A 230,686-nucleotide genomic window follows, 5' to 3' on the forward strand; every position below is an offset into this window, starting at 1 on the left:
CGTCATCTTTCATGCGAAAATAGAGTTTTTCTAAATCCTCTAAAGCCGCCATAAGAGTCTCTGACACAAAACGTCCGCCATGAATACCGAAATGCCCTTTTTGATCTGGGAATTGGGTATAGTCAACTTGACTGTTATGACTTTTATTTTGCTGATCCACGATGGACTCCTTGCATAAATTGTTCAATGAGTTGTTGGTCTTTTATACCTTTTGCGGACTCTACGCCTCCGCTGACATCTACGGCATATGCCTTGGTCGTCTTTATAGCGTTTTCAATATTTTCAGGTTTTAATCCACCTGCCAATATTAATGGAATATCAAGTTGTGGGAACTGTGACCAATCAAAAGAATGTCCTGTCCCACCTTTTAGCTCAGGATGCCAAGCATCCAAAAGCATAGCACTTGCACCCACTTGTTGATATTGCTTAATCGTTGAAATTACATCTAAATCTGGTTTAACTTGAATGGCTTTGTACCATCTTCTGCCTGTTAATTTGGCAATTTTCTGACATTGTTCTGGTGTTTCATCGCCATGAAATTGTAAGACATCTAAAGAAACAGTTTTTAATACTTCTAATATTTCTTCGCTAGATGCATTCACAAACAAGCCAACGGTTTGTACATAGGCTGGTACATGTTTTACAAGTTCTTCGGCTAATTTAACAGACACATTTCGAGGGCTTGGTGGAAAAAATACAAAGCCAATTGCATCTGCGCCAGCATCTACAACAGATTTAATATCTTGAGTTCGTGTGATTCCACATATTTTTACACGAGTACGCATGTTTTGTTGCTCTTGCCGTGCCTTGTTTATAGCCCATCTATAAATATTAAAGGCGAATCATTGTAATGCAATTTTTCAAGCTTGCGTAAAGTTCATACGCAATATTATTGACGAAGATTGTGTATTTCACATGCTAACTTTATACTTCGCGCGAATGCAATAAGTCTTAGCCATGGCTATAGGGAAGTTGGTGCGAATCCAACACTGCCCCCGCAACGGTAAAATGAAAAGCTTATCTTTATAAATTGAACAATTTACACCACTGCAGTTTTTTGTGGGAAGGTGGATAAGTAGATCGAAATTTCGATCACATTTAAGTCCGGATACCTGCTTATTGTTCCCTTAAACTCAATCATTCACGGGGGGTGAATGTATGGAGCTAAAAGCATGTCTTTTTATTTTCAACCTACTGCCCTTGTAGGTGCTATCGCAATTGCGATGGGTTTTTCAACGTCTGTATCAGCAACGACTGAAGCTCAAACTTCTGCAAAATCTTCTTTAAGCACGATTGTGGTTACAGCTTCTCGTGGTGAACAAAACATTGAAAATGTGCCTGCGCGTATTTCAATTATTGAACCTAAAATTTTAGATCAATCATCAATTACATCATTCCCTCACATTTTGAAAAATGATGCTTCAATTAATATGGTGCAATCTGGTGGATTCGGGCAGCAAGCTTCTATTTTTTTACGTGGAACTGAATCTGACCATACGTTAGTAATGCGTGATGGTGTTCGTTTAAATACAGCAACATCAAGTGCAGCATCTTTGCCTTTTATAGACACTACAGATATTGAACAAATCGAGGTACTTAAAGGTCCTGCATCGGTTCTTTACGGAACTGATGCAATTGGTGGTGTTGTCCATATTATTTCTAAAACACCTCAAAAATCAGGTGCATTTGTTACAGGTGAGATTGGTGAAAATAAAACATACAAATCATCAATTGGTGCTGACTTTGCAGAAAATGGTGTTTACGCTCAAATTCGAGGTCAACGCTTAGAATCTGACGGAACACCGATCTTAAATAATCAAAAGCGTAATTATTCTTATGATCAAAAAGGATATAGTGCAAAGCTTGGTGTTGAGAAAGACAATTATTCTGCATCTATCGATTACAGTACAAATGAAGGACTAAACGAATTTAATAAATATGGTGCGCTTGAAGTTACAGATTTCAAAAATGAAATTGTAAACCTAAAAGGTAGTGTAAAACTTGTAGACCAATTTGAACTTAATGCTCGCTTATCTCAATTTAAAGACGAAGCAGATTATTTAGTTTCTCCTTCTTATATTCACAGTATTTCTCAAGAAGCAGAAGTTTTTGGTAAATGGAGTTTTACTAATTCACAGAATATTTTATTAGGTACAACACAACGCAAATTAGAAGCAAAAACCTCTGCGCTGAATGAAGAAATTGATTCTGCTGGCTATTATATTCAACACCAATTAAATACCGACAAGCTACATACCCAAGTTGGTTTACGTGTGGAAGATAACGAGAAATTTGGGACACATACAGTTGCTCAAGGTGCTGTACGTTATGATTTTTCTCCAATCACAAGTGTATATACCAATATCGGGACAGCATTCAAAGCACCAACTTTAAATGACCTATATGCAAATTGGGGTGGAAACCCTGATTTAAAACCTGAAGAAAGCATTTCTTATGAAATTGGTATTGACCAAAAACTACCATTCAATATTTTAGTTGGAGCTTCTACCTTCTATACAGAAATTGATAATTTGATTACATCAAAATGCATTTCAAATTGCCCTTCTTGGTCATCTTCTGACTGGAAAAACATAAACATAGACCAAGCATCAATTTTAGGTGCAGAACTTTATGCAAAATGGAAGCTAGAAGATTACTTCATCAGTACGAATTATCAGTATGCAAAATCTAAAGATGAACAAACAAACGACGATTTATTGCGTCGTCCACGTCATTCCTTAACTGTATCCGCTGGTATTCAAAATGATGTATATGGTTTAAGTACATCAATTATTGCAAAATCAAAAGCTAAAGACTTTGCAGATGATGAAAATGATCCTTTAACAAATTTACCTGGTTACGCAACAGTTGATTTCAATGCTTATTGGAATGTTAATCCAAACATCAAACTATTTACTAATATCGAAAATATGGGTGATGTGAAGTTTAAAACAGCCTATAACGGTTCAAATACCTACTACATCAACGGTGGTCGCCAAGCTTCTGTAGGCGTAACTTTCAAATACTAATTTCATCAATCTATAGCTAAATACTTTTTGAGGATAATGTCACAGCTGTGGCATTATCCTTTTTAAATTGAGATATCTGAATATTAAGGAAATAACATGGGACACCGTTTAAGTAAAATTTACACCCGCACAGGTGACTCAGGAACAACTGGACTAGGCGATGGTTCACGCGTTTCTAAAGATGACCTAAGAATTGAAGCATTAGGCGATGTAGACGAACTCAACTCAAGTATTGGTGTATTACGCTCACAAATTGCTGTAAGTACAATTGAAGACAAAGCAACTTGGGATAAATCTTTAAGCCTAATTCAACACTGGCTTTTCGACTTAGGTGGCGAAGTTTGCATTCCAAACTTTAACTTGGTTCAACCCGTTGCCATTGAATACTTAGAAAACGAAATTGACCGCTTAAATGAAGATCTTCCAATGTTAAAAGACTTTATTTTACCGTCAGGTTCATTGGCATGCAGTTATGCACACCAAGCTCGTGCTGTTTGCCGTCGTGCGGAACGCAGACTAATGTCTGTTCACTCTCGTGATCAAAACATTCAAGCACCCTCTTTGCAATTATTAAACCGCTTATCAGATTGGTTATTTGTCGCTTCTCGTGCGTTACAACGTGCAGAAGGTGGCTCAGAAATCCTTTGGCAAAAAAATATTAATGAAACAATCTAAGAATAAATCAATAAATAACAAGTAATTCATCCGATAGCACTTGCATAAATGTGCTATCGGATCAAAATATGTAAGATCATATGTCTGTAACTTTTCTACATCAAAATGAATCAAAACTATAAATTGATGAGTCATCTATGCGCATAATTGGTCATCGTGGTGCTCGCGGGGAAGCCCCTGAAAACACCTTAGGTGGTTTTCAATATATTCAAGACTTAGGCATTCGTGCCGTAGAATTTGATGTGCGACAACTTAAAGATAATGCTCTCGTGATTATGCATGATGATGATTTTGTACGTACCGCAGGACAAAGCAAATACATTTACGATTGCAACCAAGATGATCTAGTTCATTACAATCAAGCGGTTGCTTGGCGTGACTGGAAAAATATCGAAAAAACACCTTCACTGAATGAAACCATGAAAATTATTTACAACTTCGATCATATTGAAGTTGAAATAAAAGCTGTTAATTCTGAATATGATGCAAATAAGTTAGTAGAAACACTTCAACAGCAATTAAATGGTTATGAACATTCTGCTGTTATTACAAGTTTTGATACCAAAATTCATCAAGCACTCAATCATCAACAATCATCTTTTAAGCACGGTTTACTTATTGAAGATGACATTAAACATCGTGCAATTGATCAGGCTTTAGAACTTGGATGTTGCCAAATTGGTTGGATGAATCAACTAGCCACAAATGAAATGATTACTGCAACACAAGAAGCCAATTTAGCAATTAGCGTTTGGACGGTAAATGATGTTAAACGCGCACAAGAATTACGTCACTTAGGTATTAATGGATTAATTACGGATTACCCCAAAGAAATGCTGAAAGCACTTAGCTCAAAAACATAAGCAATTGACTTATAGCCTTTATTTCCAAGTATTTTCATTGGTTTTTAAAGATCGTTAATCTATTTAAAAACTTTTTTAAACTTCGATAAAACCAATCATTCCACTGGTTGTTTTTATATCAATTTAACACAATACAACTGTACAATAATGATAGTGCATCTTTTTGAAACCATGCTAAGATGCAAAGAATTACAGCTTATTTTTATAAAAAGCTAAGGCTAGTTTTATAACCTGCAAAGGTTCTAGGAGTACTGTTGGAGATGAATGCTCCCCTACCAAAAGCCCCAATCAACTGGATTGCAGTTTTTGCATTGGTGTTTTTACCTATTGTTGCGATAATCGCGATCCCACTTTACGCATTTCAGCACGATTTCAGCGTAAGCGCTTGGGTTAGTATGTTTGTTTTGCTAGGTGTCAGTAGTCTTGGTATTACTGCAGGCTATCACCGTCTTTGGGCACATCGTGCTTATGAAGCGACTTTGCCTTTAAAAATTATTTTAATGCTGATGGGAACTTTTGCTGTTCAAAATAGTATTTTATTTTGGGCATCAGGTCACCGTACGCATCACCGTCATGTAGATGATATCGATCAAGATCCATACTCTATTAATAACGGCTTTTGGTATGCACATATGGGTTGGATGCTTCGCAACTATCCTGCTGCAGAACCAAATTATAAAAATGCACCAGACTTATTAAAAGACAAAGTGGTGATGTTCCAAGACAAATACTACATTCCTTTAGTAATTGCCGTTCATGCTGCTATTTTGCTACCAATTGGTTGGGCTGTTGGCGATATGTGGGGTGTATTGTTACTTGGTGGATTAATGCGTTTAATCCTCAGCCATCACGTAACGTTCTTTATTAACTCTTTATGTCATATGTGGGGCAAACGTCCTTATACAGACGAAAATACTGCGCGTGATAACTTCTGGTTAGCCATTGCAACTTGGGGCGAAGGCTATCATAACTACCATCATATCTTCCAATACGATTACCGTAATGGCGTGAAATGGTGGCAATATGACCCGACAAAATGGTTAATTTGGTCTTGCTCTAAACTTGGTTTAGCAAAAAATTTACGTCGTATTCCTAGCTTCAATATTAAAAAAGCAGAATTGGCGATGAAATTTAAATATGCTGAACAAGACTTAGCTGTGTATGGACATAACGTTACTGAAGATATTTCGACAGTTAAAAGTCGTATTGCTCAAGAATATGATGCTTTCTCTCAAACCCTAAACGATTGGGCAAAATTGAAAGAACTTGAAATTCAAACTAAAAAAGCATCTGTAACTGAAAAAATCCACCAAATGGATGACAAATTAAAAGTTGAATTCCAATTGGTAGAACAGCGTCTTTCTCATCATCGTGCAGCGCTTAATTTGCTTGTACGTAACCTGAAAAAGAACCCTGCTTCAAACTAAATTTAATGCAATAAAAAAGCCCCTCTCTTGGGGCTTTTTTATTGCTTATGAAAAATATAATTACTTTAAATTCCTATGATGTCTCTTAAAATGAAACTGAAAATAAATTTCTTAATCTCTAAATAAATCGCAATTTAACATTAAAAGCTTTTTATAAAATATTTACTAAGTTTGTTATATTGATCTTAGAAACTTTAAAGATATTTGTCTTATGCAATTTAACTCGCGCTACCCTTCTCTAAGCCCTAAACTTTATCATCAGCAACAACCTTCGCCCTTAGAAGGTGCTAAGGCAGGACATTTTAATGAAAGCCTAGCCAATGAATTAAATTGGTCGGAAGATGATAAAAACAATTGGGTAGAGATTTGCAGCGGGCAAAAAACTTTTCAAGAGTTTAAACCACTTGCAATGGTGTATGCAGGTCATCAATTTGGACAATGGGCGGGACAACTTGGCGATGGTCGAGGTTTACTGATTGCACAAATTCTAGATAAAAATAATCAAACAATAGACTTACATTTAAAAGGTGCAGGTTCTACGCCATATTCAAGAATGGGGGATGGTCGTGCTGTTTTACGTTCTGTTATTCGTGAATATTTAGCGGGACATGCACTTAATTCTTTAGGTGTTCCATCTAGTAACTCGGTTGGTTTTACATCTTCAACTCAAGGTGTGCAACGTGAGAAATTAGAACTTGGTGCAATGATGCTTCGCACTTCAGATTGTCATATTCGTCTTGGACATTTCGAATGGATCAATCAGTATCAAGCAGATTTACTTCCTGAATTTACGCAAAAATGTATTGAATGGCACTACCCAGAATGCCTTGAAGCAGATCAACCCATTTTAGCTTTTGCAACAAAAGTCATTCAGCGCACTGCAATTATGATTTCACATTGGCAACTTGTGGGCTTTGCACATGGCGTTATGAATACAGATAATCTTAATATTACAGGTTCAACTTTAGATTTTGGTCCTTATGGTTTTATGGAGCGTTTTCGCCCCAATTGGATTAACAATCATAGCGATTACAAAGCGCGTTATACCTATCAACAACAACCAAGTATTGGACACTGGAATTTATGGCAATGGCTGAATAATTTAGTTCCACTTTGCCCTCAAGAGTTTGATAAAGAGCAATGGAAAGATGCACTTGCACAATGTTTGGAGCATTTCGAACCAACTTTTTTAGAGCACTACAAACACGGTTTAAGTCAAAAAATGGGTTTACCAAGTTTCCATAAAGATAGTTTTGATTGTGCTATGGCGTTCCTACGAATTTTGCAAAGTGAGCAACTCGATTACACACAAAGTTTTATTCGCTTACAAAACAAAGAATATGAAGTTTTAAAAGATGATTGTTTAGATCGTTTCCAATTTGAAAACTTTTTAGCGCAATATCAAGCAATTCGAAATGGGCAGGATTTGACTGAACTAGATGCAGAAATGCAAAAGATCAATCCACATTATATTTTACGTAATCACATGGCTCAAAAAGCAATTGAACTTGCAGAACGCAATGATTTTTCAGAACTTGAACGCTTGTTTAAATTACTTAGTCAGCCATTCACAAAACAAATAGATTTAGAAAAATCTGAAGATTTAGCACCCCTTCCAAGCGATGTACCTGAAGTGATAGTGAGTTGCTCTTCTTAATTCATATTTACTGACAAAACTCTTGTGGATAATTTAGTCGTTATCCACAAGAATGCATAGCTGAGTAAGTGAAAAGTTATTTTATAAATGATCAAAAATCGTATTTTTATTATTGTTTCTATTTTTCTTTGATGTCTTATGGCTGCATTTTTCATTTATCAAAAATACGGTAAATACTTACCAACTTCATCAAATGAAATTTCATTTCCTCATGCATTAGCACAAGAAGAAATTCAAAAGATTCGTAAAGAATCTCCAATTTCAAGCATTCAGGTTTATAAAAGCCAAAGATTCCTTCTATTAAAACATAACAATGAAACGATTCGAAAATATCCAATACGTTTAGGTTTCACTCCAATTGGACATAAAGTTCAAGAAGGTGATGGAAAAACACCCGAAGGTCACTACATCATAGATTGGCGTAATCCTAAAAGTGCTTTTTATAAGTCTTTACATATTTCATATCCAAATCAGAAAGATAAAACCGTCGCACAAAAATTAGGCGTTTATCCTGGTGGAGATATTATGATTTATGGCTCAGCAACTAAAAAACAGGTTAAAGTCTTACCTAATCTTATGCACTATTTCCCAAAGAGTGACTGGACTTGGGGATGTATAGCTGTTCGAAATGTCGATATGGATGAAATTTGGTTACTTGTAGATAATGGAACAGTCATTGAAATTTACCCTTAAAATTGAATTCTCTCTATTAGTTTTAAAGGACTCTTATGAGTCCTTTTTTATTAGCTTTGTTTTTGTTTAAAAAACTCAAATATGCAAAATAATATCAATATCCATACAGGTAACATCAATACCGACAGCATAAAGCCTTGCACCCACATGATGTATAAAATCATCAACATAAAGGCTAAAACAAAGTAGTTTGTAAATGGTGCAAACAATGCAGGAAATTTAGTTTTAACTCCCTCTTTTTTCATGGTTTGTCTGAATTTTAAATGGATTAAGCTAATCATCATCCAGTTCAAAACTGCTGCCGCAACTACTATATAAATTAAATAACTAAGTGCTTTTTCAGGCACAAAATAGTTTAGTAACACACAACTAAAAATTAACAAGGCTGAAAATAAAACCGCAGGAACAGGAATACCTTGTCTATTTACTCTGCTAAATAATTTTAGTGCATTGCCCTGTTCTGCCAAACCTAAAAGCATACGACTATTAGCATACATACCACTGTTACAAACTGAAAGTGATGCAGTTAAAATAATAAAATTCAATAAATGTGCCGCCCAGTGAATCCCCATTTCATTAAAAATAATCACAAATGGGCTTTTATCCAAACCACCTAGTTCAAGCTGATTCCATGGCACTAATGACAATAAAATCGCCAATGAACAAATGTAGAATAAGAAAACGCGAATAACTGTTTGATTAACAGCTTTTGGAATGTTTTTGTCAGGATTTTCCGTTTCAGCCGCAGCCATACTAATCAGCTCAATTCCACCAAATGCAAACATCATAAAAGCAAGCATATAAAACAAACCATCAAAACCATGTGGAAAAAATCCCCCATGAATCCATAAGTTTTGAATTGATGCTGAAGAAGATGCATCTGCACTAAACAGCAAATACACACCAAATAAAATCATAGCGACAATCGCTAATACTTTAATAATAGAAAGCCAAAATTCAGACTCACCATAAATCTTCACATTAGCTAAGTTCATAATGGTGACAAGTGAAAAAAAGAATAGAACCGTAAGCCATGTTGGAATTTCAGGCCACCAATAATTCACATACTTACCAATAGCCGTGAGTTCAGTCATTGCCACTAGAATATATAAAACCCAGTAATTCCAACCTGTTAAAAAGCCTGAAAACCGCCCCCAGTATTTAAAGGCAAAATAGCTAAATGAACCTGTCACAGGTTCATGCACAATCATTTCACCCAATTGACGCATAATTAGAAATGCAATTAAACCGCCAATAAAATAACCCAAAATAATTGATGGACCAGCGGATTCAATAATATGTGCCGAACCTAAAAAAAGTCCCGTACCAATTGCACCACCCATAGCGATGAGTTGAATATGACGATTCTTTAATCGTCTTTTTAGTGTAGGCGTGTTATTACTCAAAACACACTCTCATTGTGAATTAAAACTTAATTATAAATATTTAAAGCACCAATACCTAGCCTTAACAATTTCTTCTTTTATATTTCGAAATTCTACTCAGCAAAAAGTACTATAAGCTTTTTATTTTAAATATTAAAAAAGCGAATAAGTTTCCACTTATTCGCTTTAAAGAACGATCTAAAAACTATTAATCTTCAGGATATTCAAAACGGTAACCCACGCCATAAACAGCTTGAATCCATTCGTGTCTATTACCTGTTTCAGCAGCATCTGAAATTTTACGGCGCAAGTTTTTAATGTGGCTATCAATCACACGGTCAGCAACATCAAAACTGTCAGGATTAATATGATCAAGCAATTGTGCACGTGAATATACATGACCTACATGCTCTAAAAATAGCTCAAGTAAACGGAATTCTGTAGGCGTTAAGCTCAAAGACTTTTGTTGATACCAAATACGCTGTTGTGCTTTATCTATGCGGAATAAATCGTTGCTTTCAGGCTCAGCTTTACGCTCCAAACGACGTAAAACAGCTTGCACACGCGCAACCAATTCTTTAGGACTAAATGGCTTACATACGTAGTCATCTGCACCCATGTTTAAACCAAGCACACGATCAATTTCTTCTGTACGTGCAGTTACCATAATAATTGGAATATCAGATTGTTCACGTACTTTACGGCAAATGGTTAAACCATCCATACGTGGCACCATCAAATCTAAAATCATTAAGCTTGGCTTACGTTGCATAAAGCTATCATACGCTTCCTGACCATCGTGAAACATGCTGACCTCAAGGCCTGCAGCTTCTAAATAATCACGTACTAACTGTGCAAGTTCAACTTCATCTTCCACCAACATGATATGTTTCATGCATGCTTTCCTTTTATTGTTTCATTTGTTTCGGGAAGGTTAATTTGCAACGCAAACCACCTAATGGTGAATGATCAAAGCTTAATTCACCACCCATCGCTTGAGTAATTTTAGCCGATAAAGCTAATCCTAAACCTGTTCCACCTGTCGCACGAGTTCTAGAATCGTCCACACGGTAAAATCTTTGACCTAAATTAGCCAATTGTTCATCACTTAAACCTAATGGGCTGTCATCTACATACACAGTCCATTGCATTGCAGACTGTTCAGTATGTACATGAACTTTTCCACCAGCTTCTGTATAGCGAATACTATTGCCCAATAAGTTCACCATAATTTGCTTAAAGCGATCTACATCTAATTGTAAATCTGCACCATCACCTGTTGCAGTAATGGTTAAATTTGCTTGCTCAAACTTAGGCTTAAAGTTTTCAATTTCTTGTTCAATAACAGCCCAAGGATTTACAGTTGCCATATAACATTTAAGTTGCATTGCCTCTGCTTGAGCTAAATCTGCTAAATCTTGTGTGAGTTTTTTCAAACTACTCACCTGATTCAACATTGAATTAAAATGTTCAGGCGTTGGCTTTCGAATGCCATCTTGCATTGCTTCAATTTGTGCCTGAAGCACAGCTAAAGGCGTTTTCAATTCATGAGATGTATCAGCAACCCATTGACGGCGTGATGTTTCATGTTGATCTAACATAACGGCTAACTGATTCAACTTATTCGATAAATCACCCAATTCATCATTACGGTTTATTGTAACTTGATGCTGATAATTACCTTTGGTTAATTCACGCGTACCATTTAAAAGTCGTTGAATTGGTTTTCTAAAGTAGGTTGCAAGCAATAAAGATGCAATTAAACTCACGAAAATTGTCAGTCCATACACCAATAATAAATAACGTTTTTGATTACTAAAGAAATTAATACTTGATGCATCATCTTGATCTAAAACAGGTTTTAAACCTAAATACCCCACAACTTTAGAATTGACTAAAATTGGACGAAAAGACATTTGATCATCCGATTGTTCACCCACAATAAATTGTTGTTCAGCATCATATAAAGACAATCGTGAACTTAAACCTAAACGGTCAGGCATCGAAATAAATTGCTTTTTATTGGTCGTATTCTCTGATTGCTGTGAGTCAGTAGCCTTATTATTTTGGGCAATTCTTGCTAAATTTTGGTTAGAACTTAACGGAAATCTTAAGCCTTCAAAAGGCTGAAATTCTGAAGGTAAATTCAGCTTCAGAATACTTAACTCTTCTTCACTTAATGCAGGCGTATTTTGAACAATTTTAGCCATATTTGAGGAGTTAATAATGGTGTGTTCTTCAAAATAACGTTGTTGTAATGCAATATCGTACTGACGTCTAAGCCACCAATGTGACAATTTATCGTAATCATCTGGCGCAGCTTCACCTTCTATTTGAAGCATTTGCGCTTGGATTGCATTCCCCCAATCTTGATATTCGCCATATACATCTGCCAAGTTATGAATCAAATGATCTAACTTTTGCATTTCAACATCTGCCACATATTTGGCAAAGTTCTTCTGCATAGTCCAGTGTAAAACCCCTAAACTTACAGTCGTAATAACTACTGTGGTTAAAAGCACAGTTAGAAATAAACGTAAGGCTATGGGGAATCGACGAATCTTCAAGAGCAAATCTCTATTTTTTCTTCTATATTTCACATTGTAACCAACACTGACTCAAAAAACTCTCCATTGTTTCTTCATCATTATTATTTAATCTTTAACAATCGAATTTACTTCTTCTTTAAGGCGATTAAAACAATGAATAACATGACAAAAATGGCTTTAGTTGGTGCAAGTATTTTAAGTATGGGGGCATTAACAGCATGTCAATCTACAACAAATACGCAAGATAAAAACCATCCACGCATGATGAAAGAACATCATGGCAAGTATGACCGCAAGATGTCACCAGAGCAGCGTGAAGCATTTCAAAAATCACGTGCAGAACATCGTGAAATAATGCAACAAATTCATAAAGCTTGTGATAATAAATCGGCTGGAAGTACTGTTCAAATTAAAGCAGGTGAAAAGTCTATTGATGGTACATGCGTAATGACCTTCAAACCTGAACATAAGAAATTAGATAAGCAATTAGATAAAAAAATGCGCCAAGAACATCGTCCTATGCATGGCAATATTGCTCAAGGTGAATTTAAACGTGGTGAAGCATTAACAGATGCACAGCGTGTAGAGTTAGTGAAAAAGTTCGATCAACGTTTAGCTGAAAAACAAGCACGCCAACAAGCAATTGCAAAAGCTTGCCAAGGTCAAAAAGACGGCAAAGCTGTTCAAATTAAAGCTGGTTCACAAACGGTAGATGGCAAATGCGAAGTACGTTTTCAACCGACTAAACCAACTCAACAAGTAAATCCTACAAAATAATAAATTTGTTTTTTTACTAACATATTGATATTAAAGGCGCATTATTGCGCCTTTTTTATTCACTATCACTTTTGAGCACAATTGACTTTCAATGTCATAAAAATGCATATAAAAATCTATAGACTCTAAATACTTACAGAAATTTAAAATATTTTTTTTGACTTAACAGTCACTATGATTATTCAAAGAAATACTTGTACCTTAATCTAAGATGTAGCAGGATTAAGCTATTCAAATACGTGTCAATGAAGACTCGTTTAAAATGTTATCTGGATTATAACGCTGGTTTGAACCAGTATTGAGGAAACCGATATGCCACAATACAAAGCGCCCCTACGTGACATGCAATTCGTTTTGCATGAGTTATTAAACGCTGAACAACATTATGCAACTCTTCCTGCATTCCAAGAAAGCGTTAGCCGCGAATTGGTTGATCAATACTTAGAAGCCGCTGCAGATTTCTGTGAAAATGAACTTTCTCCTTTAAACCAAGTGGGCGACCGTGAAGGTTGTACTTGGAATGATGGCGTTGTTACAACACCTACAGGCTTTAAAGAAGCGTATCAAAAATATGTAGAACTTGGCTTCCCGTCACTTGCAGCAGAAGAACAATACGGCGGTCAAGCATTACCAAATTCTTTAGGTATCATCATTTCTGAAATGGTAGGTACATCTAACTGGGCATGGGGTATGTACCCTGGTCTTTCTCATGGTGCTGTTCGTACTTTAGAACACCATGGCTCTACAGAACAAAAAGATGCTTACCTTCCTAAACTTGTTTCAGGTGAATGGACAGGCACAATGTGCTTAACAGAATCTCATGCAGGTTCTGACTTAGGTATTATTCGTACTAAAGCTGAACCACAAGCCGATGGCAGCTATGCAATTACTGGTGAGAAAATCTTTATTTCTGCTGGTGAACACGACATGGCAGATAACATTGTTCATATCGTGCTTGCTCGTTTACCAGGTGCTCCAAAAGGTACTAAAGGTATTTCGTTATTTATCGTACCTAAGTTCAACCTAAATGCAGATGGTTCTGTAGGTGAACGCAATTCTGTACGTTGTGGTTCTATCGAACACAAAATGGGTATTCATGGTAATGCAACTTGTGTCATTAACTTCGATAATGCAAAAGGTTTCTTAATTGGACCTGAAAACCGTGGTCTAAACTGCATGTTCACATTCATGAACACTGCACGTATTGGTACTGCTGTGCAAGGTTTATCTGCATCTGAATCTGCGTTCCAAGGTGCATTAACTTATGCGAAAGATCGCTTAGCAATGCGTTCACTTTCTGGTCCTAAAGCACCTGAAAAAGAAGCAGATCCAATTATTGTTCACCCTGCAGTTCGTAACATGCTTTTAACTCAAAAAGCATTTGCTGAAGGCTCACGTGCACTTGTTTACAACTTAGCATTGTATGCAGACACAGCTGAAAAAGGTGCAACTGAAGAAGAACGTAAAGCAGCAGACAATCTATTGTCATTACTCACTCCAATTGCAAAAGCATTCTTAACTGAAATTGGTTCAGAATCTGCTAAACATGGCGTTCAAGTATTTGGTGGTCACGGCTTTATTTCTGAACACGGCATGGAACAAATTGTTCGTGATACACGTATTGCCTGCTTATACGAAGGCACAACAGAAATTCAAGCACTAGATTTGCTAGGTCGTAAAGTATTGGGTACTCAAGGTGCAATGTTGAAAGACTTCACTAAGATTATTCATAAACTTGTTGAAGCAAACAAAGACAATGCTGCAATGAAAGAATTTGTTGAACCGCTTGCTGCTCTGAATAAAGAGTGGGGTGAATTAACAATGCAAATTGGTGCGAAAGCAATGCAAAACCCAGATGAAGTTGGTGCTGCTGCAGTAGACTACCTATACTTCTCTGGCTATGTAACACTTGCATACCTATGGGCTCGCATGGCTCTTGTTGCTCAAGAACAACTTGCTACTGGCACAACTGAAGTGGACTTCTACAATGCAAAAGTAACAACTGCTCGCTTCTACTTCAAGAAAATACTTCCACGTGTACGTTCACATGTAGATGTTATTTCTGGTGGTTTAGAACCGCTAATGACTTTAGACGCTGAACACTTTGCATTCTAAGATCATGCAAAAATAATGCAGTTCCGAAAAAGGACAGTCATTGAATTGGCCGTCCTTTTTCTTTATAAAAGATATGAAAAATTAATCCTTTGGTCTTCTAACAAGATATAAAAACTTGCTTTAGACTGATTAAAATACTGAAAAACAGACAAAAAATGGGTGACCAATATGCCAATTTATAATGCACCTCTAGCAGATATGAAATTCATCCTAAATGATGTATTTAATGCAGAGCAATTCTGGCAAGCCAATGAAAACCTGACTCATGTTGATGCTGCAACAGCAGAAGCAATTTTAGAAGAAATGGCAAAATTTGCTCAAAATGTAACTCTACCTTTAAACCGCACAGGTGATGAAGAAGGTGCAACATATAGCAATGGCAATGTAAAAACACCAGCAGGCTTTAAAGAAGCATTCAAACAATATGCTGAAGGTGGTTGGATTGGATTGGCTGCTGACGCTGAATGGGGCGGTCAGGAAATGCCTAAAATGCTGACAGTACTTGCAGATGAAATGTTATTTGCAACAAATCCATCTTTCATGCTGTATCCCCTACTTTCTGTTGGTGCAGGCATGGCACTTAGTAGCTACGCATCTCAAGAGCAAAAAGAAACGTATTTACCAAAAATTTATTCAGGTGAATGGTCAGGCACTATGTGCTTAACAGAGCCACATGCAGGTACAGATTTAGGCATTATTAAAACTAAAGCTGAACGCAATGAAGATGGTACTTATAACATCACAGGTACAAAAATCTTCATTACAGGTGGTGACCACGACTTAGCAGACAACATCATTCACCTTGTACTTGCTAAAACACCAGATGCCCCTGCTGGTTCACGTGGCATTTCGTTATTCATTGTGCCTAAATTCTTAGTTAATGCAGATGGCTCATTGGGCGAACGTAATGCAGCAGGTCCTGGTTCTATCGAACATAAAATGGGGATCAAAGCCTCTGCAACATGTGTAATGAACTTTGATGGTGCTAAAGGTTATCTTGTTGGCAAAGAAAACGAAGGCTTAGCTGCAATGTTCGTCATGATGAACTACGAACGTTTATCTATGGGTATTCAAGGTTTAGGTGCTTCTGAGTTTGCTTACCAAAACGCTGCACAATATGCGACAGATCGTTTACAAGGTCGTAGTGCGTCAGGTGCTCAATCACCAAATAAGCCTGCCGATAGCATTCTCGTTCATGGTGATGTACGTCGTATGTTATTAAATGCACGTGCAAATAACGAAGCATCTCGTGCATTTGCTGTGTATGTTGGTCAACAACTTGATATCACAAAATTTTCAACAGATCCTGAAGCGGTTAAAGCTGCGAACGAACGTGTTGCGCTACTCACGCCTATTGCAAAAGCGTACTTAACAGATACAGCTTTCAATGCAACTTTAGATGCTCAAATGTGCTTTGGCGGTCATGGCTATATTCGTGAATGGGGTATGGAACAATGTATTCGTGATTTACGTATTGCTCAAATTTACGAAGGAACAAATGGCGTTCAATCACAAGATTTAATTGGTCGTAAAACCATTAAATGTAATGGTGAATATATTGCCGAATACGTTCAAGAAATTCGTGACTTTGCAAATGATTTAGACGCAGACTTAAACTTTATTAAAGATGCAACTTTAGATGCAGCAGCAGAAGTTGAAGCTGTAACTCAATACATTTTAGAAGCAGCAAAAGAAAATACTGAATTCCCGAATTCAGCAGCAGTAGATTACTTACATGCTGTGGGCTTACTCAGCTTCTCTTACATGTTTGCACGTATTGCAAATGCAGCAAAAGATAAAGATGGCGAGTTCTACCAAAACAAATTATCGCTTGCAATTTATTTTGCACAGCGCATTTTGCCTGAACTTTCACTTCGTATTACTAAAATTAAAGCAGGTTCAGATATCATTATGAACTTCAGTGAAGATTACTTCACAAATCAGTCTTAATTTTTCTTAAGACAATAAAAAAAACGCCTGATCATTCAGGCGTTTTTTTATGATGAAATATTTTATAACTTTTGAATCATAATGGTTGATGACTGTGAATTTACAATTTTAATCACACCACTACTTTGTAACGCATTACAAAGTTCTACGACTTTTTGCATTTCATCTTCACGAATCCCTGTCCCTAAAATTAGCTTTTTACCAGAATTTAAAGTGTCAATTTTTGTTTGAATCTTATCTAACATTTCTTTCTCCTTATCAATACTTTAGTCATAACATAAATTACAACAAATTAGTTCAAATAAAATACTATTTTTTATTATTTTAAAGTCATTCAATTTCATCAAATGTGCATGAAATTTGCTTATCTTTTAATAACGATAACTTAAACAGATATTAGGAGGACGCATGTCACATAAAAATCCCAAAATTGAAAAAATTGAAACCCTCCTTGACCGCTTTGGAAATCTTGCTGTAGAAGGCTTTCACTACATTGCTCTATTTGTAATTGGCTGTATGGTGATTTGGTCTGCGGGAAATACAGTTTTTGAAATTTTAACCATTAAAAAATTTGCAACGATTGATGACATTCTTCTACTTTTCATTTATTTAGAGTTAGGCGCGATGGTCGGTATTTACTTTAAAACCAACCACATGCCTGTACGCTTTTTAATTTACATTGCTATTACGGCTTTAACACGCTTACTTATTGCAGATATTCAGCACGATCATAAAGCAGATATGGGACTAGTAATTACAACAGGTTCTATTTTAATTCTTTCCTTTGCTATTTTAATTGTTCGTTATGCATCTTGGACTTATCCATCTGTTATGCGAGAAAAACATCCTGAAAAACCAATAACTTCAGATAATCCTCCTCGCCCACAAGATGACGAACTTGCATAATAAAAAATCCCGCCAAATGTGCGGGATTTTTTATTTTTAATTTGGCTCTAAAATATAGCGACCATCTTCATAAATCCAATGCATACCGCTTGGCGGTGCAGGTAAACCTAATTCACGCCAATTGGTAATCACAATTTTAGTCGAACTTTTAATTTGTGCGACATTTGGATCTCCATTCACCCAAGTATAAGTTTGATGATTTACCGTTGTATAACTTGGCGCCTGATAGTTCAAACTAACACCACCATGAGGATAAACATGACCTGACGGTGGAAATGGACGATTAGGTGGATAATGTGGATATCCATGATTTGGATAACCTTGGTTTGGATAGTTTGGTCGATGCTGTGGATAATGTAGTGGCTGTTGTGGATAATTTGGTCGATGTGTATTACCTACATTTACACCAATTGAAGCATTCCACTTTGGAGTATTTGCCTGCACCAAAGAAGGCATAAATAAAAATACCATAGTACTTAGTGTAGCCATTCCTATGCTTTTCATTGCACACCCTCTTAAAGTTTATTTCATTATAAATAATAGTTTAATTTAAAAAATGAAGAAAAAATCAACAATTACATATTTTTTGTAATTCAACATCTATCTGCTTTTCTATAAATATCAACCCATAGAATGAACAGAGTTATGTTAAAATTATTTTATTTGTATTGGATCAAATCTCTGTGTCTGATTTAAGTTTTGACCGTTTATATGAATTCTTCTGCAAAGTACCAAGTGTTCAAAAAGCTTTCATCGACTCTTATGGTTCCGATGGAAAACACAATTGGTGGTTTAAGTTCCAAATTAATATTGAACACGACCTCGCTTGGCAAACCGTACAAGAACTTGGACATGTATTAAATTACATTTCTAAAAATGAACGTCTTCCAACACAATTTTTGCCTGTATCCCCGCCACCTTATATGAATGGTGAAGCAAAGCAGTTTTTATGTTGGGTTATTCAATGTAATCATGTAGATTTCCCACCTGACGTTGTCTGCGATTGGTTAGAAGCTCGTTTACCAAAACCTATTGAAGATGAAACTCAATGGAAAATTAAAACAGATTTACATGAATTAGATAATATTTCTGACAAAGATTTAGATGCGATTGTTCCGCCAAATCCTAAGTCTTAAGTAATCTCCCTAAATCCCTCTTTATTAAAGAGGGACTTTCCCCCTTTTTTAAAGGGAGGTCAGGAGGAATTTCCTCTCCTTTTAGGAGAGGGTTAGGGAGAGGTAAAGCACAGATTAAAAAGTAGACCAACCACTCCACTCCATAAAGCGGTAAACACCATATTTCAATTTAGATTCATCTGCATATTTCGCATATTCAACACTCATATTACGACCTTCTAAATTAGACCAAGCTGTATTAAAAAAGCCTTGAGCATCTTTAAAGACATCTGCTTGTGTTGAGCCGATGACCCGTAAATTAGTTTCTAAATTATAATTTTTCAAATTACGTGCTGTGAAATTTGCAGAACCCAAAATTATTTCAGCTTGCTGAGTATTTGATTTAATCAACATTTTGCTGTGGCACTGCTCGCCTTGTGTATTACACCAACGAACAGTAACGCCTGCATCATTTAATTCCGCAGCAACTTGGCGGTTTGGAATACCATTTTTTTCACGCCCAAATGCATCTTTGTTTGGATCTAGTAAAACACGAACATTCACACCACGCTCTTTTGCAGCAATTAAGGCTTTCACAATCTGACGTTCAGACAAATAGAACATTGCTAAATCAATGTTCTCATTCTTTTTGGCAGATTCAACTATCTTTAATGTTGCATCTAAAATAGCTTTTTCAGTTAAAACTTGTACTTGCGGTAAGTTTTTATCGCCATCAAAATCACCAATTACAACGCCTGACACGTCACCTTTCGACATCATAATTACAGTTTGTTCTGTTTTCAGCACATCAATTGCAGTATTACCATCAACAACTAATGCAACATTTGAATGACGCGAACTCCCATCATGTGGATTCATAGAGGTGACTAATGTCTTCCAACCGTCTTTGGTATCTACAGTAATGGTTTTTCTATGATTGGCTTTAAAATTAAATAAATTAAAATAGCTTCTTAACGTGATTTTTTCATCACCAAATGGATTAGCTAACCAACCTCTTTCTGTTGTGTTTCCTAAACCTTGGCAGCAGATATACCATAAACCTGACCAAGCAGGATTTGATGCACGCAATGGCGTTAAATCTGTTTCAATGAGATCAATTCCACCTTGGCGTAACTGACGATAATTATTTGGTAAAGTCCCACCATAAACAGAGTTAATCGGATCTGTAATAAATTTAATTTCAATATTTGGATGAAAGATTTTTTTATTTATCAGTGCATCGGTAAGCTGTTGCGTTAAGTCTTGCTGTTGAACTTTTGATGCGCCTACTTCTTTATTGAACAAGAACATATCAATCACAATCGTAGTTTGTGCATCGTCTATGAGCTTTAGAATTTCTTTAAATATTTTTTGATCTTGCTGTTGTTTACCATTGGCATCAATGTAAGTTTGATCTGCTAAAAACTGCACATTGGCATGAAGTAATTTTCCTGTGAAGTTTAAACCTTCAGGGATTGACTTGTACGTATGATAAATTGCCGAACATAAATATGTGACAGCCAATAACCCCAATGCAAGCCCAATATATTGCTTACGAGACCAATGTAATTTTTGATGAATTTTTTTAAAGATACGCATAAGAAAAAACCTAACCCAATATGCTCAGGCTAGGTTTTATTCTTTGCTTTTTCAAGCAGTTTTATGTTTTATCGCCATCTACTCTCTTAAATTTTGATAAAACATGCACTCACTTAAAAACTGAAGTCTACGCCAACTGTAAAATTACGACCCACTTGTGGAATGTTCGATAAGAATGATGCGTGTTGATATACATCTTCATCTAACAAGTTATTCGCTTTAAAGTAAACGCTATAGCCTGTGTCTTGCGCATATTTACCTGCATAAGCCACACCTAAATTCACCATGTTATAACCGCTTGTTTCTTGCTCGTATGCTGAAATACGATCTTGTTTAAATACATGTGAATATTCTGCTACACCTGTCCAACCATCCGCAAAATCTACATCTACTTTAGTACCAACACGACCTGCTGGAACACGTGGTGCATTGTCAGCTTCAATTTTTCCACGAACAGCATCACCAAATGCGCTTACTTTATAAGTGTCATTAATTGCATAACCTACTTGCCCTTCTACACCATAAAAACGAGCTTTGTCTTGTGTGTAATCAACTAAACGGAAATTTTCATGACGGTCAGTCGTTGCCGCATAAATATAGTTGTCATACCAGTTATGGTAAACATTCATGCTGTAATCTAAAGGACCATTTTCATAACGCAAACCAAGTTCTAAATTATTTGATTTTTCAACATCTAAATTTTCATTACCACGTTCATAAGTATTGGTCGCAAGATGTTTTCCATCTGCAAATAACTCTTGTGCAAGCGGTAAACGTTGTTGATGTGAACCTACCAAAGATAATGTGTAATTTGGTGCAAATGCCCAATTCACAGCAGCAGAACCAGAAAATGCTTGATCGCTATAATTCTTTTTATTTGATTCGATATCAATCGTTTGATGATCTACACGCGCACCCAACTCAATATGAAAGTCATTAATTTGTTTATGTTCTAAAGCAAATAGACTCCATTTTTGTGTTTTCGTTAGTTCAAGAATTGATTCTTCACCTGTAATGTCTAATTTCTGCTGAGTATATTGTGTTCCAAATACACCTTCCCAACCTGCAACTGGGTTGTGAACCAACTCTAAGCGACCATCGTAACCTTTGCTCTTAAAGGTTGTTGCAACTTCATTGCCTTCAATTTCGTCATGCTTATAGTCTGTATAACTTGCATGTGCACGTAATTTTGAAAAACCTGCAAATGGATCTGCTAATTCTGAACGGAAATCATAACGCTCTGTTTTTAAATCTACCCAAGGACCTGCTTCATGCTCTTCATGATCATGTCCGTGAATATGTCCTGTTCCTGTTCCATGATTATGATCACATTCAATTTTATTTCCATGTGGATGACATGACTCATATTCATGGCTATGACCTGGTAAGCCATATTGATCTTGACGATTACTATATGAAATACCTGTGAATCCACGGTCATTAATCCAAGATAAACCTACATTTACAGTTTCACCTTTTGCAAAAGTATTTCCTACACGACGTTCTTTTTCTAATTCACCGTCATGATCGTGGTAATAATTTGGTGCGATATATGCATTCGCATCACGTTTTAAACCTTCAACACGTAATGCAATTTGATCTGTTAAACCAACAGTTACACCACCACTTGCAAGTTTTTCATCACTACCTGAGTTGTAGCGTAAACCAACTTGCCCTTCATAACCCTTTTCAGGCATTTGCGTTGGAATTTTATTATCCGTTACGTTAACCAAACCACCCACCGTACCTGCCGAATAAAGCAAAGTAGAAGGTCCACGAATGACTTCAATTTGTTTAGCTAAAATCGGATCTACAGTTACAGCATGGTCAGGAGACAAAGTTGAAACATCTGCTGTTTCAGAAGCATGTTGTAAAACTTTTACACGTGGACCGTCTTGACCACGAATAACAGGACGGCTTGAACCTGAACCATATTGATTTGTATGAACACCTAACTGACCATCCAAAGCATCACCAATTGTTGGCGCACCTGTTGAAAGTGTTTTCTGCCCAATCACATTATCTGTCGCAGCAAAGTCTGCAGCCGTTTGCGTCAACGGATGCGCTGTAGATTTTAAAGTTTCTAATTGTTGTGCTTGTTTATCATCTTGTGCAAAAGCAACGGGCGTAAAGGCAGCTAAAATAGATAGCGTGAGCAAATTCTTATGAAAGGACATGTCTAAAACTCAGGTTAGATCGTTTTGATTTTGTTATATTATAACATTACTCATTTTATGCAAGATATTTGTGCATTTATTACAATTCAATTAGTCTGCTCAATATCCTTTTTTTGAAATATTGATTATGCCTTTTACGCTTGCTCACACAGTAATTGCATCACCTATTTCAAAAATATCAAAAAACAAACTTCCAATTGCAGCACTTGTTATTGGCAGTATGACACCAGATTTATTTAGACTTTTTTCCAATTCAAGCGGTTTAGAAACACATACTTGGACTGCTATTTTTTATCCTAATTTATTTTTAGGATTAGCATTTTGCTGTATTTGGTATGGCTTATTTCGCCCAACTTTATATTCATGTTTATCACTGAAAGATGACCTAAATATTTCAAACATTTTATATTTTTGTAGACTTTTAGGATTGATCTGCATTGCTTTAATCATCGGTAATACAACACATATTTTATGGGATGGATTTACCCATTTAGATTCAAGGACTTTAATTTATCTCCCATTTTTTGAATCTACAATTTCATTATTTAATCGACAATATTCTTATTCGTTCATATTACAAATTGTATCTTCAGTTTTACCCTTGCCTTTTATTTTTTACATGATTCAGCAATATTATAAAAAGCATAAAACCCCAAATATCTCCCTAAAAAATCAGCAAATATTTATTCTATGTAGTTTAGCTTTAAGTATATTTATTGGATTCATTGCTTTAAGTGATTACGCTTCACAAATTTCATATGAAGTTTGGCTCAATCATCAATATTATTTTTTAGGCAGAATGCTCAACAAATTTACTCAAGCTGCATTAATTTGTTTTTCATTATGTAGCATCGTTTATCAATATAAATATTTCAAAAAAAATCTTGAATAAGGCACGCCTTAATTAAAATTTTAAAAATTTAAGCTCAAGCTTGAGCTTTTTACTTTGACTTGTTGTGACAAAATGTCCAAAAAGAGGCATAATTCAATATTCGAAAGCGGTGCGCTGTTTACGCATTCGCTCGCCTTAAACCATATAGTTGGATTGTTTACGCTATGATGCGAACTCATTACTGCGGTTCTTTAACCGAAGCTCAAATTGACCAAACCGTAACTTTATGCGGTTGGGTACACCGTCGCCGTGACCACGGTGGTGTTATTTTTCTTGATATGCGTGACCGTGATGGTCTAGTTCAAGTGGTTATTGACCCAGATACTCCTGAAGCATTTTCAACAGCGGATAAGGCTCGTTCAGAATTTGTATTAAAAATTACAGGCCGTGTACGTCGTCGTTACGAAGGTACTGAAAACGCAAATATTACTAGCGGTCAAATTGAAGTATTAGGCAAAGACATTGAAGTTCTTGCTGCTTCTGAAACTCCGCCATTCCCATTGAATGACGAAAACACAAATATTTCTGAAGAAGTACGTTTGAAATATCGTTTCCTTGATATTCGTCGTCCTGAAATGTTAGATCGTTTACGTTTCCGTTCTAAATTAACAAACCTTATTCGTAACTATTTCGAAGACAATGGTTTCTTAGATGTTGAAACTCCGATCTTAACGCGTGCAACTCCTGAAGGTGCGCGTGACTACTTAGTTCCAAGTCGTGTTTCTAACGGTAGCTTCTACGCGCTTCCACAATCTCCACAGCTATTCAAACAGTTGTTGATGGTTGGTGGTATTGATCGTTACTACCAAATTGCTAAATGTTTCCGTGATGAAGACTTACGTGCTGACCGTCAGCCTGAATTCACACAAATCGACGTTGAAACATCGTTCATGAGTGACGATGACATCATGGATTTAATGGAAACTTTAACAGTTAAGATGTTTAAAGAACTTCTTAACGTTGAATTCGATAAATTCCCACGTATGACTTATAACGATGCAATTCGTGACTATGCATCTGACAAGCCAGATATGCGTATTCCTTTGAAACTTGTTGACGTTGCAGACATGATGCAAGACGTTGAGTTCAAAGTATTCGCAGGCCCTGCAAAAGATCCTAAAGGTCGTATTGTTGCTTTACGCGTTCCTGGTGCTGGTGCACTTCCACGTAGCCAAATCGATGAATATACTAAATTCGTTGGCATCTATGGTGCAAAAGGCTTGGCATACATCAAAGTTAATGAACTTGAAAAAGGTATTGAAGGTCTTCAATCTCCAATAGTTAAATTCATCGAGCCAATCGTGCTTGATTTGTTGAAACGTGTTGGTGCTGAAAATGGTGACATCGTATTCTTTGGTGCGGACAAAGCTAAAGTTGTAAATGATGCAATGGGCGCTTTACGTATTAAAGTCGGTCACGATATGAAGCTTGCAACTTGCGAGTGGGCTCCACTTTGGGTTGTTGACTTCCCAATGTTCGAAGAAACTGATGATGGTAAATGGACTTCTGTTCACCACCCATTCACGCTTCCCAAATCTAGCGTTGAAGAAGTGAAGAACAATCCAGGTGCTGCATTGTCTGTTGCTTACGATATGGTATTGAATGGTACTGAAGTTGGTGGTGGTTCATTGCGTATTCACAACCTAGAAATGCAAAAAGCAATTTTTGAAGCTTTAGGTATTAATGAAGAAGAAGCAGAAGAGAAATTTAGCTTCTTGTTAAATGCATTGAAATTCGGTGCGCCTCCTCATGGTGGTTTAGCATTTGGTCTTGACCGTCTTGTAATGTTGATGACTGGTGCATCTTCCATTCGTGACGTGATTGCTTTCCCTAAAACGAAAACTGCTGAATGTCCATTGACTCAAGCCCCAGCTCCAGTTGAATCAAATCAATTGCGTGATTTAGGTATTCGTTTACGCGAAAAGCCTAAAGCTGAAGAGGCTAAATAATTTTTTACTTCCTTCTTTTTCTCCCTTTGGGAGAAATATAAAGAAGGAATAAAGAGAAAGGCCCTGCTCTTGCAGGGCTTTTTTGTTGCATTGAGTCGAAAGAACATCGGTGGCATAATAGCCCTCACTTTCCATGTATTTGTGAATATCTCCTATGGCTATGCGTCCTGAAGTTCGTCGTCGTGCAATTGTTTTAATTATCTTTGCTGTCGTACAGTGGTTATTCATGCGTCATATTGTAGATAATCAGCTATTTAATTTAACAACATATGACCGTATTGTATTTTTCTCTTTAAGTAGTATTGGTGGTGCTTTTGTTATTTTTGTTGGTTTGATTTATATGGTGTTAAAAGGCAATACGGAGAAGGAATAATTCACTTCTCCATTTTTTATAAATACTTATTTTGAAAAATATACTCTAAATCCTTATGTCTATCATACTGATGTATAAACATTGGAATCGTCTTATTACTGTTTAATACATAATTTTCTTCATTTAATATGACCTCATTCATATTCATTACACCTAAAGTTGCAATTTCCGAATCTAATGGCTGACACAAATTAATGTTTGAAAAAACACCTTCATATAAAAGTTTATTATGAATTCCTTGATCATAGTTTGATCGAACCATAGTGTAATATGGCAATTCCATAAACTCATTGAGCATCGTTTCAAGATAAAATTTGATAGACTTATAGTCACCAAATGTTACTCCCGCACAAGAAATTTGCTTATGTGAAATCTCAGAAAGTTTTGTTTTACCATACACATCGCTGATCCATTTAATATGAAATGAATCATTACCTAACAATAGACTTTTATCCTCCATACCCAAAAAAAGCCCTTGACAATTCAACTTACTTAAATCACCTTGAACAATCACATCTCTTGTGTCTGTTAAAACAACATGTGTAAAATGATTTAGTTTCAAAAAATTAGAATAATCAAAAAAACGTGAAACATGTGGAGGCGCAAAATAATAAATAAAATCTTTTTTGAGTTTTGGCTCTCTTAAAACAATATACTGACTTAAATAGCGTATAATTTTTTTACAATTTTTTCCAAAAGCATTTGAACTACTAAAAGTACCAATTTTAGTAATTACAAATCGCAATTCGAAACACTCACTATATTTATTCTTAAAATATTCTTGATAGATATCTAACTGATCATCATTTACAAAAAGCACAACTACTCCACCAAAATTAGTCAGTAAAATACTATTTAAAAATAACTCTACTTTCTGAGGCTCATAGCCTGTAGCAGCACCCATTATTACAGGATTAAAATTAGAATACTTTTCCATAAAAATTACTACCAAAATTTTATAGCTGATTTTATCTTATCTAGAATACTATTTGTTTGACTATATATTTTAAATATAGCAAACCAATTATTCTTACCTAAATAGTTCAATTGAATCATATCTGGTTTTTTAAGTTTAGATAGTAAATATACGCCTTGATCATCATCAACAATATTTTGATCAAGTAGTTCTAACTGACTAGTTAAAATTAGCTCATAAAATTTAGGCCATAGTTGAACACTTCCAACTATCCCACCCCCAATAATAAAAGGCACATTGCCTAAAATGGAGTTTAATACATTTTCTTTCGTAAAATGATACTTCTTATGTATGGTAAATAGGTGCATTTTTGAAGTATCAAAACGATAATTCCATAGTGTAAGGTTATTTAAAGTCTTAATGTCCCTGCAATAACCAAAGTCTATCCAAGCAACTAAGTCTGTGGATACTAAATTATTTTGTATTGAGTCATTAACAAAATAAGATTTTAAATTATTAACTAATACATAAGGCGGAGACCAATACTCAGGATTACATAATTGTTCACTTGCAACCTTACTACGAAACTCCTCATTTTTTTGAATTTTTTCAATTCTGTTTAAGAAAAATTTAAATTTCTCCTTAATATCAATCGTAATTACTATTGTTTTTTTCCCTTCACGAATCTTTAAAATTTTGTCAACAAATTCCTCTGAGGTATAAACAATAAAAGGATTTTCTAATTTTGCAAGATTCTTAAAGTACTCAAAATATCTATCTGTCGGTCTATGTAAATATCCCGGATGTCCTTGATCTTTTGTCCAATCACCGCGACCAATATCAAAAAAAGCCGTAACTATAGTAATACCCTGATCAATACGTGAAAAATCATTCATAAATTTAGAGCAATATTGATAATAAATGCATTATAATTCAAAAAATTAATTAAATATAGCTTGTGCTATACCATGGGACAAAGATGAAAATTGATTATATTGCGATAATCACGCCTCTATACAATGAGGAAAAAAATGTCATTAATTTTATTAACCACTTAGAATTACAAACAAATCATAATTTTCATTTATATTTTATTAATGATGGATCTACAGATTCAACATTAAATTTATTACAACAAAGATTATTAAATTCCTCATTAAAAGTAACAATAATTAACCAAAACAATCAAGGTGCTGCTGCTGCAAGATTAAATGGGATAAATCAAGCTAATGAAGAATATTGTTTAATCGTTGATGCTGATGACTTAATTTCAAATGATATGGTTGATACGATTTTATCAACACTAAATTATTTTAATAATATTGACACTATTGTTCCTGAATTAATGATACAAAAACAAGATAAGAGTTATGATCCATTACCTTGTTTTGATCACTCTAGAAATATATATACGGGTTTTGAATGTTTAAAAAATACGATTGGTAGTTGGAAAATCTCCGGTATAATGTGTAGTAAAAAAGAGATTTATCTAAAAAGTTATAATCAATATCATCAATTCAACCATAAACGGGAAAATTACCTTAACAATGATGAAATAATTACTCGGTTAAATTTTCTAAATTCAAATAATGTGCATCGCATTTCATCTGCATATTATTACCAATATAATCAAAATTCCACTACAAAAAAAATTAATATAAACAGATGTTTTTTAATCAATAATGCTATTATTTTACACCAATTATTAAATGATTTAAAAATCACAGATAAACTTGATAAAGAATTAATCTCCACAGTTTGGGGAACTAAAAGAGCATTCAGTAAAAACTTTAGAAATATTACCAATAAAAAAGAATGGTTAAACAGTTTAACTTATGGCTATAACTTTATTAGAAATAGTCAGATTTATACTCGCTTAAATTTTAAAAATAGAATTAGACTTTTTCGATTATTTTTATTTATTATATTCTCATCAATCAGATTAAAGTGGTCCAAATGAATTTCTTAAAATCATATAACAAAATTAGATATTTTTTTACAAAAAGTTTATTTCTGATTGCCTAAATTTAAAAATTAATCAGGAATTTTTTTATCCTGTAATTTTCACTGGCAAAGGTGAAATAAATATCCAAAACTCCCAATTAGGAGTTTGGCCATCCCCATACTTCTATAGTACAACTGGATACTTAGAAGCAAGAACCAATTCTGCAAAAATTTTAATAATGAATAATACCGCTATTAATAATAATTTTTCGATTATTGCAGACAAAACATCCATAACAATTGAGGAAAATTGTTTGATTGGTCCTAACCTATTTATTACAGACTCAGATTTTCATGGTCTAGAAGTTGAAAATCGAAATAATGGAAATTATGTATGCTTACCTGTACATATTGGTAAAAATGTATTTATAGGAGAAAATGTTCGCATTTTAAAGGGAGTTCATATTGGCGATGGTGCAGTCATTGGAAATAGTTCTTTAGTGACAAAAAATGTACCTACACATACAGTATATGCAGGGAATCCAGCTAAATTCATTAAGAAGCTACTTACGAGTGAAAAGGAATAATCTATATTCTAAATAAATTCTTACTTTAAATAATAAGGCTAGTAATTTATTTTCTTCCTTAATTTCTGGAAGTAATAAGCGTCTTTTTATAATAAATTTTGCTTGAGCATATAATGGCTCACCCATATATTGATCCAATATTTTACTCATCTCCTCATACATGAATTTTGAATTAGAGCTAATATTAGTATCATGCTTTCGATAGTTAATTAAAACCTCTGGTATATAAACCATTTTTTTATTTAATTTTGAAATTCTAAGTAAAAGATCCCAATCTTCTACTTTAACATTAGGATTATAGCCACCAGCTTCTTTTAATGCATTTTTTTCGAACATTTGGGAAGAAGCTGGTAAATCATGCTTAGTTAAAATAATATCATCAAAATTAGATTCAGAATACTCTCGCACTCGTGAAAATATTATTTCATTTTTATCATTAATAATATTTACGCCACCAAATACCCCTACAATATCAGGCTTAAAGGCACTCACTTGTAACTTTGTTTTTTCTGGAAGCATTTGGTCATCAGAAGCTAATACACTAAAGTATTCCCCATTAGCCCATTCTAAAGCTTCATTTAATGTATTACTTAAGCCTTTATTAGGACGATCGCGAAATTCAAAGCGAGTAAATTTTTGCTCACACTCTACAATCATTTCTTTTATTTTATTTACTGATTGATCTGTTGAACCATCATCAATGATTATTAATTCTATATTAACATAGGTCTGATTAAGAACACTTCTAATACTATCCTGTACATATTCAGCGTGGTTATAACACGGAATTACTATAGTAACTAAAGGCATATTAAATAATGTTATCATTGAATCTCAAACTCATTACAAAGTTGAATAACTTTTTTTGCATCTTCAATCATCAAAGTTGGTCCTATCGGCAAACTCAAAATTTCGGCATGAATTTGCTCAGAAATTGGATAACTTAAATTATTCCATTCTTTATATGCCTGCTGTTGATGTGGCGGAATTGGATAATGAATTAAAGTTTGTACATCATGTTCTGCTAAATACTCCTGTAAGGCTTCACGATACTGAGTACGTATCACAAATACATGCCAAACATGTTGAGAGTGATTAAAAGTCTCATGTTTCACGTACGGTAATGTAATAAGTGGATTATTTATACCCTCTATATAAAGATTTGCAATTTGACGTCGAATTTTTGTTTCATCATCTAAATGTTCTAATTTTACATTTAATATAGCAGCTTGGATTTCATCTAATCGGCTATTCACTCCCACAAATAAGTTCTTATATTTTTCATGTGACCCATAATTTCGTAATGCTTTTAGCGTCTGTGCTAACTCAGCATCATTTGTCGTAATAGCTCCAGCATCTCCTAGTGCACCTAAATTTTTACCTGGATAGAAACTAAAACCAGAAGCATCCCCCCAGTTACCCGCTTTTTTATAATCTAATTGAGCACCATGACTCTGAGCTGAATCCTCTAAAACCAATAAATCATGGCATTTTGCAATTGCCATAATTTCTGACATTTCTGCTAATTGCCCATACAGATGAACAGGTAAAATAACCTTAGTTTTAGGCGTAATAGCAGCTTTAATTTTTTGAGGAGCAATATTATAAGTATTAATATCTGGTTCGACTAAAACTGGCGTTAAATTATTTGCTGTTATTGCTAAAATACTTGCTATATATGTATTTGAAGGAACTATAACCTCATCACCTTCTTTTATTTTGCCAAGTTCCTTCCAAGCACGTAAAGTTAAAGTTAATGCATCCAAACCATTAGCCACACCAATTGCAAATTTAACCCCACAATAATTTGCAAAGTTTTGTTCAAATTGTTCTAACTCTTTACCACCAATATACCAACCAGAATCAATAACGCGAGTACAAGCACCAATTAATTCATCACGATACTGTTGATTGATATTTTTTAAATCTAAAAAAGGAATCATTATTCTACATAACCTTTTATAATCGCAGGATTACCCACTACTATGGCATTAGCAGGGACATCTTTTGTTACTACAGCGCCAGCTCCAATCAATGCATTTTGACCAATATTAATTCCTGGCAAGATGGTAGCATTTGCTCCAATGCTTGCACCTTTTTCTACAATTGTCTGAGGGAAATTCTCTGGGTACTGTTTTGAGCGAGGTTTTTTATCATTCGTAAAAGTAACACATGGCCCAATAAAGACATTATCTTGCAAGGTGATCCCATCCCAAATAAATACACCCGATTTTACCGTAACATTGTTACCAACAATTACCTCATTTTCAATAAGCGTATGCGCACAAATATTACAGTTATCTCCAATTTTAGCTCCCGCTAAAATTACACTATATTGCCAAACACGTGTATTTAATCCAATTTTTTGTGTTTTAACATCAGATAAAGGATGGATAAAAGGTTTATGTATCTCCTTTAAAAACTCATCGTAACCACGAATATAATCAGACTCTTTATAATGATCACTAGCCACGACCAATAGTATGCAATCATCTGAAAAATCATGCATTTCATGCCAAATAAGTGGAGGAATTCGCAATCCTTTATTAGAGTTTTCTAGCCATACCTCTTGCTTTTCCATTCCACTATCCATCACCATTTTGCATTTCCCTTTTAAACAAAAGGCAATTTGATGAAGTTCTTTATGAGCATGAAATCCACGAGGAATATCGGACTGAGTATTAAAAATGTAATAAAGTCGTTTTACATCAAAAGGAATATTCTTATTTGATTCAATTACAACTAATGAACCTCTTTCATCACCTAAATCAGGCAACTCAACCCACTCAATTAAACTCATTACTAGTTCCTTGCTCTACTAAAGAAATCAAATATTGACCATAATTATTTTTATTCATACTTTGACCAATATTCATAACTTGCTCATTACTGAGCCAACCGTTATTCAATGCAATTTCTTCTAAACAAGCGACTTTATAACCTTGTCTTTTTTCAATCGTTTCAACAAATTGTGCAGCTTCAAGCAAACTCGAATGTGTTCCTGTATCTAACCATGCAAACCCGCGCCCAAGTAATTCTACATTTAAATCGCCACGCTCTAAATAGATCTGATTTACTGTAGTAATTTCTAACTCACCACGAGATGAAGGCTTAACTCTCTTTGCTATTTCAATGACATCATTATCATAAAAATAAAGTCCTGTAACAGCAAAATTAGATTTTGGCTTTTCGGGTTTTTCTTCTAAAGATATTGCACATTTTTTTTCATCAAATTCCACAACACCAAAACGTTCAGGATCTTTAACTTGATATCCAAAAACCGTCGCTCCTTTCTGTCGAGCTACAGCTTGTCGTAACATTGGAGTGAAACCCTGACCATAGAAAATGTTATCACCTAAAACTAGACATACATTACTACTACCAATAAAATCTTCACCAATAATAAATGCTTGTGCTAAACCATCTGGGCTAGGTTGAATTGCGTATTCTAAACGCATACCAAATTGCGAACCATCACCAAGAAGGCGTTTAAATCCCTCAATATCATCTGGTGTACTTATAATTAATACATCTTGGATTCCAGCCAACATCAATACTGATAATGGATAATAAACCATTGGCTTATCGTAAATAGGGAGTAATTGTTTAGATACTCCTTTTGTTATTGGATACAGTCTTGTACCAGATCCACCCGCAAGAATAATCCCCTTAGTATTTATACCTAAATTCATCTTTTCACCTTTTGGTAGCTACCATCTTTAATATGGCAACACCAATCTTGATTATCTAAATACCATTGCACTGTCTTACGTAATCCTGTTTTAAATGATTCCTCAGGAACCCAGCCTAATTTACGTTGAATCTTACTTGCATCAATTGCATAGCGAATATCATGACCAGGTCTATCTTTCACATACGTAATTAAATCTTTATATTGGTTTACACCATCGGGCTTATTAGGTGCTAACTCCTCTAGCAACTCACAAATTCCATGCACAACATCTAAATTCGCTTTCTCATTATGACCACCAATATTGTAGGTTTCACCTACCACACCTTCGCTTACAACTTTAAATAAAGCCCGAGCATGATCTTCTACAAATAACCAATCACGAATTTGCTGCCCATTACCATATACTGGTAATGCTTTCCCTTGTAGAGCATTTAAAATCATTAAAGGAATTAATTTTTCTGGAAAATGGTAAGGTCCGTAGTTATTTGAACAATTCGTTAACAAAACTGGTAAACCATAGGTACGATTCCAAGCACGAACTAAATGATCAGAGCTTGCTTTTGATGCTGAATATGGCGAACTTGGTGAGTAAGAAGTCTTTTCCGTAAATAAACCCGTTGTGCCTTCCAAATCACCATACACTTCATCTGTTGAAATATGATGGAAACGAAATTTTTGTTGTTTAGTTTCTTCTAAAGAATTCCAATAATGACGACTTGCTTCTAGAAGTTGGTACGTACCAATAATATTTGTTTCAATAAAGGCAAAAGGCCCAGTAATAGAACGATCAACATGCGATTCTGCTGCCAAATGCATTACCGCATCAGGTTGATAATCTACGAATAATTGATCTAAAGCGGTTCTATCGCAAATATCTGTCTGGCTAAATGTATAACGCTCATTTTCGGCAACAGAAATAAGAGACTCTAGGTTTCCAGCATAAGTAAGCTTATCTACGTTTAGCACTTCATGATTGGTATTTTTGATTATATGTCTTATAACTGCCGAACCAATAAAGCCAGCACCACCAGTAATCATTAAACGCATTTAATGTTCCCAAACTTAAGTATATTTATTCAATGAATAATAACAAAAAATCCACCTTGAAAAATGTATTTTCTCTTTTCTTTAATACTAAAAGAACAATTAATCCATATTGTAAAATAGTACCTCTTAACAAATTTAAGTTATCATAAGTAAAAGCCCTATTTTACTCATTACATGAATACACTTTCTATTTTTCGCTACATTCCAGAAAGCATTATAAAAGCATCTGCAAAACTTCTTGCTATGTTTATCAACACTCAAAAAACAAGCGGAATGTTATGGAAGACGCGTGTGAATATTTCTCTCTGTTACCCTAGTTTAACAACTATAGAACAAGAAAAATTAGCAAAAAAAAGTGTAACCAATCAATGCTTATACTACGCTAATGCTTTCAAGTGTTTAGCTATGCCTATTGAGTGGAATCTCAATCAAATTAAGAATGTTTATAATTTAGATACGCTAACAGAAGCGTTAGCTGATGCTAAAGGTACTTTAATTATTATCCCTCATTTAGGTAATTGGGAAATTTTAAACCCCTGGGTTCATCAATATGGCACACCCACCATTATGTATAAACCTATACGAAATAAAACCATAAATGAATTTATTTTAGCCTCAAGAAATCAATTAAATACAACCATGGTTCCTACCGATTCATCTGGTGTAAGAGCCTTATTTAAAAGCCTTAAACAAGGTGGATTTAGCATCATTTTACCAGACCATGTTCCAGCACCCTCAGGTGGAATTATTGCCCCATTTTTTGGAATAAATACACTTACAAGCACACTTGCACCCAAAATGATTCAAAAAACGAAATGCTGTGTAGTTTCAATGATTTGTGTAAACTCGGAAAATGAGGAGGGATACAGTATTTATCTCAATGATGTAGGCGAGCAATATCCTGAAATCTATAATTCAGATATAACAATTTCAACTACAGCAATAAATAAAGTAGTCGAAGATCTCATCAATCAATTTCCTGAACATTATATGTGGGGATATAAGCGCTTTAAAGGATCGGAAGAAACTAAGGAAATTTATCAGCAACAATAACTACGATATAAATTTATAGTTATGTGGAAGCTATCTAAATTCAGCTTTTTCTCCAATAAGCACATATTTCAACTGAATTAGAATACGAATAATTTCACCTTTTATTTTCAGCCACCCTTTTTTCTTATGCTTTTTCATACGCTGCTTTCTTTCAATCAAAAGCTCACTCGTTAAACCATTCTTTGTATTTGGATACAGCTTCATTTCCTGAATACATATCGCTGGGCATACTTGATAAATTGATACCTTATTTTCTTTTATAAAAATATCAAACATCATTTCATCTAACGGAATTAAAGGTCTAGCACTAACATAATCTAAGTAAGCCTTCGCACCTTTTTGTGAAAGGATATAACCTGCCGTTCCTAAATTTTTACCGTTTAATTTTCTAATAGTTCGTTGAGTATTTTTAATACAAGAAATTTCTTTAGCTAAAAACAATCTATCAGCAAAAGCTTCTAATTTAATAATATCCCAATCTTTTTCAATCCATTCATATGAGTTTAATATTCTATCAGCCTGCTCACCTAAAAAGATATCATCTTCAAATATTGCAAGATATGGAATATTTTCATCAACAATCTTTTGCCAAATAGAAATATGACTCATAAAACAAGCCAACTCACCAGGACTTAAATCTTCATTTGAAATATTAAGCTTCATTTTTTCGGCTAATGGACGAGCCAAGTCTGGAGTTAAAGCATCAAAAAATTGAAACGCAATATTTTTACTTTCAAATTGCTCTTTAATATGTTTACGACGATCTATAGCTGTCTTTAAACTAATAACTAAATTTTGCAACTTACTTCCCCACAACAAGATGCTTTAATGCATAAAATTTATCTCGCCACATACGCTTTTGTTTCTTAAAATCGTATGAACTACTTCTATTTTCTTTTTGCTTTCTCGATATTTTTTGCGAAGCAACTGTACCTAAAATATCACTATCGAGTCCCGCTGGTTTAACAAGAGCCGGCCAAACACCTAACCCCTTACCATTTTGACTTAACCAAGATTGAAAAAAGATATCCACAGGCTTACACATTGGCTTAGCTTGTTTCAAAAATTCTTCTGCACCTTTTCTAGACCAAATAAGACCTAAACCACGAATTGGGAAATAGTATGCATGCCATAAGCTAAAGTCATTTAATTGAGCAACATCTTTCGCAATTTTTTTCTTTTTAGCTGCAATATTAACAAGATACCAATCTAAATCTTTCTGCTCATCTAAGTACTTAAGTACAAAATTCATTTTCTCAGAAAAATCTGAAGAAATTTGCATATCGTCTTCTAAAACCACAAGATAATCAGCATCAGAATTAAGAAACTTTTCAACACAACCAACATGACTCAAGTAACAACCAAGCTCAGCATTTAATAAGCTACGACCTAATATAGATTGAGCAAGTTGATCATCATAATCATCAAATTCAGCTAAAGCTTTACCACGACCATCATATGCTGAAAAACGTTCATGAGGCCAATTTACTGCATTTAGCTGTGACACAGCGCGAGCAAGTCTCTCATCACTTCCATCTAAATTAATTAAATAAGTTACAACTTTCATGTTTTAGCTCACTGCATTTAAAGACGCAGGTAAAAAACCTTTGAATTTTTCAGACATTGTATTCGATATTTTTTGGGCAGAAACGGTATCAAACTGATCTAAGCTTTGAATACATCCATATTTAATCGATTCATTTTTTGTCGCAAGAATAAAATCATCTGAACTTTGTTCATTTTTCAAATACGCTAAAGCAATATCTGGTTTTAAAAGCGCCTGATTGTTTTGAATTTTCAAATGATTCATTAATGAAATAGGGTTGATTTGTTCTACACTTCTAAATTTAAATTTTATTTGAGTTTCTAATAATTTAGGTTGGCTCAACAAATATTCACTTAAAATTTTACGATCTACAATATGTGGATAATGATGAATTTCAAAAAACTTTTTCATTCCCAAAATATCTGCACTTAACATTTGCGCAATCATATGTTTTGGTTGAATAGGTTTATTAAATTTAACATTTAAAAATTGGCGATATTTAAGCTTTGTCTTTAAAGCAAAGTTACTTTGCCAATGTCCATACACGACCATTTGATCATTTTGAATAAAGTCTTCAATTTTTGCAGGCGAGTTAAAAAAGAAATCATCATTTAAATAGATAAAATAATCTGACAAGCCTTCTATATTCCACAACATACTTTCAATTGAACGTGTATTGAACGTTGGTAAATGTTGTTCATGTCCTCTAAATATTTCTTTATGATCAACAATACGAATCTTTTCAAAAGCACATAAACCCAGTTCAGCAAACTCATGCACAAATTCAGGTTTTTGATTATCTGTAACAATGAAAATATTTCTACAAAAAGGTACATATTTTAAAATAGAAGCGATGTTGTAATAAATTTCATTGTTACTCGCAAATCGCGTATCACTAATCGCATCAGAAGCATCTTCTCCCGTCAGGAATTTATGGCGCTTCTTTTTCAACTCAAGGTCGTTACCATCGACCCATGCAATGACGATATCAATATTTTGCATCGCTTATTCCATTTACCTTTCTGTTATTTCCAATTATTGCCAAGCATCCTTAATCCACTGCGAAGGCAGTACATAACGGTACCACTTACCGCCACCACCATTTATTGCATCTGGTGGATTAATTTCGCCATGAAAAATAATAATTTTGACACCTTCAGGCTTTACTGGTGGCTTAAAGAATGCCATAGGAATTTTTTGTAAACAGTGGTATTTATAACTTTTACACCAACTATCAGGCCAATATGTTTGCTTGCTATGTTTATCTATATACCAAGATAAATATGCCTGCTCATTACGAAATTCTTGACGAATTTTATCAAAATTCTCACGAAAATATGGCAATAACCCAGGAAAAGCACCAAGTTTAAAACGATAAACAGAACTATTACCCGTAATACGCCAAGGACGTTTCCAGTCGTGAATAATTAAAAACTCACCCGGATGAGTAAAGAAATCATCAATATTATCAACAATAACAACATCTAAATCTAAGAATAAGGCGTTGCCTTTTAGACCATATAAATCTGGCTCAAAAGTAGAAAGTTTATTCCAACCACGCTCAGGACTACCTTCTGGCAATGCAAGTGGCGGAATAGGAAAACACTGAACTTCTGGATTAATGCCTTCCGCTCTATCTGTCAAACACACCATTTTGAAGTCAACAGTGGTATGACGTTTGACCATGTTATATAAACGATTAACGTATTCTGCCCCGTATTTGGTGCCCCATTTCATACAAATAACAATGTTTTGCTCTTGCTCATTTATATTTTGTGACAGTGTTTGGTTTTCGTTTACCTGCATGTATCAATCATCCACCAGTATTCTAGGGAATATCATACCATTACTCGTTAAAAGTTACTGTATACGATTTCGCATCAAAGACAAATTGGTAGAAAGTATTATGATATTATTGAAACTCCATCTCACTAAAATTCGATACTATCCGCTTTAGTCAGATTCCCAATGATAGAATTTAAATCAGGTTGATATGAAAATAGCAGTCGCAGGAACAGGTTACGTTGGCTTATCCAATGCCATGATTTTTGCTCAACACAATGAAGTGGTTGCTCTCGATATTTTAGACAGCAAAGTTGAAATGCTGAATAACAAAATCTCACCTATTCAAGACGCCGACATTTCCAATTTTCTTCTAAATAAAGAACTTAATTTCAAAGCAACAACCAATAAAAATGATGCTTATTCAAATGCAGATTTTGTGATTATTGCAACACCAACCGATTACGATACAAAAACCAATTATTTCAATACTCAAAGTGTCGAAAGCGTAATTCAAGATGTTTTAGCAGTAAATCCAAATGCAACAATGATTGTAAAATCTACTGTGCCTGTTGGCTTTACCCAAAAAGTCAAAACACAATTCAATACAAATAATATAATTTTTTCACCTGAATTTTTACGTGAAGGAAAAGCTTTACACGATAATTTGTACCCATCTAGAATTATTGTTGGTGAAAAATCTGAACGTGCTGAAATATTTGCAAATATGCTTATTGAAGGCGCTATTAAAAAAGATAGTCCTGTCCTTTTCACAGACTCAACAGAAGCTGAAGCAATTAAACTATTTGCCAATACATACTTAGCAATGCGTGTTGCTTATTTTAATGAGTTAGATACTTACGCTCAGACATTTGGTTTAGACACTAAACAAATTATTGAAGGTGTTTGTTTAGATCAACGTATTGGCGATCATTACAACAACCCATCCTTTGGCTATGGTGGTTACTGTTTACCGAAAGATACAAAACAATTACTTGCCAACTATAACCAAGTACCAAGTAACTTAATTCAGGCAATTGTTGACTCAAACCGAACGCGAAAAGACTTTGTTGCAGATTCCATTTTAGAAAAACATCCATCTACAGTGGGTATTTATCGCTTAGTAATGAAAAGTGGTTCAGATAATTTCCGCGCATCTGCAATTCAAGGTGTTATGAAACGCCTTAAAGCAAAAGGTATTGAGGTTATTATTTACGAACCGACCTTAAAAGAACCTGAGTTTTTTAAGTCTAAAGTCATTAATAACTTAGATGAATTTAAAAATTTAAGTGATGTCATTGTTGCAAATCGTATTTCACAAGACATTAGTGATGTTTCAAGTAAAGTGTATACACGAGATATTTTTGGAGGCGATGAATGAAAGTTTTAGTAACCGGTGCAGCCGGATTTATTGGCTTCCATGTTTCAAAAAAACTTTTAGAACGTGGCGATGATGTTGTTGGTTTCGACAACATGAATAATTACTACGACCCTGCTTTAAAAGAAGCTCGAGCTAGTTTGCTTAAACAAACATCAACATGTAATTCTGGAAATTTTACATTTATACGTGCGAATTTAGCCGATAAAGTTGCTGTCGACCAATGCTTCAAAGATCATCAGTTTGATCGTGTAATTCACCTTGCCGCTCAAGCAGGTGTGCGTTACTCAATTGAAAACCCTATGAGTTATGTTGAAAGTAATATTATTGGTTTCACAAACATTATTGAAGCTTGTCGTTACGCGCAAACACCTCATTTAACTTATGCAAGTACGAGTAGTGTTTATGGTGCAAATACAACCATGCCATTTAGCGAAAAGCATAGCGTTGACCACCCTATTCAGTTTTATGCTGCTACCAAACGTGCAAATGAGTTAATGGCACATAGTTATAGCCACTTATTTGAACTACCAACGACTGGTTTACGTTTCTTTACCGTGTATGGCCCTTGGGGTCGACCAGATATGGCGCTCTTTAAATTCACAAAAAATATTATTGAAGAAAAATCTATTCCCGTATTTAACCACGGCAATCACACACGTGACTTTACATTTGTAGAAGATATTGCAGAAGGTGTTATTCGTTCTAGCGACCAAATTGCACAACCAAATTCTGATTGGGATAGCAATACCCCTGATCCATCTACAAGTAATGCTCCATTTAGAATATTTAACATCGGAAACAACAATCCTGTAAAACTTATTGAATATATTCAAGCAATTGAAAAAGCGCTAGGTAAAGAAGCTATTTTAGACTTATTGCCTCTTCAACCTGGTGATGTACCTGATACATTTGCAGATAGTAGTGCTTTAGAAAAAAGTGTTGGATACAAGCCATCGGTCTCTGTTGATGATGGCGTTAAACAATTTGTGGATTGGTATCGCGATTTTTACAAAGTCTAATTTAAATTATCGTCACTTTAATTTCATTTGAACTTAAAGTGACGATGTAAGAATTTAGTTCGATTTCCAATACTGTCCTAGCTTTTCATCCCACTCTTTGGGCTCAATTACCATACGACCAGCATTCGGTGTTAAAGTAATTTCACTAAAATACACTTCATCTTTAGTTAATAAAAAATCTACACGGCTATAACCATACTTAAAGCAAAGTGTATTTGCTAAATCAATCATTTTCGTACATTTTAAAGGCTCGCTAATTTCATTTGGCATACTTTTTTTACAATCTACTGTAAAAGGTTGTAGCTCCCAAAAGGTATTGTAAATGTTCGAATAATCAATACCATCAACACCTATTACATCAACCTCTACAAACTCGGACTTACCTTCAAAACAATGTACTCGACACGTTGTAATTGTTGACTGTGTAGCCTGATCAACATATAAATCGACATAATTCTCAACAATAATTCTTGGCGTAATATTTTTATAATGCCACTCTCTTTTTCTATAATACATATTCATGCTTAGGCTTTGATTTGTTCTAGTTCTTGCACGCTCTATATTAAAATTATCTTTATTTGTGCAAATTTGAGCACTGCCACTGTCATGCGTACATTTCAAAACAAACTGATGTGGCAAGGCATCGAACTGGATATCTTCAAATTTTTGATAAACACCAACGAGTGGCACTATATGTTGCTCGCCAATACGATCTATTATTAAATCACGAACAGCATACTTATCTGCCAAAGTTGTATAAAAAGGACAACGATTAAGAATCATTCTTGCTGTAACTTTTTCATTAAACGTTTGAGGATTCTTAAAATTTGGAACATAGCCTAATTTTTTAATAAATCTCTTTTTTAAATATCGTTCATCTGAAACAAAAAGTGTTCTGAAAATTTTTGCACAATATATTAATGAATTAAGCATTAAATTTAGTTTTTTTACCAATTATTATTTAATTATATCAAATAAAAAAGGACTCTGTTGAGTCCTTTTCTGTACTGTTTAAACTTATTTTACGTAAGTTAACCAGTGAGCATATTTAGGGTCTTTGCCCTGAACAGCGTCAAAGTATGCTTTTTGAATTTGTGTTGTGATTGGACCACGTACACCTTCGCCAACTTGACGATCATCGTACTCACGAATTGGTGTTACTTCAGCAGCAGTACCAGTGAAGAATGCTTCATCGGCAATGTAGAATTCATCACGCGTAATACGGCGTTCTACAACATCATAACCAAGATCTTTTGCAATTGTGATAATAGTTTGACGTGTAATACCGTCTAATGCACCACCAGCAACATCTGGTGTATGAATCACACCATCACGTACCATAAATACGTTTTCGCCAGAACCTTGGCACACATAACCCTGTGGATCTAAAAGCATTGCTTCATCGTAACCTGAATGAGCAACTTCTTGATGTGCAAGAATAGAAAGCGTGTAGTTACCAGATGCTTTTGCTTTACACATTGTCACGTTAGGATGATGGTGTGTAAATGATGAAGTTTTAACACGAATACCCTTCGCCATTGCTTCTTCACCAAGGTAAGCACCCCAACTCCAAGCAGCAACAACAGAGTGAATTGTATTATCTGTTGCAGCAATACCTAGCTTTTCAGAACCAATAAAAATAATTGGACGTAGGTAGCAAGATGCTAATTTATTTTCACGAACAACGTCGATTTGCGCTTGCTCTAATGCCGCTTGATCAAATGGAACTTTCATTTGATAAATTTTTGCAGAATTTAATAAACGCTTAGTGTGTTCTTTTAAACGGAAAATAGCCGTTCCATTCGGGGTTTCATAAGCACGGACACCTTCAAACACACCCATGCTGTAATGCAAAGTATGTGTTAATACGTGAGTTTTCGCCTCACGCCAATCTACTAATTGTCCATCTTGCCAAATAAAACCATCACGATCAGCCAAATTCATGAAACACACTCCAAATTTTTATACACAGTCATTTTTATCCAACGCTATATTTGCAGTTGGATCAATTAATCTTTGCCACAATTTGCAAACGACCTTTCGGGTATCAAGCCAGTCCGCAGCATTCACTTGCATGGATTGATTTGCAAGGGCTAAACGGTGACTCTCGGCGCGTTCACTTAGATAAGCTTGAATCAATGCTGTCGCATCGTCACTGGATAAGTAACTTGTTTTTGCGGCATCCTCAAGGATTCGTACGTTGTCGGAGTAATGGGCGAGATCTGGATTCGACCCACTCCATGCCAATACAGCATACTGTGCCATAAATTCAATATCAACGATACCACCTGCATCCTGTTTTAAATGAAAAATTCCATCTTTTTTTTGCTCTTTAGATGATCCAAGATGGTCTTTCATTTTTTCACGCATTTTTAAAACTTCAGCACGCACATTTTCTTCATTTCGCTCGCGTGTCAAAATATCACAGCGTAATATCTCAAATTTTTCTCTTAAACTTTGTTCGCCTGCAATTGATCTTGCGCGTACCAATGCCTGATGCTCCCACACCCAAGCACTTTTATTTTGATATTGTTCAAATGCTTTTAGACTTGTAACCAACAAGCCTGCTTCACCCGAAGGACGTAAACGAGTATCGACCTCATAAACACGCCCATCCAAAGTTTGTGTTGTCATGAGTGAAACAAACTTCTGTGCAACTCGCATCGCAAATTCAAAGCCACTAATTTGCTTTTGACCATCTGTATCTGCTTGTTCATCCATATAATGAATAAAGACTAAATCTAAATCTGAACCATAACCAAGTTCAATTCCGCCTACTTTTCCATAACCAATCACAGCAAATGCAAGATGATCTAAAGAACAACGTTGCCCATCTAAACATAATGGATAACCATGTTTTTTCGCAGTAATTTGATAAGCCAAATGCAATGTTGCATTAACTGAAACTTCTGCAATATCGGTTAATGCATCAGATACCTTCATGAGCGGACTTTCTGCAAGTACATCACTTGCAGCAACCGTCAGCACATTCGACTTTTTAAATAAACGCAGTACTCGCATTTGATCTTCAACTTGATCAATTTCAATACGTAGTAATTGCTGACGCAAAGAATCTTCCAAGTCTTTACGTTTTGGTAATTCAAAATCCATCGATAAAAATTCATCAAGAAGCACAGGATAATGTGTTAGTTCCTCACAAATCCAAGGACTTACTGTTGCCATTTTAACTAGACGCTGTAGCGCACCTTTACTTTCAATGAGCATGACCAAATAAACTGTTCGACGCATTACAGATTCAACCAAAGGCATTAAGCGAACCAAAGCCATTTGCGGTTTATCGGATTGTAAAATAGCTTCAATTAAGTGAGGCCAAAACATTTTTAAGCGCTGAACAGCTTTTGCAGGAAGTTTTTTCAAAGCATGCCCATGCCAAAATTCATAGACTAAATTCTTGGCATTTTCATCTAAAACTTCATCTAATTGTTTTTCAATTTGAGCAAAGCTTTCAACTAAAGGATCTACTTCTTTTTCTTTAATTAAGTGCTCAAATTGATAAATGACTTTTGAACGCTTTGAATTTAAGACATGAAGAAAATCTTCCCAAGATGAATAACCTAAGGTTTCAATCATTCGGGCACGTTGATCAGGCTCTGTTGGTAAAGATTGTGTTTGTTGATCGTTTAAAGCTTGAATCGCATGTTCTACACGGCGCAAAAATAAATAAGCATCTTCAAGTTCTGCAACTGCTTGTTCTTCAAGTAAACCAACTTCTCCTAAATGATTCAGGCTTACCAAACATTGACGATCTTGTAGCTCAAGTTTTGATCCACCATAAATAAGCTGAAAAACCTGAACAATAAATTCAACTTCGCGAATTCCGCCTGCACCAAGCTTAATATCATCTTCAATATTACGACGCTGAACTTCGCGTTCAATCATCGCTTTCATTTCGCGCATGGCTTCAAAAGCTGTGTAATCGACATACTTGCGGAACACGAACGGACGTGTCATGGCAAGCAAATCATCGCCATCTTCACCACCTGTCACAATACGTGCTTTAATCCACGCATAGCGCTCCCATTCACGACCATGTTGGCTCAAATATTTTTCTAAAGCGACATGACTAATTGCAAGTGCAGAGCCATCGCCCCAAGGGCGTAAGCGCATATCAACACGGAATACAAATCCATCTGCGGTAATGTGATCGAGCAAATAAATTAATTTTTGCCCCCACAAAATACAAAATTGCTGAACATCAATGCATTTACGACCATTGGTTTCGCCTTGCTCATCAAAGGCAAATATCAAATCAATATCACTTGATAAGTTAAGTTCTTGAGCGCCATGTTTCCCCATTGCAATTACAATAAGGTCTTGAACTTTCCCACCATAACCAATTGGTTCGCCATGTTTAGCAACCAATGCTGTTCGAGCATAATTTTTAGCAACACAAACAGCTAAATCTGCAAAATATGACAGTTCTTGGGTCAGTTGTTTAACATTGGTTAGTTGGTTTGCATCTTGCCAAATCCAGCGAAACATAAGACGTGCGCGTAAAATACGAATTACGCGCATCCACTGATTTTCATCTGTTATTTCATTTAAAGATTCATCGACAATATTGGCAATTTGCGTGCGACTTAAAGGCTTTAAAAATGCATCAAAAGCATAATCATTTTCTATTAATTCTTTATGCTTTTCTAAAACGAGTTCAGCATATTGACTTGCGCGTAATGTTTTATGCAGTTGTTCCGAGTTCATTCCCAAACCTGAAGCCTTATATTTTTATTATTTATAGCAGTACTCGAAGCAAATTGGGAAAATAATTGGTTGAATATTTATTTTTATTCTTTGAGCTTTATGCCGCCAAAGCAGATTTTTTATTTTTAGGCAAAGATACTTTAAATGTTGTTCCAACACCTTCTTTTGAAGACACAGAAATTGCTCCATGATTTAAATCGACAAAGCGCTTGCATAATACCAATCCTAAACCCGTGCCTTTTTCACCTGAAGTTCCACGAATACTCACTGTGAAATTAGGGTCAAATATATTCTGCATTTGCTTTTCATTCATACCCAGCCCCGTATCTTGAACATAAATATGAACATATTGTTCATCTTCATCAGCACTCATAATGACTTTGCCATTGCCATCGGTATACGTGAATTTTAATGCGTTAGATACCAAGTTTTGAATAACTGATGTGATCATATTGATATCTGCATACACTTTTAAGTGTGGTGATACTTGACTAATAATTTCAATATTTTTCTTAGCAGCTAAACTTGCAAGAACGTTTTGAACAATGGTTGTTAATTGTGTTAAATCGAAACAAATTGGGTGATAAACAAAACGCCCACCTTCTGCCATTGCCCACTGCAATAAATTTTCTAATAAGTTGTAAGTAGACTGTGACGTTTCCAATAAATATTCAGAAATATCTTGAACACCGTTTTCATCTAAAGTATTTCGCTCATGCGCCAATACATCTGCAAAGCCCATTAGACCATGAAATGGTGCTCTTAAATCATGTGCAATAATTTGGAAAAATTTCGTTTTACTCGCATTTAATGCAGATTGTTGCTCACACATTTCTTTAAGTTCTGCATTTTCAAGGCGTAACTTAATAATATTCACCAAGCTTTGCACAAACTCTAAAACAATTTTTAATTGTTTATTATCAATAATATCTGAGCGCTCATCATATAAAACCACATGACCAATGGATCGACCTTCGTGCTTTAAACTCATAGTTACAAAGCGTTTATGCTCGACACCACGCACTAAAATATATTCAGATACTTCTTTATAATTAGGATGATTTTCATCTATATAAGCCTGATCTAAAAAAAAGTGCTCATACTCTTCATGTGGTTGCGCCAAAAATGCATGGCATTTACCATCAGATTCAAGCCAACCATAAGGCTCATCTTTAAAAACTAAAATCCCAAAATCCATTTGCAGCGTACCGCATGCAAATTTCAAAAATTTAACAATTTGATTTTCTTCAGATAAAATACCCAAAAGCAGAGACAAACGACATGCGCCAAGCTGTTCAGTTTTTTCGCCTATTTCTAGTAATTCTAATTTCATACAGGCCCTACAGTCTCTTATGGATGTCCGAATCACTGCTACGATATTCACGAATAAAAAATAACAAAATATTACACATTTAACAAGACAAATGAGAAGATAACCATAAAAATGAAGAGTAAAGCACAGTTAAATAAACTAGATTTGTAATTTTATTTAATTATCAAAATAATCATTTTGATTAACGCTTATATAAATTTTAGTTTGTGAAAACTATAAGAAAGTTTGAATGAATAGTTTCGCTTAAAATAACACACCAAATGAATAATTTATCAATCTTTAATCTTCAAAACCACTTATTTCAGACAATAAAAAAAGGCTCTAAGTCTTAATGTGCTTAGAGCCTTTTTAGGTAGATGGTCCCGAGGGTCGGACTCGAACCGACACATCATCTCTGATAGTGGATTTTGAATCCACCGCGTCTACCAATTTCACCACCTCGGGATGCTGCTATATTACTCCGTTTCAAAAACTTGTCAACGCAAGTTTAAAACAATTGTATATTTTTAAATCAGTCTTATTTTTTTTGACTTATAATCACTCAATATCATCTATAAAACTTAAAAAAGCATATACTAAGCACAGTTTTAATATATGTGTTTGCTCTAATTAATCATGCAACTTTCCGACTTTAATTTCGATCTCCCAGATGAGCTTATTGCTCGCTATCCACTTGAAACTCGTAGTGCTTCTCGTCTTTTGCACTTAGATGCACAAGGTCAACATCACGACCTACATTTTACCAATATTCTAGATTTACTAGAGCCTGGTGATTTGCTAGTTCTTAATGACACAAAAGTAATGAAAGCACGCTTAAAAGGTAAACGAGCAAGTGGCGGTGCAGTTGAAGTTTTAGTCGAACGCATGCAAATACCTTTTGTTGCACATTGCCACATTAAAGCAAGTAATTCACCTAAAGCAGGTGCAGAATTATTTATTGGTGTAGATGAAGTTAAAGTGACTGTAACAGGTCGTCACGAAAATCTATTTATTGTTGAGTTTTCTCAACCTATTTTAGATGTGCTCGATAAATACGGAAAACTTCCAATTCCACCATATTTCAATCGTGAAGCTGAAGATATTGATACTGCGCGATACCAAACTGTTTTCAACAATCCTACAAAACTTGCAAGTGTTGCAGCACCAACTGCAAGCCTACACTTCGACCAAGAACTTTTAAATCAACTTGAAGCAAAAGGCATTAACAAAACATTTGTGACTTTGCATGTAGGTGCTGGCACGTTCTTACCTGTTCGTACCAATGACATTGAAAACCATATTATGCATAGCGAATGGTGTGATGTATCAGATGCATCAATGCAACTTATTAAAGAAACCAAAGCTCGCGGTAATAAAGTGATTGCTGTAGGTACAACAGCAACTCGTGCAACAGAAAGTGCGGCTCAAGCAAATGGCGGTGAGTTAAAAGGTTGGACTGGCGATACTCAAATCTTCATTTACCCAGGTTATGAATTTAAAGTAGTTGATCGTTTAATTACAAACTTCCATTTACCAGAATCTACCTTATTAATGTTGGTTTCTGCACTTTCAACGCAAGAAAACATTTTGAAGGCATATCATCATGCTGTGGCAGAAAAATACCGTTTCTTTAGTTATGGCGATGCCATGCTAGTTGATTCCACAGCAACGAAGTAGTTCTAATTATGCCTATAGATAGTGTTAGACACTCAATCCACATTCGCAGAAAAAAGAATGCTGTTGTTTTTAACAATATAGATAGGCTTAAAGAATTAGGTCGTCAAGCACGTAGCCATCAAGACATACTTGATGGCTTACACCCTTGGAATGCAAATCACACATTAAAGTTTGATAATAAACTGCCCCTCTTATTAGGTATTTTAGGCGCAATATTATCTCTTGCCATTTTTATATCACCCTCAAATATATGGGCACAGTTGTGTTTATTTGCAGGATGTTCGGCAATTTTTTGGTCATATATTACCTATGAAGATAACGAAGAGATTCAAAGCGTCACTTCATATTTAGAAAAAACCATAATTGCAAAAAAATATCAGCTCGAATTTAACAGACCGCCTCCATATCTTGGGCATACAATTAATGCTCATTTATTTACAGTATATTTAAAAAATCTTTTCCCTATTTTTAACCGTGGCTATCATTCGAATAATATAGATTCCTATGCCTCAACAACTTGGATTGATCATCAAGGTATTGAGCGCTCTGTTCTCATTTTTTCATATAGTTACGTAACCGAAGCTATAGAAAAACAACAACATGGTGTGACTCTAAAAACAACTGAAATTGAAAAAAGGCTTTGGGGTGCTTTCATTTTTAATATCGATATTCAGGGATTAGCAGTCACATCTATCTCTAAAAAATTTAACTATCCTTATTTGCATGAATGGCAAAGTAACTATATTGCAGCAAATAGAAAAATCGATTTCTTTGGCACAAGCGACATGCATTTAGCAAAAACACTAACGCCTGTGCTTACGCTAAAGCTTGCTAACTTTTTTAATCATCAAAATGGCGAATTGCTCTTTCACCCAGATAAAAATGTAATGTGTTTTATGGGCGCGAAAAATCTATTCCAAATTTCTAAAAATGATAAAACTGTTGAAGATATCTCTGCTTTACGTGGTCATTTACGTACATTTAAATTACCGCATTTAGAGCAACTACAACGTGATTTAATGCTCTTCTTAACTAAAGATTAAAACAAGGAATATATTATGGGGATGATTATTGTTTTATTGGTTCTAATTACAATAACTGTAGCTATTATTATGATTAGAAATAATATTGTAAGACATCATAATGCTTCAATTCGGGCTTGGTCAGATGTAGCAACATACGAACGTCAAAAAATAAAAGTATTAGATGATTTAGCACCTCTAGTTGAACAATATTCTAGCTTTGAAAAAGGCACTTTAGAAAAAGTAACTGAATTACGTCAAAACATTTTGAACCTCAACTTAAATACAAGTGATGTCTCTCAATTACAACGTGTTGAAAGCTTAAGTAAAGAATTAATGCGTAACTTAAATGTTGTTGTCGAAAATTATCCTGAATTAAAAGCCAATGAACTTTATCTAAAAATGATGAGTGAAATTGAAGAACAAAATGACAATGTTTCTGCTGCTATTACCATCTTCAATAGAAATGTTGAGCTGTTCAATAATCATATTCAAATTTTCCCAAACAATATTATTAACACTGCAACACTTGGGAAAAAGAAGCTTCGCCCATTTAGAGATAATCAAGCTTCTCAAAGTTTCGATTATCGTCCAAATTTTTAACAAGCCACATTTATTTCAATAAATGGTTTATGACAGTAACTTTAGATTTTCATAAACAAAAATTACAGAGTTAAAACTCGATAAAGCTAGCGTTTCATACAAGAATCTAGGAAAATATTGGACTTTTAGCACATTTAATCAGCGAACTGTTTTTTCGCCATGATTTGGACATTTTATGAAGTTTGAAAAATTAGGGCAGTCGGGCCGTGCTCGACGTGGTCGTTTGACCCTAGAGCATGGTGTTGTTGAAACACCAATGTTTATGCCTGTTGGAACTTACGGTACCGTAAAAGGTATGCTCCCACGAGATATTGAGGAAATTAAATCTCAAGTTATTCTTGGCAATACCTTTCACTTATATTTACGCCCTGGTTTAGATGTAATCCGTGAACACGGCGGCTTACACGGTTTCATGAAATGGAATAAACCTATTCTTACGGATTCAGGCGGCTTCCAAGTGTTTAGTCTTGGCGCTATGCGTAAAATTAAAGAAGATGGCGTAACGTTCCGCTCTCCTATTGATGGTTCAAAAGTTTTCCTTTCACCAGAAATTTCAATGGATATTCAACATACATTGAATTCTGACATTGTAATGATTTTTGATGAATGTACGCCTTATCCTGCAACTCGTGAAGAAGCGCAAAAATCTTTGCAACTTTCTTTACGTTGGGCAAAGCGTTGTAAAACTCAACATCACGATGTACTGAAAAACCGTAATGCCCTATTTGGTATTATTCAAGGTGGTATGTACGAAGATCTTCGTGAAGAATCACTTAAAGGTTTGCTCGACATCGACTTTGATGGCTATGCAATTGGTGGTCTTTCAGTAGGCGAACCTAAAGAAGAAATGATTAAAGTATTGGATTATCTTCCTGAGCAAATGCCAGCAGATAAACCTCGTTACTTAATGGGTGTAGGAAAACCTGAAGATATCGTAGAAGCTGTGCGTCGTGGTGTCGACATGTTCGACTGCGTAATGCCAACGCGTAATGCCCGTAATGGTCATTATTTTGTGACTGATGGTTTGGTTCGTATTCGTAATGCGAAATATCGTCATGATCAAAGCCCGCTTGATGCACATTGCGATTGCTACACATGCACCAACTTCACTCGTTCGTATTTATTCCATTTAGAAAAATGCGGTGAAATGCTTGCCTCTATGTTAGGGACGATTCATAACTTACGTTATTATTTGCGCCTTACAGAAGCAATGCGTGATGCTTTAGATAACGGTACATTTGATGAGTTTGTAGCAGATTTTTATGCTCGTCGTGGCTTAGAAGTTCCACCTTGTCCGCAAGATTAATATTTCAGTGTTTGCGCTGAAGAAAAAGACAAGGTAAATTGCTTACAAGTTAATTTATTATCATGTAGTTAATTACAGTTTTTTAATTTAGGAAAATCAAATGAGTCTTTTCATTTCTACTGCTCATGCAGCGGGCGAAGCTGCACAACAACCTAGCTTAATTGCTAACTTAGGTATGATTGCTGTATTCGTTGCAATCTTTTACTTCTTAATCTGGCGTCCTCAATCTAAACGTGCAAAAGAACACCGCGCGTTAGTTGAAAGCTTAGGTGTTGGAAGTGAGGTTGTATTTGCTGGTGGTCTTATGGGTAAAGTCCTTAAGATTGAAGGCGACTTCGCTGTTATTGAATTGAGCCGTGGTGTTGAAGTGAAAATTCAACGTGCAAGCGTGATTTCAGTTCTTCCTGAAGGCACATTAAATAATCTTTAATCAAAAATTAGTCGTGCGATTCGCACGACTTTTTTCATTTTAAGAAGAAAATAAATGCGTTACCCAGCATGGAAATATCTACTAATTCTATTTGTTCTTGTGATTAGTACATTATATGCCCTGCCAAGTTTGTATCCAGATGAACCTGCTGTTCAAATTTCTGGTGCCAAAGCTGGTACCCAAATTGATCAAAGCATCATACAAAAAGCAGAGCAAATTTTAAAAAGCGAAAACATTGCCAGTCATGACAATAGTTTCACCAATAATGCCGCATTATTACGTTTAGATTCATCTGAAGCACAATTAAAAGCAAAAGATGCGTTACGTCGCGGTCTTGGTGACAATTATGTTGTTGCTCTTAACCTTGCGCCTACAACTCCAGAATGGCTTCAAAAAATTGGTGCAAAACCAATGAAGTTAGGTCTAGATTTGCGTGGTGGTGTTCACTTCCTACTTGAAGTAGATATGGACAAAGCCATTAGTCAGCGTATGGAAACATCAGCAACAGATTTACGCCGTCAACTCCGTGATAATAAAATTAAATTCAACAGCCTTTCGCTGAACAATAATGTCATCACAGTTCAATTCGCAAATAATTCTGACCGCGATGAAGCTGGAGATTTCTTACGCCGAAATGGTAATGAATATACACAACAAGCTGTTGCTACAACTGAAGGTTCAACTTTACGTTTAACTTATACTGATGTACGCAAACAAGAAATTCAGTCTTATGCAGTTAATCAAAACTTAACAACTTTACGTAATCGTATTAACGAGTTAGGTGTTGCCGAAGCACTTGTACAAACCCAAGGTAGCAACCGTATTGTGGTTGAACTTCCTGGTGTGCAAGATACTGCTGAAGCAAAACGTGTATTAGGTCGTACAGCAAACTTAGAATTCCGTTTGGTATCTGATTTAAACGATCAACACATTGACTCATATACAGGTCAATTAAAAGATCAAGCCCCTCCTGGCACAGAAGCATTTGCATTCCAATCGCTTGATAGTGGTCGTCAGTTATTACTAAACCGCACTCGTATTTTAACGGGTGAACGTGTTCAAAATGCATCTTCAGGCTTTAGCCAAGATTCTGGCGGTGCTGAAGTTAACATTACCCTAGATTCTTCTGGTGGTAAGTTAATGTCGGATGCAACACGTAATGCAGTTGGCAAACGTATGGCTGTATTGTTCATTGAGAACAAACAACGTATTAGCTACGTTCAAGATCCAGAAACTGGTGCGCAAACTGAAGTACGCACACCTTATACAGAATCTGTTGTAATTAATGCTGCAACAATTCAAGCAGTATTAGGTTCGCAATTCCGTATTACAGGTCTAGATTCTCCACAAGAAGCAGCAGAACTTGCATTAATGTTACGTGCTGGTGCTTTAGCCGCACCAATGTACTTCGTTGAAGAACGTGTTATTGGTCCAAGCTTAGGTCAGGAAAACATCGACAAAGGTGTTCTTTCAACTCAAATTGGTTTCTTACTCGTTGCGATTTGGATGGTAGTTTTCTTCCGCCTATTTGGTTTAATCGCAAACTTTGCACTTGTACTTAACCTTGCCATGATTTTGACAGTAATGTCTTGGCTTGGTGCATCCCTCACCCTTCCAGGTATTGCAGGTATTGTAATTACCATTGGTATGGCGGTCGATGCCAACGTACTTATTTGTGAGCGAATACGAGAAGAAATGAAATGGGGAGCCTCGCCTAAACAAGCAATTGTGGCAGGTTATGACCGTGCGTATAACACCATTTTCGACTCAAACTTAACAACATTCCTTGTTGCGTTCATTTTATTTGCAATTGGTACAGGTCCTATTAAAGGCTTCGCCATTACATTAATGATTGGTATTGTTTGCTCAATGTTCACTGCGATTACAGTAACGCGTGCAATTGTTCAAATCATTTATGGCAAAAAACGTAACTTGAAAAAGTTGAGCATTTAGGAGATCGATGATGACTGATAATACTCAACTAGATTCAAAAAAATACGGTCGCCCTGAAGAAGAACGTATTATTCCATTTATGAAAATTGCGATGCCTGCTGCATTGTTTTCAATTCTCATTACAGTGGCAAGTATCTTCTTTATTGCAACGAAAGGTTTAAACCTTGGTTTAGATTTTACTGGCGGTATTGCAGCAGAACTAAACTATGCTAAACCTGTTGAAGCAACCGATGTTTCTGCTGCTTTAGCTAAAGCCGGTTTCCGTGATCCTGTTGTTCAAACTTTAGGTTCAAACCGCGACCTTATGGTTCGTATGCCTGTGCAATCAGAAATGAAAGCAGAAGATATGAACAACGTCATTAACAAAGCTGTTCAATTGCCAGATAATGCTACTGTTGTGCATAAAGTTGATGTTGTAGGTGGTCAAGTAGGTAACGAGCTTTATCTTCGTTCTGCTAGTGCTGTTGCTTTAGCATTATTATTAATGCTTGTTTACGTAACAGTTCGCTTCGAATTTAAACTTGCGATGGGTGCAGTACTTTCATTGTTCCACGATATTGTGGTGACTTTGGGTATTTTCGCCATGATGCAGTGGCCTTTCGACCTAACAGTTCTTGCAGCATTACTTGCGATTATTGGTTTCTCACTCAACGATAACATCGTTGTATCTGACCGTATTCGTGAAAACTTCCGTAAAATTCGTGGTGCTTCGCCATTAGAAATCATCAATATTGCATTGACTGAAACCTTACGTCGTACCATCCACACATCTATGACTTTATTGCTTGTTGTTGTTGCAATGATGTTTATGGGTGGTGATGGTCTGAAATGGTTCTCTGTAGCAATGTTTGTAGGTGTATTTGTGGGTACATATTCATCTATCTACATTGGTACTGCCTTTGCTTTATGGCGTGGTATTAACCGCCAAGATTTCATTGTGCAAGTTAAACCAGAGTTTGATGAAGAAGAAGTTATTTAACTTTCTTTTCTAAACTCAATAAAAAGCCCATCATAAGATGGGCTTTTTTAATGCTGATGTATTTGTATTTCTGGCAAATTAAAACCGTTGCAAGACTGCTCAGATCTCCATGCAACGGTTAGCATAATATGAGCAAGTTGAAAATTTTGATAAGCAAACGTGCCTATTTGCGGATGACTACACATCCCACCATTTTGTTCTGAATGAACCTGTGTATCAAATTCATTTAAGTTAATTCGAATACCTAGACCAGCTGCTTTAAGTACAGCTTCTTTTGTTGTCCAAACCTTAAACCAATATTCTTTTTGTTGTTCTAAGCTGTTCCAAATTTCTAATTCTTTAGGATGAAAAGCATGTTGCGCCAAAGCTTCAAAACGTACTTTTCGATCTAAATCTTCAACATCAATACCCAAATCTTTTACGGAACGACTTAGCGCCAAAGCATAATTTTTTTGGCTATGACTATGGTTAAAATTAAATGTTGGATGTTGCTCTAAATAAGGCTTACCAAACTCTGTTGGAACAATGTGCTCATTCAAAATTTCAGTGTTTAATGCGCTCGATAAATATTGATTACGCTGAGTATAAATTTGTTCTTTTTTATAATAATTATAAGAGCGAATATCTGGAAAATTAGCTTTTTCTAGTAGAACAAGTTGAGCCAATGAATTCACATGAATTGTGATTAATTTATGCTTATTCATTTGCTCAACTCAATTTCAAAATTAGAATCTTACGATATCACCTTTTAAAGCAACACCAGCAATTGCTGTACCTTTATGGCATTCATACGTTGTAGTACTTTTTGAAGTGTTCGATTTGTAATAACTTACCAAGTTAGTAACCGCATTTGCACCACGTGCTTTTGCAGTATTTTGGAATTGAATAAGTGCAGAACGTAAAACATGATCACATGCTTTTTCAGCAGACTTCCCAAAACCATTGGTTTTTTTATTCGTTACTAAGCCTCTTGCAATTGCTTTACCACCAGAGCGTGTTCCTGCCAAATAGAATTTCACAGAACCATCTAAAACACCATCAGCTACAGCACGATCAACAGCTTCTCTAAAATTAAAATTATGCGCTTCATCTGCTGCATAAGCCGAAGAAACCCCAACTAAACCAAGAATTGCTGCAAAATAAATTCTCTTTAACAACATGATATTTCCCTCTTAAAATTTATTATTTTCAATGTTTGCTTTTGAAAATTGGACATACATATATTTATCTAATCTAAACATTCAAGCAATGGCATTTTTAATGAATAACATCACTTTTATATTTTAAGTTTCAACTATCTAACAATGAATCAGGAAAGTAAATTTACTTAGCCTAAAACATTGTCAAAATTATTACTTAAAATTTCACTGCAAAACTTCTTACATCTCTTTAAGCAATTTTCTTGAAAATTAGAGATGTATTAATTCCACCAAAGGCAAAATTATTACTCATAATAATATCGGCTTGCATTGAACGAGCTTCACCAACGATATAGTCTAAATCGCCACACGCTTCATCTACTTCATCTAAATTCAAGGTTGGGGTAAATTCATTACGTAGCATCATTTCAATACTTAACCATGCTTCAAGTGCTCCACATGCACCCAAAGTATGTCCAAAATAACTCTTTAATGAGCTAATTGGTTTTTTACCTAAAATACGTGCTGTTGCTTGAGATTCAGCAATATCGCCTTGATCTGTAGATGTTCCATGTGCATTCACATAATTAATATCACCTGCACTAAGTTCAGCATCTTTTAGTGCCAATTGCATGCATCGCCCCATCATTTCTGAATCTGGACGTGTTACATGTTGACCATCTGTATTACTACCATAACCAACAATTTCTGCATAAATTTTTGCACCACGTGCCTTAGCATGTTCATATTCTTCTAGAATTAAACATCCTGCACCTTCACCAACAACCAAACCGTCTCTATTTTTTTCAAAAGGTCTTGGTGTTTTTTCTGGATGATCATTTTGCGCACTTGTTGCAAGTAAGACATCAAATACAGCAGATCCCGCTGCGCTTAATTCCTCTGCACCACCTGCAAGCATTACCTTTTGTTTGCCGTATTTAATTGCTTCATATGCTTGGCCAATTGCCATTGAACCTGAAGTACATGCACTTGATGTTGGCAAGGTTAAACCTTTTAAACCAAAATATACTGTCATGTTTACAGCACTCGTATGAGACATCATACGAATATAAGTTGTAGCATTAAGTTGATTCATGTTGTTATCTAACAACATTGCACCAAACTCGCCAATAGCATTTACACTACCTGCAGATGAACCATATGCAACGCCTGTTTCACCACTTTTTAAAACTGGATCATTTAGTAAACCTGCATTTTCTAATGCTTTTTCTGCACAAATTACAGACATGAGTGCAACACGCCCCATGCCTCGTGTCACTTTACGATTAAAATGACTTGGCACAGTAAATGATTCTACTGGCCCGCCTAATTTACTGCGTAAATCTGTATACACTTCCCAGTCTGGCATATAACGAATGCCACTTTTACCTAGGTGGAACTGTTCAAAAATTTGATCTGCTGTTTCACCTAAAGAAGTGATTCCTGACATTCCTGTAACAACAACGCGCTTCATTAAATTAATCCCCCATTCACTGAAATGACTTGGCGAGTGATATAAGCTGCATCATCGCTACATAAAAATTTTACAACTTTAGCAACTTCTTCCACCTGCCCCATTCTTTGAAGTGGAATCATTTTTAAAGCATGTTCTTTTACTTCTTCCGACACCATTTCGGTTTCAATTAAACCAGGTGCAACACAATTTACAGTAATTTTTCTTTTTGCTAATTCAAGTGCGAGTGCTTTTGTTGCACCAATTAAGCCTGCTTTTGCAGCGCTATAATTCACCTGCCCTCTATTCCCCATAATTCCTGAAACAGAAGATAAAGTCACAATACGACCACCTTGTTTTAAACGAATCATTGGCATAACAAGTGGTTTTAATACGTTATAAAAACCATGCAAAGATGTATCCACAACATGATCCCAATCTTCATCGGTTAAAGCAGGAAATGCGCCATCTCGAGTAAGTCCTGCATTCAGAATAACACCATAAAATGCACCATGATCTGCAACATCTTTTTCTAATATGTGTAGAATATTTTCGCGATCATTTACATCAAACATTAATACATGGCTATTACGCCCAAATGATTTAATTTCTTCTGCAACTTGTTCTGCTTCTTGTTGTCTTGATCTTGCATGAACAGTAACATCAAATCCTGCTTTTGCTAATTCAATTGCAATGGCTTTACCAATACCACGGCTTGATCCTGTTACTAAAATTCTTTTATTCACTTTAATTTTCCAATAATTTGATCAATTTCTTGTGGTTCATAAACACTTAACATTGCACATATTTTATGTTCTTTATATTCAATTTCACATTGAAATTGCCCTAAACCTTCATGTAAATAATGTTGTTCAATACAAATTCTAACAACATCACCTATTGCAAAATATGGCACAGGAATATGCATTTTCCGCGTACCCAATAAAAAGCCTATTTTAGGATTTTCACCTTTTTTTCGACCTTGGAATCCTGCATAGGCACTGACTGTTTGCGCCATAATTTCAATGCTTGTCCACGTTGGTAGACCTTCGGGCTCACAAAACATTAAGTCTGGCGTAATATGTAATTCCGCAATTGCCTTTTCATCTGTCACTTCAATTAAGTGATCAACAAAAACCATGGGCTTTTCATGTGGAATAAACTTTACTGCATCCATCATTTAAAACTTGTCCCTAAAATAATACTAATATTGCTACCACCAAATGCGAATGAGTTACTCATTACATATTGAATAGGCTTATCTAAATTTGTATTTAAAACATAATTTTGATCATCTAATTCAGGATCTAAAACACCAGAATGATGCAAAGGCAACCAAGATTGATCAAGCAAAATATGTTGGCAAATATAAGCTTCAATTGCACCTGCAGCACCTAAACAATGTCCTGTTTTATGCTTCGTACTACTGAGTGGCACATCAATATTTTCAAAAACTTTACGTACAGCTTTAATTTCCATCGCATCATTTTGCACAGTTGATGTGCCATGCATATTTAAATAACCAATATCTGATGCTTTTAAATTTGCCATGTCTAAAGCTTTTTGCATGGCTTCTGCTGCACCTTTTCCTTCAGGATGTGGTGCTGAAATATGCCAAGCATCCATAGATTCGCCTGCTGCTAAAAACATAACAGGTGCTTGATCTTTAGAGATTAAAAATAATGCTGCCGCCTCACCAATATTAATACCATCTCGGTTTTTACCACAGGGTTGGCAAATATCATGTGACAAGCTTTCTAAGCAATTAAAACCATTCAAGGTAAGTTGGCAAAGTGTATCGACTCCACCCACAAGTACAGCATCAACCAAGCCTGCATTAATTAAGCGCTGACCTGCAGCCATTGCTTTTGCACTCGATGAACATGCTGTAGAAATTGTATAAGCAGGACCTTCCCAACCTAAATATTGTTGTAAGTCTTTCGCTAAACTGCCCATTTCTTGTTTTTTATGAATCACTTCAACATCTTCATTATGTCGAAAATGTTGTTTTAAAATAACTTCGTTATCTGCAATACCTGAAGTTGATGTACCAAGAACTACACCTAAACGAACTTTAGAAAACTGAGCTGTATATTCACGAATATTTGATTCAATACGTTGTAATGCAGTTAATGCAAATCTTAAATTTCTTGAATCTGACTGCTTTAAACTTAAAGGAACATCTTGAATAAGTTCAGATGCACAAGCACCAACCCATACTTTCTTTTCAGCAATAAACTCTGAACATTGCGTAAATGTATTCACGTTCGTACTTAATGCTACCTTCATTTGCTCAGGGCTTTCACCTAAAGCAGATAAACCCACACTAAATTGAATACCAACAGCAGAATAATCTGCACCAATTTTATTGTGCATTTGAAGCCTCATCACTTTCTAAGCTTTCATCTATTGAGCTAATGACCATTTGATATGGCACTTGCAAATTATTCAACTCAATTGAATCTGGCTGATGAATAATTTCTAAAACGGCTTGTTGCTGAATATAAATTTTCTGTGTTGATGGATTTGTTTCAACACGTATTTGACTGCCTTGCAACTGTGAAAAGTTAGGATATGTTGCATAAAGTAAATCACGCACAATATATTCAAATGGTAGTAATTTCATTTGATTAATACGTTGTTGAACATCTACTTTTTTGCCATCAAAACTCAATTTAAATAGTTGTTGCCCCGTCAAACTTAAAGCAACCATTTCCAAGTTTTGTCCATTTTGCTGTTGATATAACAAAAAGCTAAAACTGTGCTTTTTCCACTCAACTTCAATTTGGTCTTGACGTTGATAAGACTGAGCAACCCAACTTGGCGTAACCAAACCTTGAGCAGATGGAATTAGAGATTGGCAAGCACTACAAAATAGTGCTGTTGCCAATAACGTTGCTGTAAGTTTTAAACGAGGCTTGAAGTCCATTTCTGTCCTTTTTCCTTACTGATCTTCGCGGCAATATTCAGCAATTGTGCTTAAACGTTTTTTCGCATTTTTATAAATGGGGTTTGTTTGATCCCAAGCATAACCTGCAAGTAAAGATGCGATCATGCTACGAACATTATTCTCTTGATGATTTGAGAATACAACATTCTGAAATTCACCTGTATACCAAGCTTCAACATAAGCACGGAACACTTGAATTCCCGCACGTAGCGGTTTTTCATATTGTTCCATCCAATTAATATTTTCGCCTTTAATATATTGATCTACCAAAGGCACAACCATACTTGATGATTTCAACGCAATGGTAACACCCGATGAGAATACAGGATCTAAAAATTCGCCCGCATTTCCTAACAGTGCATAGTTACGCTGTGCCAAATGTTTCACATTTGCAGAATAACCGACCAATGTACGCACAGGCGTATCGAATTTTGCATTACGAAGTACATGAGAAAGTGCTTCATCATCAGCTAAAATACGACGTTGCAAAGCAGCAACATCGTAATCGCTACTACCATCAAAGCCATATTTTTCAAAGAAATCTTCTTCGGCAACTACACCAAAAGATGCGCGACCATCTGCAAATGGAATGAGCCAATACCATGCACGTGGATCTTTTTCGTGGACTGTAATTAGAATTTTTTCACGATCGAATTCAGGATCATCTAAAACTCCATCTTCAATATGGGTAAATACAGCACGACGCACAGGAAAATCTGATGGGCTTTCTAAGTCTAAATGCTTAGGTAAAATACGACCAAAGCCACTTGCATCTAATAAGAATTTTGCTTGAATTTGATAGGTTTCACCTTGTTCAGTTTTTACAGTCAAAATAGGCTGTTCAGGCTCAACATTAACAGCTAATACTTCATGACCAAAACGAATATCCGATCCCATCTTTTCAGCTTGTTGCGCCAAAATATGATCAAAGCTTGCACGTCTTACTTGCCAAGTTGTTCCCGGCCCTTCGCTAAATTTTTTAGTGAAATCGTAAAAGCTACGTTTTTTTCCTTTTAAGAAAGCTGCGCCATTTTTAAATTGGAATCCGCACTCTTCAACATGATCACGCACAGTATCAAGCAATCCTGCTTCTTCTAAAAATACCATGCACTGAGGAAGCAAAGATTCACCAATAGAAAACCGTGGAAAATGCTGTTTTTCAATAATAGTAACATCATATCCTTTCTGTTTTAGCAATGCTGCTGCCGAACTACCAGAAGGTCCCGCCCCAATAATTAAAATATCTGTTTTTTGCATTGTACTCATGCAATCTTACTCCAAACCTTCAGCTCTTTGACTGATGTTGTTAATCACAACATGCTTATCATCTGATGATGTAAACAATGTTGCGTAAATAAATGCGAAAATTACGCCTAATAAAACAGTTAATCCAAAACAATGAATGGCATAAGTTTGACTAAATGAAAGCAAACCAAAACCAAAAAATGTCGACATCATACATAAGAACAATGCCATGCCAACAACTTGAGGATGATCATGTCCATGGCGATAAAAAATCGCATAGTCCACGCCAATCCCCATAATTAGAAATGTCCCCATAATACTGAATAAGTTAATTTCAACACCAAGCCAAGCCTGAATCGCAAACGTAGTCATGAGCGCCATAGTGACAGGTAAAACTAAAGGTAAAATGGACTTTTTACCGTAAAGCACACCTAAACCAATCATCAGTAAAACAATGGCAGATAATAGTAACCACTGCGCATGAATACGATGCTCTTTAAACAATTGTGAAAGTTGATGAACTGGTTGCAGCAACTGAACATCTTCACCCATTAGACTTTGGATGGCCTGATTATTATGAACACCTTGCAACATCACCAAACGCTCAGTTGCACTCATTTGTAAAAATGCGAGTGGATGTTCTGCAAAGATTTTTTCAGTGAGTAATGGTTGCTGTTTTAAACGCTGCTGCCAGCTTAAAATATCTTGTGTATCTAACTGCATTGCTTGTGCATATTCAGTTAATGTTTCACGTGGAATTTGTTCTAATAATTGAATATTGTGTTGTTGCTGTTGAATAGATGGTAACCACTGCCCTAAAGCTTGAAAACCTTCAACTTTTCCATTTTGTTTCAGTTGTTCTAATTGCAATAATAAAGTCTGTTCATTTTTCTCAAGTTCTTTAGGTGTCGTGCCACTTACAACAAAATAGTCACTACCTTGCTGTTGCATAAAACGATCACGAACGTATTGATCTTCTTGTTTAAGTTTTTGGTCCATACTCTGCAAATTGCGAATATCATCATTACTTTTTAAGAAAAATAAACTCGTTGTAGTTACAAGCAAAATAACAAGAATTAGACCATAACGAAGTGGATTATTCGCCTGTACAAAACTACGAATTTTTCCAATAAAACTTAAAGTTCGAATTGCAGGTTCAGCATTTAAAGCAGGAAGTCTTGGCAATAATAAAATACTGGTAATCCACGCTGCGGTTAAACCCACCATAGAAAACACAGCAATTTGTCTAAAGCCAGGAAATGGTGTGAAACTTAAAACAACATAAGCAAATAATGTCGTTAGCAAACCTACAAACAAACTTGGTAAAACTGGCGTTAAAACTTTAAATCCATTGATATTTCTATGCTGAGATTGCAATGCCATGAAATAAAATGAAAAATCGACACATACACCAATTAAACTTGCGCCAAACACCAAAGTCATTAAATGAATTTCATCAAACACTAAGTATGTTGCAGCAAAGGCAACTAAACATCCTGTTCCAACTGCAACCATTTCTGTCAGCATTGGACGCACAGAGCGAAAGCCAAACCACACAAGAAGTAAAATTCCAAGTGTAGAACCAACACCAATAGTCGAAATTTCTTCTTGAGCTGAACTTGTACCAAACTGAGCAAACATCAGCGTGCCTGTCCAATGTGGTTCTACATTATGTTGTTTAATTTTTTGGTTTAAAGCATCAATAAAACTAGCAGTTTTTTCTTGGTAATCAATATTGTAAGGGCTACTTTTTAGTTCTAAAACTAAAAGTCGTGAAATTCCCTTATCATCACGAATAGTGGCAAAACCATCTTCTAATTGAATATCTGTTTGCGATTGTAAAGCAGACAAATCCATTACATAACGTGGAAAAAATAATAGCGGATCTTGTTGTAAAAGTTCTGCTGTTATTGGCATGCCCGGACTCATCATTTGCAACATACTTTGTTCTGTAAGTGCCTGATAATCCTTTTGCTCTAAAAGCGTTTTATCATTTTCATTCAATAAGCCAACTTTATGTTGATATAAAGCTTTGGCAAATTTTTCATTATCTAATTGTGGTTTTAATGGCTGAAATAAATCACTTTGTTTTACTTCAGACTGAATGTCTTGAGTTGCTTGTTTTAAAGATGCATCGTCTTTGGCATCAAGCACCACAAACACTTTATTATTGAGCTGATCACTAACATATTGCTGTGCTTTTTCTAAACGGGCATCTTGGTGCGTTTCAGGAAGCAAAGCAAAAATATTAGTCTGAATCCTAATATCTTTATTAAGCCATGCTGCTCCAAGCACTATCGCAATAATACTTAAAACAATCAGCCAAGCGGCTGTGCACCTATTTTGCCAATTGGAAAAGTGCATTTTCAGCTGCCGTTAATGTTTGAGGTTGAGCTGTTTGCTGACTAAAACGAATGGTTGTACTGTTATTTGCTTGTTCTTGAATCACAATTTGATCTACATAACGCTGACCTTGTGCATCTACTTTTACAAAAAGCTTTTTAAATAAACCACTTTTTGGCGTTAAAGATACATTCCATTTCGTTGGCGAATAATTTGCAGAAACTACATTAAAGTTTTTTGCCAAAGCGGTTTCATTACCAGACATCAACTGTAAAAACATGGTTGCAACCGAACCATAAGGTGTTTTATCCACCTCAATTTGACTATATGTACGTTGTGTTTTTTGTACAATTTTTTTAGGTGTAACAATTAAATCTGCTTTTACAGGACTTTGAATTTGCCAAAGCACACCGCTATTTTTAGTAAAAACCACAGTACCTTTAGATACATAGGTTTTATTTAAAGATGCTAATTTTTTATGTTGCACAAAGTTAGCACGCACAACAGAAGATGCTGAAAGCTGAGTAAAAATTTGTTTAAGATCTGAATTTTGTGCGTGAGTTGTTGTACTTAATAACGCAAATAAACTCATCACAAAGCTGATAAAAACATTTAAAAATCGTGATTTTTGCATATTCATTTTATTTTCCAGCCTTAAATTCAGACCAAGCATTTAAGCAATCGAACAAAACTTGTGGAGATTGATAACACATTTCACGTGTACTCATATCTACAGCAACTTGTGAGGTAAATCCTTTCGTCAAACGTTTACCCGATTCAGCATTAAAAATTTGATATTCAATTTTTAAACGGTTTTCCCATTCTTTTAAAATGGCACGAATACGAATTTTTTGAGCAAACTCGATACCTTGTGCATAACGCACATAACTTTCAATAACAGGCCATGCAAACCCTGAATCACGCATTTGATTGTAGTTATAATGAAATTGATCAAGTAACTTACATCGAGCAATTTCAAAATACTTCAAATAATGCCCATGCCAAACCACATTCATTGTATCTACATCGTGAAATGGCACTTCAATAATTACATCGGCATGCATAGCGTGTTCCTATTTTTAAAAAGTCTTATGAATTGAATACTTGATTTAATAATTCTAAATTTTCAAGTCGATCTACAAGACCTTGTAACTCATTTTGTAATGGACGATCTTCTTCTACATAATTGAAGGTTTGAAGAACCCACTGTTTAAACTGCGTTAATACTTCCGTCAGTTCTGTATCTACGCCTTTTAATTTAATCGCTTGTACACTTGCACAGCTTAAAGCAGCAATCACTTGTTCAGTTAAAACAATGACTCGAGCTGCATCACGCGCTGCAATAGTTCCCATACTTACTTTGTCTTGGTTATGACACTCTGTAGAACGAGAGAATATTGATGCTGAAAGTGTTTGTTTTAAAGCTTCGGCTGTCCAAGCAGACACACCAATTTGAACTGCCTTAAATCCATGATTTAGCGGTAAACGATCTGCGGTTGAACCCGTTAAATTACGAGGCAAACCATTATTCATTTTATAATCGACCAATTGTGCAAGCTGACGATCCATCAAATCTGCAATATTAGCGATCATAATTTTTAAACTATCCATCGCTTGTGCAATATGACCACCATAGAAATGACCACCATGTAAAACACGTAAATTCACAGGATCAATAAGTGGATTATCGTTACTTGAGTTCAATTCATTTTCAATAAATTGACGTAACCATGTTTTTGAATCTTCAAATACACCAATAATATGTGGTGCGCAGCGTAATGAATAACGGTCTTGCAAACGTGAGCTCTGATGTTCAGTTTGAACTTCGCTGTTTAACCATTCACGTAATTGTGCAGCAATATTTTGTTGCCCAGCATGCGGTTTTTGAGAAAACAAAACTTCATCAAAATGACTTGGATTACCCTCTAAAGCCAAAACATTTAATGCTGTAATGCATGTACTTGCTAAAGAAATTTGCTCTGCTTTTTTATAATTCAAACATGCAATAGCGGTCATTACTGCCGTACCATTCATGAGTGCAAGCCCTTCTTTAGGACGCATTACATGTGCTTGCATGCCTTTTTCTGCATACACTTCAGCAATAGGTACAATTTGACCTTGATAATACACATCACGTTCACCAACCAAAGCACCTGCAATATAAGACAATGGCGTTAAATCACCACTTGCCCCAACAGAACCTTCAGATGGAATTACAGGAATTACATTTTCATTGAGCATCCAAGCTAAACGTTCAAGCAATGCAAGTGACACACCCGAATAACCACGTGCCAATGAACATAAGCGTGTTACAACAACTGCACGCGCTGTAATTAAATCTAAATTTTGACCCAAGCCACAACCGTGAAAACGAGACAATTGTAAAGGAAGTTCATTTACTTGATGCGGCGGAATTTCAACTAAGCAAGAGTCGCCATATCCTGTTGTTACACCGTAAATCACGCCTTCATCTTTTAAAAGCTGATCTAAAAAATCTGCACCGCGTTGAATAAGCGAGCGCCATTCATTAGATGAAGGAAGTGCAACTTGAATTTCTTGACGGGCTACAGCAACCACTTCCTCAATAGAAAGTGGCTTTTCCCCCACGACTAACACTTGCATTACTTTTTATTCCAAAAATTATAAAAATTAAACCATTGATACGGAACACGTAAGCAATGACCCTCCAACAACTCGATATATTGTCGTGTTGTTTGCTTCATTTCTTCCATTCTATTTTTACGAGAAAACTGCACTTTATCGGCAATTTTATGAATATGAACTTCAAAACTTTTATTCATGCGGTAACAAAATACTGCCAACACAGGCACTTTTAATAAATTAGCTAAAATCCAAGAACCTTGTGGCCAACTTGCATCTTCACCTAAAAATTTGACTGTTTGCACACGTTCAGACTGAATTGGAACACGATCCGCAGCAACAATAATCCACTCACCACGATCTAACTTTTCTTGCAAAATAACAGCCGTTTCTATGCCAACATCATCAACAGATAAAAGATTCACATCTGCATTTGAGTTTAGTTTTTTTAAGAATGAATTAAATTTAGTTGCATGTTTTTGATAAACGAGCACATTAATTTTTTGCTTATGATTCGATTTAACTGCACGTAGTAACTCAATATTTCCAAAATGAGAAACGACAATAACGGCACCTTTTTGATAATGCTCACGAAAGTTTTCATGCCCGAACAACTCAAGCTTAGATTCGTCAACACTGCCTAACCAGCCTTCAATTTTATCTAAAATACATTCACCAAATTCCATGAAATGTGAATAGGTATTGGCTTGTGTTGGCGCTTTAGGAAATGGTGATTTTTCACCTGCAAACTCATGCAATTTAGTTAAATATTGCAACGAAGCATTGCGTGCAAATTTAGAAAATAACCAATACCAAAAAATCACAAATAATAGAACAATACGGCAAAGCCATCGACCACCTAATCGATAAAAACCAAGCATGAGCATGAGCGGAAGCATACCGCCCCGCTCTTTAATATTACTCCATTGATTTTTACTTTTTAGCTTCACTCTGCGCTCTTTATTTTTTGATAAATTAATTTAGGTAAACGAACTAGCATGCCGGCAAAAAGCTTTGAATGGGCTTTCGTTAAACCAATATTGTCTCGCAAAGCATTAAAGTGTGAGATTCCATTTTCAGGATAAATCACTTGCGTTGGCACATTAACAAAAGGAACATTATCCCATTTCAGCCGTACCAAAATTTCAATATCGAAACTCATGCGTAATTGAAAAGTGGCTTTTTCTAATACTTTAACTGTGCTTTGAACTGGATAAATTCGGAATCCGCACATACTATCTTTAATTTCAAAAGATAAGCTGTTAATCCACACCCAAATATGCGTTGCATAACGTCCATATAAACGCAGTTTCGGTACAGAAGCATCATATACAGGATTGCCAATAATCATTGCTTGAGGATTTGCAATTGAAGCATCTATAAATTTTTGAATATCATTCCAATCATGCTGACCATCAGAATCTAACTGTAATGCATGGCTATAACCAAGTTCCTTGGCTTTAAAGATACCCGTAATTACTGCTTGCCCTTTACCTTGGTTAATTTCGTGTTCAACCAATTCTACTAAGTTATTTTTACTTGCAATTTCTCTTAATAAATTCGTGCATTCCTGTTCACTACCATCATTAATCATAATAATTGGAAGCAGAAATTGATTTAAATGTTGTACCAAACTTTCTAAATAATGAGGATGGTTATATACAGGAATCACAAAACAATGCTTTATATCTTCACTCATATTCACGCCTCCTCTTGAAGAGCAAACAACAAACGACCCGAAGCAATCGTTTTATCATCGCCTAATATTTCAAAACTAATTTTATGTAATTTACGTGTAAGTTTTAATTGAACAACAGAGTAAGGATAAATTAACTCTTGGAATTTCAATTGTTCAAAGCCGTTACACCATTGTAAATCTGCCCAAATTTGTTTTGCAAAGTGTTGAACAAAGCCAACTTGCCCCACACCTGGAAAAATTGGAAATGTCGAAAAGTGTCCTTTAAAACACTCTAACTCAGGTGTAAATTCCAATTCGAATTGTGCTTGTGCATCTACCAATTTCTGTTCAAGCACAACAGGTAATAACATTGGCTGAAACAATGATTTCAAATATTGTTTATTCAATTTAGCTTGTGCATTCTGTGGTAATTGCGTGATGAATCGCCACTGCCTTGGAATAGCAATACTTTCTAACTTGTCTTTTAACTTTGCTTTTATATTGGCAACAAATGTTGATTTCTCACCTTTTACAAGCTTTTCACGGGCATCATCTTTAAGCACAACTACACATGCCAACATTTGACGATGTTCTTTTTCAACAACCAATACATGACATTGCGAAACATCATCAAGTTCTAAAATTTTATGTTCAATCGCATCTAAACTTAAACGCTTTTCTTCTAATTTAATAATTCTGTCTAAGCGACCTAATAATTTAAATGGACTCTTCAAGTTATCTAAATCAACAAGCTCAATTTTATCACCTGTTAAAATCCAATCTTGAGTACATGCATGATTTGCTTTCACTGCGAGTTCTTGTTGTTCCGATTGTCGAATTTCAACGTTCGCAAAAGGCGTCCACAATGCATCATCCTCTTGTCTATGCGCAATTCCACCTGTTTCCGAACTACCAAAAACTTCTGTAATTGGCACATTCACAAATGGGCGAATACCTGAATCTAGCTTTCCACCCGATGAATACACCGTAATACATTCTTGCAATACAACATCTGTCGTCCAACGCTTTAATAATGCTGGGCTAGAAATTACATAATTTGTAATATTCAAATGAGCAATTTTCTTTTCGACATCAACTACATCTTCAGGAAAAGCGACTTGGTTTTGATAAAAACCACGTCCACTCGCCAAAGGCCAAAGTAGTTTAAATAGCAAACCATAAATATGTTGATGGCTGACTGTCGCTATCGCAATGGCTTGTTCAGGAAGTTCAAAACTTTCATTTAAACCTGCTACTTCATTAAATAACTGCGCAAGTGTACGAGGAATTTTCTTTGGTTGACCTGTAGAACCAGATGTATAGAAATAAACAGAAGACTGCTCTAAAAAGTTTTGATCAAATTTTAAAGAATTCTGAGATACTTCAAACTGAAGCTTTTGTCTTGTTAAAAAATAGATGTTTTGTTCTGCTAATTCTTTTTCTAAATCACTAATACGGTTGGGCGGTAACAACACTTGTTTCTTCGCATTCAGTGCAGCAAACAATAAAACTAAAAATTCGTAGCTATCTTGTTCCCAAAGTGCCCATATTTCTGTTTCAAGTTGTTCAATTTGAGCTTGCTGCTCTGCAACATCTTGCCAAAAACTTGCAAAACTAACGGTACTCAAATCTGACTTTATACAAAGTAGCTTTGGTGAATTTACATAATTCTCAAAATAACAAGACATAACAATCCGTTTTCTATTTTTACTTAGTTCATTTTTTGCATTTCATGTAAACGCTGTTGACGTTTACGCAATAAATATTCCCCAAGCAACAAAACTCCCATCAAAAGATAGGAAATAAAACCGTTGTATAACACCCAAATTTTTGTGGATGTAAATAACACTGTTACTAAAGCAATAACAGCATTTACAACAAAGAATCCACACCAAACAATTGTTACTTTCTTTGTCCAAATTACCCCTTCAGGAGGTAAATCTGGTTCTGCTAAACGCGCAAATCGTTCAATCATTGATGGTGGTTTAACAAGTGTCATTGCAAAAACAATCAATGCACCTACACTCATAAATACAGGATATAACTTTAACCAAGCGTGGTCTTTAAGCACTAAACTTAACCCACCACACAAAATTGCAAATCCTGTTAATGGCCATAGCAGAGCATTCCCCTTACTTAGTAAGCGAATTACTCCAAATACAATTAAGAGACAACTGACCCAAATATACTGACCATTTGCCAAGCTATAACCAACTAAAAAAGGATAGAGAATCAATCCGATTGCTACTATCCCTTTTAAAATCCAACTCATTCAGCTGTCATATTCTGAATAACAGTTACAACATCTTGAACTGTACGAACATTTTTAAAATCTTCAGGATTCACTTGTTTGCCTGTGAGTTCTTTAATTTTTACAACCAAATCAATTGCATCAATACTATCCACATCCAAGTCTGTCGCAAGATTAGATTCTAATTGGATATCTTCAGGAGCAATTTCAAAAAGCTCTTCCATCCACTCACGTAATTTTTCAAGTACTTGTTCTTGAGTTAGCATAAAAGCCCCTTATGCTGTCTGTTGTGCTTCAACCAAAGTAACTAAACTTTGAATTGATTTAAAATATTGTTTTGTTTCAGTAGATTCTGCATTCAAATGAATGTTGTAGCGTTTTTTCAGAGCCAAACCCAACTCTAATGCATCGATCGAATCTAGACCTAAACCATCCCCAAATAAAGGCGCATCAGTATCAATATCAGCCACACTAATATCTTCTAGGGCCAAAACATCGATAATCATTTGCTTTAATTCATCAGCAAGATTGCTCATTTTTAGATAACTCTTGGTAAAAAAATTGATGGAAGTAATGATTTAGCTGACGTACATTTTTTGGATTAATACTCACGTCTTCTAAAGCATCATGAATTGTAAAAGTATCGAGTACTTTTACATGAATATGAAATGGCTTCGATGGAATGTGATACCACTTTTCATTCTTAGTTAATGTAGAGGGTGTACATGTAATTAACACTGGACGAATCGGCACATTCGCACGTAATGCAATGTTTGCTGCACCACGCTGAAAATCATTAATAACTTCACCTTTTGCAGTTCTTGTCCCTTCAGGGAAAATCACTAAAGATGGTGATTCTTTACAAGCAAGTCGCTCTACACATTCTTGAATAAATTGTTCTGAACCTGCATTTAAAATATATCCTGCACCTTGTACAGGACCACGTGTAAACGGATTTGACCACAATGCCTGTTTAACAACACAGTTAGCTTGCTCCATTAAACCAATTAGCATTACCACATCTACAAGTGTTGGATGATTTGCGATGACTAATTCTTGACGGCTATTTTCAAGTTTCTCTAGCCCTTCAATTTCATAAGTCATAAGCCCTAGATTTTCCATCATGTCGAAAAAACCATGGAAACTATGCTTGATGATCTTTTGGGTCTTTTCTTGTCTTAATTTTTTATCTTTGGTGCTCAAATTAACAATAGGGCTTAACACGCCACCAATGACAACGCCACCAACACCAAAACTTGCAAAGCTGAATCCTGTAGCACCTACACGCCACAAATAATTTGCCTGTTGCTTAATTTTTTTAATATTTAACATTTCTGCCATGCAAATAATTTCGTTTCATTGGCATTTTGCCAAAACGTATAAAATTGTTGAGCTTCAATTGCAGCATTCGTTTCTGCCGACATTTCAGCTAAATTAAGTAAAAAATTTTCATCATTTAATGAACATATTGCAGACATCGCAATAACATCAAAATCCTGTTGCTCTGTATAAAGCTTAGGAAGTGGCTCATCATAATAAACTATGAGGGCTTTTGCATTGGCTTTATTTATTGTTTTTAGCCAAGCATATGCTTCTATTAATCCAGCATTCCAACTTCCAGCCAAGCTTGTTGACGGTGTCGAGTCTTCACAAAGAATAGAATATAAACCAGCAACAGCATTATGAACAGACGTTGAAAATTGCGTTGGAGATGGTGTTTCATCTTGCAGAACATCTGCTAAAATTTTTAAAGTTTTATGCTCATCACCATATTGGGAAACCCAAACAATATAATCAACCTTATTATTTTCTAATGATTGTATTGCATTATTCAAAGCAAGTTTTGCAATAAACGACAAACGGCGACGCTGCATAGGTGAAATTTTTTCTAAAGCCTGGAAAGTAGAGTCGACTGTATTTATATTCAGCTGACTAATATTCAACCTGACCATATTCACTTTTCCCTATGCATACAACATTTTAAGCACGTTGATTCTGGTGGTAATTATAACATTTGAAAAGATGATTTAGACAAAAAATATCTTTTTTATTATTAATACTTTATTTTAAACAACTACTGTTTCTTCTTTTATTTTAAAAACAAAAAAGCCTACATAAACCTGAGTTCGATGAAATCCACTTAACCTTTTAGCATATTTTGGAAAGTTGGCTTATTGGGGTTCAAACAATAAGCCACTACAGCAGCCATGATATTCACCATGAAGTTATTTACCGAACGATGACGTGAATGTTCAAGTTGATGTAAATTTTTTAATTGATCATTCACTGTTTCGATCAATCCTCTTCTGCAAAGTAATTGTTTTTCTTCTTCAGTTTGGATGGGTTTATTTTTCATATTCCGACGTGATGGGGTCAATATTTTCAGTCCTCTTGCTGCTAAAGCTTCGGCTTTTGCTTTGCTCAAATAGCCTTTGTCTCCGAGTAGGATCCCTTTTAATTCTTGAGTTAAAGATTCTAATATAGCAACATCATGAACATTTCCCGATGTCAGCTTGAGATTAATAATTTCACCTAAATTATTGATAACGAGATGTAATTTAAAACCATAAAACCAACCCGTGCTACTTTTTCCACGACCGGCCAAGCCTTTAAATACACGATGCCTTTTAATCCGAAGATTATGGCAAACTACCAATTTAGTGGAGTCAATGATACTGATTCCCGTATCTTTTCCTTTCACCTGATGGAAGAAACTATAGCCAAATCCTAAAAACTATAGAACAATAGAGATATGGGATATTCAAAAGATTTTAAAGACAAAGTCATAGAAATTATGATTCGAGATGAAATGTCTGTGCGAAAAGCAGCACAGCATTTTAACATCTGTATACAGACAATTCAGAACTGGAAAAAGTCCACTACAAACAAACCTATTCCTGGCCGTCCAGCTAAAATTAGCAGAGAGCAAATATTGAAGGATGTTGAACAATATCCTGATGATTATCAGTATGAGCGAGCTGAACGTTTAGGAGTAAGCACTCATGCGGTATTTAATGCGTTACATGCCGCAGGAATATCGCGTAAAAAAAGACGTTAAAGCATCCTAAAGCAGATCAAAATCAACGTCAGCAATTTCAAAATCTCATAGAGTGTTTAGAAGGGAAATTGCCTCTGATTTACATAGATGAAAGTGGTTTTCAAAGTGAAAGTACCAGAACTCATAGTTATAGCCTTCAAGGAACACGTGCTGAAGGTAAATTTAACTGGCAGTTGAAGAATTGCAGTAATGTGATCGGTGCAATCATTGAAAATAGATTGCTGACAGTTGGTGTGTTTAATTGTTCAGTGAACACAGAAGTATTTGAATGTTGGATTGAACAGGATTTATTACCTAAGTTGAAAGAAAGCAGTGTTTTGATTATGGACAATGCGACCTTTCACAAAGGGAAAAGACTTCAGGAGTTGGTACGTTGTGCGGGCCATTACATTGTGTGGCTTCCTAGATATAGTCCAGATTTAAATCCAATAGAAAATATGTGGTCGCGAGTCAAGGCGATTCGAAATAAGTTTAGAGTTAAAGATATTGATAAATTATTTAAAGATTACTGTAATGATTTATTTAGTATTTAGCTATACTCAGAGCTTGCAAACAACGGGGCATGATTTCAATAAATCGGTTGTAGCTAAGCAGTTTAGGAAAAGTAGATTTCCAGAATGGAACGATCATTTGGCAATAAAAATATTTGAAGAATCTAAAACCGGATTGATGAAATAAAATGACAATGGTCATTGCTTCAGACAAGCTTAAAGCTGACTTTTTCAACCTGGTTTTTTGATTAGAAATTAAAGCTTTCTCTAAAGATTCATTAAATTTTTTGCAGAAATCATCCAAAATACAAAATAATTCGGTAATATGATCCATTGAGAAGCCTTGTTTTATAACATTTTGTCTTGAGAACCAATATGTTACAAAAACAGGGCTTTTTTTCTACTCTTTTTTTATATCGAACTCAGGTTACATAAATGAATTATGTAGGCTTTTTCTAAATAGGTTAGTTACCTTGAACTAAACGTCTCGCACTGATAATACCTGGCTGCTGTTCTAAACGAGCCAAAAGTTTTGATAGTTGTGCAAGCCCCTTAACTTCAATTAATAACTTCATATTGGCAATACCATCTGCTTCAGAAATCGTATTTACCTGACGAATATTAATTTGGTCTGAGAAAATTACTTGCGTTAAATCTTTCAATAAACCACGTCTATCATAAGCTTCAACAACAATTTGCACACTTTGCCCACGTGTTGGTTGCATTTCCCAATCAGCTTCTACAGCACGCTCAGGTTCTTGACCAATCATACGAACATAATCTGGACAGGCAACTTTATGAATACTCACACCACGATTTAATGTGATATATCCACCAATTGACTCACCATGAACAGGTTGGCAACATTGTGCAATATGTAATTCAACGTTATCTAAACCATCAATTAAAATACCATGCGCAGACAATGTATGACTGGCACGTGGATTTAATGTAGGTTTTAGCACCAATTCAGGTTCATCCTGATCAAGGTGCATATGACGATTCACCTGATTAATCAGGGCATGCAAACTTACATCACCATTCACCAAAGCAATTAGAATATCTTCCCCTTGCTTCACATTGAAATGGTTACAGTAATCACTTAAATCAATACTTTTTGGATGAATTGCAAGACGCGCTAACTCTTTATTTAAAAGTTCACGACCAACTTCTAAGTTCTTACTACGATCTTGTTGGCGGAACCAATGACGTAATTTATCGCGTGCACGTCCTGTCTTAATATAACCAAGCGAATTCACTAACCAATCACGGTTTGGTTCACGATCTCTCTTGGTTAAAATTTCAACTTGCTCGCCCGTTTTAAGCGTATAAGTTAAAGGCACATAACGTTGGTTTACACGTGCCGCATAACACTTGTTTCCAACTTCTGTATGCACATGATATGCAAAATCTAAAACCGTAGAACCACGTGGCAACTCTTTAATATCACCATCACGACTGAAGACATAAATTTTTTCGAAATCTTCAAACTCTTGAATCTGCTCAAAATCTTCGCCATCTTTTTCATCTTTATGTGCACTTGCATCGGTACGTTCTTGATAATGTTCAAGCACAGAACGCAATGAATGCAAACGATGATTAAAAGAATGATCCGTTGCTTTCGCACCTTCTTTATAATTGAAATGCGAACACACACCAAGTTCCGCTTCTTCATGCATATTCATAGTACGAATTTGCACTTCCAAAGATTTATTTTCGGCAATTACGGCAGTATGAAGCGAACGATATCCATTGGCTTTTGGATTGGTAATATAGTCATCAAATTGATGCGGAATATGACGCCAAATTTGATGAACAATACCTAAACTGTGATAACACTCTGGTACTGTTTTTACTAAAACTCGAAGCGCACGAATATCGTAAAGCTGATCGAAACTTAGGTTTTTACTTTTCATTTTTCGATAAATCGAATAAATGTGTTTCACTCGCCCATTAATTTCAGCTTCAATATTATGTTCTGCTAATTCATTTTTCAGCTTATCAATGACAAACTGAATATATTGCTCACGCTCTAAACGTTTTTCATTTAAAAGTGTCGCAATTTCTTTGTAACGATCTGGCGCTAAATAACGGAACGCTAAATCTTCAAGCTCCCACTTTAATTGCGCAATACCCAAACGGTGTGCAAGTGGTGCATAAATCGTTAAGATTTCTCGAGCAACACGTTCCTGACGCTCTTTCGAAGAATGCGTTAATTCACGTAATGCATAGGTACGTTCTGCAAGCTTAATTAAAACCACACGAACATCTTCCGTTACGGAAATTAGCATTTTATAAATGCCTGTTAAATGTTCACGCTGGTTGTTATTAAAGTGATCTTCTAAACGTTTATTTTTTTCAATTAAATCCGACAAACGCCCCATTGCCAAAGTGCCTTTAACCAAAGCAAAAACAGCCTCGCCAAATAAACCTCGAACCTCATCAATAGACACAAGCCCTTCTCGAATACTTCGATACAGGAATGCTGCTGAAAGCGTGTCTTCATCGGCATGTAAATGGGCAAGAATATCTGCCATTTCAATACCCGCATAAAGCGTGTTTGAACGATGATTGACCGTTGTCTCAAGTTCTTTTTGTAAAATGTAATTCGCAACTTCTTCGAGTCGCTTAAGTGCAGCCCCATCTAATATGCCACGTACACGATTAAGCCATTCAGCCACATCTTGTCGTGCTTGCTCGGCATGTTCTACAGTCGTTTCCTCAGACAATTCATTAAAATGCCCAGGAAGCTGTTCACGTACTGTGACCATACCTTTCTCCTACCTCTATATGTTTCATTATTTATTCATCGTTTAGTACGAGTTTTTTCTCAAACAATGCAATTGATTCAACGTGACCGGTATGTGTAAACATATCCATAACACCTGCCGCCTTCAATCGATAACCTTGCTGTTCCAACAATTTAGCATCCCTTGCAAGTGTTGCTGGATTACACGATACATAAACGATTTTTGTTGCACCAAATTTTGGTACATAACTCATAACCTCTTCCGCACCTGAGCGTGGCGGGTCAATCAATAATGCATCAAAACCTTGATTTGCCCAAGAATGATGCGAAAAATCTTTTGTTAAATCTTGTGAATGAAACTTAATATTGCTTAAACCATTGAGTTTCGCATTTTCCGCACCACGATGAACCATTTCATCGGATCCTTCAACAGCAATGACCTCACCTGTCGCACCAACACAGCGCGCTAAAGGCAATGAGAAATTACCCAATCCACAAAATAAATCTAAAACTCTTTCGCCACCTTTAAGTTCAAGCAATTCACATGCCATTTTAACCATTTGCGGGTTAATTGTTGAATTCACTTGTGTAAAATCTAAAGGATGAAAAGCAAATTTAATATCAAAGTCATTCAAATTATAATGCAAACGCATTGCTGCTTGTACATCATCAACACGATGAACCGACTCTGCTCCAGCAGGCTGCAAATATAATTGCCATTGTTTATGTAACGTAAATTCTTTTAATACGTTGACATCAGCATCGCATAATTTATCTGTATGACGAACCAACAGTGCAATTTCTGTGTCGCCCATGGCTAATTCTACATGACCAATGTCTGCTTTGCCTTTTAGACTTTGGAATAACTGCTTCAAAGTGGTTAAAGAACCAAACTCTTTATCAAGCACCATACAGCGGTCAATATTGGTTAAATGATTACTCGCACGCTCACGAAAACCAACAACCAACTTATCTTTATTTGGGATGTAACGCACGCCTATGCGTGCTTTACGACGATAGTCTTCACGCAACGAACGTATTGGTTCTAACCATTGTTCTGGTTGAATACCCGCAAAATGTTCCAAATGCGATTTCAGTACATTTTGCTTTAATAAAATTTGTTCATCTTTTTGAATATGTTGCATATTACAACCACCACAAATTCCATAATGTGGACATTGTGGTTCTGCACGAATAGCAGATGGTTCACTCAACAATTCAATAAAATCTGCTTCTTCTAATTTTTTTACTTCACGCGTAATTTTTGCCTTAACCGTTTCACCAGGTAAAGCAGAACCAATAAACACTTTTTTTCCGTGTTTATCTTTTGGATGATCTGGATGTGAACCATAGTGCGCTATTCCGCGCCCCTCGTGTGATAGCGACTCAACTTGAAAAGTATAAATAGCTTGTTGAGTAGTACGAGGTTTAGCTCTATGTTTCATGTGTACCTAATCTTGGGAAGGTGGGAAATCGAAGGAAGTAAATTCCGTTTTTTGGGCAGTTTCATGCCAAACATTTAAAAATTCTGCATGTTGCGGTTGTAACTGTAAATACTGAATGGTGCTTTGAATACACAAGCGATGATCTTCCGTATTCAACTGACCTTTTAATAAAAGCCAACGAATATAAATAAGCCATGTGTTTAATACATCTCCCTCACAATAGCTTGTTAATTTTAACCATTGCTGCGTTTTAACGTATTCAGGCACATGATAACCAGACTCGCCACGCTTACCAGGAAAACCTAACAAGTGAGCCATATCATCTAACTTTTGGAAGTTGCGACCATTAAACATTGCCATCACATCCATTAAATCGATATGGCGGTGATGGTATCTGTTCTGATAATTATTATACCTTTTTTGGCTGTCAATTTCGCCCTGATCGAATAAACTTGGCGCAGATAAACCATGATACATCGCACGGTATAAAATCACAGGAATATCAAACTGCGAGCCATTCCAACTTACAAGAGTCGGATTTTTCTTATCAAAAATAGATAAAAATTTTCTTAAAATTTCTGCTTCTGAAAATTGTTCTCTGCTAAATGAAAACAATTTCATTGCGCCAAGCTCGTCTATCCATAAACCTGAAATACATACAATTTCATGCAAAGGTAAGCGTGGAAAATCCATACCTGTTTCTTGACGACGCAATTTCATCAGCGCTTGTTCAAGATCGGCTTCTGGCAAATCTAAACCATACAAATGCGCGCCCGATTTAAGATCGGTCAGAGTTTCTATATCAAAAATTAAAACAGGTAAGCGCATTTTTATCTCAAATTGATTATTCAGGATCTACTACAGAGAATAACCCAGTAGATAGATAACGGTCACCACGGTCACAAATAATGCACACAATAACCGCATCTGGGTTTTCTTCGGCAATTTTAAGTGAAGCCCATACAGCTCCACCTGAAGATGTTCCTGCACTAATGCCTTCTTTGCGTGCCAATTGACGTGCTGTTTTTTCCGCTTCACTTTGCGGAATATCCATAATACGGTCTACACGTTTCGCATCAAAAATTGTTGGTAAATACTCTGTAGGCCAACGACGAATACCCGCAATATTTGAACCTTCAGATGGTTGTAAACCTACAATTTGAATATTAGGGTTTTGTTCTTTTAGGTATTTTGAAATACCCATAATTGTCCCTGTTGTTCCCATTGCACTTACAAAATGCGTAATTTTTCCGCCTGTTTGTTGCCAAATTTCTGGGCCAGTCGTTAAATAATGTGCTTCTACGTTATCTGGATTACCAAATTGATTTAAGACTAAACCCTTACCATCTTTTTCCATTTGAAGCGCTAAATCACGTGCTTCTTCCATGTTTTCAGATTCAATAAGTTCAGCACCGTAAGCACGCATTGCATCTTTACGTTCTTGGCTTGAACCTGATGGCATAATCAGTTTCATTTTATAGCCACGCATTGCTGCAACCATTGCCAAAGCAATACCCGTGTTACCACTCGTTGCCTCAATAAGCGTATCACCCGGTTTTATTTGCCCACGTTTTTCTGCCTGCATAATCATGTTATATGCTGGACGGTCTTTCACAGAACCCGCAGGATTATTACCTTCAAGTTTTGCTAAAACGGTTGCTTTAGTATGATTTGCAAGACGCTGTAAACGCACCAATGGCGTTTTTCCGACATAGTGGTCTAATAAAAAATCGGCTGCTTGAAAATCTGGGGATGTGTTACTCATTGTGTGCACCTATATCGAGGTGCGCATATTGTATGGAAAAAACCGCTATTCTGCACTCTTTTCACCATTTTTTAATAAAGATAATTAAATAACAAACGCTTATCTTCTGCATGTTTAGCTCAAAAAATCACATAAGCTTTATATGGATTATCTTTATAGGTTTTTACCTTACGCTATATTTAATTCACCGATGAAAATATTAACTGCTGAAAAAAGCATGCTAAACTCGATTGCATAACGAAAAACTTGATCTAAACATGTCAAATATCAACAAAAAGTTATTTAAACGACTTCATTTAAATCATGCTTATGGGCAACTCATTGCACTGATTTTTGTTCCTATCATGATTTTGGCATGCGTAGGTGCTGTTCTTGTTTTATCTGAAACTTCAAATGCGGCAAAGTCTCAACAAAAACAAATGGCTTTGGCAATTTTAACGCGTAATGAAATTTCAGCAGAAACGTTTGTTTCTCATTTAACAAACCCAGAACTTGCTTCTATTCAATCGCAGTTTTTCATGCAAAGTATTATGGATGAAAAGTATGTTACTCGTGCAGCCGTTGTAAATTCAAAAAATCAGGTGCTTTTAAGTCGTGGCTATCAAAAGCAATCGACTTGGCCCAATTTCATAAAAAATAATACAGATTTTGTTGGCCCTATAAAATCGAACAACAGCAATATTTACGGCTTAGCCATTCAAAATACAGGGAACAATCCTGCTTGGTTAATGGTTGAATTAGACAATCAGCCACTTCAAATTGCGCGTTATCGCGTTTTAATTGTTTTAATTGCAACAGGTTTAACCACATTATTACTGCTTTTACTTTGTTTGAATTTCTATTCAAGACGTTGGATTGCACCAATGTACGAAATTCGTATGCAACTTCAACGCCTAAATGCAGATACGCTCGATCAACATATTGTAATTAACAGTACAGGTGAATTACGCTTATTACAGCGTGATATTGCAAACGTTGTGAAGCGTTTACATTTTAGTTTTTTAGAACTCAAAGAACATACAGAACAAACAGAAGATGATTTAAGACGAACACTCGATACTTTAGAAGTTCAAAACATTACCTATCGTCAAGCGCGTGACCAAGCAATTTCAGCCAATCAATCTAAGTCTGTGTTTTTGGCCAATATTAGTCATGAATTACGTACACCTTTAAACAGTATTGATGGCTTTATTCATTTGCTTTTGCGCCAAGACAGTATGAGCAATGAACAAAAACTTTATCTACAAACCATTCGTAAATCATCTGCACATTTACTTGCGCTCATTAATGACGTTTTAGATTTCTCTAAAATTGATGCAGGTAAGCTTGAGTTAGATACAGCTCTATTTGATTTAGAAGAAGCAATTTACGATGTAATGGATATGCTCTCTCCGCTTGCAGCGCAAAAGCATATCAACATGGCATTTTACTTTGCCAATAATTTACCTACTCATGTTGTTGGTGATGCACTTCGCTTTAAGCAAATTTTGACCAACCTTATTTCTAATGCAATTAAATTCACCCCAGATGGTGAAATTATTGTACGTGCACGTATAGAACATGACGATATTGGACAATGCCTGATTCATTTTAGCGTTCAAGACAGTGGTATTGGCTTAAGTGGTACAGATCGAAAACGTCTGTTTGAATCATTCTCTCAAGGCGATGCTTCGGTTACACGTCAATTTGGTGGAACAGGTTTAGGCTTGGCAATTTCGAAACAGCTTGTTCATCTTATGCAAGGTCAAATTGGCTTTGAGGATAACCAAGAACGTGCTCCTACAGATAAAGGCTCAACCTTCTGGTTTACCGCAATGCTAGGTAAAAATGATGATGAAATTACGGTTCATCCACATTTTGAAAATACCCAAGTTTTATCGTTTATGGCGCATCCTGCAACTGCGAATATTTTGCGTAACTATTTAGAAGATTACAAAGTAGATCATATTGAAGCGACTTCAATTATCGATTTATTTAGTCGCGTAAATTTATTATCTTCAGATATTGAAAATACATGGCTTATTTTTGATCATAGCGGTGATACAGAAGCTTTATTAAAAGAAATTCGCTCAAGATATCAAGGCAAAATTGGTATTTACGGTTATCAAATGGCTTTAGAGCCAGATTTACTTCATCACTATCATGCCTTACCGCTTTACCAACCATTAAGTCGTTCTGCATTAATTCACTTACTGAATAATGAAAGTAGTTTTGAAGACATTGAAACTGAAGAGTTTAATGGACAAGGACTGCATGTCTTGGCAGTTGATGATCATCTTCCAAACTTAATTGTTCTAGAAGCGCTGTTAGGTGAAATGAACGTTAAAGTAACCAAAGCATTAAGTGGTCAAGAAGCAATTGGTATTTTAGAACAAAACTTTGAAGACCATAAAAAAGCCTTCGATTTAGTCTTTATGGATATTCAAATGCCTGTTATGTCGGGTATTGATACCACTCGTGCAATTCGCTCGCTTGAGTCGACACTGGAAAATCATAAGCGCTTACCAATTATTGCCTTAACTGCACATGCCCTTGCCGATGAAAAGCAAAAACTACTTAAAGTGGGCATGGATGATTACGTGACCAAGCCAATCCAAATGGAACAAATTATTCAAATTTTAACGGATTGGACATCACCTAATTTTGTGAGTAAAGCTTCACTTGCAGAAAAATCGGCAACGTTAGATGCCATTAATCCGCAAATTTTAAATTGGCAACAATGCATACAACTTGCAGCAAATAAAGAAGATTTAGCTGTCGATTTACTCAAAATGCTCACCGATAGCTTTGCTGTGGAGCTAAAAGAAATCGAACAGCTGATAGAAATGGAAGATTTCCCGCAACTTGAACATGTATTGCATAGATTACATGGTGCAACTCGCTATGTCGGCACGCCAAACTTGCAAGAAATCACCAGTAAATTTGAGCAATTCGTTTCAACTTTGCGTAAAGAGCGTCGTAAAGCAGATGATCAATTTATTCAAGAAGTCATGCATAAATTGAATGAACTCAAAGATATTATTTATCAAGTAGAGCTTGCAGCAAAACAAATTTTAGGTCGATTTAATTCTTAAAATTTAAAGTGGCAAATACCACTAAAGTTAACTGTGTCTATGCTAGGAGATGACTGCGCTGTCATGTATCTTATATAGGCACATGCTATGCTCAACATCGAAGCTAAATAAGAGTTTTTTAACATGGCGTTACTTCGAATAGAAAAAGACAACGGAATTGCGACGGTTTATTTAAACCGCCCAGACAAACGTAATGCAATGAGTTTTGCGCTACTCAAAGAGCTTGTAAGTACAGCTGAAAAATTCAAAAAAGACCGCTCTCTTCGCTGCATTATTTTAACGGGTGAGGCTCAAGTTTTTAGTGCAGGTATAGATTTAGCAGACTTAAATAATCCTAAAAATAAAGCCTTTGCTGCTTGGGAATTAGTAAAACCCGGTCAAAGCTTATTTCAAAAAGCATTCTTAATTTGGCAAGAACTCCCTGTTCCTGTCATTAGTGCCATTGAAGGTTTTTGCTTTGGTGCAGGTATGCAACTTGCACTTGCATCTGACATTCGAATTGCCCACCCTAAAACCCAAATGTCAATTATGGAAAGTCGTTGGGGTTTAGTGCCAGACATGGGTTTAAGTCGTTCTTTAAAAGGTTTAATTAGCTTAGATTTAGCCAAAGAATTAACCTTAACAGCACGTATTTTCGATGGTGCCTATGCCAAAGAAATTGGCTTAGTGACGCATTTAGATGAATCGCCTTTAGCACGCGCTCAAGCAATTGCCAATGAAATGGTTCAGCGCTCGCCAGATGCTTTAACTGCATCTAAACGTGTACTAGATGCAATGGAGCATCAACCTTCTAAATCTTTACGTTTAGAAAAAATTTGGCAGTTAAAATTACTTTTAGGTAAAAACAGTCAAATTGCTCGCAAGAAAGATAAAAAGCCCGAACTTGAATTTTTGCCTCGCCAATACAAATAGTGAACTAAATAAAAGGATGTGCCATGAGCTTTAACCTCCAAACTAAAATTGCATTTTTAGGTATGGGATTAATGGGAAGTCGAATGGCATCCCGATTATTAAATGCAGGTTTTCAAGTTGCTGTTTGGAATAGAACAGCATCTGCATGTGACGAACTTGTGGCGCAAGGTGCAACAAAACTGAACTTAAATGAAATTGGACAATATCCAATTGTGCTTACGTGCCTTGCAGATGATTCTGCCGTTCAAGCGGTTATTGACCAAATTGCAGATTATTTACAACCACAACAAGTGATTGTGGATTTCTCTAGTTTATCTGTGGATAAAACCAAGTCACTAGCAAAACAAGTTCAAGCTAAAAATGCCATTTGGATTGACTCCCCTGTTTCTGGTGGAACCATTGGTGCAGAACAAGGCAGTTTAGTTATTTTTGCAGGTGGCGATGCTCAAGTAATTGAGAGTTTAGCAATTGTTTACGATGTACTTTCGCAGCGCGTTACACGCATGGGCGAAACAGGCACAGGACAAGCAACAAAAATTTGTAATCAACTGATTGTAGCTGCAAACAGTACATTAATTGCCGAAGCTGTTGCTCTAGCTTCTTTATCTGGCGTAGATACAACCCTTCTAGCCCCTGCACTTGCAGGTGGTTTTGCAGACTCAAAACCATTTCAAATTTTAGCACCACGTATGGCTACGCATACATTTGAACCTGTGCAATGGAAAGTTCAAACCTTATCTAAAGATTTAAATAATGCCGTAAAACTTGCCGAGCAATTTAACTTAGATATTCCTGTTGCAAAACGCGCTTTATCTCAATTAAAAGACCATCAAACACAAGGTTTTTCTGAAGCAGATTTAGCAACAATTATTCAGCACGTTGAACCAAAATAAAATCGTACATAGTATTTAAGGAACTCTCACATGTCTAAACTCGCAGTTAATCTTTCTATGATTTTTACTGAAGTTCCGCTTATAGAGCGTTTTGCTTTAGCAAAGGAACAGGGTTTTCAACATGTCGAAATTCAGTTTCCTTATGAACTGAGTATTGAAGATATTCAAGCGAAAATAGAACAATATAATTTGAGCATTTGCCTGATTAACGTTCCTGCCGGAGATTTAATGCAAGGGGGAAATGGCTTAGCAGGTATTCCAGGTAAGGAAACTGAATTCCATCAAGCTTTAAAGCTCGCAATTCAATATGCAACTGCACTCAATGTTCCAAGTGTGAATATTTTGGCAGGTAAACAACCTTTAGATGCAGACCTTTTACCTTGCCTAAATACACTTGCAAGTAACTTAAAACTCGCGTGTCACATGTTAGGTGAACATCAAATTCAACCTGTTTTTGAAATGATTAATGGCGCAGATATGCCAAGATTTTTAGTTCAAAATATAGCCCAAGCTCAAGACATACTTGAAGCGATTAAAAATCCAAATTTAAAAATGCAATTCGATTGCTACCACATGGCAATGATGGGCGAAAATGTTTTAGAAGCTTTACAAGAAAATATAGATAATATTGGGCATATTCAATTTGCAGATTGCCCAAATAGACATGAACCCGATACTGCAAATATTGCTTATTCCGAAATTTTTAATTGGTTAAGTACAAGCAATTACAGCGGATTTATTGCTGCAGAATACAAGCCTTCTAAGAGCTCTATGTTGTCTTTTGATTGGAAAAAGAAATACTTTGCTTAAACGTTTTCTATACAAAATAGATTCGATTGAATTTTAGCTAAAAAAAAGCTATATTAGACTATGCATAATTGTCAGGAAATTATACCTTCTATGAATTTAGAACCATCGCCCGGCGCTTCTAATTCTCAAGATCTCGCAATGAATACTCAAAGTAAAGACGTACAAGCTTGCTTGAAAGTTGTACGCGAAGCTCTCCTAGATGTAAAAGCAAAAGAAATTGTTGAACTTGATATTAGCCGTATTAGTAACGTAGCTGATGCTATTGTTATTGCAAACGGTACATCAACTCGTCACGTTAAATCACTTGCAGACAACGTTGCTGAAGAAGCACGTAAAGCTGGCTTCCGCCCTATTGGCGTTGAAGGCGAGCGTGATGCTGAGTGGATTCTTGTTGACCTTGGATTCGTTGTTGTGCATTTAATGCTTCCAACAGCTCGTAAATTCTATGATTTAGAAAGCTTATGGCGTGCTACTCCAGAATCTGTAGCTTAAGTTTATATAGCAAAATAAAAAAGCGGCTCAATGGTCGCTTTTTTATTGTCAAAATTTTATCAATTTACTTAAAGCAGCACATGTATATCTACCTGAGGATACGTTTGCTTAACTTTCAATTTTAACTGCGCATAAACTTGATCTGCTTTTGGTGGTCCAAAATACTCACAATACACTTCATATAATGTTGTTATAAAACGCGCATAAGATTCTGTAGGTATAAAATCTAAAAAAACTTTGTCATTAATATTTGAATTGGTTAAAAGTTCAAATTTAGATTCTTTTAATGCAATTTTCACATCATCATTAAATTCAGAAAAGTTTTTAAAATCTACAGTGCTACAAACATCTTGCACAAAAGATACAAATGCTTCATAGGTTTGTTTAGATAAAACTAAATCATTTACTTTTGGCGTTTTACTTGGATTTAACAAAACATCCTTTTCAAGTGTTGCAAGCTCACCCAATACCTTCTTCAAAATATCCTTTTTGAAAAATCGTAATTCATCTGTATTACATATTTCTGTCAAAAATTTATTTAATACAAATGGTGGCTGATCACCGTATTCATCTTCCCAATAATTCAAAACACGCTGTAGTGAGTTTTCATTCATGTAAGGACTTAAACCACGACCTATTGCTTCACGCTTTTGTGTACGACTCAATAATTCGCTCGACATTTTCAGCTCCTTAATGGCGTTTATTAATGTTATCTGTTTCAAAAGTCACATCTTTTTGAAACTCTGGATAAGATAATTCAGCATGTTCTGTATAATCTAAACCGCGTTGTTCGTGTTGTTTATCTACACGCAAGCCACCCATCACAACATCTAGAATCTTAAAGACGATATATGCAACACCAAACCCCCAAGCAAATGCAGAAACTACACCTAATGCTTGAACAATTAAAACATCTGAATTGAACATATTGTTTTCTAAGAATAATCCTGCTGCCATCGTTCCCCAAGCACCACAAAATCCATGTACGGTTACAGCATCCACAACATCATCTAAGCGTAATTTTTCCATAAAATACGGCATTATGCTTACAACTAATCCTGCACAAGCACCTGTAATAACAGCATAAATTGGTGTCATAGAAGCACAGCCTGCTGTAATGGCAACTAAACCACCCAAAGATGCATTAATAGTTGTTTTAATTAAAATAGCTTTACCGCGAAGTAATGCATAAATCATGTATGCAACTGCAGAAGCACATGCTGCCAAGTGTGTATTTAGTGCGATTCGACCAATGCTGACATTGGCATTAATGGTTGAACCTGCATTAAACCCAAACCAAGCTAACCATAAAATAAAACCACCTAACGCAACTAAAGGTAAGTTATGGCCTGCTAAGTAATGACTTTGACCATTTTTACCAAAACGACCTAAACGCGGACCTAAAACTACAATCCCTGCAAAAGCAACCCAACCTCCCATTGAATGCACAACTGTTGAGCCTGCAAAATCAATAAAGCCAAGTTGTTTTAACCAACCATCACCATTAAATAAACCGCCCCAAGCCCAACTACCAAATATTGGATAAATAAAGCCTGAAACAACCGCTGCACTCACCACATACGCAACAAAGTGAATTCGCTCTGCCATTGCACCACTTGCAATAGTTGTTGCTGTTGCGGCAAACATCATTTGGAAAAATAGTAAATTCCAATTCCAATCATCTAAATCATTGGGTGCAAAATGGCTTAAACCAAACCAACCAGTAGAGTTCACACCAAACATTAAGCCAAAGCCAACTAACCAAAAAACCAAGCCACCTAAGCAGGCATCCATATAGTTTTTCATTAATACATTGACAGTGTTTTTACTTCGTACAGAACCACTTTCTACGAGTGCAAATCCTGCTTGCATAAAAAATACTAAAATTCCGCCTAAAATGACCCAAACACTATCTAGTGAAATACGTAGTTCTTGAATATTTTTTGCTGTTGTTGCGAGTGTTTCATCTGCCCAAGCAGAAGAACACATTGCCAAAAGTAAAAATGCTAAATAATTTATATTTTTCATACACAATCCCCCAAGATTGAAGCATGAAATTGCAACAAATATGCCAAAGCATGTGTTTAGATATTATTCTCTTTAAAATCATTAATTCACGCACTATTTTGGATGTTTCTTTTAATTAGAAAGAGTATTTAGGCAGTATTTTTCTTTAAAAAGCTCAGACTAAATGCACCACCCAAAACCAAATTATTTTTTCTGCCTCAACACTATGCAGTTTTTCAATTTTTCTTAAATATAAGCACTTTAAAAATACACTTTTAGTTGCATGATTAAGCACAAAAAAACCGCCCTAAGGCGGTTTTAATTCGTGTTAAAAATTAATGACCATTACCATTAATAGCTTTTGTCATATCTTCAACCACTTTTTTCGCATCACCAAAAATCATCATGGTTTTATCGTTATAGAACAAGTCATTGTCTAAACCTGCATAACCTGTTGCCATAGAACGTTTGATGACCATAATTGTACGTGCTTTATGTGCTTCCAAAATTGGCATGCCATAAATTGGTGAGCTTGGATCATCTTTTGCAGCAGGGTTAACTACATCATTTGCACCAATCACAAGCACAACATCTGTTGCAGGAAAATCGGAGTTAATTTCATCCATCTCTAAAATATCTTCATATGGAACATCTGCTTCTGCTAAAAGTACGTTCATGTGCCCCGGCATACGACCCGCAACAGGATGAATTGCAAAACGTACAGTTACACCTTGTTCTTTTAACAAGTTTGCCAATTCTTTAACAGCGTTTTGCGCACGACCTTGTGCCATACCGTAACCCGGTACAATCACTACACTATCAGCATTCGACATTAAGAAACCTGCATCGTCTGCCGAACCTGAACGATGGTTACGTGGTGCCTTATCACCTGCATCAACAACAACCGCTGTTCCACCCATTGCTCCACCAAATAAAACGTTGATGATTGAACGGTTCATAGCTTTACACATAATGTAAGACAAAATTGCACCTGAAGAACCAACAAGTGAACCCGCAACAATCAGCATGTTATTTTCTAGGGTAAAACCAATACCTGCTGCTGCCCAACCTGAAAATGAGTTCAAGAGTGATACAACAACGGGCATATCTCCGCCACCAACAGGTGCAATCCATACCCAACCAAAGGCAAGTGCTAGACCTGTCATTGTCCAGAAAGATGTCATATTTCCTGTAAGGAAAAAGTGAATTCCCGCAGCGAACATTGTAATAAATATTAGTGCTTGAACTGGTTTAACCCATGCACCTGAAATGGTTTTTGCCCATTTTTTTGCAGCTAGCTTGCCATAAGCAAAAACAGATGCTGTAAAAGTAATTGCCCCAACAAAACAACCGACAAACAATTCAAATAAGTGAACTTTGCTCATTTCATGGAAATTTACGCCATTCGCTTGCAGTAAGCCGACATCTAATTTTGCCAATTCGTTGTTGTGAATAATGGCAGCAACAGCAATAAGCACCGCAGCCAAACCCACTAAAGAGTGCATAAGTGCCACAGTTTCAGGCATTTGCGTCATGGGTACAGTACGGGCACGAGCAATACCAGTAATTGCACCTAACACCATTGCCCCTACAATCATCCAAACCACAGGATTTTCAGCGACAAAGAATGTTGTGAGCACTGCAATTGCCATTGCAATCATACCGTAGCGGTTTCCTGCAATTGCTGTTTTAGGACCTGATAAACCGCGCAATGTTAAAATAAAAAGTACGGCGCCAATAAGATAAAACCAATCTGCATAATCTCGAATAAATTCCATGTTTTAACCCTCTTTTTTCTTTTGTTTTGGTTTAAACATTTCGAGCATACGTGCCGTTACTGCAAAGCCACCAAAAATATTGATACTTGCTAGAAATACAGCAATTGCGCCCAACACACTCACAACATTAATTGTTTGGAAATCTACGCTACCTTCAACGCCAACCATTGGTAAGCCAACAGTTTGAATCATAGCTCCCACAATAATGATTGAAGAAAGTGCATTTGTTACCGCCATTAATGGCGTATGCAAAGCAGGTGTAACACCCCAAACTACGTAGTAACCAACAAAAATGGCTAAGACAAAAATTGTAATAGTTTCAACCATGAAAATTCTCCTTAACCACGTTTGAACAGTAACGAACCGTTATGAGCTATAAGTAATGCTTTTTGAATTTCATCTTCCTGATTAATTGAAAAATTCTTTTCTGCATCAAAAAGTGTTTCAACAAAATTAAAAACATTACGCGCATAAAGAGCAGATGCTTCTGTCGCAACAGTAGATGGAATATTAGGAATACCTAAAATTTTCACACCATTTTCAGTCACAACAGTTTCACCACATACAGAGCCTTCAACATTTCCACCCGTCTCTACAGCCATATCTAAAATGACTGAACCCGGTTTCATTTTGGCAACGGTTTCAGCCTTAATTAAACGCGGTGCATCACGACCTGGTAAAAGTGCTGTGGTAATCACGATATCTGCATTGGAAACAGCTTTATCTACAATTGCGGCTTGGTCACGAATATATTCTTCGCCTGGCATCCAGCCATAACCATTTTTTGCAGCATCTGCTGCCTTTTGTTGTTCTTCTTCAGACATTGGTACGTCTAACCATTTGCCGCCTAAAGATTCCACTTGATCTTTTGCTGTTGGACGTAAATCAGTTGCTTCAACAACTGCACCCAAGCGTTTAGCCGTTGCAATTGCTTGCAGACCAGCAACCCCCACGCCCATAATCACGACACGTGCAGGCTTTACAGTACCTGCTGCGGTCATCAGCATTGGAAACATACGTTGATATTCTGTTGCAGCTAAAAGAACAGATTTATAGCCAGAAAGGTTTGCTTGAGATGACAAAACATCCATGTTTTGTGCACGAGATAATGTTCGAGGCAACAATTCCAATGCAAATGCGGAAATTTGTTTTTCAGCAAATTGATCTAACTCTGTATTTCGATAAGGATCAAACATAGCAACGACTGTTGTATTTGCTGCTAACTTTTGAATTTCATCACCTTTAGGTGCACGAACTTTCAAAATAATCTGACTACCTGCATAAGCATCATCTACAATTTTTGCCCCAACTTGTTCAAAGGCACTATTGATATAAGCTGCTTTCACACCTGCATTGCGTTCAATAACGACTGTATGCCCTGCACCAATCCACTTTTTTACAGTTTCAGGCGTAGCGGCAATTCGGTTTTCTCCGACAATCGTTTCTGCTGGAATTCCTATCTGCATGAGCGTCCCTCAAGCTAATTTTTCTTTATACATACCGCAATTCGCAGTATTTCCCTCAAGATTAAAAATCTTTGTTTTTTTGATTCTATTGATAATTTCCAAAATTACTACCTACCATTTATTAAATAAATGTTTAAATTTTGAACTGATGATTCATAAATAATTTAACGTTTTTATAAAAATTGAGGCTTATCTCCAAATCTAAAAAGTCATTTTGACTTCATGTTTCAATGTGAAATTTATAATTAAAAGTTCATTTTTATAGATTAAAATTTAGACTGGAATTTCTGACAGAAATAATGAACTTTTCAATATATTTTTATTGTTTAAGCGTTCTATGAATGATGCCTATCTTGCAGATTCTAGTTAATGGAAATTTATTCAAATTGACTTAATTGACACCGCTTTATTTTAATTAATAGTCAATTTTTTATTTTCTCTAGAGATAATCCATTTCAAAAATTACAGGTGAAAATTGAGAAAAACGGATCAACAAAATTGAGACTATTTTTTAATTTCCTCCCTATAAAGAAGCTAATTTAATTTTTTTAATCATCTAAATATTTCAAATTAATTATTTTATCATTCAGGTAATTTATATCTTTTTATCAAACGCACCATTTTTGTGCATTTATTAAGTGTTTTGAATCTAAGATTTAGTTCTTTCATTCCAAGATGTTCTCTCTTCCATCATTTTTTTGCATTTAACCTCTTTGCTTTAAAGTCTTATACTCATTTTAGAACAAACATCTTCCCCAAAATGTGTAATTCAAAATGAATTTAGCTTTAACAAAAACTCAGGTCGGCAGTATTTTTGCAGTAACCGCTGCATTTCTATTTAGCACCAAAGCTATTTTTATTAAACAAGCTTATGAACTATCGCCTTTGGTTGATGGCACAGTTTTAATGGCTTTAAGAATGTTAAGCGCATTACCTTTCTTTTTATTATTGGCTTGGTTTAATCGCACACATAACAAAAATATTGCAGCTAAAGATTGGGGAATTTTAGTTGTTGCAGGTTTAATTGGTTATTACCTTTCAAGCTGGCTCGATTTTGCAGGGCTTATGTATATTAGCGCCTCATTAGAACGCATTATTTTATTTTTATATCCAACGTTAACTGTTATTGCGACGAGTTTTATTTATAAAAAGCCTTTAAATGCCTATAGTATTTTTGCAATTGCGCTAAGTTATGGCGGTACCGTTATTGTAATGCTACAAGAGCAAAGTAATGTGCCACATGAAGGTAATTTTTGGTTAGGTGTCAGTTTAGTTTTTGCGAGCGCGATTAGTTTTGCAGCTTATTTATTACTTACGCCACGTTTAATTCATAAATTTGGATCTTGGAACTTTAGTGGTTTAGCTTTAAGTATTGCTTGTATTGGAATGCTAACGCACTATTGCATTGCAACACCAAATCCTATTGGTTTACTTGTTGCTCTTCCATCGAGTGTTATTTGGTATGGCATAGCCTTAGGTTTATTGGTCACCGTATTACCCACCATACTTGTTGCTCAAAGTATTGCTCGATTAGGTGCAGCTCAAACAGCAATGATTGCTTCAATTGGTCCTATTCTTACCATTATTTTAGCCACACTATTATTAGGTGAAACTCTAAATACCATTCAATGGTTTGGTTGTGCTTTAAATATTATTGGCGTGCTTATGATTACCTTAGCCAAGAAAAAACTTTCATAAATACAATAATAATGAGTAACTTTATATGCCATGATGGGCAACTTAATTGAATTGGCTTTTATCTTAAATTGAGATAATTTTCGTATTTTAATTAACGTCTTTTCATCTCACAAATAAATACGCCCAAAGGAAGTTACATGCAGCCACAAGTTGATATTAGCCAAAATAAAGCCTTACTTTGGTTGATGGCTATTGCCTGTGGACTTTGTGCAGGTGCGAACTACTACAGCCAACCTTTAATTAATTCCATACACGAATACTTTAATGCACCCATCGACCAAGTTGCATTAACTGTCACTTTTGCTCAAGTATCTTATGCACTTGGCTTACTTTTTCTTGTTCCAATTGGCGACATTGTAAATAAAACCAAACTTATTCCTTTTCTGATGTTCATGGCATCAATTGGGTTATTTTTATGTGCATTTTCAGTGAATCTTCCAATGTTATGGATAGGCACAATCATGACAGGATTATTCTCTGTAGCAGCTCAAGTGCTTATCCCATTTGCCACAATGAGTGTTGCGCCTAAAAAAATTGGTGAAGTTGTTGGCTTACTCATGAGTGGCTTATTGGTTGGTATTTTACTTTCAACAAGCTTGGCAGGATTACTTTCAAACTTATTTAATTGGAAAGTAATTTATCTTGTAAGTGCCGTACTCATGCTCATTATTGCAGTATTACTTACAACTCGTTTGCCTCACTTAGCTATTACTAAAATGAGCTATGGAAAAATCTTTGGCTCAATGCTGTTTTTATTGAAGAATGAGCCACGCCTAAGATATCGCTCTTTAACTGGTGGTTTTGCATTTGCATCAATGAGTGTTCTTTTTTCAACAATTGCATTATTGCTTAAATCATCATTTGGTTTATCTGACATGATGGTGGGCATGGTGACATTGGTTGGTATTTTCGGTGCACTTTCAACAAAAAGAATTGGTAAATTTGCAGATCGTGGTTATACAAAAACAATTACTTGGGCAGGTATTTCAACTTTAGCCATAAGCTGGTTTTTCCTTTATTTCGGTCAATATTCACTTATTAGCTATATTGTTGGATTTGGACTTATAAATTTTGGATTAGTCCTTGTTCATACAGGTAATCAAAATATTATTTTCCGTTTACGTGAAGATTCTAAATCTAGAATTAACTCTATTTACATGACCATGTACTTTATTGGTGGAGCGACTGGTTCAGCACTAGGTGTGTATGCTTGGCGACACGGCGGTTGGGAAGGAAGCTGTATTGTAGGAATTTGCTTAGTCGCTCTTTCTGCATGTTTTGCATTTTTGGATAAGCTATTTTTAAAAAGAACTCACATTTGAATATTCTCTTAATTTCAAAATTAGATTTTTTTTATAAACACCGTATAATTCGCACTCTTGTTGTTTAATTTAGGTTTCTTATGTCATCAATCCAATCTTTAACGCCACGTATATCTGTAGCACCTATGATGGATTGGACAACAAAAGACTATCGTTTTTTTGCACGCCTATTTAATCCTAATATCATCATGTACACCGAAATGGTAACCACGGGTGCAATTTTATTTGGTGGTGCAAACCGACATTTGGACTACAACAACGAAGAACATCCTATTGTTTTACAACTTGGTGGTTCTAACCCTAAAGACCTAGCGACTTGTAGCAAAATGGCTCAAGACTGGGGCTATGATGAAGTGAACTTAAACGTTGGTTGCCCAAGTGACCGCGTACAAAACAATAAAATCGGGGCATGCTTAATGGCAGAGCCCGACCTTGTTGCAGAATGTATTGCTGAAATGCGTAATGCAGTTGATATTCCTGTTACGGTAAAACACCGTATTGGAATCGATAACATGCAATCCTATGAAGAAATGTTGCACTTTGTCGATACTGTTGCAAAAACAGGATGCGACAATTTTATTGTTCATGCGCGTATCGCACTACTACAAGGTTTATCACCAAAAGAAAACCGTGATGTTCCACCTTTGCGCTATGAAGATGTTTATCGTTTAAAACAAGATCGTCCTCATTTGCTTATTGAACTTAACGGCGGGGTTAAAACTTTTGCCGAAACTCAAGAACATTTAAAACATGTAGATGGCGTGATGATTGGTCGTGAGGCTTATCACAATCCATATTTATTGGCTGAATTAGGTCAATTGTGGAATTTAGATATGCCTAATCGTTTTGAAATTATGGATCAAATGATGCCTTATATTGCAAAACGTATGGAAGAAGGCGCACCTCTTTCAATTATCACCCGTCATATTTTGGGGTTATTCCAAAACTTACCGGGCGCACGTAAATGGCGTCAGTCTTTAAGCGGTGGTAATGCAAAAACCTTTGCCGATGTTGAAAATGCAATTGCCAATATTAAAGAAGCAATGCAACGTACTGAAGAATACATTCAAAATAAACAGGCAGAATAATTCATTATCTTGTCTAGTAAATAAAAAGTGGATAAGTTTGAACTTATCCACTTTTTTTAAACTTTAAAACTAAACTTATTGATAACCATCTTCTGAACGGTCTACTTCAATACGATATAAACGTGTACCTTGTTTTGCATAAATTAAACGACCCGTATTTTTATAATAAGTTTGGGTACGATATGTGTCTTGTGAAAATGCGCCAGCAACAGGAATCCAAGCTTTACCTGTTTGATAAGAACGTGAATCTGATGGCATACCCACTAAATCTTCAACTTGGCGTTTTGACATACCAATTTTTAGTTTTGAAAATTTAGTACCAGCAGCACTCCCTACAATCTCACCAGTATAACTACCATCTGTTGATACTACTTTTTGCGTACTAGAAGATGATTTTTGCGTAGCAGGTTGTGCTTTAGACGTTGAATTTTGCTGTGTTGTTGGCATAGATGAACATGCTGTTAACACTATTCCTACACCCAAAGCTAAAATCGCTTTATACATTTCAATTACCCCTAAATAATATTTTTTAATAAGAATTAATCAATAACTTTTACTTGATAATTCAACTATTATTTAGGCATGTAACATAATAATCCTCAATGGTTTTATGTGCCATTTAGCATTATTTTTCATGTATTTAATTAGGGTCTGTTGACATTTTCTGTTCAAAAAAATAGCGAGAAAGTAAAATTTAATCGCCAAACCAAATTTACTTCTCGCTATGCCTCGTACAATGCTGAATGATCAACACTGGTCTAAGTTACTTTCTATTTTCCGAAATTTTGATATCTATTTCAAATCTAATTTGAGAAATTTTGTCGAAGCAATACTTTATAGAATAAGAACAGGCTGCCCATGGCGTGATTTGCCTAAAGAATTTGGTTCGTATAACTCAATCTTTAAAAAATATAATCGTTGGTGTAAAAATGATAAGTTAATGAAAATATTTAAATTAATTTCTTCAAATGCTGATATGGAATGGGTTTTTATTGATGGTAGTCATGTTCGGGCACACCAACATTCTGCTGGAATAAAAGATCAGGATATTTCTAAAAGCATTGGTGGAAATAGTTCTAAAATACACTTAGCTGTTGATGCGGATGGCAATCCAATCGAAATTATTATCTCCGATGGAACGATACATGATGTCAAGATTGCTCCCAAAATGATTGAAAAACTTGATTTGAGCGAAACGGAAGTATGTTGTGCAGACAAAGGATATGACTCTGAATCATTAAGAGAACAAATATCTGCGAAAAAAACTAAAGCGAATATTCCAAGAAAAGCAAATACTCAGTCAAATAATGATCATATGGATTGGCATTTCTATAAAATCAGACACTTAGTTGAGAATGCATTTTGTAGGTTAAAGCAGTTCAGAGGAATAGCAACACGATATGATAAGCTAAAGTGTAGCTATGAGGGGGCAGTTGCATTAGCTTGTATATTTATTTGGCTACCTTTATCGGGTAAATTCTATACTTGAAATGTCAACAGACCCTAATACTTACACAATGTTTTTTACAAAAAATTTTAAAATTATTTAATTAAAAAATCGAAGCTTATTACTTCGATTTTTTTTGATCTAGTTTTTTCAGAACTTCCGCAACAGCAATCATTGCAAAACTTGAAGTTACAACAACAGCAGAACCATAACCACCACAGCGTAATCCTGCACTTGGGCATACATCAGCACTCGAAAATGGATTATCAATAGAGTAAACGCAAGTTATACCAAATTTCTCTTTTGGCTTTTTACAAATACCTTTACTACGTAATTGAGTACGCAATTTTGCAAGCATTGGGTCTTGTTCAGTTTTAGATAAATCTGCAACTCTAATTTTTAAAGGATCAAGTTTTCCACCTGCCCCACCAGACACTATTAGTGGAATTTTATTAAAACGACAATGAAGCATTAAAGCCAATTTTGCTTTTACATCATCAATGCAATCTAAAATTAAATCTGGTGTATTTTTTAAAATTTCTTTTATATTTTCAGGTGTTAAGTAATCATCAATTAAATTAATTTTAATTCTAGGATTAATCAAACGACAACGCTCTGCCATCACTTCAATTTTTTCATGTCCTAAAGTAGATGTCATCGCAGGTAATTGACGATTAATATTTGATGCAGCAACCACATCCATATCAACCAAAGTAAGTTCGCCAATTCCTGTTCTTGCCAAAGCCTCAACAGCCCACGACCCTACCCCACCAATTCCAATGACCATCACATGACTTTTTTCATAATGATTAAAGGAATCATCGCCATAAATTTTGGCTACACCAGCAAAACGGCGATCGTATTCATCATCTTGGAGAAGTTCAGTCATTGCGCTATAAAATCTAAATTTAAACTGTGCTTATTTTACTGTGTTTCGTATCTTTCGTCTTGCTTATCGACTTCAATTTCTTTACAGAACATTGACTAAATTATGCTGTAAGGTTCAAGGCTTGAAATGAATTCTGCCAAAGCTGTTCTGCTAACTTTTCTTTATCTACATTTAAAGTTTGTGCCAAACCATCTAAAACATAAGGTAAATTCACAGGCGTATTTCTTGTTTTAGTACCATTAGATGCTTGGCAACATAGCGGTGTCATGTCAGGACAATCTGTTTCTAGTACAAGATTTTCCATGCCAATTGCATGCACAACTTGGTGTATTTTTTTTGCGTTAGGATTGGTAATTTGGCCTGTAACACCTATTTTAAAACCTAATTTAACGAAGGCTTTTGCTTCTTCTACACCACCACTAAATGCATGAGCAATACCACCATTTTTAAAGTGTTGATGCTTCAAAATAGCCAAAACATCAGCATGAGATTTTCGAATATGCAACAAAATAGGTTTATCAAATTGCTGTGCTAAATCGATTTGAGCTGTAAAAAAATCTTTTTGTTTTTGATAAATTTCAGGCACTTTATGTTGCTTTAAAAAAGTATCTAAACCAATTTCCCCTATCGCTACACAATTTTCCATTTTCAATAATTGCGCTAAGGAATCTAAATGCTGAACTTGATGATCTTCAATATAAAAAGGATGTAAGCCTGGCGCAAAATGGCTTTGAGGAGATAATTCCAAGCCATTTAAAAAGTGATGTGTTTTGAGTAAATCATGAAATCTAGATTCTAAAAAACCAATCAAAATTAAATGTTCTACATCACGGCTTTTTGCTGCATATGCAAGTTGCTCCCGATCTTCATCAAAGTCAGGCACATCAAAATGCGTATGCGTATCAAAAAGCCGAATGCTCATATTTTATTTCATTGCTTTAGCCGCAACGTCACTCGCTGCATTTGAAACTTTAGCCGATTCAGGTAAATATTTGGCTTGAATAATGCCATTGAGTTGATCGTATGGAATGACTAAGCGTGGCAATCCCACAACATAAGGACCAATTTCATATTCACTATATTGTAAAATTAAGCCTTTTTTACCTAAGTTGAAATTATCAGATAATTTAAACTTCCAAGCTTGCTCATATTCATCAATATTGGTTGCAATTTCAGACTCTACAATCCACGCTTTGAATGCTTCATACGCTTTTGCATCAAGCTGTTCCAGTTTATCTTTCTCAACAATATCACTTAAAGTTACTTGTTTTTGGGTGTCCAAATCAAAATTAAAATACGTTTGAGATGAAGATCCGTGCGCTCCGCCCAAGTAATTACTGCTATTCAGTACAACTGTTACTAAAGAACCATCAGAATTCAAAATTTTAGGCTTAATCATTAAGCTAATACTATGATTTGCACTTAAAGCTTTAATTTCAGCATCTAAATCTAAAAAGGCTTTTGTATAAGGTGCAACTTTTTCCTCAAGCGCCATTTTAGGAGTTTTAACATCTTTCACGCTTAATGCCGAACTTGCTTCAACAGCAGATGCACTATTTTCTTGATGATCTTCATTTGGTGCAAGCGTTACAACTTCTTTTAAAATCTCTAAAATCTTTTGATCAATCACTTGATCAATAAACTTTTGATTACTACTCAAACGCTCAATGTCAAGCTCAGGACAGTTTTTGTCTTTGCATTCAGGTAAGTTTAAAGACAGCTTTTCTCTATCGCCCACAAGTTCAATTTTTTGTTGATCTACTTGAGTTTGTTGAGAATCTTCTTGTTTTTCCGTTTGCTTTGGTTGACACGCACCTAATGAAATTGCGATTGCCAACGTACTCATAACGAATATAGTTTTGTTTTTTAACATTGAGTAAACCTACTTTTTATCTTTCAATTATTTAATGCAATATCAAATAATTATTCATACCTGAAACTAAAACATATTTTCATAGATTACAGGTTTTACAACTTGTTGAGTTTGTGCTTTAGTTAAGTAAATATCAAGTTGTTGTGCATCTTTAACAATTTCATTTGTTCTAAAGTGTAAACCAAGACCTTCATGATCAAAGAACCAATCCGCTTGCCCCCATAACAGCTTTTTAGGCGCTATTTCTTTAACAGATGGAATTTGTTTTTCTAGCCATTCTTGATACGCTTTTTGCACAAAATCATTCATATTGACTTGCTGTTTTGCATCAATAACATCTAATATTTTAAGTGCTTTTTGTTGTTTTCGATCTGCTGCAAAAAAGTAATAACGTTCAGTAGTATTTACACCGTCTTGCTTTGAGTCTAAACCTATTTGCAACAGAAGATACTGATTTCGTTGATACGCCATGCGTGTATACACAGTCAACTCATACGCTTTATTAGTTTTTTCTTCGGCTTGCCATGCATCCGATTTTTTTACATAAGCATTAATAGCTTGCTGTAAATTCATGTTTTGATTTAAACCAATTTGATCTTGAATGACCGTGGCTTGATTCTTTTCAATCCATGAATTCAACCAAGTGTCTTGGGTTTGAATGGTTTGAATATCGACATCTATACAGTTTTTATTTTCACAAAATGGTAAGGCAAAATTGGCACTTTGTTGTTTAATATTTAAATATGGCAATATATCTGGATTCGATGAATGCGCAGATTCATTTTGTTCTTGGTCTGTTTTTTCAGACGATGAGTCACATGCACTTAAAGCTAAACTAGTTGCAATAATCGTTACCAATAAAAGCTTTTTATACATCTAAACTTCTCTTCTTTATTTTAAAAATCACGTTACATAATAAAACAGCTTCCATTGGAAGCTGTTCATTTTTCATATCAAAATATTAATGTTCACGTGTATTACGGAACTGAATATCTGGATATCTTTCTTGCATTAACTGTAAATTTACACGACTTGGTGCAAGATACGTTAAGTGACCACCACCATCTACAGACAATTGGTCATGTGCTTTTTTCTTAAATTCGTTGAATTTCTTTTCATCATCACATGAAACCCAACGCACTGTATTAATATTTACAGGCTCGTACACGCAATCTACTTTGTATTCTTCTTTCAAGCGATATGCAACCACTTCAAATTGAAGTACACCCACAGCACCAACAATTAAGTCATTACTGTTTTGTGGCATAAATACTTGCGTTGCGCCTTCTTCTGAAAGTTCTTTCAAACCTTTTTGCAATTGTTTAGATTTCAAAGGATCTTTCAAACGAACACGGCGGAACATTTCAGGTGCAAAGTGAGGAATACCTGTAAATTGTAATTTTTCACCTGAAGTGAATGTATCACCAATTTGAATGGTACCGTGGTTATGCAAACCAATAATATCACCCGGCCAAGCTTCCTCTAAATGCTGACGATCGCCCGCTAAAAACGTCAGTGCATCACTAATACGCACATCTTTATCTAAGCGAACATGCTTCATTTTCAAGCCTTTTTCATAACGACCTGAACAAATACGCATGAATGCAATACGGTCACGATGCTTCGGATCCATATTCGCTTGAATTTTAAATACAAAACCAGTAAAGCCTTCTTCTGTTGCTTCCACAATACGGTCAGCTGTTGGATGAGCTTTTGGTTCAGGCGCATATAGACTAAATGCATCTAGCACATGATCTACACCAAAGTTACCTAAAGCTGTACCAAATAATACAGGTGTTTGACGACCCGCAAGGAATTCTTCACGATCTAACGGATCATTTGCCATTTGCACAAGTTCTAAAGACTCTTCAAATGCAGCCCAAGCAAGTTCACCTACTTTTTCACGTAAATCTGCATGGTCATAGCCATCGCGTACTTCAATGTCTGTAATAACCGAACCAAAGCCAGCTTTATATACATAAAACTTTTCTTCAATTAAGTTATACACGCCTGCAAAATCACGACCTGTACCTAAAGGCCATGTTAATGGAACGCATTTAATTTTTAGGACATTTTCAATTTCATCTAGAAGTTCTAATGGCTCACGAATTTCACGGTCCATTTTGTTCACAAATGAAATAATTGGTGTGTCACGCATGCGACACACTTCCATTAATTTAATGGTACGGTCTTCGACACCTTTTGCACCATCAATCACCATTAATGCAGAGTCTACTGCTGTTAATGTACGGTAGGTATCTTCAGAGAAATCTTCATGCCCTGGTGTATCAAGCAGGTTGATCATTTTGTCTTTAAATGGGAACTGCATAACAGATGTGGTAATAGAAATACCACGTTCTTTTTCCATTTCCATCCAATCCGATGTTGCAGCACGATCAGATTTACGGCTTTTTACCATACCCGCAACTTGAATGGCTTGACCCCACAATAACAGCTTTTCTGTCATTGTTGTTTTACCAGCATCGGGGTGGGAAATAATAGCGAAGGTACGTCGTTGAGCGACTTGTTCCGCTAGTTCTTGTTTAAAGCTCATGAAATACACCTACTGCAGATAATCGCAGTGTAAAGATCAATACGATCAATATGAAAAATTGGCGATATTGTATCTGATTATCGGTTTTTCATCCATGATGTTATGTAGGCTAAATTTTGGATTTTTTATTGCAATAAAGTTAGCAGTGTCATTTTTCTAACTCTTCAACAGGCATAGGTTTACCCAGTAAAAAACCTTGGAGTTGGTGACACCCAAGACGCTTTAGTACATCTTTTTGGAATTCCGTTTCAACACCCTCAGCTGTAACTATTAAGCCTAAATTTGTTGCCAACTTAACAATACTTTCTAAAATAATTTCATCTTTACTGTTTTGTTCTAAGTCTTTAATAAAGGCACGATCAATTTTCAACTCATCTACAGGCAATTGTTTTAAATACAAGAAACTTGAATGCCCTGTACCAAAATCATCAATTGCTAATTTAATACCCATTTGTCGTAATCTAAGAAAACTACGTAAACTCGTATCTACATTGTGCATTGCTGTAGATTCGGTAATTTCTATCATTAAACGATCGCTTTTAATTTCATAGCGACTAAATAGATTCTCTAGAATTGAAAATAAATGTTTATGCTCAAATTGAATCGCTGACAAATTTACAGCCAATGGGAAAAATTGCTTTTGATTGGCATTTTCCCAAATTTGAATTTGCTTACAAGCCTGCTCTAAAGCCCAATATCCCATTTGAATGATGAGACCAGTTTTCTCTGCACCATGAATAAACATGTTAGGTCCTAATAGGCCATGTATAGGATGGTTCCAGCGAATCAGCGCTTCAACTCCACAAATCTCTTCAGTATTTGTAATAAATTTTGGTTGATAAAACAAAGTAAATTGTTGCTCTTCTACTGCTTTATATAAATCATTAATTAATTTTGTTTGACTTTTAGATTCAGACTGAACATCACTATAACTAAAGATGCTATAGGTATTTCGTCCTTGCTTTTTAGAATGCAACATCGCTGAATCTGCATTCATCATGAGGTCTTGCAAGTTATTACCATGTTCAGGAAATATTGCTATGCCAATACTAATCGACATATTAATTTCCTTTCCTGCAATCAAGAAACCCTCTTGAACAATTTGGTGTGTGCGTTCTGCTGTATAAGTTGCATACTCAATAGTTGAGTCTTCAATCACAAGTAAAAATTCATCTCCACCAATCCGCATGAGTTTTTCATTGCTTGCGAGTTGTTTATGAATTCTATTTGCAACTTGTATAAGTAATTGATCGCCAATATGATGCCCAAAAACATCATTTACAGCTTTAAAGCGATCTATATCAATATATAAAAATGCACTCTTTCCTCTACTCAAACGCTGTTGGGAGAAAAGAAGATTTGCATATTCCGTAAGGAATAATCGGTTCGGTAATTTTGTTAAATTATCTTGTAAAGCTTGGCTTGCTAAGTCTTTATTTAAATTTAATAATTCCTTATTACGCTCTTCTAGCCGTTGTTCTAATAAGGTAATAATAAATGAAACCGCCAATACAAGACTGGTCACAAATACAATTAAGAAAAAAATGATACCTTGATTTTGCTGTACAACAACTTCAGCACTGGTTGCAGAATTCAAATGAAATGATACAGCAGCCATCCCTGTGTAATGCATTCCGACAATCGTGAATGCCATCATTACAGCCAGTAAAAGCTTATACCAAGATTTATTCAGAACCGCATTTTTATATTTAAATAACAGCCAAAAAGTAATACCTGAACCAAAAATAGCAATCAGAACAGAACATGTAACAATCAATAAATTATAAAAACTTGAATAACCATCAATAATCAACCCCATCATTCCTAAGTAATGCATACCAGAAATTCCAAGCCCCATGAGTACGGAACCTAGCATGAGTTTTGGGGTCGTAAGAGTTGCTTGTGAGGTAAGCCAAACAGCAAAAGAAGATGCAATAAATGCGATGAGTAATGAAACAATGGTTAGCGTGTAATCGAAGTAATAACCGCTTGGTAAATGACACGCAAGCATGCCAATAAAATGCATGAGCCAAATTGCAATACCAAAGAAAAACCCACTTAACAGAATTGAAACTTTTTGATAACTTATATTATTTTTAATATTTCGTGGAATTGCACTTTCTACAGATAAAGCAATATAGCAAGCTAAAATAGAAATAACTATTGAGCCTATAACCAAATCGACATCATAGTGAAGTGGAAGCATAGCCCGCCTCTATATTTATCTTATTTTTATTTTGCACTCTGTCCAATATACGTACTCATCTAATAAATGTAAAAAACTTTCGTAAAGGATTATAAATACAAAATCTAAACTTAGAATGTTATATAACTTACTGAAGGTCAAGAATTTATCATATATATTGCTACATATTAATACTTATAACTCAAAAATAGCTACAGAGTAAATATAACGTTCAAAAGAAGACCAGCATATTGCTGGTCTTCTTTGTACTTATTTCACAACTGCGTTTTTATTTAACTGATGATAATCAAATAAAACATTTGCAGCTTCTGTTACAAAAGCTTCCTCCTCAGCTAATGGCGGGCGCTTATTGGCCTTCATTTTCGCTCTAGATTCAGCTAAAGCATCTAAAGAAGCTTGATAACTTTCCCAATTCGCATGTGGTTTTAACCCTGTTTCCTGACGACGTAAGTTTTCAGCTTCTAAGGTTTGCTTCTCAAGTGCTTTTAATTCAGCTTTACGCTGATCAATATCTAGCACAGTGGTTTTCTTATCATCCGCTTTCTTAGAAATTACGGTACGTTTTTCTAAATATTTAAATTGAGGATCAAGCCTAACGCGTTGCTGAGACAACTTTGTTAACTCAGAAATATATGGCTGAACAGAACCTTCACGTTTAAAAGGTGCCGTTGGAATAGTATCCCACTCTAAAGCATTTTTAGATTTACGTTCACCAAATGCCTCATTGTAAATATCGACCAATTTAATATCTGGTACAACACCTTTATTTTGCGTACTTCCACCTGTAATTCTATAGAATTTACGCTGAGTTAATGTTGCTTGACCATGTGCTAAATTATCTAACTGAACTTGCGCAGTCCCCTTACCTGTTGTAGTACTGCCAATCACAATACCACGCTCATAATCTTGAATTGCAGCAGAGTAAATTTCACTTGCAGAAGCAGAAGCCAGGTTAATCATGACAGCCAATGGACCTGCATAAGTTTGCGCACCGCCATCGGTATCTTCAAAGACATTTACATTGCCGTTGCCATCACGAATTTGAACAACAGGACCAGACTTAATCACCTGACCAAGCATACGTGCAACTTCTTCTAATGAACCACCTGGGTTATTACGCAAGTCAATTAAAATACCATCGACATTTTGAGCTGCTAAAGATTTCAATGCATTATTAGTATCTTCAGAAACAGAACGATATTCTGTACCTGCTCTACGAGCACGATAATTTAAATAGAACGATGGAATTTCAATTACACCATAAGCATGTTTTTTACCATCTCGCGTAATTTCGACTGTACGTGAACGCACACCTGAATCTTCCTCTTGAATCACATCACGCACCAACGGAACTGTACGCGCTTGATTCATCGATGCGCCTGCACCAAGCAACTGAATTGTTACTTTTGTGCCACGTTTACCACGAATTAAACCTACAATTTCATTGCTTGGCCAACCAATTACATCCACCATTTTCTCGCCATCTTGGGCAACCCCAATAATGCGATCTCCAGATTTGATTTGTCCCGATTTACTTGCAGGACCACCTTCTACAATGGTTTCAATTTTGGTGTAATCTTCATTGCCACGCTCAGGTCGAATAGAAACCCCAATCCCTTCTAATTGCAATGTCGTTTGACGATTCAACTCCATCGCATCTACAGGTGGGAAATAGTTACTATGCGGATCGTAAGTTAAAGTCATCGCATTTAATGTTTTATCTAAAACATCATCGCTCTTCACACGGCTCATGCGTTCAAGCTGACGCGTGTATCGTTTCGTCAATGTTTGAACTGGTGTTAAATCTTCTGGGCCTGTTAAATCTTGACCATTTGCAAGCTCAGGATTTTCTTTTAAAGCTTTTTGTTTCGCCTGCTCTTCTTCTTTACTAATCGTTAAATTAATAAGCTGCGAAACTAGCATTTTATTCCAATGTGCTTTTTGTTCCGCTTCTGTTTTAAAGAATGGCGCTTTTTCTCGATCAGTTTCAATAACCACATTCGGTTGATTCAAGTTCTGCGGCTTTTTCAACTCTGCCAACATATATTCATAGAACTGCTTTAAACGATTACGATATTGTTCATGAATAATATATGGCCCAGACAAGTCACCTGCTTTTAATGCAGCACCCAAAGTCGCACCGTAGCTTTTTTGATATTTTTCAATTTCTGGTGCTAAAAATAATGTGTGTTCAGGATCTAAACTATCAAGATAAAAATCGAGAATACGCTTAGAAGTCTCCGCATCTAAACGTTGATTTAAATAATGTTGTCGATCTACCAAAGTTGCCAATTGACGAGAAACTAAAGCCTGTTCTTGAGTCGGAACGATTTTTTTAGTTGTAGCCGCCGTTTCAGTTGCAGCAACAGCCTCATTAATGACATGGCTAAAGAAAAAGCCACCCGTTGCTATTGCAACTGCACATGCGATTGTTTGAAGTTTCATAAATAATTTGTACTTCCTTGGTATTTTGACCAAATTTCTGTGCCTATTTTGTCTTGAAATTGGATATATTCAATGACTTAAACAGCTTAACTTAATTTTATAATGTAGTTTTATCATAAACTGTGCTGACAAAATGTAGCAAATCATTGCAAAATTCGGTTATTGTTTTTCATGAAAAACTCCAAAAACGGATACCGATATGATTGGCGCATTGATGCTCGACATCGCTGGCACAGAACTTACTCAAGAAGATATTCAACTATTACAAACTCCGCAAGTCGGTGGTGTCATTTTATTTGGGCGAAATATTGAATCGCCAAAGCAAGTTCGTGCGCTAACAGACCATATGCGACAAATTCGACCTGAAATTTTAATTGCAGTCGATCAAGAAGGTGGGCGTGTACAACGCCTTAGAAAAGGCTTTACCTTACTTCCTGCAATGGGTCGTTTTGGTGAGCTGTATAAAACTAATCCGAATAAAGCTTTAGATTTAACTGAACAATGTGGATGGTTAATGGCAACGGAAGTACTTGCTGTTGGCATCGACTTTAGTTTTGCACCTGTTTTGGACTTAAATGACATTAGTGATGTTATTGGTGACCGTAGTTTTGCCACAAATATTGATGACATCATTCCACTTGCTGAAGCCTTCTTAAAAGGCATGAAACGTGCAGGAATGGCATCTACAGGTAAGCATTTCCCTGGACACGGTTCGGTAAAAGCAGATTCACATGTTGCCGCAGCAATCGATTCGCGCTCATTTGAAGAAATTCAACAAAAAGACATGCAAACATTTATTCAACTTAAACCACAGTTAGATGCATTAATGCCTGCACATGTGATTTACGACAAAGTAGACCCAAATCCTGCTGGTTTTTCTGAGTTTTGGATTCAGCAAGTTTTACGCAAAGATTTAGATTTTGATGGTGTGCTTTTCTCTGATGATTTAAGTATGCAAGCAGCATGTGTTGCGGGTGGCGCAGATTCACGTATTCAAGCTGCTTTAAAAGCGGGTTGCGATATGGGCTTAGTCTGCAATGACCGTGAAGCACAATGTATCGCTTTAGAAGGAATTGTAGATTTACCATTACCCAACCAAGCACGTTTAGAACGCATGCGTGGTCGTATTCCAGATATTAAAATTGACGATGAGCTTGCGCTAGGCGATGAATGGTTAAAAGTTAGAGACAATATTGTCGCATTCAAGAATTCATTAGATTAACCATTTTAAAGAGCATCTTCGGATGCTCTTTTTATAAATAATAGATGCTAAAAATATTATAAAACTTTAAATTTCATGTATTTTCCAAATATATAAATCAAAAACATTATCTCAACAGTATGATTCATTGTATTTTTCTTGATTGATGCTTCATTGTCCTGCTTAGGACTGTTAATATCGAGTAGAAATTTCTAAGTGATCAAACCGCTATGCAAGAGTCTATTGAACAATATATGCAAACGGTAGGACAACAAGCTCGCAAAGCATCACGCGTGCTCGCAAGTGCCTCTACCCAAGCAAAGAATAACGCTTTATCTGCAATTTATACTGCTTTACAAAACAGTGAATCTGCAATTTTAGCTGCTAATCAAATTGATATGACCAAAGCACATGCCAACAATTTGGACAGTGCCTTACTTGATCGCTTAGAACTTACACCCACACGCTTTCAAGGCATGTTAGATGGCTTAAAAGATGTCATTGGACTTGCTGACCCTATTGGTCAAATTACAGATATGGCATACCGTCCATCAGGTATTCACCTAGGTAAAATGCGCGTACCTTTAGGCGTTGTCGGTATGATTTACGAATCTCGTCCAAACGTAACTTTAGAAGCTGCTTCGCTTGCGCTTAAATCTGGTAATGCCATTATTTTACGTGGTGGCTCAGAAGCACTTGAATCGAATAAAGCCATTGCTGAAGCGGTTCAGCACGGTTTAAAAACTGCAGGTTTACCTGAAAATTCTGTACAAGTGATTAATACTTCAGATCGTGCGGCTGTAGGTCAACTCATTACCCTAACCGAATTTGTGGATGTGATTATTCCACGTGGCGGCAAAGGCTTAATTGAACGTATTACTAACGATGCTCGCATTCCTGTTATTAAACATTTAGATGGTAATTGCCACGTATTTGTTGAAGCACAAGCAGACTTTAACAAAGCACTTCCCATTGCCTTAAATGCCAAAACACATCGTTATGGCGTATGTAATGCAATGGAAACTTTGCTTGTAGATGAAAAAGTTGCAGCTGAGTTTTTACCTCAAGTAGCAAAACTTTATGCAGAAAAACAAGTTGAGCTTCGTGGTTGCCCAGAAACTCAAAAAATCCTTGGAAGTACTGTTATTGCAGCAACTGAAGAAGATTGGTACACAGAGTATTTAGGACCAATTCTAGCTGTTAAAGTTGTTTCAGGTATGGATGAAGCAATTGATCATATTAATAAATATGGTTCACATCACACAGATTCAATTATTACTGAAAACTTTAGTCTTGCACGCCAATTCCTTGCTTGCGTAGATTCAAGCTCTGTCATGATCAATGCATCAACTCGCTTTGCAGATGGCTTTGAATATGGCTTAGGTGCTGAAATTGGTATTTCTACAGACAAAATTCATGCACGTGGCCCAGTGGGTTTAGAAGGTTTAACATCGCAAAAATGGATTGTTTTTGGTGATGGTCAAATTCGCCAATAGATCAAATTCAAGACAAACAAAAAGGGTTAATTTTGAATTAACCCTTTTTTTATTTATTTGAAAAAATAAGTTCATAATTTCATAAGAAATAATTTATAAATTACACCTAATCTATCAAAAATTAATCACATATTATTTTTATGGATATTTTCCAAACTATGCTATGTTAATTGCATGTTTCAAATGAAATACCACTATTTCAGTAATAAATGGAATCAATAGATCCATAAATTTTAATTATTATTGAATAAAGGGTCGATTGTGCTTAAGTCTAATCTCCTAAAGTCTATCTAGGACAAGAAAAAAGCACATGATACAAATATACACATAGATCAAAAGATAATGAATATCAATGATCAAGGGTAATACAACAATTCAAGTACGATAATTTTTAGTTAAGGGAAAGGTCATGCCTAAATCAGTACTCGTAATCAATTGCGGTTCATCTTCAATCAAGTTTGCACTTTTACTCGAAGATCAAGACTTTCGCATTCATGGTTTAGCTGAAAACTTAGGTACGCCAGAAGCCCGAATTAAAGGTGTCACTGTTGGTAATGAACCCGTAGATATCCATATTCCAAACGCAGGTCATAGCGAAGCATTAGAAGTTGGTTTATCGCGCTTAGCGAACTACAAACCAGATGCAATTGGTCACCGTATTGTACACGGCGGTACATTAACTAAAGCCGAACTTATTACAGAAGATATTATTGACACAATTCGTCAAGCTACACCACTTGCTCCGCTTCACAACCCTGCTCACTTAGTAGGTATTGAAGCGACTCGTCGTTTATTCCCAGATTTACCACAAGTTGCAGTTTTCGATACAGCATTCCATCAAACTATGCCTGCTCATGCTTACCGCTATGCAGTGCCTAAGTTCCTTTATACAGAACACAATGTACGTCGTTACGGTTTCCACGGCACAAGCCATGCTTACGTTTCTGAACGTGGTTCTGAACTTGCAGGCAGCTTAAAGCAAGGTGGCTGGTTAGTTGCACACTTAGGAAACGGTAGCTCAACTTGCGCAGTATGGAATGGTCAATCTGTAGATACCTCTATGGGCTTAACACCGCTTGAAGGCCTTGTAATGGGTACACGTAGTGGTGATGTTGACCCAAGTATGCACAGTTTCCTTGCGAAAAACTTAGGTTGGGATATCTACAAAATCGACAAAATGCTCAATAGTCAATCTGGTCTTTTAGGTTTGTCTGATCTTTCTAACGATATGCGTACACTGATTGAAGCTTCAGAAAAAGGCAACGAAGATGCTGCTTTAGCAATTGAAGTATTCTGCTACCGTCTTGCTAAATCGCTTTCTGCATTAAGCTGTGGTTTACCTCGCTTAGATGGCTTGTTCTTCACCGGTGGTATTGGTGAAAACTCTGCTTACATCCGTGAAAAAACACTAGGTTACATGCCACACTTTGGTTTCAATCTAAGCAAAGATGGCAACAACAACTTAAAACGCGGTACAGAAGGTCGTATCGACAATGGAACAGGTCCTCAAATTTGGGTAGTTCCAACCGATGAAGAAGGTCGTATTGCGAAAGAAACTGCATCTGTTGTTCAAAGTGGACTTGGTGCATTAACCGCAAAAAAGTCTGAAGCTGTATCGGCTTAACGTATTACATTTAACTCAATTTAATTTAATTTTTAAGATTTAGACGTATATGAAAACGATTTTATTGGTTCCAACAGGTGAAGGCGTAGGTTTAACATCTGCATGTTTAGGTCTAATTTATGCTTTGGAATGCCAAGGCATAAAAGCTGGTTTCTTAAAGCCCTTCTCTCAAGAAGCGCAAGCAAAAACTGAAGATCGCACAGCCGCGCTGTATCAGCATTTATTTAAAGATGAAACTGTTGAACCAATAGACTTCGAAACACTTACTCAGCGCCTTAACCAAGGCGAAAATGATGAATTACTTGAAGATGCAGTTCGTTTTCATCGTCAAATTGCAAAAAAACATGAATTAATTATTGTTGAAGGTCTTGTGCCAACAAGCCGAGACCCTTTTGCAGCAGAAATTAATACAGCACTTGCAAAAGCACTTGACGCAAAAGTAGTTATTGTAAGCAATGCAAATATTAATCAAGCGACTACATCTGCTGAAAAAGTTGAAAGCCTATTACGCCAATATGGTGGTGTTTCTTGCGGTCGCATGTCGGGCGTTCTGTTCATGCGTACCAAAGGTTTGTCAGAAGAATCTGCACAAATTCCTGTAACGCTAGACCCAAGCTTGCGTTTAGTCGATGAAACTCAAAGTTTTGTTGCTCAAATTCAAAAAACGCATGCACATATTGGTTCTAAAGATTTACCTGTAATTGGCTTAGTGCCTTTTAGTAATACACTTAGCGTACCTCGCATTTCCGATCTTGCATCTCATATTCAAGCAAGTTGGATTAACCGTGGTGATGCAAATCAACGTCGTGTTTTACATAGCAGTTTAATTGCTTCAAATATTGAATATGAACTTAATAAATTTGTTGCTGGTGAACTGATTATTAGTGCATCTGACCGTATTGATGTGCTTTTAGCAAGTAGCCTTGCAAGTAGCAATGGTATTCCACTTGCTGGCTTAGTTCTTACAGAACACCATCAACCAAATAATGATGTTCTGAATTTCTGCCAATCTGCAATTAAGCTTGGTTTACCAATTTTACATACGCCATTAAGCACGTTCGAAACATCTCAACGTCTTGCTAACTTTGGTAATGAAATTCCTGTAGATGATACAGAACGCGCAGAACAAGTAACTCGTTTTGTTTCAAGCCATATTCATCCAGATTGGTTAACAAGTCTGATTAATGGCACGCATCAACAACGTCTGTCACCATCTGCCTTCCGCCATGAATTGGTACAAAAATCAATTGCTGCGAAAAAACGTATTGTTCTTCCTGAAGGCGATGAACCTCGTACTATTCAAGCAGCCGCGATTTGCCAATCTCGTGGTATTGCGCAATGTATATTGTTAGCAAAACCTGAAGCTGTCGTTGAAGTTGCAAAAGCGCGTGGTATTGAACTTCCAAACGATTTAGAAATTATTGATCCTGATCTCATTCGCGACAATTACGTTGCGAAAATGGTTGAGCTTCGCAAAGGTAAAATCAACGATCTTCAAGCAAAAGAACAGCTTCAAGATACTGTTGTTTTAGGCACAATGATGTTGGCTTTAGACCAAGTAGATGGTTTAGTTTCAGGTGCTGTTCACACAACTGCAAATACAGTTCGTCCTGCGTTCCAGCTCATTAAAACTGCGCCAGATTACTCGCTTGTATCATCTGTATTCTTCATGTTGTTACCAGATGAAGTTTATGTATATGGTGACTGTGCAATTAACCTAGATCCTAATGCAGAACAACTTGCGGAAATTGCAATTCAATCTGCCGATTCTGCAAAAGCATTTGGTATTGACCCACGTATTGCAATGATTTCATATTCTACTGGCACTTCAGGTGCAGGTGCGGAAGTTGAAAAAGTGGCTGAAGCAACACGTATTGCTAAAGAACGTCGTCCCGACTTACTGATTGATGGTCCACTTCAATACGATGCAGCATCTGTTGAAAGTGTTGGTCGCTCTAAAGCGCCAGATTCTAAAGTTGCAGGTCGTGCCAATGTATTTATTTTCCCAGATTTAAATACAGGTAATACGACTTACAAAGCCGTTCAGCGTTCTGCAAATGTAGTAAGCGTTGGTCCAATGCTGCAAGGTTTAAATAAGCCTGTAAATGACTTATCACGCGGTGCATTGGTCGATGATATTGTATTTACGATTGCATTAACTGCGATTCAAGCAGAGCAACAATCTGCTTAAAATCTAAGTTTGATTGAAAATTTCAAAAGCTCCGCTCCACCACCCTGTCGCAAGATGGGGTGTTTTTTCACTATCAATAATGATATTGACTTCATTTCTATAACAAACAAAACTAAGACTCCTGATTTAAAGCAACAAAAAAACAAATTAACACTATATAAATCAATATCTTACAACACATATTGTTTAATATTTCATGAAAATGAATGCACTCCCAGCACCGATAAAAGAGTTATAAAATTATGAAAAATTTCGTTTTATTTTTAAGAGCTAATACAAATATGTCTCCCGAAGCATTCAGTGATCCTAAAGAAATTGAGCTTAGAAAGGCTTGGCTTAAAAATCTTGAAGAATCTGGTGCTGTTGTAAACTTAGGCGGAACAATGCCACCTATTCCAACTATGGCAACAACTTTATTCGCAGATGGCTCAACAACTCCAGGTGCATTTAAAGAAGTTTCATACTTTTTAACAGGCTACATTATTGTGAAAGCTGAAAGTTTAGAAGCTGCTTTAGAATTAGCAAAAACAAATCCAATTTTAGTTGCAGGCGGTAGCGTAGAAGTACGAGAAATTCTTTTACGTTAATACTTCATTATTGAAGTATTTGGTCATCTAAAAATGACATCCCACCCTGTCGAATGATGGGGTATTTTTATATTTAAAATAATAAGGCTAAATTTGAGATTTGAGATTTGAGATTTGAGATTTGAGATTTGAGATTTGAGATTTGAGATTTGAGATTTGAGATTTGAGATTTGAGATTTGAGATTTGAGAAGAATATTATTTTTATAAAATTTTAAGCAAAAAAAAGAAGATAAAGCTTAGGCTTGATCTTCTTGTTGACCGTAGAACCAAGTTGCTGCGATAAACATAGAAAAACCAACGACTGAAACAATTGCTGTAATCATAATTTCATACTCTAACTTTGATATGAACATTATCTTAAAGTTTTATGACAGTTATATGACAAGTACAAGGTATTAGTGAAATTAAAAATAACAATATTATTCAATAACTTGAGGTATATTTATGAATTTTAGTTTATCTTATATGACATATATTTCATGAAATATGACAAATAATGCATTAAAAACCATCAAATATGACAGCTAAAATTAAAATTACAAGAACATATTAAACTTTCGCCCAAAGCTTGATCAAAACACCCACAAATCATACATTTTGTCTTATAATTTAGCCCGCTAGCTAACAGCCCGCTCAAGAGATTTTTGTATGACTACTATTATCAAGCAAGATGACTTGATCACATCGGTTAAAGATGCGCTTCAGTTCATTTCATACTATCACCCACAAGACTTCATCCAAGCGATGAGCCGTGCGTATGATCGTGAAGAAAACAAAGCAGCAAAAGATGCGATCGCACAAATCTTAATTAACTCTCGTATGTGCGCAGAAGGACATCGTCCAATCTGTCAAGATACTGGTATCGTAAACGTATTCGTTGAAGTGGGCATGGACGTTAAATTCGATTTAACGATGAGCTTAGACGATGCGATTAACGAAGGTGTACGTCAAGGTTACTTAGAAAACTCTAACGTACTTCGTGCATCAGTTCTTGCTGATCCTGCTTTTGGTCGTAAGAACACGAAAGACAACACACCTGCTGTGATCTACCACAAACTCGTTCCAGGTAACAAAGTAGATATCACTGTTGCAGCTAAGGGTGGCGGTTCAGAAAATAAATCTAAACTTGCAATGCTTAACCCATCTGACTCAATTGTAGATTGGGTACTTAAAACTGTTCCAACTATGGGTGCAGGCTGGTGTCCTCCTGGTATGCTGGGTATTGGTATTGGTGGTACTGCTGAAAAAGCTATGATGCTTGCGAAAGAAGCACTCATGGAAGAAATCAATATGGACGAATTACTTCGTCGTGGACCGCAAAGCAAAATGGAAGAGCTTCGTATTGAAATCTTCGAAAAAGTAAATGCTTTAGGTATTGGTGCTCAAGGTCTTGGCGGTTTAACCACTGTTTTAGATATTAAAATTAAAGATTATCCATGTCACGCTGCGGGCAAACCAGTGGGTATGATTCCAAACTGTGCTGCAACTCGTCATGCACACTTCACACTAGATGGTTCAGGCGTTGCAAATATTATTGCGCCTAAACTTGAAGATTACCCAGAAGTGACTTGGGATTCGTCTTCTTCTAAGCGTGTTGACTTAGACAACATTACACAAGAAGAAATGGATTCTTGGCAACCAGGCGACACATTATTGCTTAACGGTACAATCTATACAGGTCGTGACGCTGCGCACAAACGTATGGTTGACATGTTAAACAATGGTGAAGAGCTTCCAGTAGATCTTAAAGGTAAATTTATTTACTACGTTGGTCCTGTAGACCCTGTAGGTGATGAAGTGGTTGGTCCTGCTGGTCCAACAACTGCGACACGTATGGATAAATTCACTCGCCAAGTTTTAGAAGCGACTGGTCTTTACGGCATGATTGGTAAAGCTGAACGTGGTCCTGCTGCAATTGAAGCAATTAAGGACACGAAAACAACTTACCTAATGGCTGTTGGTGGTGCTGCTTACTTAGTATCTAAAGCAATTCGTGAAGCTGAAGTTGTTGCTTTCGAAGATTTAGGTATGGAAGCAATCTACAAATTTGTTGTTAAAGATATGCCTGTTTCTGTAGCTGTTGACGTAAATGGTACATCTGTTCACGCAACTGCACCAAAAATTTGGCAAGCTAAAATTGGTAAAATTCCAGTAGTTGATGCTGCTGCGAAATAATTACTAATTTTGCATTTTAAATGCCACCACTTTTAGAAGTGTGTGGCATTTTTATTTGTGTCATAAATAAAATTTAAACATAAAAAAGCACGCCTTAAGGCGTGCTTTTTAATACAAAAATTAAATTAAGCAGATTTATTCACTAACTTAAGATCAACTTTTGGTTCTTCTGTTTTAACTTCTTGCTTTGGCTGACGCTCAGCTTTAAGCTCTGGTTGAGCATTGTCATTAATAACTGCTTCATTTACCACAACTGTGCCAACATCTGTACGGCTTGGTAAGTCATACATTGTTTCAAGCAATGAGTTTTCAAGAATAGAACGCAAACCACGCGCACCTGTATTACGCTCTAATGCTTTTTTCGCAACAGCACGTAATGCAGTATCTTCAAATACTAAATCTACATTTTCCATGTCGAATAAGTATTGGTATTGACGTGTTAATGCATTTTTTGGCTCAGTCAAAATTTGCATTAAAGCATCTTCATCAAGCTCATCTAAAGTTGCAACAACAGGAACACGACCAATAAATTCTGGAATTAAACCAAACTTCACAAGGTCAGTTGCTTCAACTTGACGGAACAAATCAGAAAGTTTTTTGGTTTCATCTTTTTTACGCACTTCTGCCGTAAAGCCAATGCCACCCTTTTCTTGACGCTGTTGTACAATTTTCTCAAGTCCAGAGAATGCACCGCCACAAATGAACAAAATGTTTGAAGTATCAACTTGAATCAACTCTTGTTGAGGATGCTTACGACCACCTTGTGGTGGAATTGCAGCAACTGTTCCTTCAATCATTTTCAATAATGCTTGTTGAACACCTTCACCAGACACATCACGTGTAATAGATGGGTTTTCAGACTTACGTGTAATCTTGTCAATTTCATCAATATAGATAATACCCTTTTGAGCTTTTTCTACATCGTAGTCTGCTTTTTGAAGAAGCTTTTGAACAATATTTTCAACATCTTCACCTACATAACCAGCTTCGGTTAATGTGGTTGCATCTGCCATTGCAAAAGGAACATCAAGTAAACGAGCAAGCGTTTGCGCAAGCAATGTTTTACCTGAACCCGTAGGGCCTACAAGCATGATGTTACTTTTAGAAATCTCAACACCATCTTCAGCTTTATGACCGCTATTTTGCACTTTTAGGCGCTTATAGTGGTTATATACAGCAACAGATAAAGTCTTCTTCGCAACATCTTGACCAATCACATATTGATCTAATGCAGCACGAATTTCATGCGGTTTTGGTAAAGGTTTAGTCGCCCAATCACTTGATTCTACTTGTTGACTGGTTTGAACTAAATCTAAACATACGTCCACACACTCATTACAGATGTATGCGTCCTCGCCTGCAATCAGTTTCCCGACTTCAGACTGCGTTTTACCGCAAAATGAACAATTCTTATGTTCTTGAGGATGATCGGACATATTTACTCCAATAACTAATCTTTTTTAAATTGATGGACGTTTAGATAAAACTTCGTCCACTAAACCGTATTCTTTTGCTTGCTGTGCAGTCATGAAATTGTCACGATCTGTATCTTTAGCAAGACGTTCATAATCTTGACCGCTGTGTTCAGCCATCAAACGGTTTAAACGTTCTTTAATAAATAAAATTTCGCGTGCGTGAATTTCAATATCAGATGCTTGACCACGGAAACCACCTAATGGTTGGTGAATCATCACACGAGCATTTTCAAGGCAATAACGCTTACCTTTCGCACCAGCATTTAATAAGAAAGCACCCATTGATGCTGCTTGACCCATACAATAAGTCACAACATCTGGTTTAATAAATTGCATGGTATCGTAAATTGCCATACCAGCAGTTACTGAACCGCCTGGAGAGTTGATATATAAGTGAATGTCTTTATCTGGATTTTCAGCCTCTAAAAACAACATTTGCGCAACAATTAAGTTCGCCATATTGTCTTCAACTTCACCTGTTAAAAAAATCACACGCTCACGTAAAAGGCGTGAAAAAATATCAAATGAACGTTCACCACGGGAAGACTGTTCTACCACCATTGGAACTAAAGCATTTTCAATTGTTGGAACATACATACGTTTATTTATTCCTAAATTCTTGTGAGGTAATCCATAGTGACAATATGAGGGATATTTGCCAAAATTGCAAAATATTCACGATTAAATAGCAGAAATTTTCGCACCAAACAAATCAAATAAAAAATCATTTCTTTATTCATTTTCATAAAAAAAGGCGCAATAAGCGCCTTTTTTTATTTCAGCTAGAAATTAGCCTTGTTGACGAGCTTGTTGCTCTTTCAATAAGTCTTCATAGCTTACTTTTGTATCAGTTACTTTAGCAGATGCTAAAATGTGATCAACAACTTGATCTTCTAATACAACAGCTTCAATTTGTTGACGTTGTTGCGCATCGTTTTTGAAGAATTCAATTACTTCGTTTGGATCTTCGTAAGAAGAAGCCATGTCAGCAATGTAAGCTTCAACACGAGCAGCATCTACTTCAATTTTAGATTCAGCTAAAACACGGCTTACTAATACGCCAAGTTTAACTGATTTTTCAGCTTGTTCTTTGAACAAATCATCTGGAAGCATGCTGCTGTCAAATGCTTTAGCACCTTGAGCACCAAACTGTTGAGTGAATTGTTGAATCATTTGTTGACGTTGACGGTCAATTTCTTGAGACAACATAGACTCTGGAATTTCTACTTCGTTAGCAGCTACAAGCGCATCAAAAGTTGCACCTTTAACTTGGTTACGAAGACCATTTTTCACTTCACGTTCCATGTTTTTACGAACGTCAGCTTTAAGTTTTTCAACGCCTTCTTCTTCAGTCAAACCAAATACTTTTAAGAATTCAGCATCAATTTCTGGAAGCTTTTGTTTTTCAACAAGCTTAACAGTAATTTTGAATTGAGCAGCTTTACCAGCAAGGTTTTCAGCTTGGTAGTCTTCAGGGAAAGTTACATCAATAACTTTCTCTTCGCCTTTCTTCATACCAACGATACCGTCTTCGAAGCCAGGGATCATACGACCTGAACCTAAAACAAGTTTAAAGTCTTCAGAAGAACCGCCTTCAAACTTCTCGCCATCTACAGAACCTTCGAAATCAAAAGTTACTTGCATGTCTTTTTTAGCCATGCCTTTTGTTTCAGCCCAAGAAGCGCGTTGTTTTTGAAGATTTTCGATCATTTGATCTACATCTTTATCAGTTACTTCAGTTGCTTTACGTTCAACTTCTAAACCGTCAAATTTAACATCAACTTCAGGATAAACTTCTACAGTCGCTTGATACACTAAAGCATCATCTTTCATTTCAGTTGAATCGATGTTTGGCATACCAACAGCGTTGATTTTCTCTTGTTGGATTGCTTCGAAAACTGTGTCACGAATAATGTCGTTAACAACTTCTTGATAGATACCAGCACCGTATTCGCGACGAACTACGTTCACAGGTACTTTACCTGCACGGAAGCCGTTAATCTTTACAGTTTTGGCAGTGCGTTTCAAACGAGCTTCAAATTGCTCATTAATACGGCTCGTCGGTACTGATACATTTAAACGACGGGCAACGCCCGAAACCGCTTCAGAAGTTACTTGCATGGCTTCCTCGATATAATTGGAAATAACAGGTTTTTTTAAAAGTGCCATATTATATGACAACATTTAAAGATATACAAAAAAAGGATTATAGCACTTTTAGCTAAATTCGTAGCACAAAGCGTTTGCTCATATTTTATAAGTAACAATCAAGAGAAAATTGTTTACTTTTTATTGCTAATGATAATGTTTATCGTTATTATTGCGATCAATTATTATTCAAGCCCTTCTTTCTCGTCCAAATTTGGAATTCTGTTATGAGTAAGTTCAAACTAAATCCTTTATCTATCGCATTGCTTGGGGCAATTGCAACTCCAACTTTTGCAGAAACAACTACAGAAAATAAGAATCATCAATTATCAACAATTGTTGTATCTGCTGCAGGTTATGAACAAAAAATTACCGACGCGCCTGCATCGATTACCGTAATCACAGAAGATCAACTAAAGACTAAAAGAATTACATCTATTGCAGATGCTTTAAAAGATGTGGAAGGCATTGATATTAGCCCAAGCGCTGGAAAAACAGGTGGGCTAAATATTCGTATGCGCGGAATGGCATCAGAATATACATTAGTATTAATTGATGGAAAACGCCAAAATAGTACAGGAGACCTCACACCTAATGGGTTTGGAGAAACTAAAAACAATTTCATTCCTCCTGTATCTGCTATTGAAAGAATAGAAGTTATCCGTGGTCCTATGTCCACTCTTTATGGCTCTGATGCTATGGGTGGGGTAATTAATATCATAACAAAAAAAGTTTCTGATGTATGGACTGGCTCTTTAGGTCTCGAAGGAACGATTCAACCAAATTCTTCACCATTTGGTAATCAAGGGGCAGTAAATCTATTTGCTACAGGTCCTCTAATTAAAGATAAACTTGGTATTCAATTAAGAGCACGCCATTGGACTAGAGAACAATCTGACATTGTAAAACCCTTAGCTAATGGTACTACTAAAGATGTAGAGCAAGGAAATAACCCAACTAAAGCCGATTTAACAAACCTTGGAGCCCGCTTAACATTTACACCAAATCAAGATCATGAAATTTCATTTGATGCTGATATCACTGAACAAAATTATGATAATAGTAAAGGACAATTAGGAATAAACACTGTTGCTGGTGGTTATACAAACGAGCAAACATATGAGCGCTCAAAATTTTATGTCAATCATGCATGGAAAAACTCTTTTGGACGACTCGAATCCAGCTTGAGTTACAACGAAACAGAAACAATTGGTCGTCTTATACCAAGTCGTGCACAACAAATGAGTAATGAATCAAATCCTCGTGAAATTAAAAGCGAAGATATTATTTTCGATACTAAATTTACAACACAACTTTTTGACAATCATAATCTCACGATAGGTGGACAATGGTGGGATGCAAGTATTAACGATACTCTGAGAAGCATACCAAAAGCCGAATTCACTCAATTAGGGCTATTCGTTGAGGATACTTGGGACATTTCCGACACACTCCATTTAACACTTGGTGGACGTTTTGATGATCATAATAGCTTTGGAGATTTCTTTACTCCACGCGCATATTTAGTTTGGAATGCCCACCAACAATGGACCATTAAAGGGGGGTATAGTGAAGGCTATAAAGTTCCTCGTTTAGAACAACTAACGATGGGGTTCTACAGTGTAAGTAGTCAAGGTAAAACACCATCATTAGGAAATCCTGATCTAAAACCTGAAACTAGCCAAAATGCTGAATTAGGTATCTATTTTGACTCTTTAGCTGGTTTTAAAGCCAATATAACTTACTTCCAAAATAGAACTGAAGATAAAATAACAACATCAGGTGCACCTTATGCATTACTTTATGGCACCAATACTACAGGAGTCCCTGTAGAGTTTGACTGCACTGGAAATGCATCAGACTGTGATACAAAATTAGAGGAATGGGGAGTATCTTGGTCTACCCAAAATAATGATACCCTACGTTTAGCACGCCCATACAATGCTTCGAAAGCAAAAGCTCAAGGTATTGAACTCGGATTGAGCTACGACCTAAATGATGCGTGGAATTTTGCCGCAAACTATACTTGGACTGATGGAGAAATTACAGATCCTCAAGGAAAAACTATAGAAGATACTGAGAATCCAAAGCATATGGCAAATTTATCAGTAATCTATAAACCAGCAGACAATGTTAATTTATGGCTTCGCGGAGAATATAGAAGTAGCCAATTCCGCTCCAATGCCGTTGTACGTAACGCTATAGGCGACTACAAGTCTTACGATCAATGGCATTTAGGATCTAATTTTACAATCAACAACAACTGGGATGTCGGTGTTGCACTTTATAATATTTTCGACAAAAACTTTATAGATTATAAATTAGTCGACAATGAATACTACAACAGCCATCTGAATACCCAAGAAGGTCGTCGTGTTCAGTTAAGTACTACCTTTAAATTCTAATTTTTAGATCAAATAAAAAAACCTGCTTCGGCAGGTTTTTTTACACTTAAACTACATTCATATTCCCCATAAAATAGCCCTAAAATTGCGACTTTTTCCATTTTTATATAAAACATTTACTTAAAACCATTTTGTTATATTATTACATTTAAAAAATCATTTTAAATATTTTAAAGAATCGCTATTACCAATTCCAATATAAAGAATAATTAAATAAGAATCATTACTCTTTACACCTCATTTATTGTCTCTCTCCACTGGGTTTGAAATGGCTTTCATTAAAACGCGTAAAAAAATCGTATCTTCTGCGATTGCATCATCACTAAGTATTATGGCTGGACACGCAATTGCCCAAGATCAAACAGCACAACTTGAAACAATTCACTCAGAGGCATCTGCTGAGCAAAAGCAAAGCTTAAAAGTAGATAAATCTGCAAATAGTAAATTTATTGCTCCCCTTTTAAATACCCCAAAATCGGTTTCTGTAATTTCAAAACAACTACTTGAAGACACTCAAGTCACAACTTTAAGCGATGCACTTCGTACCGTTCCGGGCATCACATTAGGTGCAGGTGAAGGTGGCAATCCAAATGGTGACCGTCCATTTATTCGCGGTTATAACTCTGAAAGTTCTATGTATGTAGATGGCTTACGTAGCTCAACATCTCAAAACCGTGAAATGTTTGCTGTAGAGCAAGTTGAAGTGACCAAAGGTTCTGCATCTGCAATGGGTGGTGCTGGGACTACTGGTGGTAGCATCAACATGGTTTCTAAAGTTGCTAAAAAAGGAGATGCTTTAGAAGGTTCTGTTTCTGCGGGTACAGATGCATATAAACGCATTACCTTAGATGCCAATAAAGATTTTGGTAATGGCATTGCTGCTCGTGTAGCTGTTATGGGGCACGAAAATGAAAAAGCAGGTCAACATAATGGTGCAGAATATTCACGTGTTGGTATTGCCCCAAGTATCACATTCGGTTTAGACACAGATACACGTGCAACTTTAAGTTATTACTATTTAAAATCGGATGATACGCCAGATTCAGGTGTTCCATACCAATACGACACTGTGAATAAAGGTTCGGCAGGAAAACCTGTAGAAGTTAAACCAGGAGTTTACTATGGTTGGAAAGATCGTGATTTCCAAAAGCAAGAAAACCAAAATGGTACGATTAAGTTAGAACACGATTTAACTGATAATCTAACAATTAGTAATACAGCGGTTTACGGTAAATCAAAAAATAACTATGTGATTACACAACCCGATGATTCTCAAGGCAACGTTGCCAATGGTCAAGTTTGGCGTCGTGCAAACACTCGCATTACAGATACAACGTCTTTTACAGACCAACTCGCATTAACAGGTAAGTTTAATACAGGCTCATTCAAACACTCTTTCAACACAGGTGTTGAATATAGTCGTCAAGATTCTGACCGTGGTAACTACAAAGTAACCGATACAAATACATCTGCTATTAACAAAGATTCATGCCTTTTAGCCAATTCAAATGGTTGGTGCACAGATTTAAATAATCCAAATGCAAATGATCCGTGGTTAGGTGACATTGCTTCAAATAGAAGATCAACCAATGTTACAACGCAAAATACATCTCTTTATTTCTTAGATAATATTGAACTTAGCCCGCAATGGCTATTAGATGTTGGCGTTCGTTGGGATCAATTTGATAGCAAATGGACAGCTATTCAAGACCAAACTGGTAGAGATGGTAAAGTTACAGATAAAGCAGGTACTCAATACAAGAGTAAATCTGACTTTTTCAACTACCAAGCAGGTTTAACCTACAAACCAACTGAAAATGGTTCAATTTATGCAAGCTATGCAACATCTTCAAACCCTGTAGGTGTAGATGGTGGTGATGGTTCTGAAGGCATTAACTCAGGTGCAAATTCATATATTAATGAGTTAAAACCTGAAGAAGTTCGCACTATGGAACTTGGTACAAAATGGGACTTATTTAACCAAAAGTTAAACTTAACTGCTGCTATTTTCCGTACAGAAAAAACCAATACTCGTTCAACAGATGCTAACGGTTTAACAAGTAACATTGGCGAAACTCGTGTAGATGGTATTGAGTTAGGTGCAAACGGTAATATCACAGATAAATGGGCTGTATCGGCTGGTTATACTTATTTAGACAGTGAACTTATTGATGGTGGTTTTGTAGAAGCACCGAAAGGTTCTAAAAACTATCAACCAAACCCTAACAATGGCAATCAAGTTCAAAACGTTGCGAAAAACTCTGCAACACTTTGGACAACTTATGCTTTAACACCTGCATTTACAGTGGGTGCTGGCGCAGTTGCAATGGATAAAGTCTATGGCGATGCTGCAAATACAAAATGGGTTTCAGGCTACGTTCGTTACGATGCAATGGCACGTTACAACGTAAACAAGGATGTTAATCTACAATTAAACATTAATAACCTTTCAGACAAACGCTACTTCAATAAAGCATATGCTTCACACTATGCAACTGAGGCAGAAGGTCGTAGCGCAGTATTAGCGATCAACTTTAAATACTAAGTTTGAAACATTTATCTCATAATTTATTTATGGGGTAAAAGATAGAATAGCCTCTAACGCTAGAGGCTATTTTTTAATATAACTGCTATCAATAAATTTATTATATTTTCAAAAGGTATTGCCGTGATTCACCATATTCCCAATGTCTTAACTAAAGAACAAGTCCACTATTTCCGTACAGAAATGGAGAAGGTCAATTGGGTTGATGGCAAAGTTTCTACGGGATCACTTTCTGCAAATGTAAAACAAAATCAACAATTACCTGAAGATCATCCGTTAACAAATCATTTGGGTGACATTATTTTAGATGCACTTTCCAAGCATCCTTTATTTATTTCCGCAGCATTACCACTGAATATTTTACCGCCCTATTTTAATCGCTATGAAAATGGCGGAACTTTTGGCTTTCATGTAGACAATTCAATTCGTTGGATTAAAGGGACAAATCAAAAAATTCGCACAGACTTATCTTGCACACTTTTTTTAAGTGAACCTGAAGAATATGAAGGTGGCGAACTGGTTGTTGAAGATACTTATGGCTATCACGAAATAAAACTTCCTGCGGGCGATTTAATTTTATACCCATCAACAAGTGTGCATGAAGTTAGCCCTGTAACATCTGGCTGTCGTGTAGCTTCATTTTTTTGGCTACAAAGTATGATTCGTGATGATGCGAATCGACATATTTTATTTAACTTAGATCAAAGCATTCAAAACTTAAGAACACAATTGGGTGATACTCACGAAGAAGTCGTGAAACTTACAAGCCTGTACCACAACCTGATGCGGAAATGGGCAGAACTCTAAGTCATAACTATCTTCTATCTTCAAAGGATTTCTCATGAAAAGTAAAACAATTTTAGAACCGCTGAAACAAATTCCAGCGTATCTTCAAACAATTCATGATTATGAAATTGAAGCTGAAAAACATCTTTCAGAAATGGTATGGAGTTACTTACAAGGTGGCTCTATGGATGAATACAGTGTTCAGGAAAATCTTTCCATTTTTAAAGATATTCAACTTTTACCACGTATGTTAAAAGACTTAACACATGGTAATACCGAATGTGAAATTTTAGGTCAACGCTTCCCTCACCCTATTTTTCTTGCGCCAATTGGACATCAACAACAGTTTCATCCTGAAGCAGAAGGTGCATCTGCATTGGCTGCCGAAGTGATGGGAAGTAATATTATATTAAGCACATTTACCAATACTGACATGCGAAGTCTTAAACAAGAAAATCCGTATAAATGGTTCCAGTTATATTGGCAAGGTGAACGTGAAAAATCTCTCAATTTAGTGAAAATGGCAGAAGAACATCAATATAAAGCCATTGTGATTACTGTTGATTCACCACATACGGGTATTCGTGACCGTGAACGGAAAGCTTTTTTTCATTTACCTGAAAATATGCAACATCCTCACACGCCTTCGCATATCCCCTTACCTGAATTAAAACAAGGCGATCATCCTGTATTTAATGGGCTAATGCGTATTTCACCAACTTGGGATGACATCGCGTGGATGGTTCAACAAACGGATTTACCCGTTATTTTAAAAGGTATTGTTCATCCTCAAGATGCATTGCTTGCAATTCAACATGGTGTAAAAGGTTTAATTATTTCGAATCACGGCGGGCGTGTTTTAGATACTTGCATCTCCCCACTACTTTCATTGCAGATGATAAAAAAAGTAGTTCCTGATGATTTCCCACTTATTTATGATGGTGGAATTCGTCGTGGTTCCGATGTTTTCAAAGCCCTTGCCTTAGGTGCTTCTGCGGTTTGTATTGGTCGCCCTTATATTTATGGATTAGCTACAGCGGGCGCTTTAGGCATTGCTCACGTACTCAAAATTTTAAAAGAAGAATTTGAAATTACAATGGCACTTATGGGAACAGCAACCTTAAAGGACATCAATAAAGAATGTATTTTCCAAAAATAAACATATATGCGGAATATTTTTTCATTAATTCTTGTAAATACGCAATTTTAGGAATTTTTTTTCGGAATGATTATCTTAAAATTAAGTTATAGATTTACAAGATTGTAGTAAAGCTAAGTTCAAAAGAATTAAAAAGATTTTTTATAACTTTAGCCTAAATAATGCCTTAACACTCTTGTAAATTGCTAAAATAGACACAATCTATATTCATAGTACCTTAGCGTTATCCACGACAATCATTCGGGTGCTATAAAGGAGTTTTCACATGATGTTGGCAGATCCAAGCAAAAAATACCGTCGCATGTATCAACGTGTTGACTTACCAGACCGTCAATGGCCAAACAACGAAATCAATAAAGCGCCTATCTGGATGAGTACCGACCTACGTGACGGTAACCAAGCGATCTTTGAGCCAATGAACATTGAACAAAAGTTCAAAATGTTCCAAATGCTTGTGAAAATTGGTTTCAAACATATTGAAATTGGCTTCCCTTCTGCATCTCAAATTGACTTCGATTTCACGCGTAAATTGATTGAAGAAGGTCATATTCCAGATGACGTTTATATTGAAGTTTTGGTTCAAGCACGTGATCATTTAATTCAGCGTACTTTTGAATCTTTACAAGGTGCTAAACGTGCCATTGTGCATATTTACAACTCAAATTCTCCAACATTCCGTAATAAAGTATTGAATGTTGATATTGCTGGTGCAAAAAAATTAGCAATTAATGCAGCAACAACTGTTAAAGAATATGCTGCAAAACAACCTGAAACTGAGTTTATTTTCCAGTACAGCCCAGAATGTTTTACTGCAACAGAATTAGAAGTTGCTAAAGATGTTTGTGATGCTGTCACTGAAATTTGGGAAGCATCGCCAACAAACAAAGTTATTTTAAACTTACCTGCAACTGTTGAGGTTTCAGGGCCAAATGTTTATGCAGACCAAGTTGAATGGATGCACCGCAACTTAGAACGTCGTGATGGTGTGATTATTTCAGTTCACTGTCATAACGACCGTGGCTGTGGTATTGCAGCGTCTGAACTTGCAATTATGGCTGGTGCAGACCGAGTCGAAGGCTGTGTATTTGGTAATGGCGAACGTACAGGTAACGTAGACGTTGCTGCAATTGCATTAAACATGTACACCCAAGGTGTTGCGCCAGAATTAGATTTCTCGAACATTAACGAAATTATTGCAACTGTTGAAGAATGCACGGGCTTGCCTGTTCACCCTCGCCATCCATATGCGGGTGACTTGGTATTTACAGCATTCTCTGGTTCTCACCAAGATGCAATTAAAAAAGGTTTTGAGTTCCAAAAGAACGAAGAAATTTGGGATATGCCGTACTTACCAATCGACCCTAAAGATTTAGGTCGTGATTATGATGCTGTAATTCGTGTGAATTCTCAGTCTGGTAAAGGCGGTATTGCTTACTTGTTAGAATCACAATACAACGTGACATTACCACGTCGTATTCAAATTGAATTCTCACAAGTGGTTCAACAAGTTGCAGATGATGAAGGTGTTGAAGTTTCTGCTGCAAAAATTTGGGATTTATTCCAAAAAACTTATGTTGCGGCAAAAGATACGCACTATTCAACTAAAAACTACAGATTGTCAGATGAAAATGGCAACCAAGTTATTGAGCTAGATATTGAAATAAATGGTCAAGTACAGCACTTACGCGGTGAAGGTAATGGTCCAATTTCTGCAATTTTAGATGCATTACAACTTCCAATTGATGTTTTAAGCTATGAAGAGCGCAGCATTAGCTCTGGTGCTCATGCAAAAGCATTGGCTTTAATTGAACTTCAAGTGAAAGGTACAGGAAAATCTGCATTTGGTGCGGGTATTCATGACAACATTGTGACCTCATCAATTGAAGCCATTATTGCATGTACCAATCGTTTAATTGATCAAGGTGTTCTTAGCACAGATCAAGTGATTGCGGCAGCAGTTTAAGCTATAAAACTGTTTTGAAAAGGATACCCCAAGTGGTATCCTTTTCTTTATTGATCCCAAAGATTTAAGGCGAATTATTCCTGTGTCTTTTCCAGCTGACTCAGTGGGTTTAGTTACCCCGCAAAAGTTCCTTTTCGAAGAGCCATTAGAGCTCGAATGTGATCGAATTCTTCCACGTTTTGAACTTATGGTTGAAACTTACGGTGAACTTAATGCCGACAAGTCAAATGCCATTCTCATCTGCCATGCCTTATCGGGGCATCATCATGCTGCGGGTTATCATCATGAAAATGATAAAAAGCCAGGTTGGTGGGATGCTTGTATTGGGCCTGGAAAAGCAATTGATACTTCAAAGTTCTTTGTTGTTGCGCTCAACAACATTGGTGGATGTAGCGGTTCTACAGGGCCAACATCACCAAATCCTGAAAATGAAAATCGTCCTTACGGCCCAGACTTTCCTCTTGTGACAGTGCGTGATTGGGTAAAAACTCAAGCGCTTTTATCGGATCGTTTAGGCATTGATGTTTGGTATGCTGTAGTTGGTGGTTCTTTAGGTGGTATGCAAGCACTACAGTGGTCGGTTGATTATCCAGATCGCTTACAAAAATGTGTGATTATTGCCAGCGCACCAAAATTATCTGCACAAAATATCGCATTTAACGAAGTAGCACGTCAGTCTATTTTATCTGATCCAGATTTTTATGATGGTCGCTATTTAGAAAATGATAGCTATCCTAAACGTGGTCTAATTTTGGCACGTATGGTCGGTCATATTACCTATTTGTCTGAAGAAGCCATGAAGCAAAAATTTGGTCGTGACTTAAAGTCTGGCAAATTTATGTATGGTTTCGATGTCGAATTCCAAGTTGAAAGTTATTTACGCTATCAAGGTGAACAATTCAGCCGTAACTTTGACGCCAATACTTATTTAATTATGACCAAAGCTTTGGACTATTTTGACCCTGCACGTGAATATGAACTTTCACTTAAAAAAGCAATGGCAAATACTAAATGTAAATTCTTAGTTGTTTCATTTACGACAGATTGGCGTTTTACCCCTGCTCGTTCGCAAGAAATTGTAGATGCATTAATTAGCAACTTTAAACCAGTGAGCTATTTAGATATTGATGCAGAACAAGGGCATGATTCTTTCTTATTCCCTATTCCGTTGTATGTAAAATCTTTACGTGCATTCTTAGGTGGTGAAGAACACCTCCAATCAACTAAGGAGGCTGTGTAATGCGTATCGATCATCAACTTGCTGAAAAGTGGATTAAGCCAGATTCTAGCGTACTAGATTTAGGTTGTGGCGATGGTGAACTACTTGCTCATATGAGTAAAAAGCACAACATTCGTGCATATGGACTAGAAATCGATCAAGAAAAGATTGCAATTGCTGTCAGTAGAGGGTTAAATATTGTTCAGCAGGACTTAAATTTAGGTTTAAGTCGTTTTGCCGACCAGTCTTTTGACTATGTTGTCATGGCACAAGCTTTGCAAGCTGTAGACGCACCAGACGTATTATTACGAGATATGGTGCGTGTGGGGAAACAAGCCATTATCACATTCCCTAATTTTGCACATTGGAAGACGCGTTCTTTCCTTGCGCTAAAAGGAATGATGCCTGTTTCAGATGCGTTACCCTATATGTGGTACAACACACCTAATATTCATTTATGTACTTTCCGAGACTTTGAAGCACTTTGTGCAGAAAACAATATTCGGATTATTAATAGACTTGCCGTCAATGAACACCAAGAAGACAGCTTGTTAAGCAAGCGTTTTCCTAATTTGTTTGGTGAAGTCGCTATTTATCGAGTGAGCGCTCTATGAAAAAACTATTATTAAGCACGACGCTTCTTGTTGGACTTTATAGCATACAAGCCCATGCAGATTATGTTGCTCCAAAGCCAACAATTTCGAGTCAAGCTGCACAATATTCAATTATGGATATTAACAGCTTGAGTAAAGCCGCAAAATCTGGACAAGCTGGGGCACAATTTTACCTTGCAACTAAGTATCAACAAGGTAAAGACGTAAAACAAAGTGATACTCAAGCATTTGCTTGGTACAAAGCTGCTGCTGACCAAGGCCTATCACCTGCACAATTAAATGTAGGTCGTATGCTTGCAGATGGTATTGGCACACGCAAAGACGAAGCTTTAGCACGCAAATACTTTGAAAAAGCAGCAAGTCATGGTGATAACCGTGCAAGCTTTAATTTAGCAATGATGGAAGAGCAAAAGAAAAATTACGTAGGTGCATACCAATGGTATGAACTTTCTACACGTGATGGCATGCTCGACAACAAAGTTATTACGCTTTCTGAAGGTAAAAAAACAGCTTTGGCTGCCAACTTAACACAAGATCAAATTCGTGCTGCGCGTGACCGTGCAGACAAATGGATTCAAGCACAATAAGCTTCCATTTCATGTGAAAAAGCACCGTAAGGTGCTTTTTTTATTACAAAAATTAAACTTACAGACTTTTCAAAAATTATTATTAATAGCGGCATATACATTCAATAAATCTTAATTATTTTACTTTGGATAAAAAATGAAAAAATATTTAATTACTCTCCTTGCTGTAAGCCTTTTAGTAATAACTGGTTGTGGCTCAAAAGCTTCATGGAAAAAGAATGGTGTATCTCGTTATGATATGCAAAACACCTTAGCAAAATGTCGATACGATGTGGGACTTGCGAAAGTAAGTGCCCGCGATAAAAAAGTGATGGAAAAAAATTGCATGATTTCCCAAGGCTATCGCTTTAGAAAATAAAAACACCGCAAGGTGTTTTTTTATTGGCGTGAGAAGCACTCAAATTTGTTAAAATAGAAAATATTATTTACATTCCAGAGCGAAATAGAATGTCTTCTCAAGATTGGTTATCTCAAGGAACTCTCGTACTTGCGAGTAATAACAAAGGAAAAATCGCTGAGTTTGAAAAACTATTTGCAGAATTAAACCTGCCTGTAGAAGTTGTTGCACAAGGTAAACTCAATATTGAAGATGCCATTGAAGATGGTTTAAGCTTTGTAGAAAATGCAATTATTAAAGCTCGTCACGCATCTAGAATTTCAGGTAAACCTGCTATTGCAGATGATTCAGGCATTTGCGTGCCAGTTTTAGGCGGTGCACCTGGTATTTATTCTGCACGCTACGCAGGTGAACATGGCGACGATGCTGCAAACAATACAAAACTTCTCGCAGACTTAAAACCATTGCGTAAAGATGGTGAAGCAATTGAAGCGATGTTTGTGTGTGTATTGGCACTTGTTCAACATGCAGATGATCCATTACCACAAATTTTCCAAGGTATTTGGAAAGGCGAAGTTTTAGAAGAAGCACGTGGTGAAAATGGCTTTGGTTACGACCCTTTATTTTGGCTACCTGAATTAAATATTTCGAGTGCTGAAATGAGCAAAGAAGATAAAAATAAAATTAGCCATCGTGGTCAGGCAATGAAATTATTCAAGCAAAGTATTGCCCAATAATTTTTAGAGCTATAGATATTTAAAAGCCCTTTTCTAAGGGCTTTTTTATTCTTATCGATTTATACAAAATGCAAAATAGAACCGTAAATAAATACCAATACACAGCTTACAATTGTGCCTGCTGCAATATATCTTGCAGACTCACCTGTTCCTAAATAATGCGTTTCTAAAGCCACAATATTAGCTGCTGGCGGTAAACAAAAAATTAAAAACATCACACCAATATATTGATTAACATTTGGAATTGGAATGAATAAATAGGTTAATCCGCATAGTACTAAACCAACCAAAATTTTCATTGCAAAGACATTCATGCTACGAAAAATATCAGCCCATTGAACTTGTGTACGTCGTAACCACATGCCTAAAACACACATTCCAGTAAAGCTCATTCCAACTTTTGCAAAGCTATACAATGCATCTAAAATTTGATGATTTTGTAAATTTTGCACACCAATCATTCGGCAAATAAACGCAATAAGCAAAGCAAAAACAGGCGGAGAAAATACAACTTTTTTAATAATAGAGGATAATTCTTGTTGCTCTTTATTTAATGCTGTTACTGCCCAAATATTGCCAAAAACCGATCCCCCCACATATAAAGCCACCATTGGTGCACTAATTTCAGGACCGAAAATAGCAAGTGCAAATGGAAACCCTAACCAAGCTAAATTGACATAGCTCACGCATAAGGCACGTAATTTATCTTTAAAAATATGCCTAAAAAAATAGAACATAAAAATAGCAACAGTAAAACTAAAAAACATCAGGCTCAAACTTCCAGCCTGATAAAAAACCATATTATAAATAATGACAAATGGAATAAAACATCGTGCGAGTAAACTTGAAAAAAGTGTTTTAAGTTGCGTAGAAAATGAAGCTGAAGCCAGTCCTAGCCCACATATAAAAGCAAAAAGTGGTAGAAGCAAAGCCATCTTACATTCCAAAAACATTCAGGTGATACATGCTAGCACCTTTTAAAATTTGCTTTAAAAGAACACACAATTCTATTCAAAATAATTAATGTTACTTTTCTAATGGAATATTTAAGTTTGTAATATGTCCTTTAGGTTTAAGTTGCTGTTTTTCCTGCCAAAGCCATTTATCTTTATTCATTCTTAAAAAGTTTGAACACCGTGTTCCATAAGTTGGACTTTGTATAAATGTTGAAGATAACAATTTTTCCATTTCTTGGCTTATGCCTGTTTTAGGCAATAATGACGTAGATATTTTACGTTCATCTTCAAGAATATCCCAAACTGCAAATTCTAAATCTTGTTCAGACATATTTTCTTGCTGAAGCATTGGTAAAAATTCTTGTGTGAAACGCTTCCTTAAATGTCGTGTTTTTTCCCAATGTTCGGTCATTAAACCATTAGAAACTACATATACGCCTTTAGGTAAAACTTGCGGTGCTTCGCCTCTATTACTCATATAAACAGCTTGTTCTGCATGACCAATAAATAAATTAAATCCTGCATAATCACACTGATTTTTCTCAAGTTGTTGAGCAAAACGTATAGGTGTTAAATCCGATTCTAAAAATTGTTGGATGATATGTCCGCGTGATGTTGGATATTTTTTTTGATCTGTTGCATCTCTAAAATTGGTAATTACTGCCCAACGTCCTGATGCAGTCACCCCCATCCATGTACCGCCAGATTGTAAGTCTTGCCCTGCAAAAATAGGACTTTTATGCCAAGAAAACAACTTTTCAGATGGTCGGTTATAAAACTCATCTCTGTTCGAAATTATACATACAGGTGTATTTTCTAGGACATGCCAAGCAAGGGCAACAATGCACATATTTCACACTCAAATTCTTTACACATTGAATGTACAACATTTTTCATATTATTCAGCTAAAATCTAGACAAAACATAATGACAAGGAGCAGCAATGCTGACCTATCCAAATATTGACCCAATTGCGGTAGCGCTCGGGCCTCTACAAGTTCATTGGTATGGACTCATGTATTTAATGGCATTTTTATTTGCTTGGGGACTTGCAACATACCGTGCAAAACAACGTGGCTGGACACCTGATATGGTTTCAGACCTCATTTTTTATGGGGCTTTAGGTGTAGTTGTTGGCGGTCGCTTTGGCTATGTCTTCTTTTATGGTTTCGAGCAACTCTTACAAAATCCACTTTGGTTATTCCAAGTATGGACAGGTGGAATGAGCTTCCACGGCGGCTTTTTAGGTGTAATGGTCGCAATGTTATTCTGGTGTAAAAAATACAGTATGACATGGTTCCAAACTTTAGATTTTATTGCACCATGTGTTCCAACAGGCTTGATGTTTGGTCGTTTTGGTAACTTCATTGGTGGCGAATTATATGGTCGTCCTGTGACAGACCCTAACTTTGCTTTAGGTATGATTTTCCCAACAGATCCATTACAGCTTGTTCGTCATCCATCACAACTATATCAAGCAATGTGTGAAGGTCTGATTCTGTTTATTGTTTTATGGTGGTTTAGTAGTAAACCGCGTCCACGCTTTGCTGTGTCTGCTCTGTTCTTAATTGGCTATGGTATTGCACGTTTTGTGGTTGAATTCTTCCGTGAACCAGACAATGGTCAGCTATTTATTGGTTGGATGAGCAAAGGACAATTCCTAACTGTACCTATGATTCTTATTGGTTTATGGATGCTTTGGTACGCTTACCAAAAGAAAATATACGACTGGGGTCCATTAAAAAATTCATAAAATATGCGAGGCAAATGCCTCGCTTTTTTTTACCTTATTTATGCTAAAGTGCTTTTAATCCATTTATTAACGTCAATATTCATATGCTCGAATTTTGGTTTAACCCTCAAATATCTGTACTAAAAAAACTATTTTTATTTATTAGCATTGCAATAGTAACGGGTGTTTTATATTGGATGGCACCGCTTTCTTTAGATGCGGTACTCATGTTTTTAGGTACTGGGGTGATTTACCTCATTTGTCGTTATTGCAAAATACACTTTGCTGCGAAAAAACCAACAGGCATGCTTTATCGTATTCTTACCTGGATTCCCATTGCACTGGTTCTTGCACTTATTTTTAAGAATATGCAAAACGGAGAATTACTATTAGCAGGTGCTCAAGGTCTTGGTTTTATGGCCTTATCAATTTGCTTATTTTCACCTTTGTCACTTTTGAAACAAACTTCTACAGAAAATAAAGAATCATCATAATGCTAGATTTTTGGTATTCAGAAAAATGCACTCGTGAAATCAAACTTGTCTCATGTATTGTGACATGTGTAATGATTTACTACTTTTCAACCATTGCGCCTCTTGAGGCTTTATATGTTTGTTTTGCGCTTGCTATAGGCGTACTTTTTCACATACTACGTCTTTTAGATATGAAATTAGATCAGCAAAATAAATATGCTGAAAGCTTTAAAGTTATTGTCTTTACTATACGAATTCTTGCAGTGGTATTTTTAGTGCAAGCACTACCTGAAACCAATAAATTAAGCCTAACAGCACAAAGCCTAGGTTTTATCTGCCTAGGCTTCTTTCTTGTGACAATTTATGAAAATAGAGCTAAACGCTTTAATTCATAATGAAGATATTAATTGGGTAAACGATAATATTCATAAGTTACTTTTTTATCTTTATAAACATCATAAGTGCGTTGCTTAAAATCGGATACCCAATCTGAACCCGAATAACCCGCAATATGACCGTATGAGTGTTTAGATGTTGCTTTAATAATATAAATATCGCCTTTTTGAGGACGATCAAACTGCGGCATAATTTTAGTGAAGCCTAACTTTTGAAGCGTATTTCCCCAGTCAGATGCTGCAACAGGATGTTGTTGAATTTTTGCACCAGAACTTTGTAAAGCAACTCGAATACTTCTTGCACACTTTTGCGTACTTGTTGTTCGAGTGATTTTTGCTAAAAGCTGACTAAATTTACTCACATCAATTTGAGTGAAATTACGTGGTTTCTCTGCTGCTTTTTGCGCAGCCTTAGACTTCTGTAAATAGGCTTCATAGTCTGCATTTCTATTTGCATATGCACTATCTGCACCTAAGTTGTATTGTACTGCAGGAGCATTCCCTTCCTGTTGACTAATATAACCTACATCCCCAGCCATAATACTATCTGAACCCTAAATTCCAATAAACACACAATTAAATCAATGAAATAAAACTATATTTCAAAATCTTCGAGCCACAATACTAACCCGATTTACTCATTCTTTTAAGCAAATAAATGTAACTTTATATCATTTAATGAAATCATAAAATCACTAGAAAAATAATCCATATAAATTTCATGGGATTGTAAGCATCATCACCAAATATATTAATTAAACTCTAGCCAAATAAGGTTGTAACAATTTATTTAATAAAGTTACGTTAAATCTAATTTTTCAATCATCTTTATAAAAATATCCTTGTTTACAAACTTATTGAGAATGATTATTATTTATTTAGACAAAATTCTCAATGTTGGAGTATTCTCATGGTTCATATTCAAAAATTTGTAAATCGTAATCAACGAACTTTAAAGAAAACGGTAAGTTACTATTTCATGCACATTTCAATTGCTATGTTAGTGGCTTACTTTGTAACTGGTAATATTTGGATGGCACTTACACTTAGTTTATTGGAACCAACCATTCAAGCTGTTGCATTCTTTTTCCACGAAAAAGTTTGGGATAAAAAACCACCTAAAGAAGCAGCTGTCTGATTTAAATAATTTCGAATACTCCAACAAAAAAAGATCACAATTAAGTGATCTTTTTTATATTTTAGAACACGATACATTCCAAATTCGCTTTTCATATAAATTTATTTTATAATTAAAGCATAATTAAATAACTTGAAATTTTTTATGAATCTTGCCGCATTTGAAGCCTTTGTTAAGGTTATGGAAACTGGCTCTATCTCCCTAGCTGCCGACCATTTATTTATTACTCAGCCAGCAGTAACAAAACGTATTCATAGTTTAGAAGATTACTTTGGCGTGAAATTATTCGAATCTGCAGGTCGTGGTGTTCAAGCAACACATGCTGCGCATTCACTTTTACCTAAAGTAAAAGGCTGGCTCAATGAGTTGGGTGATATTCACCATACACTGAGCCACGAACAAGATCAGGTTCAAGGTAAACTCAAAATAGGTACAAGCCATCACTTAGGTTTGCATCATCTGCCTCATCATTTAAAAGAGTATGTTCAGCAATTTCCAAATGTAAAACTAGATGTGCATTTTGTAGATTCTGAACAAGCGCATGAGCAAGTTTTAGCAGGCGATTTAGAGTTAGCCTTTTTAACGCTTCCTCCTGAAGGTGATGATCGTCTTTCTTACGTCACTATTTGGAATGATCCTTTAGTGTTTGTTGCTGCACCTTTTCATCCTTTAGCAGATAAGCAAAATTTGCAATTGGAAGATTTAATTCAATATCCAAGTTTATTACCTGCGGCACAAACTTATACAAGCCAAATCACTTTGGCAGAGTTTGAAAAGCAAGGTTTAAAACCTAAAATCACGATGAGTAATAACCCGCTTGAATCTATTCGTATGTTAGTTTCAATTGGTTTGGGTTGGTCAGTTTTGCCTAAAACACTAGTAAGTGATGATTTAAAACAACTTGATATTAAGCTTGAAATGAATCGTCAACTTGGTATGGTTTGGCATCCTGGACGTACGCAATCTAAAGCCGTAAAAGAATTAATTAAAATGATGAAATAAAAAAGCCACCTTTACGGTGGCTTTTTTAAATCTATTTTTAACTTGAATCATTCAATAGTTAGATACTTAAATAAATCAAAATAACAAAAAGAATGAGTAAGCTCCATGCCGCAATTGGGCTTGTTCCGCCCTTTTCCACCAACACTTCATTAAAGTTAGACGGATGATTTTCTGTAATTGTTTTAATGCGCTTTTCCACAAAATATTTATAAAGCGTATTGGCACCTAAACCCATAGTCACCGACAAAGCAATGGAAATAGCGCGATCGATAGATTCTGGCAATTCAAAAATGCTCGTCACCATACCCGATGCAAAAACAAAGGCGATGTATATCGCTCCATACGCATACATTTTTCGATAGAACAACCAAATGGGGCCTAAAATAAATGCGGCAATATGAAACCCTGCCATCTGTTTTTTAGGCGTAATTCGTTCAAATTTTTCTTTATAATATTTCTCGTATTTTTCACCAATAAATTTTGCTTTCTTATCATCATCACTTAAAAAATGATTAAGAGATGATTCAAAAGGTGATGGGATATTCTTCTCATCAAATGACATGTTTTTTCCTTTTTATTTGAGTCAAATATAAAAGTTTTGTACGTTTTACTTTGATTTAATGAGTGAATCTTCATGTAGAGATTCATTTAATTGATCAACAACGAGCGCCCATGAACCATCCGATTTAATTTTTTCAGCTAAAAATTGACGCTGACTTTCAGTCCAATAATCGGCTTCTGTAATTTTTGTTTGAGCATTCAATTGATGCGTCACAATAAATAATGCAATTGCATCTTCACTTGAGTCTAAGCCTAATTGTTCAAACAAATTTGTCATTCTTGGTTGTACTGTCATGGTCTTATCCTGCAATTATTTGAATTCTTAAACTAAACATAACATTTTCATTTCAAAATTAAATCATCTTTTTGTACCAATTTTTTAAGTATAAAAAAGCAGCACATTTGTGCTGCTCATATATTTGAAACTTATTTTAAATTGACCAGTCCTGAATATCCCAACCTTGCTCAGTCGCTAAAACTTCTAAGCGGTCATCAGGATTTACAGCAATTGAATGGTCTGCATATTCAAGTAAAAAACGATCATTAATAGAGTCTGAATATGCCCAAGATTCTGTAACTTCACGCCCCTCTAGCCATTGGTCTAAACGAGCTAATTTTCCTTTTTGGTAACACGGAATATTAATGACTTTTCCTGTGTATTTTCCATCAACCACTTCAGCATTGGTCGCAATAATTTCGGTAATACCAAATTCTCTGAAAATAGGTGCAGTAATGAAATCTGAAGTTGCAGTAATACCAACAAGTTCATGTCCTGCATCTTTATGGCGTTGAATTGCCTTAAAGCCTTCAGGACGCATTTGTGGTCGAATCACTTTTTGCATAAACAATTGATGCAATTCAGTTAAGTATTCATTGTCGTGCTGAGTTAAAAACTCAAATACAAATTCATTATATGCAATTGGGTCTAACTGTCCTGCTTTATAATCTTCATAGAACTTATTATTCATTTCACGATGACGAATAGGGTCTACTAAGCCCTCATTGACAAGAAATTCACCCCAAGAATGGTCTGAATCTGTATTAAGTAAGGTGTGATCTAGATCAAATAGCGCCAATTTCATGAAAATACTCGTAAAAACTGAAATTTAAGAAAAAAATTGTAAATCTATCTCCGCTAGTCGATAGAAATTCGTTAAGATCATAGCAATTTTAACATTTTTAAACTTTGCTTTTTTTGAGTTGGATGAAAGAAATAAAAATCCCCAAAGGCAAAGGCATAAATTAAACATTATTTAGGTAGCCAAATGATCGACTCAGAAGGTTTCCGACCCAATGTCGGGATCATTTTGGCAAATGAGTTTGGACAAGTTTTATGGGCAAAACGCATTGGACACAATGCTTGGCAATTTCCACAAGGAGGAATCCAACTTGGAGAATCTCCGGAACAGGCACTTTATCGTGAGCTGAGAGAAGAAGTTGGCTTACTGCCCGAACACGTCGAAATTTTAGCGCAAACTTCAGATTGGTTGCGTTATCGTTTGCCAAATCGATTTATTCGTACAGACTCTGACCCTGTATGTATTGGTCAAAAACAAAAGTGGTTTTTACTGAAACTCACCGCATCGGCAAAGTATATTCAGTTAAATTTATCGGATCCACCCGAATTTGATCAGTGGCAATGGGTAAGTTATTGGTATCCGTTGGGTCAGGTTGTTAATTTTAAACGCGATGTTTATCGCAAGGCAATGGTGGAATTATGCGAGCAACTTCCGCATAAAAAACCTTAAAAAAGTCGCATATTTATGCAGATTTTTTAGCTGAGTATTGTTATAAATAGACTGAAACTAGAATTCTAAACGGAGCAGGCTCAATGTCGAATATGCAACTGGATACCCTAAGACGTATTGTCCAAGAGATCAATGCGTCAACCAGCTTGCATGAATCTTTAGACATTATGGTCAATCAAGTGGCAGAAGCCATGCGTGTTGATGTCTGCTCTATTTATTTGCTCGACGAACGTAATCAACGTTACTTGCTTATGGCTTCAAAGGGTTTAAACCCTGAATCTGTTGGTCATGTGTCGTTGCATACAGGTGAAGGTCTTGTTGGTTTGGTTGGACAGCGTGAGGAAATTGTCAATTTAGACAATGCACCTAAACATGAGCGCTTCCTTTTCGTTCCTGAAACAGGCGAAGAAATTTACAACTCATTCCTTGGCGTACCGGTCATGTACCGTCGTAAAGTTATGGGTGTTTTAGTCGTTCAAAATAAAGAATCTCACGATTTTAGCGAAGCTGCCGAATCATTTCTTGTAACCTTGTGCGCACAGCTTTCAGGCGTTATTGCACATACACATGCGGTAAGCACGATTGACGTTTTCCGTAAGCCAAGCAATTTACCTGCCTATAAAACATTCCAAGGCGTTTCAGGTTCTGGCGGTATTGCACTTGGTCGCGCTGTTGTTTTATATCCTCCAGCAGATTTAGCAGCAGTTCCTGACCGCGAAGCTGAAGATATTAGTGAGGAACTCGAATTACTTGATCAGGCTTTACAGTCTGTTCGTAACGAAATTCAATCGCTTGATGACAAAATGCAAGAGGCTTTAATGGCAGAAGAACGCGCTTTATTTAGTGTGTTCTTGCGCATGCTCGATGAAAATGCATTACCTGCTGAAATTAAAGAAATCATTCGAGATGGTAATTGGGCACAAGGCGCTGTACGTATTGTTATTGACAACCATATTGCGCTTTTTGCACAAATGGAAGATGACTACTTACGTGAACGTGTTTCAGATCTTAAAGATTTAGGTCGACGTATTCTTGCCTATTTACAAGAAGCAGATTCAAGCCATCGTGAACTTACCGATGAAAGTATTCTTATTGGCGAAGAAATTTCTACCGCTGCATTGGTTGAACTTCCTGTAGATAAAATTGCTGCCATTGTGACCACCGAAGGCGCAATGAATTCACATATGGTTATTGTGGCGCGTGCGCTTGGTATTCCAACTGTTGTTGGTGTTACTGAATTACCAATTAATGCACTCGATGATGTTGAAATGATTGTTGATGCACATCAAGGACGTGTATTTACCAATCCGCCAAGACGTTTAAGAACTCGCTATAAAGAAATTCAAAAAGAAGAAGAATTAATAGCAAAAGATTTAAAACAATACGAAACGAAAGATACAATTACTCCCGATGGTGTTGCGGTTAAATTATTTGTAAATACAGGCTTAATGATTGATGTTGTACGTGGCGTACAGCGTGGTGCGAAAGGCGTTGGTTTATATCGCTCTGAAATTCCATTCATGCTCCGTGACCGCTTCCCAGGTGAAGAAGAACAACGTGCAATCTATCGTCAACAATTAAGTCACTTTGCCAACAAACCTGTTGTTATGCGTACCCTAGATATTGGTGCAGATAAAGACTTACCTTACTTTTCTATTGAAGAAGAAAACTCAGCTTTAGGATGGCGCGGAATTCGCTTCACGCTCGATCATCCTGAAATTTTCTCTTCACAAATTCGTGCCATGCTTAAAGCAAGTATTGGGCTAAATAACTTACATATTTTACTTCCAATGATTACAAGCGTAAGTGAAGTAGAAGAAGCTTTATATTTATTAGACCGAGACTGGCTTGCAGTTCAAGAAGAAGAGCAAGTAAAAATTAATAAGCCAAAAATTGGCATTATGGTTGAAGTGCCAAGCGTACTTTTACAAATTGAAGAATTTGCAGAACTTGTAGATTTCTTCTCTGTAGGCTCAAATGACTTAACACAATATTTACTTGCAGTTGACCGAAATAACCCACGTGTAGCCAATGTATATTCGAACTACCACCCTGCCGTTTTGCGTGCATTAACTCGCTTAGTTAAAGAATGTCATACCTACGAAAAACCAATTAGCTTATGTGGCGAAATGGCGGGGGATCCTTTATCTGCAACCTTACTTATGGCAATGGGCTTTAATACGCTTTCTATGAGTTCGAGTAATATTTTGCGTGTACGTAAAGCAATTTGCCATATTCCAATGACAGATGCGCAAGAATTATTAGCGCGTGCTTTGAAAATGGATAATCCGTTAATTGTAAAAAGTATGATGGAATATTATTTTAAAACGCATGGTTTAGAAGATATGGTAAAACCATCTACACGAATTGTGAGCGCTTAACTTTTTAAAATATTGAGAAGTTAAAGAAACAAAAAGGGAGATAATCATTTGAGTATCTCCCTTTTTTGTGTTTTGAATAACCACGTTTGGCATCTTTTTTCCGATCTAAAAAAGTTTGGCTCTTATTAAAATCGTTCATGTGTTTTGCCACAAAGTTATGAACTACAACTTCTGGCATTTGCTTTTTCTTTGCCATTTGAACACCTTTTTTAGTTGAAACATCTTGAGGATGCTGTGCATATAATGCGCTCTAATTTTAAAAATTCAAGTCCAACTCAACACTTAGAGAATTAAAATATTTATTGATGTTTAAGTTAATTATCGTGTTAATTACTATTTTTAAATTACTATAGTGTTTATACACATGTAAATCACCTTAACTACAAAAAATATTAGAAAATTATATTTAATTACAGTTATTTATTTTTATCGAACTTTCCACTTAATCATACAAATTTATCCAATTTGTAAAAAAGGTAGTTTCACTTTAAATTATAGTAAATTCAATATTTATGAGTACTTTAGATCGTGTATGATAAAGATTGAACAAATATAATTGAGAATCATTTTATTTAAAATTTTAATCTAAATAAAATATTCTCGTGCCATAATTGGCTTTACAAAACATATAAACTTCATCTATTTAGAGCATGATATTTATATTAAAAGTCTTAACTGTTTCCACAGACTATTTAAGAATTAACGGAGAAGCACAATGAGCCAAGATCCAAAAAAATGTCCTGTATCCCACCTTACAACAGCTTTTGGTGCGCCAGTAGTAGATAACCAAGACAGTTTAACGGCAGGTGCTCGCGGACCGCTTTTAGCACAAGACTTATGGTTAAATGAAAAACTCGCTAACTTTGTACGCGAAGTTGTGCCTGAGCGTCGTATGCACGCAAAAGGTTCAGGTGCTTTCGGTACTTTTACCGTAACTAAAGATATTACAAAATATACGCGTGCAAAAATTTTCAGTGAAGTTGGTAAAAAAACTGAAATGTTCGCACGTTTTACAACCGTTGCGGGTGAACGTGGTGCAGCTGATGCTGAACGCGATATCCGTGGTTTTGCTTTAAAATTCTATACAGAAGAAGGCAACTGGGACATGGTGGGTAATAACACACCTGTGTTCTTCCTACGTGATCCACGTAAATTCCCAGATTTAAACAAAGCAGTTAAACGCGATCCAAAAACAAACTTACGTAGTGCTACATACAACTGGGATTTCTGGACACTTCTTCCTGAAGCGTTCCACCAAGTAACAATTGTTATGTCGGATCGTGGTATTCCTGCAAGCTACCGTCATATGCACGGTTTTGGTAGCCACACATACAGCTTCATTAATGCAAATAATGAACGTTTCTGGGTTAAATTCCACTTCAGAACTCAGCAAGGTATTAAAAACCTAACAAATGCTGAAGCTGAAGCGATCATTGGTAAAGATCGTGAAAGTCATCAAAAAGATTTATTCGATGCAATCGAAAAAGGCGACTTCCCGAAATGGACAATGTACGTTCAAATTATGCCTGAGCTTGATGCAGAGAAAGTTCCATATCACCCATTTGACTTAACTAAGGTTTGGCCACATGCTGACTATCCTCTTATTGAAGTTGGTGAGTTTGAATTAAACAAAAACTCTGAAAACTTCTATTTAGATGTTGAACAATCTGCATTTGCGCCGAGCAACCTTGTTCCAGGTATTGGTGTTTCACCTGACCGTATGTTGCAAGCTCGTTTATTTAACTATGCCGATGCACAGCGCTACCGTTTAGGTGTGAACTATCAACAAATTCCTGTAAACGCAGCACGTTGCCCTGTTCACTCAAACCATCGTGATGGTCAAGGTCGTGTAGATGCTAATTATGGCGGTTTACCACACTACGAACCAAACAGCTTTGGTCAGTGGCAACAACAACCTGAATATAAAGAGCCACCGCTTAAAATTTCAGGTGATGCAGATCATTGGGATTATCGTCAAGATGATAACGATTATTTCAGCCAGCCACGTGCATTGTTCAACTTAATGACAGATGAACAAAAGCAAACTTTGTTTAGTAACACAGCAGATGGTATGGGTGATGCTTTAGACTTCATCAAATACCGTCATATTCGCAACTGTTATGCATGTGACCCTGCATACGGCGAAGGTGTTGCAAAAGCACTAGGTATGACTGTTGCAGATGCTCAAGCAGCTCGTGATTCTGATCCTGGTCGTAACAACCCTGGTTTCCTTTAATTTCTAAATATTAGAAATTAAAAATAAAAAACCACCTCGAAAGGTGGTTTTTTTATAGTTACTATTTTGTTAGACAATAATTTTCTTGCCTTCACGAATACAATAAAAAGGATTCACCAATTTAGATGAGTTTCGCATAGCTTTGTGTAAGTCTTCTTCTGGCTGATCTCGGCTTTCATCCGTTAGTTGGAACGTACGGTAATGAATTGCAAGAGAGCATTTCGCATGTAAGTCCTTATGCGCTTGAAAAGCATCTTCAGGGTTCATGTGCATATAACGTAAAATATGACGTGGCTCATAAGCCCCAATAGGTAAAAGTGCAATTCTTGGCGCACCTAATTTTTGCTTAATGTCTTTAAAATGTGAGGCATAACCTGTATCACCAGCAAAATAACAATGATCTTTACCATTAGAAATAGAAAAGCCACCCCACAATGCACAATCTTGATCTCTAAAACCACGCCCTGAACCATGTTGAGCTGGTGTATACGTAATTTTTAAACCATGAAATTCTATAGATTCCCACCAATCTAACTCAGTTACATGGAACTCATCAGGCAAGTAAAAAGAGTTTCCAAGCCCTGTATAAATCATCATGCCAAATTTATTGTGCAACCATTGTAAAGTTGCAATATCCATATGGTCATAATGATTATGGCTTAATAAAACACCATCAATATGCGGCAAATCTTCTAAGCGAATGCCCGCAGGACAAACACGCCGAGGTCCCATTCCCTGCTTCGGACTTGCATAATCTGCCCAAACAGGATCTGTTAAAAAGTTATAAGGACCAATTTTTATAAGTGCTGTTGCATGTCCTATAAACCAAACATTCCAATCATCTAAACTGGCATGAGGTCTTTGTTCTGGAGCAACTTGCACAGAACCATTTCTATCTTCGTATTCTTTTTGAATATCAACATCCCACGTATAAGATTTACGTGTAAGAAGCCATTTGTACAAATCCGATTTTGATGTTTTTTCTACTAAACTAACCGTATTAAAAAACTGCTTACCATTGAAATGTTCTGACTGTAAGTATTCAAATTTAGGTTGCACCCACAAGTGAGAAAGACAACTTTGAGTCGCCAACTGAGTATGATGATGTTCTGTTACGCTTGAGTCATGAGAAGATTTATACAAGGTTTAAGCGCCTCCACTTATTTTTTACAAGTCATGTTATTTCTTTGTTAGAGGTGTTTCTTTTATAGACAACATCATACCTATAACCTACAGACAAGTTCCTGTAGGTTTTTGTTTCTTTTTTAGTGATTTAGATAAACAAAAGCATATTAAATAGTCGTGCTTTAGACATAAAAATTAGCCCGAAAAATACTGTACTTTCCACTCTTTCCAGAAGTATAAAACAATACCAAACATCACAATGGCAACCCCTACAAATGTATAAGTACTAATGTGCTCATGATTTAAAGTTGCCCCTAAAACTAAGGCAATAATAGGTGTCATTACGTTACTTAAAGATACAGTTGATGCTGCTAAGCGTTTGATTAGCCAAAAATAACAGAGCATTGCCACAATAGATGACAAAATCATTGTGAATAAAAAACCAAACATTGCTTGTGAACTTGGCAATGCCGTTGGGAAACTCTGCCAAATAAATGGAATTAAAAACAATGAACCCACAGCTGAAACTAATAAAGATCCTGTTGCTTGTGACATTGGTTTAAGTGGTGCATTAATTTGCTTCACCCAAAAAATTGAGCTGATATAAGACACCATACTAATGAGCATAAGCACAACGCCAATTGGGTTCACTTTTGAGTCTGCTGAATCTGCAAAGACAAAAACTAAACCTGAAACAGCAACGACCATTCCAAACCATTGCAAAGCAACAAGCTTATGCGTTTTTAAAATGACATGACCAATTAAGCCTGCAATTAAGGGCGAAAAACCAAAAAGTAATGCCATTAATCCAGATGTTAAATAATTTGCAGCTAAGTAAATAAAAAGCTGAGCACCAATTAAATTTAAACTTCCTGCTACATAACTTTTTAAAGAAATTTTATCGAAAGGTAAAGGATTTCGTATTACTGCAAGAATAGCCAATGCAATAATACAAGCACCAAAATAGCGAATAACAAGTACCCACATTGGATGGTATTCGGCAATACTCCAGACAATTGCAAGCGGTGTGGTTGCCCAAATTAGAACAAGCAAAGCATAAATACTTGCTGTAACAACTAAGGATGATGAGTTTGAATTCATAAATAGCTCAATTAAATTTTCATGAAAGAATTGAACCAATTTATTGTTCAAATCCATGATCAAACAGGCATAAAAAAGCAGACCGAAGTTACCCAAGGTCTGCTTTCGTATAAACAAATATTACTTCACTAGTTTACGAAGATCTTGGCTAATATCTAAATATTTATCCGCTTCAAATGCAGCTTGCTTGCTAATCAACTTTTTCAAGTGACGCATTTCTTTTGCAGCATTTACAGTGATACCACCTACAATTACACCATCAGTCACACCAAATAAAACAAATGATGATTCTTGACGTAATTCTGGATTAATTTCACCGCGAACAAGCCATTCAGCAGCTGCCATATCACCAACAAATTGATAGTTGATGTTAAGTTGATCTGTCCAGAACCATGCAGGATTCTCTACAGGATGCTCAACATTCATTACATGGCGTGCAAAAACACCTGCTTGAAGATTTGCATTTTCCCAAGTTTCAACACGACGGAATTCACCATCTGCACGAAGTTGAGTGGCTACATCGCCAGCAGCATAAATGTCAGCATTTGAAGTTTGGCAGTTTTCATTTACTTTAATTGCAAAATCAACATCTAGACCAGCTTCAATTGCTAACTGTGCATTTGGCACAATACCAATACCGTAAACTACAGCATCAGCACGAAGCTCTTCACCACCTTCAAGCGTAATAACAACTTCTTCACCATCCAATTTGCAATCTGCGATTTTCGTTTCTAAACGAACATCAACACCTGCTAAACGCTGTTGAGCCAATAAGAATTCACTTAACACACGTGGAGATGAACGACCCATTACCATAGGACCTTGTTCAATTACTGTCACATTACATTCTTTGTAACGCGCAGATGAAGCAAGCTCTAAACCAATTACGCCACCACCAATTAATACAATGCGACGACCAGCTTGAAGCACAGGTACTAAAGCTTGAGAATCTTCTAAATTACGAAGCGTATAAACGTGTTTACCCAAAGCATCGAAGTTTGGTAAACGACGTGCTGCACCGCCTGTTGCAAGCAACAATTTATCGAATGCAACGCTATCGCCATTTTGAAGATCAATTGTTTTTGTTTCGCTGTTGATTTTCACAACACCGTTACCACGAATAACTTCTACGCCTAAATCTGCTAATTTCTGTTCAGACAAAATTTCAATTTTTGTCTCAGTAGGATTTAAAATTACATCTTTAGACAAAGGCGGACGCTCATAAGGAAGGTGAGTTTCATCACCAACCAAAATGATTTTGCCTTCGTATTTGTTAGCTCGAAGTTCTAAAATTGCACTTGCACCTGCTTGACCAGCACCTACAATTACAACAGTTTCGATGTTGCTCATGCTTTCAACCTTAAATTATTTCAATTCTGCAGATACGATACCGAAGCCCGCAATCCACTCACTAATATCTTCGTAACAATGAGTCGTCATTTCGTACTCACCCACTTCGTGTAATGCAGCAAATGCAGCCATCCAAGAACGAACTTCTTGACCACCACGACCACCATCACGACGAATTTCAGCTTCTGTCATTGCTTCCATTGTTGCGAAATCTGCATTCTTGAAAGTTTCAAGAAGATTACGATCCCATTCAGGATTAAGCGGCACTGCAACTGAAGTATCACCTGCTGCAAGCTTTTGCCCTACAGCAATAATTTTACCTTGACGCGCATTACGTGCTTCTTCTGTTGGATTACGACCAGCAATTAGGAATTCTTCCACTTCAGGAGGAACTGAACCCATTTGCGGTGTAGGTGGATCATGAGAAAGACCACCAGTACCCAATACAAGTACACGTTCGTTTTCAAGATTTAATGATTTAATAAACTGACCTACAGCACGACCTAAAGCAACTGTACGCTTTGTTGTAGGCATTGGTGCAGCAGCGCCATTAATGAAAACAGGAATCGTTGGGTAACGATCTAATCGACCATTACATAAGAAATGTAATGGCTGAGTTACACCATGGTCGGCCTGCATACGATATGAATAAGCAACATCCACACCCTCATCAAGTACACGACGCACTAAATTTAATGCTGTGTCTTCTGGTACATTGATGTGATCGTTATCTTTACCATAGTCCCAATCGCCTGCAGCTTTAGCGCGAATACCCACGCAAAAACTTGGCATTAGATCATAGAAGAAACCATTAAAATGGTCTGGACCAAAAGTAATGATCAGTGTTGGATCGTATGCTTCTACTTCTTTTGCAAGCTTTGTAAATGCTTCACGTACAGCTACCTCTTTATGCTTTTCTTGAGGAGCAGCAAATTCCATAAGAGGGCTATGTGATGCACAAATAAGTTTAACGGCCATGAGAGACTCCTAAACGGAAGGCAGCCAAAAGGCTGCCGAATAAATCCTGTTTGCTTTGAGCAAGATTACTCGTCAAAGAAACCAGCACGTGGTTGACGTAAACCACGAATACCTAGACCGCATTCCGCGTTAATAACAACGCCAGTCAAAGCACGGTTGTTTTGACGAGAAGCCAAAAGCACGTAAGAACCTGTCATATCTTCAGGTTCAGGTAAAAAGCCAAGTGGCATACCGCGACCAATTTTTTCAGGATCACGTGCATCAAGTAAACCAAGGTTCTCTTGACCTAATGATGCAGCACCCTTGATATTCACATTCATACCTGAAGGAGCAACAGCGTTCACTCGTACTTTAGGCGCAAGCTCATACGCTAATTCTTTCATCACACCCAACGCAGCATGCTTAGATGCTGTATATACAGGGCCTCCGCCTGCTGTATAAAGCGCTGAATTAGACAAAGTAAATATGATAGAACCTTCAGAAGCGATCAATGCATCTAATGCAGCCTTAGCACCAAGAATAAGAGACTTAGTGTTAATGCCCATAATTTCATTAAATGCTTTATCGAGCATTTCGCCTGAGGTATTCACGATATCTGCGTAATGATCCCAGATACCTGCGTTACCAACGAAACAATCGAGCTTACCGAAGTGTTCTACAGTCGCATTTACAGCGCGGACGTTGTCCTCATAGTTGGTTACATCACCAGCGATTGCAAGCACGCGGTCACCAAAATGTGCTTTCAATGCATCAACTTTATCTTGTGAACGCTGAAGAACAGCAACTTGTGCACCTTCTTCTAAAAAACGTTCAACAAGTGCCCAGCCTAAGCCTGAACCACCACCTGTGATTAGTGCAACTTCGCCTTGTAGCCAACCCATGATTACTCTCCTGCCATCTCTACAAACAATTGACCATCTTCAACAATTACTGGGAATGTTTTGATTGGATCAGTTGCAGGTAAACAAAGTGCTTCACCTGTTTTTAAACAAAAACGTGCAGCGTGAAGTGGACATTCCACAGTACCATCGTCTTCTAAATAGCCTTCAGACATAGATGCATTACCGTGTGAACAACGGTCGTTCATTGCAAAGAACTCACCACCGTTATTAAATACTGCAAGCGCTTCGATACCGTTTACGCCACAATCCACTTTTAATGCTTCGCCTTCGTCTAATTCATCAACTTGGCATACAAAAATCTTATTCATTAGAAGAACACACTCAGGTTATGTGAGCTGTAAGTAACTTGGTCAAGCATGATCTTACGGTTAAAGATTTGGAAGCCTAAGCCACCTTCAACCTTGCGAATCTTGTCATGACGTTTACCACAGTAAATCACGACGTCTTTCTCTTTTTGTGTACGGTATAGGAGATAAGTTACGTACACATCGTATTCGCCTTCTACTTCAGTTGCTTCTACGATCACGTTGCTCACCATGTGAGTTGTACGTGATGGAGGCTCTTCAGCCCAAGCCATACCTGTTTCAAGACGTGCAACACGACGCTCTAAAAGATCTTTCGAATCGTTGAACACCCAAGTTGTAGGTGGTTCAACCGAACGACGACGGTCACGGGTTTGTGCATTTGGTGTAGTACGTAGCGTGTAAGAAATATCTTCAGCTAAAGTATCTAACCAGTCGCGGAATTTCCAATCATCAAGAAGCTTGGCTTCTTGATAAAGGAACTGACTAATTTGGTGATGAAGTTCTAAACTGATTTGACTCATTTCATAAGCTCCTTCTCATATTCGTCAGCCGCAGCTTCAACGTCTTCCCATTTTTCATGAATTAATAAGTCTGCCCAACGGCGGTACATACCACGTGCTGCAGTTTCAGAGAAAATGTAGTTGGTAATACCAGGAATACCATCTTCACGAATTTTTTCGTTACCCATACCCATTTCCATAATGAGTTTGTTCTTACGTGCTTTATAACCACGTAAAACTTTTTGGATTTCGATCCAGTTTTCAGAGTCATCTTGCTCTAAGAAACCAGCAGGACCGAATGCACGAGTTGCAGAACGTTCAAATGCTTCTTTCACTTCTTGAGATGCCTCAGCATCAGCAATACAGAATGCCCACACTTCAGTTTTGTTTGGACCACGTGGGTGCCATACGCGAAGTGTTGCAGTACCGTTTAACCAAGAAAGTGTTGGGAACATGGTGTTGTGACCTGCTAAACGCAATGCACGAGTTTCACCTAAACGCTCTTTAACTTCTTCGTATGTTTCACGGAAGTAGTTTGCAACTTCACCATCAACCCAAACGTTAGCATCTGGTTTTTCAGTGAAGAAGAAGCCTGAACCGTGACCGCGTGAACCGTATTGGATTGCGTCTTTCGCAGTTTCCCATACAGGACGAGCAGTTTGCGCAGCACCTAATTTCTTAGAAGATTCATCATCAGGTTTAGCACCTAATACTTGAATTGCAGACGCATGCGAGAACAAAGCATGATATTGGTCAGATGCGAACTGTTCAGCTGCAAATTTCCAGTTACATTCGATTTCCCACTTGTGAACACCACCGATGATCTCAGTACCACCTGGACGTCGATCTACAACGCCATCTAAGTACCAAGCGATATCACCCATGTATTCTTCTAGATCTGGAGTAGTTTCATCCCAGCATCCGAAAATTAAACCTTTGTAAGATTTAACACGGTTAACTTCAACTAAGCCCCATTTCTCTTTGCATGCACCTTGAGGGTAAGCACGGTCTTCAAGCGGGATATCTTTTAATGAACCATCAACACCATATGACCAACCATGGTATGGGCAAGTGAACGCACGTGTGTTACCACAGTCTGCGAAACTTACACGCATAGAACGGTGACGGCATTGGTTTAAAAATGCTTTGATTGAGCCATCTTTTTGACGTGCCACGATGATTGGATCTTCACCCATATAGGTATTGAAGAAATCACCAGCCTTAGGAATTTGGCTCTCATGGCAAAGGAATAACCAAGTACGACCAAATACACGTTCAAGCTCTAGCTCGTAAATGTCTGGATCTGTATAAATAGATGGCGTGATACGTCCATTTTGTGCATCGACTAAAGCATCGATTTCGCGCACATCAATTTTTTCACTCATGAAAATCTCCTGTGACCAGTTCAATGGCACAAAGTCATAGACTCAAACTTTTCAACGATGATGGATTTTCAGAGTGCTTTCGTGAAATATTTTTTTTGTTTCAATTAATATATTTTAAAGCTTAATAATTAGGATTTTATTAATATCTATTACATTTAATAAATAATTCACTATTTTTCCATTTTTTATCTAAATACCTATATAAGCTTCACCCTCAGATCATTTCTAGATTATACTTAAAAGTCAGTTGTAAGACTTTTTTTAGATTAATCTTAAGGGGTGGTTATATGGAATTGCGTCATCTTCGATACTTCATTACCGTTGCAGAAGAACTTAACTTCAGCAAAGCCGCTTTAAAGCTATACACTGCTCAACCATCATTAAGCCAACAAATTAAAGATTTAGAAGAAGATGTTGGGGTACGACTTTTAAACCGTACCAAACGTAAAGTCGAACTTACTGATGAAGGTGCTGTGTTTTTAGAGCAAGCTCGCCTTACCCTTGCACAAGCAGATAAAGCCGTTGCAATGGCACGCCAAGTTTCTCAAGCAAAACAACAAATGCTTCGGATTGGCTTTGTTCCTGTTGCTGAAATGAAGATTTTCCCTTACGTCTTACCTAACTTACGCTTACAGAATTCAGATTTAAAAATTGAATTACTTAGCCTTAACAACAATGAACAAATGAAGGCTTTAAAGAAAGGTGACATAGATATCGCCTTTACACGTCACAACTTTACGAGCGAGGAAATCGAAAGTACTTTTGTTTTACGTGAGCCACTCATGTTTATTCTACCTAAAGATCATCCTTTAGCTAAATACGACCGAATTCCCGTGAAAGCCTTAAATGGTATAGATTTTATTATTCCATCAAGCGAACAATCATATACGCTACATCACACCATTCTAAATTTTGCTAAAGAACATGGCATTGAATTTAATATTGTTCAAACAGCAGATAACATCTTATTTAACATCAACTCAATTGGTATGGGCTTAGGCTGTACAATTTTACCCGCATACATTACCCCACTAAGCATGGATCACTCTGTAGTGCGTCCACTGAATGTTGAGCTTCCACAAATCGATTTGTATGTCAGCCACCGCAAAGACAACACATCGAATGCGGTAAAACGCTTTATGGAGCTTTTGACTCGTGTTTTTTATCTAGATTTTGATCGAAAATAATTATCAAAATAGAAAACCTAATCTACTTTACAAGGCTTCATTATTTCACCAGAAAATAGTGAAGCCTTTTTATTTGCCTTTTGTGTAAAGCTTCCTCATATCCTTAGACTTTTGTATAAGGCTTTTTTAAGTAAAATTTATAAAATTAAATATGAAAAAGATGACATCTTTATTGAATAAGAATTAAGAACTGCACCATTTCCTATCAATTACAACTTAAGTCTAATACGCTAAACACAGTGCAAACCTACGGTAACACCCCAAATTGAACAAAAATTTATATTTATAACAATCGCAACGAATAAAAACGATTCTCCAAAAAATCTTGACTCAATTTTTCTCATAAAAAAGGATGGCAATGTGCCATCCTTTTTTAGTTCTTTCTTAAACTTACTTTACGCCATGAACAGCTAAGTAGTTTTTAATTACAGTATTGAACTCATCTGCTTTTTCAACTTGAGACCAGTGACCACATTGGCTGAAAATATGAGCATCAGCATTTGGTACAACATTCAAAATATCCCAAGTACGTGAAACAGGAATTACAACATCTTGCGTACCATGAATTAACAATACTGGAACAGTAATGTCTTTCATTTTTTCAAAGTCTAATGGGAATTCAAAACGATCACGATCACGTGCACCAACAACATCCATCAAACGATCAGATGCTACGTCATTTTGTGCAGATGCAAAACGTACTTTTACAAGTTCGTCAGTAATCAAATCTTTGTTCACAACAAACATAGAAAGCGTTTTCTTAATGCCTTCTTCTGTAAGTACAGGGTTTGCATGTGCTTTAAGTGCTGCAGTTTGAACCGCACCACCCGTACCCATAGATACGATACCTAAAATACGTTCTGGATAATCAATTGCCATTTGGAAAGCTAACCAGCCACCTAATGAGTTACCTACTAACCAAGTTTTTTCGATACCTAAAGCATCTAAAGTACGCACTGCATGATCAACCCAAGCACGAATACCATAAGCAGTATTTGGTGCAACAACAGTTTGACCATAACCAATTGTATCAATAGCGATACAACGTGCTTGCTCACCAATTTGCGGTAAGTTTAACCACCAGTTTGCCGCAGCCGATACACCAGTACCTGAACCATGTAAAAACAAAATTGGAGTACCTTCACCAATTTCATGATAATGCGTTAGCTCACCTTCAGCGGTTTCAATCCATTTGTCTTCTAAACCAAAGAATGCATCTGTAGTGTATTCAGGGATTTGAACAGTACTCATACCGGTTCCTTATCTTGGCTTTAACCCACAGCCTGATTAGTACTAAAGGTTAAAGTTCATTCGTTAAAATTACTTTTTCAGAGCTTTATCTTACCGTTTTGATTGACGCAAACTCATACAAATTTTGAATCACTCTCAATAAAAAAACGATTATATAAGTAACTATTTTTAAACAATTTAATTTAATTAAACTCATTTAAAGTAATATTCAAAGAAAAAAAGAGCGATTCAAATTCGAATCGCTCTAAAATCCACCCTCTGGATTTAAACTGTGTAAATTAGAACTTATATGTATACGTTGTTGCGATACGATGTTCTTGCAAATTATTACCACCAGCAATATTTGTATAATTTGTATCAATAAACATATAGTTAAAGCCTAAACCTTTTAACTTACCTTCAGGGACTACATAATTTACAATCACGTTATTTTCATTTTCTTTTCCGCGACCTTTTCCTGCACCATTATCAACATTCCAACCTTGGAAATGGCGTACGGTAGCAGTTAAACCTGACAAGCCCACATCTTTAAAGTTGTAAGTATAGCCAAGGCTCCAAGATTTTTCGTCTTTACGAATAAAACTTGCAACAGACCAGTTGTCTAAATATGGCTGTGGAACCCAACCGCCCAAAGTTGGGAACATAGGTGCTTGTGAACCATGATCTCCAAACATTTCTTGGTAGCCTAGTTGAACAGTGTGCATACCATGATTTACTTTTGCACCAAGCGAAATCGCTTGACTATCAATATCACCATATAACTTATCGCCAGTTTCGCTATTATCAAAGTAACGAACATGAGCATCGAAATTAGTTTTTTCAGCTAATTTAGTTTTATACGTTGCAGCAGCATAATGCTGTTTATAGATATTCGTTACATCTGCAAACCAGTAGCTACCACCAATTTTAGGGGTAAACTGATGATCAACACCAAAAATGTACATACCATCATCAGTAGATTTATTCGCAGCTTCTGCTTTAGCAAAATCATTCTGCGGGAATAAAGTTAAATTTTGATATTGGTTGTCATAACGTGCGTTGATACCATCAATGTAAGCTAACGTTAATTTAGTATCTTTAATGTCTTTAGATTCTAACCATGCACCACTATATGTTGTTAATAGTTGACGCGATGGATCGAAGAAAATTACAGGTGACATAGGTAATAAATCACCTACTTTTAATTCAGTTTGTGCTACTTTAACTTTTAAAGTTGCACCAATTTTTGCATTATCACGCTGAGTTTTACCTTCAGACGTACTATAAGGCATATGAATATCATTGGTAGTATCTGGCGATTTCAAACCAATCGCATATTGAGCCAAAAGATCAGCTCCAACTTGAATACCAGCACCAACATCGTGATAACCAGATTTAGCATCTAAAGTGATTGCTTGTGTCCAGTTACCATAATTCAAATCTGAACGATCATCATAATTACGTTCTAAATAGAAATTTTTGAATTTCAATTGAACATTACTGTCATCAATAAAATCTGCATTCGTTGCAGTTGTACCCAATGCAGCAGTTGCCGCACAGATTGCTATCCATAGTGATTGGTGACGCATGACTAATTCCTAGAATCATTAAACTTCGTTATGACGTCATCATGCGGAACTATGGTTGAACATTAAATCAGACGACAGTAGTAAGATTTTGATTTCAGGGAACTAATATTAAAAATATTCGCGTAATTCCACGTTTTTTAATTCTTTTTAAATCTAACTCATTTTTTTAATTTATTTATCGTTTTTCATCAAATACAGTGCTATTCAGTTAATTTTCTAGCTTGTTTTAAAAAATCCCAAAAAAACACTTTTCACTTATTCATATTAAGTTTTAATTACAAAATAAGACGTAAATTATATAATTATGACTTATAAGTATTTCCTATTGTTTTATAGATAACAACACTTCAACAAATACCTATAAACCTAACTTATCCTCATAAATAATCTTTACGTAGTAGTAAAATTATTCTTTATTTTGAATAAAATGTTTTACAGAACATTGATTTTAAGCATCATGTAATCCCGTTTAAATAATCAGATAGCTATCAGGTTTATATTCATTATCTTAATCAACTTATTCTTCTTGTAATTCAAAACCAAAAATTAAACAAAAAAAGTAGACAGAGCATTTAAAATATAAAAAAAGCGCCCTTTAGGGCGCTTTTTTAAAACTTAATTTTAACAATTAAGCTTGTAACTCACGTGCTTTAGACATTGTTAAAGCCAAATCTTCAATCATGTCTTCTTGTCCACCAACAGTACCACGGCGACCAAGTTCCATTAAGATTTCACGTGCAGATACGCCATATTTCGCTTCTGCGCGTTTAGCAAATAGCAAGAATGAAGAATAAACACCTGCATAACCTAAAGTTGCAGCATCACGATCGGCACGGATCGGGTTGTGCATCATTGGAATGACTAAGTCTTCAGCAACGTCTTGTACTTTGAACAAGTCAACGCCAGTGTCCATACCCATACGGTTTGCAACAGCAATGAACAATTCAAGTGGCGTGTTACCTGCACCAGCACCAAGACCAGCAGATGCTAAATCGACACGTACTGCACCAGCTTGAACCGCAGCAACAGTGTTAGAAACACCCATGCCTAAGTTGTGGTGACCGTGGAAACCTAGCTCAATGCTTGAATCTAAATGCTGACGTAAGTGACCTACGCGATCAAGTACGTCTTGAGGAAGCATGTAACCCGCTGAGTCTGTTACATAAATACAGTTTGCACCGTAAGACACCATCTTCTTCGCTTCTTCAAGCAATTTTTCAGGCGTTGCCATGTGAGCCAACATTAAGAAGCCCACTGTATCCATTTCTAACTTACGTGCAGCAGTAATATGCTGTTCAGAACAGTCTGCTTCAGTACAGTGAGTCGCAACACGAATAGTAGAAACACCAATTTCATGCGCCATTTTCAAATGGTCAACCGTACCGATACCAGGAAGAAGTAATGCAGAAACTTTTGCATTCTTCATACGTGGCACAACAGCAGTTAAATATTCTTCGTCAGTTGCAGCAGCAAAACCGTAGTTTACAGATGAACCGCCAAGGCCGTCACCGTGTGTCACTTCAATTAAAGGTACGCCCGCATCATCAAGTGCTGTTGAAATTGCAATCATTTGCTCAACAGTTGTTTGATGGCGCTGTGGATGCATACCATCACGTAAAGTCATATCATGAACAATAATCTTAGACATGTGGTTGCTCCTTAAGCTTCTTTGTTGAATACGTGTTCTGCAAACATTTCTGCAGTACGTGCTGCAGCAGCAGTCATAATGTCAAGGTTACCTGCGTATTTCGGTAGGAAATCGCCAAGACCTTCTACTTCTAAATAAATAGATACGCGATTGCCATCAAATACAGGACCGTTTACAAGCTTGTAACCAGGCACGTATTTTTGAACTTCTTTAATCATCGCATGTACAGATTCAGTGATCGCAGCTTGATCTGGCTCACCTTCAACTAAACAATGAACTGTGTCACGCATCATTAATGGTGGCTCAGCAGGGTTGATGATGATGATTGCTTTACCTTGTTTCGCGCCACCCACTTTCTCAATTGCACCCGCAGTTGTGCGTGTGAATTCATCAATGTTTTTACGTGTACCTGGACCTACAGATTTTGTAGATACAGTTGCAATGATTTCACCATATTCAACAGGTTGAACGCGAGAAACAGCTGCAACCATAGGAATTGTCGCTTGACCACCGCACGTTACCATGTTTACGTTTGGCACTTCACCAGCCGCAAGTAAAGCTTCTAAGTTTACTGGTGGTACACAGAATGGACCAATTGCAGCAGGTGTTAAGTCAATCATTAACACACCAAGTTCATTTAATTTACGGCTGTTTTCTGCGTGAACATATGCAGAAGTTGCATCAAATGCAATTTTAATGTCGTCTGCAAGAACGTGAGGAAGTAAACCATCAACGCCTTCAGCAGTGGTTTTTAAACCCATTTTTGCCGCGCGAGCAAGACCTTCAGAAGTAGGATCAATACCTACCATCCAAACTGGCTCTAACCATTCGCTACGTTGTAACTTGTAAAGCAAATCGGTACCAATATTACCTGGACCAATCATTGCACATTTAATCTTTTTCATGAATGTACTCTCTTAAATTCCGATTTATCCAACAATGTTATTCAGCGGCAAATGCAGCAGTAACTGAACCAAAGCCTTCAATCTCAACCACGAATTCATCGCCAGGATGAGCTACAACCATTGGACCTAAAGCACCTGTTAAAATAATATCGCCTGCAAGTAATGGACGACCACGACGAACCATTTCGTCTGCCAACCAAACTGCTGCATTTAAAGGATTCGATAAACACGCTTTACCAATGCCTTGTGAAACTACTTCATCACCACGTTTCATGGTCATTTTGCAGTTAGCAAGATCAAGGTTTTCTAGCTTCACAGGACGTGAACCAAGCACATACGCTGCTGAAGATGCATTATCTGCAACAGTATCGATCAAGCTGATTTTCCAATTCTCGATACGGCTATCTACAACTTCAACCGCAGGAAGTGCATACTCAGTTGCGCTAATAATGTCAGCGTAAGTATGTTTTTCTTGCGTCAAATCTTTATTGATCACTAATGCGATTTCTGCTTCTACTTTTGGTTGAATCAATAATCCCGCAGGAATTGCTTCACCATCGCCGTACGCCATATCAGCAAACAACATACCAAAGTCAGGCTGGTCTACACCTAATTGCGTTTGAACAACTTTAGACGTTAAACCAATCTTACGACCTGTTAAACGACGACCTTCTTTAAGCGCACGATTGGTATTCACTTCTTGAACTGCGTATGCAATATCTACATCAGCACTTTCACCACCCAATTGTGGGCGAATTGGAGCAATCGCAGTTTTTGACAATTCAGCATCACGTAATGCTTGCGCAACCGATTCAACAACAGCAGAATTCGACATCAATGTTTCCTTAAACTGCAAAATTTTTAGGATGAATGACGCTATTAAGCACAAAAGATAAAACCAAGTAATGAACAGTATTAACACAAAGAATTACTGTAAAAATGTCTAAGTTTAATCGTACTCAACAAGCGCATATATCTATGAATTTGACTAGAATCGGGATTTTGCAGCTAGATTACCAATACTTATTTTATTTTTAGCAATACTCAAAACCTATTATTAAACTCAGGTTTATATATTCAAAAACAATTAGTTATTTATTAAATCCAAGTCTTCTTATTTGTTTTTAGTGTGTCTAAGTAACTCGCTGTTTTTAAGTTAAAAAATATCTACGACTAAATTACTAGACAGATAAAACAATGCCCAACTTAAAGCTGGGCATTTATATTCAAAAATTTAGCGTATTTAAGCTTTTACTTGTGCCACTAAAAAAGCATGAAGCTCTTCAACATTTTGCACAACACATAATGGCGAATATAAATTTAAGACTTCAGAAGTATGTACGCCATAAGTCACACCAACACGAGGCATAGCAATATTTTTTGCCATTTCTAAATCGTAAGAAGTATCACCAACCATAATTGCATTTTCAGCATTCACTTCTGTTTCTGCCAAAATTTCTGCAAGCATTAACGGATCAGGCTTAGATTTTGTTTCACTTGCCGCACGTGTTGCACGAAATAAACGCGCACTTTGAGTTTGTGCTAGCACTCGGTCTAAACCTTTACGACTCTTACCTGTTGCAACAGCCAATTGAACACCTAAGTCCTGAAGTTCTTTCAACATCTTTGCCACGCCATCAAACCAAACATCCCCTTTAGAATGTTCAACATAATGATCGCCATAACATTTTAAAAGTTGCTCATGCAGCTCTGGCACTTTTGGAAATAAAACTTGCGCTACTTCAGGCAAACCTAAACCAATAATGCTTTTCGCATCTTCATCCGTTAAAGGTTGATTAAACTGTTCTGCTGCAAATTTTAAACTTTTAACAATTTGCCCAACCGAATCAAATAAAGTTCCATCCCAATCAAAAATGATGAGTTCTACTGATGATGTCATAAAATTTCCTAAATTTGACTCGATGTTTGACTTCTTACTTCTCCCAATCCCTTCCTTTAAAGGAAAAGGCTTAAGAGAGAGTTATTAAAAAAGATTACTCATCATCCAAAGAAACAACTGGCTTATCTGCTTTTTGGGCACGCAATTGCGCCACAATATTTTGCATATCTTCAGGCAATGGCGCTTCTATCGTTTCATAACCTGGAATCTCTAAACGCATTGCATGTAAACATAAACGACGTGGTTTAGGACCTTTATACGTAGTTTCATGACCATACTTTTCATCACCCACCAAAGGATGACCAATACTTAAACCATGCACACGAATTTGATGCGTACGACCTGAAAGTGGAGAAGCATAAACCAAGGTTGCATGCATAAAACGCTCTGCAACATTCCACTGCGTTTTAGACTCTTTACCTTCTTTAGACACACAAACGCGACGCTCGCCATTTGCAAGTTCATAACGATGTAAAGGTGCATCAATAAGTTGTTTATCTAAAGCAACTTTCCCTTTTACAACGGCAGCATAAGTCTTTTTAATTTTATGCTCACGCAACATATCTTGAAGCAATTTCAAAGTACTACGCTTTTTAGAAATCATCACCAAGCCAGAAGTATCTCGGTCAATACGATGAATTAATTCTAAATATTTTTTACCACTTGCTGCGCGTAAACCTTCAATTAAACCGTAAGCAACACCGCTCCCCCCATGCACAGCAATACCCGATGGTTTATTCACCACCATTAAGCCTTCATCTTCATAAACAACACGGCTTAATAAACTTTGTGCAACTTTGTCTGAAACAGGTACTACAGTTTCATCTTTTTGCTCGTAACGTATTGGTGCAACACGAATTTGATCACCAATGGCAAGCTTCGTTTCAGCTTTAACACGCTTTTTATTTACGCGCACTTGTCCTTCACGTATTAAACGATAAATACGACTTTTAGGAACGCCTTTTAAACGAGTAAATAGAAAATTATCAATACGTTGACCTGATTGATGTTCATCCACTTCAAACCAAGTGACATTTTGCCATTCTTGCGTAGAATTCATACAGTTACTGTGACCTAAAAAAATACTAAAATTGATTAAAAACTGATCATTTGAGCTATACTTTTCACAAGAAACATAAGCTTAGCCCATAGGCAGATGATGCAAGGTTTGGTATAGTCGACATACGGAAACCATCGTTTGTGAGTTTGGTCTAATTTTTTCAGATTATTCTGAACATAATTATTCACGTTAATACTCACGGACACGAAAAGGTCCCAAAAGAATTATGCCGACGCCGAAGGCTTATTATATCGGCAAAAACACAAACTGTTGCGTTTAATTGTACCTCAGGTACATAAATCAGTTTGGCTTAAAAAATATGTCGCCAACTTAAAGTTGGTTTTAAACGTAAACTGATACACATCAGAAGAGTCGCTCCCTGATGCTAAATTCAGGCTACAGCGTTGATGTATTGGATCTGCACAGTTGCACAGGTACGATGATAATTCCGTATCAAGCCACCTTAAAAAAAGGATGTGCTTCGAGCACTGTGACAGTGAAAGTTATTCACATCCAATACACCGCTAGTCCGCCAGTGAATCGCACAGGTGACTTTAATCGTTTAAAGATTGAAGCCGTATTGTCATCATCGGTACGTAAATCATAAACCGAAGCCCACCTAAAAAGGCCGGTAAAAGAGAGCTCAAATCACAATGAGTTTATTTGAGATTTGAGCAGTTGATTCGTAGTTCTTGATGTTCGCTACGTGACCTAGCGATGCTTTGCTGTGTATCACTATAAGGTGTTACACCCATGAAACGTATGTTGATTAATGCAACACATGCCGAAGAAATTCGCGTTGCACTTGTCACTGGACAGCGTCTTTACGATTTCGACTTAGAGAATCGTACACGCGAACAAAAAAAATCAAACATCTATAAAGGTCACGTGACTCGCGTTGAACCTTCTTTAGAAGCTGTATTTGTAGAGTATGGTGCAGGTCGTCAAGGCTTCTTGTCTATGCGCGAAATTGCAAACTCATACTACAAGGCAGACCCTCGACAAACTTCTAATATTCGTGAACTTATTACTGAAGGTACTGAACTTTTAGTTCAAGTAGAAAAAGAAGAACGTGGTAACAAAGGTGCTGCGCTTTCTACTTTTATCTCACTTGCTGGTCGTTATTTGGTACTTATGCCAAACAACCCTAAAGGTGGCGGTATTAGTCGTCAAATTTCTGGTTCAGTTCGTGAAGAACTCAAAGAAATGTTAGCGTCATTAAATACTCCACGTGGTATGAGCGTTATTGTTCGTACAGCGGGTATTGGTCGCTCTAAAGAAGAATTACAACTAGACCTTCAACATTTGTTAGATCTTTGGGCTCAAATCCAAACTACTGCCAACTCAGGTCCATCTCCAATGTTAGTTCACCAAGAAGCAGGTGTTGTTACACGCGCTATTCGTGATTACTTACGTGATGATGTTGCTGAAATTTTAATTGATTCTGAGCAAGCATATAACGAAGCATATAACTTCGTAAAAGCGGTAATGCCACGTCAATTAGACAAACTAAAAACATATACATTAAATGAGCCTTTATTTGCTCATTTTGGTATTGAAAGCCAAATTCAAACTGCTTATGAGCGTGAAGTTAAACTTCCTTCAGGTGGTTCTATCGTTATTGATCAAACAGAAGCTTTAGTTTCTGTAGATATTAACTCTGCAAAATCAACTCGCGGACATGACGTAGAAGAAACAGCTTTAAATACAAACTTAGAAGCTGCTGAAGAAATTGCTCGCCAATTACGTTTACGTGATATTGGTGGTTTAGTTGTAATCGACTTCATCGATATGACGAAAGACCGCAACCAACGTATGGTTGAAGCGAAACTTCGTGAAGCAACTCAAAGTGACCGTGCCCGTATTCAGTTTGGTCAATTATCTCGCTTTGGTTTAATGGAAATGAGCCGTCAACGCTTACGTCCATCTTTAGAAGAAGCAACTGGTTATGTATGCCCTCGCTGTCATGGTACAGGTATGGTTCGTGACCTTCGTTCACTTTCGCTTTCTATTATGCGTAAAGTGGAAGAAATTGCACTTCGTGAACGCCAAGGTGAAGTTCAAGTTCAAGTTCCTGTTGAAATTGCAGCATTCATGCTCAATGAAAAACGTCACAGCCTTGTTTACTTAGAACAAACTTCTAATGTACGTGTAACTGTATTGCCTCACCCGCATTTAGAAACACCACATTACGAAATTTCATTTAACCCTGAAGGCTTTGCGCCAACAAGCTACGAACGTACTGAAGCGACTCGTAATAGCGAAAAAGAATTGGGTTATGAATCTTCAGAGTGGCATTTAGAAGAAGAGCAACACACTCATGCAGCAGCTCCTGCTCCTGCACAGCAAAATGCTCATAAAAACCAAAATCCAAATCAAAAGCGTCGTCCGCAACATGCGAACCAACAACAAGTTCAGCAACAGCAAGTAAAAGCTGCTCCCGCTCAAGCATCTACAAGCCCTTGTGCTTGGTTAGAAAACTTGTTTGTTCAAAAGCAAGCAACAACAATTGATCAATCTCGCACAGCAAACAATGCTGCATCTGCAATTGAACAAATGGTAAATGGTGGTGCTGTAAGTCGTGGTCAATTTGGTCAAGTAAATAACCAAGTTCAAGCCCCAACCCAACAACGTGCTCCTGTTGCGCAAGCAAATAATGCTTATTTGGCGCCTTCAAGTGTTGCGAACAAGTCTGAACAACGCGATCTAATGGACAAACCTTTAGAGCGCGATGAGAAGACTCAACGTCCAAACAACAACAAGAAGCCACGCAATAACAAGCACAAAGAACCGCGCGAACAAGTACAACAAGACAATGTACAACACCAAGTACATGAAGAAATTGTACAAGTATCTCGTCAAGAACAACGCCAAGATGCACGTGAAAACAAACGTAATTCTCGTCGTCATCACAACAATAATGATCAACAACAGCAAAATGAAGTTCTAAACAATGAACAACAAGCTGCTGTTCCACGTCGTGACCGCAATAACCAACAGCGTCCAAACCGTCCAAATCGCCACCGCGATCCAAGCGTATTGAACGAACAAGCAACTGCACCAGTCACTCCTGTTGTTGAAGCTACTATCGATCAAAATCACGTTAAAGTTGAAATGATTGATATCCCTCAACAAGAAGTGATGCCAACTGCTTTAGTTGTGAATGTTGATCAAGCTCAAAGTGAAATTATTGCTTTAAGCCAACCTCAAACTGCTGCTGTTGTTACACCTGTAGAAGCTGCAATTGTTGAAGAAACAAAACCAGCACCTGTACAAAAAGAAGTTGCCGAGAAAAAACCTCATGCACACAAAAAAGCTGATTATGCGAACAAACAAGCGCAGCAACCAGTAAAACGTGCAAGTAATGACCCTCGTCAAAATCGTCGTCAACGTAACGAACAAGCACAAGTTCCTGAGTTAAAACCAACTCAAGTTCCTACGCTTTCAAATTACACAGTGGATTCTTTAATCCGCCATGTATACGGCGATGACTGCTCTGTTCTTATTGAACAATTTGGATTAATTCCAACGTTCAATCGTGCATTGGCAAAATTCACTAGTGAATATGCTGCAAGCTTAGCATCTCAAAACGCAGCACCTGCTGCCGAGAAAAAGCCTGTAACACGCGATGTTGAAGTAAGTAAAGCAACTCCAGAAGCAGAACCAGCTCCTGTACTTGACCTTACGCCACCAAAACCTGTTTCAGACAATCGTGTTGCAAATGATCCGCGTGAGCGTCGTCGTTTAGCAAAACTTGCTGCCGAACAAGCGCATGAGCAAGCTAAACAAGCTCACATTGAAGCAGATAAAGCACAACAAGCTGAAGAAGCAACACCTGTTGTTGAAGAAGCAGTTACAGCACCTGTTGCAGAAATTGTTGAGGCTGTAGAAACAGTTGAGCCTGCTGTTGAAGCTCCGATTGAAACAACTACAGAATCAGTAGAAGAAACTGTAAGCGAAGTTGCTCAAGCAACTGAAACTACAGAAGATCAATCTGCTGAAGATTCTGCAACTTCAACGAAAGACAAGCCTGCAAGACCTCGTCGTCCTCGCGGTCGTCCACCGAAAAAAGTAGACACTACACCAGAGTCATAATTGACTTGTTGTAGGTAAAAAAATTCCAGTCATTTCGGTGACTGGTTTTTTTTTGGTAATTTTGTCAATTTAGGTTGATTGCACTAGTCAGAAACGATTAAAAGACAAGTGTAGTAATTTATTGAAATTCATCATAAACAAATAATGATGATACTGATTTACGAAAATAATAGGATTCTTATGAGCCATAATTCACAAAGCGATCTCATTGGTTTTAAAGAAGTTGCAGCAAAAATTCCTAAATTCATGAGTAAGTTACCTCATTTAGTGACTGGCCTTAAGCAAGCTTATTTACGTACTTCAAACTCTCCTGCGGGTCTAGGTATCGCATTTGAAAGCGCAGTTAAACGCAACCCTCAAGGCTGTGCTTTAAGATATCAAGATCAAGCATTTTCATATCAAGAATTAAATAATTGGGCAAACCAAATTGCTCACTATTACTTATCTATTGGTGCAAACAAAGGTGATGTTGTTGCACTTATGATGGAAAACCGCCCTGAAATGCTAGCAACAGTTCTCGGCTTAGCAAAAATTGGCGTTACTATTGCCCTTGTAAATACATCTCAAGTAGGCAAAGTTCTTGCACATAGCATTAATTTGGTAAAACCAATTGCTGTAATTTCGGGTGAAGAATGTTGTACTGCTGTAGATGAAATTCGTCATGACCTAGAAATTGCTGAAAATCGCTTTCACTGGTTTGCAGACAAAGAAACTTTAAAAGATGCAGGTGAAGCCCCAACAGGTTTTGTGAATTTGGCGCATGAAATTGCTAGCTTCCCAACATTTAACACACCTACGACTCACTCCGTTCAAGGTAAGGATGGATTATTCTACATTTATACATCGGGTACTACAGGTCTACCCAAAGCGGTTATTTTCACCAATAGCCGTTGGACTTTGGCGTATGGCACCTATGGTCATGTAATTGATTTCAAAGCTGATGATGTAATGTATTGCACCCTTCCGCTTTACCATGCAACAGGTATTGTTGTGTGTTGGTGTGGCGTTATTGCAAGTAGCGCAACGCTTGCAATTAGACGCAAATATTCAACATCTTCATTTTGGAAAGATGTACAAAAATTTGATGCCTCTGCCATTGGTTATGTAGGTGAACTTTGCCGTTACTTAATGGATGCACCTGAGTCTGAATTAGAAAAAGGTCACCGTGTTACCAAAATGATTGGTAACGGCATGCGCCCAAATATTTGGGATAAATTCAAAGCACGCTTTGGTATTGAAGAAGTTCTTGAACTTTACGCATCTAGCGAAGGAAATGTAGGTTTTAGCAATGTTTTCAACTTTGACAATACAGTTGGATTCTCCCCTACACCCTATGCAGTTATTCAATACGATAAAGAAAATAATGAACCTGTTCGTGACAAAAATGGTTGGTGTATAAAAGTTAAAAAAGGTGAAGTTGGCTTACTTGTAGGAAAAATCACACGTCGCTCACCTTTTGATGGCTATACAGATCCTGAAAAAAATAAAGCCGTCGTCATGACAAATGTATTGAAAAAAGACGATGCTTACTTCAATACAGGCGATTTAGTACGTGATATTGGCTTTAGGCATGCTCAATTTGTAGATCGTTTAGGTGATACTTTCCGTTGGAAAGGTGAAAATGTCTCTACAACCCAAGTTGAAAACATTGTTTCGGACTATGAAAAAATTACCGAAGCTGTTGTATATGGCGTAGAAATTCCAAATACGAATGGTCGTGCAGGCATGGCAGCCATTACTTTGCATGATGGTGCTCAATTAAATGAACAAGATTTATGCGATATGTTGACGGAATTTAAAAAATCATTGCCAGCTTACGCAATTCCAGTATTTTTACGTATTCAAGATACTGTAGAAACAACAGGTACATTCAAATATCAAAAAAGTAAGTTAAAAGAACAAGGCTTCAACATCCATCAAACGAATGAGAAGATTTTTGTTCTTTTACCAGGTTGCAATGAATATTGTGAACTTACAACTGAAATTTATAATGACATTGAAAGCTATAAATATAGATTTTAAAGACAAAAATTGCCTGTTTTTTGATTATATGATGTATTTTTGTTTTATTTATAATCAATCACAGGCAACTTTATAATTTTTTACTTGCGCTCATTTCATAACTTGCTACAATACGCTCCATCAAACGAAGTGGTGTTTAAAAACTTTCTAAGTTTTCTTGCACTACACATTCAAGCAACGCTTGAGTGCTGGTTCAGGGTCGTTAGCTCAGTTGGTAGAGCAGTAGACTTTTAATCTATTGGTCCCGCGTTCGAGTCGCGGACGACCCACCATTTCTTTTGACACCCCTGATGGGTCGTTAGCTCAGTTGGTAGAGCAGTAGACTTTTAATCTATTGGTCCCGCGTTCGAGTCGCGGACGACCCACCATCATTCTAAAACTTCTGTTTTAGAAACCATCAAATCTAATTTGATACAAAACCTTTGAATGGGTCGTTAGCTCAGTTGGTAGAGCAGTAGACTTTTAATCTATTGGTCCCGCGTTCGAGTCGCGGACGACCCACCATTCATCTTCAAAGCTCCTCATTCTTAATCCGCCAAAGAATCAAAACTTAGCTTTTTCAAATTAAAATACATCTCAAATTTTCCATTTTTTAATTCTCTACACTCGGAATAATATTCTTTAGTATCTCTATTGTTTTTTAATACATTATTTAAATAACTTTTAAACTTTAAGCATAGCAACTAAAAGCCATTACCTTATCTACTCACCACATATTTTATTAGATATAAAAAAAGCCCCATTAAAGGACTTTTTCAAAATTATGTTTCTCGCTTTATAACATAAGCTTCATGCGGAAATGGATGTCCATCTTGAAAGAACTTTTTATTCACTTCACTTTCATTCGCAATTTTATCTAAGTTCATAATTAAATTTTTATCTTTATCTATATCGTAAAAAAATTCTACACCACTCATACGAAGTAGAATAATTTGATGATTTATATCATCATATTTCCAGTGATCTTGACGATACTGATGCTCAGATGCAAAGGTAATAGAACCCGCGTGAATAATTGTTCTATGCGCTGTACCATCGGGTAATAAATTTAAAATAAAATCTGCTGTTCCTTTTTCACAGTAAACTATTGGGTCTTTGCAATCGACAACAACATGATAGCGTCCAACATAAGGAAGCGCATTGTCTGAAACAGATACACTTAAACCCTCTTCTTCAATAGGTACTGCGGTTTGCCCTGCAACATCTGTCAATTTTTTCCCTGTTACTGGCTCGTAATCATCTTTACTTGCTGTTTGAAAGGTTGCATTTTCATCAGCTGAAATTTCGCTAAATTGCTCTTGATTACAAGCTACCATCCCTAAAGCTAAAAGAGAAAAAATGCAATTCTGATATATCATGCGATTCAACATGAATTCACCTTTCATATAATATGAAGCCAGAAACTTTATTTAAATAATTACACAAATCACTTAATAATGAAACGTTTACTACACTGTCTCATATTAATGGTTATTTTAGGGTGATATAGAATACACAGATATAAGCAGTTACACATTTTAACGATTTAGTTTCTATAAAGACTTTAAATTTATAAATATAGCTCCATATTTTATATACAACTTACTGATTGTTCTAATTTTAAGGAGAACTAGATGACCAATGTTGGTTTATATCGCTCTAACCGCTCATCAATGATTGCTGGTGTAATGGGTGGTATTGCTGAACGTTTTGGTTGGAATGCAAATTTACTTCGCATTATTTTTATTGTCGTTTCAATTATGAGCGCAGCATTTCCAGGTATTTTGGTTTATTTAATTCTTTGGTTCTTAATGCCTAAAAAGCAAATTGAATTACAGTATACATCTGGTTATGAAACACCTATGCGTACTGTAAATGATGACCGAGCCTAAACTTTTGACCTTGTGGTCGCTACGATATTTTCCCCAAGATATCGTAGCTTTTTTTTGCCTACTATTTTCCACTTTCCCGAAGTTGCTGATTTAAAACAGCAATCATATCGGCTCGACTAATAATCCCTATAAGCTTTTTATTTTCAACAACAGGAATGTAGTTAAAAGAACGCTCCACAAAATATGGAATAAGTGTTTGAATAGATTGATCAGGCTTAACTGTAATGACTTTTTTATTCATAATATCTTGTACCTGATTCCCCCACGCAAACTTCATATCAGGTTCGCGATTAAAGCACTCCATCACATCATATAAAGCCAAAGTTCCAATCAAAATATTTTGCGTATTCACAACGGGTAAACTCATCAAATTTATTTGTTTAAATTTTGCTAAAACATCTTTAACTTCATCATTTTCATATAAGCAAATAACATCTTTAGTCATGATGTCACCACAGGTATATGTTTCAGGCTTTCTAGCGTCTGCTAAATACTGGGCTTCTAAAATAATATGTTGTAAATCATATTCACTAATATCAAGAAGTTCAGTTTGTTTTGCTAATACTTGCTGAATATCTTTTGGCTGAACAGATACCTTCTGCAAAGCTGTAGGGTCTGCCGATCGTGTATTGATTTGAGCTTTCTGTGGATATTGTTTTCCCATAAATCTATTAAATATAACTGCAATGATCAACAGTAAAATAGAATTCAATAAAACAGGATATAAAACAAAAGCATAACCTAAATTATGCACCTCTCCCCCACCTAATACCGCGGTAATAGCGACAGCACCACTTGGTGGATGTAATGAGTCTGTTGTCATCATAAGAAAAATAGACAATGCAACAGCAACACTAAAAGCAATTGTTAAATTAGGAATCCATAAAGCGCAACTTACGCCAATTATGCCTGCTATTGTATTCCCAACCACCACATTCCAAGGTTGAGCCAAAGGACTCGCAGCAACTGCAAATAATAAAACCGCAGATGCTCCCATGGGTGCGATATACCAAGCATTAAAACCATTTAGCGCAATCCAACTGATCAACGAGGACAATCCCAGTCCAAGCAACGCGCCAACTGCACAAATCAAACGGTCTTTTAAAGTTAATATTTTGAAATTAGGCTTTAGCGTATTTAACCAGTTGGCTTGATTTTGAAGCATATTCTGCCTACATATTCATTTTTATGATTTGCAACAGTATAAAACTATCAAAGCTTTAAGATGTATTCATTTTATATCTTATGGTTATTGTTTAAACTGAATTTCAACACCATCTTTTTTGCTATAAATTCAGTCTTGAAATAAATTGTTTAAACATTCGTCCTTTTATTCATAACCTTTGCCACTCTCCTGCAAAATCCTTATAATTGAGGGCAATTCTTCTCTAATTTTAAGTGGATGACCATGAGTCGCGCCATATCGCATATTGATACTTTCCAAGGCTTAATTCTTGCCTTACAAAACTACTGGGCTGAACAAGGCTGTGTAATTTTACAACCTTACGATATGGAAATGGGCGCAGGCACATTCCACACAGCTACTTTCTTACGTGCTTTAGGCCCTGAAACTTGGAATGCTGCTTACGTTCAGCCTTCACGTCGTCCTAAAGATGGTCGTTATGGTGAAAACCCAAACCGCCTACAACACTACTACCAATTCCAAGTAGTGCTTAAGCCAAACCCAGACAACATCCAACAGCTTTATTTAGACTCTTTAAAAGCAATTGGTATTGATCCTTTAGTTCATGACATTCGTTTTGTAGAAGATAACTGGGAATCTCCAACTTTAGGCGCTTGGGGCTTAGGTTGGGAAGTTTGGCTAAACGGTATGGAAGTGACTCAATTTACTTACTTCCAACAAGTGGGCGGTGTTGAATGCTACCCAGTAACAGGTGAAATCACTTACGGTCTTGAACGTTTAGCAATGTACCTTCAAGGTGTAGATTCTGTTTACGATCTTGTTTGGACAAAAGGTCAATTTGGCACAGTAACTTACGGCGATGTATTCCATCAAAATGAAGTTGAGCAATCGACTTATAACTTCGAATATGCAAACGTAGAAAAAATGTTTGAATTGTTCGACTTCTACGAAGCTGAAGCATCTCGCTTAATGGAAGCTGAACTTCCACTTCCTGCATACGAACAAGTAATTAAGGCATCTCATAGCTTTAACTTACTCGATGCGCGCGGTGCAATTTCTGTAACTGAACGTCAGCGTTATATTTTACGTGTACGTACATTGGCTCGTGCTATTGCACAAAGTTATGTTGCTGCTCGTGCGAAGCTTGGCTTCCCAATGGCAGAACCTGCACTTCGTGATGAAGTTCTTGCACAATTAAAAGCGCAAGTTGAAGCGGAAGCAAAAGTTGAATCTAAGGAGAGCAAATAATGTCTAAACATACAGTATTGTTCGAATTAGGCTGTGAAGAACTTCCCCCAAAAAGCTTAAAAAAATTACGTGATGCATTACAAACAGAAACTGTAAAAGGCTTAAAAGATGCCGGTCTTGCATTCGACTCAATCGAAGCATATGCAGCACCACGTCGTTTAGCACTAAAAATTGTAAATGTAGATGCTGCGCAAGCAGACACACAAAAACGTTTTGATGGCCCTGCAAAACAAGCAGCTTTTGATGCTGAAGGCAATGCAACGAAAGCTTTAGAAGGCTTCATGCGTGGTCAAGGGATCACTGTAGATCAAGTAACAACTTTCCAAGCAGGTAAAGTTGAAAAAGTTTGCTACTTAAAAGATGTAAAAGGTCAAAGCCTTGACGTTTTACTTCCACAAATTTTACAAAATGCGTTGGATAATCTTCCAATTGCGAAACGCATGCGTTCTGCGGCAAGCCGTACCGAATTTGTGCGTCCTGTAAAATGGGTTGTATTGCTTAAAGACAACAATGTGATTGATGCAACAATTCAAGATCACAAAGCAGGTAACTTGACTTATGGTCACCGTTTCCACGCACCTGAAGCAATTACTTTAGCAAATGCAGAGGAATACTTAGCGAAGTTAAAAGCAGCTTACGTTGTTGCTAACTTTGAAGAGCGTCAGGCAATTATTGACGGTCAAGTGAAAGCATTGGCTGATGAAGTAAATGCAATTGCAATTGTACCTTCTGACCTTCGTGACGAAGTAACTGCACTAGTTGAATGGCCTGTTGCACTTCGTGCAAGCTTCGAAGAACGCTTCCTTGCTGTTCCTCAAGAAGCATTGATTACGACCATGCAGGACAACCAAAAGTACTTCTGTTTGGTAAATGCTGACAACAAACTTCAACCTTACTTCATTACTGTGTCAAATATTGAGTCGAAAGACCCGACACAAATTATTGAAGGTAACGAGAAAGTTGTTCGTCCACGTTTGTCGGATGCTGAATTCTTCTTCTTACAAGACCAAAAACAACCGCTTGCTTCTCGTAAAGAGAAACTTGCAAATATGGTTTTCCAAGCAGAATTGGGTACGCTTTGGAATAAGTCAGAACGTATTGCGAAACTTGCTGTTGCGCTTGCGCCTATTACAGGTGCAAAAGCGGAAGATGCTGAAAAAGCCGCACTTCTTGCAAAATGTGACTTAACGTCTGAACTTGTGGGTGAATTCCCTGAACTTCAAGGTATTGCGGGTACTTACTACGCACGTATTGAAGGCGAAAACGATGAAGTTGCAGAAGCTTTAGGTGAGCAGTATTTACCTAAATTCGCAGGCGATGTTTTACCGAAAACTAAAACAGGTACTGCAATTGCTTTAGCTGACCGTTTAGATACGCTCACAGGTATTTTTGGTATTGGTCAAGCGCCTACAGGTTCTAAAGACCCATTTGCGCTTCGTCGTTCTGCAATTGGTATTTTGCGTCTTGTAACTGAAAACAATCTTGATGTGTCTATTGAAGATTTAATCAAGCTTGCTTTGGCTGCTTATGGCAATGTATTGAAAGATCACGATAAGACTTTAAATGATGCTGTTGCATTTTTAGAAGGTCGTTACCGTGCGAAATACGAAGACCAAGGCGTTGCTGTAGATGTAATTCAAGCAGTTCAAGCATTATCGCCAAAATCTCCTTTAGATTTTGACAAGCGTGTAAATGCGGTGAATCACTTCCGTGCATTGCCTGAAGCTGCTGCACTTGCTGCTGCAAACAAACGTGTTGCCAACATTCTTGCGAAAGAAGAATCACCAACAGGTGCTGTGGTTGAAGCAAACTTGGTTGAAGATGCTGAAAAAGCATTATTCGCTGAACTTGCGAAAATTACACCTGTGGTTGAGCCGTTATTTGCCGCGAAAGACTACACTGCTGCCCTTTCTGCTTTAGCTGCACTTCGTGCGCCTGTAGATGCTTTCTTTGAAGGTGTAATGGTAATGGCAGATGATGCTAACTTGAAAGCGAACCGTTTACGTATGCTTGCTCAATTACGTGACTTGTTTACGAAAGTGGCTGATATTTCGGTGCTTCAGCATTAAGCCTTAAATGCTTGTAAAATAAAGAAAACCCCGCTATAAATTAGCGGGGTTTTTATTTGCAGATTAATCTTTTGAATATATTATCGGCTTTATTACAATATATTATTTTAACAATCTTGGCGTTAGCAATTTATTTTAGCGTGTCTAAATTAAACGGAGTACCACTAACAAGTATCCGAACAGATATCATTTATTTGTGTTCAGCCACAGCAACAATCTTTGGTTTTCTAATTATTATAAAAAGTCTTAATATTTGGAAAGAACAACACAATAAAACTACTTTAAAAGATTTTTCTTTAGAAACTTGGAAGGAACATGAGAAGTTTCATAATAATTTCATATTCCTAATAGATTTTAGGCAAAATTTAAATGAGGAACCTGACAAATATTTAAATCCTGAGATTATTCAGGAATACAATAATATGATTAAGGAACTCAGCTTAAATGGTCTAAGTAGCTCTATCAAAAGGCTTTGTTGCACAAAGATTTGAAATGCAAAGCGCCCCTAATTGAGCCAAATTTAAGGCGTAACTTGGGTAAGTGGTCGACCTAATTCCGTAAATCTGTTAAGGACTGCTACACGTGCATGGATCTCATTCACTTGGCTATCAAAACTCCTTGCACTGAGTTTATCTCCTAATAATTTGATGCAATGCATCTTAGTTTCAACCAAACTTCGCCGATGATAGCCTGACCATTTTTTCCATAGTGTCCTGCCTAAACGTTTAATTGTTCGAAGTAATTCATTTCGCTCTAGCGAGCTACTCTTTGTATCTTTCCATGGTTTCGCATTTTTTCTAGGTGGAATCACCGCATGCGCTTGCCGATCTGCAATGACCTGACGGCATTGCTTGGTGTCATAAGCTCCATCGGTATAAACAGAGTTAATCTGCTCATCTTGTGGAATCTGATTAAGTAAATCACCAAGCACCTGTGAATCACTGACATTATTGGTTGTAAGCTGAACTGCTCGTATTTGTAGGGTTTTAGCATCTATACCAATATGAAGTTTACGCCATTGGCGACGATATTCAGGTCCATGTTTCTTGCGTTTCCATTCGCCCTCACCTAGAAACTTCATCCCTGTAGAGTCCATGAGTAGATGCAGCCCATCGCTACTTTTTTGGTAGCTGATTACAATATCAATATGCTTTTGTCTTCTACAAAGCGTGGTGTAATCTGGAGCTATCCAATTTAATCCGCAAAGTTTAATCAGACTTTGCACAAAGCCAGTGACTATACGTAAAGATAGACGGAATAAGGATTTAATCATTAAGCAGCATTGGATAGCTGCGTCGGAGTAGGTTTGATTTCGCCCTTGTTTGCCTTTTGATGGCGCATACCATTGCGTAGCAGGATCAAACCAAATGGCAATATTTCCGCGACTCATGAGTGCTCGGTTATATGCGGGCCAATTGGTTGTGCGGTAGATTTTGTGTGTAGGCTTCTTCATTTGAAAACTATATCGCTGAAAAACCCTTTACAGATAGGTTTGTGCAACAAAGCCCTATCAAAAATAAAATTTTATCTGATTTGGCTAAAGACCCAGAAATAGAAAAATATTCGTCAGGCATAACTGCCTTATGCACTACCATAATTAATAATTTAAATCCGCTATTCACTATGATTGCAGATTCAAATGGTGTCGAAAATACTGCTATGGAAGAAACTATTCAATTAATCAATAAAATGTTTCCACCTGAATTGATTGATGACTATTACGAAATGAAATCCAACTATGAAAAGCGACTTAGAGAACAGATATTAGCTCAATAGCCTAGCTAAAATACAAATTCAAAATTATTTGCATCAATTTTAGTATAGGCAACTCTCCTCGAATTCCCTATACTGAAATGAATTACATTCAAAAAGAAACGGAACTTATGAAACTAAATGCCATCATTTTGACAGCACTTGCTGGTTTCGCACTTACTGCATGTACATCTGCCCCAACTATTCCACAAATTCAAGCAGGCGCTTTACAGGAAATAGAAAACGTAGGCGTACATCCTGAAACGACTCAAAACAAAGCTCAACTCAACAAATTCGCAGACAAATGCGTTATTGAGTTCACAGGTCAACTCGAGTCAGGCAAAGTTGTAGAACAATGGACATTTAAAGGTCTAACCCTTATTTCAGCAGGTACAGCAACATTTGCACAAGACGGTACAAGCACCGCTACAGCATTTGATCTATACGCACCAGAAGTACAAAAAAACTTCCTTGCATTGCGTAACAACTTTGCAAAAGAAGCATTAGAACAATGTGACTAATGCATCGTGCAATACCAAAAGCCTTTGTTTTAATAGATTCCTAAAGCAAAGGCTTTTTTATATGTAGAATAAAAGCATTGAATGTTGACCGCATGTTACAAACCTGTATGGTTTTAATCTCAAACTCACATTGCCTCAAAAAAAGCCGATAAGATTATTTTTGAATAATAGCCAATATAGAAAAAAGAGGATCCATCTACGTGATCAATCAATCGAAAGCAGTATTATTTGTTTCGGCAATTCTTGCCACTACCCCCCTATTTGCCCAAACAGAAACGGTACAAACAGCACAGCCTGTAAAACAATCTCCTGCTTATGGAGATAACCCGAATATCTTTAAAGTTTTAGGACATAAAGCAAAAGAGAAAATAGATACAACCGCAGTAAAAATTGATAATGGCGTACAAAAAGGTGTAGCTAAAGTAAAACCAAAAGCAGAACAAGCTTGGGAAAATACTAAAGACTTTAGCGAAGAAACCGCAGATAAAGCGGCAAATGGCATTAACCGTACAGTAACCAAAGCCAAAGAAGGTGTATTTGGTAACCCTGAAGATAAAGCCCCAATTGTTCAACATTCGCTAAGTCAGTCATCTACAGACAATCAACCAAAAACATTTTTAGACAGCATTCCTGCACCACAACCGAAAATTATAGAACCTGCAACAGTCGTACAGAAAAATGAAGTTCAAACACCTGTAACTTCAAACACAACACAAAATACAGATACAACCAACACAGATACAGACTCATCTATTCCTAGATAAATCTAAAATTAAACAGCTATAAAAAAGCCCATCATAAGATGGGCTTTTTGTTCTTTCAATTATGCATTCACTTGGCGAATTGGCTGACCTTTTTTAAAGGCTTCTACATTTTCCACCATTTGCTGAACAATACGCTGACGTGCGTCCACACTGCCCCAAGCACTATGCGGAGTAATCAATAAATTTGGAATTTCAGAATTTAACAACACATTGCCATCTTTCGGTGGTTCAACCATGAGTACATCTGTTGCCGCACCTGCAATTTTTCCTGCAATTAATGCATCTGCTAAGTCTTGTTCATTCACAATACCGCCACGCGCGCAGTTAATTAAAAATGCACTATGTTTCATTGCATCAAAAGCTTTAGCATCAATTAAATTTTGTGTGTCTGTACTAAGTGGGCAATGCAACGTTAAAAAATCGACTTGAGACAATAATTCATTAAACGGAATGCGATTTTCCTGCACAGGTCTATTTGGCAATGCACCTACTAAAATTTTCATACCAAAAGCTTCAGCTAATTTCGCAACTGCTTTGCCCAATTCACCATAACCTAAAATACCCAAAGTTTTTCCTTCAAGCTCAATAATTGGATAATCGAGTAAACAAAATTGCGATGCTTTATTCCAATCACCATTTTGCACAGCACGTTCATATTGCTTGAAAGATGTAGCCAAATTAAGCATAAGCATAAGCGTGTGTTGCGCCACGGCAGACGTGCCATAAGCCTGACAATTACAAACGACTACGCCCTGTTTTTTGGCTTGTAATAAATCAATATTATTTGTGCCCGTTGCCGAAATTAAAATGAGTTTTAAATTTGGACATTGCTGAATTGCTTCTGCATTTACCACAACTTTATTGCTAATAATGACATCAACATTTTGAATTCGTTCTAATAATTGTTCTGAAGATGTACTTGGATAAATTTCCCATTCATCAAAAATATTTTCTAAATCTTTAAAATTTAAGTCATTTTGATCTAAAGATACATAATCTAAAAACACGGCTTTCATGCTGCATTCCTTGCTTTATTCACAGAACTTAAAGAGATAAAAATCCCCTGCTTATTGCAAACAGTTTAAGCCCATTTAAAATATTTAATAGATCTATTTATACTTTTCTAAATGCTTTATTTTTCCATTTTATAAAGCAATGTTGTGATTATAAAAATTAAAGATCTTTCAAATATCAAAAAGCCTGCTATTTCGCAGGCTTTTTATCGCAATGGTTTTTAACAGACAAAATACTTTGCTTTACGACATAAATTGCAAGCGCCAATACCAAAAGAATACCGCTACCAAAGAAGAAATAGGCAGGATACATTGAGGTTTCAGCAAATGCAGGACTCGAAAAAGTTAAACAAAATAGCGTGAACAATGAAATATTCAGAATATTGTTTGCCATAACACGACTCTTATCTTCCAATGATATTTTTATCGTTAAATTCATCTTAGTTTGAATTAGAAATAAAGCAATAGTACAAAATTAGACCAAAGCCGTATTTGAAATTCATATCTGTGATGGATATTGCACACTCAAAAAATATATTTGTAAGTTAAGAATCGCTTTCTAATTCCAATACAAATTTTGCAGTTTCAGAAACATCTCCTATAAATTCGTTACCGCCAAACTCATCACTTGCAAGATTTAGGTTTTTGTAGCTCACTACAAAATAATCTTCATACTTTTTAATAATGAGTGGGCTCATGCCTACACCTAAAGCATCTTGCTCTTTGAATAGCTTCATCACCAAACGATCATTCATTGCCACAATGTAACGTTCGTCATTTAAGTGAATTTGAACCAAACCAGTGCCTTTGGCATAAATTGGAATAAGTAACTTATGATTTAGCGCAATTGCTTTTTCTGCATAGCTTTCAATTTTTTGACTAATAACGTTAAACACCAAGCCATGACCGTAATTATCAAGCAGTAAACTTCGGCTTTCTTGCGGTATGTTAATTTGCACGCCAAGTTTATTTAAATCGCGCTCATCTACTTGCTTATTGCTTAATAATGAACGAATAAGTTGCTGTTTTTGTTTAGCATCAAAGAAATTACTATCAAGCTGTAAATCATTATTTTTAAGGATTTTCCCTAAAGATGCGCGATGCTCTTTTAGGGATTTTTCAATGACTTTACGATAATAAAATTTACTGTTCTTTTTCACCTGACGAATCTTTTTATAAAAATAAGTTTCATCAAATTCTTGGGTTAAAAAGTCGTTTAACAGTTCTGAACTTGCCAAAATTGCAATAGCATCGTGCCCTGTAAATGGCAAATGTAAGGTATTAACTTGCGGCAATACTTCTTGAAGCTTCACGTAATGTGCACGGTCTTCATCGTAATAAGGGTCGTACACCACAATGTATTCACGCTCCGCAGATACATCTTTGGCTTGCACTTTCATGTTTTGGTTTACATCTGCATGAAAGAACATGTTGTAGCGTAAATCGGTTACATCTTCAGGATCTATTGAAAACTGCGGTACAAGTGCAATAACTCGCTTTAAATTCAGAAGGTTTGAATACTTAATTGCAGCATAGCCACCCATTGAACCGCCATAACCTAAACGTGTTTCAAATGGTGCAATAAAGTCCGCGATCGCTTCTAACATATTGCGAATAGAACTTTCAGGAAACCACGATTTTTCTTTTGGCATTACGCCAATGACATTGTATTGAAACTTTTCTAAAGATTTTTCGGCATTAATAGACAAACCCTTGGCACGCGTAATTAAATCGCCAAAGGAAAAAACCAGTTCTTTTGATGAACCTTTTAGAAAAATAGCGCGAATATGTCCGTCTTCAAAAATTATCTGTTTGTCCATTCCCACACCAAGCAATAAGTTCGTCTATTGCATATTAAGTTTACAATTCAATGCTATTGCGAGTAATCACAAGTGAATATGTTATTTTATAGATGCACGAGAGATAAAGTATCGCAAAATATGACACAATCTTTACATTCTTCCGCACAAAAAGGCTTCAGCTCGGCTGCTAAACTTTATCAGCAGGTTCGCCCAAGTTATCCACAAAGTATAGCACTTTGGTTGCAAGATCGGCTCCAACTTAGCTCAGAAACCAAGCTCTTAGACCTTGGTTCTGGGACTGGCAAATTCTTACCTTATTTACAACAAATAACACAGCACATTATAGCTGTAGAGCCCATTGATGAAATGTTGGCTCAATTAGAACAAGCTTATCCAAATGTTCAAACCTTGCAAGCATTTAGCCACAATATTCCTGTTCAAGCAGAAACAGTAAATGTAGTGACCTGCGCGCAATCATTTCATTGGTTTGCCAATATTGAAACATTAACAGAGATTCACCGTATATTAAAACCCAATGGCTATTTAGTTCTTATTTGGAATCAGCGAGATATTGGCGTAAATTGGGTAAAAGTCTTGGCAGATTTAATTTCACCTTTTGAAGGCGACACACCTCGCTACCATAGCAATTTATGGCAAAAAGCCTTTCAACAACAAAGCTTATTCAAACTTTATCAAGAAACTACAATTCCGCATTTGCATCATGGTACAGTGGAACAAGTGGTTTCAAAGCGCTTACTTTCAACCAGTTTTATTGCTGCAATGCCTAAGCCCAAACAGCTTGAACTAAAAGCACAATTTGAAAAAATCATTTATGAACATACAGGGAAATCTGCACAAGACCCTATCGATTTTCCATATACCACACATGTTTATGTTTTTGAAAAAATAACGACAGAATAGGATGATCTTCACATGAATATTTCTCTGAAACGCGTAGCTTTTCCTGCACTTATTTGCTCTGCATTTTTATTAAGTGCATGTGGCAATAAAAATGCAGAACATTCAGAAGAAGTCAGCCCTGAAGATAAAGTCATGCAAGAACTTTCATCTGAAGCGATTCGTAATTTCGAAAAAACACCAAATGATCAACACGATATTCTTTTACTTGTAGACTACGATTATCGCTACACACAAGTAAGCGATGAAATGGAAGATGAATTAATTAAGCTTTCAAAGTCTGGTGATTTAACCGCTGAATTTTCATATACACGCAAAAAAGATAATTTAGTTTCTGCATCGGAAATGCTTAAAAATTTAGATTTAAAAACTGAACAAGGTCGTTATATTCAAGGTTTAATTGCAGGCTATTGGGATCAACAATTAAAGCTTTTAGAACAACATAAAGACAAAACACTCAATGATAAAAGCTTATCTGAAGATAAATTGAAAGGATTAGGCGGCTATTTACACGCGCAAGATCAACTTGAAAATTGGCGTTCTCAATACCCTGAAATAGAAGCTCAACTTGATCATTAAATTTTAAATACAACCCACAATAAAAAAGGAATCAAATTTGATTCCTTTTTTATTACTTAATCATTTACTGACTTAAATATTGATGAACACCTTCACCTGCCGCTCGACCTGTCGCAAAACACGCTGTAAGCAAGTAACCACCTGTAGGTGCGTCCCAATCTAACATTTCGCCACATAAAAATAATGCAGGATTTGACTTAAGCTGTAAGTGTTCAGTTAATGCTTCTTGCTTCACGCCACCTGCACAACTTATCGCTTCTTCAATAGGTCTAAAACCATTTAGTGGAATTACTAAATTCTTTACTTGTTTTGCCAATGCATACGCTTCTGTCCAAATATTTTTAGCAACAAGCTCACGTACTAAATTTGCTTTTGCTGTATCTAAACCTGCTTTACGCCAAATGTTACTTAATGATTGTTTCTTACTTGGCTGGAGTTTTTTAGCGAGTTGTTCAATGCTTTGATCGGGCAATAAATCTAAAGTTAATGCCATAGATTCACCACGTTTCACTTGCTCACGCAAAGCTCGACCTTGTTTATAAACCAATCCACTTTCTAAACCATAATGGCTAATTACAATATCACCACTCGATTTATCGCCATTATTTACCCAAGCTTCAACACGCTTTAATGGTTCACCAAATACAGGTTGCATGAACTTAGACCACGCAATTTCCACACCTGCATTACTGGCTTGAAATGTTTCAATTTCAGATGTATTTAACCATTTCTGCCATGCTCCATCACTACCGAGTTTTGACCAAGAAACTGCACCACAAGCTAGAACAATTGCATCAAATTTTTCTTGTGAAATTTGGTTAGATACTAAATTCTGAATACTTAAAGTTGCATCTTTTAAGTCTAAAACTTGATGTCTATAGTGCAATTTAACACCATCTTCCATAAGGCGTTTTAACCAAGCACGAAGCAATGGCGCAGCTTTCATTTCAATGGGAAATACACGACCTGACGTACCAATATAAGATTCAATACCCAAGCTTTTCATCCACGCTTGAATCCAATTGGCATCCCACTGTTTCACCCAAGGGCTTAACCATTCCACCCGATCATATCGCTGTACAAAAACATCTACAGGTTCTGCATGTGAAATATTTAAACCTGTTTTGCCTGCCATTAAAAACTTACGAGCAGCAGATGGCTTTTGTTCATACACATGAACATCGTAATTTTGCTGACTAAGCACTTCCGCAGCCATAAGTCCCGCAGGACCCGCACCAATAATTGCAACGCGCTTGTTCATGAAAACTTAATCCGCTTTCACTTCAGTGGCATTTTTTTGATTCACACCATGTAAAGGTTGAAAATCATCAAAACGTGTTGTGTAGTTTTCAGGCTTGGTAATAATAAGTTGCTGACACAATTCACCACGTTCTAAATATTTAATTTCAAAGTGCGTACGTGCCGATGTTGCAGGAATCACTTCTTTTACGAAAGGAAGCTTCCATACATCTATAAGTTGTTTTTGTGCTTCTTCAATATATTCAGGAATATTACTGGCTAAAGTAATAGAACCGCCCGCTTGTAAGCGAGAAATTAAAAACTCAAAGAACGGCATATTTAACCAGCGCTGTGCAGGATTATGCGGTTCTGGGTTTGGGTACAAAATAAAAAATTGCTCAATTTGCGCAGGAAATAATGCATGAACCACCCACGGTAAAGCATCTGCATGAACAGGCTGAAAATTGCTTTGACCTTCAATACCATGCTGTTTTTGCATAGCCAAAAACTTTTCACGTGTACGTTCAACCGCAATTAATTTTTTATTTGGGTTTTGTCCACTAAAAAGTAGCGCGTGCTTTCCTTTACCTGCACCAATTTCTACACAAATAGGTTCATTAGAAATGGCTTGGAAATCTCGAGGAGCATGCATACGCTGTGCTTGAAATTGACGAATTGGCATAATCAGATCAAACTAATAAAAATCTGCACAAGTCTAACAAGTGCAATTGCTTTTGACTAATTGAATCATCCGTTTTCATTTGGAGTTTTTAAATGTCTACAACTTTAAACTGCTCACGTTGTGGCGAATTGACCACTTGGGAAGATAATCCATATCGCCCATTTTGTTCTGAAAGATGCAAACTGATTGACTTTGGTGCATGGGCAAATGAAGGCTATAAACTGCCAACTCAAGATGCACCACAAGCAGATGGTGGTCGTGAAGAAGATCAGTATTAATTTTTAAAATGACAAATAAAAAGGTCTGAATATTCAGACCTTTTTTTATGGCGTAAATGTGGCTATAAAATTAGCCTGCTCTACTTGCTACAAATGGATTGTGCTGTTTTTCAAAGCCAATGGTACTTAGTGGACCATGACCTGAAATAAATTGTGTTTCATCTGGCAAGCTAAAGCATTCGCGTTGAATAGAATCTAACAATTGTTGATGATTTCCGCGTGGAAAATCTGTACGTCCAATAGAGCCTTTAAACAACACATCACCCGTCCATAACAAACTATAGTTTTTGTTATAGAACATCACATGCCCTGGTGTATGCCCCGGGGCAAAGCGTACTTCAAATTCCTCTTCGCCTAATTTTAAAACTTCTGTGCCTTCTAACCACTGATCCACTTCTACTTTTTCAGGAATTGGAAAACCATAACGTGCTGAAACTTCTTGAATTTGATCCAACCAAAAAGCATCTTCTTTATGCGGACCAATCACAGGAACAGACCACACTTTTTTCAATGTACCCACAGCACCTGCATGATCTAAATGACCATGCGTTAGCCATAATTCTTTCACCGTTAAGCCCAGTTTTTCTACTTCAGCTTTTAATATTTCGGCATCGCCACCTGCATCAATCAAAACAGCTTCTTTAGTTTCAGAATCCCAAACAATGGAACAATTTTGCTGGAATGCCGTGACAGGCACAATTTTGACTTGCAACATATGGCGAAAACCTCAGGAAATTAGTGGGCTAATGTTTGCTTTAATGCATCAAGATTAGCTTGAAGCAAGTGATTGAGCAATTCTAAATGATCATCACGTGAATTTAATGCAGGAATATAGGCATAGCTTTCCCCTCCTGCATCTTTAAACACTTCTTCATTTTGAATAGCAAGTTCTTCAAGGGTTTCTAAGCAATCTGCTGAAAAAGCTGGACTCATAATTTGTACAGACTTCACACCTTGTTTGCCCCAATCTTCAAGTAAAACATCGGTATAGGGTTTTACCCACTCTTGCTTTCCAAAGCGAGATTGGAAACTAATCGCCCATTCATTTTCAGATAAACCCAAAGCCTCTGCGACTAATTTTGCTGTTAAACGACAGCGGTCTGCATAGGGGTCTCCCTTATCTGCATAAGGTTGCGGAATACCGTGAAATGACATCAATAATTTTTCAGCTTTACCATGTTCAGCCTGATACTCACACACACTTTGCGCTAAAGACTGAATATAAAGTGGATGCTGATAATAATCGCGAATGAATGAAATGCCCGGCAAATTACGTTGCTTCGGAATCCATTTTGCAAAAGCATCAAATAATGGCGCTGTAGATGTTGCGGAATATTGTGGAAACAATGGAAATAATATGACGTGATCTTGCGGATTTTGACTTAAGGTTTCTAAAACCGATGCAATTCCCGGATTGCCATAGGTCATCGCAGGAATAATATTCAATTCAAATTCAGGATATTGCTGAATTAGTGATTTCTGCACAGCTTCAACTTGCTGCATTAAAATTTCACGCATTGGTGAATCTTGATTCCACACCATTTCATAAGCATGTGCTACGCGTTTAGGACGAAATGGTAAAACAAACAAATTTAAAATAATTTGCCAAATAGGTTTTGGAATTTCAATGACACGCTGATCGGACAAAAACTGCTTTAGGAATTGACGAACTGCGGGAACCGTAGGTTCATCTGGCGTACCTAAGTTGGCAAGTATAATTGTAACTTTGGGTTTTGCTGCAGTCATCATCAAGCCTTCTTCTCATTAAGATTGAACAGGCTTACTTTAACAGCTTTCTAGGTATTCTTGATATTGATTAATTCTGAGATCTAAATTGTAAAGTCCGATCATTATCTAATAAATTACTTTCTAGAAGACGCTTTGCTTTTGGCGTAACTTTCCAAAGCATCCGCTGACGATCATCTCGACCTGATGGCACAATCCAGTCATTTTCACGCATTTGCATTTTAATAGCATGTAAAGCACGAACATTAATTTGCGCACGGGCAATTGCATGTACTCGAGGCATTTCCTCTTGTGCGTCTGAAAGTCCAGTTTCATTTAAATATTCATTCATACACTTAGAAAAAAAATCTTCAGGTGTAGGATTAATAAATGCTGAACCTAAAACACTGAGTAATTGTGCCCACTTCATACGGCGCATTGCATTTAATTCTTTAAAATTACCATCTTGATAAGCATGCATTCTATATTCAAAAGCAAAGTCTTCATGCATTGAAACTTTTTGAACATTTAAAAATGGATCGGCTTCTCGTGTTCCTGCACTTGTTTCCAATTGCACAATTTTAGCCTTAAGCGCTTCAATTTCATCATGCAATGCCTGTGTATTTTGTGGACGAACCCATCCCAAAACAGGATATCTTTCTAAAATCTGAGACATATTTAAACGTACAGCAAGCTCTAAATCTCGCATAGTTCGATATGTAAAAATTTGGTCAACTTCTTGCATAATAATTTTGCGGAACTCTTTAAATTTTTCACGCAATTCAGGCTTTTCATCATGCAATGATTCATCACGTGAATCTGGATCTTCATGTATAAAAGCAATAATTGGTTTTTGCTTGGTCACTGCATAAATATATTCAAGATGCATATACCCTACACCAGATACAGATTGCTCTCCGTATTGGCTACCTAAAATCACCACGACATAATCACAATCATCAATTTGACGGCGTGCAAAAGTGGTACTTAAAGGTGTCCGTTGCTCTAAACCCCAAGAGAAAAAACCCATGCCCACTAAAGTTTGAGACACAACAATTCGCTCTGGTTGCATTTCGCTTCCAGACGTAGAGATAAAAACCTGATAACGCTTATCTAGCATTGGGTTTCCCTTAATACATTATATATTTTTAAATTCATTTAACTTTAAGAATAATACGTCTAAAAATATGAATTTTAAATATTTTTTATTTCCCAAGTTAAATCACTCGGAATAAGATGCTGCAATACGGGTGTTAATGTATCCGCATTATTTCCACTTACATAACAAGAAATACGTAAATCTGAATGAAGTCCCTGTTCAAATAGTAACTCATTTTTTATTAAAATGCGGGATGTTTGTCGTGCTACAGCTTGCCCAGAATCAATTAATTTTAATTTTTCTGCAAATATATGTTGAATAGCTGGCTTTAAAAATGGGTAATGCGTACAACCTAAAACCAAATAATCTACTTGCTGGTCTACAGCAGGTTGTAATATTTTTTGTAATGTCGTTAAACATGCCTCGCTCATTTGTTCACCTGCTTCAACAAAAGGCACTAAATCTAAACAAGTAATTGGAAGAACGGTAACATTGGCAGGAATAGCAAAACGCTGAACAACGTCTTTAATTAAATTTCCACGAAAAGTTGCAGGTGTTGCGAGCACAGCAACCGTTTTTGTTGTTGTTTGAAGCACAGCAGGTTTAAGCGCAGGCACCAAACCTATAATAGGAAAGTTTTCGCCATAATGTTCGCGCAAATAATCTAAGCTAAATGCAGATGCTGTATTGCAAGCCACTACCGCAACTTTACAACCTTTACGATATAACCATTCAATTGCATGCGCTGTCAGCTCACGAATATTTTGATCATCTCGTGGGCCATAAGGAACATTTGCCGTATCTGCATAATAAACAATATGTTCATTTGGTAAATGTCGTGCAATTTCTATTGCAATAGATAAGCCCCCTACGCCCGAATCAAAAATTCCGATAGGTGCATTAGCTTGCGCCTTATGCATCGGTTCATTTAAAGGACTAATAGGTTGAATAGCGGACATATCTTTACATTCAAAAGTGCGAAATAAGATGATTAAAGCTTAAACCTCAGGTTCCTAATTGCAAGTGTAAATCACCACTTTTTAATAATAAAAATGCATCACCCTGCTCATTTTCTTTTAACTCACCCATTTCAACCAAATGAAAAAAGGAAGATCTTTGAATTAATGCATTTATACCAAAGCGCACATGCACATAAGGACGTAACTCACCTTCATATTCACGCATAAAAATAGGATGGTCTTCATCTACAATAATGATGTCTTGCGTTGTGGTTTGAAGCTGAATATACGTTTTATGTTCTATTTCAACTAAATCGACCTGATTTACAAACAAAGGCTCATCTTCAACTTCAATTTCTATTTGCTCGACAGGTGTTTTTAAATAGAATTTTCCATCTTCTTTCCAAAGCACTGTAGAAAACAGTTCAATGAGTGGCTGTCTTTTAATCAATTGACCTTCGTGCCACCATTCGCCATTCGCTTTTATCTGTAAATTCATTGTGCCACAATGCTTTGGGTGCCATTGGTCTAAAGGTGGAATAGATTTTTTATGACCGTACTGTCCATCTTTTAAGTATTGTGCAATGCCCATTAAATTCTTATTATCAGAAATCGCTAGTTTTTTCGTCGGATTTGGTAAATTATTTTGATTAACCATAAATGAATGCCCTACAGACGGAAAAATAATATGATTCAGCCAATTGGCTAGATCACGGATTAAAACTATACTAGCGCACATTACAAAAGACACGATATATATTGTGTCTGGGTACAGATACTCATGGCAGCACCGAATTGAAAAATTACGGATGCCACCTTCGCTACTAATGAGGAGTCCGACATGGAACACATCGAACGTGAATCGATGGAGTTTGACGTAGTAATCGTAGGCGCAGGACCAGCTGGTCTTTCTGCAGCGATTAAAATTCGTCAACTTGCAATTGAAAACAACCTAAATGATCTTTCCGTTTGTGTCGTAGAAAAAGGCTCCGAAGTTGGTGCGCATATTCTTTCTGGTGCTGTGTTAGAACCGCGTGCAATAAATGAATTGTTCCCGAACTGGAAAGAAGAAGGTGCTCCGCTTAACGTACCTGTTACAGAAGATAAAACTTACTTCTTAATGTCAGATGAAAAGGCACAAGAAGCACCACATTGGATGGTTCCAAAAACCATGCACAATGAAGGCAACTATGTTATTTCATTAGGTAACGTTGTCCGTTGGTTAGGTACAAAAGCAGAAGAATTAGAAGTTTCTATTTTCCCTGGTTTTGCTGCTTCAGAAATTCTTTATCACGAAGATGGTACTGTGAAAGGTATTCAAACGGGTGATATGGGTATTGGCAAAGATGGCGAACCTACGCATAACTTTGCACCAGGTTATGAACTGCATGCGAAATACACTATTTTTGCAGAAGGCTGTCGTGGTCATTTAGGCAAACGTCTTATCGCAAAATACGACCTAGACAAAGATGCCGATCCACAACATTACGGTATTGGTATTAAAGAGCTTTGGGAAATTGATCCTGCTAAACATAAAGCAGGTACAGTTATGCATGGCGCAGGTTGGCCTTTAAGCGAAACAGGTTCTTCTGGCGGTTGGTGGTTATACCACGCAGAAAACAACCAAGTGACTTTAGGTATGATTGTTGACCTTTCATACACCAACCCACACATGTATCCATTTATGGAAATGCAACGTTGGAAAACACATCCGCTAATTAAGCAATACCTTGAAGGCGGTAAACGTATTTCTTATGGCGCACGTGCTGTTGTTAAAGGTGGATTTAACTCACTACCTAAATTCACATTCCCAGGCGGTTCTTTAATTGGTGATGATGCAGGTTTCCTAAACTTTGCCAAAATTAAAGGCTCACATACGGCTATGAAATCTGGCATGTTATGTGGCGAAGCAGTATTTGAAGCAATTGCTGCTGGCGTTGAAAAAGGCGGTGATCTAGCTGTTGCTCGTGTAACTGAAGGCGAAGATTTCTTTGCGAAAGAATTAACGGCTTACACAGAAAAATTCAACAACAGCTGGTTAAAAGAAGAGCTTTACAGCGCTCGTAACTTTGGCCCTGCAATGCACAAATTTGGTCAATGGATTGGTGGGGCATTTAACTTCATCGACCAAAACGTATTTAAAGTACCATTTACAGTTCACGATTTAATTCCTGACTTTAGTGCTTTAAAAACTGTTGATGCTGCTAACTTCAAGCCAAACTATCCTAAGCCAGATGGCAAACTTACATTTGACCGTTTATCTTCAGTATTTGTATCAAACACTGTGCATGAAGAAAATCAGCCTGCTCACTTGAAACTGACAGATGCGTCTATTCCTGTAAATGTAAACTTACCAAAATGGGATGAGCCTGCTCAACGCTATTGCCCTGCTGGTGTTTATGAAATTATGGAAGAAAACGACGGTTCTAAGCGTTTCCAAATTAATGCAGCAAACTGTGTTCACTGTAAAACTTGTGACATTAAAGACCCATCTCAAAACATTACTTGGGTAACACCTGAGGGTGGCGGTGGTCCTAACTACCCTAACATGTAATGTCCTTGCGGCAGATAAAACTATGTTTTACCTACCTCATCTTGCGAAGCAGTGCTTCTCATATCCAAATATGTAATTTGGATCAAATCATATAATAAAAAATCCCTGCCAAGTGCAGGGATTTTTTATAGCTTAAAAAGCTTTAGCCTTTTTTTACTAAATAATGGAATTCTTTATTACCATCTTCATCTAATTTTTCTTCTTGAAGTAATAATTCATGTCCTAAATGCATACAGAATTTTGGAATATCCCAAGAGGTAGAATTATCTGTAGCAAAAACTTCAACCACATCGCCAGATTTAGACTTACGAATGGCTTGATGCAACATCATGACAGGTTCAGGACAACGTAAACCACGTGTATTTAATTGAATACTGGGTTCAATAAATGAATCAGACATCATAAAACTCAAAAATTTAGACTGTTTATATTCTAGCATAAAGCGCGAATTCTCTATGTAACACAAACTGTTGCGTAATTGAAAAGCGCTACACAAAAATTATGGATATACAACTATTTAATAGGTAGACATCAATATTTTCTTCAGTATGATAAAATTACATTTTTGATATTTTAAGAGTCTTCAGGAAAGATCATGCACGACGAATCAAGCCCATCGTGGGGAATGCGTGGCTTACGCAAATGGTTAGGTACGGCACCAGAAACTCGCGATGAGCTACTAAAATTAGTACAAGATTCACGTCGGTTTTTAGAACCAGACACCGTTGCAATGCTTGAAGGTGTTTTAGACCTTCCTGCAACAAAAATTCGCGAAGTTATGACTCCGCGTACTTCTATGATTAGCTTACAAGAAGATGATGAGTTACTTGATATTTTACATGTGCTTGTAGAATCGGCACATTCACGTTTTCCTGTATTCTCTTCTGACCAACCCGACAATGTTGTGGGTATTTTATTGGCAAAAGATCTTCTGCCATTTCTAACAGAACCAAATACAAAAGTGGATATTCGCGCATTAATGCGTCAACCGCTATTTGTTCCTGAAAGTGCGCGTTCAGACCAAGTTCTACGTATGCTTAAAAACACACAAACGCATATTGCAATTGTGATTGATGAATACGGCACAACGTCTGGCTTAGTCACACTTGAAGATATTCTAGAAGAAATTGTCGGTGAAATTGAAGATGAACACGACAAAATTGATGAAGAAGCACAGTACATCATTCCAGATGAAGATCCTAAAACAGCAAATACGTGGATTGTTCAGGCACTCACACCAATTGAACATTTTAACGATGTTTTAAGTTCTGAGTTCTCAGATGATGAAGTTGAAACTGTTGGTGGCTTATTACTACAAGAAATTGGTTTAGTAAGCGACTTAGAAGGTCAAGTTGTTGAAATTGATAACTGGGAATTTACAATTCTAGAAGCAGATTCACGTACCATTCACCTCATAAGAGCCAAACGTAAATGAGGACATCTTTTAATAAGTTGTTAAAACCATCTGAACAACAAGAACAATTGCCTTTAATTTACCCTTTGCTCATTTCATTATTAGCAGGGGGAGTTTTTAGTTTTGCCCTAGCACCTTACCATTATTGGTGGCTTGCTATTTTATCGCCTGCCCTACTTTATGCGACCTTACGCAACCGCAGTCCAAAGCATGCTGCTTTAATTGGTTGGGCTTATGGTTTTGGCTTATGGTTTGTTGGCGTATTTTGGCTTTATACCTCCATTCATGTTTATGGCGATACCAACTCTGCTTTAAGCGTACTTCTCATTGCTCTCATGGCAATTACGATGGGACTATTTACCGCAGTTCAAACTTGGGTATATAGACGCTTTTTCCCAGAAACACCATTAACATTTGCACCACTTTGGGTGTTTTTTGAATGGGCGAAAACTTGGGTGTTTACAGGCTTCCCTTGGCTTTTTGCAGGTTATGCATTCACAGAACGCTTCTTAGATAATTACGCACCGCTATTTGGTATTTTTGGCGTTTCATTTGTTGTCATTATTTTGGCGTGTGCTTTAGTTGAAATTATTCAAAAACGTGTATTTTGGATTATTCCTTCTGCAATATTGCTGATCGGTGCATTTGCAGCATCTTTCATTCAATTTGTCACATCAAAAAATGAAATGCCGTTATCTGTTTCATTGGTTCAAGGAAATATTCCACAAGACCGAAAATGGTTAGCAGAATACCAAGTTAAAACTTTAGAAATTTATACAGATTTAACTTCAAAAGAATGGGGTCGTGACCTAATTGTTTGGCCAGAATCTTCCATTCCAATGCCACAAACTGAAATTCAACCTTTCTTGAATTCTATGGCTTACCAAGCAAAAAATATGAATTCAGCTTGGGTCACAGGCATTATTTATATAGATCCTAAAACATCTCAGCAAGAAAACCGCCTCATGTACTACAACAGTATTATGGCGTCTGGGCACGAAGCTGAAGGACTGTATAAAAAGCAACGCTTAGTTCCTTTTGGTGAATATATTCCATTATCAGGCTTATTGGCTTGGGTTTTACCTGCAATGCAAAATGACCCTTCAATGGCTGGTTTTTCTCGTGGAGATAACAATCAACACGCACTTTCTATTAAAAACCACAAATTAGGTGCTGCAATTTGCTATGAAGTTGCTTATCCAAATTTAACCCGTCGTAACGCACAAAACAGCGATTTCTTAATTACTGTATCAAATGATGCTTGGTTTACAGGAACAGCTGGACCTCAACAACATTTACAAATGGTACAAATGCGTGCCAAAGAAAATGGTCGTTGGTTCATACGTGCAACGAATACAGGCGTAACTGCCTTTATTAATGAACAGGGACAAATTGTTAAACGTGCGCCAATGGATGAAGCAATCGTATTACGTGGTGATTTACCTGCAATGCAAGGTGAAACGCTTTACACACGTTTAAGCGACTGGCCTGTGCTGATCTTCTCTGCACTTCTACTTTTATTGGGCTTAAAATTCCGCCCACGTAAAATTGATGTGTCGTTTAAATCTAGACGTTAAGGAAAAATTTATTTAGAAAATAAAAAAACCGAGATCATGTCTCGGTTTTTTTTTATTGAAATAGATTTAAATATGAGCAACTAAATAAGACATCATCGCTGCAAGTGAAATCATAGGTACATAACTATATAAACCAATCATTCGTTGTTCAAACGCTGTTATTTCTTGTTGTTTTAATTTTAATACTGTTGCTTGCAGTGCAGACCAAAAGCTCAAAATAAACAATGAACTTAGTAAGCTTAATGCAAAAAAGCCAACCATAATTTGACTACTACCTTCTGTAGATTGCCAAACATGTAAAATACCTTGGCTCAATGGAAGTATGCTTAAAATTAAAAGAACAGATTTCAGCACAGACCAATGAAATAGATTGATTTCATCTGACAAAATTAATGCTTTCATACCATCCTCCTTCAGCAAATTGGTTACCATGTAGACATTATGCAAGGTTTTAAATAAATAGAAAGTCTATATTTCTTCACATTTTCCGATTATTGTAATCAATACATATGGGAATAATTCTTATTATAAATTTCAAAAACAACTTATTATATTTAATCAATAACAAACAATCACTTATATTATAAATAAATACTGATATTTATTATCATTTACCATTAAATTGAATTATCCAATAAAGAAAAATGATATATCCCATAAAAACTGAATATAGAATTATTCCCATTTAAATAAATAAGAACACTCATCTCTAATTCAAAGTTTTTCACAATCTGCAGTATCACTAATAGTAAAAAATCACGTTATTTGGCACTTAAAATATCGACATACAAGAGCACACATTTTTTTCATATATAGGTCTTGATAATTTTTCTATTTCATATATGATTACCTCAACTAGAAAAATTCTTGTTTAGTAACCTTCTTTAAGTATCGCAGTTTTAGTCATAATCCTTCGTTTTTTCAGATATTAAACTTTCTGTATTTTTCAAAGTTATTATCAGCCACCTTAAAATGGCTACAGTCATCAAATTTATGTAGGATATATCATGTCTAACACAGTTACTGGTACAGTAAAATGGTTCAACGAAACTAAAGGTTTCGGTTTCATTCAACAAGAATCAGGTCCAGACGTTTTTGCTCATTTCAGCGAAATCACTGGTTCAGGTTTCAAAACTTTAGCTGAAGGCCAAAAGGTTTCTTTCAGCATCGCTCAAGGTCAAAAAGGCCCGAACGCTGTAAACATCGTTGCTCTTTAATTAGCAATGAATAAAAAAAGCACTTTATAGTGCTTTTTTTTCGTCTGTACTTTTTACAATGACAACTTAAATATATATAGCTCACTCCCTGTCACAACAACCAAAACTATAATTTTTCTTTGCGTAGTTGCATTCAACGACTAAAATCATTCATATTCCTTACTGAGCACTTCAATTTTCACGTATAGAAATTTGATATCACATTCAAATAAAAGGACTTCACTTAGCATTATGCAAAATGTCTATTCAAACAGTTCAGGCACTCATCGTATTCGCGTTGCTGTCCCTGTTTATTTATACGATTGTTTTGACTACATGCTCAGTCCTGAACAGTATCAACAAGTTGAAGTTGGAGCGCGTGTTTTAGTTTCATTCGGGCGTCAAAACTTAGTTGGTATTGTGATGGAAAAACTTCCATTAGATGCACCTATTGATCCTGCTTTTAAACTCAAAGCAATTACAGAATTATTAGATGATCGTGCAATCTTAGATACAAATGTTTTAAAGCTACTCACTTGGTCTGCACAGTATTATCAATTTCCAATTGGTGAAGTAATGCAAGCCGCATTACCAACTTTACTTCGCCAAGGTAAGCCTGCCGATATTCTTGCAAGAGTCTGGAATTTATTAGATTTAGATGCTGAGAGTAAACTTAAACGCTCCGAGAAGCAGCAAGAAGCTTATAAAATTTTAAAACTTCATCCTGTTGGAACAACTGAGAGTGTTCTAAACTTAGCAGGAATTGAAACAAGTACTTTAAAAGCATTAGAAAAAAAACAAATTTGCGAATGTATTTTAGAGAAACAAGATTTATCTCCTGTACCTGTAAGTATGGCTCAAATGCCATTAACAGCAAATCCTGATCAAAAAAATGCGATAGATACTGTTTTAAAATATCAAAATAAATATCAAGCTTTTTTACTCGATGGATTAACAGGCAGTGGTAAAACTGAAGTTTATTTGCAAATCATGCAGGAAGTATTAAAAAAAGGGCAACAAGTTTTAGTCCTTGTACCTGAAATTGGACTCACACCACAAACTGTTAGCCGTTTCCAATCTCGCTTTCATTGCAATATTGCCCTACTACATTCTGGCTTAAATGACACCAAACGCTTACAAGCATGGCAACATGCTCAAGCAGGAAAAGCATCTATTATTTTGGGAACGCGTTCTGCAATTTACACCCCGCTTCCTAATTTAGGCTTAATTATTTTAGATGAAGAACATGATCTTTCATTTAAACAACAAGAAGGTTTCCGCTACCACGCACGTGATGTCGCTTTATACCGTGCCCATTTAGAAAGTTGCCCTATTATATTAGGCTCAGCAACACCAAGTATTGATAGTTATGCTTTGGTTGATCAAGGCAAAATGAAAAAGTTAGAGCTGAACCAACGTGCAGGTTCGGCTATCATGCCTAAAATTCATGTGCTCGATTTAAAAATCGCTCAAAAACAGCATGGTATTAGCCAAGCTTTAATTCAAGAAATACAAAAAAGATTAGAAAAAAAAGAACAAGTTTTAATTTTTCTAAATCGTCGTGGTTATGCACCCGTGCTTATTTGCGATAGTTGTGCTTGGCAAGCTAAATGCCCAAATTGCGATGCTAATTTCACTTTACACAATAAGCCTTATCTACATTTACACTGTCATCATTGTGGAACAATTCATAGAAAACCCGACCAATGTCCGCAATGTAATCACACAGAATTAAAACCTATTGGCATGGGAACAGCAAAAGTTGAAGATCACTTAAATGAATTATTCCCTGACTTTGACGTGATTCGAGTAGATCGCGACTCTACAAGTCGTGTTGGAAGTTGGCAGAAAATTTATGATCGCATTCAAACCAGTGAACCTGTCATTTTATTGGGCACACAAATGCTCGCAAAAGGACACCACTTCCCTTATGTCACTTTGGTTGCCATTTTAGATATAGATTCAGGCTTATTAAGTGTAGATTTCCGTGCACCTGAACGTACAGCACAACTGATTGTTCAGGTTGCAGGTCGTGCGGGTCGTGGAGAACGTAAAGGTGATGTTTATTTACAAACATTACGTCCAGATCATCCTTTATTAAATACTTTAGTTAAGGAAGATTACCGCCAATTTGCACAGCAAACTTTAGCTGAACGAAAAATGGCTTTACTCCCTCCTGCTCGTTACTCAGCACTTATTCGCTGTGAATCAAAAAGCCAAGATATTAATCAAGACTTCCTCAAACAGCACGCTCAATTACTACGTGATAACTCAGAAAACCTAATTGATATTTGGGGCCCAATTCCTGCTCCAATGGAAAGAAAAGCGGGCCGCTTTCAAGCACATATGGTTTTGTTATCGACAGATAGAGCCAGATTACATTTTTATATTCGCCAATGGTGGCAAAACATGTTGCAACAAAAGCCATCTGGCATGAAACTAAGCTTAGATATAGACCCTCAAGAACTCAGCTAAGTTAGCATCAAACCACTTAAGCTTTTTTAGGACAGCGCATGTCATTATTGTTGCAAATTACCATTTTTCTTGGAGCATCTTTAGTTTTTGTACCTTTGCTCAAGCGCTTTGGTATTGCAACAGTACTCGGCTATTTATTTACAGGTGTTGTGCTAGGACCAAGTGTTTTCAATATTGCAAATGACCCTGAATCTATTCAAAAGCTTGCAGAGTTTGGCGTCATCTTATTGATGTTCATTATTGGTTTAGAGCTACGACCACAACGCTTATGGGAACTTCGTAAATCTATTTTTGTAATCGGTAGTGCTCAAGTTGCTATTACAGGCATTATTCTAGCAGCAGTAACATTATTCGCATTAAACCAAAATTTATCTGCAAGCATTGTTATTGGTTTTGCATTGGCTCTTTCATCTACTGCCTTTGCTCTGCAACTACTCAATGAAAAACAAGAATTAAATACAACACACGGTCAGCAATCTTTTTCTATTTTGCTCTTTCAAGATATTGCTGCCATTCCTCTAATTGCAATTATTCCACTACTTGCAGGCAATAATTCTGTACATCATGGTGTCGCTTATTTCGCTGCAATTATCGCAACATTTACAGGTTTATTTTTATTTAGTCGCTATTTAATGCGCCCATTTTTCCGCTTTGTTGCAAAAAGTGGCGCACATGAACTTATAACAGCAGTCGGACTATTTATTGTTTTAGCTGTTGTCTCTTTAATGGATGTTTTAGGTATTAGCACCACGCTTGGTGCATTCTTAACAGGTGTTCTTTTAGCAGACTCAGAATTCCGTCACGAATTAGAAGCAAGTATTGCCCCATTTAAAGGCTTATTACTTGGCTTATTCTTTATGACTGTAGGCATGACCACACAACTGTCTTTATTAGTCGATATGCCATGGCTAATTATTGGTGGAACAATTGCCTTACTCATCATAAAAATAATTTCATTAACTGCAATTGCACGCTATTTCAAATATTCATGGCGTAATAGCTTATTACTTGCAGCTTGCTTAGCCCAAGGTGGTGAGTTCGCATTTGTTATATTTAACGTTGCGCAAAGTGAACAAGTACTTAGCCAGGCCATGATTCAACCGCTCACACTTATTGTGACTTTATCTATGGTTTTAACTCCAATTTTATATTGGCTGATTAACCGTTTTATTATTCCGCTATTCGATAAAAAAATAACGCCTGTTTATGATGAAATTCCCAACACAAACATACCGATGATTATTGCGGGTTTTGGTCGTTTTGGACAAATTATTGCACGTGTTGCGCACTTACAACATTTACCTTTTACCGCAATTGATATTAGTTTAGAAAAAGTAGATTTCGTTAGAAAATATGGCGGTAAAGTTTATTATGGCGATGCAACTCAACCTGACATCTTACGTTCTTCAGGGATTGAGCATGCTAAAGTTTTTGTTTTAGCAATTGATGATATTGAAGATTCAATGAATATCGCACGTCATATTCGCCTAAATTATCCAGATTTAAAACTCTTGGTTCGTGCGCGTGATCGTCATCATGTTCATTTATTAAGAGATTTAGGAATTGAACATATTTGGCGTGAAACTTACTTATCTTCATTAGGCATGGCGTATCGCGTACTTTGTGATTTAGGAATTAGCGAAAACGATGCTTATAAAAGTATTGAATTATTCCGAGATTACGATGAAAAATCTTTGGCACAACAACAACGTGTCTATACAGATGAAGAAAAAATTTATGAATCACATCGTAATGCCTTAGCAGAACTTGAGCATTTATTTGAAAATGATGCGCTTACACGAGAAACCACAACAGGTGTCGACTTAAAACGTGGATTAGAAGCGCATCGAATTGATGTTACTCATGATGAATCTAAATGACTTGTGTTTTAAAATATCGTCACCATTAAGTTAGGGTTATGGAGAAATTTATGTCTGATTTACGTCAACGCTTTTATATTGAAGATAGCCCTATTCGTGGTGAAGTTGTTCATCTTGAAGAAGCTTTGCAAACAATCCTTGCACAACGTGACTATGCACCTGCAATTCAAATTTTGTTGGGTGAAATGCTGAGTGCAACTGCATTACTTGCAAGCACCTTGAAAATTAAAGGACGCATTAGTCTTCAAATTCAAGCTTCAGGTGCACTGCAATGGGCAATGGCTGAATGTAACCATTTGGGTGAAGTTCGTGCTTTAGCTGACTATGAATCGGACCCTATTTTTGAACATGCTGAAGATAGCAGTACGGTATTTAAAACGTTTGTAAGCCCTGTTCTATTTATTAATATTGAACCTGAATTTGGCGAACGCTACCAAGGTATTGTTCCTTTAGATAAGCCCGATTTAGCAAGTTGCTTAATGCAATATTATGATCTCTCTGCACAGCTTCCAACACGCATTAGCTTAGCAAGTAATGGCCAACGTTCAGGTGGCTTACTCATTCAATTATTACCACGTAATAATGAAGAAGAACAAAAAATTGTAGATGAAGATTTATGGCCACGTATGACAATGTTGACATCAACATTGAAAAAAGATGAGCTCACAGATCTTCCTGCAACAGAAATTCTTTATCGTTTATACAACGAAGAAGACGTTCGTTTGCCAGATGCTGAACAACTTAAATTTGGTTGCACATGTTCTAAAGAACGCTGTGAAACCGCGCTCGAACAAATTGGTGTAAATGCTGTTCGTGAAACTTTAGAACATCAAAACCCAATTGAAATGGATTGCCAATTCTGTAATACCCGCTATCAATTTACAGCAGAAGAAGCACTCGCTCTTTTTGGCGAACATTTAAGTTAAGTTTCTCTATAAAAAAGGATGATTTTTGTCATCCTTTTTTATTTGCCTAAAATTAAAACAATAAAACACCACTTATGTGAATAGCTTAACAATTCCCGTGTTTCTTCATGTTTTAAATAATGAAAAGAACGCTATAAATACGCCTTATTTATTTTTATAGATTGTTTAGAAAAATCGATCTTATAATTTTAGGCTCACTCTCCCATGTATAGAAAGTTTCTTAAGCCAATAAGCATATTAGGTATCGCTTTACTCTCAAATTACAGCTTTGCAAATATAGATCCACTTATTGGAAAGTGGAGAACAATAGATGAACGCACTGGCTACTCACTGTCAGATATACAAATCAGCAAGATGAAAGATGGCTCTTACAAAGCCACAATTATTGAAATACGTGCTGCTCCAGGTGCCCCTCTTGTTAGTACATGCACTCAATGCAAGGGGCAGTTTAAAAACAAACCGCTTGTCGGATTTTTAACGCTATATAACCTAAAAGCATCCAGCAAAAATAAACTAGAATTTAGCAATGGAACATACAGAGATCCAAAAACAGGTCTTGAATATAAAAGTCATGTTCGACTGAGCAACAACGGCAAACACTTGAGTTTACGCAATACTCTACCAAACAGTACGATTGGTCGTAACTTAACATGGGTAAAATATTAGGAAATTTTAATGAATTAGATAAATTTTTTATGTACTTTTTTGTCACATTTAGAAACAATAAGGTACAGTTTTGCAATACTGTAATATGTAAAAATCGCTTAATAATAATTCAAATTAGAGGATTTATACCTCTTATTGCATCTAACTAATAAGCAAATAAAAGGCTTATAAAATAGTAAAAAATACCGTTATATATGTGACATATATATTCTAAATATGTCATCCCAATCACTCAGATGAGGGTTTAAATGGCTTATGAACACTAAGGAATGCAATAAAAAACTAAAACATATGTTCCCCGAATTTCGGGAGATCATACAAAAATTACGTGAAGACAATCCTCACTTTGCCAAGATTTTCGAAGAGCATGAAATCTTAGATAAAGAAATTAATCATCTAGAGCAGAATCCTGTAAATTTAATTAACGATTCTATAGAAAGCTTAAAACGCAAAAAACTAAAGCTTAAAGATGAAATGTATCGGCTATTGAGTCATTTTAAATCTGAACTGAATGTCTAAATACATAAAAAATTAAGAATATTAAAACCGTATATTCAGTAATATGAATATACGGTTTTATATAAATTTAAATATTAAAAAAATCTTACATACTCGCAACACAATCACTTATATTTTTTATGTCTTTTCTTACCCAAAGTGCTAATCTTAAATTATAAACAGAAATAAACACTGCCTAAATTTAGTTTATTAGGCATCTTTTTCAAGCTCGATGAGGTAATGCAATGTTCCCAGAATATCGTTCGTTAATTAGTAAACTCAAACAAAGTAATGCGCATTTTTCAAAAATTTTTGAAGAACATAATGCGCTAGATCATGAAATTATTCGTTTAGAAAAAGACCCTGTTACCAGTAATGTCGAGGACATCGATTTACTAAAAAGAAAGAAACTCAAACTTAAGGATGAGCTTTATGTCATGCTTAAACAAGCTGAAACATCTACCGAATAATCTCTAATTTATAAACACCCACAATAAAAAAGCCCGCATTATGCGGGCTTTTTAAACAATTAAAACTTCAAACAATTATGCTTGTTCGATGTCTTTCATTGTTAATTTAATACGGCCACGGTTATCTACATCCGCAACTTGTACTTTAACTTCTTGACCTTCTTTCAACACGTCTGCAACGTTCGCAATGCGTTCGTTAGAGATTTGAGAAATATGAAGTAAGCCATCTGTACCTGGAAGGATGTTTACGAACGCACCAAATTCAACGATACGGATAACTTTACCTACATAAAGTGTACCTGGTTCGATTTCAGCAGTAAGTGCTTGGATTTTAGCAACCGCAGCAGCAGCAGCAGCTTTAGTTTCACCAAATACGCGAACTGTACCGTTATCTTCAATATCGATTGCAGCTTTTTTCAAAAATTTTTGAAGAACATAATGCGCTAGATCATGAAATTATTCGTTTAGAAAAAGACCCTGTTACCAGTAATGTCGAGGACATCGATTTACTAAAAAGAAAGAAACTCAAACTTAAGGATGAGCTTTATGTCATGCTTAAACAAGCTGAAACATCTACCGAATAATCTCTAATTTATAAACACCCACAATAAAAAAGCCCGCATTATGCGGGCTTTTTAAACAATTAAAACTTCAAACAATTATGCTTGTTCGATGTCTTTCATTGTTAATTTAATACGGCCACGGTTATCTACATCCGCAACTTGTACTTTAACTTCTTGACCTTCTTTCAACACGTCTGCAACGTTCGCAATGCGTTCGTTAGAGATTTGAGAAATATGAAGTAAGCCATCTGTACCTGGAAGGATGTTTACGAACGCACCAAATTCAACGATACGGATAACTTTACCTACATAAAGTGTACCTGGTTCGATTTCAGCAGTAAGTGCTTGGATTTTAGCAACCGCAGCAGCAGCAGCAGCTTTAGTTTCACCAAATACGCGAACTGTACCGTTATCTTCAATATCGATTGCAGCTTTAGTTTCTTCAGTGATCGCACGAATAGTCGCGCCGCCTTTACCAATTACATCACGGATCTTATCTGGGTTGATATTGATCACTTGGAATGTAGGCGCATGCATAGAAATTTCAGAACGAGCGCGTGAAATTACTTGGTTCATTTCGTTCAAGATGTGCATACGACCAGCATAAGCTTGGTTTAATGCAGACTCCATGATCTCTTCAGTAATACCTTCGATCTTGATGTCCATTTGAAGTGCAGTAATACCGTTTGCAGAACCTGCTACTTTAAAGTCCATATCGCCTAAATGATCTTCATCACCTAAGATGTCAGAAAGAACTGCGAAACGCTCGCCTTCTTTCACAAGACCCATCGCGATACCAGCAACTGGTGCTTTAAGTGGAACACCTGCATCCATAAGTGATAATGAAGCACCACAAACAGAAGCCATTGAAGATGAACCGTTAGATTCTGTGATGTCTGATACGATACGAATGACGTACGGGAAGCGGTCAGCTGCAGGAAGAACTGCCTGAACACCACGACGTGCCAAACGACCATGACCAATTTCACGACGTTTAGGACCAGATTCACGACCAGTTTCACCTACAGAGTATGCAGGGAAGTTGTAGTGAAGCATGAAGTTATCAGTTTTCGTACCCGCTAATGTATCTACCATTAACGCATCACGAGTATTACCCAAAGTTGTTGTTACTAACGCTTGAGTTTCACCACGCGTGAACAATGCAGAACCATGAGCGCGATCTAATACACCAACTTGTACGTCGATTGCACGAACAGTTTTAGTATCACGACCATCAATACGTGGCTTACCAGATAAGATGTTGTCACGTACTGTACGGTATTTAAGGTCTTCGAATAATTCGTCAACTTCAGCTGCAATACCTGTTTCATCTTCTTCAGGAACGAACTGAGCAACTGCTTCAGCATGAAGTGCATCAAGCGCTGCATAACGATCTTGTTTAACAGCAATTGTATATGCTTCAGAGATTTTAGCTTCGAAAGCTTCTTTTAATTTAGCAAGAAGTTCTTCGTTTTTAACTGGAGCAACCCAAGTAGATTCAACCGCGCCTGCAGCTGCAGCAAATTCTTTAATTGCTTGAATCGCGATTTGCATTTCGTCATGACCAAACAATACAGCACCAAGCATTTGGTCTTCTGAAAGTTCTTTCGCTTCAGATTCAACCATAAGTACTGCAGATTCTGTACCCGCAACAACAAGATCAAGATCAGAATCTTTCATTTGTTCGTGGTTAGGGTTAAGAATGTATTCACCATTGATTAAACCAACGCGTGCACCACCAACTGGGCCACGGAATGGAACACCAGCAATTGACATGGCAGCTGAAGTACCAAGCATTGCAGCAATATCGGCATCCATAGTTTTGTCAGAAGAAATAACAGTCGCTGTTACTTGAATTTCGTTGTAGAAACCTTCTGGGAATAATGGACGAATTGGACGGTCAATAAGACGTGAAATTAAAGTTTCAGCTTCAGATTGACGACCTTCACGCTTACCATAACCACCTGGGATACGACCCGCAGCATATTGTTTTTCTTGGTAGTTAACTGTTAATGGAAAAAAGTCTTGACCTGCTTTTGCTTTAGGCTGAGCCACAATAGCAACAAGAACTTGTACGCCACCCATAGTAATTACAACAGTGTTCGCCTGACGTGCAACGCGACCTGTTTCTAAAATTACATTATGTTGACCATATTGGAATTCTTTACGAATAATATTAAACATTGACATGTATTTTTGTTTCCCGAAATTATTCTAGTGGAGACCCCTAAGGTTTGGCATTCACAACAACTAAAAATAGTCTTGCAGTATAAATGACAAAGCTTAGAAGCCGACCTCACCAGAATCAAACATACTAATTTTAAACACAAAGAAGGAGCGAACATTCGCCCCTTCCCCATTATCTAGCCGAGACTAGATATTCTTTTGTTTTCTGTACTAGAGCAAATAACATGCAATAATTCGAAAAACAAAGCTTAAATCGAATTAACGACGTAAACCTAAAGCAGCAATCAAAGCGCTGTAACGAGTAGCATCTTTACCTTTAAGGTAATCAAGAAGCTTACGACGTTGGTTAACCATACGGATAAGACCGCGACGGCTATGATGGTCGTGTTTGTGCTCTTTGAAGTGACCTTGTAAATCATTGATTTGAGCAGATAAAAGTGCTACTTGAACTTCTGGAGAACCAGTGTCGTTTTCAGCGCGAGCGAATTTTGCAATGATCTCTGCGCGATCTGCGTTTGTTAAAGCCATTCGATTTCTCCGAGATGCTTATATTAGTTTCATTTGATACGAATCAAACTGGTTCTTCAAAACCAATTTGACTGCCGTGCATCACTACAGCAAGTTAAGCATTTTAAGGGAAAAAGCATTGAATTGCAAAAGAGAAATTTGATGCGTATTTAATCAACTTAAGTTAAAGAATAAAAAATCAGAGATACATACAAAAGGTACAAACTTTCACCGAACATCAACATTTCGTTAATTTATTTATGATTATTACCTATATATATTAACAGTTAAATAAATAAAGCGGCTTGAGCAAGCCCAAACCGCTTTATTCGTGCGCTGTATTTTCTTCTTTTATCGCTATTATTATTTTATTTATTTTTATTCTTTAATGCTTTATGCATTTTTAGTTATAAATACATATATCACAAGTGATGTATGTATTAAGTTGTTGAAGTTATTTTGACAGATTTAAAAATGTGATAAATTAGGCATTTTCGTATTCATTTGTAAGTTTTTACTTACAGAAAGTGACTCGTTTTCATATTTTTATTTTGGACAAAGAAAAGCCTTGTAGTCTCTCCCAAAACTACAAGGCTTAGCGGCTGTAAGTTTCCTCTTTCACTCACTTCAATGTAAGCTCGTTGTCTACCGACGTTCTTCTTATTCTTTTACGATTATGTTTAGCAATCCTTGCTAAACTTGTTGTATGAAGCAATCTTCTCAAAAAGAATGATAAAGCTCTATGCGCAAATTGCCTGAATGTTTGTAAGCCATTTCGTACAAAACAAAAAACCTCTTTAAAATCAACCCCTAATTTTTATAGTTTGTTCAACTTATTTTGAATACCACTTCGTCTAGAAGTCTTAACTGTTAACGCTTGTATTAAAGATGCCGAATCTACCAATAAGCTAACCGCAGCTTTTGCACGTGTAATTGCCGTATAAAGCAGCTCTTTGCTTAATAAAGTTTGTGCTGCCTGATCGAGAACAACCGCTGTATGCGTAAATTCTGAACCTTGTGATTTATGAATAGTTAAAGCAAATGCTGTTTCAATACTTTTTGGAAGTCGTGTTGCAAGCACCCATTTTTCTAAGCTAGGGAAATAAACATTAAATTGTGTTTTTCCATCTTTTATTTGCTTAAAACAAATTCCAATATCACCATTAGATAAGCCTAATTGATAGTCGTTATAAGTCATCATCACAGGACGTCCAACATACCAATCACCCTGCTTCATTATGTTTAGTTGCGCTAAAACACGTTGTTCAATTTGATGATTAATTTGCGCTAAACCGAATGCACCATGACGTATTGCAGTTAAAATTCTATAATCATCAAAAGTTTGAACAATAGAATTTACAAGTAAATCTGGATCATCACTTTCTAAATATTGTTGTAGCGCCTTTATATAAGATGAATACCCCAACATCAATTTGTCATAATACGTAGTTAAATCTGATTGGTTCGAAAGTTCTGAAGGTAAATATTCTAAATTCACCTGATCTTGCATACCTTTAGATAAAACAATTTCGGCTAATTGAGTTGGTTGTACAACCGCTTTATGAAAAGCATCTAAAATAGAATCTATAGATTGATGATCATGCGATTGTTGAATAAATTTCGCCATTTCACCAATTAAAGCACCTTCTTTAAATCGACGACTTGTCACTAAATTTACAAAGTTATCTTTAAACGATTCTACTTGCTGTAAATCTGCCAACACAGAACCTACATCTACTGAAGCAAGCTGATTTGCATCGCCTAATAAAATAAGTCGGGCGTGATCTGGTATTGCAGCAAACAGCATGTTCGCCAAATTCAAATCAAGCATTGAAGCTTCATCGACCACAATCACATCGTAAGGCAATGGTTGTTTTTCATGAAAACGTGGTTGATGGCTATTACCCAAACCTAAAAGTCGATGAATGGTAATGGGTGTAAGCCGTTTTAAATCATCACTTAATAAATCTTGTAGTTTTTCATCTTCAAAAGATTTCTGAAGTGCCTCTTTCATTCGCTGTGCAGCCTTACCTGTGGGTGCTGCCATTGCAATTCGAATGTCTGGAATTTCTTGATTTAACACAGCAATAATACGTGCCAAGGTATACGTTTTACCTGTCCCTGGTCCACCAGTAATAATACTAAAACCATGTTCAGCAACCATTTCTAGAGCTTTCTTTTGATGAGTATCTTCAAGTAAATCATGGCATTTATGGAGTGGAATAGCGGGAACTTTTTGACTTTTTAAACGTTTTACTTGCTGGCAGAGTGCATGTTCTAGCGCCCAATAACGGTATAAATATAAATACTGATTATCGTAAATGAAAGGCGCTATATTTTGGCTAGAAACATCATTTTCATGTATCACTAAGCCATTTAAAGCTTCAATAGCTTCTAAATTTAAGCTTATACAGCTATCGCCCTGCGTTACAGCTTCTAAAACATCCTGCATAATTTTTGTGGAAGTTTCCGTTTTTTCTGCATGATTAAACGGCGATTTTATTAAAAAATCACTCCATATTTGAAACCATTCTACAGCTTGGCTTTCAGGTTGTTGTTTAATCGTTCCACGCTTGTTTTCCACACAATTATCCTCAAAGTTATCCACAGACTAATATCATGTTTAATCAACTCTTTTTTTAATGATTTAGATATTTTCGACTAGTTTATCGACAAAAAAACTGCCTAATATAGAATCAAGTCGCAAAATAAATTCTGCATCAGGTTTCCAATAGTGTATGCCTTGCAGTTTCTCACCATTCATCCCTCTTAAATATAAATAGCTTGCGCCACCTAAATGTTGATGAATATCGTAATTTTCCATTTGTGCTGTTAAATAACGGTGCACAGCAACCAAATACAAACCTGCCTGTAACCAATAACTCGCTTGGGACATACTCTTTTGAATTTCCTCAACATTGTATTGAGATTGGTCTGTACCTAAGAAGTTACTTTTATAATCGGCGATTTGATATTGCTTACCATCAAAATAAACCAAGTCGATAGATCCTGTTAAATAACGTGCCGAATTTGTCTCATTCAACTCGAGTATTTCAATACCGTATTCTGCGAATAACTGATAAATCCGTTTTGTTGCTAAGACATGATCTGACAATGACAAATAAAATGGAAACTCAGACAAATGATTTTCCGAACTTAACTGATTAAGCTGAAAATCATCATGTAATGGCGTAGTTAAAACTTCTTTAAGCCATTCAGCCATTAAAGCAATGAGTTGATCTTCCGTACCGTCAGTAAATTCTTGATGATATTTTTCAGAAAGCTCTAACCATAAACTTGGATAATCATTTTTAAAACGACGATGAATTTCTAACGACCATTCACTCGTATCTTGAAAGTTAATATGTTCAAAAATTTCATGTAAGAAATTACCTGCCAATGTTCCCATTGGAAAATTACGCTTAATCCATGAAATGGGTTGAGTCGTTATGGTTTTAATTTCAGGAATTACATTGATTTCATCTTCAGCACTCTCCATTTTCTCAATTTTAGCCGCCAAAGCATCTATGGCTTGTTTGCGGGTTAAATGTTGCGCCAAAGCACTAAAACTTGTTTTTGTTCTAGGATAAAAACGCTGCGTTGGAAATTGCTGTGCTTGTAAAGATTTCGGTTCTACATCTGATGCTTTAAGCGCTAATGGACGCTCGGTAAGTAGCGGTTCATCTACACTAAAAGGATGCTGAAAAACATCTGCACCTTGACCACGCCAAAATGCCAAACCTGTATTCGACTTTCCTTTTACATCCTGCAACATGGCATAAACACGATAACTTGCACGCGTTAAAGCCACATACCATAAACGATGCTGTTCGGCTTCTGCTCGTTCATTGTGTTGACCAACATCTTGTTCTGAAACAATAAGCTCATTATTTACAGCTACAACGCGCTGAAGTTCATTTTTACCCGTTTGCGGATTAAATTGCTCAACTGTGGAAAAGTTTAAAGTTTTTCTCTTATCACTAAAATTTCCATCAGCATTTAATAAAAAGACGATTTTAAACTCTAAGCCTTTAGATTGATGAATGGTCATCAACTGAACGCCCGCCTCATTCGACAGTTTTCGTTCAAGTTCCCACTCTCGTTCACTTGGCGATTGAAGTTGTTTTAAGTACCAATGATACAGACTTTGAGCACCTTGATATTGTTCACTATGTTGACTTAATACTTCCGTTAAATGGCGTAAATTTACGACCGATCTTTCATTGTCTCGGCTTTGCGTAGCAACTAAGTTTTCCCAAATTCTGAATAAATTCAGCGCATATTGCCATGCAGTTAAAAAGCCTTTTTCTAACCACATTTCACGTATTAAATCGAAATCATAAATAAATGAACTTAAGCCTTCAGCGTGCTGTTCGAGCTCAATCAGTTGTTGCAAATTGAAGTTTAAAAGCCTGCTCAGTAAAGCTCGCTTAATTTTTCCTTCATCATAAGGATGCATAATTGCCGTTAAAAATGCGCCAACATCTTTAGCAACTTGACTGTCAAAAATACTGCGCTTAGATGGACGATTCACCTTGATTCCCAAACGTTCCAACTCATATTGAGTTTTATCTAAACCATCGTGATTCTTTGATAAAATCGCAATATCATCGGCAATTAAATAACGTGGTGAAGCTTCATCTAAATATAATTTTTTCTCAATTCCTTGATTGAGCAAATCTCGAATTTTCCATACAACTTGAATGGCTTCTGTGCTTTTATCTTCAAGCATTAACCAACGTAAAGGTTGATAATTTTTACCATTTTCATCGACCAATGCAGGATGCGGACGTGAACCAGCCTCAACCAAACTATAAAAAACGTTTTCACCAAAATCCATTTGGCGTTGAAATAATGCATCTACAACTTCAACCAATTCTTTCGTTGATCGATGGTTATATTTCAAACTATAAAAATTCCCTTTTTTGGCAATAATATCTGCACGAGCTTTGTTATAGGTCAGCATATCTCCGCCACGAAAGCCATAAATGGCTTGTTTCGGGTCGCCCACCATAATCATACAGCCTTGCGTATAGCGTTTTTGATCACGCCAAATTTGTGCCAGCATATCATCTTGGTCTTGGTTGGTATCTTGAAATTCATCAACCAAAATTAATGGATATTTCGCCTGTACAAACTGTGCAAAACGTTGCCCTTGAACACCTTGTAAAGCTTCAGACAAAGTTCGAATTTGCTGTGCAAATGTCGTTTCACCTTTTTGTTGTAAAACTTGCGGCAAACGCTTTTTCACTTGCTGACTTAAAGTGAATTTTAAGTACGCATCTAATACATCTAAATTAATATTCAGTTGAGATAATTCTTCAAAAAAGGTTTTTAATGCCTTAATCACCACATGATTATTAAAGTTTTCAAGTACATCTTCAGCACATTTATTGAGTGCTTTTTTCGTAGATAATTCAGTTAAATATTTAACGGTTTGTTCAAAATGCGGTGCGAATAATGCATAACTACGTTGCTCTGCCAAAGCCGCAAAAAACGCTGGTAAATACGTGGTTAATGTCTTTTGCATTAAGTCATCCGTACGCCACTTTTTTGCAACAACAGAATTGTACTGACCATCTGGCAGATAATATTCACTTAAAGTTGCAACTTGGCTTAAATCCAGTTTTAGTACCTGATTTATGGCTTGTTCAAACGCATCTAGGTTAATTTTTGGTGCTTCAATTTCTTGAAATTGTGCCGATGCGAAATTTAAAGTGTTTTCCACAACAGCAACATAATTATCCACAGATTTTAGTTTTTTCTGTAAAAGTAGATAATTTATAACATCCTGTGACTGCTCCTGAATCCACTCACGCAAAGCATCATGAATTAGTTGCAAGGTATAGCTTTTCGCATCATCGGTAATTTCAGCACGTTCAATTTTGCCACTTTCAAATGCAAATTCACGTAATAATTTTTGACTAAAACTATCGAGTGTTCCTACAAATAATTCATCAAGCTGATCGATCACCAATTTTAAACGGCCGCTTGCATAATCAACTTGCGTTGCGTAATCGCTTAAAACCTTTTTATATAAAGGGTCTTTTTCTTGCTGAATATAAGCTTGAATTTCCGCTTCAGTTGAATGTTGAAACTTCTCAAAAAAACGTAAAGTATCGACCAAACGCATTCGAATACGTGACTTTAATTCTGCGGCAGCTTTTCGTGTAAATGTGGTCGCAATCACTTGATTTGGCAAATATGGACCCAGAAAAATACGCACCATTAAACTTGAAAGCGTAAATGTTTTTCCTGTTCCTGCCGAAGCTTCAATCCAATGCAAACCCTGAAATTGCATATCTGCAATTGGGTCGAAGGAAAGCTGTTGCGATGTTTGAGGATTATTCATTTAATTACTCCTCAACCGTAATTTGATGCATAAAAATTGGATTGTATAAGTCATATGAAAAACGCTTACATGCATCTTCTAACAAAATAGTCGCGTCTTGTTCTTGTAGAATAAAATCCCAATCTCGATGATGTTTTGTTGCTTCATTTTCAGTGACGGAAAAGCCTGTGAATTTTCCATCAAAATTCCAGTCTTTATACACTTCATCCATTTGTTGAATAATCATGTGCTGACTTTCATCAAGTGCCCAATCATATTTTTTATTTTTTTCAGCAGGCTTTAAAATTAAAGCAGCAGGTAAAACAAAAGGCTGTGTTTGACCATATTCCCAAGCGTTAAACCAATGACTTAAATACGTTCGTGCTTTGTTAGATGAAACCCCTTCGCAAGCAATTGTACTATCACTAAAAATGACAATTCTTGCATGATCTTCACCGCCATCGCCTAAATTCAAATAAGCAATCCACAGTAAATATTCAAGCCAAACCTTGGCACGGCGTTTCGCTCGTGCGCTTGATGCTTCTAGGCTGACCCATTTTTTTGCACCGTGTTTTGGCAAACATAAATTTATATGTAGGTTCTTATCTACACGCCAAATTTGCTGAGTCGTTGCGGTTTCAGTTTCTGCGTATAGCTGTAAACGAGTAAGCAATTGCGCCTGTTCAACCACGCTCATTTGCCATGCACTTTCCTGAATTTTCCCTACAGGAAGCTTATCCATTAAAAGCTGTGGATTTTTCTTACCTTCATGTTTTTTCAGAAAATCACGCATTGCATAACGCCCTAAACCATCCAGTAGTAAGGGTTCTTGCGTATCGGGTAAATCTTCTGCTTTTAAGTTTTTCACGCCCAAGCTTTTTAAATATAAACGTGCAGGGAACGTTACGTCTTGAATCCATTGATAACTATCAAGAACCTGAATATCTTGCTCTAATAATGGATATTGCGTATTTACCCATTGGCTACGCTGCGTCTTAGCAAAACGAATTTGATTCGCTACTTTGTACCATTGATCTCGATAGCGAATAGTTTCGATAGATTCAAAACCTACAGGGTCAAAGGGTTGTAAAGTATGAACGTGATAAAGCGACTGCAATTGTTGTGCAACCTCAATGCCTTCTATAGAAACCGTTTCATTTAAACTAGAATCGGTTTTTTCAGCTTTTACAATAAGTGCCAAATGCTGAATAAACTCTTGTAAAACGGTAGATGGATCACGCACTTCTCCATCGCTGACATCGAAGCCGTTATAGAACAGCCACAGATTCTCTTGCGCCAATAATAGCGAGTCTAAAAATGCGCCTTGCTCATCTTCCAAACGTGAACGATCACCTAATTGTGGTTTTAAAATTTCCATTAAATCGAAAGGTAAATGCGTATTTCGATTTGGGAACTTTCCACTATCTAAGTTCATCATCACAATGAGTTTATAAGGTAACGGACGTAATTGCCCAATTTGGCTAAATGTCACTTGTCCTGTGGGTTCAGCTTGTTCAACTTGTGAATCGAGCAGTACATTTATTTCTTCTAAAATATAGCCCAACGGCAAACTTAAGGCGTTTAATGCATTATGATTTTCTTCATCGTAAAAACTTGCCAAAGTCAGCATTCTGTCTTGTTTTTTAATAATTTTATAAACGGAATTTAACGAATCGACCCCTGCATCAATAAATTCATTTACATCATCCATTAAGGTTTTCAGCCATTTTTCTACACAAATTTTCTTACCCAATTCATGTGCAATCATCCAATTTCGACGTGCTGAAAAGTCTTGATATATTTGAATAAGTTTAGCAATTAGTTCAAAATCGCTTGGTAAAACTTGTGCAAAACTTAAAGTATTATTGAAAATAGCATGCTCTGGAATTGCCACACCCAATGCCAAACGGTCTAAAGCAAATTTAAAACTAAAACGATAATCTTCATCACCCTGCTTTAAGCTTTGCTTTAAATGTTCTTCATCGAAACCGCGTTTAAACCCTGCCGCAATGAGTAACTCAACCATTCTGTCTACACTATTAATATCTAACTCGTAGCGAAGCAATGTGGCACTTAAACCCAACCAATCCGCAAAGTCTTCAATGTTAAAACGACCTTGAATGAGTTGGATTCTACCCAGCACAGAACGCCATGCATTTGCTGCATCTATTTGTGTCACACCTGCAATTTGCACAGGTAAATAAATACTGTCTTGGCTTAAACGTTGCGCCTGATTTTCACGTGAATGATGTAAATTTCTATCACTTGGTGGCGGAGCAAAAATACTTCGAATTAAGGGTTCAAGCTGTTTTAAATTTGGCGTTAAAACCAAAATATCACTTGGCTTTCTTGGGTTTTCTTTATCACCTTTTGAAAGCCAGTGAATAAGCTGATCTTTTAAAACTTCAAGTTGTCTTTGAGATGAATGACAAACATGAATTTGTATAGAATCATCATCCACTTTTAAGTCGTATGCATTTTTTTCAGGCTCAACCAAATACAAAATATCTGACTGAACTTTTGCCAGCAACGTATCTGCATACTCATCGACAAAAAGGTCTGCCCAAACCCCTTCTTCCCCTGATGACAAATTAGATAATAAAGAGAAATGGTCACGTGCTTGCTTACCAAAACGTGTGAGTAATGGATGGCGTGATTCACGCGTTTGAGCATTAAAATTTAAGGTAAATTCTTCAAAAAACTTTTGAATTTGTGCATCGGTTGCATTCGGATTTTTTTCAATGAAACGCTCTTTTACCCGAACGTCATAACGTGCTTTCCAATTTGGATCGACACTATCTGCCCAATACTCTTGCGATGGGTTGTAATGCAAAATATAAATATCAATGTATTGCCCCAAACGGCGCAAAAACTGTAATTGGCTTGGCGGTAAATCTAATAGTGTAAATACCACAAGTTGATTAGGTAACTTTTTAAGAACATCATTGGGCTGTTTAGGTGAACCTAAAGCTTGCCAAAATAGAACATCAATTTCTTCCATTTCCTTAAAGTCTTGGTCGAAAACTTCTTGCCACAGCCAACGTTGCCAAGCTTCTAATTCTTGCGCTTGATTTAAGGTAAATACTGAAATTTCCGTGTTGGTTTTAAAGAACATGTTTTCTATATTCAGTTCTTTATTTTGTCCCCAAGCTTCTAGCCAATTGGTTTGGCAATTACATGTGCCTTCACAAGCTTTTTGACAATGTCCTCTATAACTCATGTAATTGGAAAATAGTTGAGATACTTGTTGAGACACCCAGTACAACATATTTTGCTTTTTAAGCTGCTTTTCTAAACCCTGTTCTAAACGATCTGCACTGTCATAAATACGCTGAACAATTGGGTAAAGTGGATGTTTTGATTCGAGAGGATTTTGTTCTGCTTGAATAAATTCTTTAAGCGCCTGAAACACACGCCATTTAATAATTAATCTAGGAATATTGGCTTTACGGACTTTGTCTTTATCGTTTTGTAAAACTTGCTGATAGGCAGACCATTGAAAACCACGAATTCGATGATGAAATAACGTGTTCGCACTAATGCCTTTTTTTTCTGCCAAACGCTGTGTTAGCCATGCTTCAATAGCAGGTGAAGGTACAATAAAATGTTGTGTTTTTAACACGTCAAATGGGTTAGATGTCGGTTTTCGAACAGCCTTTAGCATCGCATCAACAAGCACATCTATACGCTGACTTTGAATGACATGAATCCCCATTAAGTTTAATTCCTTTTCAATTTTTGCAATACAAAACCATAAAGATTATTTACTATACTTCAATGTCTGTCTATGTCACTTTAAAAACGTTATTCACGGTAAAAATACTTTGAATAAAGCATCTTCAAAAGTTTTACATAGAAAATTTATACGCTTTTAAGGTACTTATAATATGAAAATAGATAATATTCCTGAATCAATTGATCCAACGCTGAATATTGAAGCTATTCGTGCTGAATGCCTCGAACTTGTAAAAAAGCGTTCTTATTTTTCTGCGGGTGCTGCCGTTATTCCTGTGCCTTTTATAGATGTCGTAATTGACGTTGGCATTTTGTCGCAGCTTATTCCTGAAATTAATACACGTTTTGGTTTAGCACCTGAACAGATTAGTGTGTATGACCCAAAAACCAAAGAAGTTCATTGGCAAGAACTACGCAAACGCGGCATCGAATTTTCTGGCTTAGTTGTGGCACGTACTGCGGTCAAAAAATCGATTAATAACGTTGCAGCCAAAGTAATTACCAAACAAGTCACCAAATTTATTCCACTTGGTGGGCAAATTATTGCTGCAAGCTTAGGTTATTTTGTCATGAAAAAAGTAGCTGAAGCGCATGTTGAAGATTGCTACCGTTTAGCACTTCAAATTCAGCAAAAACAAAAGACCGCAATTGTTCAATAATTTGAATTAAACACACTAAAAGTTTAAGTATTTAACCTCTGCTATTTCAAATAAATAGCAGAGGTTTTTTATAGATTTAATCTATATTTAGTTGTTTTAAAATTGCTTTTAATACTTCCAAACGTGCAAATTGTTTATTGTCTGTCGCAATAACATGCCACGGCGCATAATCTGTATTTGTTCGTTCAAATATATCTGCTGCGGCTTTTAAATAATCATCCCAACGTTCTCTATTACGCCAATCTTCCGCAGTAATTTTAAAGTATTTATGCGGTGTTTCTTCACGTGATTTAAAGCGTATTTCTTGCTCATCTTTGCTAATTGCAAGCCAAAATTTAATGACTAAAGTTCGACTATCGAATAAATCTTTTTCAAAACGATTTATTTCATTATAAGCACGTTGCCATTCAGCATCGTTCGCAAAGCCTTCAATACGCTCTACCAAAACACGTCCGTACCAAGATCGATCAAAAATACTAATCTTTTCTTCAGGTTGTAACTTTGTCCAAAAGCGCCATAAATATGGTCGTGCCAATTCATATTTTTCAGGTGCTGCAATGGTATGAATTTCATATTCACGTGGATCGAGCTTTTTCACAATGCGTTTAATCGCACCGCCCTTTCCTGCAGCATCCATACCTTCAAAAACAATTACGACATTTCGGTCATCAAAACGTAAAGCTTTAGAAACTTTAGATGTCAGTTTTTTTAATTCTTCTTTGTAGTCTTTTTCAGAAATTTCTACTTGCGGAGGATTCACTAAAATTTCAGGTATTTTTGCTTGTTTCCATTTTCCTTTGGCTTTTGTTTGATGTTCTGGAAGATGCTTTAATTTGCGTAAAACATGCTGTGCAAATTGCTGATCTCGTGAAATTTTATCTTCACAATCAATAACAATCCAATCTTCTGTAAAGCGCTGACGTAAGCGTTGCAAATTATCGTATTGTTTTTTATTGCGCCAATCTAAACCATGTAATTTGTGCCAATGCACTTCGCTTGGATCCATTTCATTTAAACGACTTTGTAATGATTTCCAAGATAGGTCGAACCAAATTTTAATGACATCTACATTGTTATTTTTTAAGTCTTGTTCATAGGCTCTCATGTTTTCCACGTATTCATCAAAAAGTGTTGAATCTAATGGGTTTGAAACATGAGATGCGGTTGATAATAAATCTGTGTACCAGTTGCCAAACATCACCAAAATTTGCCCTTCGGCAGGAATAGAGCGTGAATATGGCTGCCAAAATGTTTTTTTATGATCGAATATATGTGGCGCATCTGCTTTTACACGTAAATAGCGTGGATCGACCCATTCACGTAGTTGTTTAACCGCTTCGCCTTTACCTGCAAGTTCAATTCCATTGACTAAAATAAGTAAGCTTTTGGCGTTTGACTGCCCGCGAGTTTCTTTCATAGCGTATTGCGCTTGAATAAGCTCTACAGACAATTGTTCTTCTTGCATTGGTTTAAATTCAGTTTCTTTTAACATCATGATTCATACTTTTAGCGCCCTATTTCTTGAGTATATAAAAAATAGGGTTTGGTATGAGAGAGTTTTTGTTAAGTAATTGGATTTGATATTATTCGATATAAAGTAATTTCTTTAGTTACTCATTATTTCATTATTATTCCACAATTCTATTTAACCAAATTCGTCACGCTACACTCCAACAATCTTTCTCAACAAATGACTTTATTTAAAACACACTGACGCATCATTTCATGACTTTTTTCTCCCAAACCATAGCGTAACTATAAAACTCACACTAAAATTCATGCATTAAGTACATCACCTGAGACGATACATGTCTAAACTTGCTGTTTTAGATGAGCTTTTAGAACTTTATTACCAACTGAAATACCATAAAAATCAGGACATTTTTTACCGCCTACAAGACGTGCAAACATGGCAAAAGCAACGCATACAACGTACACATGCGAAACAATTTGCAGAAAAACAAAATATTTTAATGTCAGAATATTTTTTAAATCGACTGTATGGCGGGCCAGATTTCGATGCTTTAGCAGGACAAATTGCACGACTTGTAAAATATGCACATAAAGCAGAAAAACTCATTCCTGAAAATGCCATTAAAACAGGAACAGCAGGTGTGACATTAGCCATTTTAGCCGTTCAGCTAGATGAAGAAGTTGCCATTCAATTACTTGAAGATTATCCAAATAATCCTGCTTTAACAGATGAAATGATGCGCTTAACCTACTTAAAGCTCAATCAAGGTGAAAACCGCTTAAGGCAACTACGCCTGCTAGATGAACTTGGTATAAGTTTAGACAAATACATGCGTTCATTTATGGTTCAAGCTGCATTTAAAATGTGTAAAGGTGCAGCAACTAAATATCACTTTGAAGTAATGTATGACTTTATGCAAGATGGCTTTTTAGCGCTAAAACCGTTAAAGTCGGCAGAGAAATTTGTAAAAGAATTTACTGCAATTGAACGACAAATAGTTGATAAAGTTCATGCTGGCGATTTAAATCCATTTCAATAATGGGCAAAACTATTTAAAGGGGAAATAAGTCTTCGCTTTATTTTCCTGTATATTATTCATAACAATTGCACGCTGATTGCTGTATATCGACTCATAATCTGTCATCATGCAAGCACTGCAACATTAACCCTATTCTTATGTTAGGAGTGACTCAAATGTCGAATGAAAATCAAACGCCTACCCCTTCTTCTGCGTCGGCACAAACAGACAAAGTGAGTCCTTTTCTAACCGAGCCACTTCCTCAAGGTGCGCCACAAGGTCAACAACAATCTTTAGAACTACCAACTTCAGACACACCTGCAACTGGCTCTGTTCCTAAATATAATCTTCCACGTGGTGCAAACACAGGCAATGTAGGTGCAACTACGCATTTTGGCTACCAAACTGTAAGCAGTGAAGATAAGGCTCAAAAAGTAGCTGAAGTTTTCCATTCTGTTGCAAGCAAATACGACATCATGAATGACTTAATGTCATTTGGTATTCACCGCCTTTGGAAACGCTTTGCAATTAATATGTCGGGCGTTCGTCGTGGTCAACGCGTACTTGATATTGCTGGCGGTACAGGTGACCTTGCAAAAGTATTTAGCCGTGAAGTAGGTCCAACAGGTCATGTTGTCCTTTCAGACATTAACGAATCTATGCTCAATGTTGGTCGTGATCGTTTAATCGATGCAGGCTGCACAAATGTAGATTTCGTACTTGCCAATGCTGAAACTTTAGAACCATTTGAAGATAATAGCTTCGATCTTCTTACTATTTCTTTTGGTCTACGCAACGTAACAGATAAAGATGCTGCACTTGCTGCAATGTACCGTGTGCTTAAGCCAGGTGGTCGTTTACTTATTTTAGAATTCTCTAAACCTGTATTTGAACCATTCGCTAAAATTTACGATTTGTATTCATTCACGGCTTTACCAATTATGGGTAAAATCATTGCAAATGACTCAGAAAGTTATAAATATTTAGCAGAATCTATTCGTATGCACCCAGACCAACGTACTTTAAAAGGTATGATGGAAAATGCTGGATTCCAAAACTGTGATTATCACAACTTAACAGCAGGTGTTGTTGCTGTTCATCGTGGTTTCAAACTCTAAGGGTTTTACTATGTGGTCGATTCTGGCACTTGGTGCAGTTGAACGATTAGTTAACCATGTTATTGATTTGGATGCGATTACTCGCATTCAGCTCAATGCACTTCAAGGCAAAATGCTTCGTGTGGTTTTAGACAAACCACAACTTTCAGTTGATGTTTTCTTCGATGAAAATAAAGTTCGTTTAGAACCAACTGTAACGGGTCATAGCGAAGCATCTTCAATATTTGAACAACGCCCTTTCGATAAAACCCAACAAGTTTTTGAAGCAACAGCAACATTACACGTAAAAAATGTTGTTGAGCTACTGAAGCTTTTGGTTTCAGATGAAGTTGGAAATATTCCACTTCAAGGTGATTATCACTTATTGCAAGACATCCAAAAAATTATGCAACAAGCTGAACCAGATTTAGCTTCGCATTTAAGTCCTTGGATTGGTCCTAGCCTTGCACATGAAATTGGTAAAATTCAACGTGCGCCCAAGCATTTAAAAAAGACTTTGCAAAGTTATGCATTTTTCGCTGAAGATGCGTTGAAAGAAGACACGGGGTTATTTGCTTCACGTTGGCAAATGGACGATTTAAATCAAGATACTCGTACTTTCAAACAAAACTTAGACCGCGCTGAAGCTAAAATTCAACAGCTTCAATCGCAAGTCGATGCATTAGAAAATACAACTCAAAATTAGGTAATTACATATATGATTCCGCACGTTTCACGTTTACTCGAACTTTGGCGTATTGCAGCGCACTATAGACTCGACACGTTGTTCCCTGCGGATGAATTGCCTGAAAAAGCCCGTCATGTTTTAAGCATCATTCGCATGCACCCTGCTGCATGGTCAAGCAAAGAAACTAAAAATCCTTTAAAGCTAAAACAAGCTTTGGAAGATATGGGACCACTTGCTATTAAAATGGGACAGTTGCTTTCAACACGTCGCGACTTAATTCCACCTGAAGTTTTACAACAACTCACACTGCTACAAGACCAAGTAAAACCATATAGTGTTGATGTTGTAAAATCACGAATTCAAAACTCACTTAAAGCAGATGTTGCAACGCTTTTTTCTCGTTTCGATGAGCAACCTTTAGCAGCAGCATCTATTGCACAAGTTCATACCGCAGCATTACATGACGGGCGTGAAGTTGTTGTAAAAGTGACACGCCCAGATATTCGCGCGCAAATTATTCAAGATTTTGAAATTCTAGAATGGCTAGGTCATAACCTAGAAAAACGTCTAGAAGCTGCACGTGCTTTGCATTTATCTGAAATTATTCAAGACTATCGTCAAATCATTCTTAAAGAACTCGATTTAACTTTAGAAGCAGACAACACACGTCGTATGCGCCATTACTTCACAGGCTCAAGCATGATGTATGTGCCTGAAGTGTATATGGATAGCAAAGATGTAATGGTTGCAGAGCGTATTACAGGCGTTCCAATTTCAGACACAGCAACATTCGATAGATTGGGTATGGATCGTAAAGATCTTGCTGAAAAAGGTTTAACCATTTTCTTTACCCAAGTATTCCGCGATAACTTTTTCCATGCAGATATGCATCCGGGAAATATTTTTGTAGAAACTATTAATCCAAATGCACCACGCTATATTGCGTTGGATTGCGCCATTATGGGTGAGCTGTCTAAGCACGATCAAATGACCGTTGCACGTATGTTACTTGCTGTCATGAACAGCAATTTCATGCAACTCATTCAAATTGTGCATCAAGCAGGTTGGATTCCACCGGGAACAGATCAAGACGGCTTAGCAAGAGAAATGCGTCGTACAGTTGGCCCAATGGTTTCAAAACCAATGAGCGAGCTAGATTTTGCAGGAATTTTGCTTGAAGTCATGGATATTGCTCGTCGTTTCCATTTAGAAATTCCACCTCAACTTATGCTTTTACTGAAAACATTAGTTCATGTGGAAGGCTTAGGTACAGATTTATATCCAGACTTAGATATTTGGCAACTTGCAAAACCAATTTTGACAGATTGGGTCAAAGCCAACATGAATCCTGTGAAAAACATGAAAGAGCTAGGTCAGCAAATTCCTGACTTACTTCTTGGTGCACAAGATTTACCAAGCTTAATGATTGATAGCTTAAATGGTTTAAAAAACCAATCTGCATGGCAAGCGAAGCAATTACAAGAATTGCAAAATATGCGTTTGCAAATGGAACATCAACAAAAACGTAGTTGGATTTTTGGCAGTATTATGGCGATATTCCTCGCAATCTCTGTCATTGCGCCTTGGTACATTTCTGTTGTTTTAATTGCACTATCAAGTATTTTGGCAATTTGGCGTATTTCAAAATAAACATCGTATTAAACGTATTTCAAATACCTGCTTTAAAAGCAGGTATTTTTTTATCAAAAGAAAATCGCTTATGACTCTTGAGTCAACAAGTGACCACTCCTGCCATTGCTCATATAATTTCTTCATCTACAATCATTTACACGTTTGTAATGATCAAAAATTGTGATGCAAATTCTAAAAAAACAACCACGTGCTTTAAATATTCGTGCAGGTCATCTTGCACGTAAACTTATTGAAAAAGAAGGCTTACACGCACATCAGGTAGATACTATTCCCGGTGCAGCAGGTGGTCCGAAAGGCATTGGTATTCAAGGTTTAGATCAAGCAATTTTTGGTGATTTTTTAGCGCAAATACCACAGCGTAGAACAGTCATTGGTTCAAGCATTGGTAGTTGGCGTTTTGCGAGCATTTTGGCTTGGGGTGCAAAAGAAGGCACAGAAAGACTTTCTGAGCTTTATACAAATTTGCATTTCACCAATAAAATGTCACGCCAAGAAGTCGGTGATATTTGTAGAAATATGCTTTTTGATTTAATTCAGGGTAAAGAACAACAACTCGTTGAACACCCCGATTATCACATTGCAGTTATTTCCGTAAAAGCACAACATATTTTCCAAAGTGATAAATCACTTCCACTACTTGCTTCAGTTGCAGGAATTGTCAGTAGTAACGCAGTTGCGCGTAAACATAATCGTTTATTCATGCAACGTGTCATTAGCCAACCTAATATTGGCGAACAATTTAAAGTAGATGATGACTTTATTACGCATTATCAAGCACTCAACCTTGAAAATGTAACACCTTGGTTGATGGCTTCAGCTTCTATTCCGGGAGTTATGTCTGCGGTTCGCGATATTCCAAATGCACCTCAAGGCAGTTACAGAGATGGTGGTTTAATTGATTATCACATAGACCTGCCATTTCAAAGCAAAGGCATTGTTTTATATCCACATTTTACCGACAGCATTACACCCGGTTGGTTTGATAAAATGTTTAAAAGTAGAAAAGCAAACCCTGAAAATCAAGCACGAACATTATTGTTATCACCATCTCAAGAATATTTAAATTCTTTACCTTTAGGTCGTTTGCCTGACCGTAAAGACTTTACTTTAAAGGGTTTAGATCAACAAAAACGTATTCAATTGTGGAACCAAAGTGTGGCGGAAAGTCAGCGTTTGGGCGATGAATTTTTAGAAATGATTGAAAAGCAAAATTTTGCGGAATTTATGCAAGATTTATAATCTCTAAAATTGAATATGTTGCAAAGCATAAATGCTGAAGTTATTGCAAAACATTCGAAAGATCAGACCTATTTGGCAACTAACAATTTAAAAATAGATTAAGATTTATTTCCTTAAAAGGATGTGGATGCCGTACACTATCGAAACAATACGGCAAACGTATTGATTAATTTTTTGAAAATATTTTGGTGAAATACTCATGAATAATGTGCAATGGCTCGATGAAGTAAAATTTAACGAACAAGGCTTAGTGCCTGCTATTGCTCAGCATCATCAAACTGGTCGTGTGCTGATGGTTGCGTGGATGAACCGCGAAGCTTTAACCTTAACGGCTGAAAAAAACCAAGCAGTTTATTACTCTCGCTCACGTAATAAATTGTGGCATAAAGGCGAAGAATCAGGTCACTTCCAAACAGTTCATGAAATTCGTTTAGACTGCGATGCAGATGTCATTGTTCTTCAAATTGAACAACATGGCGGAATTGCTTGCCATACGGGTCGTGAATCTTGCTTCTACCGTAAACTTACGCCAAATGGTTGGGAAATTGTAGACGCTCAAATAAAAGATCCGAACCAGATTTACGGTGAAAAATCGACAAATCCACATACGCTTGCAATGAATGCATCAAATGCAAAATCTGAACAAGTTGATGTTTTGTCTTATTTAGGCAAAATGATGGCGGAGCGTAAAAAAGCCGATCCTGATTCATCTTATGTAGCAAAGCTTTACCATAAAGGCTTAAACAAAATTTTAGAAAAAGTGGGCGAAGAAAGCGTTGAAACCATTATTTCTGCTAAAGATTTTGATACAAAAGCCAATGAAGACAATAAAAATGATGTGATTTATGAAGTCGCTGACCTTTGGTTCCATACCATTGTAATGCTTGGCTATTTCGATTTAGATGTTCAATTGGTACTTAACGAACTTGCGCGTCGTCAAGGTTTATCTGGCTTGGTTGAAAAATCGAATCGCCAACATTAATTAAAAGTAAATTATCTGTGTCTGAAAATAACAAACCAAGTGCGACCTATGAACAAGCAACAGCGATTGATAACGCACGTCTTGGGAAATCTTTCAAAGTTATTGCGTATGCAGGCACAGGTAAAACCACAACTTTACAAATGATTAGCGAAGCCATGCCACAAAGACGTGGCATGTATCTCGCATTTAATAAAACCATTGCAGCAGAAGCGCAAAGTAAATTTCATCGAAATGTCGATTGTCGAACATTCCACTCTTTAGCGTATAGAAGCGTTCCACGTGGAGTAACCGATAAACTTCGCTTGCCACGTTTAAGCCCAAGTTTTATTGCCAAAGAATATCGCTTAGAACCTATTACGCTTCGTAGAATGATGGGCGGACGTTATGAAAAATACGTTTTAATGCCTTCACGTTTAGCAAGCTTAGTTGCAAATACTGTTAGTTATTTTTGCTCTACAAGTTCGCAATACCCTGCTCCTCGTCATATTCAAGCGCCAAGTTGGTTGCATCCAGATGATATTGAATCTTTACAAATTCATTTATATAAAGCCGTTGAGCGTCGTTGGTTAGAATCAATTGATCCCAATCATCAGGCAGGTATTGGGCACGATATTTACTTAAAACTTTGGGCATTGTCTGAACCGAATATTCCATCTGACTATGTTTTGTTTGATGAAGCACAAGATGCCGATCCGCTCATGCTTGGGATTTTGCTCAAACAGCGTAATTCTCAAGTCATTTATGTAGGCGATGCACATCAGCAAATTTACGCTTGGCGTGGTGCGGTCAATGCCATGCAACAATTACCGTTACCAGAATCTCGATTAACAACATCGTTCCGTTTTGGTGAAGAAATTGCGCTGAATGCAAATGCCATTTTAGGTGCGTTGAATGAAACTGTGCCTTTATTGGGTAATCCACAGCTCAACTCAAAAGTGGTAAATAAACCGCATACCAAAATGCGTGATGCGATTTTATGCCGTACCAATGCACGTGCAATGGAACTTTTACTTTCAGGTTTGGTACATGGCGATAAAGTGAGCCTTCAAGCCGACCATGTAAAACTCAATAAATTTGTTGATGCAGCAAGTATGCTTAAACAAGGCAAACGTGTAGTTGATGTTCCTGAACTCGCTTGGTTTAATTCTTGGCATGATGTTCACGAATATTGTGAAACCAATGATGGCAGCGACATTAAACCTTTAGTAAAACTTGTGGATGATCATGGAACTGATCCGTTAAAACGTGCTTTAGCCAAAATCACCCCTATTGGTCAAGCTGACTATATTATTTCAACAGCGCATAAAGCCAAAGGTTTAGAATGGGATCGTGTTCATATTGAAGACGATTACCAATTTAGACTAAACGATAAAGACTTTAAAATTAGCGATGAAGAGTTACGTTTATTATACGTCGCATGCACTCGTGCTAAGTTAAGCTTAAATATTCACCACATTTACGACTTGGTTCAAAAACTAAAAATTAAAATGCCAACGTCCTTACGTAAAGCTGTGGGTTAATTAAAAATAGGCATTCTATGAAAATAAAATCTATACAATTCAAACACATTACACATTTTACCGACACTAAAATAAATTTCGAATACGAAAGTACACCTATTACCCTTATTTTAGGTGATCAATGTTCAGGAAAAACATCTTTACTGCGCTCTACTTTCTTAGCGCTCACTTGGTTTTCTGCACGCTATAAAGATGCTCGTACGGCAGGTGCAGTTTTACCTGACCAAGACATTATGCAAAATCGTCTACAAGCCAAAATAGATATAAAAGTTCATATTCCTACAGAGATTGGCTCTCTACCTGAATCTATAAATTTAAGCGAAATTGAAACTCAAATATGTGATTGGCAACTTTATAAAACGCAGACTAAAGCTTCAGCAGGTCATAGCAAAGTTGAAACTCAAAAATTAGAAAAGCTTGTTACGCTCTATCAAAAAGCAGCTCAGTTAGATCCTTTACAAGGTTTACCGCTTATTGCCTATTACCCTTCCGAGCGTTTTGTCCACGAAATTAATTTAATTAACAAAAATAATCCTGCCATTTTTCAAGCAGGAAATGCTTATGAAATTACCGCCATTCCATACACAACATTCGCACGTTTTTTTGAATGGTTTCGTGAAATTTCAGATATTGAAAATGCACAAACTACAGATTTAGTGAATCGCTTAATTGCAAGTCAACAAAGCAATGATCCACATCAAGATTTAAGTTCGGCACTTATTAATGCATACAACCAAATGCATGCGCCAAACTTAACAGCATTAAAAGATGCACTTGCAATCATATTCCCAGACCTAAGTAACATCTATTTGCAATACTTGCCTAAACTTCAACTTATGGTGACGTACCAAGGCAAAACAATGATGTTCCAACAACTTTCCAATAGCTTAAAAAATTGGATTGCTTTGATTGGAGATATTGTTCGTCGAATGTGTTTGCTAAATCCATCAAGCCTTTATCCATGTTTAGAAGGTGATGGTATTTTACTGATTGATGAAATTGACCAACAGCTTGATCAAGATGAATGCTCAAATATTTTAACTCGCTTAAATAAAGCATTTCCGCAATTACAAATTATTGCGACAGGCAATCGCGTAGAATTATTAGAACAAGCAGCAGACTATCAATGCTTACAATTGCAAAATCAGCAATTACATCCAATAATGCCACCGCAATTTAACGTTAAATTTGATGAAATTTATCAAAATTTAAACTTAGATTCAGAAACTCTTCTTTCCGAAGAATCTGAAAATATCGAACACTTAAGTGAACCATTAAATACAGCACAAAGCATGTATGAACTTATTCATGAAAATTTAGATGCCGAACAATTTAAAGATCTACTTTTGTTGCTCAATAATAAAGAAAGCATAAGTTCCGAACATAAATTACATGAGTAAAACTTATTCAAATTAAGCCCTTGCTTACATTTATTAAAAATAACTCTTCATACAGCCAACCCATAGTCAAATGAACTCAGCGTATAATGTTTTATGTGAGACCGAAAAAGATTGATGTTGCGCCTTGGCTGTAATATGATCGGATTTATTTGCAAATTTTGTAAAAATATCGGATTTTGCAATCATTCCTAAGTTGCGCAATACAACTTACTGTTCATCTAGATTAAACATTTGGCTTTCAAGATTTAGAAACTTGGATAGTTCTTTGCTGTCCTATAATCATTGAAAGATTAAGATTCACGTTAGGTTTTTCGACCTAAATCATGACAATGGATACGAGTGTGCTACCGATTATTATATTGTTACCGTTAGTACTAGGCACAATACTTGTCTCGTGGCTGAAGAAATTCTCGCGCGGGGTAACGGCTTTAGGTGCCATTGGAGTCAGTCTCACAAGCTTAATTTTGTTACTGACTCAAGCCCAAGCCGTATTTAATGGCGAAACCATTATTCAAACATGGTCTTGGTTACCTCAATTAGGTATAGACCTCAGTTTCCGCCTCGATGCACTTGGTTTACTCTTTTCCCTACTTATTACGGGAATTGGTACGCTTATTTTTATTTATGCATATTATTATTTAAGCCCTAAAAATTCTCTCAGTAAATTATATTTATTACTCATGCTGTTTATGGCAGCAATGCTTGGCATTTCCCTATCTAACAATTTACTTTTATTACTCGTATTTTGGGAACTTACCAGTATTTCATCATTCCTACTTGTTGGTTATTGGAGTAACTACGAAGCTGCTCAACGTGGTTCTCGTATGGCACTGACCATTACAGGTATGGGTGGTTTGGCCATGCTTGGTGGCTTTATTTTATTAGGGCAAATTACAGGTACCTATCAAATAGACCAAATTTTAGGAATGTCTGAGCAAATTCAAAACCATGCTTTATTTGTTCCAACCCTATTATTAATTTTATTAGGTGCATTCACCAAAAGTGCGCAATTCCCATTCCACTTTTGGTTACCCAATGCAATGGCTGCACCAACGCCTGTATCTGCATACTTACACTCTGCAACTATGGTAAAAGCAGGTATTTTCTTACTTGCACGTTTACTTCCAATTTTCGCAGGTGCTGCGCTTTACCATAACATTGTCACTTTTGTTGGATTATTCACTTTATGTATGGCAGCTTTCTTTGCCATATTTAAAGAAGATTTAAAAGGATTATTGGCCTATTCAACCATTAGTCATTTAGGTCTTATTGTTTGTTTACTGGGTATTGGCTCTCCTCTTGCTGTTGCGGCAGCAATTTTCCATATTATTAACCATGCAACGTTTAAAGCTGCATTGTTCATGATTGCAGGAATCATTGACCATGAATCAGGCACACGTGATTTACGTAAGTTAAGTGGCTTATGGCAACTTCTTCCATTTACAGCAACCTTAACAATGGTCACTGCTGCTTCTATGGCAGGCGTTCCACTCACTAACGGCTTCTTGTCTAAGGAAATGTTCTTTACAGAACTACTGGCTAATTTGTCAGGTCCTGTCATGGTTGTATCTGCAATTATTGCAACTTTTGCAGGTATTTTTGCAGTGGCTTATTCTGTACGCCTTGTTCACGGCGTATTCTTTGATGGCCCTGTTGGCAAAAATGTTCCAAATAAAGATGCTCACGAACCTACTTTTGGTATGAGAGCACCTGCAACACTACTTGCAGTATTATGTATTTTAGTCGGTATTTTACCTGCGCTATTACTTGAAAATATTGTTAATAGTACCGCTCGAGCAAGTACACAACTCGCTAATTTTGAAGGTGTGCATATTGCAATTTGGCATGGTTTTAACACGCCATTGCTGATGAGTTTTATTGCATTAATTGGTGGGGTTAGCTTCTATTTTGCTTTAGCAAAAGGCGGAAAAATTCGTGAAATTGACCTAGATCCTTATTTAGGAAAATTCCAAGGTCGCGTTTTATTCGACTTATTTTTAAAACATTTATTACTTAATTCACGCAAGTTTAAGCGCGCAACTGAAAATGGAAAATTACAAAGCTATCTTTTATGGATTGTATTTTTCAGTATTGCTGTTGTTGCCATTCCACTATTCAACTCAGGGCTCACCACAGGAACACGCGAATTAACCCACGCTCCTGCTATTGCTATTGTTCTTTGGCTGCTACTGTTCTCTGCATGTTGGATGATGCTTTGGTTCCACCACGAGCGTATTAAAGCCATTTTAATTAGTGGTGCTGTTGGCTTGGTAGTCACTATTGTATTTGTTTGCTTCTCTGCACCTGACTTAGCACTTACACAAATTACAGTAGACGTAGTAACAACTGTTCTATTACTCATGAGCTTGTCGTTACTTCCACAGCTTACACCTTATGAATCTTCAGTGCCTAGACGTTGGAGAGATGCAATCATTGCCATTTCTGGTGGTGTAGGTATCGCTTGGATTACGTGGCTAATTTTAACCCGCGATCACAATTCAATTTCGTGGTTCTTCATGCAACAAGCCATTCCGCTTGGTGGTGGTACAAACGTTGTAAACGTAATTCTAGTGGACTTCCGTGGTTTCGATACATTTGGTGAAATTACAGTATTAGGTATTGCTGCTATTGGTGCACTTTGCTTAATGGATGGTATGCGTGCTCACGGCACAACTACAACACAAGGTCTAAGCTACCGCTTTAACCCATCTCCACTGATGTTCCGTATTACATCTTCTTGGATTTTAGCCTTAGCTTTAGTTGTAAGCCTGTATATTTTCTTACGTGGTCACAACCTCCCTGGCGGTGGATTCATTGCAGGATTAATCACCTCTCTTGCACTTGTTATTCAATATATCGCTTTAGGACAAGATCAAGCAGAACGCTTATTAAAAGCTAAATCTGGTCGTTTATACGAAATTTGGATTGGTATTGGTTTAGTTATTGCAGGTCTATCAGGTATTGGCGCATGGCTTTGGGGGCGCCCATTCCTAACAAGCGCACATATTTATGTAAGTCCACCAATTTTAGGTGAAATACATTTGGCATCTGCGGCTATTTTCGACTTAGGCGTTTATATCACAGTTGTTGGCGCGACCATGCTGATGATTTCCGTACTAGGCGACTCACGTCATACCAGTATCACTGGTCCAGTTCCGAAGGGGTGAAAACATGATTAGTTTAGAAATTTTACTTGCCTCTTCAATTGGATTACTCAGCGCAACAGGTATTTATTTAATACTTCGTGCGCGTACTTTTCCTGTGGTTTTAGGTTTAGCGATGATTGGCTATGCAGTCAATTTATTCTTATTTGCCATGGGACGCATTCAATTGAATGCACCTGCTGTACTAACATCTACAGAACGTGTAACAGATCCACTCCCACAAGCTTTAGTTTTAACTGCAATTGTCATTGGTTTTGCAACCACTGCATTTATTGTGCAACTTGCATTACGCAGTCGTTTTGAAACAGGAACAGACCACGTTGACTCCAAAGAAGAATTACCGCAAATTGACCCACGTGAGGATGAGCCATGATGAATGACTACATCCAATTTTGGATACAACACACCCCAATTTTTAGTATTTTAATTCCTGCTTTTACTGCATTTATTTTAGTACTTTTAGGTAATCCAGGTTCAGGTTCGCTTGCACATGACTGGCGTCAACCTTGGCGTCGTGCCATTAGCTACACATCCTCTGCACTGGGCCTTTTTACTGCGGTTAACTATTTAATTTTTGCAAGTAGTGGACAGGTCTCTGTTTATAACTTAAGCGAATGGGCTGCACCTTTTGGTATTGTTTTAGTCCTCGATCAGCTTTCTGCATTCATGCTTGTGCTCACCTACTCCATTGCCGTTCCCATTATGTGGTATGCAAGTAAAGAGTGGGATGAACGTGGGCGCTATTTCCATGCAATGTTCCATTTTTTACT

204 protein-coding genes, 4 tRNA genes, 3 pseudogenes and 1 riboswitch (2 of these 212 only partly in view) are annotated in these 230,686 nt (G+C 36.5%); of the genes and pseudogenes, 100 read left to right on the forward strand and 111 right to left on the reverse strand.

The window, feature by feature from the left end; translation table 11 throughout:
• Together trpB and MZO21_RS10120 are read right to left on the reverse strand one after the other, a co-directional pair.
• A protein-coding gene (gene trpB / locus MZO21_RS10115; protein ID WP_248101503.1) for a tryptophan synthase subunit beta crosses the window boundary here: on the reverse strand, window positions 1–160 show its start. Its footprint begins 1,082 nt before the window's first position; 160 of the gene's 1,242 nt are visible here — the first part of the coding sequence; the start codon lies at window positions 158–160; the stop codon falls past the left edge of the window.
• Window positions 144–785 (reverse strand): phosphoribosylanthranilate isomerase, encoded by a 642-nt coding sequence (locus MZO21_RS10120; protein ID WP_248101500.1) that lies wholly within the window; start codon window positions 783–785, stop codon window positions 144–146. Before MZO21_RS10120 ends, trpB begins: the two co-directional genes overlap by 17 nt.
• A gap of 144 nt (window positions 786–929) precedes the next feature.
• Window positions 930–1,134, forward strand: a riboswitch (cobalamin riboswitch).
• A 38-nt stretch (window positions 1,135–1,172) separates the two neighbouring features.
• Here MZO21_RS10120 and MZO21_RS10125 point away from each other — a divergent pair.
• The 6 genes from MZO21_RS10125 (at window position 1,173) to MZO21_RS10150 (ending at window position 8,344) form a co-directional block, all read left to right on the forward strand.
• Window positions 1,173–3,029 carry a TonB-dependent receptor plug domain-containing protein gene (locus tag MZO21_RS10125; RefSeq protein ID WP_248101497.1) on the forward strand — a complete coding sequence of 619 codons (1,857 nt, stop codon included), beginning with the start codon at window positions 1,173–1,175 and terminating at the stop codon, window positions 3,027–3,029.
• 96 nt (window positions 3,030–3,125) lie between these two features.
• Window positions 3,126–3,704 (forward strand): cob(I)yrinic acid a,c-diamide adenosyltransferase, encoded by a 579-nt coding sequence (locus MZO21_RS10130; protein WP_248101494.1) that lies wholly within the window; start codon window positions 3,126–3,128, stop codon window positions 3,702–3,704.
• A gap of 137 nt (window positions 3,705–3,841) precedes the next feature.
• Entirely contained in the window at window positions 3,842–4,567 is a 726-nt protein-coding gene (locus MZO21_RS10135) for a glycerophosphodiester phosphodiesterase (RefSeq protein WP_248101491.1), read from the forward strand.
• Between the two features lie 260 nt (window positions 4,568–4,827).
• Window positions 4,828–5,994: an acyl-CoA desaturase gene (locus MZO21_RS10140; RefSeq protein WP_248101488.1), complete on the forward strand. Its 1,167-nt coding sequence runs from the start codon at window positions 4,828–4,830 to the stop codon at window positions 5,992–5,994.
• A gap of 211 nt (window positions 5,995–6,205) precedes the next feature.
• A complete protein-coding gene (locus MZO21_RS10145; protein ID WP_248101485.1) occupies window positions 6,206–7,651 on the forward strand; it encodes a protein adenylyltransferase SelO in 1,446 nt (481 codons plus the stop codon).
• A gap of 138 nt (window positions 7,652–7,789) precedes the next feature.
• Complete coding sequence (locus MZO21_RS10150; RefSeq protein WP_248101483.1) at window positions 7,790–8,344, forward strand: L,D-transpeptidase family protein; 555 nt, start codon at window positions 7,790–7,792, stop codon at window positions 8,342–8,344.
• A 50-nt stretch (window positions 8,345–8,394) separates the two neighbouring features.
• Here MZO21_RS10150 and MZO21_RS10155 read toward each other — a convergent pair whose 3' ends face one another.
• From MZO21_RS10155 to baeS, 3 genes are all read right to left on the reverse strand, one after another.
• Window positions 8,395–9,750 carry an amino acid permease gene (locus tag MZO21_RS10155; RefSeq protein ID WP_248101480.1) on the reverse strand — a complete coding sequence of 452 codons (1,356 nt, stop codon included), beginning with the start codon at window positions 9,748–9,750 and terminating at the stop codon, window positions 8,395–8,397.
• Between the two features lie 187 nt (window positions 9,751–9,937).
• Window positions 9,938–10,624, reverse strand: a complete 687-nt coding sequence (locus MZO21_RS10160) for a response regulator (protein ID WP_248101477.1) — start codon at window positions 10,622–10,624, stop codon at window positions 9,938–9,940.
• Window positions 10,625–10,637: 13 nt separating this feature from the next.
• Window positions 10,638–12,296, reverse strand: coding sequence for a sensor histidine kinase efflux regulator BaeS (gene baeS / locus MZO21_RS10165; RefSeq protein ID WP_248101474.1), 1,659 nt, complete (start codon window positions 12,294–12,296; stop codon window positions 10,638–10,640).
• A 135-nt stretch (window positions 12,297–12,431) separates the two neighbouring features.
• Here baeS and MZO21_RS10170 point away from each other — a divergent pair, with 135 nt between their 5' ends.
• The 3 genes from MZO21_RS10170 to MZO21_RS10180 all read left to right on the forward strand — a co-directional run bounded on the left by MZO21_RS10170 (window position 12,432) and on the right by MZO21_RS10180 (window position 17,120).
• On the forward strand, window positions 12,432–13,055 hold the full coding sequence (locus tag MZO21_RS10170; protein ID WP_248101471.1) for a hypothetical protein: 624 nt from the start codon (window positions 12,432–12,434) through the stop codon (window positions 13,053–13,055).
• Window positions 13,056–13,367: 312 nt separating this feature from the next.
• Window positions 13,368–15,170, forward strand: a complete 1,803-nt coding sequence (locus tag MZO21_RS10175) for an acyl-CoA dehydrogenase C-terminal domain-containing protein (protein ID WP_248101467.1) — start codon at window positions 13,368–13,370, stop codon at window positions 15,168–15,170.
• A gap of 168 nt (window positions 15,171–15,338) precedes the next feature.
• Window positions 15,339–17,120, forward strand: coding sequence for an acyl-CoA dehydrogenase C-terminal domain-containing protein (locus MZO21_RS10180; protein WP_248101465.1), 1,782 nt, complete (start codon window positions 15,339–15,341; stop codon window positions 17,118–17,120).
• 62 nt (window positions 17,121–17,182) lie between these two features.
• Here the strand turns inward: MZO21_RS10180 and MZO21_RS10185 are convergent, their stop codons facing one another.
• Window positions 17,183–17,365: a hypothetical protein gene (locus tag MZO21_RS10185; RefSeq protein WP_248101462.1), complete on the reverse strand. Its 183-nt coding sequence runs from the start codon at window positions 17,363–17,365 to the stop codon at window positions 17,183–17,185.
• 163 nt (window positions 17,366–17,528) lie between these two features.
• Here MZO21_RS10185 and MZO21_RS10190 point away from each other — a divergent pair, with 163 nt between their 5' ends.
• Window positions 17,529–18,026 carry a phosphate-starvation-inducible protein PsiE gene (locus MZO21_RS10190; RefSeq protein WP_248101459.1) on the forward strand — a complete coding sequence of 166 codons (498 nt, stop codon included), beginning with the start codon at window positions 17,529–17,531 and terminating at the stop codon, window positions 18,024–18,026.
• A gap of 36 nt (window positions 18,027–18,062) precedes the next feature.
• On the opposite strand, the gene MZO21_RS10195 is transcribed toward MZO21_RS10190, so the two are convergent.
• Window positions 18,063–18,530: an RcnB family protein gene (locus tag MZO21_RS10195; RefSeq protein WP_248101456.1), complete on the reverse strand. Its 468-nt coding sequence runs from the start codon at window positions 18,528–18,530 to the stop codon at window positions 18,063–18,065.
• Between the two features lie 179 nt (window positions 18,531–18,709).
• On the opposite strand from MZO21_RS10195, the gene MZO21_RS10200 reads away from it, so the two are divergent.
• Window positions 18,710–19,162, forward strand: coding sequence for a hypothetical protein (locus tag MZO21_RS10200; protein WP_248101452.1), 453 nt, complete (start codon window positions 18,710–18,712; stop codon window positions 19,160–19,162).
• Between the two features lie 114 nt (window positions 19,163–19,276).
• Here MZO21_RS10200 and MZO21_RS10205 read toward each other — a convergent pair whose 3' ends face one another.
• Both MZO21_RS10205 and znuD read right to left on the reverse strand, forming a co-directional pair.
• Window positions 19,277–20,740: a phospholipase D-like domain-containing protein gene (locus tag MZO21_RS10205; RefSeq protein ID WP_248101450.1), complete on the reverse strand. Its 1,464-nt coding sequence runs from the start codon at window positions 20,738–20,740 to the stop codon at window positions 19,277–19,279.
• A gap of 113 nt (window positions 20,741–20,853) precedes the next feature.
• A complete protein-coding gene (znuD, locus tag MZO21_RS10210) occupies window positions 20,854–22,917 on the reverse strand; it encodes a zinc piracy TonB-dependent receptor ZnuD (protein WP_248101447.1) in 2,064 nt (687 codons plus the stop codon).
• Between the two features lie 127 nt (window positions 22,918–23,044).
• Between znuD and MZO21_RS10215 the strand changes: the two genes are divergently transcribed.
• From MZO21_RS10215 to MZO21_RS10225, 3 genes are all read left to right on the forward strand, one after another.
• Complete coding sequence (locus MZO21_RS10215) at window positions 23,045–23,809, forward strand: DUF4184 family protein (RefSeq protein ID WP_248101444.1); 765 nt, start codon at window positions 23,045–23,047, stop codon at window positions 23,807–23,809.
• 164 nt (window positions 23,810–23,973) lie between these two features.
• Window positions 23,974–25,758 (forward strand): aspartate--tRNA ligase, encoded by a 1,785-nt coding sequence (aspS, locus tag MZO21_RS10220; protein ID WP_248101441.1) that lies wholly within the window; start codon window positions 23,974–23,976, stop codon window positions 25,756–25,758.
• A gap of 154 nt (window positions 25,759–25,912) precedes the next feature.
• Window positions 25,913–26,131: a hypothetical protein gene (locus tag MZO21_RS10225; protein WP_248101439.1), complete on the forward strand. Its 219-nt coding sequence runs from the start codon at window positions 25,913–25,915 to the stop codon at window positions 26,129–26,131.
• A gap of 16 nt (window positions 26,132–26,147) precedes the next feature.
• Here MZO21_RS10225 and MZO21_RS10230 read toward each other — a convergent pair whose 3' ends face one another.
• Window positions 26,148–27,068, reverse strand: coding sequence for a hypothetical protein (locus MZO21_RS10230; protein ID WP_248101436.1), 921 nt, complete (start codon window positions 27,066–27,068; stop codon window positions 26,148–26,150).
• Between the two features lie 8 nt (window positions 27,069–27,076).
• Window positions 27,077–27,943 (reverse strand): protein YibB, encoded by an 867-nt coding sequence (yibB, locus tag MZO21_RS10235; protein ID WP_248101433.1) that lies wholly within the window; start codon window positions 27,941–27,943, stop codon window positions 27,077–27,079.
• Between the two features lie 83 nt (window positions 27,944–28,026).
• Here yibB and MZO21_RS10240 point away from each other — a divergent pair, with 83 nt between their 5' ends.
• The gene (locus tag MZO21_RS10240) at window positions 28,027–29,007 is read left to right on the forward strand and encodes a glycosyltransferase family A protein (RefSeq protein WP_248109598.1); all 981 of its coding nucleotides are present in this window, start codon (window positions 28,027–28,029) and stop codon (window positions 29,005–29,007) included.
• A 223-nt stretch (window positions 29,008–29,230) separates the two neighbouring features.
• Window positions 29,231–29,578, forward strand: a complete 348-nt coding sequence (locus MZO21_RS10245) for an acyltransferase (protein WP_248101423.1) — start codon at window positions 29,231–29,233, stop codon at window positions 29,576–29,578.
• On the opposite strand, the gene MZO21_RS10250 is transcribed toward MZO21_RS10245, so the two are convergent.
• From MZO21_RS10250 to rfbB, 5 genes are read right to left on the reverse strand one after another with little or no spacing between them, the layout of a single operon-like run.
• Window positions 29,555–30,388 (reverse strand): glycosyltransferase family 2 protein, encoded by an 834-nt coding sequence (locus MZO21_RS10250; protein ID WP_248129635.1) that lies wholly within the window; start codon window positions 30,386–30,388, stop codon window positions 29,555–29,557. The two genes, MZO21_RS10245 and MZO21_RS10250, sit on opposite strands and share 24 nt — an antisense overlap.
• Before the next feature lie 14 nt (window positions 30,389–30,402).
• On the reverse strand, window positions 30,403–31,521 hold the full coding sequence (locus tag MZO21_RS10255; protein ID WP_248101417.1) for a DegT/DnrJ/EryC1/StrS family aminotransferase: 1,119 nt from the start codon (window positions 31,519–31,521) through the stop codon (window positions 30,403–30,405).
• Window positions 31,521–32,378: a WxcM-like domain-containing protein gene (locus tag MZO21_RS10260; RefSeq protein ID WP_248101414.1), complete on the reverse strand. Its 858-nt coding sequence runs from the start codon at window positions 32,376–32,378 to the stop codon at window positions 31,521–31,523. The genes MZO21_RS10255 and MZO21_RS10260 overlap by 1 nt, the downstream gene beginning before the upstream one ends.
• Complete coding sequence (gene rfbA / locus MZO21_RS10265) at window positions 32,365–33,258, reverse strand: glucose-1-phosphate thymidylyltransferase RfbA (RefSeq protein WP_248101518.1); 894 nt, start codon at window positions 33,256–33,258, stop codon at window positions 32,365–32,367. The genes MZO21_RS10260 and rfbA overlap by 14 nt, the downstream gene beginning before the upstream one ends.
• 8 nt (window positions 33,259–33,266) lie before the next feature.
• On the reverse strand, window positions 33,267–34,319 hold the full coding sequence (gene rfbB, locus MZO21_RS10270) for a dTDP-glucose 4,6-dehydratase (protein WP_248101411.1): 1,053 nt from the start codon (window positions 34,317–34,319) through the stop codon (window positions 33,267–33,269).
• A gap of 174 nt (window positions 34,320–34,493) precedes the next feature.
• On the opposite strand from rfbB, the gene MZO21_RS10275 reads away from it, so the two are divergent.
• Window positions 34,494–35,372: a lysophospholipid acyltransferase family protein gene (locus tag MZO21_RS10275; RefSeq protein ID WP_248101408.1), complete on the forward strand. Its 879-nt coding sequence runs from the start codon at window positions 34,494–34,496 to the stop codon at window positions 35,370–35,372.
• Between the two features lie 30 nt (window positions 35,373–35,402).
• Here MZO21_RS10275 and MZO21_RS10280 read toward each other — a convergent pair whose 3' ends face one another.
• Genes MZO21_RS10280 through MZO21_RS10295 form a run of 4 tightly spaced genes read right to left on the reverse strand, consistent with a single transcriptional unit; the run spans window position 35,403 to window position 38,724 of the window.
• Window positions 35,403–36,173 (reverse strand): glycosyltransferase family 25 protein, encoded by a 771-nt coding sequence (locus tag MZO21_RS10280; protein ID WP_248101405.1) that lies wholly within the window; start codon window positions 36,171–36,173, stop codon window positions 35,403–35,405.
• Window position 36,174: 1 nt separating this feature from the next.
• The gene (locus MZO21_RS10285; RefSeq protein ID WP_248101402.1) at window positions 36,175–36,939 is read right to left on the reverse strand and encodes a glycosyltransferase family 25 protein; all 765 of its coding nucleotides are present in this window, start codon (window positions 36,937–36,939) and stop codon (window positions 36,175–36,177) included.
• A 3-nt stretch (window positions 36,940–36,942) separates the two neighbouring features.
• Window positions 36,943–37,920 (reverse strand): stealth family protein, encoded by a 978-nt coding sequence (locus MZO21_RS10290; protein ID WP_248101399.1) that lies wholly within the window; start codon window positions 37,918–37,920, stop codon window positions 36,943–36,945.
• A gap of 33 nt (window positions 37,921–37,953) precedes the next feature.
• Complete coding sequence (locus MZO21_RS10295) at window positions 37,954–38,724, reverse strand: glycosyltransferase (protein WP_248101396.1); 771 nt, start codon at window positions 38,722–38,724, stop codon at window positions 37,954–37,956.
• 187 nt (window positions 38,725–38,911) lie between these two features.
• Here MZO21_RS10295 and MZO21_RS10300 point away from each other — a divergent pair, with 187 nt between their 5' ends.
• A complete protein-coding gene (locus MZO21_RS10300; RefSeq protein WP_248101394.1) occupies window positions 38,912–40,081 on the forward strand; it encodes a nucleotide sugar dehydrogenase in 1,170 nt (389 codons plus the stop codon).
• Window positions 40,078–41,100 (forward strand): NAD-dependent epimerase, encoded by a 1,023-nt coding sequence (locus tag MZO21_RS10305; protein ID WP_248101391.1) that lies wholly within the window; start codon window positions 40,078–40,080, stop codon window positions 41,098–41,100. The genes MZO21_RS10300 and MZO21_RS10305 overlap by 4 nt, the downstream gene beginning before the upstream one ends.
• Before the next feature lie 54 nt (window positions 41,101–41,154).
• Here MZO21_RS10305 and MZO21_RS10310 read toward each other — a convergent pair whose 3' ends face one another.
• From MZO21_RS10310 to MZO21_RS10330, 5 genes are all read right to left on the reverse strand, one after another.
• The gene (locus MZO21_RS10310) at window positions 41,155–42,033 is read right to left on the reverse strand and encodes an ATP-grasp fold amidoligase family protein (protein WP_248101388.1); all 879 of its coding nucleotides are present in this window, start codon (window positions 42,031–42,033) and stop codon (window positions 41,155–41,157) included.
• 84 nt (window positions 42,034–42,117) lie between these two features.
• The gene (locus tag MZO21_RS10315) at window positions 42,118–43,044 is read right to left on the reverse strand and encodes a branched-chain amino acid transaminase (protein ID WP_248101385.1); all 927 of its coding nucleotides are present in this window, start codon (window positions 43,042–43,044) and stop codon (window positions 42,118–42,120) included.
• Between the two features lie 18 nt (window positions 43,045–43,062).
• Window positions 43,063–45,822, reverse strand: a complete 2,760-nt coding sequence (gene glnE / locus MZO21_RS10320) for a bifunctional [glutamate--ammonia ligase]-adenylyl-L-tyrosine phosphorylase/[glutamate--ammonia-ligase] adenylyltransferase (protein ID WP_248101382.1) — start codon at window positions 45,820–45,822, stop codon at window positions 43,063–43,065.
• 97 nt (window positions 45,823–45,919) lie between these two features.
• Complete coding sequence (locus MZO21_RS10325; protein ID WP_248101379.1) at window positions 45,920–47,155, reverse strand: sensor histidine kinase; 1,236 nt, start codon at window positions 47,153–47,155, stop codon at window positions 45,920–45,922.
• A gap of 357 nt (window positions 47,156–47,512) precedes the next feature.
• Window positions 47,513–47,599, reverse strand: a tRNA-Leu gene (locus MZO21_RS10330).
• Between the two features lie 171 nt (window positions 47,600–47,770).
• Here MZO21_RS10330 and queA point away from each other — a divergent pair.
• From queA to secF, 7 genes are all read left to right on the forward strand, one after another.
• Window positions 47,771–48,811 carry a tRNA preQ1(34) S-adenosylmethionine ribosyltransferase-isomerase QueA gene (queA, locus tag MZO21_RS10335; protein WP_248101377.1) on the forward strand — a complete coding sequence of 347 codons (1,041 nt, stop codon included), beginning with the start codon at window positions 47,771–47,773 and terminating at the stop codon, window positions 48,809–48,811.
• Between the two features lie 8 nt (window positions 48,812–48,819).
• Complete coding sequence (locus tag MZO21_RS10340) at window positions 48,820–49,854, forward strand: hypothetical protein (RefSeq protein ID WP_154771705.1); 1,035 nt, start codon at window positions 48,820–48,822, stop codon at window positions 49,852–49,854.
• Between the two features lie 15 nt (window positions 49,855–49,869).
• On the forward strand, window positions 49,870–50,436 hold the full coding sequence (locus tag MZO21_RS10345; protein WP_152874637.1) for a LemA family protein: 567 nt from the start codon (window positions 49,870–49,872) through the stop codon (window positions 50,434–50,436).
• 175 nt (window positions 50,437–50,611) lie between these two features.
• Complete coding sequence (tgt, locus tag MZO21_RS10350; RefSeq protein ID WP_152874638.1) at window positions 50,612–51,742, forward strand: tRNA guanosine(34) transglycosylase Tgt; 1,131 nt, start codon at window positions 50,612–50,614, stop codon at window positions 51,740–51,742.
• 100 nt (window positions 51,743–51,842) lie between these two features.
• On the forward strand, window positions 51,843–52,172 hold the full coding sequence (gene yajC, locus MZO21_RS10355) for a preprotein translocase subunit YajC (protein ID WP_152874639.1): 330 nt from the start codon (window positions 51,843–51,845) through the stop codon (window positions 52,170–52,172).
• 54 nt (window positions 52,173–52,226) lie between these two features.
• Window positions 52,227–54,125 (forward strand): protein translocase subunit SecD, encoded by a 1,899-nt coding sequence (gene secD, locus MZO21_RS10360; protein WP_154771706.1) that lies wholly within the window; start codon window positions 52,227–52,229, stop codon window positions 54,123–54,125.
• Between the two features lie 7 nt (window positions 54,126–54,132).
• Window positions 54,133–55,104: a protein translocase subunit SecF gene (gene secF, locus MZO21_RS10365; RefSeq protein WP_248101374.1), complete on the forward strand. Its 972-nt coding sequence runs from the start codon at window positions 54,133–54,135 to the stop codon at window positions 55,102–55,104.
• A gap of 47 nt (window positions 55,105–55,151) precedes the next feature.
• On the opposite strand, the gene MZO21_RS10370 is transcribed toward secF, so the two are convergent.
• From MZO21_RS10370 to MZO21_RS10470, 21 genes and pseudogenes are all read right to left on the reverse strand, one after another.
• Entirely contained in the window at window positions 55,152–55,808 is a 657-nt protein-coding gene (locus MZO21_RS10370; RefSeq protein ID WP_248101371.1) for a 4'-phosphopantetheinyl transferase family protein, read from the reverse strand.
• 21 nt (window positions 55,809–55,829) lie between these two features.
• Entirely contained in the window at window positions 55,830–56,264 is a 435-nt protein-coding gene (locus MZO21_RS10375) for an excinuclease (RefSeq protein WP_248101368.1), read from the reverse strand.
• Between the two features lie 229 nt (window positions 56,265–56,493).
• Complete coding sequence (locus MZO21_RS10380; RefSeq protein ID WP_248101365.1) at window positions 56,494–57,717, reverse strand: beta-ketoacyl-ACP synthase; 1,224 nt, start codon at window positions 57,715–57,717, stop codon at window positions 56,494–56,496.
• Window positions 57,717–58,442, reverse strand: a complete 726-nt coding sequence (locus MZO21_RS10385; RefSeq protein ID WP_248101343.1) for a 3-ketoacyl-ACP reductase FabG2 — start codon at window positions 58,440–58,442, stop codon at window positions 57,717–57,719. Before MZO21_RS10385 ends, MZO21_RS10380 begins: the two co-directional genes overlap by 1 nt.
• A complete protein-coding gene (locus tag MZO21_RS10390) occupies window positions 58,439–58,876 on the reverse strand; it encodes a 3-hydroxylacyl-ACP dehydratase (protein WP_248101340.1) in 438 nt (145 codons plus the stop codon). The genes MZO21_RS10385 and MZO21_RS10390 overlap by 4 nt, the downstream gene beginning before the upstream one ends.
• On the reverse strand, window positions 58,873–60,072 hold the full coding sequence (locus MZO21_RS10395; RefSeq protein WP_248101338.1) for a beta-ketoacyl-[acyl-carrier-protein] synthase family protein: 1,200 nt from the start codon (window positions 60,070–60,072) through the stop codon (window positions 58,873–58,875). The genes MZO21_RS10390 and MZO21_RS10395 overlap by 4 nt, the downstream gene beginning before the upstream one ends.
• Complete coding sequence (locus MZO21_RS10400) at window positions 60,062–60,625, reverse strand: DUF3261 domain-containing protein (protein ID WP_248101335.1); 564 nt, start codon at window positions 60,623–60,625, stop codon at window positions 60,062–60,064. Before MZO21_RS10400 ends, MZO21_RS10395 begins: the two co-directional genes overlap by 11 nt.
• A 15-nt stretch (window positions 60,626–60,640) precedes the next feature.
• A complete protein-coding gene (locus MZO21_RS10405) occupies window positions 60,641–61,912 on the reverse strand; it encodes an NAD(P)/FAD-dependent oxidoreductase (protein WP_248101332.1) in 1,272 nt (423 codons plus the stop codon).
• 6 nt (window positions 61,913–61,918) lie between these two features.
• Window positions 61,919–64,255, reverse strand: coding sequence for an MMPL family transporter (locus MZO21_RS10410; RefSeq protein WP_248101329.1), 2,337 nt, complete (start codon window positions 64,253–64,255; stop codon window positions 61,919–61,921).
• A complete protein-coding gene (locus MZO21_RS10415) occupies window positions 64,230–64,826 on the reverse strand; it encodes a LolA family protein (protein WP_407061077.1) in 597 nt (198 codons plus the stop codon). The genes MZO21_RS10410 and MZO21_RS10415 overlap by 26 nt, the downstream gene beginning before the upstream one ends.
• 49 nt (window positions 64,827–64,875) lie before the next feature.
• Window positions 64,876–65,298 carry an acyl-CoA thioesterase gene (locus MZO21_RS10420; RefSeq protein WP_154771717.1) on the reverse strand — a complete coding sequence of 141 codons (423 nt, stop codon included), beginning with the start codon at window positions 65,296–65,298 and terminating at the stop codon, window positions 64,876–64,878.
• Between the two features lie 25 nt (window positions 65,299–65,323).
• Window positions 65,324–66,856 carry an HAL/PAL/TAL family ammonia-lyase gene (locus tag MZO21_RS10425; RefSeq protein ID WP_248101326.1) on the reverse strand — a complete coding sequence of 511 codons (1,533 nt, stop codon included), beginning with the start codon at window positions 66,854–66,856 and terminating at the stop codon, window positions 65,324–65,326.
• Window positions 66,856–67,734 carry an acyltransferase gene (locus MZO21_RS10430; RefSeq protein ID WP_154771804.1) on the reverse strand — a complete coding sequence of 293 codons (879 nt, stop codon included), beginning with the start codon at window positions 67,732–67,734 and terminating at the stop codon, window positions 66,856–66,858. The genes MZO21_RS10425 and MZO21_RS10430 overlap by 1 nt, the downstream gene beginning before the upstream one ends.
• Before the next feature lie 47 nt (window positions 67,735–67,781).
• The gene (locus tag MZO21_RS10435) at window positions 67,782–68,534 is read right to left on the reverse strand and encodes a glycosyltransferase family 2 protein (RefSeq protein ID WP_154771719.1); all 753 of its coding nucleotides are present in this window, start codon (window positions 68,532–68,534) and stop codon (window positions 67,782–67,784) included.
• A 2-nt stretch (window positions 68,535–68,536) separates the two neighbouring features.
• On the reverse strand, window positions 68,537–70,201 hold the full coding sequence (locus MZO21_RS10440; protein ID WP_154771720.1) for an AMP-binding protein: 1,665 nt from the start codon (window positions 70,199–70,201) through the stop codon (window positions 68,537–68,539).
• A 23-nt stretch (window positions 70,202–70,224) separates the two neighbouring features.
• A complete protein-coding gene (locus tag MZO21_RS10445) occupies window positions 70,225–70,785 on the reverse strand; it encodes a septation protein IspZ (RefSeq protein WP_248101323.1) in 561 nt (186 codons plus the stop codon).
• Window positions 70,782–71,030, reverse strand: coding sequence for an acyl carrier protein (locus MZO21_RS10450; RefSeq protein WP_154771722.1), 249 nt, complete (start codon window positions 71,028–71,030; stop codon window positions 70,782–70,784). Before MZO21_RS10450 ends, MZO21_RS10445 begins: the two co-directional genes overlap by 4 nt.
• Window positions 71,031–71,039: 9 nt before the next feature.
• Window positions 71,040–71,300 (reverse strand): phosphopantetheine-binding protein, encoded by a 261-nt coding sequence (locus MZO21_RS10455; protein ID WP_154771723.1) that lies wholly within the window; start codon window positions 71,298–71,300, stop codon window positions 71,040–71,042.
• Window positions 71,284–72,096 (reverse strand): lysophospholipid acyltransferase family protein, encoded by an 813-nt coding sequence (locus tag MZO21_RS10460; RefSeq protein ID WP_154771805.1) that lies wholly within the window; start codon window positions 72,094–72,096, stop codon window positions 71,284–71,286. Before MZO21_RS10460 ends, MZO21_RS10455 begins: the two co-directional genes overlap by 17 nt.
• Entirely contained in the window at window positions 72,090–72,716 is a 627-nt protein-coding gene (locus MZO21_RS10465; RefSeq protein ID WP_154771724.1) for a beta-ketoacyl synthase chain length factor, read from the reverse strand. Before MZO21_RS10465 ends, MZO21_RS10460 begins: the two co-directional genes overlap by 7 nt.
• A 188-nt stretch (window positions 72,717–72,904) precedes the next feature.
• Window positions 72,905–73,480: pseudogene (locus MZO21_RS10470) on the reverse strand (IS982 family transposase); the annotation flags it as partial.
• A 36-nt stretch (window positions 73,481–73,516) separates the two neighbouring features.
• On the opposite strand from MZO21_RS10470, the gene MZO21_RS10475 reads away from it, so the two are divergent.
• Window positions 73,517–73,822, forward strand: a complete 306-nt coding sequence (locus MZO21_RS10475; protein WP_087547287.1) for an IS630 transposase-related protein — start codon at window positions 73,517–73,519, stop codon at window positions 73,820–73,822.
• A 47-nt stretch (window positions 73,823–73,869) separates the two neighbouring features.
• The gene (locus tag MZO21_RS10480; RefSeq protein WP_227557093.1) at window positions 73,870–74,355 is read left to right on the forward strand and encodes a transposase; all 486 of its coding nucleotides are present in this window, start codon (window positions 73,870–73,872) and stop codon (window positions 74,353–74,355) included.
• A gap of 4 nt (window positions 74,356–74,359) precedes the next feature.
• On the opposite strand, the pseudogene MZO21_RS10485 reads toward MZO21_RS10480, so the two are convergent.
• The 5 genes and pseudogenes from MZO21_RS10485 to cysM all read right to left on the reverse strand — a co-directional run.
• Window positions 74,360–74,647, reverse strand: a pseudogene (locus MZO21_RS10485) (IS982 family transposase); the annotation flags it as partial.
• A gap of 130 nt (window positions 74,648–74,777) precedes the next feature.
• Window positions 74,778–77,084, reverse strand: coding sequence for a RelA/SpoT family protein (locus tag MZO21_RS10490; protein WP_248103608.1), 2,307 nt, complete (start codon window positions 77,082–77,084; stop codon window positions 74,778–74,780).
• 31 nt (window positions 77,085–77,115) lie between these two features.
• Window positions 77,116–78,507, reverse strand: coding sequence for a 23S rRNA (uracil(1939)-C(5))-methyltransferase RlmD (gene rlmD / locus MZO21_RS10495; protein WP_154771726.1), 1,392 nt, complete (start codon window positions 78,505–78,507; stop codon window positions 77,116–77,118).
• A gap of 6 nt (window positions 78,508–78,513) precedes the next feature.
• Complete coding sequence (locus MZO21_RS10500) at window positions 78,514–79,335, reverse strand: 3'-5' exonuclease (protein WP_248103605.1); 822 nt, start codon at window positions 79,333–79,335, stop codon at window positions 78,514–78,516.
• A gap of 16 nt (window positions 79,336–79,351) precedes the next feature.
• On the reverse strand, window positions 79,352–80,272 hold the full coding sequence (gene cysM / locus MZO21_RS10505; RefSeq protein ID WP_154771728.1) for a cysteine synthase CysM: 921 nt from the start codon (window positions 80,270–80,272) through the stop codon (window positions 79,352–79,354).
• 257 nt (window positions 80,273–80,529) lie between these two features.
• On the opposite strand from cysM, the gene MZO21_RS10510 reads away from it, so the two are divergent.
• From MZO21_RS10510 to rsfS, 5 genes are all read left to right on the forward strand, one after another.
• Window positions 80,530–83,346, forward strand: coding sequence for a GacS-like sensor histidine kinase (locus MZO21_RS10510; protein ID WP_248103603.1), 2,817 nt, complete (start codon window positions 80,530–80,532; stop codon window positions 83,344–83,346).
• A gap of 123 nt (window positions 83,347–83,469) precedes the next feature.
• A complete protein-coding gene (locus tag MZO21_RS10515) occupies window positions 83,470–84,258 on the forward strand; it encodes a crotonase/enoyl-CoA hydratase family protein (RefSeq protein ID WP_248103602.1) in 789 nt (262 codons plus the stop codon).
• 23 nt (window positions 84,259–84,281) lie between these two features.
• Window positions 84,282–85,151 (forward strand): NAD(P)-dependent oxidoreductase, encoded by an 870-nt coding sequence (locus MZO21_RS10520; protein WP_248103600.1) that lies wholly within the window; start codon window positions 84,282–84,284, stop codon window positions 85,149–85,151.
• 30 nt (window positions 85,152–85,181) lie between these two features.
• Entirely contained in the window at window positions 85,182–85,961 is a 780-nt protein-coding gene (locus tag MZO21_RS10525; protein ID WP_248103598.1) for a hydroxypyruvate isomerase family protein, read from the forward strand.
• A 90-nt stretch (window positions 85,962–86,051) separates the two neighbouring features.
• The gene (gene rsfS / locus MZO21_RS10530; RefSeq protein ID WP_154771733.1) at window positions 86,052–86,453 is read left to right on the forward strand and encodes a ribosome silencing factor; all 402 of its coding nucleotides are present in this window, start codon (window positions 86,052–86,054) and stop codon (window positions 86,451–86,453) included.
• Between the two features lie 68 nt (window positions 86,454–86,521).
• On the opposite strand, the gene MZO21_RS10535 is transcribed toward rsfS, so the two are convergent.
• From MZO21_RS10535 to MZO21_RS10555, 5 genes are all read right to left on the reverse strand, one after another.
• Window positions 86,522–87,133, reverse strand: coding sequence for a hypothetical protein (locus MZO21_RS10535; RefSeq protein ID WP_154771734.1), 612 nt, complete (start codon window positions 87,131–87,133; stop codon window positions 86,522–86,524).
• 10 nt (window positions 87,134–87,143) lie between these two features.
• Window positions 87,144–88,481: an ammonium transporter gene (locus MZO21_RS10540; protein WP_248103596.1), complete on the reverse strand. Its 1,338-nt coding sequence runs from the start codon at window positions 88,479–88,481 to the stop codon at window positions 87,144–87,146.
• A 314-nt stretch (window positions 88,482–88,795) separates the two neighbouring features.
• The gene (locus MZO21_RS10545; RefSeq protein WP_248103594.1) at window positions 88,796–90,238 is read right to left on the reverse strand and encodes an NAD(P)(+) transhydrogenase (Re/Si-specific) subunit beta; all 1,443 of its coding nucleotides are present in this window, start codon (window positions 90,236–90,238) and stop codon (window positions 88,796–88,798) included.
• Between the two features lie 3 nt (window positions 90,239–90,241).
• On the reverse strand, window positions 90,242–90,565 hold the full coding sequence (locus MZO21_RS10550; RefSeq protein ID WP_004783638.1) for a proton-translocating transhydrogenase family protein: 324 nt from the start codon (window positions 90,563–90,565) through the stop codon (window positions 90,242–90,244).
• 11 nt (window positions 90,566–90,576) lie between these two features.
• Entirely contained in the window at window positions 90,577–91,704 is a 1,128-nt protein-coding gene (locus tag MZO21_RS10555) for a Re/Si-specific NAD(P)(+) transhydrogenase subunit alpha (protein WP_248103591.1), read from the reverse strand.
• A 774-nt stretch (window positions 91,705–92,478) separates the two neighbouring features.
• Between MZO21_RS10555 and MZO21_RS10560 the strand changes: the two genes are divergently transcribed.
• From MZO21_RS10560 to dusA, 3 genes are all read left to right on the forward strand, one after another.
• Entirely contained in the window at window positions 92,479–93,402 is a 924-nt protein-coding gene (locus MZO21_RS10560; RefSeq protein ID WP_248103588.1) for a DMT family transporter, read from the forward strand.
• Between the two features lie 137 nt (window positions 93,403–93,539).
• A complete protein-coding gene (locus MZO21_RS10565) occupies window positions 93,540–94,724 on the forward strand; it encodes an MFS transporter (protein WP_248103585.1) in 1,185 nt (394 codons plus the stop codon).
• Between the two features lie 80 nt (window positions 94,725–94,804).
• Complete coding sequence (gene dusA / locus MZO21_RS10570) at window positions 94,805–95,812, forward strand: tRNA dihydrouridine(20/20a) synthase DusA (protein WP_248103583.1); 1,008 nt, start codon at window positions 94,805–94,807, stop codon at window positions 95,810–95,812.
• 75 nt (window positions 95,813–95,887) lie between these two features.
• Here the strand turns inward: dusA and MZO21_RS10575 are convergent, their stop codons facing one another.
• Window positions 95,888–96,316, reverse strand: coding sequence for a hypothetical protein (locus MZO21_RS10575; RefSeq protein WP_248103580.1), 429 nt, complete (start codon window positions 96,314–96,316; stop codon window positions 95,888–95,890).
• Window positions 96,317–96,536: 220 nt separating this feature from the next.
• On the opposite strand from MZO21_RS10575, the gene MZO21_RS10580 reads away from it, so the two are divergent.
• On the forward strand, window positions 96,537–97,301 hold the full coding sequence (locus tag MZO21_RS10580; protein WP_152874452.1) for an IS5 family transposase: 765 nt from the start codon (window positions 96,537–96,539) through the stop codon (window positions 97,299–97,301).
• A 79-nt stretch (window positions 97,302–97,380) separates the two neighbouring features.
• Here MZO21_RS10580 and MZO21_RS10585 read toward each other — a convergent pair whose 3' ends face one another.
• From MZO21_RS10585 to MZO21_RS10615, 7 genes are all read right to left on the reverse strand, one after another.
• The gene (locus MZO21_RS10585; protein ID WP_248103825.1) at window positions 97,381–98,148 is read right to left on the reverse strand and encodes a tRNA threonylcarbamoyladenosine dehydratase; all 768 of its coding nucleotides are present in this window, start codon (window positions 98,146–98,148) and stop codon (window positions 97,381–97,383) included.
• A 100-nt stretch (window positions 98,149–98,248) separates the two neighbouring features.
• Entirely contained in the window at window positions 98,249–99,070 is an 822-nt protein-coding gene (locus tag MZO21_RS10590; RefSeq protein WP_248103822.1) for a TatD family hydrolase, read from the reverse strand.
• Window positions 99,071–99,073: 3 nt separating this feature from the next.
• Complete coding sequence (locus MZO21_RS10595; RefSeq protein ID WP_248103819.1) at window positions 99,074–100,021, reverse strand: RsiV family protein; 948 nt, start codon at window positions 100,019–100,021, stop codon at window positions 99,074–99,076.
• A gap of 66 nt (window positions 100,022–100,087) precedes the next feature.
• On the reverse strand, window positions 100,088–100,897 hold the full coding sequence (locus tag MZO21_RS10600) for a hypothetical protein (RefSeq protein ID WP_248103816.1): 810 nt from the start codon (window positions 100,895–100,897) through the stop codon (window positions 100,088–100,090).
• Between the two features lie 85 nt (window positions 100,898–100,982).
• Window positions 100,983–102,575 (reverse strand): peptide chain release factor 3, encoded by a 1,593-nt coding sequence (locus MZO21_RS10605; RefSeq protein WP_154771746.1) that lies wholly within the window; start codon window positions 102,573–102,575, stop codon window positions 100,983–100,985.
• 148 nt (window positions 102,576–102,723) lie between these two features.
• On the reverse strand, window positions 102,724–104,781 hold the full coding sequence (locus tag MZO21_RS10610; protein ID WP_248103813.1) for a bifunctional diguanylate cyclase/phosphodiesterase: 2,058 nt from the start codon (window positions 104,779–104,781) through the stop codon (window positions 102,724–102,726).
• A gap of 249 nt (window positions 104,782–105,030) precedes the next feature.
• Window positions 105,031–107,226, reverse strand: coding sequence for a carboxy terminal-processing peptidase (locus MZO21_RS10615; protein WP_248103810.1), 2,196 nt, complete (start codon window positions 107,224–107,226; stop codon window positions 105,031–105,033).
• A 199-nt stretch (window positions 107,227–107,425) separates the two neighbouring features.
• Here MZO21_RS10615 and nagZ point away from each other — a divergent pair, with 199 nt between their 5' ends.
• From nagZ to MZO21_RS10645, 6 genes are all read left to right on the forward strand, one after another.
• Complete coding sequence (nagZ, locus tag MZO21_RS10620) at window positions 107,426–108,448, forward strand: beta-N-acetylhexosaminidase (RefSeq protein ID WP_248103807.1); 1,023 nt, start codon at window positions 107,426–107,428, stop codon at window positions 108,446–108,448.
• A gap of 209 nt (window positions 108,449–108,657) precedes the next feature.
• Entirely contained in the window at window positions 108,658–109,923 is a 1,266-nt protein-coding gene (locus MZO21_RS10625) for a glutamate-5-semialdehyde dehydrogenase (protein ID WP_248103805.1), read from the forward strand.
• 409 nt (window positions 109,924–110,332) lie between these two features.
• The gene (locus MZO21_RS10630; RefSeq protein ID WP_154771751.1) at window positions 110,333–111,547 is read left to right on the forward strand and encodes an acetate/propionate family kinase; all 1,215 of its coding nucleotides are present in this window, start codon (window positions 110,333–110,335) and stop codon (window positions 111,545–111,547) included.
• A 49-nt stretch (window positions 111,548–111,596) separates the two neighbouring features.
• On the forward strand, window positions 111,597–113,738 hold the full coding sequence (pta, locus tag MZO21_RS10635; protein WP_248103803.1) for a phosphate acetyltransferase: 2,142 nt from the start codon (window positions 111,597–111,599) through the stop codon (window positions 113,736–113,738).
• Between the two features lie 242 nt (window positions 113,739–113,980).
• Complete coding sequence (locus MZO21_RS10640) at window positions 113,981–114,325, forward strand: YciI family protein (RefSeq protein WP_248129636.1); 345 nt, start codon at window positions 113,981–113,983, stop codon at window positions 114,323–114,325.
• A 649-nt stretch (window positions 114,326–114,974) separates the two neighbouring features.
• Window positions 114,975–116,501: a fumarate hydratase gene (locus MZO21_RS10645; RefSeq protein WP_248101984.1), complete on the forward strand. Its 1,527-nt coding sequence runs from the start codon at window positions 114,975–114,977 to the stop codon at window positions 116,499–116,501.
• Window positions 116,502–116,626: 125 nt separating this feature from the next.
• Here the strand turns inward: MZO21_RS10645 and clpX are convergent, their stop codons facing one another.
• From clpX to tig, 3 genes are all read right to left on the reverse strand, one after another.
• The gene (gene clpX, locus MZO21_RS10650) at window positions 116,627–117,937 is read right to left on the reverse strand and encodes an ATP-dependent protease ATP-binding subunit ClpX (RefSeq protein ID WP_248101982.1); all 1,311 of its coding nucleotides are present in this window, start codon (window positions 117,935–117,937) and stop codon (window positions 116,627–116,629) included.
• A gap of 24 nt (window positions 117,938–117,961) precedes the next feature.
• Window positions 117,962–118,573 (reverse strand): ATP-dependent Clp endopeptidase proteolytic subunit ClpP, encoded by a 612-nt coding sequence (gene clpP / locus MZO21_RS10655; protein ID WP_154771756.1) that lies wholly within the window; start codon window positions 118,571–118,573, stop codon window positions 117,962–117,964.
• Window positions 118,574–118,765: 192 nt separating this feature from the next.
• Window positions 118,766–120,097 (reverse strand): trigger factor, encoded by a 1,332-nt coding sequence (gene tig, locus MZO21_RS10660; protein ID WP_248101987.1) that lies wholly within the window; start codon window positions 120,095–120,097, stop codon window positions 118,766–118,768.
• A 254-nt stretch (window positions 120,098–120,351) separates the two neighbouring features.
• On the opposite strand from tig, the gene MZO21_RS10665 reads away from it, so the two are divergent.
• From MZO21_RS10665 to rdgB, 10 genes are all read left to right on the forward strand, one after another.
• Complete coding sequence (locus MZO21_RS10665) at window positions 120,352–122,529, forward strand: TonB-dependent receptor domain-containing protein (RefSeq protein WP_248101980.1); 2,178 nt, start codon at window positions 120,352–120,354, stop codon at window positions 122,527–122,529.
• Between the two features lie 268 nt (window positions 122,530–122,797).
• Window positions 122,798–125,074 carry a TonB-dependent receptor gene (locus MZO21_RS10670; RefSeq protein ID WP_248101978.1) on the forward strand — a complete coding sequence of 759 codons (2,277 nt, stop codon included), beginning with the start codon at window positions 122,798–122,800 and terminating at the stop codon, window positions 125,072–125,074.
• Between the two features lie 123 nt (window positions 125,075–125,197).
• Complete coding sequence (locus MZO21_RS10675) at window positions 125,198–125,881, forward strand: Fe2+-dependent dioxygenase (RefSeq protein ID WP_248101977.1); 684 nt, start codon at window positions 125,198–125,200, stop codon at window positions 125,879–125,881.
• A 34-nt stretch (window positions 125,882–125,915) separates the two neighbouring features.
• Window positions 125,916–127,019: an alpha-hydroxy acid oxidase gene (locus tag MZO21_RS10680; RefSeq protein WP_248101976.1), complete on the forward strand. Its 1,104-nt coding sequence runs from the start codon at window positions 125,916–125,918 to the stop codon at window positions 127,017–127,019.
• A gap of 265 nt (window positions 127,020–127,284) precedes the next feature.
• Window positions 127,285–128,982, forward strand: coding sequence for a 2-isopropylmalate synthase (gene leuA / locus MZO21_RS10685; RefSeq protein WP_248101975.1), 1,698 nt, complete (start codon window positions 127,285–127,287; stop codon window positions 128,980–128,982).
• 82 nt (window positions 128,983–129,064) lie between these two features.
• On the forward strand, window positions 129,065–130,222 hold the full coding sequence (metX, locus tag MZO21_RS10690; RefSeq protein WP_248101973.1) for a homoserine O-succinyltransferase MetX: 1,158 nt from the start codon (window positions 129,065–129,067) through the stop codon (window positions 130,220–130,222).
• Window positions 130,222–130,815, forward strand: a complete 594-nt coding sequence (gene metW, locus MZO21_RS10695) for a methionine biosynthesis protein MetW (protein WP_154771762.1) — start codon at window positions 130,222–130,224, stop codon at window positions 130,813–130,815. Before metX ends, metW begins: the two co-directional genes overlap by 1 nt.
• Entirely contained in the window at window positions 130,812–131,402 is a 591-nt protein-coding gene (locus MZO21_RS10700; RefSeq protein ID WP_154771763.1) for a tetratricopeptide repeat protein, read from the forward strand. The genes metW and MZO21_RS10700 overlap by 4 nt, the downstream gene beginning before the upstream one ends.
• 136 nt (window positions 131,403–131,538) lie before the next feature.
• A complete protein-coding gene (locus MZO21_RS10705) occupies window positions 131,539–131,760 on the forward strand; it encodes a hypothetical protein (RefSeq protein WP_154771764.1) in 222 nt (73 codons plus the stop codon).
• Between the two features lie 89 nt (window positions 131,761–131,849).
• Window positions 131,850–132,476 (forward strand): RdgB/HAM1 family non-canonical purine NTP pyrophosphatase, encoded by a 627-nt coding sequence (gene rdgB / locus MZO21_RS10710; protein ID WP_248101971.1) that lies wholly within the window; start codon window positions 131,850–131,852, stop codon window positions 132,474–132,476.
• Window positions 132,477–132,535: 59 nt separating this feature from the next.
• Here the strand turns inward: rdgB and MZO21_RS10715 are convergent, their stop codons facing one another.
• Together MZO21_RS10715 and MZO21_RS10720 are read right to left on the reverse strand one after the other, a co-directional pair.
• Window positions 132,536–133,411, reverse strand: coding sequence for a permease (locus MZO21_RS10715; RefSeq protein WP_248101969.1), 876 nt, complete (start codon window positions 133,409–133,411; stop codon window positions 132,536–132,538).
• 91 nt (window positions 133,412–133,502) lie between these two features.
• Window positions 133,503–134,282: an NRDE family protein gene (locus MZO21_RS10720; protein WP_248101968.1), complete on the reverse strand. Its 780-nt coding sequence runs from the start codon at window positions 134,280–134,282 to the stop codon at window positions 133,503–133,505.
• A gap of 93 nt (window positions 134,283–134,375) precedes the next feature.
• Between MZO21_RS10720 and lgt the strand changes: the two genes are divergently transcribed.
• The 3 genes from lgt (at window position 134,376) to MZO21_RS10735 (ending at window position 136,032) form a co-directional block, all read left to right on the forward strand.
• On the forward strand, window positions 134,376–135,185 hold the full coding sequence (gene lgt / locus MZO21_RS10725; RefSeq protein ID WP_248101966.1) for a prolipoprotein diacylglyceryl transferase: 810 nt from the start codon (window positions 134,376–134,378) through the stop codon (window positions 135,183–135,185).
• 83 nt (window positions 135,186–135,268) lie between these two features.
• On the forward strand, window positions 135,269–135,658 hold the full coding sequence (locus tag MZO21_RS10730) for a hypothetical protein (protein ID WP_154771769.1): 390 nt from the start codon (window positions 135,269–135,271) through the stop codon (window positions 135,656–135,658).
• A complete protein-coding gene (locus tag MZO21_RS10735) occupies window positions 135,658–136,032 on the forward strand; it encodes a hypothetical protein (RefSeq protein ID WP_248101963.1) in 375 nt (124 codons plus the stop codon). Before MZO21_RS10730 ends, MZO21_RS10735 begins: the two co-directional genes overlap by 1 nt.
• Window positions 136,033–136,040: 8 nt before the next feature.
• On the opposite strand, the gene MZO21_RS10740 is transcribed toward MZO21_RS10735, so the two are convergent.
• Window positions 136,041–136,571 carry a CHAP domain-containing protein gene (locus MZO21_RS10740; protein WP_154771771.1) on the reverse strand — a complete coding sequence of 177 codons (531 nt, stop codon included), beginning with the start codon at window positions 136,569–136,571 and terminating at the stop codon, window positions 136,041–136,043.
• 371 nt (window positions 136,572–136,942) lie between these two features.
• On the opposite strand from MZO21_RS10740, the gene MZO21_RS10745 reads away from it, so the two are divergent.
• A complete protein-coding gene (locus MZO21_RS10745) occupies window positions 136,943–137,170 on the forward strand; it encodes a DUF2061 domain-containing protein (RefSeq protein WP_154771772.1) in 228 nt (75 codons plus the stop codon).
• Window positions 137,171–137,314: 144 nt separating this feature from the next.
• A complete protein-coding gene (locus MZO21_RS10750; RefSeq protein WP_154771773.1) occupies window positions 137,315–138,172 on the forward strand; it encodes a LysR family transcriptional regulator in 858 nt (285 codons plus the stop codon).
• A 58-nt stretch (window positions 138,173–138,230) separates the two neighbouring features.
• Here the strand turns inward: MZO21_RS10750 and MZO21_RS10755 are convergent, their stop codons facing one another.
• From MZO21_RS10755 to MZO21_RS10765, 3 genes are all read right to left on the reverse strand, one after another.
• Window positions 138,231–138,734 (reverse strand): DUF2628 domain-containing protein, encoded by a 504-nt coding sequence (locus tag MZO21_RS10755; protein WP_154771774.1) that lies wholly within the window; start codon window positions 138,732–138,734, stop codon window positions 138,231–138,233.
• Between the two features lie 45 nt (window positions 138,735–138,779).
• Window positions 138,780–139,028: a DUF2789 family protein gene (locus MZO21_RS10760; protein WP_216071071.1), complete on the reverse strand. Its 249-nt coding sequence runs from the start codon at window positions 139,026–139,028 to the stop codon at window positions 138,780–138,782.
• A gap of 136 nt (window positions 139,029–139,164) precedes the next feature.
• Window positions 139,165–139,815 (reverse strand): HAD family hydrolase, encoded by a 651-nt coding sequence (locus MZO21_RS10765; RefSeq protein ID WP_154771775.1) that lies wholly within the window; start codon window positions 139,813–139,815, stop codon window positions 139,165–139,167.
• A 183-nt stretch (window positions 139,816–139,998) separates the two neighbouring features.
• Between MZO21_RS10765 and MZO21_RS10770 the strand changes: the two genes are divergently transcribed.
• Both MZO21_RS10770 and ptsP read left to right on the forward strand, forming a co-directional pair.
• A complete protein-coding gene (locus tag MZO21_RS10770) occupies window positions 139,999–140,481 on the forward strand; it encodes an RNA pyrophosphohydrolase (protein ID WP_154771776.1) in 483 nt (160 codons plus the stop codon).
• A gap of 83 nt (window positions 140,482–140,564) precedes the next feature.
• Window positions 140,565–142,862, forward strand: a complete 2,298-nt coding sequence (ptsP, locus tag MZO21_RS10775; protein WP_154771777.1) for a phosphoenolpyruvate--protein phosphotransferase — start codon at window positions 140,565–140,567, stop codon at window positions 142,860–142,862.
• 4 nt (window positions 142,863–142,866) lie between these two features.
• Here ptsP and MZO21_RS10780 read toward each other — a convergent pair whose 3' ends face one another.
• Window positions 142,867–143,058 (reverse strand): DUF7230 family protein, encoded by a 192-nt coding sequence (locus MZO21_RS10780; protein ID WP_248101960.1) that lies wholly within the window; start codon window positions 143,056–143,058, stop codon window positions 142,867–142,869.
• A gap of 519 nt (window positions 143,059–143,577) precedes the next feature.
• Here MZO21_RS10780 and MZO21_RS10785 point away from each other — a divergent pair.
• Window positions 143,578–145,098, forward strand: coding sequence for a catalase (locus tag MZO21_RS10785; RefSeq protein ID WP_248101958.1), 1,521 nt, complete (start codon window positions 143,578–143,580; stop codon window positions 145,096–145,098).
• Window positions 145,099–145,167: 69 nt separating this feature from the next.
• Here MZO21_RS10785 and MZO21_RS10790 read toward each other — a convergent pair whose 3' ends face one another.
• The 8 genes from MZO21_RS10790 to hcaE all read right to left on the reverse strand — a co-directional run bounded on the left by MZO21_RS10790 (window position 145,168) and on the right by hcaE (window position 152,744).
• On the reverse strand, window positions 145,168–146,241 hold the full coding sequence (locus tag MZO21_RS10790) for an MBL fold metallo-hydrolase (protein WP_248101955.1): 1,074 nt from the start codon (window positions 146,239–146,241) through the stop codon (window positions 145,168–145,170).
• 177 nt (window positions 146,242–146,418) lie between these two features.
• Complete coding sequence (locus MZO21_RS10795; protein ID WP_248101953.1) at window positions 146,419–147,324, reverse strand: DMT family transporter; 906 nt, start codon at window positions 147,322–147,324, stop codon at window positions 146,419–146,421.
• Between the two features lie 120 nt (window positions 147,325–147,444).
• The gene (gene hcaD / locus MZO21_RS10800; RefSeq protein ID WP_248101950.1) at window positions 147,445–148,674 is read right to left on the reverse strand and encodes a 3-phenylpropionate/cinnamic acid dioxygenase ferredoxin--NAD(+) reductase subunit; all 1,230 of its coding nucleotides are present in this window, start codon (window positions 148,672–148,674) and stop codon (window positions 147,445–147,447) included.
• A 15-nt stretch (window positions 148,675–148,689) separates the two neighbouring features.
• On the reverse strand, window positions 148,690–149,652 hold the full coding sequence (locus MZO21_RS10805; RefSeq protein ID WP_154771783.1) for a 3-carboxyethylcatechol 2,3-dioxygenase: 963 nt from the start codon (window positions 149,650–149,652) through the stop codon (window positions 148,690–148,692).
• Between the two features lie 65 nt (window positions 149,653–149,717).
• Entirely contained in the window at window positions 149,718–150,533 is an 816-nt protein-coding gene (hcaB, locus tag MZO21_RS10810) for a 3-phenylpropionate-dihydrodiol/cinnamic acid-dihydrodiol dehydrogenase (RefSeq protein WP_248101947.1), read from the reverse strand.
• A 2-nt stretch (window positions 150,534–150,535) separates the two neighbouring features.
• On the reverse strand, window positions 150,536–150,862 hold the full coding sequence (hcaC, locus tag MZO21_RS10815; RefSeq protein ID WP_154771785.1) for a 3-phenylpropionate/cinnamic acid dioxygenase ferredoxin subunit: 327 nt from the start codon (window positions 150,860–150,862) through the stop codon (window positions 150,536–150,538).
• On the reverse strand, window positions 150,862–151,380 hold the full coding sequence (gene hcaF, locus MZO21_RS10820) for a 3-phenylpropionate/cinnamic acid dioxygenase subunit beta (RefSeq protein ID WP_154771786.1): 519 nt from the start codon (window positions 151,378–151,380) through the stop codon (window positions 150,862–150,864). Before hcaF ends, hcaC begins: the two co-directional genes overlap by 1 nt.
• Window positions 151,377–152,744, reverse strand: a complete 1,368-nt coding sequence (gene hcaE, locus MZO21_RS10825; protein ID WP_154771787.1) for a 3-phenylpropionate/cinnamic acid dioxygenase subunit alpha — start codon at window positions 152,742–152,744, stop codon at window positions 151,377–151,379. The genes hcaF and hcaE overlap by 4 nt, the downstream gene beginning before the upstream one ends.
• A 287-nt stretch (window positions 152,745–153,031) precedes the next feature.
• Between hcaE and hcaR the strand changes: the two genes are divergently transcribed.
• Complete coding sequence (gene hcaR / locus MZO21_RS10830; protein ID WP_154771788.1) at window positions 153,032–153,931, forward strand: DNA-binding transcriptional regulator HcaR; 900 nt, start codon at window positions 153,032–153,034, stop codon at window positions 153,929–153,931.
• A 390-nt stretch (window positions 153,932–154,321) separates the two neighbouring features.
• Here the strand turns inward: hcaR and MZO21_RS10835 are convergent, their stop codons facing one another.
• The 7 genes from MZO21_RS10835 to MZO21_RS10865 all read right to left on the reverse strand — a co-directional run bounded on the left by MZO21_RS10835 (window position 154,322) and on the right by MZO21_RS10865 (window position 162,263).
• Window positions 154,322–155,182: an alpha/beta fold hydrolase gene (locus MZO21_RS10835; RefSeq protein WP_154771789.1), complete on the reverse strand. Its 861-nt coding sequence runs from the start codon at window positions 155,180–155,182 to the stop codon at window positions 154,322–154,324.
• Between the two features lie 278 nt (window positions 155,183–155,460).
• On the reverse strand, window positions 155,461–156,750 hold the full coding sequence (locus MZO21_RS10840; RefSeq protein WP_248101944.1) for an OprD family outer membrane porin: 1,290 nt from the start codon (window positions 156,748–156,750) through the stop codon (window positions 155,461–155,463).
• A 628-nt stretch (window positions 156,751–157,378) separates the two neighbouring features.
• Window positions 157,379–158,398: a 4-hydroxy-2-oxovalerate aldolase gene (gene dmpG / locus MZO21_RS10845; protein WP_248101941.1), complete on the reverse strand. Its 1,020-nt coding sequence runs from the start codon at window positions 158,396–158,398 to the stop codon at window positions 157,379–157,381.
• 11 nt (window positions 158,399–158,409) lie between these two features.
• On the reverse strand, window positions 158,410–159,303 hold the full coding sequence (locus tag MZO21_RS10850) for an acetaldehyde dehydrogenase (acetylating) (protein WP_154771792.1): 894 nt from the start codon (window positions 159,301–159,303) through the stop codon (window positions 158,410–158,412).
• Between the two features lie 37 nt (window positions 159,304–159,340).
• Entirely contained in the window at window positions 159,341–160,138 is a 798-nt protein-coding gene (locus MZO21_RS10855; protein WP_154771793.1) for a 2-keto-4-pentenoate hydratase, read from the reverse strand.
• A gap of 408 nt (window positions 160,139–160,546) precedes the next feature.
• A complete protein-coding gene (locus tag MZO21_RS10860) occupies window positions 160,547–161,203 on the reverse strand; it encodes an HAD-IA family hydrolase (protein WP_248101938.1) in 657 nt (218 codons plus the stop codon).
• Between the two features lie 94 nt (window positions 161,204–161,297).
• On the reverse strand, window positions 161,298–162,263 hold the full coding sequence (locus tag MZO21_RS10865; RefSeq protein WP_154771795.1) for an RluA family pseudouridine synthase: 966 nt from the start codon (window positions 162,261–162,263) through the stop codon (window positions 161,298–161,300).
• Between the two features lie 753 nt (window positions 162,264–163,016).
• Here MZO21_RS10865 and MZO21_RS10870 point away from each other — a divergent pair.
• From MZO21_RS10870 to MZO21_RS10890, 5 genes are all read left to right on the forward strand, one after another.
• Complete coding sequence (locus tag MZO21_RS10870) at window positions 163,017–166,358, forward strand: Rne/Rng family ribonuclease (RefSeq protein ID WP_248101935.1); 3,342 nt, start codon at window positions 163,017–163,019, stop codon at window positions 166,356–166,358.
• Between the two features lie 180 nt (window positions 166,359–166,538).
• The gene (locus MZO21_RS10875; RefSeq protein WP_154771797.1) at window positions 166,539–168,380 is read left to right on the forward strand and encodes a long-chain-acyl-CoA synthetase; all 1,842 of its coding nucleotides are present in this window, start codon (window positions 166,539–166,541) and stop codon (window positions 168,378–168,380) included.
• Between the two features lie 196 nt (window positions 168,381–168,576).
• Window positions 168,577–168,652: transfer RNA gene (locus MZO21_RS10880), tRNA-Lys, on the forward strand.
• 20 nt (window positions 168,653–168,672) lie between these two features.
• Window positions 168,673–168,748 (forward strand) — tRNA-Lys (locus MZO21_RS10885).
• Between the two features lie 60 nt (window positions 168,749–168,808).
• A tRNA-Lys gene (locus MZO21_RS10890) sits at window positions 168,809–168,884 on the forward strand.
• A 257-nt stretch (window positions 168,885–169,141) separates the two neighbouring features.
• Here MZO21_RS10890 and MZO21_RS10895 read toward each other — a convergent pair.
• Window positions 169,142–169,750 carry a hypothetical protein gene (locus tag MZO21_RS10895; RefSeq protein ID WP_154771798.1) on the reverse strand — a complete coding sequence of 203 codons (609 nt, stop codon included), beginning with the start codon at window positions 169,748–169,750 and terminating at the stop codon, window positions 169,142–169,144.
• A gap of 243 nt (window positions 169,751–169,993) precedes the next feature.
• Here MZO21_RS10895 and MZO21_RS10900 point away from each other — a divergent pair, with 243 nt between their 5' ends.
• Entirely contained in the window at window positions 169,994–170,251 is a 258-nt protein-coding gene (locus MZO21_RS10900) for a PspC domain-containing protein (protein ID WP_154771799.1), read from the forward strand.
• A 61-nt stretch (window positions 170,252–170,312) separates the two neighbouring features.
• Here the strand turns inward: MZO21_RS10900 and MZO21_RS10905 are convergent, their stop codons facing one another.
• Window positions 170,313–171,416 (reverse strand): HPP family protein, encoded by a 1,104-nt coding sequence (locus MZO21_RS10905; RefSeq protein WP_154771800.1) that lies wholly within the window; start codon window positions 171,414–171,416, stop codon window positions 170,313–170,315.
• 243 nt (window positions 171,417–171,659) lie between these two features.
• On the opposite strand from MZO21_RS10905, the gene glyQ reads away from it, so the two are divergent.
• From glyQ to MZO21_RS10920, 3 genes are all read left to right on the forward strand, one after another.
• Window positions 171,660–172,643: a glycine--tRNA ligase subunit alpha gene (glyQ, locus tag MZO21_RS10910; protein WP_154771801.1), complete on the forward strand. Its 984-nt coding sequence runs from the start codon at window positions 171,660–171,662 to the stop codon at window positions 172,641–172,643.
• On the forward strand, window positions 172,643–174,712 hold the full coding sequence (glyS, locus tag MZO21_RS10915) for a glycine--tRNA ligase subunit beta (protein WP_248101932.1): 2,070 nt from the start codon (window positions 172,643–172,645) through the stop codon (window positions 174,710–174,712). The genes glyQ and glyS overlap by 1 nt, the downstream gene beginning before the upstream one ends.
• A gap of 71 nt (window positions 174,713–174,783) precedes the next feature.
• Window positions 174,784–175,203, forward strand: coding sequence for a hypothetical protein (locus tag MZO21_RS10920; protein WP_248129637.1), 420 nt, complete (start codon window positions 174,784–174,786; stop codon window positions 175,201–175,203).
• Between the two features lie 29 nt (window positions 175,204–175,232).
• Here MZO21_RS10920 and MZO21_RS10925 read toward each other — a convergent pair whose 3' ends face one another.
• Window positions 175,233–176,165 carry an IS5-like element ISAba12 family transposase gene (locus tag MZO21_RS10925; RefSeq protein ID WP_248129638.1) on the reverse strand — a complete coding sequence of 311 codons (933 nt, stop codon included), beginning with the start codon at window positions 176,163–176,165 and terminating at the stop codon, window positions 175,233–175,235.
• 41 nt (window positions 176,166–176,206) lie between these two features.
• On the opposite strand from MZO21_RS10925, the gene MZO21_RS10930 reads away from it, so the two are divergent.
• From MZO21_RS10930 to MZO21_RS10940, 3 genes are all read left to right on the forward strand, one after another.
• Window positions 176,207–176,488 carry a hypothetical protein gene (locus MZO21_RS10930; protein ID WP_154772058.1) on the forward strand — a complete coding sequence of 94 codons (282 nt, stop codon included), beginning with the start codon at window positions 176,207–176,209 and terminating at the stop codon, window positions 176,486–176,488.
• 107 nt (window positions 176,489–176,595) lie between these two features.
• A complete protein-coding gene (locus tag MZO21_RS10935) occupies window positions 176,596–176,985 on the forward strand; it encodes a hypothetical protein (protein ID WP_154772057.1) in 390 nt (129 codons plus the stop codon).
• 200 nt (window positions 176,986–177,185) lie between these two features.
• Window positions 177,186–177,749, forward strand: a complete 564-nt coding sequence (locus tag MZO21_RS10940) for a hypothetical protein (protein WP_248101889.1) — start codon at window positions 177,186–177,188, stop codon at window positions 177,747–177,749.
• A gap of 59 nt (window positions 177,750–177,808) precedes the next feature.
• On the opposite strand, the gene MZO21_RS10945 is transcribed toward MZO21_RS10940, so the two are convergent.
• The 3 genes from MZO21_RS10945 to MZO21_RS10955 all read right to left on the reverse strand — a co-directional run bounded on the left by MZO21_RS10945 (window position 177,809) and on the right by MZO21_RS10955 (window position 180,582).
• Window positions 177,809–178,765 carry a 2-hydroxyacid dehydrogenase gene (locus tag MZO21_RS10945; RefSeq protein WP_248101892.1) on the reverse strand — a complete coding sequence of 319 codons (957 nt, stop codon included), beginning with the start codon at window positions 178,763–178,765 and terminating at the stop codon, window positions 177,809–177,811.
• Between the two features lie 187 nt (window positions 178,766–178,952).
• Window positions 178,953–179,156, reverse strand: a complete 204-nt coding sequence (locus tag MZO21_RS10950) for a hypothetical protein (RefSeq protein WP_154772054.1) — start codon at window positions 179,154–179,156, stop codon at window positions 178,953–178,955.
• A 151-nt stretch (window positions 179,157–179,307) separates the two neighbouring features.
• Window positions 179,308–180,582, reverse strand: a complete 1,275-nt coding sequence (locus tag MZO21_RS10955; protein ID WP_154772053.1) for a hypothetical protein — start codon at window positions 180,580–180,582, stop codon at window positions 179,308–179,310.
• A 78-nt stretch (window positions 180,583–180,660) separates the two neighbouring features.
• On the opposite strand from MZO21_RS10955, the gene MZO21_RS10960 reads away from it, so the two are divergent.
• Window positions 180,661–181,485 (forward strand): class I SAM-dependent methyltransferase, encoded by an 825-nt coding sequence (locus MZO21_RS10960; protein ID WP_154772067.1) that lies wholly within the window; start codon window positions 180,661–180,663, stop codon window positions 181,483–181,485.
• Between the two features lie 12 nt (window positions 181,486–181,497).
• A complete protein-coding gene (locus MZO21_RS10965) occupies window positions 181,498–182,061 on the forward strand; it encodes a hypothetical protein (protein ID WP_154772052.1) in 564 nt (187 codons plus the stop codon).
• A gap of 64 nt (window positions 182,062–182,125) precedes the next feature.
• Here MZO21_RS10965 and MZO21_RS10970 read toward each other — a convergent pair whose 3' ends face one another.
• Window positions 182,126–183,322, reverse strand: coding sequence for a TIGR03862 family flavoprotein (locus tag MZO21_RS10970; RefSeq protein WP_154772051.1), 1,197 nt, complete (start codon window positions 183,320–183,322; stop codon window positions 182,126–182,128).
• 6 nt (window positions 183,323–183,328) lie between these two features.
• Complete coding sequence (locus tag MZO21_RS10975) at window positions 183,329–183,988, reverse strand: SAM-dependent methyltransferase (RefSeq protein ID WP_171501204.1); 660 nt, start codon at window positions 183,986–183,988, stop codon at window positions 183,329–183,331.
• Between the two features lie 86 nt (window positions 183,989–184,074).
• Between MZO21_RS10975 and MZO21_RS10980 the strand changes: the two genes are divergently transcribed.
• The gene (locus tag MZO21_RS10980; RefSeq protein ID WP_154772049.1) at window positions 184,075–184,260 is read left to right on the forward strand and encodes a DNA gyrase inhibitor YacG; all 186 of its coding nucleotides are present in this window, start codon (window positions 184,075–184,077) and stop codon (window positions 184,258–184,260) included.
• A gap of 70 nt (window positions 184,261–184,330) precedes the next feature.
• Here MZO21_RS10980 and MZO21_RS10985 read toward each other — a convergent pair whose 3' ends face one another.
• The 5 genes from MZO21_RS10985 to MZO21_RS11005 form a co-directional block, all read right to left on the reverse strand.
• Entirely contained in the window at window positions 184,331–184,975 is a 645-nt protein-coding gene (locus tag MZO21_RS10985) for an MBL fold metallo-hydrolase (RefSeq protein WP_248101898.1), read from the reverse strand.
• A gap of 20 nt (window positions 184,976–184,995) precedes the next feature.
• Window positions 184,996–186,009: a ferrochelatase gene (gene hemH, locus MZO21_RS10990; protein ID WP_154772047.1), complete on the reverse strand. Its 1,014-nt coding sequence runs from the start codon at window positions 186,007–186,009 to the stop codon at window positions 184,996–184,998.
• Between the two features lie 67 nt (window positions 186,010–186,076).
• Window positions 186,077–187,105 carry a DUF4062 domain-containing protein gene (locus tag MZO21_RS10995; RefSeq protein WP_154772046.1) on the reverse strand — a complete coding sequence of 343 codons (1,029 nt, stop codon included), beginning with the start codon at window positions 187,103–187,105 and terminating at the stop codon, window positions 186,077–186,079.
• 74 nt (window positions 187,106–187,179) lie between these two features.
• Window positions 187,180–188,043, reverse strand: a complete 864-nt coding sequence (murI, locus tag MZO21_RS11000; protein ID WP_154772045.1) for a glutamate racemase — start codon at window positions 188,041–188,043, stop codon at window positions 187,180–187,182.
• 46 nt (window positions 188,044–188,089) lie between these two features.
• Window positions 188,090–188,701: a DUF1285 domain-containing protein gene (locus tag MZO21_RS11005; protein ID WP_154772044.1), complete on the reverse strand. Its 612-nt coding sequence runs from the start codon at window positions 188,699–188,701 to the stop codon at window positions 188,090–188,092.
• Between the two features lie 183 nt (window positions 188,702–188,884).
• Here MZO21_RS11005 and MZO21_RS11010 point away from each other — a divergent pair, with 183 nt between their 5' ends.
• Complete coding sequence (locus tag MZO21_RS11010) at window positions 188,885–190,597, forward strand: electron transfer flavoprotein-ubiquinone oxidoreductase (protein ID WP_154772043.1); 1,713 nt, start codon at window positions 188,885–188,887, stop codon at window positions 190,595–190,597.
• Window positions 190,598–190,739: 142 nt separating this feature from the next.
• Here MZO21_RS11010 and tusA read toward each other — a convergent pair whose 3' ends face one another.
• Window positions 190,740–190,997, reverse strand: coding sequence for a sulfurtransferase TusA (gene tusA / locus MZO21_RS11015; protein WP_154772042.1), 258 nt, complete (start codon window positions 190,995–190,997; stop codon window positions 190,740–190,742).
• Window positions 190,998–191,192: 195 nt separating this feature from the next.
• Between tusA and MZO21_RS11020 the strand changes: the two genes are divergently transcribed.
• Window positions 191,193–192,032, forward strand: coding sequence for an HlyC/CorC family transporter (locus MZO21_RS11020; protein WP_154772041.1), 840 nt, complete (start codon window positions 191,193–191,195; stop codon window positions 192,030–192,032).
• Window positions 192,029–193,588 carry an apolipoprotein N-acyltransferase gene (gene lnt / locus MZO21_RS11025; protein ID WP_248101901.1) on the forward strand — a complete coding sequence of 520 codons (1,560 nt, stop codon included), beginning with the start codon at window positions 192,029–192,031 and terminating at the stop codon, window positions 193,586–193,588. The genes MZO21_RS11020 and lnt overlap by 4 nt, the downstream gene beginning before the upstream one ends.
• A 66-nt stretch (window positions 193,589–193,654) precedes the next feature.
• Here the strand turns inward: lnt and MZO21_RS11030 are convergent, their stop codons facing one another.
• Entirely contained in the window at window positions 193,655–193,990 is a 336-nt protein-coding gene (locus MZO21_RS11030) for a hypothetical protein (RefSeq protein WP_154772039.1), read from the reverse strand.
• A 605-nt stretch (window positions 193,991–194,595) separates the two neighbouring features.
• On the opposite strand from MZO21_RS11030, the gene MZO21_RS11035 reads away from it, so the two are divergent.
• The 7 genes from MZO21_RS11035 to MZO21_RS11065 all read left to right on the forward strand — a co-directional run bounded on the left by MZO21_RS11035 (window position 194,596) and on the right by MZO21_RS11065 (window position 201,699).
• A complete protein-coding gene (locus MZO21_RS11035; RefSeq protein ID WP_154772038.1) occupies window positions 194,596–194,805 on the forward strand; it encodes a cold-shock protein in 210 nt (69 codons plus the stop codon).
• Window positions 194,806–195,036: 231 nt separating this feature from the next.
• On the forward strand, window positions 195,037–197,259 hold the full coding sequence (locus tag MZO21_RS11040; RefSeq protein ID WP_248101905.1) for a primosomal protein N': 2,223 nt from the start codon (window positions 195,037–195,039) through the stop codon (window positions 197,257–197,259).
• Window positions 197,260–197,297: 38 nt separating this feature from the next.
• Window positions 197,298–199,139 carry a monovalent cation:proton antiporter-2 (CPA2) family protein gene (locus tag MZO21_RS11045; RefSeq protein ID WP_154772036.1) on the forward strand — a complete coding sequence of 614 codons (1,842 nt, stop codon included), beginning with the start codon at window positions 197,298–197,300 and terminating at the stop codon, window positions 199,137–199,139.
• Window positions 199,140–199,189: 50 nt separating this feature from the next.
• Window positions 199,190–200,065, forward strand: coding sequence for an Hsp33 family molecular chaperone HslO (locus MZO21_RS11050; protein ID WP_248101909.1), 876 nt, complete (start codon window positions 199,190–199,192; stop codon window positions 200,063–200,065).
• A 204-nt stretch (window positions 200,066–200,269) separates the two neighbouring features.
• Window positions 200,270–200,731, forward strand: coding sequence for a DUF2147 domain-containing protein (locus MZO21_RS11055; RefSeq protein ID WP_154772034.1), 462 nt, complete (start codon window positions 200,270–200,272; stop codon window positions 200,729–200,731).
• Between the two features lie 255 nt (window positions 200,732–200,986).
• Window positions 200,987–201,250 carry a YdcH family protein gene (locus MZO21_RS11060; RefSeq protein ID WP_154772033.1) on the forward strand — a complete coding sequence of 88 codons (264 nt, stop codon included), beginning with the start codon at window positions 200,987–200,989 and terminating at the stop codon, window positions 201,248–201,250.
• A 224-nt stretch (window positions 201,251–201,474) separates the two neighbouring features.
• Window positions 201,475–201,699, forward strand: a complete 225-nt coding sequence (locus MZO21_RS11065; RefSeq protein ID WP_154772032.1) for a YdcH family protein — start codon at window positions 201,475–201,477, stop codon at window positions 201,697–201,699.
• Between the two features lie 75 nt (window positions 201,700–201,774).
• Here the strand turns inward: MZO21_RS11065 and MZO21_RS11070 are convergent.
• Window positions 201,775–202,113, reverse strand: a pseudogene (locus tag MZO21_RS11070) (S1 RNA-binding domain-containing protein); the annotation flags it as partial.
• Here MZO21_RS11070 and MZO21_RS11075 point away from each other — a divergent pair.
• On the forward strand, window positions 202,104–202,283 hold the full coding sequence (locus MZO21_RS11075; RefSeq protein ID WP_432613350.1) for a DUF465 domain-containing protein: 180 nt from the start codon (window positions 202,104–202,106) through the stop codon (window positions 202,281–202,283). The pseudogene MZO21_RS11070 and the gene MZO21_RS11075 sit on opposite strands and share 10 nt — an antisense overlap.
• Before the next feature lie 75 nt (window positions 202,284–202,358).
• On the opposite strand, the gene pnp is transcribed toward MZO21_RS11075, so the two are convergent.
• The 5 genes from pnp to MZO21_RS11100 form a co-directional block, all read right to left on the reverse strand.
• Window positions 202,359–204,446, reverse strand: a complete 2,088-nt coding sequence (pnp, locus tag MZO21_RS11080) for a polyribonucleotide nucleotidyltransferase (protein ID WP_171501202.1) — start codon at window positions 204,444–204,446, stop codon at window positions 202,359–202,361.
• A gap of 261 nt (window positions 204,447–204,707) precedes the next feature.
• The gene (gene rpsO, locus MZO21_RS11085) at window positions 204,708–204,977 is read right to left on the reverse strand and encodes a 30S ribosomal protein S15 (RefSeq protein WP_154772030.1); all 270 of its coding nucleotides are present in this window, start codon (window positions 204,975–204,977) and stop codon (window positions 204,708–204,710) included.
• A gap of 796 nt (window positions 204,978–205,773) precedes the next feature.
• Complete coding sequence (gene recD / locus MZO21_RS11090; RefSeq protein WP_407060870.1) at window positions 205,774–207,540, reverse strand: exodeoxyribonuclease V subunit alpha; 1,767 nt, start codon at window positions 207,538–207,540, stop codon at window positions 205,774–205,776.
• 63 nt (window positions 207,541–207,603) lie between these two features.
• A complete protein-coding gene (locus MZO21_RS11095) occupies window positions 207,604–211,308 on the reverse strand; it encodes a UvrD-helicase domain-containing protein (RefSeq protein WP_248101912.1) in 3,705 nt (1,234 codons plus the stop codon).
• 4 nt (window positions 211,309–211,312) lie between these two features.
• Window positions 211,313–215,002 carry an exodeoxyribonuclease V subunit gamma gene (locus MZO21_RS11100; RefSeq protein ID WP_154772028.1) on the reverse strand — a complete coding sequence of 1,230 codons (3,690 nt, stop codon included), beginning with the start codon at window positions 215,000–215,002 and terminating at the stop codon, window positions 211,313–211,315.
• 172 nt (window positions 215,003–215,174) lie between these two features.
• Here MZO21_RS11100 and MZO21_RS11105 point away from each other — a divergent pair, with 172 nt between their 5' ends.
• Window positions 215,175–215,681: a hypothetical protein gene (locus tag MZO21_RS11105; protein WP_154772027.1), complete on the forward strand. Its 507-nt coding sequence runs from the start codon at window positions 215,175–215,177 to the stop codon at window positions 215,679–215,681.
• A 76-nt stretch (window positions 215,682–215,757) separates the two neighbouring features.
• On the opposite strand, the gene pap is transcribed toward MZO21_RS11105, so the two are convergent.
• On the reverse strand, window positions 215,758–217,176 hold the full coding sequence (pap, locus tag MZO21_RS11110) for a polyphosphate:AMP phosphotransferase (protein ID WP_154772026.1): 1,419 nt from the start codon (window positions 217,174–217,176) through the stop codon (window positions 215,758–215,760).
• A gap of 313 nt (window positions 217,177–217,489) precedes the next feature.
• Between pap and MZO21_RS11115 the strand changes: the two genes are divergently transcribed.
• The 11 genes from MZO21_RS11115 to MZO21_RS11165 all read left to right on the forward strand — a co-directional run.
• Window positions 217,490–218,194, forward strand: coding sequence for an FFLEELY motif protein (locus tag MZO21_RS11115; RefSeq protein ID WP_154772025.1), 705 nt, complete (start codon window positions 217,490–217,492; stop codon window positions 218,192–218,194).
• A 155-nt stretch (window positions 218,195–218,349) separates the two neighbouring features.
• Window positions 218,350–219,291, forward strand: a complete 942-nt coding sequence (ubiE, locus tag MZO21_RS11120; RefSeq protein WP_154772024.1) for a bifunctional demethylmenaquinone methyltransferase/2-methoxy-6-polyprenyl-1,4-benzoquinol methylase UbiE — start codon at window positions 218,350–218,352, stop codon at window positions 219,289–219,291.
• A gap of 10 nt (window positions 219,292–219,301) precedes the next feature.
• Entirely contained in the window at window positions 219,302–219,976 is a 675-nt protein-coding gene (locus tag MZO21_RS11125) for a ubiquinone biosynthesis accessory factor UbiJ (protein WP_154772023.1), read from the forward strand.
• 12 nt (window positions 219,977–219,988) lie between these two features.
• Window positions 219,989–221,608, forward strand: coding sequence for an ABC1 kinase family protein (locus MZO21_RS11130; RefSeq protein WP_154772022.1), 1,620 nt, complete (start codon window positions 219,989–219,991; stop codon window positions 221,606–221,608).
• A 162-nt stretch (window positions 221,609–221,770) separates the two neighbouring features.
• Complete coding sequence (locus MZO21_RS11135; protein ID WP_171501200.1) at window positions 221,771–222,850, forward strand: patatin-like phospholipase family protein; 1,080 nt, start codon at window positions 221,771–221,773, stop codon at window positions 222,848–222,850.
• Between the two features lie 199 nt (window positions 222,851–223,049).
• Window positions 223,050–223,832: a bifunctional phosphoribosyl-AMP cyclohydrolase/phosphoribosyl-ATP diphosphatase HisIE gene (hisIE, locus tag MZO21_RS11140; protein WP_248101915.1), complete on the forward strand. Its 783-nt coding sequence runs from the start codon at window positions 223,050–223,052 to the stop codon at window positions 223,830–223,832.
• A 17-nt stretch (window positions 223,833–223,849) separates the two neighbouring features.
• Window positions 223,850–225,352 carry a UvrD-helicase domain-containing protein gene (locus MZO21_RS11145; RefSeq protein WP_171501199.1) on the forward strand — a complete coding sequence of 501 codons (1,503 nt, stop codon included), beginning with the start codon at window positions 223,850–223,852 and terminating at the stop codon, window positions 225,350–225,352.
• 17 nt (window positions 225,353–225,369) lie between these two features.
• The gene (locus tag MZO21_RS11150; protein ID WP_154772019.1) at window positions 225,370–226,752 is read left to right on the forward strand and encodes an AAA family ATPase; all 1,383 of its coding nucleotides are present in this window, start codon (window positions 225,370–225,372) and stop codon (window positions 226,750–226,752) included.
• A gap of 329 nt (window positions 226,753–227,081) precedes the next feature.
• A complete protein-coding gene (locus MZO21_RS11155) occupies window positions 227,082–229,919 on the forward strand; it encodes a monovalent cation/H+ antiporter subunit A (protein ID WP_248101927.1) in 2,838 nt (945 codons plus the stop codon).
• A gap of 4 nt (window positions 229,920–229,923) precedes the next feature.
• The gene (locus MZO21_RS11160; protein ID WP_154772018.1) at window positions 229,924–230,289 is read left to right on the forward strand and encodes a Na+/H+ antiporter subunit C; all 366 of its coding nucleotides are present in this window, start codon (window positions 229,924–229,926) and stop codon (window positions 230,287–230,289) included.
• Window positions 230,289–230,686 carry the 5' portion of a monovalent cation/H+ antiporter subunit D gene (locus tag MZO21_RS11165; RefSeq protein WP_154772064.1) on the forward strand. It continues 1,411 nt past the right edge of the window, so 398 of the gene's 1,809 nt are visible here — the first part of the coding sequence; the start codon lies at window positions 230,289–230,291; its stop codon lies off the right edge, out of view. Before MZO21_RS11160 ends, MZO21_RS11165 begins: the two co-directional genes overlap by 1 nt.

Source organism: Acinetobacter portensis (genome assembly GCF_023158935.1).
GTDB classification, from domain to species: domain Bacteria; phylum Pseudomonadota; class Gammaproteobacteria; order Pseudomonadales; family Moraxellaceae; genus Acinetobacter; species Acinetobacter faecalis.

Bases quoted from the DNA above. Each gene is read 5' to 3' on its own strand.
- MZO21_RS10840 (WP_248101944.1), bottom strand. From the start codon at position 156,750: ATGCGTCACCAATCACTATGGATAGCAATCTGTGCGGCAACTGCTGCA.
- MZO21_RS10525 (WP_248103598.1), top strand. From the start codon at position 85,182: ATGTCTAAACTCGCAGTTAATCTTTCTATGATTTTTACTGAAGTTCCG.
- glnE (WP_248101382.1), bottom strand. From the start codon at position 45,822: ATGAACTCGGAACAACTGCATAAAACATTACGCGCAAGTCAATATGCT.
- MZO21_RS10435 (WP_154771719.1), bottom strand. From the start codon at position 68,534: ATGAGTGAAGATATAAAGCATTGTTTTGTGATTCCTGTATATAACCAT.
- MZO21_RS10195 (WP_248101456.1), bottom strand. From the start codon at position 18,530: ATGAAAAGCATAGGAATGGCTACACTAAGTACTATGGTATTTTTATTT.
- dusA (WP_248103583.1), top strand. From the start codon at position 94,805: ATGTCATCAATCCAATCTTTAACGCCACGTATATCTGTAGCACCTATG.
- MZO21_RS11035 (WP_154772038.1), top strand. From the start codon at position 194,596: ATGTCTAACACAGTTACTGGTACAGTAAAATGGTTCAACGAAACTAAA.
- MZO21_RS10315 (WP_248101385.1), bottom strand. From the start codon at position 43,044: ATGAATTTGGCTGATCGTGATGGTTTTATTTGGCAAGATGGACAATTA.
- MZO21_RS10900 (WP_154771799.1), top strand. From the start codon at position 169,994: ATGACCAATGTTGGTTTATATCGCTCTAACCGCTCATCAATGATTGCT.
- glyQ (WP_154771801.1), top strand. From the start codon at position 171,660: ATGAGTCGCGCCATATCGCATATTGATACTTTCCAAGGCTTAATTCTT.
- MZO21_RS10305 (WP_248101391.1), top strand. From the start codon at position 40,078: ATGAAAGTTTTAGTAACCGGTGCAGCCGGATTTATTGGCTTCCATGTT.
- MZO21_RS10285 (WP_248101402.1), bottom strand. From the start codon at position 36,939: ATGAAAGTTGTAACTTATTTAATTAATTTAGATGGAAGTGATGAGAGA.
- znuD (WP_248101447.1), bottom strand. From the start codon at position 22,917: ATGTCCTTTCATAAGAATTTGCTCACGCTATCTATTTTAGCTGCCTTT.
- MZO21_RS10450 (WP_154771722.1), bottom strand. From the start codon at position 71,030: ATGCTAACTCAAGAACAAGTACTTGAAAAATTACGTGAGTGGATGGAA.
- MZO21_RS10415 (WP_407061077.1), bottom strand. From the start codon at position 64,826: ATGAGTTTATTTGCGTTATTAAGTACAACAACTCACGCACAAAATTCA.
- leuA (WP_248101975.1), top strand. From the start codon at position 127,285: ATGATGTTGGCAGATCCAAGCAAAAAATACCGTCGCATGTATCAACGT.
- MZO21_RS11155 (WP_248101927.1), top strand. From the start codon at position 227,082: ATGGATACGAGTGTGCTACCGATTATTATATTGTTACCGTTAGTACTA.
- MZO21_RS10510 (WP_248103603.1), top strand. From the start codon at position 80,530: ATGTCAAATATCAACAAAAAGTTATTTAAACGACTTCATTTAAATCAT.
- MZO21_RS10245 (WP_248101423.1), top strand. From the start codon at position 29,231: ATGAATAATACCGCTATTAATAATAATTTTTCGATTATTGCAGACAAA.
- MZO21_RS11105 (WP_154772027.1), top strand. From the start codon at position 215,175: ATGAAAATAGATAATATTCCTGAATCAATTGATCCAACGCTGAATATT.
- MZO21_RS11055 (WP_154772034.1), top strand. From the start codon at position 200,270: ATGTATAGAAAGTTTCTTAAGCCAATAAGCATATTAGGTATCGCTTTA.
- MZO21_RS10665 (WP_248101980.1), top strand. From the start codon at position 120,352: ATGAGTAAGTTCAAACTAAATCCTTTATCTATCGCATTGCTTGGGGCA.
- MZO21_RS10425 (WP_248101326.1), bottom strand. From the start codon at position 66,856: ATGCAAGTGTTAGTCGTGGGGGAAAAGCCACTTTCTATTGAGGAAGTG.
- MZO21_RS10515 (WP_248103602.1), top strand. From the start codon at position 83,470: ATGGCGTTACTTCGAATAGAAAAAGACAACGGAATTGCGACGGTTTAT.
- MZO21_RS10190 (WP_248101459.1), top strand. From the start codon at position 17,529: ATGTCACATAAAAATCCCAAAATTGAAAAAATTGAAACCCTCCTTGAC.
- MZO21_RS10950 (WP_154772054.1), bottom strand. From the start codon at position 179,156: ATGGCAAACAATATTCTGAATATTTCATTGTTCACGCTATTTTGTTTA.
- MZO21_RS10925 (WP_248129638.1), bottom strand. From the start codon at position 176,165: ATGAAGAAGCCTACACACAAAATCTACCGCACAACCAATTGGCCCGCA.
- MZO21_RS10405 (WP_248101332.1), bottom strand. From the start codon at position 61,912: ATGAGTACAATGCAAAAAACAGATATTTTAATTATTGGGGCGGGACCT.
- MZO21_RS10295 (WP_248101396.1), bottom strand. From the start codon at position 38,724: ATGCAGGTAAACGAAAACCAAACACTGTCACAAAATATAAATGAGCAA.
- yibB (WP_248101433.1), bottom strand. From the start codon at position 27,943: ATGAATGATTTTTCACGTATTGATCAGGGTATTACTATAGTTACGGCT.
- MZO21_RS10390 (WP_248101340.1), bottom strand. From the start codon at position 58,876: ATGATGGATGCAGTAAAGTTTATTCCACATGAAAAGCCCATGGTTTTT.
- MZO21_RS11040 (WP_248101905.1), top strand. From the start codon at position 195,037: ATGCAAAATGTCTATTCAAACAGTTCAGGCACTCATCGTATTCGCGTT.
- MZO21_RS10150 (WP_248101483.1), top strand. From the start codon at position 7,790: ATGGCTGCATTTTTCATTTATCAAAAATACGGTAAATACTTACCAACT.
- lgt (WP_248101966.1), top strand. From the start codon at position 134,376: ATGCTGACCTATCCAAATATTGACCCAATTGCGGTAGCGCTCGGGCCT.
- MZO21_RS10680 (WP_248101976.1), top strand. From the start codon at position 125,916: ATGAAAAGTAAAACAATTTTAGAACCGCTGAAACAAATTCCAGCGTAT.
- pnp (WP_171501202.1), bottom strand. From the start codon at position 204,446: ATGTTTAATATTATTCGTAAAGAATTCCAATATGGTCAACATAATGTA.
- hcaB (WP_248101947.1), bottom strand. From the start codon at position 150,533: ATGGGTTGGCTACAAGGCGAAGTTGCACTAATCACAGGTGGTGGTTCA.
- MZO21_RS10935 (WP_154772057.1), top strand. From the start codon at position 176,596: ATGAAACTAAATGCCATCATTTTGACAGCACTTGCTGGTTTCGCACTT.
- rfbB (WP_248101411.1), bottom strand. From the start codon at position 34,319: ATGCGTTTAATGATTACTGGTGGTGCTGGCTTTATTGGTTCGGCAGTT.
- hcaD (WP_248101950.1), bottom strand. From the start codon at position 148,674: ATGAGCAACATCGAAACTGTTGTAATTGTAGGTGCTGGTCAAGCAGGT.
- clpX (WP_248101982.1), bottom strand. From the start codon at position 117,937: ATGTCCGATCATCCTCAAGAACATAAGAATTGTTCATTTTGCGGTAAA.
- MZO21_RS10585 (WP_248103825.1), bottom strand. From the start codon at position 98,148: ATGACTGAACTTCTCCAAGATGATGAATACGATCGCCGTTTTGCTGGT.
- MZO21_RS10185 (WP_248101462.1), bottom strand. From the start codon at position 17,365: ATGTTAGATAAGATTCAAACAAAAATTGACACTTTAAATTCTGGTAAA.
- MZO21_RS10300 (WP_248101394.1), top strand. From the start codon at position 38,912: ATGAAAATAGCAGTCGCAGGAACAGGTTACGTTGGCTTATCCAATGCC.
- MZO21_RS10785 (WP_248101958.1), top strand. From the start codon at position 143,578: ATGAGCCAAGATCCAAAAAAATGTCCTGTATCCCACCTTACAACAGCT.
- MZO21_RS11020 (WP_154772041.1), top strand. From the start codon at position 191,193: ATGCACGACGAATCAAGCCCATCGTGGGGAATGCGTGGCTTACGCAAA.
- MZO21_RS10120 (WP_248101500.1), bottom strand. From the start codon at position 785: ATGCGTACTCGTGTAAAAATATGTGGAATCACACGAACTCAAGATATT.
- MZO21_RS10565 (WP_248103585.1), top strand. From the start codon at position 93,540: ATGCAGCCACAAGTTGATATTAGCCAAAATAAAGCCTTACTTTGGTTG.
- MZO21_RS10370 (WP_248101371.1), bottom strand. From the start codon at position 55,808: ATGAATAAGCATAAATTAATCACAATTCATGTGAATTCATTGGCTCAA.
- MZO21_RS11150 (WP_154772019.1), top strand. From the start codon at position 225,370: ATGAAAATAAAATCTATACAATTCAAACACATTACACATTTTACCGAC.
- MZO21_RS10290 (WP_248101399.1), bottom strand. From the start codon at position 37,920: ATGCAAAATATTGATATCGTCATTGCATGGGTCGATGGTAACGACCTT.
- MZO21_RS10960 (WP_154772067.1), top strand. From the start codon at position 180,661: ATGTTATTTTATAGATGCACGAGAGATAAAGTATCGCAAAATATGACA.
- MZO21_RS11095 (WP_248101912.1), bottom strand. From the start codon at position 211,308: ATGAATAATCCTCAAACATCGCAACAGCTTTCCTTCGACCCAATTGCA.
- MZO21_RS11060 (WP_154772033.1), top strand. From the start codon at position 200,987: ATGAACACTAAGGAATGCAATAAAAAACTAAAACATATGTTCCCCGAA.
- MZO21_RS10170 (WP_248101471.1), top strand. From the start codon at position 12,432: ATGAATAACATGACAAAAATGGCTTTAGTTGGTGCAAGTATTTTAAGT.
- MZO21_RS10125 (WP_248101497.1), top strand. From the start codon at position 1,173: ATGTCTTTTTATTTTCAACCTACTGCCCTTGTAGGTGCTATCGCAATT.
- ubiE (WP_154772024.1), top strand. From the start codon at position 218,350: ATGTCGAATGAAAATCAAACGCCTACCCCTTCTTCTGCGTCGGCACAA.
- MZO21_RS10645 (WP_248101984.1), top strand. From the start codon at position 114,975: ATGACTACTATTATCAAGCAAGATGACTTGATCACATCGGTTAAAGAT.
- MZO21_RS10460 (WP_154771805.1), bottom strand. From the start codon at position 72,096: ATGTTAAATATTAAAAAAATTAAGCAACAGGCAAATTATTTGTGGCGT.
- clpP (WP_154771756.1), bottom strand. From the start codon at position 118,573: ATGTATGTTCCAACAATTGAAAATGCTTTAGTTCCAATGGTGGTAGAA.
- MZO21_RS11010 (WP_154772043.1), top strand. From the start codon at position 188,885: ATGGAACACATCGAACGTGAATCGATGGAGTTTGACGTAGTAATCGTA.
- MZO21_RS10850 (WP_154771792.1), bottom strand. From the start codon at position 159,303: ATGAAAAAGATTAAATGTGCAATGATTGGTCCAGGTAATATTGGTACC.
- MZO21_RS10670 (WP_248101978.1), top strand. From the start codon at position 122,798: ATGGCTTTCATTAAAACGCGTAAAAAAATCGTATCTTCTGCGATTGCA.
- MZO21_RS10325 (WP_248101379.1), bottom strand. From the start codon at position 47,155: ATGAAATTAGAATTACTAGAAATAGGCGAAAAAACTGAACAGCTTGGC.
- MZO21_RS10770 (WP_154771776.1), top strand. From the start codon at position 139,999: ATGATCGACTCAGAAGGTTTCCGACCCAATGTCGGGATCATTTTGGCA.
- MZO21_RS10580 (WP_152874452.1), top strand. From the start codon at position 96,537: ATGCCTCGTACAATGCTGAATGATCAACACTGGTCTAAGTTACTTTCT.
- MZO21_RS10430 (WP_154771804.1), bottom strand. From the start codon at position 67,734: ATGCTTCCGCTCATGCTCATGCTTGGTTTTTATCGATTAGGTGGTCGA.
- tig (WP_248101987.1), bottom strand. From the start codon at position 120,097: ATGCAAGTAACTTCTGAAGCGGTTTCGGGCGTTGCCCGTCGTTTAAAT.
- MZO21_RS10400 (WP_248101335.1), bottom strand. From the start codon at position 60,625: ATGGACTTCAAGCCTCGTTTAAAACTTACAGCAACGTTATTGGCAACA.
- MZO21_RS10130 (WP_248101494.1), top strand. From the start codon at position 3,126: ATGGGACACCGTTTAAGTAAAATTTACACCCGCACAGGTGACTCAGGA.
- MZO21_RS10410 (WP_248101329.1), bottom strand. From the start codon at position 64,255: ATGCACTTTTCCAATTGGCAAAATAGGTGCACAGCCGCTTGGCTGATT.
- hisIE (WP_248101915.1), top strand. From the start codon at position 223,050: ATGAATAATGTGCAATGGCTCGATGAAGTAAAATTTAACGAACAAGGC.
- MZO21_RS11045 (WP_154772036.1), top strand. From the start codon at position 197,298: ATGTCATTATTGTTGCAAATTACCATTTTTCTTGGAGCATCTTTAGTT.
- MZO21_RS11160 (WP_154772018.1), top strand. From the start codon at position 229,924: ATGATTAGTTTAGAAATTTTACTTGCCTCTTCAATTGGATTACTCAGC.
- MZO21_RS10955 (WP_154772053.1), bottom strand. From the start codon at position 180,582: ATGGACAAACAGATAATTTTTGAAGACGGACATATTCGCGCTATTTTT.
- rdgB (WP_248101971.1), top strand. From the start codon at position 131,850: ATGTCTTCTCAAGATTGGTTATCTCAAGGAACTCTCGTACTTGCGAGT.
- MZO21_RS10860 (WP_248101938.1), bottom strand. From the start codon at position 161,203: ATGACATCATCAGTAGAACTCATCATTTTTGATTGGGATGGAACTTTA.
- MZO21_RS10240 (WP_248109598.1), top strand. From the start codon at position 28,027: ATGAAAATTGATTATATTGCGATAATCACGCCTCTATACAATGAGGAA.
- aspS (WP_248101441.1), top strand. From the start codon at position 23,974: ATGATGCGAACTCATTACTGCGGTTCTTTAACCGAAGCTCAAATTGAC.
- MZO21_RS10375 (WP_248101368.1), bottom strand. From the start codon at position 56,264: ATGTTGTTAAAGAGAATTTATTTTGCAGCAATTCTTGGTTTAGTTGGG.
- MZO21_RS10965 (WP_154772052.1), top strand. From the start codon at position 181,498: ATGAATATTTCTCTGAAACGCGTAGCTTTTCCTGCACTTATTTGCTCT.
- MZO21_RS10780 (WP_248101960.1), bottom strand. From the start codon at position 143,058: ATGGCAAAGAAAAAGCAAATGCCAGAAGTTGTAGTTCATAACTTTGTG.
- MZO21_RS10740 (WP_154771771.1), bottom strand. From the start codon at position 136,571: ATGGCTGGGGATGTAGGTTATATTAGTCAACAGGAAGGGAATGCTCCT.
- nagZ (WP_248103807.1), top strand. From the start codon at position 107,426: ATGATTGGCGCATTGATGCTCGACATCGCTGGCACAGAACTTACTCAA.
- MZO21_RS10700 (WP_154771763.1), top strand. From the start codon at position 130,812: ATGAAAAAACTATTATTAAGCACGACGCTTCTTGTTGGACTTTATAGC.
- MZO21_RS10160 (WP_248101477.1), bottom strand. From the start codon at position 10,624: ATGAAACATATCATGTTGGTGGAAGATGAAGTTGAACTTGCACAGTTA.
- MZO21_RS10520 (WP_248103600.1), top strand. From the start codon at position 84,282: ATGAGCTTTAACCTCCAAACTAAAATTGCATTTTTAGGTATGGGATTA.
- MZO21_RS10275 (WP_248101408.1), top strand. From the start codon at position 34,494: ATGAATACACTTTCTATTTTTCGCTACATTCCAGAAAGCATTATAAAA.
- MZO21_RS10420 (WP_154771717.1), bottom strand. From the start codon at position 65,298: ATGCATGCCGATGTAATTATTGAAGTGCCATTTCACGATGTAGATACA.
- MZO21_RS10980 (WP_154772049.1), top strand. From the start codon at position 184,075: ATGTCTACAACTTTAAACTGCTCACGTTGTGGCGAATTGACCACTTGG.
- MZO21_RS10895 (WP_154771798.1), bottom strand. From the start codon at position 169,750: ATGTTGAATCGCATGATATATCAGAATTGCATTTTTTCTCTTTTAGCT.
- rsfS (WP_154771733.1), top strand. From the start codon at position 86,052: ATGAATTTAGAACCATCGCCCGGCGCTTCTAATTCTCAAGATCTCGCA.
- MZO21_RS10750 (WP_154771773.1), top strand. From the start codon at position 137,315: ATGAATCTTGCCGCATTTGAAGCCTTTGTTAAGGTTATGGAAACTGGC.
- MZO21_RS10500 (WP_248103605.1), bottom strand. From the start codon at position 79,335: ATGCGCTTACCTGTTTTAATTTTTGATATAGAAACTCTGACCGATCTT.
- MZO21_RS10735 (WP_248101963.1), top strand. From the start codon at position 135,658: ATGCTAGATTTTTGGTATTCAGAAAAATGCACTCGTGAAATCAAACTT.
- MZO21_RS10490 (WP_248103608.1), bottom strand. From the start codon at position 77,084: ATGGTCACAGTACGTGAACAGCTTCCTGGGCATTTTAATGAATTGTCT.
- MZO21_RS10575 (WP_248103580.1), bottom strand. From the start codon at position 96,316: ATGTATAAAGCGATTTTAGCTTTGGGTGTAGGAATAGTGTTAACAGCA.
- MZO21_RS10760 (WP_216071071.1), bottom strand. From the start codon at position 139,028: ATGACAGTACAACCAAGAATGACAAATTTGTTTGAACAATTAGGCTTA.
- MZO21_RS10715 (WP_248101969.1), bottom strand. From the start codon at position 133,411: ATGGCTTTGCTTCTACCACTTTTTGCTTTTATATGTGGGCTAGGACTG.
- queA (WP_248101377.1), top strand. From the start codon at position 47,771: ATGCAACTTTCCGACTTTAATTTCGATCTCCCAGATGAGCTTATTGCT.
- dmpG (WP_248101941.1), bottom strand. From the start codon at position 158,398: ATGTCTAAGATTATTGTTCATGATATGACTTTACGTGATGGTATGCAT.
- MZO21_RS10340 (WP_154771705.1), top strand. From the start codon at position 48,820: ATGCCTATAGATAGTGTTAGACACTCAATCCACATTCGCAGAAAAAAG.
- MZO21_RS10260 (WP_248101414.1), bottom strand. From the start codon at position 32,378: ATGAGTTTAATTGAGTGGGTTGAGTTGCCTGATTTAGGTGATGAAAGA.
- MZO21_RS11005 (WP_154772044.1), bottom strand. From the start codon at position 188,701: ATGGTTAATCAAAATAATTTACCAAATCCGACGAAAAAACTAGCGATT.
- MZO21_RS10600 (WP_248103816.1), bottom strand. From the start codon at position 100,897: ATGTATAAAAAGCTTTTATTGGTAACGATTATTGCAACTAGTTTAGCT.
- MZO21_RS10995 (WP_154772046.1), bottom strand. From the start codon at position 187,105: ATGCTAGATAAGCGTTATCAGGTTTTTATCTCTACGTCTGGAAGCGAA.
- secD (WP_154771706.1), top strand. From the start codon at position 52,227: ATGCGTTACCCAGCATGGAAATATCTACTAATTCTATTTGTTCTTGTG.
- MZO21_RS10865 (WP_154771795.1), bottom strand. From the start codon at position 162,263: ATGAATTCTACGCAAGAATGGCAAAATGTCACTTGGTTTGAAGTGGAT.
- MZO21_RS10875 (WP_154771797.1), top strand. From the start codon at position 166,539: ATGAGCCATAATTCACAAAGCGATCTCATTGGTTTTAAAGAAGTTGCA.
- hcaC (WP_154771785.1), bottom strand. From the start codon at position 150,862: ATGAATAAGATTTTTGTATGCCAAGTTGATGAATTAGACGAAGGCGAA.
- MZO21_RS10630 (WP_154771751.1), top strand. From the start codon at position 110,333: ATGCCTAAATCAGTACTCGTAATCAATTGCGGTTCATCTTCAATCAAG.
- MZO21_RS10985 (WP_248101898.1), bottom strand. From the start codon at position 184,975: ATGTTGCAAGTCAAAATTGTGCCTGTCACGGCATTCCAGCAAAATTGT.
- MZO21_RS11050 (WP_248101909.1), top strand. From the start codon at position 199,190: ATGTCTGATTTACGTCAACGCTTTTATATTGAAGATAGCCCTATTCGT.
- MZO21_RS11030 (WP_154772039.1), bottom strand. From the start codon at position 193,990: ATGAAAGCATTAATTTTGTCAGATGAAATCAATCTATTTCATTGGTCT.
- cysM (WP_154771728.1), bottom strand. From the start codon at position 80,272: ATGAGTAACACATCCCCAGATTTTCAAGCAGCCGATTTTTTATTAGAC.
- MZO21_RS10545 (WP_248103594.1), bottom strand. From the start codon at position 90,238: ATGGAATTTATTCGAGATTATGCAGATTGGTTTTATCTTATTGGCGCC.
- MZO21_RS10870 (WP_248101935.1), top strand. From the start codon at position 163,017: ATGAAACGTATGTTGATTAATGCAACACATGCCGAAGAAATTCGCGTT.
- MZO21_RS10455 (WP_154771723.1), bottom strand. From the start codon at position 71,300: ATGAGCAATCTTGCTGATGAATTAAAGCAAATGATTATCGATGTTTTG.
- MZO21_RS10625 (WP_248103805.1), top strand. From the start codon at position 108,658: ATGCAAGAGTCTATTGAACAATATATGCAAACGGTAGGACAACAAGCT.
- MZO21_RS11125 (WP_154772023.1), top strand. From the start codon at position 219,302: ATGTGGTCGATTCTGGCACTTGGTGCAGTTGAACGATTAGTTAACCAT.
- MZO21_RS10945 (WP_248101892.1), bottom strand. From the start codon at position 178,765: ATGAAAGCCGTGTTTTTAGATTATGTATCTTTAGATCAAAATGACTTA.
- MZO21_RS10555 (WP_248103591.1), bottom strand. From the start codon at position 91,704: ATGCAGATAGGAATTCCAGCAGAAACGATTGTCGGAGAAAACCGAATT.
- MZO21_RS10255 (WP_248101417.1), bottom strand. From the start codon at position 31,521: ATGATTCCTTTTTTAGATTTAAAAAATATCAATCAACAGTATCGTGAT.
- tusA (WP_154772042.1), bottom strand. From the start codon at position 190,997: ATGTCTGATTCATTTATTGAACCCAGTATTCAATTAAATACACGTGGT.
- MZO21_RS10720 (WP_248101968.1), bottom strand. From the start codon at position 134,282: ATGTGCATTGTTGCCCTTGCTTGGCATGTCCTAGAAAATACACCTGTA.
- MZO21_RS10225 (WP_248101439.1), top strand. From the start codon at position 25,913: ATGGCTATGCGTCCTGAAGTTCGTCGTCGTGCAATTGTTTTAATTATC.
- MZO21_RS10805 (WP_154771783.1), bottom strand. From the start codon at position 149,652: ATGGCCGTTAAACTTATTTGTGCATCACATAGCCCTCTTATGGAATTT.
- MZO21_RS10175 (WP_248101467.1), top strand. From the start codon at position 13,368: ATGCCACAATACAAAGCGCCCCTACGTGACATGCAATTCGTTTTGCAT.
- MZO21_RS10590 (WP_248103822.1), bottom strand. From the start codon at position 99,070: ATGAGCATTCGGCTTTTTGATACGCATACGCATTTTGATGTGCCTGAC.
- tgt (WP_152874638.1), top strand. From the start codon at position 50,612: ATGAAGTTTGAAAAATTAGGGCAGTCGGGCCGTGCTCGACGTGGTCGT.
- glyS (WP_248101932.1), top strand. From the start codon at position 172,643: ATGTCTAAACATACAGTATTGTTCGAATTAGGCTGTGAAGAACTTCCC.
- MZO21_RS10855 (WP_154771793.1), bottom strand. From the start codon at position 160,138: ATGTCGAATTCTGCTGTTGTTGAATCGGTTGCGCAAGCATTACGTGAT.
- hcaE (WP_154771787.1), bottom strand. From the start codon at position 152,744: ATGAGTGAAAAAATTGATGTGCGCGAAATCGATGCTTTAGTCGATGCA.
- MZO21_RS10145 (WP_248101485.1), top strand. From the start codon at position 6,206: ATGCAATTTAACTCGCGCTACCCTTCTCTAAGCCCTAAACTTTATCAT.
- MZO21_RS10140 (WP_248101488.1), top strand. From the start codon at position 4,828: ATGAATGCTCCCCTACCAAAAGCCCCAATCAACTGGATTGCAGTTTTT.
- rpsO (WP_154772030.1), bottom strand. From the start codon at position 204,977: ATGGCTTTAACAAACGCAGATCGCGCAGAGATCATTGCAAAATTCGCT.
- MZO21_RS11065 (WP_154772032.1), top strand. From the start codon at position 201,475: ATGTTCCCAGAATATCGTTCGTTAATTAGTAAACTCAAACAAAGTAAT.
- yajC (WP_152874639.1), top strand. From the start codon at position 51,843: ATGAGTCTTTTCATTTCTACTGCTCATGCAGCGGGCGAAGCTGCACAA.
- MZO21_RS10180 (WP_248101465.1), top strand. From the start codon at position 15,339: ATGCCAATTTATAATGCACCTCTAGCAGATATGAAATTCATCCTAAAT.
- MZO21_RS10550 (WP_004783638.1), bottom strand. From the start codon at position 90,565: ATGGTTGAAACTATTACAATTTTTGTCTTAGCCATTTTTGTTGGTTAC.
- MZO21_RS10755 (WP_154771774.1), bottom strand. From the start codon at position 138,734: ATGTCATTTGATGAGAAGAATATCCCATCACCTTTTGAATCATCTCTT.
- MZO21_RS10215 (WP_248101444.1), top strand. From the start codon at position 23,045: ATGCCTTTTACGCTTGCTCACACAGTAATTGCATCACCTATTTCAAAA.
- MZO21_RS10445 (WP_248101323.1), bottom strand. From the start codon at position 70,785: ATGAGTTGGATTTTAAAAGGGATAGTAGCAATCGGATTGATTCTCTAT.
- MZO21_RS11130 (WP_154772022.1), top strand. From the start codon at position 219,989: ATGATTCCGCACGTTTCACGTTTACTCGAACTTTGGCGTATTGCAGCG.
- MZO21_RS10250 (WP_248129635.1), bottom strand. From the start codon at position 30,388: ATGCCTTTAGTTACTATAGTAATTCCGTGTTATAACCACGCTGAATAT.
- pta (WP_248103803.1), top strand. From the start codon at position 111,597: ATGAAAACGATTTTATTGGTTCCAACAGGTGAAGGCGTAGGTTTAACA.
- hcaF (WP_154771786.1), bottom strand. From the start codon at position 151,380: ATGAGTCAAATCAGTTTAGAACTTCATCACCAAATTAGTCAGTTCCTT.
- MZO21_RS10640 (WP_248129636.1), top strand. From the start codon at position 113,981: ATGAAAAATTTCGTTTTATTTTTAAGAGCTAATACAAATATGTCTCCC.
- MZO21_RS10475 (WP_087547287.1), top strand. From the start codon at position 73,517: ATGGGATATTCAAAAGATTTTAAAGACAAAGTCATAGAAATTATGATT.
- MZO21_RS10465 (WP_154771724.1), bottom strand. From the start codon at position 72,716: ATGGTCAGGTTGAATATTAGTCAGCTGAATATAAATACAGTCGACTCT.
- metW (WP_154771762.1), top strand. From the start codon at position 130,222: ATGCGTATCGATCATCAACTTGCTGAAAAGTGGATTAAGCCAGATTCT.
- MZO21_RS10705 (WP_154771764.1), top strand. From the start codon at position 131,539: ATGAAAAAATATTTAATTACTCTCCTTGCTGTAAGCCTTTTAGTAATA.
- MZO21_RS10440 (WP_154771720.1), bottom strand. From the start codon at position 70,201: ATGTCTTGTTATTTTGAGAATTATGTAAATTCACCAAAGCTACTTTGT.
- MZO21_RS10765 (WP_154771775.1), bottom strand. From the start codon at position 139,815: ATGAAATTGGCGCTATTTGATCTAGATCACACCTTACTTAATACAGAT.
- MZO21_RS10745 (WP_154771772.1), top strand. From the start codon at position 136,943: ATGGTTCATATTCAAAAATTTGTAAATCGTAATCAACGAACTTTAAAG.
- MZO21_RS10380 (WP_248101365.1), bottom strand. From the start codon at position 57,717: ATGAAGCGCGTTGTTGTTACAGGAATGTCAGGAATCACTTCTTTAGGT.
- rlmD (WP_154771726.1), bottom strand. From the start codon at position 78,507: ATGAAACATAGAGCTAAACCTCGTACTACTCAACAAGCTATTTATACT.
- ptsP (WP_154771777.1), top strand. From the start codon at position 140,565: ATGTCGAATATGCAACTGGATACCCTAAGACGTATTGTCCAAGAGATC.
- MZO21_RS10795 (WP_248101953.1), bottom strand. From the start codon at position 147,324: ATGAATTCAAACTCATCATCCTTAGTTGTTACAGCAAGTATTTATGCT.
- murI (WP_154772045.1), bottom strand. From the start codon at position 188,043: ATGTCCGCTATTCAACCTATTAGTCCTTTAAATGAACCGATGCATAAG.
- MZO21_RS10560 (WP_248103588.1), top strand. From the start codon at position 92,479: ATGAATTTAGCTTTAACAAAAACTCAGGTCGGCAGTATTTTTGCAGTA.
- MZO21_RS10595 (WP_248103819.1), bottom strand. From the start codon at position 100,021: ATGTTAAAAAACAAAACTATATTCGTTATGAGTACGTTGGCAATCGCA.
- MZO21_RS10135 (WP_248101491.1), top strand. From the start codon at position 3,842: ATGCGCATAATTGGTCATCGTGGTGCTCGCGGGGAAGCCCCTGAAAAC.
- MZO21_RS10605 (WP_154771746.1), bottom strand. From the start codon at position 102,575: ATGAGCTTTAAACAAGAACTAGCGGAACAAGTCGCTCAACGACGTACC.
- MZO21_RS10205 (WP_248101450.1), bottom strand. From the start codon at position 20,740: ATGCGTATCTTTAAAAAAATTCATCAAAAATTACATTGGTCTCGTAAG.
- hcaR (WP_154771788.1), top strand. From the start codon at position 153,032: ATGGAATTGCGTCATCTTCGATACTTCATTACCGTTGCAGAAGAACTT.
- MZO21_RS10345 (WP_152874637.1), top strand. From the start codon at position 49,870: ATGGGGATGATTATTGTTTTATTGGTTCTAATTACAATAACTGTAGCT.
- pap (WP_154772026.1), bottom strand. From the start codon at position 217,176: ATGATGTTAAAAGAAACTGAATTTAAACCAATGCAAGAAGAACAATTG.
- MZO21_RS10615 (WP_248103810.1), bottom strand. From the start codon at position 107,226: ATGAAACTTCAAACAATCGCATGTGCAGTTGCAATAGCAACGGGTGGC.
- MZO21_RS11115 (WP_154772025.1), top strand. From the start codon at position 217,490: ATGTCTAAACTTGCTGTTTTAGATGAGCTTTTAGAACTTTATTACCAA.
- MZO21_RS10540 (WP_248103596.1), bottom strand. From the start codon at position 88,481: ATGAAAAATATAAATTATTTAGCATTTTTACTTTTGGCAATGTGTTCT.
- MZO21_RS10970 (WP_154772051.1), bottom strand. From the start codon at position 183,322: ATGAACAAGCGCGTTGCAATTATTGGTGCGGGTCCTGCGGGACTTATG.
- MZO21_RS10835 (WP_154771789.1), bottom strand. From the start codon at position 155,182: ATGAGTACTGTTCAAATCCCTGAATACACTACAGATGCATTCTTTGGT.
- lnt (WP_248101901.1), top strand. From the start codon at position 192,029: ATGAGGACATCTTTTAATAAGTTGTTAAAACCATCTGAACAACAAGAA.
- hemH (WP_154772047.1), bottom strand. From the start codon at position 186,009: ATGATGACTGCAGCAAAACCCAAAGTTACAATTATACTTGCCAACTTA.
- MZO21_RS10730 (WP_154771769.1), top strand. From the start codon at position 135,269: ATGCTCGAATTTTGGTTTAACCCTCAAATATCTGTACTAAAAAAACTA.
- MZO21_RS10905 (WP_154771800.1), bottom strand. From the start codon at position 171,416: ATGCTTCAAAATCAAGCCAACTGGTTAAATACGCTAAAGCCTAATTTC.
- MZO21_RS10610 (WP_248103813.1), bottom strand. From the start codon at position 104,781: ATGCTTCCACTTCACTATGATGTCGATTTGGTTATAGGCTCAATAGTT.
- MZO21_RS11100 (WP_154772028.1), bottom strand. From the start codon at position 215,002: ATGGGGATTCATGTCATTCAAAGTCAGCGTATAGATGTGCTTGTTGAT.
- secF (WP_248101374.1), top strand. From the start codon at position 54,133: ATGATGACTGATAATACTCAACTAGATTCAAAAAAATACGGTCGCCCT.
- MZO21_RS10230 (WP_248101436.1), bottom strand. From the start codon at position 27,068: ATGGAAAAGTATTCTAATTTTAATCCTGTAATAATGGGTGCTGCTACA.
- MZO21_RS10395 (WP_248101338.1), bottom strand. From the start codon at position 60,072: ATGCACAATAAAATTGGTGCAGATTATTCTGCTGTTGGTATTCAATTT.
- MZO21_RS10535 (WP_154771734.1), bottom strand. From the start codon at position 87,133: ATGTCGAGCGAATTATTGAGTCGTACACAAAAGCGTGAAGCAATAGGT.
- MZO21_RS10310 (WP_248101388.1), bottom strand. From the start codon at position 42,033: ATGCTTAATTCATTAATATATTGTGCAAAAATTTTCAGAACACTTTTT.